Below are 228592 nucleotides of genomic sequence, written 5' to 3'. Positions count from 1 at the left end.
AGACAAGAAGATCGACGGTGTCATCAACGACGAGGCCGGCCAGAAGGCCATGGACGTCCTGGTCAACGAGATGAAGCCGCTGACCGCCAGGGGCTCGGGCAACTGGTTCATCGACGAGGTCAACGCCGCCGTCGCCCAGGGCAAGGCCTGCATCGCGTTCCAGTGGATCGCCGCAGCCGGCGGCCTGGTCGACCCCGCCCAGTCGACACTCGGCACGACCGAGGACGAGATCCTCGACAAGCTGGGCTTCGCGACCCTACCGACCCAGGAGTCCGACGTCGTCCCGCTCGGCGGGATGGGGATGCACATCTCCGCCTACGCCCCCGACGACCGCCAGGCCGAGGCGCTCAACTTCATGAGGTGGTTCGAGCAGGAGGACATCCAGAAGAAGTGGGCCGCCGCGGGTGGCGTGCCGGCACGCACCGACGCCATCCAGTCACCGGAGTTCCTCGAGGCGGGGCCGTTCAACCAGGTCTACGCCGACTCGGTGGCCCGCATGCGTGACATGTGGAACGTGCCCGAGTACGCCCAGCTCATCGACATCGAGAACACCAACGTCAACGCCGCGCTCAACGGTGCTAAGAGTCCCGAGGACGCGCTGAACGACATCGCCCAGCAGCAGCAGGGCGTGCTCGACGGCGACGGCGGCGGGCTGTGATCTGACCGATGACCACCACCACCGACCACCCGGTGCAGGAGGCGTCCTCGACGCCCCCTGCACCGGGGGGGCTCCCCCCGCCTCAGCGACCGCGGCCTGGCCGTGGCGTTCATCTCTCCGGCACTGTTGCTGCTGCTCGGGATGTCGGTGTTCCCACTGCTGTGGGCGCTCTACCTGTCCTTCACCGACTACTCGGCCACGCGTGCCACCGGGACCGACTTCGTCGGCTTCGACAACTACACCACCATCCTGACCTCGTCGGAGGTGCACACGCGTGCGTTGACGACGCTGGTCTACGTGGTCGGGGCGGTGCTGCTCCAGACCGTGCTCGGCTTCTCGATCGCCTACCTGATCTCACGGCGTACGCGTGGTCGGGGAGCACTGACGACCCTGTTCCTGGTGCCGATGATGCTCTCGCCCGTGGTGGTCGGCCTGTTCTGGAAGTTCATGCTCGACGCCCAGTTCGGGGTGATCAACTCGATGCTCGGGTCGCTCGGCTTCGGGCAGGTGGAGTGGCTGACCCGGCAGCGGACGGCCCTCTTCTCCCTCATCGTGGTCGACACGTGGCAGTGGACGCCGTTCATCATGCTCATCGCCCTCGCCGGTCTCACGGCCGTGCCGGCCTACCTCTACGAGGCCGCGTCCATCGACCGCGCCTCGGAGTGGTTCCGCTTCCGGCACATCACCCTGCCGATGGTGTGGCCGCTGCTGCTCATCGCGGTCATGTTCCGCGCCATCGAGGCCTTCCGGCTGTTCGACCTCGTCTACATCCTGACGAGCGGCGGACCGGGAGTGTCCACGGAGACGCTGTCCTTCCACGTCTACAAGGTCGCCTTCCTCGGCTTCAACACCGGGACGGCGTCGGCGTACGGGATCCTCATGGTCCTTGTCGTCATCGTGCTCGCGCAGCTCTACCTGCGCTACCTCAACAAGCTCAAGGAGGGGTGATGGCCATCGCCATCGACGAAGCCGTGCCCGGCCCGGTGACGGACGACGCGCCGTCCACGCGTCGCCGTGGCGGCGGGGCGCGGAGGGTGATCGAGGTCGTGCTGCTCGTGGTCCTGGCCGTGGCCATGCTCTTCCCGGTGTTGTGGATGCTCGAGACGTCCATTAAGGAGAACCGCGACGTCTACGCCGTGCCCGCGAAGTTCTTCAACTTCGACTTCACGCTCGACCACTTCAAGGACGTCTTCGTCGGTGCAGACGGGGGACGCTCGGACCTGTCCGTGTCGTTCCTCAACTCCGTGATCGTCGCGGGTGCGTCGACGGTGCTGGCGACCGTGCTCGGCGTGCCGGCGGCGTGGGCCTACTCGCGCTTCACGCTGAAGGCCAAGAAGGACCAGCTGTTCTTCATCCTCTCGACCCGGTTCATGCCGCCGGTCGTCGTGGTGATCCCGATCTTCCTGATGTACCGCGAGCTCGGGCTCATCGACAGCAAGCTCGGCCTGATCCTCATCTACGCCGCCTTCAACGTCCCCTTCACGATCTGGATGATGAAGGGCTTCGTCGACGAGGTGCCCTCGGAGTACGAGGACGCCGCCATGCTCGACGGCTACACCCGCCTCCAGGCGTTCTGGAAGTTCACCCTGCCCCTGCTCGTGCCCGGCATCGCCGCAACGGCGGTCTTCGCCCTCATCTTCTCCTGGAACGAGTTCGTGTTCGCCATCTTCCTCACCTCCAGCCAGGAAGTCCGTACGGCTCCTCCCGCCATCGCCGGACTCATCGGCGGCACCACGGTGGACTGGGGCCTGGTGGCCGCCTCGGCGGTCGTGTTCGCCATCCCGGTGCTCGTGTTCGCCTTCCTGGTGCGCAAGCACCTGGTCGCCGGCGTCACCCTCGGGGCGGTGCGACGCTGATGGCCGGCATCGAGGTGACCTCCCTGCACAAGCGCTATCCCGACGGGACGGTGGCGGTCGAGCACGTGGACCTGTCCATCGGCGACGGCGAGCTCTTCGTCATGCTCGGCCCCTCGGGCTGCGGCAAGACCACCACCCTGCGTGCCATGGCCGGTCTCGAGCAGCAGACGTCGGGTGACATCCGCATCGGCAGCAGGCTGGTCAACGACCTGCCGCCGGCCGAGCGCGACATCGCGATGGTGTTCCAGTTCTACGCGCTCTACCCGCACCTCAGGACCCGTGACAACCTGGCCTTCCCCCTGCGGGCCGAGGGGCTGCCCGAGAAGGAGGTGAGCGAGCGCGTCGCCGAGGCGTCGCGCATGATGCGCCTGGACCAGCTGCTCGACCGGAGGCCGCAGCGGCTCTCCGGGGGCGAGCAGCAGCGCGTCGCGCTGGCCCGCGCGCTCGTGCGTCGGCCGCAGGCCTTCTTGATGGATGAGCCACTGACCAACCTCGACGCCGAGCTGCGCGCCGACATGCGCACCGAGATCAAGCACCTGCAGGCCGAGCTCGGGACGACGATGGTCTACGTCACCCACGACCAGGTCGAGGCCATGTCGCTGGGGCACCGCATCGCGATCCTCAACAAGGGGCGGGTCGAGCAGGTCGGCACGCCGCTCGAGGTCTACGACAGGCCGGCCAGCCTCTTCTGCGCGGCGTTCATCGGCTCCCCGCCGATGAACCTGATCGACGTCGAGGTCTCCGACGGCATGATGCGGGGACCGGGCGGACTCGCCCTCACCCCGCCGTCCGGCCTGCCGCGCGACCGTCGTCTGGTCGCCGGCGTCCGTCCCGAGGCCCTCGAGGTCACGGCCGCGGGCGTCGAGGGATCGGTCCCCGCCCGGGTCATCTCGGCCGAGGTGCTCGGCGACGAGATCATCTACGTGCTCGACAGCGGTGGCGAGCGCAACGTGCGCGTCCGGATGCCTCCCACGGTCCGCTTCGCGGCCGAGGCGCCGGTCGGGCTGCGACACGCGGGCGGCACCCCGCCCGTCTACGACGTCAACACGGAAGAGCTGGTGGCCTGATGGGAACCGTGGCAGCACACGGGCTGCGGAAGTCCTTCGGCGAGGTCGAGGCCCTCAAGGGCGTGGATCTCGACGTGCCCGACGGATCGTTCTTCGTCGTGCTGGGCCCGTCCGGAGCAGGCAAGACGACCACCCTGCGGGCGATTGCCGGGCTCGAGAAGCTCGACGCGGGCTCGGTGCACCTCGACGGACGCGACGCGACGCACGACACCCCGGCCGCGCGGGACCTGGCGATGGTCTTCCAGAGCTACGCCCTCTACCCGCGCCGCACGGCGTACGAGAACATCGCCTCGCCCCTGCGCGCACGGCGCGCGTCCTCGGGAGAGATCGCGGCCGCGGTGGAGCAGGTGTCCGAGCTGCTCCACATCGAGCGGCTGCTGGAGCGCCGGCCCGCGCAGATGTCCGGTGGCGAGCAGCAGCGCGTCGCTCTGGCCCGCGCCCTGGTCCGCCGCCCACGGGCGTTCCTCATGGACGAGCCGCTCACCAACCTCGACCTCAAGTTGCGCGTCGAGATGCGCACCGAGCTCACCCGCATCCACCGCTCGCTCGGCGGCACCTTCGTCTACGTCACCAATGACCAGGTCGAGGCGCTGTCGATGGCCGACCAGGTGGCAGTCCTGCGCGAGGGGCAGGTGCAGCAGGTCGGCACGCCCACCGAGGTCTACGAGCGCCCCGCCAACCAGTGGGTCGCCGGCTTCGTCGGCAGTCCGAGGATCAGCCTGCTGGCCTGCCAGGTCCGGGGCGACCAGCTGGTCGGCGACCGGGGCTGGACGCTCCCGCGTCCGCGCTGGAGCACGGCTCGGGACGGCCAGCCCCTGATGCTCGGGCTGCGCGCCGAGGACCTGTCGGTGGAGAAGCGCGGCGACGCGTCCCTGGCCGGGGAGCTCTACGGTCTCGAGCCCCTCGGCGACCGCACGGTCGTCGACGTCAAGGTCGGCACGGAGATGCTCAAGGTCAAGGCGCGGCCGGCCGTCACAGGTTCTCCCGGTGAGCGGTTGTCGGTCGCGGTGGACCTGGATCGCGCCCACCTCTTCGACGCCAGCACGGGGCTGACGTTGTCCGAGGTCGGGCGGTAGCACAGGATCTGTGCATGAGGACTGGGCTGGAAGGTGAGCTGCTGCGGATCCTGCGCGACGCGGGACCGCAGACCAAGAACCAGCTCGCCGACGTCCTCGGCGTCCCACGCACGACGCTGAACGCCTCGCTCCGCTCGCTGACTGCTGCCGGGCACATCGAGGACGGGCCCGTCGCGGCCAGCTCCGGGGGGCGTCGCTCGGTGACCGTACGCATCGCCGGTGCGCGGCGGTCGCTGGTGGTGTCCCTGAGCCGGAGCACGGCGCAGGTGGCAGTCCTCCACGGTCATCTGACCATCGCGGCCGGAGTCAGCATCGACCTCCACGACCGTGAGCCGGACGCGGCGTGGCTGGCGGAGACGGTGAGGCGAGCCGGTCAGCGCGTCCTGGGCGACGAGCAGCCCGCCGCAGTGGGAGTCGCCGTCGCGGACACCGAGCCCGGGATCGAGACCGCGGTCGTCGAAGGTCTCGCGAGCACCCACCACGGTCGGCCCCTCGTCACCGTCCCTGCAGTGCGCGCGATGGCGCTGGGGGAGAGGCGTGCGAGCGGACCGGACGGCGCCGATGACTTCGTGGCCGTCCGGCTGGGCGAGAGCGTCACCACCGCAACGGTCACCGGGGGGCACCTCGGGCTGGGCGCCGGCGGGCGGTCGGGCGAGGTCGGCCACCTGCGGGTGGAGGAGTTCGGCCCGGCGTGCGCATGTGGCCTCACCGGTTGCCTGGACTCGTTCGTCAGCTCGGGGGCGCTGGTGGCGCAGGCCAGCGAGCTGGTCCGCCGGGGCCGGTCGCCGGAGCTCGCCGACATCCTCGCGAGTGCCGGCACGCTCGACCTCCGCGACCTCGTCGACGCCGGTCGCGCGGGTGATCCGGTTGTGGCCCAGGTCGCCCGCGACCTGGGCCAACGGCTGGGAAGGGTCGTGGCAGGGATGGTGGCGCACAGCAACCCCCGTCGGGTGGTCATCGGTGGGCCTGTGGCCGCCTTGGGGATGGGATTCCTCGGCGACCTGCGCGCCACCGTCTACCGACTGGCTCCCCCCGCCCTCGCGGAGGGCCTCGAGGTCACCCTGAGCGACCAGGGCGGCCGGGCCGAGCTGATCGGCGCCGCCGCCGCAGCGATGACTCGCTGGATTGAACAGGATTTCTGAGGTCCCGCCGTCGGTCTTTTGACCGAAACGGTGAGAAGTTGGCCCTGCGTCGTCACAACTCACGAATTCCGCTGGGAAAAGCAGGAAGGGTCCTTGTAGACCCAGTTCCGCTGTCTTAGTTTGGGCGTTGCCCCAACAAAGAGTGATGCCGATCACATCCCCACAGGGACCTTCTTCGATCGGATCTTCGTGCCGGCCCCCAACGCCCGGGCGGCTCGGGCGGCGCTGCCGTGCGCTCACATCCAGCACCACCATCCCCATCACCCCCACCCCAGCCGAGCGGCCACGCCCGCACCGCGGGCCCGTCACGCGGAGAGGAGCGCACATGTCGAACCTGCACCAGTCCGTGTCAGACCAAGGCCTCGCACACCCCGACGTGCGGCGGTCCAACCTCGGCCTGGCCCTCCGTCACCTGCGCGACCACGGGCCCCGCTCGCGGGCGAGCCTGGCCACCGACCTCGGCATGACCCGCTCGACGGTGTCGACGCTGGTCTCGGAGCTGATCGAGCGGCGGCTGCTCACCGACGGCCAGCTGGTGCAGAGCGGCGTGGGGCGCCCTAGCACCGCGGTGGAGCTCGACGGGCGGGGTGTCTGCGGCATCGGCGCGGAGATCAACGTGAACCACGTGTCGACGATGGCGCTCGACCTGCGCGGCGACGTGGTGGAGGAGCGCAAGCTCGCCCTCGACGCCCGCTCGCTCGACGCGTCCCTGGTGCTCGGCCACCTCGCCGACCTGGTCCGCGAGACCGTAGCGGGCCTCGACGAGCGCGGTGCCACGACCGTCGGCCTCACGGTCGGCGTCGCCGGCCTCTACGACCAGACGCGAGACATGCTGACCCACGGGCCCAACCTCGGCTGGTACGACGTACCGGTCGGGGCGATCCTGCGCCGCGACCTCGGCGCGGCCTTTCCCGTCGTCGTCGACAACGAGGGCAACCTGGCCGCAGCGGCCGAGGTCACCCCGGGTGACCCCGGTCGGCAGGACATCCTGGTGCTGCACGGAGAGATCGGTGTCGGCGGCGGCATCGTCAGCGGGGGACGCCTCCTGCGGGGCAGCCACGGCTATGCCGGGGAGTTCGGCCACATGATCGTCGAGCCCGGCGGTCGCCAGTGCGGCTGCGGCCGCCAGGGCTGCTGGGAGACCGTGAGCGGCCTGCGCGCCCTGCTCGAGATGGCCGCCGACCCCGACGACCCCATCCGCAACCCCGCCATGGCGCTGGACGACCGGCTCGCCGAGATCAACCGCCGCGCCCACCTCTCCGACGCCCGGACCCTGCAGGCGCTCGAGGACGTCGGCGCCTGGGTGGGGCTCGGTGCCGCGATCCTGGCCAACGCCCTCAACCCCGCCACCATCGTGCTGACCGGCTACTACGCAGCCGTCGGGCACCACATGCGGTCCGCCATCGAGCGCGAGCTGCGCGCCGGCGTGCTTGCCCCGGACTCCGGCGGCACCCGCGTCGAGCTGTCGACCCTCGGTTTCCGTGCCGCCGTACGCGGCGGTGCCACCGCCTCCCTCGAGTCCGTCTTCGCCGATCCCACCCAGGTCCCCCGCCGGGCCGCTGTCGCAGGAGCAGTCGTATGAGCACCACAGAGCCGCTGCTGCGGATGAGCGGCGTCGTGAAGAGGTTCCCCGGAGTGTTGGCCCTCGGTGGTGTCGAGCTCGAGGTGCGCGCGGGGGAGGTGCACTGCCTGCTCGGCCAGAACGGCGCCGGCAAGTCCACCTTGATCAAGGTGCTCTCCGCGAGCTACCAACCCGACGAGGGCGAGATCCACTGGGACGGCAAGCAGGTAGCCCTGTCCAGCCCGCAGGTCGCCATGCGCCTCGGCATCTCCACCATCTACCAGGAGCTCGACCTGGTCCCCGACCTCAGCGTCGCGGAGAACATCTTCCTGGGGCACGAGCTCAGCACCGCCGGTTTCAGCCAGCGCGGTGAGACGATCCGCCGCACCCGCGAGCTGCTCGAGCGGCTCGGACACGGAGAGATCCAGGCCACCCGGTCCGTCGGTCGTCTCTCGCCGGCCGCCCAGCAGATCGTGAGCATGGCGCGCGCGCTGTCGCAGAACACCCGCCTGCTGGTCCTCGACGAACCGTCCGCCGTGCTCGACCAGGGCGAGGTCGACAACCTCTTCCGCGTCATCCGTGACCTCACCGCAGAGGGGGTCGCCATCGTGTACATCTCCCACCGGCTCGACGAGATCCGACAGATCGGTGACCGGATCACCGTCCTCAAGGACGGCAGCACCGTCGCCTCCGGCCTCGCGGTCGAGGACACCCCGACGTCGGAGCTCATCGAGCTGATGACCGGACGCTCCATCGAGTACGTCTTCCCGCCCCGCGGGGAGACGGCGCCCACTGACGGGGAGCCGGTCCTCGAGGTCATCGACCTCGAGCTGCCCGGGGTGTTCTCCGGGGTCGACCTCAGCGTCCACGCCGGGGAGATCGTCGGCCTGGCCGGGCTCGTCGGCGCCGGCCGGTCAGAGATCCTCGAGACGCTGTACGGCGCCCGCCGACCCTCGGCCGGCACCGTGCGGGTGCTCGGTCGCGAGCTGCGCCGCGGCTCGGTGCCTGACGCCGTCAAGGCCGGGGTGGGGCTCGCTCCGGAGGAGCGCAAGAGCCAGGGCCTGCTGCTCGACCAGGCGATCTACCGCAACGTCACTGTCTCGTCGCTCGGCCGGTTCGCGCGCCTGGGCTTCCTCGACAGCCGCGAGGAGCGCCGTCGCGCCCGCGAGGTGACCGAGTCGCTCGACACACGTCCCGCCGGGGTCGACCGCCTGGTCCGCCTGCTCTCGGGCGGCAACCAGCAGAAGGTCGTCCTGTCCCGCTGGCTGCTGCGCGAGTGCAAGGTGCTCCTGCTCGACGAGCCCACCCGTGGCGTCGACGTGGGGGCCCGCGCCGAGATCTACGCCGTGGTCCGGTCGCTGGCCGACTCCGGTGTCGCAGTCGTCGTCGTCTCGAGCGAGGTCGAAGAGGTGCTCGGGCTCGCGGACCGGGTGCTGGTGGTCCGCGAGGGCCGCGTCGTTCACGAGGGGCCGGCGAGTGAGATCGACGAGTCCCGCGTCCTGGATCTGGTCATGGAAGGAAGCGCCGCATGAGCAAGCACAGCACGACCCACGGGGTGGAGGACACCGCCACCGCGTCGAGCGAGACCGTCCGCGTGGAGCACGCAGCCGCCGAGAGCGGAGGGACGTCGCGAGCAGCCGGGTTGATGAGCGGACCGTTCGGTCGCAACCTGGGACTGGTGGTCGCGCTCCTGGTGATCTGCCTGGTCGGCGTGTTCACCGCGGGCGACCGCTTCGCCAGCGTGAACACCGCGATGACCATCCTGCGCCTGGCCGCCGTCGTCGGCGTGGTCAGCATCGGCATGACCTTCGTGATCATCGGGGGCGGCATCGACCTGTCGGTCGGGGCGATCCTGGCGCTGTCGTCGGTGTGGGCGACCACCTTCGCCACGCAGGCCATGGCTGCCGACACCCACTGGCTGGTGATGGTCTTCGTCGCACTGGCGGTCGGCGGCGCCTGCGGACTGGTCAACGGGGTGCTCATCGCCTACGGCAACATCGTCCCCTTCATCATGACCCTCGCGATGCTCGCCTCGGCCCGCGGCCTGGCCGAGATCATCTCCGAGCGGCGCACCCAGATCGTGACCGTCGACGGGTTCAAGGACTTCTGGTCCGCAGACGTCCTGGGCGTCCCGCTGCTGGTGATCATCTTCGCCCTCGTCTCGGTCGGCGGCTGGGTCCTGCTCAACCGCACGACCTTCGGCCGCCGCACCCTGGCCGTCGGCGGCAACCCCGAGGCGGCCCGCCTCGCCGGCATCAACGTCAAGCGACACACCGCCCTGCTCTACGTGCTGGTCGGACTCTGCTGCGGCCTGGCCGCCCTCATGCTCATCGGACGCACGTCGACCGGCAGCTCCACCCACGGCACTCTTCTGGAGCTCGACGCGATCGCGGCCGTCGTCATCGGGGGCACCCTGCTCACGGGTGGGCGCGGCACCATCGTCGGCACCGTGATCGGGGTCCTGATCTTCAGCACGCTCAGCATCGTCTTCGTCCTGAACAACCAGGACAGCTCGACCCAGGCCGTGGCGAAGGGACTGATCATCGTCGTCGCCGTGCTGCTCCAGCAGCGCCTGGCCCGCCGCTCGATCTCCACCTAGGAGTCGGACCGCGCCCCCCTACTCGGAATCTGGCAACGCCTGCACCAAACAGCACCACCGACGAACGCACGACAGCAACCAACCAGACACAAGGAGCACACCCCATGCGACTGCCCACCACCACCCCAAGGCAGCAGAGCCGCCGCTTCCCCGGCCTCGTGGTCGGCGCGGTCGCCGTCCTGGCCCTCAGCGCCTGCACCGGCAGCGCCGAGGACGCTGCCGACGACGAGGAGGGTGGCTCCGCCCCCGCAGCCGCTGCCCAGGGCAGCAACGACGAGGAGGGCGACACGGTCACCATCGGCTTCTCCGCACCGGCCGCCGACCACGGCTGGATGGCCGCCATCACCAACAACGTCCGCGACCTCGCCGAGCAGTACCCCGACCTCGACCTGCAGATCGCCGAGGGCACCAACGACGTCAACCTCCAGATCAGCCAGGTGGAGACCTTCATCAACGACGGGGTGGACGCCATCGTGCTGCTGCCCTTCGACGGTGCTGCGATGACGCCGATCGCCCTCGAGGCGATGGAGGCCGGCATCCCGGTCATCAACGTGGACCGCGAGTTCGACGACCCCAACGCCGCTCGCGTCACCGTCCTCGGTGACAACTACGGCATGGGCGTCTCGGCCGGCTCGTACATCTGCGAGCAGGCTGCAGGCGACGAGGACGTCGTCGTCGCCGAGATCGCCGGCATCGACGCGCTGCCCCTGACCCAGGACCGCAGCCAGGGCTTCGAGGACGCGCTGTCCGAGTGCGGCCTCGACGTTGACGCCCGCCAGGCCGCCGAGTTCACCGTCGAGAGCGGCGAGGAGGTCGCCTCCCAGCTGCTCCAGTCCGAGTCGCAGATCGACTACCTGTGGAACCACGACGACGACCAGGGCATCGGCGTCCTGGCCGCGATCGAGAACGCCGGCCGCGACGAGTTCGTGATGATCGGCGGCGCCGGATCGGCCAACGCCATGCGCGACATCCAGGGCGACAACGGCGTGCTGAAGGCCACCGTCATCTACCCGTCCACGCAGGGCGCCGACGGCGTGAAGCTGGCCCGCCTGCTCGTGCAGCAGAAGGGCGTCGCCGACCTCGTCGAGGTCGAGGTCCCGCGCATGGTGCAGCTCTACGCACCCGTCGTGACCGCTGACAACGTCGCCGACTACCTGGGCTCGGCCTTCGAGTCCTGACAGACCCGCGGCGGCTCCCGACGGGAGCCGCCGCGGCACCACTCCTGGCATCCCTCCACCACCCCATCCGCTCGGGCCCCCCTGCCCCGGGCACCCCGAACTCACACGAGGAGCTCCGATGACCAGCACACCCGGCACCGCCGGCGACCTCGCGGTCGGCATGGTGGGCTACGCCTTCATGGGCGCGGCGCACTCCCAGGCCTGGCGCAACGCCCCCCGGTTCTTCGACCTGCCCCTGCATCCCCGGATGAGGGCGCTCGCCGGACGTGACGCCTCACGGGTCGCCGATGCGGCCGAGCGTCTCGGCTGGGACTCGACCGAGACCTCGTGGCAGGCGCTCGTCGCACGCGACGACATCGACGTGATCGACGTCTGCACCCCCGGAGACACCCACGCGGAGATCGCCATCGCCGCCCTCCAGGCCGGCAAGCACGTGCTGTGCGAGAAGCCGCTGGCCAACTCGGTGGAGGAGGCCGAGGCGATGGCGGAGGCCGCCGAGAAGGCCGCAGCCCACGGCGTACGGTCGATGGTCGGGTTCACCTACCGTCGGGTCCCGGCGATCGCCCTGGCCCGTCAGCTCGTCTCCGACGGCCGGATCGGCACGATCCACCACGTGCGCGCCCAGTACCTGCAGGACTGGATCGTCGACCCGCAGGCCCCCATGTCATGGCGCCTGGAGAAGGACAAGGCCGGCTCCGGCGCCCTCGGCGACATCGGCGCCCACATCATCGACCTCGCCCAGTTCATCACCGGCGACAGCATCCGGCGCGTCAGCGGCCGGCTGCACACCTTCGTCGGCGAGCGTCCGCTGCCCAGCGAGCACTCGGGCCTGTCCGGCACCGCCGGATCCGGCACGGGTCAGGTCACCGTCGACGACGCCGCGACCTTCCTCGCCGAGTTCGGCGGGGGAGCGATGGGCGTCTTCGAGGCGACCCGCTTCGCCAACGGACGCAAGAACGCGATCCGGATCGAGGTCAACGGCTCCGCCGGGAGCCTGGCCTTCGACTTCGAGGACATGAACCTCCTGCACTTCTTCGACGGCAGCGAGGACGCCCGCACCGCCGGCTTCCGCCGCATCCTGGTCACCGAGGACCAGCACCCCTACGTCGCTGCGTGGTGGCCCCCCGGCCACATCATCGGCTACGAGCACGGCTTCACCCACCAGGTCGTCGACCTGGTGAACGACATCGCCGCGGGCAACGCCCCGACCCCGTCCTTCGCCGACGGCCTGCGGGTGCAGCGTGTGCTCGCTGCGGTCGAGACCAGCTCCGACACCGACTCCTGGCAGGAGATCCAGCCATGAACGACTACACCCCGTCCCCGGAGGACAAGTTCTCCTTCGGCCTGTGGACCGTGGGCTGGCAGGGGGTCGACGTCTTCGGGCCGGCCTCCCGCGACCTGCTCGACCCGGTCGAGGCGACCTACGAGCTCGCCGAGCTCGGGGCGTCGGCGGTCACCTTCCACGACGACGACCTGCTGCCCGACGAGGCAAAGCGCGGCGCCACCCTGGAGCGCTTCGAGAAGGCCCTGTCCGACACCGGCCTAGCCGTGGAGATGGTCACCACCAACCTCTTCGGACACCCTGTCTTCAAGGAGGGGGCGCTGACGGCCAACAACCGTGAGGTACGCCGCCACGCGCTGGCCAAGGTGCTGCGCAACGTGGACCTCGCCGCCTCCCTGGGGGCGAAGACGTTCGTCCTGTGGGGAGGGCGCGAGGGTGCCGAGCACGGGGCCGCGAAGGACGTCCAGGCGGCACTCGACCGCTACGCCGAGTCGCTCAACCTGCTCTGCGCCTACGTCAAGGACCGGGGCTACGACATCCGCTTCGCCCTCGAGCCCAAGCCCAACGAGCCCCGCGGTGACATCCTGCTGCCGACCATCGGCCACGCGCTGGCGCTGATCTCCGAGCTCGACGAGCCGCGGATGGTCGGGCTCAACCCCGAGGTCGGGCACGAGGAGATGGCCGGCCTGAACTTCGCGCACGGGATCAGCCAGGCCCTGTGGCACGACAAGCTCTTCCACGTCGACCTCAACGGACAGCACGGTCCCCGTTTCGACCAGGACCTCAGGTTCGGCGCGGGCAACCTGCGCGGCGCGTTCTGGACCGTCGACGCCCTCCTCGGCGGCGGCACGACCAACGCCTATGACGGCTACATCCACTTCGACTACAAGCCGCCGCGCGCCGAGGCGATGGACGGCGTCTGGGACTCGGCCAGGTCGTGCATGCGCAACTACCTCGTGCTGCGCGAGCGGGTCCAGGCGTTCCGCGCCGACCCCGCCGTCCACGCCGCCCTCGAGGCCGCCGAGGTGGCGACCCTGCGGACCCCGACCCTCGCCGACGACGAGTCGCTCGACGACCTGCGCGCCGCGACGTACGACGTCGAGGGGCTGGCCGCACGCAGCGTAGGGCTGGAGGCACTCGACCAGCTCGCCCTGGAGCACCTGATGGGGCTCCGCTGACCGCCGTCCCACCCGGACGCCACCGGCACCACCGCACCACAGCTTGACCGCACCACAGCTTGACCGCACCACAGCTTGACCGCACCACATAGGGCCGAACGCCCGGGGACCCGCCCCGGACCAGATGGAGCGCAATCCATCACCAACGAAGGGATCGTGATGAACCGAATCATCACGCGGCCGCAGAGGCGCTCACGCGCCCTGCTCGGCTCCACCATGGCAATGCTCGTGGCGCTGCCACTGGGTGCAGCCCTGGGCCTGGGCGCGACCGCAAGTGCCGCAGCGCCACGACCGGAACAGTCCAGCACGTCCGACAAGACCTCCAAGACCTCCAAGACCTCCGGCAAGACCTCCGACGCCTCGACCGACAGTCCGCTGGGCGACGCCGTTCCGTGGACCGCCGACCGGGAGAAGTCCGCGGCGCAGGCCGCTGCCGCCGCCGAGCAGTTCGACGCGCTCGTCTTCTCCAAGACCGCCGGCTTCCGGCACGGCAACATCGGCACTGCGACCGCCGCCATCCAGCAGCTGGGTGCGGCCAACAACTTCACCGTGACGGTCACCGAGGACAGCGCCGCGTTCACCGACGCCAACCTCGAGCAGTACGAGGTGGTCATCTTCCTGTCCACCACCGGTGACGTCCTGAACACGACCCAGCAGGGCGCGTTCGAGCGCTACATCCAGGCTGGCGGTGGTTACGCGGGCATCCACGCGGCCTCCGACACCGAGTACGACTGGCCCTGGTACGGCAGCCTGGTCGGCGCCTACTTCAACAACCACCCGGCCGGCACGCCGACGGCGACCGTCAAGGTCGAGGACCCGGCGCACCCCTCCACCGAGGGCATCGAGCCTCGTTGGCAGCGCACTGACGAGTGGTACAACTTCCGCGCGCCGAACCCGGCCACCGCTCGCGACAAGCTCCACATCCTGGCCTCGCTGGACGAGACCACCTACACGCCAGGGAGCGGCGCCATGGGCGCCGAGCACCCGATCGCCTGGTGCCAGGACTTCGACGGTGGCCGCAGCTGGTACACCGGCATGGGCCACACCGAGGCCTCCTTCGCCGACGCGAAGTTCCTCGGCCACATCCTCGGCGGCATCCAGACCGCCGCAGGTGTCGTGCCGTCAGACTGCAAGGCGACGCTGCAGCCCAGCTTCGCCAAGGTCGCGCTCGACGAGAACACCACCAACCCGATGGAGCTCGCCATCGCCGACGACGGGCGGGTCATCTACATCGACCGCGCCGGCGCGGTGAAGGTCATCCTCACCAACGGCAGCGTGGTCACCGCCGGCACCGTCCCGGTCTACACCGGACAGGAGTTCGGTCTGCTGGGCATCGCCCTCGACCCCGACTTCGCCACCAACGGCCACGTGTTCCTCTACTACTCGCCCCAGGGCAGCGCGGCCATCGACCGGATCTCCCGGTTCAAGATGACCGGCAACACGCTGGACGTGGCCTCGGCCGTGACGATCCTCGACGTCCCCGTGCAGCGCAACGAGTGCTGCCACGCGGGTGGGTCGATGGAGTTCGACCACGACGGGAACCTCTACCTCGCCACCGGCGACAACACGAACCCGTTCGACTCGGGTGGTTACACCCCCATCGACGAGCGCTCGGGCCGTGGCGCCTGGGACGCCCAGCGCACCTCGGGCAACACCAACAGCCTCAACGGCAAGGTCCTGAAGATCAAGCCGTCGGCCGCCGGTGGCTACACGATCCCGGCAGGCAACCTGTTCGACGAGGCCGCTGACACGCAGCAGAAGACCCGCCCGGAGATTTATGCCATGGGCTTCCGCAACCCGTTCCGCATCGGCCTCGACGAGCAGAACAACCACCTTCTCGTGGCCGACTACGGTCCGGACGCCGGCTCCACCAGCGCCACCCGTGGACCCAACGGCCGCGTGGAGTGGAACGTCCTCGACCAGCCGGGCAACTACGGTTGGCCCTACTGCGTGGGCGCGAACACCCCGTACAACGACTACAACTTCGCCAGCAGCACCGCAGGTGCCGCGTTCAACTGTGCGGCGCCGGTCAACGACTCGCCGAACAACACCGGCCTGACGAACCTGCCGCCCTCCAAGGCTGCTGTGATCTGGCAGAGCAACAACGCGAACACCACCGGGACCCCGGAGATCGGGGCCAGCGGTGCGCCGATGACCTCGGGCACCTACGACTTCGACCCCACCCTGGTGTCGGACCGCAAGTGGCCTGCGTACTTCGACTCGAAGGCGATCTGGGCCGACTGGAACAACAGCCGGCTGTTCACCGTCCAGATGAACCAGGGCGGCACCAACTACACCGACATCAACCGGTTCCTGCCCAGCCTCCAGATGCGTCGTCCGCACGCGCTGCAGTTCGGCCCCGACGGTGCGCTGTACATGATCGAGTGGGGCAGCGGCTTCAACGGCAACAACGCCGACTCCGGCATCTACCGCATCGACTACGTCGAGGGGGAGCGTTCTCCGACCGCCCGCGCGACGACCAACCGCACCTCCGGTCCGACCCCGTTGAGCGTCACCTTCAACGGCACCACGTCCTTCGACGGTGACACCGGCACCAGTGCCGGACTCACCTACGCGTGGGACTTCACCAGCGACGGCACTGTCGACGCGACGACGCCGACCGCGTCCTTCACCTACACGACGGCGGGCAACTACACCGCGCGTCTGACGGTGACGGCCGCCAACGGCAAGACCGGCTCGACCAACATCGACATCGTGGCGGGCAACACCGCTCCGACCGTCGAGCTGACCCTTCCGCTCGACGGGGGGTTCTTCGAGTTCGGTGACACCGTGAAGTACTCGGTGACCGTCACCGACCCGGAGGACGGCCCCATCGACTGCAACCGTGTCGTCGTCCAGCCCGGTCTGGGCCACGACCAGCACTCGCACGGCTACGAGCAGTACACCGGCTGCAGCGGCAGTTTCGTGCTGCCGGGCGACTCCGGTCACTCGGGCGCCAACATCTTCGGCACCGTCACCGCCACCTACCGTGACTCCGGTTCCGGTGTGGCTGGTCCGTTGACGGGCATCGACGGAGCCGTGCTGCACACCAAGAAGAAGGAGGCGGAGTTCTTCGACCAGACCGGTCGTACGGGCTCCGGGACCGCCGGCACCCCCGGCGTCGCCACGCAGACGACCACCGACACCAACGGTGGGCAGAACGTGACGGGCGTCGAGACCGGGGACTGGTTCCGCTGGGACGTCATGAACCTCACCAACATCACCGGGGTCACCATGCGGGCCGCGTCCACCACGGCTGGCGCCGCCTTCGAGGTCCGTCAAGGCTCGCCCACCGGAACGACGATCGGGACGCTGACGGTGCCCAACACCGGCGGTGCCCAGACCTGGCAGAACGTGTCCACCACGTTCACCGGCGCCACGACGACCAGCGCTCCGCTGTACTTCGTCGCCACGACCGGTGGGGCCAACGTCAACTGGGTCGAGTTCGCCGGCCGCGGTGTCACCGACAACACCCCGCCCACCGTCGCGATCAGCGCCGACAAGCTGACCGGTTCGGCTCCGCTGCCCGTGAACTTCACGAGCTCGGTCTCCGACCCGGAGGGTGACACCCCCGTCACCTACGCGTGGAACTTCGGAGACTCCACCACCTCGACCGTGGCCAACCCGAGCAAGACCTTTGCCACGCCGGGCAAGTACACCGTGTCGCTCACCGTGACCGACTCCCGAGGTGCGAAGACCACCAAGACGCTGGAGATCACCGTCACGGCGGCTCAGAACATCTGCTTCAGCGGTCGTTCCGACGACTTCGTGGGCACTGAGCTCGACACCACCCGCTGGAACAGGAACGTGCGGGTCAACCAGAACCTGACCGTGGCCAACGGGTCTCTCAACATCCCGCTGACCAACACCGACCTCTACCAGACGACCAACACCACGCCGAACATCGTGCTCCAGGACCTGCCCTCGGGTGCGTTCGAGGTCACGACCAAGGTGGACCTCACCGGCATCAACAAGGGCTACCAGCAGGGTGGTCTGGTCATCTACGGCGATGACAACAACTACCTGAAGCTCGTCTACTCCGGTCGCTCGACCGCGGCAGCGGGCAGCAAGGCCGCCAACGTCATCCAGTTCACCAAGGAGACCAACGCCACCGCATCGGAGACGAACTCCGCCGCTCTCGGCGCGTCCTTCCCCGACACCGTGTGGCTGCGGATGTCGAGCACCGACGGCAACTCGGTCACCGCCTCCTACAGCAGCGACGGTGCCACCTGGCTCCCCGTCACTGCAGCCAACGCAGCACGTGACCTGACCGGCGTCACCGCACCCAAGGTCGGCCTGCTCGCGCTGGCCAGCACGGCAGCCGGCGCGGCTGACAACCTCACCGCGAAGTTCGACTACTTCACCATCACGCCGGACAACACGGCTGTGCCGTGTGCCACGCCGTGCCAGGTGGAGCAGTTCAACGGCAATGCGTTGGACCTCGCCCAGTGGAACGACAGCGTGCGCGTCAACGGTTCGCTGACCGTGGCCGACGGGACGCTCAACATCCCGCTGACCAACTCCGACCTCTACCAGACCACGAACACGACGCCCAATGTCGTGCTCCAGGACCTCCCGCCCGGGAAGTTCGTGGTCACCACCAAGGTCACGCTGAACGCCACCAAGGGCTACCAGCAGGGCGGTCTGATCATCTACGGAGATGACGACAACTACATCAAGCTCGTCTACTCCGGTCGTTCAACTGCCGCTGCGGGCAGCAAGGCAGCCAACATCATCCAGTTCTTCAAGGAGACCAACGCCGTCGCATCCGAGACCAACGGTGCAGCACTCGGCGCGGACTTCCCCGACACGGTGTGGCTGCGGCTCTCAAGCGCCGACGGCAACGCCATGACCGCCTCCTACAGCAGTGATGGGGCCACCTGGCTCCCGGTCAACGCAGCCAACGCAACCCGCGACCTCACCGGCATCACCGCACCCAAGGTCGGCCTCGTCGCCCTGGGTGCCACCGCGGCCGGTGCGGCGGACAACCTCATCGCGAAGTTCGACTACTTCACGCTGGGTCAGGACGACACGTGCACGCCGCCCGCCGGGCCGGCTGACACGACTGCTCCGACGACGACGCTGGCCATCCCGGCAGCGAACGCTGCCGGCTGGTACACCACGCGTCCGTCGTTCACCCTGGCGGCCACCGACGGAACGGGCGGGTCGGGCGTCGCCTCGACCGAGTACCGCATCGCCGGAGGCGCCTGGGCGCCCTACACCGCCGCGGTCTCCGTGACCGGTGAGGGCAGCCGCCTGATCGAGTACCGGTCCACGGACTCGGCAGGCAACGTCGAGTCGATCAAGTCGCTGACGGTCAAGATCGACACGGTCACCCCGACCGTTGCGGACGCGGTCACCGGTGACTCCAGCAAGACGGTCACCCTCACCGCCACCGACGCCACCTCCGGTGTCGCGAGCATCGAGCACCAGACCGGCGACGCCACGACGTGGACGACCTACTCCACGCCGCTGACGTTCGACGAGCCCGGCACCTACGTCGTGCGCTACCGCGCCACCGACGTGGCGGGCAACCGCTCCACCGGGCAGGTCCAGGTGGTCGTGCCGCAGCCCGCGGACACGACCGACCCCGAGGTGGACGCCACGGTCCTGGGTTCGTACGCCGGTGAGCTGGTCGACCAGGCCAGCTCCGGTGTCACCGGAGAGGCCACCATGGTCTCGGCGGCCGAGGGCAACGGCTACACCACCACGGTGGAGCTGACGCTCGCGGGCCTCGACCCCACGCAGGACTACGAGTCCCACCTGCACGTCGGGACCACCTGTGGGGGGTTCGCGGGTCACTACCGCAACGACCCGGCCGGCGACGGCACCCCGCCCAACGAGCTGTGGCCGACCAACCCGGGTTGGGTCGCTGGTTCGGGCGACGCCCGGATCGAGGCCGAGGCTGACGGCACCTCCTTCGCAACGGCCACGGTCCCGTGGGCGCCGCGGATCGAGGGCGGCATCCTGGCCCTGCACCGTGAGGGCGCGATCATCGGTTGTGTCGACCTCGACCTGACCGGCCCCGGCACCGTCGTGCTGGACGCGACGGACAACGTCGACGTGACGTCGCTGACCTACACGGTCGACGGCGGCGCGGAGGCCGAGTACGACGGTCCCTTCGAGATCACCGAGCCCGGCGAGCACGTGGTGGCCTACACCGCCACCGACGCGGCGGGCAACGAGACGACCGGCGAGTTCACGGTCGTGGTCCCGAAGGAGCCCGTCGTGGAGCCCCCGGTCGAGACGGCGAAGCCCACCGTGTCGATCACCACCACTCCCGCGGCGGCCAACGGTCGCAGCAACTGGTTCACCTCGCCGGTCAGCGTCACCCTCGCGGGTGCCGGCGGTGAAGGGAAGCTGAGCGTGGAGTACCGCATCGACAACGGTCCGTGGACGGCGTACACCGCGCCGTTGCGGATCACCGCCGACGGGATCACCCGGGTCCAGGCCCGGGCGACCGACGAGGCCGGAAGGTCCTCGGCAGTCGGCACGACCGTCATCAAGATGGACGCCACCGCACCTGCGGTGACCATCGCCGGGATCAACGACTGGGCCAAGCTGAACCTGGGGGCCGTGCGCAACGCACGGGTCACCGCAGCGGACGCCACGTCCGGTGTCGCCCAGCAGGTCGTCCGTCTGAACGGCACGATCGTGTCCTCCCCGGCGCGCATCGACGCGATGTCGTTGCGCACCGGGCGGCACGAGCTGTCGGTGACCGTGACGGACGAGGCCGGCAACTCGGTCTCGGAGACGATCACCTTCCGTGTGGTGGCCACCACCGGCGGCGCCAAGAAGCTGATCAACCGGCTCGTCGAGGACGGCACGGTCGGTGAGAAGCGCGGTGCGCAGCTCAAGCAGGAGCTGAAGGCCGCCAAGCGCGCCGACAGGAGCGGATCGGAGCGTGAGGCCCGGCAGGCGCTCAAGCGCTTCAAGAAGCTCGCCTCGAAGGTCACCGACAAGGAGGCCAGGAGGGCTCTCAAGCACCTGTCGCGCACGCTGAAGAAGCAGCTGTAGGCGCCACAGGGCCCAGAGAGGAGAAACGTCCGCTGAGGGAGGGCACGACCGCGCGGCACCGCGAGGTGGCGCACCCGACGGCTCGCAGGTTCGGCCCTGCGAGCCGGCGGGGGACGGGCCCTCCGTCCGGGCGGGGAGGCGGCGCCGCAAGGCGTCGCCCCCCGCGGCCGGTGCCGGGACAGTGCGCTCCGTCCCGGCACCGGTTCGCACCAGTGTCGCCCCTGAGCAGCCCCCGCACGACCCGCACGATGCAGCACCCAGCGCCACCCAGCAGTACCCGCACCATCAGCCGAAGCACCACCACCGCCACCTGAGGAGCACGCATGCCACGCCCGATCACCCTGTTCACCGGCCAGTGGGCCGACCTGCCCTTCGAGGAGATGTGCAAGCTCGCCTCCGGCTGGGGCTACGACGGCCTCGAGCTCGCCTGCTGGGGGGACCACTTCGACCCCTGGGCAGCCGTCGAGGACGACTCCTACGTCCCCGCGAAGCTCGAGATGCTGAAGAAGTACGACCTCCAGGTGTTCGCGATCAGCAACCACCTCAAGGGCCAGGCGGTCTGCGACGACCCGATCGACGAGCGTCACCGCGGGATCCTGCCCGACAGGATCTGGGGCGACGGCGACGCCGAGGGCGTGCGCCAGCGCGCGGCCGAGGAGATGAAGATGACCGCCCGTGCCGCCCGCAAGCTCGGCGTCGACGTGGTGGTCGGGTTCACCGGCTCTTCCATCTGGAAGTACGTCGCGATGTTCCCGCCGGCCTCCCAGGACCTGGTCGACGCCGGCTACCAGGACTTCGCGGACCGCTGGAACCCGATCCTCGACGTCTTCGACAGCGAGGGCGTGAAGTTCGCCCACGAGGTGCACCCGTCGGAGATCGCCTACGACTACTGGACCACCGTCGCGGCGCTCGAGGCGATCGGCCACCGCGAGGCCTTCGGCCTCAACTGGGACCCGTCGCACTTCGTGTGGCAGGACCTCGACCCGGTCGGCTTCCTCTGGGACTTCAAGGACCGGATCTACCACGTCGACTGCAAGGACGCGAAGAAGCAGGTCGGCAACGGCCGCAACGGCCGGATGGGGTCCCACCTCGCCTGGGCCGACCCCCGCCGCGGCTGGGACTTCGTCTCGACCGGTCACGGTGACGTGCCCTGGGAGGCGTCCTTCCGGATGCTGAACACGATCGGCTACGACGGCCCCATCTCCGTGGAGTGGGAGGACGCCGGCATGGACCGGCTCGTCGGGGCACCGGAGGCGCTGGAGTTCGTACGTCGTCTCGCCTTCGACGCGCCGACCGCTTCGTTCGACGCCGCGTTCTCCACCACGGACTGAGGGCCGTCATGCGCAGCGAAGCCAGGACCGGGGTGTGGTTCGTGGGCGCCCGCGGCTCGGTCGCGACCACCGCGGTCGTCGGTGCCCTCGGGGTGTCCCACGGCCTCGCCCCGTCGACCGGTCTGGTGAGCGAGCTCGCCGAGCTCGACCCGGACGGGCTCACGCCCCTCGGGAACCTGGTCTTCGGCGGCCACGACATCAGCTCGACCACCCTGACGAAGAAGGCCGAGTCGCTGGTTGCGGGCGGGGTGGTCCCGGCGGAGATCCTCATTGCCGTGGCCGCCGACCTGGAGGCCGTGGACGCCGATGTGTGCCTCGGGCACGCGGCGGGGGAGGAGACCACCGAGGAGGCAGTGGAGCGGCTTGCCGGCGACATCGCCGACTTCCGACGCCGCTACGACCTGGTCCGGGTCGTGGTCGTCGACGTCGCCAGCACCCAGCCGCCCGTCGACGACCCGGAGCAGCTGACCTGCCTCGACGACGACCTACCGGTCGGGGCGGTCTACGCCTTGGCCGCCTTCCGGGCCGGCGCGCCGTTCGTCTCGTTCACCCCCAGCCCCTGTCTGCGCCTGCCCGTCGTCATCGAGGCGGCGGCCCGTGCCGGGCTTCCCTACGCCGGGTGCGACGGCAAGACGGGGGAGACGCTGCTCAAGTCGGTGCTCGCCCCCATGTTCGTGATGAGGGCGCTCGAGCTCCGCTCCTGGACCTCGGTGAACCTCCTCGGTGGAGGCGACGGCGAGACCCTGTCCGACCCCGCGGCGGCACGCAGCAAGACCGTCGCCAAGCGCAGCGGACTCGACGCCATGGTGGGACGGTCGGTGCCGGGCCCCATGCACATCGACCACGTCGAGGACCTGGGGGAGTGGAAGACGGCCTGGGACCACGTGCGGTTCGACGGGTTCCTCGGCACCCGGATGACGCTGCAGTTCACGTGGGAGGGCTGTGACTCGGCCCTGGCTGCGCCGCTCGTCCTCGACCTGGTGCGCCTCGTGTCCGCCGCGCACGCAGCAGGCCTCTCGGGTCCGCTGCCGGAGCTCGCCTTCTTCTTCAAGGACCCCGTGGGCGCCACCGAGCACCGGCTCTCCGAGCAGTGGCGCGACCTCGTCGCGTGGCGCGCCGGGCTGGCCGGATGATGACCCTGCCTGCTGCCGGTGACCTGGCCGAGCTCGTCCGGCTCCCCGCAGCGCTGACGGTCCCGGGCGACGCCTGGTCGGGCGCGGTGTGGTCGGGCACGGGCGGCGGAGGTGCCTTCATGCCCCTCGGGTCGGTGCTCCTCTACTGGTCCGGCATGGCCCTCAACGACTGGTCCGACCGCGAGGTCGACGCCCTGGAGCGACCCGAGCGGGTCATCCCGACGGGCCGCGTGAGTGCAGGCGCAGCACTTGGTGTCGCGGCCACCCTGGGGGCCGCCGGGCTCGCCGCAACCGCACTGGTCGGTGGTCGGCGGGCGCTGCGGACCAGCGTGCCGCTCGCCGCGCTCATCGCCACCTATGACGTACTCGCCAAGGACTCGGCCGCCGGCCCCCTTGTCATGGCGGCCACCCGGGGACTCGACGTCCTGCTCGGAGCGGCGGGGTCTCCCGCCGCGGCAGCCGGACCGGCCGCGTCGGTGGCCGTCCACACGGTCGGGGTGACCGCCCTGAGCCGGGGCGAGGTGCACGGCGCAGCTCCGGCCACCGCGATCGGGGCGCTCGTCGCCACCGGCACCGCGCTCGGACTGCTGGTCGCGACCGCCGTCGGCGACGACGTACGCTCCGACCACCGCCGGGTCGCCATCGGGTTCGCGGTCCTCTACGGCGTCGCGGTGGGCGTGCCCCAGTCAAGGGCGCTGGCCGTCCCGGACGCCGCCCGCGTGCGCGCTGCGACGGGTGCCGGCATCGGCGGCCTGACCCTCCTCCAGGCGGGCTGGCTCGCGGCCGGGGGTCGGCTCCTGCCGGCGTTCCTCGTCGCCACGGCCGCGCCTCTGCTGCGGCGTGCTGCACGGAAGGTGAGCCCGACGTGAGCGTGCGACTCGGCTACGGGCTCAACGGCTTCGCCGGACACCGTCTCAGCGACGCCTGCAGCGTCATCGCCTCCCTCGGCTACGAGGGAGTCGGGCTCACCCTCGACCAGCCCCACCTCGACCCGTTCGGCGACCTGCCCGGCCAGGTCGCGCACGCGCGCCGTTGCCTCGAGGCCCATGACCTCGCCTCGGTCGTCGAGACGGGCTCGCGCTACGTCCTCGACCCGTGGCGCAAGCACGAGCCGACCCTGGTCAGCGACGAGGGCCGCGAGCGTCGCGTCGACCTGCTGTGCCGTGCGGTCCGCATCGCCCACGAGCTCGGCTCGGAGGCCATGTCCTGCTGGTCCGGCACCGCGCCCGCCGGGGTGTCCGACGAGCGCCTGTGGCGCCGGGTGGTCGACGGGTTGGGGCCCGTCCTCGACGACGCCGCGGACCTCGGGGTGACCGTCTGCGTCGAGCCCGAGCCCGGGATGTTCCTCGCCACCCTCGACGACGTGCTGGCGTTCCGGGAACGCCTCGGCCGACCCGAGCACCTGCGGGTGACCCTCGACCTGGGCCACCTGGTCTGCAACGAGCCGCGCACGCCCGCCGAGACGGTGCGTCACGCTGGCCCGCTGCTCGCCAACGTCCAGGTCGACGACATGGTCCGCGACGTCCACGAGCACCTCGAGCTGGGCACCGGCGACCTCGACCTCGACCGCGCCCTCGGCGCCCTCGTCGACACGGGGTATGCCGGCCTGGCCTGCGTGGAGCTGCCGCGGCACTCCCACGCCGCACCGGCCGTCGCTGCGTCCACCATCACCGCGCTGCAGGCCTCGCTGGACCGGATCGGCCACCCCGTCAACGCCTCTGGAGGTGTTCGATGACGACCGTCCATCTCCTCGCACCCGTCGAGCAGCTCAGGAGGGCGCTGGGCGACGAGCGCAGGCGCGCCCTCGACGACATGGTCGCGGTGCTCGCGGCCGGGGCCACCACGCTCGCCCGCGTCTTCCCCGCGGCTGCGCGTCGCACGGGCCGAGGTGACCTCTTCGTCGACGGACCCCGCCTCGAGGACGCCGTCCGGGTGGAGCTGGTCGCGACAGCGGCCGCCCGGCTCGACCCCGGGACACTGCTCGCCGAGCTCGAGGACCTCTACCGCCACGGCGACGCCGACGAGAAGCGGGCGGTGCTGCTGGCGCTCGGAGGCATCGACGATCCCCTCGTCGACGGATCGGCCCTCCTGCTGGACGCGCTGCGGACCAACGACGTACGACTGGTCGCGGCCGCCATGGGCCCGCATGCCCGGCGGCTGTCCGCGCACGACTGGCGCCACGGCGTGCTCAAGTGCCTCTTCGTCGGTGTTCCCGTGGCGGGTGTCGCGGACCTCGCCGCGCGGGCCGACGACGAGCTCGCGGCCATGGTGCGGCGCTACACCGACGAGCGCGAGGCTGCCGGCCGCGAGGTGCCGCCCGACGCGTTCCTGGTGCGCGACCTGACCACCCCGACCACCCGCCCGGAGGGCTGACATGCGCATCTTCGACCCGCACATCCACATGACGTCACGCACCACCGACGACTACGAGCGGATGTACGCCGCCGGCGTCCGTGCCGTGGTCGAGCCCGCCTTCTGGCTGGGGCAGCCGCGGACCAGCGTCGGGTCCTTCATCGACTACTTCGACGCCCTCGTGGGCTGGGAGCGGTTCCGCGCGGCCCAGTTCGGCATCACCCACCACTGCACGATCGCGCTCAACCCCAAGGAGGCCAACGACCCGCGCTGCGTCGAGGTCCTCGACGTCCTGCCGCGCTACCTCGCGAAGGACGGGGTGGTCGCGGTCGGCGAGATCGGCTTCGACTCGATGGGCCCCGCGGAGGAGCGGGCCTTCCGCCGGCAGCTGGACCTCGCGGTCGAGTTCGAGCTGCCCGCCATGGTGCACACGCCCCACCGCGACAAGGAGGGCGGCACCCGCCGCACCCTGGAGCTGGTGGAGGAGTCGGGCATCGACCCGGCGATGGTCGTGGTCGACCACCTCAACGAGCTGACCGTCGCCCCCGTCGACGAGCGCGGATGCTGGATGGGCTTCTCCATCTATCCCGACACCAAGATGGACCCGCACCGGATGGTGCGGATCCTGCAGGAGCGCGGCCCGGAGCGGGTGCTGGTCAACTCGGCTGCGGACTGGGGCCGCAGCGACCCCCTCCTGACGCATGCCACCGGCGAGGCGATGCTGGCCGCCGGCTTCAGCGACGACGACGTGGACCGCGTCCTGTGGCGCAACCCCGTGGAGTTCTTCGCCCAGAGCGGTCGGCTCATGCTGCCCGGGCAGGACGACGCCGGCGCTGCCACCCCGGACGCCTCGTCGCTCTTCGAGGGCAACTCGGTCCTGCGCGGTCAGCAGGTGAGGTGAGTGCGCCTGCGCCACCGTGACGGCAGCGTCGTCCACCTGGCCTACGGCACCAACGTGCTTCCCTCCGAGGACGTCGACGGCCTGGTCGCCCAGGCGACGTCGATGGGCGTCCGCATCCGCCGCGCGCTGGACGCCCTCCCCGGCGCTGCCGCGGGGGGAGACCTCGTCGGTCTCGGGCTCTGGCTCCCGGCGGCCGCCGCCCACCGCCTTGCCGCGGACCCCGAGGGCGTACGCCTCGTGCGAGGGCAGCTGGCCGACCACGGCGTCGAGGTGGTGACCGTCAACGCCTTCCCCTACGCCGCCTTCCAGGGACCGACCGTCAAGCACTCGGTCTACCTCCCGACCTGGACCACGCGCGAGCGTCTCGACTACACCCTCGCCGCCGCCCGCGTGCTCGCCGGGCTCCTGCCCCCCGATGCCGACCACGGGTCGATCTCCTCGCTCCCACTCGCCTGGCGCAGCCCGTGGAGCCGTGACGACCAGCGGCTGGCGGAGGCTCTGCTCTCCGAGCTGTCGAGCGGTCTGGCCGACGTCGAGGCCGAGACCGGCCGTCGCGTCGTGGTGGGCATCGAGCCCGAGCCGGGTTGCGTCATCGAGACGGTGGAGGAGGCCGTGGACCGGCTCGGGGCGGTCGACCGTGACCGGATCGGCGTCTGCCTCGACCTCTGCCACCTCGCTGTCGGCTTCGAAGACGCCGGCCACGCGCTGCGCCTGCTCGACGAGGCAGGGCTGCGCGTGGTCAAGGCCCAGCCGGCGTCGGCGCTGGTCGTCGACGACCCCGCGGACGCGGCGACGCGACGCGCGCTCGCGTCCTACGCGGAGGACCGGTTCCTCCACCAGGTGCGCCATGAGGACGCCGGCGAGGTCGCGGGGCACGACGACCTCGCCCAGGCGCTCGACGGCCCGGACCCCCTGGCCACCGACACGCCCTGGCGTGTCCACTTCCACGTGCCCGTGCACGCCGACCCCGAGCCCCCGCTGCGCAACGCCCGCGCCGAGCTGCACGACTCGCTCGCCGCGCTGCTGGGCGGGCCGGTCGCGCGGGTCCACCACCTCGAGGTCGAGACCTACACCTGGTCCGTGCTGCCGGGTGGCGCACCGACCGACGACGACGCCCTCGCGGCCGGTCTCGCCTCCGAGCTCGCCTGGGTGCACGCCGAGCTGGTCGCGCTCGGCCTCACCCCGCTCTGACCCCCACCCCCTCCGGAGGACCTGATGGACAAGCTGCTCGTGGTCGACGTCGTCGGCCTGACCCCCGACCTGCTCCAGCACATGCCCCGCCTGCGGCAACTCGCTGCCGGTGGGTCGTCGGCGGTCCTCGAGCCCGTCCTGCCGGCCGTGACCTGCAGCGTGCAGTCGACCTTCCTCACCGGGCTGAGCCCGACCGATCACGGCATCGTCGGCAACGGCTGGTACTTCCGCGACCTCGGCGAGATCCACCTGTGGCGCCAGCACAACGCGCTCGTGCAGGGCGAGAAGGTCTGGGAGACGATCCGGCGCGAGCACCCCGGCTACACGGTCGCCAACGTGTGCTGGTGGTACGCCATGGGCGCCTCGACCGACTGGACGGTCACGCCCCGCCCCATCTACTACGCCGACGGGAAGAAGGCTCCCGACTGCTACACCCGCCCGCCCGAGCTCCACGACGAGCTGGTCGCCGAGCTCGGAGAGTTCCCGCTGTTCCAGTACTGGGGGCCGACGGCGTCGATCCGCTCGTCGGAGTGGATCGTCGCAGCGGCCCGCCTGCTGATGCCGCGGGCGGACCTGACCCTGGCCTACCTGCCGCACCTCGACTACGACCTCCAGCGCTTCGGTCCCGATGCGCCCCAGGCGCGTCAGGCCGCCCGCGACGTCGACGCCGCACTGGCCCCGCTGCTCGACGACGCGGAGCGGTGCGGGGCCAGGGTCGTCGTCCTGTCCGAGTACGGCATCACCGCTGCCGACACGCCGGTCGACGTCAACCGCGCGTTGCGCTCGGCCGGCCTCCTCGAGGTCTACACCCAGGACGGGATGGAGTACCTCGACCCGTGGACGTCGCGGGCCTTCGCCGTCGCCGACCACCAGGTCGCCCATGTCTACGTCGCCGACCCGGCCGACCTCGAACGGGTGCGGGACCTCTGCGCCGGGCTGCCCGGTGTGGCCGAGGTGCTCGACACCGACGGCAAGGCGGTCGCGGGGCTGGACCACGAGCGCTCGGGCGAGCTGGTCCTGGTGGCGGAGACCACCGCCTGGTTCACCTACTACTACTGGGACGACGACCAGCGCGCGCCCGACTTCGCACGCGGCGTGGAGATCCACCGCAAGCCCGGCTACGACCCGGCGGAGCTGTTCTTCGACCCTGAGGACCGGCTTGTCAAAGCGAAGGCCGCGCTGACCTTGGCCCGCAAGGCAGCCGGTCTGCGCTACGCGATGAAGGTGGTGCCGCTCGACCCCGCGCCGGTCCGCGGCACGCACGGTCGCCTCCCGGCCCGTGACGAGGACGCGCCGGTGGTGCTCTGCAACCGCCCGGGCGTCCTTCCCGCCCGGCTGCACGCGACCGACGTACGCGACCACCTGCTCGCGCTGGCGGGAGCCACGACGGAGTCCCCGGCCGGCGCCCCGGTGCCGTGACCGACGTCGACAGCCTGCTCGAGCAGGTGCGCGAGCGACTGCGGACGCCGGCGTCGTGCGGCGTCGACGCGGTCGACCGGCTGGTCGCCGACGCGCTGCGGCCCGGCAAGCTGCTCCGACCGGAGCTGGTCCTGCGCAGCGCGGAGGCGACGCGCGGCGACCTCGACCCGGATCGCTCGGTCGCACACCGCGCGGTCGAGGGTGCCCTGGCGGTGGAGCTCCTGCATGTCGCCACGCTCGTGCACGACGACATCATCGATGCCGCCGACCTGCGCCGCGGGCGCCCGTCGGTGGTCGCGGCGGCAGGCCCCGCCACCGCCATCGTCGTCGGCGACCTGCTGCTCGCGCGGGGCGCCGCAGCCGCGGCTCGGTCCTCGACGGCCGCCTCGGCGGCCTGGGCCCGCACGCTCGGGTGCATGGCGTCCGGACAGCTGCGCGAGGCGGGCCTGGTCGCCTCACCCTCGCTCGAGGGTCACGCCGAGTACGCGTCGCTCAAGACCGCCGAGCTGTTCCGAGCGAGCGCGGAGATCGGCGCCCTCGCCGCCGGCTCCGTGAGCGACGTCGTCGAGGCGCACGGCGCCTTCGGCCTCCACGTCGGGCGGGCCTACCAGCACCTCGACGACCTGCTCGACGTCGTCGGTGACCCGCGGCGCATGGGAAAGCCAGTGGGGGCCGATGCCAGCAACGGCATCCCGACAGCGGTGTCGCTGCGGTCGGACCACGACTGGCTCGAGGACGTGGTCGGTCTCGTCGTGGTCGAGCTCGGCAAGGCCCGAGCAGCCCTGCCGCCCGGACCTGCCTCGACCCTGCTGGGTGCGTGGGCGACGAGTGCGCTGTGCCGCGCCGCGCTCGCGGCCGTCGACGTCGGCGACCGGCGTCTGGCCCATCGACTGACGGCCGCGTTCAGCCGGCTCGAGCCTGTCTCCGAACCTCGACCACAGGAGCTGCAGCCATGGCGCACGACCCCTTCCGCCTGACCGTCGCCCGCACGGCGGCACGTCACCTCGCCGGGGTGTTCGCGCTCGGGCTGTTCACGGCGTTCCTCGCGTGGCTCCCTGCATCGCCAGCCGCGGCCCACGGTGACCTGGTCTCGTCCGACCCCCCGGCGGACGGTGTGCTGACGGCGCTGCCCTCGCGCGCCTTCCTGACCTTCTCCGACTCGATCACCGAGGTCCGCGAGATCGCGGTGTCCGGCCCGGACGGGAGCGTCACCAACGGTGAGCCGACCGTCGCAGGGGCCGAGGTGCAGCAGACCCTCTGGGCAGGTCCTGCCGGGACCTACACGATGGAGTACTTCGTGGTCTCCGCGGACGGCCACGACGTGCGCGGGCAGATCCGCTTCGAGGTGGGGCTGGGTGCATCAGCGTCGGAGTCCGACGTCACCGCGGGTGAGAGCGGGGCATCGGCCGCAGCGGGCACGGGGACCGACTGGCGGCAGAGGGGACGCGACGTAGCGTTGCCCGGGGGAGTGGTCATGCTCGCAGCCATGACGGCGCTGGCGCTGTTGCACCGACGGCGGGAGCGTGCTGAACCCGGGTGAGACGTCCCGGGAACGCCGGAGCAGAGGCGTCCCGGACCAGTCGGGATCAACGAGGCATCCAGCTCGGGCGCCACCAGTTCCTCTCGCCGAGCAGGGTCATCGCGGCAGGGAGGAGCGAACCCCGTACGACAGTCACGTCGAGCAGGATGGCCACGGTCATCCCGACGCCGACCTCCTTGACCGCCACGAGCTCGCCCGCCGCGAAGCCGATGAACACCACCGCGATGGCGACCGCAGCCAACGTGACGACCGGGCCCGAGCTGGTGATCCCCTCCAGCACGGCTCGATCGTTCGCCGCACGCGTGCTCAGTGCGGATGCCGAGCTCCCTCGCCTCGCCGTCTCCATGGCTGCCCACTCCTCCTGGATGCGCGCGACGAGGAAGACGTGGTAGTCCATGGATAGCCCGAAGGCGAACATGAAGATCAGCAGCGGCGTGCTGAGGTCGAGGGACCCAGTCGCGGTCCCGCCGAGCAGGGGGCCGCCCCACCCGTGCTGGAAGACCAGCGTGACCACACCGAGCGTCGCGGCCAGCGAGAGCAGGTTGAGGATCAGCGTCTTGATCGCGACGACCGGCGAACCAGTGAGTCGGAGGAGCAGGAGTCCGGACACCAGGACCACCGCGCCGATGGCCACCGGCAGACGCTCGCCCAGCGCCGCGCGAGCGTCGACCAGTTCTGCTGCAGGACCGCCGACCTGCACGTCCAGGTCGGCGCCGAGCCTGCGGACGTCATCGACGACCCGCTGCGCGGCAGGACCATTGGTGCTGCCCTCGGGCACCAGGGTGAAACGACTCCACCCGTCGGGCAATCCATCGCGCACCGCGACACGCTCCACGTCGCGGAGTGCTGTCATCTCCTCGGCGAACGAGGTCAGGCGCGGATCGCCGAAGGCGGCGTCGACAACGACCTCGACCGGCGCCGTCGCGATGTCGGGGTAGTCGCGCTCGATGACCTCGACCACGTCTCTCGCCTCGCTGCCGGGTGGCAGCGACCGAGCGTCGGAAGCGCCGAGCCGTAGCCCGGCCAGAGGTAGGGCGAGGATGACGAGCAGGCCGGCGGACACGAGGAGCACCGGCCACGGTCGCGCTTGGGCGAAGCGGGCCAGGCGGGCCAGGAGTGAGCGACCAGGGTGCCGGGCCGCTCGCCCGAAGGCCCCGCGGTCGACGTGCGGGACCCAGCGACCGCCGACAGCCAGGAGCGCTGGCGCCAGGGTCAGCGCCGCGGCGGTCACGACGGTCACAGCCACCACACCACCCACGGCCATGCCGGTGAGTAGCGGGTCGCCCAGCAGCACCAGCGCAGCCAGCGCGGACCCGACGGTGAGTCCGGACACGAGCACCGTGCGGCCGGCGCTGGCGAGGGTCCGTCCCAGCACGTCGCCCGGATCGGCCCCAGGCCCGGCGGCGGCAAGTTCCTCGCGGAAGCGGAAGAGCACGAGGAGGCAGTAGTCCACGCACAGGCCAAGGCAGAGCACCGTGACCACGTTGACCGCGAAGTCGCTGACGGACGCCATGGAGGCCATGCCGGTCAGGACGAGCAGCGACACAGCGACTGCCGCCAGGGCCGTGACCACCGGAAGGGCGCCTGTTGCGGCACTTCCGAGCGCAGCGGCGAGCAGCAGCACGAGGACCACCAGGGCCACGCCCTCGCCGCGTGCGGCGTCCTGGACAGCCTGGTCGGTGAAGGTCCGCTCGGCCAGGAGGTCGCCGCCGACGTACACATCCGGGAAGGGCGTGCCACGCAGCAGCTCGATGATCTCGTCGGCGACGGCGAGAGCCTCGTCGTCGCGCAAGGCAGGGTCGAGCTCGATCTCTACGACTGCGCTGCTGCGGTCCTCGGCCACGAGCTCGTACGCGCTCGTGGTCCACGGGTCGCGCAGGTCGACGATCTGAGGGTGCTCGCGCACCTCGAACAGCACGGCACTCATCGCCTCCGTCGTCTCCGCGGTGACGGGATCGATGCCGGACAGCACCGCCACCACCTGCTCGCCCTCCGAGTCCAGCGACTCGAGCCGCAGCGCGACCTGGGTGGACTCCGCATCGGCACGCAGGCCGACGTCCTGGGCCTGATCGAAGACCGACCCGCCGAGCACTGCACCCACCACTGTGAGCAGGCCCCACAGGGACAGCACCACCATCCGTCGGCGCTGCAACCAGGTCCCCAGCCGGCGCAGCACGCGGCAACCATAGCGCCCGCGGGCCGATCGCAAGGCCCTCCGGGAATCCTGCTCGTCCAGGGGCGCCGCCACGCGGACCTCGGCGGTCAGCGCCGGCCGCCGACCTCGGTCCAGCGATACATTCTGGTGTGGTGCCCCAGGCAAGAGTCGAACTTGCGACCTTTCGCTTAGGAGGCGGCTGCTCTATCCACTGAGCTACTGGGGCGTTGCCGCGGCTCCCGGAGGTTCCGCGGCGGGCAGCATCCTGCCACGACGGCGTACGACGTCGCCCACCCGAGGGCGCGTCAGTGGGACGGCAGCGACCCGCTGAGCCGCTCGTGGCGCTCCGCGCTCGAGGCGTTGAGCCCGACGATCTCCACGGTCTTGCCCTTGCGGGCGTACTTGGTGGTGATGGCGTCGAGCGACGCGACGGTCGAGGCGTCCCAGACGTGGGAGTCGGTGAGGTCGATGACGACGGCGGCGGGGTCCTCGGCGTAGTCGAACTGGGTGTAGAGGTCGTTGCTGGAGGCGAAGAACAGCTGACCGGTCACGCGGTAGACCGCCGTCGGGACCCCCTGGCGGTCCTCGACGACCTCGCGCTGGACCTCGGTGAGGTGGGCGACGCGGCGGGCGAAGAGCGTCATCGCGACGAGGACGCCGACCACGACGCCGATCGCGAGGTTGTGCGTGGCGACGGTGACCGCGACGGTCGCGACCATCACGGTGGTCTCCGACTTCGGCATCCGGCGCAGCGTGGACGGCTGGATGGAGTGCCAGTCGAACGTGCCGACCGACACCAAGATCATCACGGCCACCAGGGCAGCCATCGGGATGATGGCCACGACGTCGCCGAGGCCGACGACGAGGATCAGCAGGAAGACGCCGGCCAGGAACGTCGAGATCCGGGTGCGGGCGCGCGAGACGTTCACGTTGATGAGGGTCTGGCCGATCATCGCGCAGCCGCCCATGCCGCCGAAGAAGCCGGTGATGACGTTGGCGGCCCCCTGGCCCCAGGACTCGCGGGTCTTGTTCGAGTGGGTGTCGGTGATGTCGTCCACCAGCTTGGCCGTCAGCAGCGACTCGAGCAGACCGACGAGCGCCATCGCCAGTGCGAACGGCCCGATGATCTGCAGCGTCTCGACGGTCCACGGGACGTCGGGGAAGAACAGCTCGGGAAGGCTGTCGGGCAGCTCGCCCTCGTCGCCGACGTCGGGCACCGAGAGCGAGGCCAGCACGGTGAAGCCGGTGAGCGCGAGGATCGCGACGAGCGGCGCGGGCACGACGGTGGTGACGCGCGGCAGCGCGACCATGATCGCCAGGCCCACCGCGATCATCGGGTAGACCAGCCACGGCACGTCGACCATGTAGGGGATCTGGGCCATGAAGATCAAGATGGCCAGGGCGTTGACGAAGCCGACCATCACCGAGCGGGGGATGAAGCGCATCAGCTTGCCGAAGCCGCCGAGGCCGAGGGCGATCTGGATCAGGCCGCCGAGCAGCACGGTGGCGACGAGGTAGTCGTAGCCGTAGTCCCGCATCACCGGCGCGATGACCAGCGCGATCGCGCCCGTCGCGGCCGAGATCATCGCGGGGCGGCCGCCGAGGAAGGCGATGGAGACGGCCATCGTGAAGGAGGCGAACAGGCCGATGCGGGGGTCGACGCCGGCGATGATCGAGAACGAGATCGCCTCGGGGATCAGTGCGAGTGCGACGACGAGGCCGGCGAGCACCTCGGTGCGCAGCATCTTCGGCGAGCGCAGGGCGGCGCGCACGCTGGGTTCGACGGTGGCAGGAGGGGCCATAGGCTCGGTGGCAGCAGACACGAGGGGAAAACCTACCCTTACGTGAGGGTAGGGTTCGAATCCTCGAGCGACAGGAGACCGGGATGGCCCAGGGGGCAGGCGAGACGACCGACGTCGTCATGCACATCGGCGAGGTCGCGGCCCGCACCGAGCTGTCGCTGCGCAGCCTGCGCCACTGGGAGGAGGTCGGCCTGCTCCAGCCGTCGGGCCGCACCGACGGCGGGTTCCGCCTCTACACCGAGTCCGACGTCGACAAGGTCCTGGTCATCCGGCGCATGAAGCCGCTCGGTTTCAGCCTCGACGAGATGAAGGCCGTGATGTCCGACCTGGAGGTCCTCGGGGACCCGGAGGCCGACGAGGGCGACCGAGCCGCGGCGCAGCAGCGGATCGCCGACGTGCGTACGGACGCCACCGAGCGTCGCGCGCGCCTGGTCCGCCAGCTCGAGATGGCCGACGAGTTCATCGGCCTCCTCGGCGCGCGTCACGGCTGACGCGGCTCGCTCGCGGGAGCGGGAAATCTTGCCGGGGTGAAGTAGGTTCAGACCCGGTCAGTCCATCTTCTCGAACCACAAGGGGAGCCCCGTGTCGGATGAGTCACGTCCGGAGGCTCCTGTCGGCGCGCCCAAGCGCAGGGCCGAGGTGGCTCGCAAGCACACCGTCGGACGCGTCGTCCTCGTCAGCGCCCTGGTCCTGGCGCTCATCACCGGTCTCGGCACGATCTACTTCGTGCGCCACCTCAACGGCAACATCGAGGCCGTCTCGCTGGACGCGCTCGGTGGCGATCGCCCCGAGAAGGTCTACAAGGGCAACGGCGAGCCGCTCAACATCCTCGTGATGGGGTCGGACACCCGCGAGGGCGAGGGCAACGCGATCGACGGTGAGGGCGGTGGCGGCGGTTCCGACACCACCATCCTCGTGCACCTCTCCGCCGACCGCGAGCGGGCGTACGCCGTCTCCATCCCACGTGACTCCATCGTCGACCGACCCGAGTGCAACGACGGCGAGTCCGCTGCCGCGACCGAGGTGATGTGGAACGCCGCCTACACCGTCGGCGGCCCGGTGTGCACCGTCGACCAGCTCGAGACGGAGACCGACATCTTCGTCGACCACTTCGTGGTCGTGGACTTCAACGGCTTCGGCGAGATGGTCGACGCCGTCGGCGGCGTGCCGGTCTGCGTGCCCGAGGACCTGGTCGACCGCGAGCACGGGATCTTCGTCCCGGCGGGCGACCCCTCGGTGCTCACGGGTGACGAGGCGCTCGACTACGTCCGGGCCCGCTCGGTCGGAGAGCTGGCCCAGCGCAACGACATCTCCCGCATCCGTCGCCAGCAGACCTTCATCGCCGCCCTCGTGCGCGAGGTGAAGTCGGCCGGCACCCTGACGCGCCTCGACAAGGTGGTCAGCTTCCTCGACGCAGCCACGAAGTCCCTGACGACCGACACCGAGCTCGACTCGGTGACCCGGATCGGCAAGATCGCCATGCAGCTGCAGAGCATCGGCCTCGACAAGGTGCAGTTCGTGACGCTGCCGACGGAGTACTACCCCACGGACTCGGAGTTCAGCGGGCGGGTCTTCTGGACCGAGCAGGCCACCGAGATCTGGGAGCTCATCAACGAGGACAAGGAGATCCCGGCGCGCCTGCTGTCCGGGAACGCCGTCTCCGCCGAGCCGCCCAAGACGTCCTCCGCCGCCACCGAGACGCCTTCGCCGTCGCAGACCCCGACCGGGACCCCGACCGAGACGGCCACCCCGACGGAGACGGCTTCGCCCAGCGAGACCGCGACCCCCTCCGCCCCGGCGACCACGGAGCCGGAGCCCGTCCCGGGAGTCTGCGCGTGAGCGAGTCCGATGAGACCGACCGCCACGCCCCGGAGCGGGAGCCGGACTGGCAGCGCCGCCGCCGCCTGGCCGCGGTCTTCGGCGACGGCGTACCCGAACAGACCAGCGACGACCGCGACGCCCGCGAGGACACCGCCGGCAAGGGTGACGACTGGTACCGCAGCCAGGTGCCGCCGCACCACGGCTGACCCCCGAGCGCGACGAACGGCCCGCCCCCAGTGGGGACGGGCCGTCCGGTCGTGTGCTGTGGTGCGGGTCAGACGTTGCCGCCGCGGGCCTTGAGCAGGTCGCGGATCTCCTCCAGCACCGCCACGTCGGCGGGCGTGCCGGTGGCCTCGGCGGGGAAGTAGCGGTCCTTGGCCCTGGTGTAGGGCACGACCACGAAGAAGTAGACGACCGCCGCGAGGATCAGGAAGGCGATGAGCGCGGTCAGGAACGGGCCGACGAGCACGTCGCCGGGGGCGAAGGTGTCGAAGTTGGGCTCCTTGCCGCCCGTCGCTTTGCTGATCGCCGAGAGCAGCATGCCGGTGAAGGCGGTGACCACGGCGGCGAACGCCGTTCCCATGATGACGGCCACGGCGAGCTCGACGAGGTTGCCGCGGAGGATGAAGTTCTTGAAACCACTCACGATTGAGTCTCCCTGTGCGTGGGTCCCCGAGAGGACCGGATCAGATGAGCGAACGCTAGCGGCTCCAGCTGACCGTGAGGTACTGCGCAAGTGCTGCGGACGTGATCTGCACGGACTCCTCAGGCGTGGTCGCCACCACGACCAGCGCTCCGTCGATGCCGTCACCCACGGGATCTCCGGTGGCGCGGGTGGGCGTCGCGAGCACGGTGACCCGGTCGGCGACCAGGGACGCCTGGCCGGTCCCGGGGTCGGTGGCCACCAGGTCGACCTCGTCACCCGGTTGCAGCAGCGCCGCCATCTGGGCGTCGGGCAGCCGCACCGGCAGGATCGTCCGACCCGGCTCGGCCAGCGCCAGGCCCGGCCCGACCACACGGGCGTCGGTGAGCACCTCGCCCCGGCCGACCGGAGCCGCCAGCACGCGGCCCAGTGCCGTCGTCGCAGCGTCGGGCGGAGCGAGGTCCTGCGGGTAGTCGTGCGCGACCAGGTCGCCGTGGTCCAGCAGGGTGCCCGAGGTCAGGTCGCGCGCAGCCACCAGCACCTCGACGGTGTCGGGCTCGGGCGGTGCGAGCGCACGCAGCACGCCGAGGACCGCGACGGCGGTCAGTGCGGCGGCGAGGAGTCGGCGGCGACGCCTCAGCTGGTGGCGTACGGCGCGCAGTCGACGCCTGGTCGGCGGGAGTCCCGGGAGCATCCCCCGACGCTAGGCCGGAGCGGGCGGTGCCCGCTGGGCCTCTCCACAGGGGTCAGTCCGTGGAGGCCGAGGACGAGGAGGAGGACGACGACGCTGACGCGGTCGACGACGAGGTGCCCGAGGAGTCGGCGCCGGAGGGCGAGGAGGTCGTCGACGCCGGCGTCGAGGACGAGGCGGTGCTGCGGCTGTCGGTGCGGTAGAACCCCGAGCCCTTGAAGACCACGCCGACGGCGTTGAAGAGCTTGCGCAGCTTGCCGTCGCACTCGGGGCAGACGGTCAGCGCGTCCTCGCTGAAGCTCTGGAACTGCTCGAAGGAGTGCGCGCACTCGGTGCAGGCGTACTGATAGGTGGGCATGTGGCAATCCTCTAGGGAATCTGGCCTCGTGGAGCTGGAACGGCGATCGGCCGGGGCCGCGCGACGCGCTGGCACTCTGGCTCTTCGACTGCCAATGGTACGGCACAATGGGCAGCGCGATGAGCGACCCGTCACCCACCCCTGCGCCCCCGTCCGCCGACCAGTCCGCCGACCGGCCCCGGTCCCACTGGTGGCAGGCGTTCCGGCGCGCGCCGCGGGCGGTGCGCTGGACGGCCTGGACCGCGGTCGGCCTGGTCCTGGTGCTGCTCGTGCTGGCCGCGGCGGTCGTCGGCGTCGTACGCCGTCCGCTGCCGCAGACCGAGGGCGAGCTCGAGGTCCCCGGGCTGTCGGCGTCGGTCGAGGTGGTGCGCGACGCGCACGGGATCGCCCAGGTCTACGCCGACACCGACGACGACCTCATGCGCGCGCAGGGGTTCGTCCACGCGCAGGAGCGCTTCTTCGAGATGGACTTCCGCCGCCACGTCACGGCCGGCCGGCTCTCGGAGATCTTCGGCGAGGACACCCTCGAGACCGACCGCTTCATCCGCACCATGGGCTGGCGCCGGGTCGCCGAGCAGGAGTGGCCGCTGCTGGAGCCGGCGACGCGCGCCGCGCTGACGGCGTACGCCGAAGGGGTGAACGCCTACCTCGAGGACCGCTCGCCCTCCGAGCTGGCGGCGGAGTACAGCATCCTGGGCCTGACCGGCCTCGACTACACACCCGAGCAGTGGCAGCCGGTCGACTCGCTGGCCTGGCTCAAGGCGATGGCGTGGGACCTGCGCGGCAACATGGAGGCCGAGGTCGACCGGGTGCTCCTCTCCCTCGACCACACCGAGGCCGAGGTCGCCGACCTGTGGCCCGCCTACGACGCCGAGGCGCACCCGCCCATCGTCTCCGGCGGCGGTGTCGTCGACGGCGTCTTCGAGCAGAACGCCACCGCCAACGCGACCCGCAACCCGCGCCGTCCGGCGTACCCCCGCGGCGTGGTCGAGGCGCTCGAGCGCGTCCAGGACCGGGTCGCGGCGATGCCCGAGCTGGTGGGCAGGGGGCGCGGCATCGGCAGCAACTCGTGGGTCGTCGACGGCGAGCACAGCGCCACCGGCCAGCCACTGCTGGCCAACGACCCGCACCTGGGCATCAGCCAGCCCGGCATCTGGATGCAGATGGGCCTGCACTGCCGCGAGGCCTCGCCCGACTGCACCCTCGACACCTCGGGCTTCACCTTCTCCGGCGTGCCCGGCGTGATCATCGGCCACAACGCCGACATCGCGTGGGGCTTCACCAACCTCGGGCCCGACGTCACCGACCTCTTCCTCGAGCAGACCGAGGGCGACGACCTCTACGTCCGCGACGGCGCCACCGAGCCGCTGCGGGTGCGCACCGAGACCATCGAGGTCCGAGGCGCCGACGACGTCGAGCTGCGGGTGCGCGAGACCGTCCACGGCCCGCTCATCAGCGACGTGTCCACGGAGTTCGCCACCGTCGGCGCCAACGCGCCGACCGACGAGCCCGGCGAGCGCGGCAGCGGGTACGCCGTCGCGCTGGCGTGGACCGCCCTCGACCCCGCGCCCACCGCCGACGCCATCCTCGCGCTCAACCGCGCGTCGGACTGGGACGAGTTCCGCGCGGCCGCGGCCGACTTCGCGGTGCCCGCGCAGAACCTGGTGTACGCGGACCGCGAGGGCCACATCGGCTACCAGGCGCCGGGCCGGGTCCCGATCCGTCGCGGGGGCAACGACGGCACCATGCCGGTCGAGGGGTGGGTCAGCGCCAACGACTGGACCGGTGACTACATCCCCTTCGACGGGCTGCCGAGCGTGCTGGACCCCGAGGAGGGCTTCATCGTGGCCGCCAACCAGGCGGTCGTCGACGAGGGCTACCCCTACCTGCTGACGCGCGACTGGGACCACGGCTACCGCTCGACGCGGATCCGCGAGGTGCTCGAGGACGAGGGCGAGCTCTCGGTGGAGGAGATGGTGGACCTCCAGCTCGACTCGACCAACCCGATGGCCGAGACCCTGGTGCCCTACCTGCTCGACATCGAGAACCTGCCCAACCCCTACTACCGCAACGCCCAGCGGCTGCTGCGCGGCTGGGACGGCTCGTCGCCGGCCGACAGCGCGGCGGCGGCGTACTTCAACGTCGTGTGGGCCAACCTGCTCGAGCTCACCTTCCACGACGAGCTGCGCGTGCGGACCTGGCCCGACGGCGGCGACCGCTGGTTCACGGTGGTCGGCGAGATGCTGACCGAACCCGCCGGGCCGTGGTGGGACGACGCCGGCACCGACGACGAGGTGGAGACGCGCGACGACGTCCTGCGGGCCGCGATGATCGCCGCGCGTGACGAGCTGACGCGACGCCAGGCGCGCGACCCGCGCCTGTGGTCGTGGGGTCGCCTCCACCGGATGAACCTGCGCCACGCGACACTCGGCGAGTCCGGCATCGCGCCGGTCGAGCGGCTCTTCAACCGCGACGGCTGGCAGGTCGGCGGCGGCTCGTCGATCGTCGACGCCACGTCGTGGAACGCCGCCGAGGGCTACGAGGTGACCGCCGCGCCGTCGATGCGCATGGTCGTCTCGCTCGCCGACTTCGACGACTCGCGCTGGATCAACCTCACCGGCGTCTCCGGCCACCCGGCGTCGTCGCACTACTCCGACCAGACCGAGCGCTACGTCGACGGTGAGACCCTGCCCTGGGCCTACAGCCGTGAGGCCGTCGATGCGTCGGCCGAGGACCGGTTGGTGCTGACGCCGGCCGGCTGACCTCCTCTGAGGGATCCCCGGCTACCCGGGGAATCTCGAGGTTCCGGTGCGAAGTTTCGGGGGTGAGGCTCCAGTTTCACCGGGTGGCCGGGGATCCCGAAGACAGGGCCACGACCCCCGCCCCCGTCAACGCGAACCCCACCGCCACGTCGTGGGGGTCGGTCGGCACGGCGAGCCCGACCTCGTCGTCGTGGAGCACGACGGCCACGGGCGTCCCGGCCGGCACCCGCGCCAGCGCCCGGTCGTACGACCCGCCGCCGCGCCCGAGGCGGTCGCCGTCGGGGGAGACCGCGAGGCCGGGCACGAGGACGACGTCGGCGGTGCGGACCGCGTCGACGCCGAGCCGCGGCCCGGTGGGCTCGAGGAGCCCGCGCGTCGCCGCGCCGAGCGAGCCCGGTCCGGCGTACGCCGCCCAGTCCAGGTCATGGTCGGACAGGAGCACCGGCACGATGACCCGCTTGCCGGCGGCGACGAGCGCGTCGAGCAGGAGGCCGGTGCCGGGCTCGCTGCCGACCGACACGTACGCCGCCACCGTGGCCGCCGAGCGCACCGCGTCCCAGCCCAGCGCGACCTGCGCGAGGGCGGCCGCGTGCTCCGCGCCGGCATCGAGCGGGCGGCGTCGCCGGGCCGCCAGCACCTGGTCGCGCAGCGCGCCCTTGGCGATCGTCGCGTCGCCCCAGTCGTGCCTGTCCACGTGAGCAGCCTACGATCGAACCATGGCAAGCAAGGGCAACGGTCGCGGCCTGGAGCTGGCGCGCGAGAAGATGCGCAGCGCAGGCGTCGACGAGGTCGCGATCGACACGTTCGCGCACTACTACCGTCTCCTCGAGCACGGTGAGACCGGCATGATCGCCGAGGACTCGATCGAGCCGCTCGACATGGAGTCGCTCGACGACGTCGAGGTCGCTGACGACGTGGCCGCGGAGGCGATCCGCAGGACGGCGGTCATCAAGCTCAACGGTGGGCTCGGCACGTCGATGGGCATGGACCGCGCCAAGTCGCTGCTGTGCGTGCGGCGCGGCCTGAGCTTCCTCGACATCATCGCGCGCCAGGTGCTGCACCTGCGCCAGCAGTACGACGCGACGCTGCCGCTGATGTTCATGAACTCCTTCCGCACCTCGGCCGACACCATGGCGGCGCTTGCCCGCTACGACGAGCTCCCGGTCGAGGGCCTGCCGCTGGAGTTCCTCCAGAACAAGGAGCCCAAGCTCCTCGAGGCCGACCTGATGCCGGCTGCCTACCCCAAGGCGCCCGACCTCGAGTGGTGCCCGCCGGGCCACGGCGACATCTACACCGCGCTGCGCGGCACCGGCCTGCTCGCGCAGCTGCTCGACGCCGGCTACCGCTACGCCTTCGTCTCCAACTCCGACAACCTCGGAGCCGTGCCGGACGCACGTGTGGCCGGCTGGTTCGCCGAGAGCGGGGCGCCGTTCGCGATCGAGGCCGTGCGGCGTACGCCCTCGGACCGCAAGGGCGGGCACTTCGCCCGCCGCAAGCAGGACGGGCGCATCGTGCTGCGCGAGTCGGCGCAGACGCTGGACGCCGACAAGGAGGCGCTGGCCGACCTCGGGCGCCACCGCTTCTCCTCCACCAACAACCTGTGGTTCGACCTCCGGGCGATGACCGAGGCGCTCGACGCGCGCGGCGGCATCCTGGGGCTGCCGCTGATCCGCAACGTGAAGAACCTCGATCCGGCCGACCCCAGCACCCCGAAGGTGATCCAGATCGAGACGGCGATGGGTGCCGCGATCGAGGTCTTCGAGGGGGCACGGACCATCGAGGTGGGTCGCGACCGCTTCGTGCCGGTCAAGACGACCGACGACCTGCTGGTGCTGCGCTCCGACGTCTACGACCTCGGCAAGGACTTCGTGCTCGCCCAGGGAGAGGACGAGGTGCCCTACGTCGCGCTCGACGGCGACTTCTACAAGCTCGTCGGCGACTTCGACAAGCGGTTCCCGGAGGGAGCCCCGTCGCTGCGCGAGGCCGACTCGTTCACCGTCGAGGGCGACTGGACCTTCGGCCGCGGCGTGAAGGTCGTCGGCGAGGTGGCGCTCACCGCGAGCTCAGCCCAGCGCGTCGAGGGCGGCACCGTCCTCGACGAGCAGGAGCAGCATGGCTGACCTGCTGCCCGTGGCGGACTACGTCGAGCGCATCCTCGCCACGGTCTCCCCGCTGCAGGCGTTCCCGCAGCCGCTGATGGAGGCCCTCGGCCTCGCGCTGGCCGAGGACGTCGTCGCCCCGATCTCGCTGCCGAGCTTCGACAACTCCGCGATGGACGGCTATGCCGTGGTCGCCGACGACGTCGCCGCGGCGAGCGAGGACGCGCCTGTCACGCTGCCGGTCGTCGGCGAGATAGGCGCCGGCCAGTCGTCGATCCTGGCGATGTCGCCGGGCACCGCGGTCAAGATCATGACCGGCGCCCCGGTCCCGGCCGGCGCCACCACGGTCGTGCCCTACGAGTGGACCGACCGCGGCGTGGCGAGCGTCCGCATAACTCGAGCCGCCCGGCCCGGCCAGCACATCCGCCCCACCGGTGACGACATCACCGAGGGCGACATGCTGCTCGAGGAGGGCACGGTCCTGGGCCCGCGGCACCTCGGCATGCTCGCGGCCGTCGGGCGCGCCACCGTGCGCACTCGCCCGCGCCCGCGCGCCGTTGTGATCTCCACCGGCTCCGAGCTGCGCGACCCCGGCACCCCGCTGGGCCACGACTCGATCTACGACGGCAACTCCTACCTCCTCGCCGCCGCCGCCCGCGCGGCCGGCGCGATCGCCTACCGCGTCGGCATCGTCCCCGACGAGTCGCACGCCTTCACCGAGGCGCTCAGCGACCAGCTGGTGCGCGCCGACATCGTGGTGACCAGCGGCGGCGTCAGCGAGGGTGACTTCGACGTCGTCAAGGAGTCGCTGTCCCAGCACGGCACGATGTGGTTCGGCGGGGTCGGCATGCAGCCGGGCAAGCCGCAGGGCTTCGGCACGATCGGCGAGGACGACACCCCGGTCTTCACCCTGCCGGGCAACCCGGTCTCGTCCTACGTCTCCTTCGAGATGTTCGTGCTGCCCGCGATCCGCCGGATGATGGGCAAGCTGCCCTACGTCCGCCCGACCGCCCGTGCGCGCCTGACCCACGGCCTGTCCTCGCCCGAGGGCAAGGTGCAGCTCGTTCGCGGCATCCACGAGACCGACCGCGGCGGCACGTTCGTCTCCCCGGTCGGCGGCCACGGCTCGCACCTCCTCGGCGACCTGGCCACCGCCAACTGCCTCATCGAGGTCCCGGCCGACGTCACCGCGCTCACGGCCGGCGAGATGGTGGCGATCCGCAAGCTCGACGAGGAGTTCTGATGGCAGCCCCCGGCAACGACCGGCTCACCCACGTCGACGAGACGGGTGCCGCGCGGATGGTCGACGTCGGCGACAAGCCCGTCACGGCGCGTACGGCGTCCGCGACCGGGCGTGTCCTGGTCAGCAGCACCGTCGTGGACCTGCTCCGCGGCGAGGGCGTGCCGAAGGGGGACGCGCTCGCGGTGGCCCGGATCGCCGGGATCATGGGCGCCAAGAAGACCCCCGAGCTGATCCCGCTGTGCCACCCGCTGGCGATCTCCGGGGTCACCGTCGAGCTGGCGGTCGGCGACGACGCGGTGGACATCACCGCGACCGTCCGCACCACCGACCGCACCGGGGTCGAGATGGAGGCGCTCACGGCCGTGTCGGTCGCGGCCCTCACGGTCGTCGACATGGTGAAGGCGGTCGACAAGGCGGCGGTCATCACCGACATCCGCGTCGAGACCAAGTCCGGCGGTCGGTCCGGGGACTGGGCGCGATGAGCCTGCGCGCGGGCGTCGTCGTGGCGTCGAACCGGGCCGCGGCGGGCGTCTATGCCGACGAGACCGGACCGCTGATCGCCGACTGGCTGCGCGCGCAGGGCTTCGACTGCGCCGACCCCGCCGTGGTCCCCGACGGCGACCCGGTTCGTGAGGCGATCTCCGCCGCCGTCACGGCCGGCGCCCGCGTCGTGCTCACCACCGGCGGCACCGGGCTGACGCCCACCGACCGCACCCCGGAGGCGACTGCGCCGCTGCTCGAGTGCGAGGTGCCCGGCATCGCGGAGGCGATCCGCGCCGCCGGTATCGCCAAGGGCGTGCCGACCGCGATGCTCTCGCGCGGCCTCGCCGGGATCGTCGGCGACTGCCTGGTCATCAACCTCCCGGGTTCGCGCGGGGGAGTGAAGGACGGCCTCGGCGTCCTCGAGCCCGTCCTGCGCCACGCGGTCGAGCAAGTAGTCGGGAGCGACCACTGACCACGTCACCAGGCTGGCCCGCCCGGCTCGAGTCGGAGGGCGTCGTGGTCCGCTCGCTGCGGCGCTCGGACGCCGACGTGTGGCAGGCGGTGCGCGCCCGCAACCACGACTGGCTGCGCCCCTGGGACGCGACGGTCCCGCCCGGAGCGGCGCCGCGCCCGTCGTCGTACAGGGTCGTCACGCGCTCGCTGCTGCGCCAGGCGAAAGACGGGCTGTGCCTGCCCTTCGTCGTCGAGGTGGGCGGCTGCTTCGTCGGCCAGGTCACCGTCAGCAACGTGGCGCGCGGCTCGGCCCAGTGGGGCTCGATCGGCTACTGGGTCGCCGCCGACGTCGCCGGCCGGGGCGTCGCGCCGCGTGCGGTCGCGATGGTGATCGACCACTGCCTCGGCCCGGTGGGCCTGCACCGTCTCGAGATCTGCGTGCGCCCGGAGAACACCAACTCGTTGCGCGTGGTCGAGAAGCTCGGACTCGAGCAGGTCGGCTACGCCCCCCGTTTCCTGCACATCGACGGCGCCTGGCGCGACCACCGGATCTTCGCGATCACCGCGGAGGAGGCGCCGGAGGGCGTGGTGGCGCGGCTCTCGGCACACCAGTCACACCAGTAGTTCTGCGACACACCACTTGACATCCGCCCCGCTCGGGTCCCGCGCTCCTACGCTCGGGCCGTGGACCTGAGCGCTCTCATCTTCGTCGCCCTTGCCGTGGCGTGGGCCGTCTACTTGATTCCCAAGGCCCTCAAGCACCACGACGAGGTCGTGCGCAGCAGGTCGGTCGAGAAGTTCTCCCACACGATGCGCGTCCTCGCGCGCCGCGAGCCGGTCGACCGGCGCAACGCACGTCTCGTGGTCTCGCCGATCCGCGCCGCGCTGCGCCCGCCGGTCGAGACCAAGGCCCGGGTGTCGGCACCCGCCGCCCCGGCTCCGACAGCACCTACGGCGGCCCCCGTCGCCCGGCGTACGCCGCCCCAGGTCGAGCGCGCCTCCGCGCGCCGCGCCGCCCGCCGTCGCCGCAACGTGCTGGCGCTCCTCGTGCTCGCGAACGCTGTCGTCATCACCCTCGCTGCGACGTCGATCACCACCTGGTGGTGGGTCGCCGCCCCGGCCACCCTGCTCCTCGCCTGGCTGGTCGCCTGCCGGGTCTCGGTGCGCGCCGAGCGCCGCCGGCGCACGCCCCGCTCGGCCATCGAGATCGGCCTGCCGCCGCAGGTCGACGACGACGACGTCGACCTCACCGGTGAGATGCCGCTGACGCCCCCGCTGACGCCCCCGCTGCCGCGCACGCCCGCAGCGCCCTCGTGCGTCGACGAGACGCCTGCCCACGAGGTCCCGGCCGTCGTCACCGAGCCCGCGCCGGTGCTCGGCGGGTGGGACATGGTGCCCGCCACGCTGCCGACCTACGTCGGCAAGCCGGCCGCCCAGCGGCGTACGGTCTCCACGATCGACCTCGACTCCACGGGCGTGTGGTCGAGCGGTCACTCCGACTCCGACTCGGCCATCGCCCGCTCCGCCGAGGAGTCCGCCCGGACCGCGCGCGAGGCTGACGAGGCCCGCCGCGCCAGCGGGGCCTGAGCCCGGATCCACGGCACGCGCGGGGCGATTCGGCCGGCCCCGGATCGCTCGTGTATCTTTGCGACGCGCCGTGAGGCGCACGGGGCTGTGGCGCAGTTGGTAGCGCGTCTCGTTCGCAATGAGAAGGTCAGGGGTTCGAATCCCCTCAGCTCCACCAGCACGGCGAAGAACCCGCAGGTCACCTGACCTGCGGGTTCTCGCGCGTGGTGGCACCGACCGGCCACGACCCGACCTGACCGGTCAGCGGCCGGGCGTCGCGGGTCTGGCCAGCGCTCCCAGGAGGGCGGGACCGCCCTCGACCATCACGACGTCGGACCCGGTCGCGACCTCGGCATCGGCCAGCGCCCGCAGCACGGCGACGATCACCTCGTGCTGTGCCACCCGGGTCTCCATCTGTCGGGCACCGGACCAGAACCGCAGCTCCATGTGGACCGTCGCCGACCCCACCCCGAGCAACAGGGCCTGGGGGGCCGGATCGTCGAGGACGACCGGCACGCTCCGCATCGCCTGCTCGACGACCTCGGTCGCCAGCGCGAAGTCGGACTGGTCGTCGATGTCGAGGGCGACGGTGGACCGGACCTGTTCGTAGCCCGTCTGCACCGTGACGACCTGCGAGTGGATGACCGAGTTGGGGATCAGGGCCTTCCGCCCGTCGAAGGTCCGCACGACGGTGGAGGTGAGGCTGATCCTGGTCACCGTGCCGGCGACGTCGTCGACGGCGATCTGGTCCCCGACCCGGAAGATGTCACGAGCGAGGATGACGATGCCGGCGAACATGTTGCCGAGCACCGTCTGGAAGGCGATGCCCGCCGCGATGGACAGGACGCCGATCCCGCCCAGGGCGTTCACGGGCTTCACGCTCGGGAAGACCAGCGTCAGTGCGGCTGCGAGGGATACCACGATCACCAGGGCCTGGGCGAGCGCCGCGAAGATCTCGCTGGCGCTGGGAGAGCGACCGCGCCAGTGCAGGACGCGCCGGGTCGCCCAGCGCACGACCCGACCGAGCAGCCATCCCGCGGCGAGCACGAGGACCCCCACCAGCAGTGCCTCTCCGGTGACCGGCGGCACCTCGAGTGCGTCGCGCAGGACCTGTGCCGGGGGCGGCGCCGGGGAGCTCATGGCTCGACCCTCGCACACGCCGCTCAGGCTTCCCGGCCTCTGGGATGACAGCGGCCCGGCACCGGTCCAGACCACCTCGGACTTTCTCGGCCCATGCGTAACACCCGGGGCCGACGCAACGCTGTACGTCATGAAGCGGCCGCGTTCCGCGGGGCCGCCCGTCGCAACCCGTGCTCCGAGCTCCCGCTGGTGCACGGTTCCCCCCAGGAAGCGACGGGCGGCCCCCAACGCACCTGCAGCGGCGCGACCCTCCCCCCGTGGGTCGCGCCGCTGCTCTGCATCCCGGGCCTGCCGGCCAGCGGCGCCAGCCGCGACGCTACGGTCGGGGCGTGAGCGAGCTCCAGCGCATCTTCACGGTGAGCGTGCAGGCGGCGACGGCGGACGTCGAACGGCTGCGCGCCCGGCTGGGCTCATCGGTCCGCGTCCTCACCGCGCCGACCGCGGAGGCCAGGCGCGTCGTCGAGGCGCTCGGGCGTGAGCCGGTCCCGGAGGTGCTCCTGGCGCCGGTGCGCTTCCCCGACGTCGACCGCGGACACCGTCTCGACGAGCTCGTGCGCCGCCACGCCGTGGAGGACCGCTACCGCGACCTCGTGGTCGTGGCGGACCCCGCGACGCTGACCCTGCTGCTGCGCGTCCTTGCCCCCGACCAGCTCCCCGAGGCCGGTCCCGTGACGGAGGTGGGACTGCCACGCTCGCCGCGCCCCGTGCCGCTCGGGAAGGCTGCTGCCGGAGGCGTCGGGCTCGCCGTCGTGGCCGGTGTGCTGTCGCCGGTCCTCGTGCCGTGGGTGCTGCCGGCGCTCGTCGCGCTCGCCGGGCTGGTGCTCCTCCTCGTGCCGGGCCGGCGCCACCTCGGCCAGGCGCTGCTGATCGCGACGGCCGTGTCCGTCGTGGTCACGCTGATGACGATCGCCGGCTCGGCTCGCTTCCCCGGCGCCTGGTGAGGGCCGAGGCAGCCGCCGGGGTCAGCCCTTGCGGGGGCCGAACAGCAGTCCGCGGCGCGCCTTCTTGTCCTGGCGCGGCTGCGGCACGTGGGGCATCGGCCACCACTCGAGGCTCGGGTAGCCGGCGCGGTTGAAGCCCTCGCGGTAGACGAAGCCGTCACCACAGGAGCACACCCAGCGCTCACCGACTGCGTGCCCCTCGGGGGTGGGTGCACCCTCGGTCTGCAAGCACACGTGGATCATCGTGGAGTCCATCTCAACGCTCCCTCCCATGGCGTCGACCCCGGAGACCGGGGTTGGTCCATCGTCCTCGGGTTCGGGAGGAATGAGAACTGCCGACGGGCCAATGCGTTCGATCTTGACCGAACCTCGGCTGAACCTTTGGGTTTGGCCGCCCGTGGACCGGACCGCTGCGCCCGGTGTCAGATCCAGCGCTGGAACCAGATCCGGGCGTCCCACTCGGACTTGGTCAGCAGGGCGTCGGTCCAGATGGGCCAGAACCACGCGAAGGCGACCAGCGCGAGCACGGTGTAGCTCCCGGCCACCACCACCCCGAACGTACGCCGCGGGGTCGGCATGTCGGTGGTCCCGATCAGGTGCCCCATCGCCAGCGCGAGGGACAGCACCAGGAAGGGCAGGCAGGTGATCGCGTAGAAGAAGAAGATCGGCCGGTCGTCGTAGAGGAACCACGGCAACCAGGTGCTGGCCAGTCCCACCACCGCGACGCCGTGGCGCCAGTCGCGGGCCCCCACCCACAGCAGCAGCGAGGCGACCATCGCCAGGCAGCCGCCCCACCAGATGACCGGGTTGCCGATCAGCAGGACCTGTCGGATGCAGGAGGAGTCGGAGGGCGCCTCGCACCCCTGCGTGCCGGGCCGGATGTCGGTCTGCGCATCGACCCCCACCGGCCGACCCATCACCAGCCACGTCGACGGCCTGGAGGCGTAGACGTGGGTCGAGTCGTCGAGGAAGTGGCTGTGGAAGGTGTAGACGTCCTGGTGGTAGCTCCACAGGGACCGCAGGGACTGGCGCACCTCGCCCAGGCCCTCGGCGTCGGGCTCGGTCGCGGTCGGCCACTGCTCCCCGCCGCCGTAGGAGGTGTACTGCGTGTTGCTGAACGCCTGCTCGTACGCCTCGGCGTGCACGAGCCAGCCGGTCCAGGACGCGACGTACGTCGCCGCGGCGACCCCGACCAGCGCCACGAAGGCCGGCAGCCCGTCGAGGACCAGCGAGCGCAGCAGGGGTCGGCGCTGGCCGAAGGCGCGGCGCGCGCCGGCGCTCCACAGCCAGGCCAGGAGCCCGAAGGCGGCCAGGGTGTAGGCGGCCGACCACTTCGTGCCGCACGCGAGGCCGAAGGCGACGCCGCCGAGCAGCAGCCACGGGCGCCACAGGCCCAGTGCCCGCGAGTGCCGTCCCGAGGCGAGGCGCTCGCGCAGCCACTGCCGGTCGGCCACCACGCAGTGCACGCCGCACAGGAGGAAGAACGCCAGGAAGATGTCGAGCAGCGCCAGCCGGGAGAGCACGAGGTGGAGCCCGTCGATCGACAGCAGCAGCCCGGCCACGAGCCCGAGCACCGTCGAGCCGGTCACACGACGCACGAACCGGCACATCACCAGCACCATGAGCGCGCCGACCAGCGCCGAGGCGAAGCGCCAGCCCGACGGCTCCATCCCGAAGAGCTCGATCCCGCCCGCGATCAGCCACTTGCCGACCTCCGGGTGGACGATCATCGACGGCCCGTCCTGCCACAGTCCGGTCACGTCGCCGTTGAGGATCGTCTTGTCCGCGTCCTCGACGTAGCCGCGCACGTAGCCGTGGTTGAGCAGCGACCACGCGTCCTTGGCGTAGTAGGTCTCGTCGAACGAGAACGCGTGGGGGGTGCCGAGGTGCCAGCGCCGCAGGAAGAAGGCCAGGCCCGCAAGGCAGACCGCCCCGACCCACCCGAGGAGCGGGTCCTCCGAGCGCCAGCGCGGACGATTCCGCTCGGCGGCGCTCAGGGTCACGCCGGAACTCTAGCCAGATGCCCCGGGCGGGGGAGCACCTGCGATGATCGGGCGCATGTCTGGCGTCCTGGTCCTCGCGGGCACCCCGATCGGCCAGGCCGGTGACGCGCCGCCGCGCCTGGCGGCCGAGCTCGCCGGCGCAGATGTCGTCGCCGCGGAGGACACCCGGCGCCTCAAGCGCCTGTGCGCCGACCTCGACGTCACGCTGTCGGCACGGGTGGTCTCCTACTTCGAGGGCAACGAGCAGGCCCGTACGCCCGTCCTGCTCGAGGCCCTGCTCGCCGGCGAGCGCGTGGTGCTGGTGACCGACGCCGGCATGCCGAGCGTCTCCGACCCGGGCTACCGGCTGGTGGCCGCCGCGGTCGAGCACGACGTACGGGTCACGGCCGTGCCCGGCCCCAGCGCGGTGCTCACCGCGCTGGCGGTCAGCGGCCTGCCGGTCGACCGCTTCTGCTTCGAGGGCTTCCTGCCGCGCAAGGCTGGCGAGCGGGGCCGACGGCTCGCGGCGCTGGCCGCCGAGGAGCGCACGATGGTCTTCTTCGAGGCACCGCACCGCACCGAGGCTGCGCTCGTCGCGATGGCCGAGGCGCTCGGCGACGACCGGCCCGCCGCGGTGTGCCGCGAGCTGACCAAGACCTACGAGGAAGTACGCCGCGGTCCGCTCGCCGAGCTCGCCGCCTGGGCGGCCGACGGCATCCGCGGCGAGGTGACCATCGTGGTCGAGGGCTCCAGCGGCGCCCCCGCCGTGGGCACCGACCCCGGCTCGCTGCGTACGGCCGTGGCCGAGCTCGAGGCGAGCGGCTCGACGCGCAAGGAGGCGATCGTCGAGGTGGCCAAGCGCGCCGGCCTGCCGAAGCGGGAGGTGTACGACGTTGTCCACCGCTGACCACGGACCGACCCGCAGCCGCGCCGCCACGGAGGAGACGTCCGGTGCACGGCGCGACCGCGAGCGCCCGCCCGCACCCGAGCCGCTGCCGCACCCGGTCGTGGACAACCACTGCCACCTCGACATCGCCGACGGCGACTGGATCTCCACCGAGGAGGCGGTCGCCGCGGCCGCCGCCGTCGGGGTGCCGCGGATCGTGCAGATCGGGTGCGACCTGCCGGGCGCGCGCTGGGCGGTGGCCGCGGCCGCCGAGCACGACGCGCTCGTGGCCGGCGTCGCACTGCACCCCAACGAGGCGCCGCGCCTGGCCGCCACCGGCGAGCTCGACGCCGCGATCGAGGAGATCGAGCGGCTCGCCACCGCGCACGACAAGGTCCGCGCGATCGGCGAGACCGGCCTCGACCGCTTCCGTCACGCACAGAGCGGCACCGGCGAGGCGGGGTGGGCCGCGCAGGAGGAGAGCTTCCGCCGCCACATCGAGCTGGCCAAGCGCCTCGACAAGACGCTCGTCATCCACGACCGCGAGGCCCACGACGACGTGCTGCGCGTCCTCGACGAGGAGGGTGCGCCCGAGCGCTGGGTGATGCACTGCTTCTCCGGCGACGACGCCTTCGCGCGCCGCTGCCTCGACCGCGGCGCGCACCTCAGCTTCGCCGGGACGGTCACCTTCAAGAACGCCGCCCCGCTGCGCAGCGCGCTCGCGGTCACCCCGCGCGACCGGGTGCTGGTGGAGACCGACGCGCCCTACCTCACGCCCACGCCGCACCGCGGCCGGCCCAACGCGTCCTACCTCGTGCCGCTCACCGTGCGGGCGATGGCCGACGTCCTCGGCGCCGACCTCGAGGAGCTCTGCCGGGCCATCGACGACAACACCGAGACCGCCTTCGGGGGCTCCTGGTAGGTCGCGCCGAGGACCCTGCCGGACGGTCAGTGGTGACCGGAGTCTCGTGCAAATCCCGGCGTTCGAGTTTGCGTCCGGGCCGGTCGTCGTTATCGTCTTGTGATTGTTGGCCGGGATCGGGAGTGATTTCGGCGGCACGCGTTGGACCGGGTCGGGCCGGTCCTGCGAGACCCCCGCTCGCACGTCGTACGGCTCCACAGCCCCACCGTGGTCGCCGCGCAGCCGCAGGTGGAGGAGTGCTGCCCCCGAGGCCCGGGAAGTACGACGTTCGGAGAATCGTGCGCTCTCGTCTCGCGCAGCTCAGCAGGTCCAGGCTCAACTCACGCGCCGTGCTGGCGACCCTCGTGGCGGTCGTCGTGGCGGCCGTCGCAGGCACCACGGTCGGCTACGCCGCCCTCAGCAAGGACGTGACCCTCACCCTCGACGGGGAGACCCGTCAGGTCAGCGCCATCGGTGACACCGTCGCCGACGTGCTCGCGGCCGAGGGCATCGAGGTCACCGACAAGGACCTGGTCGCCCCCGCGGCGGACGAGTCGGTCTCCGACGGGACTGCCATCGCCGTCCAGTTCGGCCGCCCGCTCGAGCTCGCCGTCGACGGCGAGACCTCCACCTACTGGGTGAACTCCACCGACGTCGCGAGCGCGCTCGGCGAGATCGGCCGCCGCTTCGACGGCGCCGACCTGTCCGCCAGCCGCAGCTCCTCGATCGGTCGCGGCGGCCTCACGCTCGAGGTCGTCACGCCCAAGGTCGTGCACCTCAAGCTCGGCGCCAAGGACCTGCGCAAGCGCACGGTCACCGCGCTGACCGTCGCCGACGTGCTGGAGTCCATGGACTTCGAGGTCGACAAGCACGACAAGGTGACGCCTCCGCTGCGCACCGAGATCAGCGACGGCGACAAGGTCGTCGTCACCGACATCCGCATCGCCACCCGCAAGGTGCAGCGCGAGGTCGTCGACGCCCCGGTCGTCGAGCGCGAGGACGCCTCCATGCTCGAGGGCGAGGAGGAGGTCGTGCAGGCCGGTCGTGACGGCGTACGCGCCGTGACCTACCGCCTGCGCTACGTCGACGGGGAGCTCGTGGCCCGCAAGGTCGTGCGGGCCTCGGTCCGTGTGAAGCCCGTGCCGACGATCGTCGCGGTCGGCACCAAGGAGGAGCCCGAGGAGCCGGGCGCCAACTTCGCCGGCGGCAGCACGGTGTGGGACGCCCTCGCCCGGTGCGAGTCCGGTGGCAACTGGGCCATCAACACCGGCAACGGCTACTACGGCGGCCTGCAGTTCAGTGCCGCGACCTGGCGCTCGGTCGGCGGCAGCGGCCTGCCGCACCAGCACAGCCGCGAGGAGCAGATCAAGCGCGGGCAGATCCTGCAGGCCCGGGCCGGCTGGGGCCAGTGGCCGAGCTGCTCGGCCAAGCTCGGCCTGCGCTGAGCCCCCGGGAGCGCCCACTAGGCTTGCCCACCATGACCACGAACCCGGCCGGCCCGAGGCTCCTCGGGCCGGCCGAGGTGCGTCAGATCGCCGCCGAGCTCGACCTGCGGCCGACGAAGCAGAAGGGCCAGAACTTCGTCATCGACGCCAACACCGTGCGCCGGATCGTCCGTGAGTCCGGCATCACCGGCGGCGACGTCGTCGTCGAGGTCGGCCCCGGCCTGGGCTCCCTGACGCTGGCCCTGCTCGAGGTCGCCCAGCGCGTGATCGCCATCGAGCTCGACCCGCTGCTCGCCGAGCGGCTGCCGGCCACGATCGCGGCGTACGCCCCTGCTCAGGCCGACCGTTTCGAGGTCGTGCTGGCCGACGCGATGCGCGTCGAGGGGCTGCCGGGGCCCGCCCCGACCGCGCTGGTCGCCAACCTCCCCTACAACGTGTCCGTCCCGGTGCTCATCCACCTGCTGACGCTGCTGCCGTCGCTGGAGCGCGGGCTGGTGATGGTGCAGGCCGAGGTGGCCGACCGCCTTGCCGCAGGGCCCGGGTCCAAGACCTACGGCGTGCCGAGCGTCAAGGCCGCCTGGTTCGCCGACGTGCGCCGTGCCGGTGCGATCGGGCGCAACGTCTTCTGGCCGGCCCCCAACGTCGACTCGGGGCTGGTCGCCTGGACCCGCCGCGAGCCGCCGCGGACCACCGCGACCCGCGAGGCGGTCTTCGCCGTCGTCGACGCCGCCTTCGCCCAGCGTCGCAAGCAGGTCCGGGCCGCGCTGCGCGGTGTCGCCGGCTCGGCCGAGGTCGCCACCGCCGCCCTGGAGTCCGCGGGCGTCGACCCGACCGCCCGCGGCGAGGTGCTGACCGTCGAGGACTTCGCCCGGATCGCGGAGGGCCTCGCGGCCCAGGGCGTGCACCCCTCACGACCCTCCGGGCCCGCATGAGCATCACGGTCCGCGCGGCGGCCAAGATCAACCTCCACCTCGGGGTCGGTCGCGCCCGCGAGGACGGCTTCCACCCCCTCGACACCGTCTACCAGGCGATCTCGCTCTACGACGACCTCACGCTGACGACGGCGGGCGCGGACTCGGTGTCGGTCCTCGGGTCCCCCTACATCGACTTCCGTGACATCCCCGTGGACGCGACCAACATCGCGCTCCGGGCCGTCGCGCAGGTGCCTTGCGACGACGGGCACCTGGTGCAGATCAACAAGCAGATCCCGGTCGCCGGCGGCATGGCAGGTGGCTCGGCCGACGCAGCAGCGGCCCTGGTGGCGCACGACCGGCTGCACGAGCTGGGTCAGGGCGATGACGTGCTCCTCGCCCAGGCTGCCCGACTCGGCAGCGACGTGCCGTTCTCCCTCGTCGGTGGCACCGCGCGGGGTCGGGGCCGCGGCGAGCTGGTGGAGCCGATCGAGGACCACGGCATGTGGTGGTGGGTGGCGGTCCCCGCCGCCGTGGGGCTCTCCACCCCCGACGTGTACCGCCACTTCGACCGGCTCTTCCCGGACGCGCCGGAGCGTCCGGCCGAACCGACCGAGCTGCTCGCAGCGCTGGCCACCGGGGAGCCCGTACGCCTCGCGCGGGCGCTGCACAACGACCTGCAGGAGCCCGCCATCGACCTGCGTCCTGAGCTCGGCGCGCTGATCGAGCGCGGCGAGGCCGCCGGCGCGCTGCGTGGCCTGGTGTCCGGGTCGGGGCCGACGTGCGTCTTCCTCTGCGACTCCGTCGACGGCGCGATGGAGGTGCTGGCGGGGCTCTCCGCGGACCACGACGTCGTGCTCACCGCCACCGGGCCGGTCGCCGGCGCGCACGTGCTCGCCTGACGCGTACGCCGGACAGCGACCGTCGGCATGAACCCACCCCGAGGGGGAAGGGTGCGGCTAGGGTGTGCGCGACATCGGCGTCGTGCAGGTGAGTCGGGGGAGGCATCGTGACCGTGTTCCTGGTGCTCGGCGCGCTCGGCGTACTGCTCCTGCTCGTCGCGCTGGTCTTCGGTGACGTGCTCGACGGCGCGCTGGAGGGGCTCAGCGCCGGCTTCTTCTCCACCGAGGCACTGGCCGGCTTCCTCGGCGCCCTCGGATTCGGTGGGGCGATCGCCCTCGAGGCGACGGGCTCGACGTCGCTCGCCGTCGTCATCGGACTCGTGCTCGGGGTGCTCCTCGGCGCGGTCGCCGCCAAGGCGTCGCGATTCCTCCACGGCACCGGCGAGACCGACACCGTCCGCACCTCCGACATGGTCGAGAAGATCGGCCAGGTCGTCAGCGCGATCCCCGAGGACGGCTTCGGCGTCGTCTCGATCAGCGTCGCCGGCCACCTCACCCGGCTCAACGCACGCTCGAGCGTCGCCGTGCCCGCCGGCACCCAGGTCAGCGTCACCCAGGTCATCTCGCCCACCGCCGTCCAGGTCGAGCCCCTGTTCCTCCCGTGACCGCCTCTTCCGTACGCCGCTAGGAGCCCTACATGTTCGGTCTGTCCCCGGTCGTCACTGCTGTGATCGGCCTCGTCGTCCTGCTGGTGCTGCTCGCGCTGCTGGTCACCACGCGCTACAAGGTGGCGGGGCCCAACGAGTCGTTCATCGTCACCGGACGCAAGGGCAAGGGCGAGGTGCGCAACCCGGAGACCGGTGAGATCTCGACCGACCTCTCGGGGCAGAAGGTCGTGATGGGTGGCGGCGTGTTCGTCATCCCGTTCGTCCAGCGACTGGCGACCCTGGACCTGTCCTCGCGCCGCATCTCGGTGCAGATCCGCGGCGCGGTCTCCGGCCAGGGCATCAAGCTCAACCTCGACGGCGTCGCGCTGGTCAAGGTCGGCGGCAACGAGGACTCCATCCGCGCCGCCGGCCAGCGCTTCCTGAGCCAGCAGGACGAGATCGAGACCTTCACCCAGGAGGTCCTCGCCGGTGCCCTCCGGTCCATCGTCGGGTCGATGTCGGTGGAGCAGATCATCCGGGACCGGGCCGCCTTCGCCCAGCGGGTGGCCGAGGAGTCGGAGTCCTCGCTCACCGGCCAGGGCCTCGTGCTCGACACGTTCCAGATCCAGGACATCACCGACGACGGCTCCTACCTCGCCGACCTCGGTCGTCCCGAGGCCGCCAAGCTCAACCAGCTCGCCTCCATCGCCGAGGCCAACGCCCGCCAGGCCGCCGAGCAGGCACGCATCGCCGCCGAGCAGGAGATCGCGATCACCCAGCGCGCCCTGGCCCTCAAGAGCGCAGAGATCAAGGCCGAGACCGACGCCGCCAACGCGCAGGCCGCGGCCGCCGGCCCGCTCGCCCAGGCCGACCGCGACCAGGCCGTCCTGCTGGAGCAGGAGAAGGTCGCCGTGCGGCAGGCCGCTCTCAAGGAGCGCCAGCTCGACACCGAGGTCCGCAAGCCCGCCGACGCCGAGCGCTACCGCGTCGAGACCGAGGCCCAGGGCCGTCGCAGCTCGGAGATCCTCGAGGCCGAAGCCCGCAAGGCGTCGTCCATCGCCAACGCCGAGGCGGAGGCCGAGAAGGCGCGCCTGACCGGTGAGGGCGAGAAGTCGCGGCGCTCCGCGCTCGCCGAGGCCGAGGCCATCGAGGGCGCCAAGCGCGGTGAGGCCGAGAAGGCCCGCCGCGTGGCCGAGGCCGACGCCCTCCGCGCCGAGGGCGAGGCCCAGGCCGCCGCGATCCTGGCCGCGGGCCAGGCCGAGGCCGAGGCGATGGACAAGAAGGCCGCCGCCTTCGCCGGCTACAACGAGGCCGCGGTGCTCCAGATGCTCATCGAGGTGATGCCGAAGGTGGCCGCCGAGCTGGCCCGCCCGATGGCCGGGATCGACAAGCTGACCGTGATCTCCGCCGACGGTGCCGGCGAGCTGTCCAAGCAGGTGACGAACAACTTCGTCCAGACGATGGAGCTGCTGAAGACCACGACCGGCCTCGACGTCGAGCAGCTGATCCAGAAGTACGCCCGCACCGGCGGGGACTCCTCTCCCACCCCGGTCGCACCCGCGCCGGCGGAGGGCACGCCGCTCAGCTGAGCTCGTCGTGAGCGGTGCGCGAGCCACCCCCGCGCAGGTCGGCGACGTACGCCGAAGCACGCCGGCGAGGTGATCCCTGAGAGGATCGGGCCCGTCATGGCGAACCTCATCAACCTCGAGCGGGTCTCGAAGTCCTACGGCGTACGACCGCTCCTCGACGACGTCTCCCTCGGCATCTCCGTCGGCGAGCGCGTCGGCATCGTCGGTCGCAACGGCGACGGCAAGACCACGCTGCTCGAGGTGATGACCGGCATCGAGCAGCCCGACTCCGGCCGCGTCTCCAAGACCCGCGGCGTCGAGATCGGCTACCTCCACCAGGGCGACGAGCTCGTCGACTCCCACTCCGTGCGCGAGGCGGTGCTCGGCGGTCGCGAGGACCACGAGTGGGCCGCCGACGCCACGACCCGTCAGGTGGTGGAGGAGCTGTTGGCGGGGGTGAGCCTCGACCGCGCGGTCGTCGGCCTCTCCGGTGGTGAGCGCCGGCGCTGTGCCCTGGCGGCGCTGCTGCTCTCGCGCCACGACCTGATCATCCTCGACGAGCCGACCAACCACCTCGACGTCGAGGCCGTGGCGTGGCTGGCCGACCACCTCGTGGGCCTGCCGAGCGCGCTGATGGTCGTCACCCACGACCGGTGGTTCCTCGACGCGGTCTGCCAGACCACATGGGAGGTCCACGACGGCGCGGTCGACACCTACGAGGGCGGCTACGCGGCGTACGTCCTGGCCAAGGCCGAGCGCTCGCGCCAGGCGGCCGCCTCGGAGAGCCGCCGGCTCAACCTCGCCCGCAAGGAGCTGGCCTGGCTGCGGCGCGGCGCCCCGGCACGGACGTCGAAGCCGAAGTTCCGCATCGACGCCGCCAACGCCCTGATCGAGGACGTGCCGCCGCCGCGCGACCGGATGGAGCTCCAGCGCTTCGCCAGCCAGCGGCTCGGCAAGGACGTCATCGACATCGAGGACGTCGACCTCGCCCGCGGCGAGAAGGTGCTGCTCCAGCACGCGACGTGGCGCATCGGGCCCGGCGACCGGATCGGCATCGTCGGCGTCAACGGTGCCGGCAAGACCTCGCTGCTGTCGCTGATCTCCGGCGCGCTCGCGCCGAGCGTCGGCCGCGTCAAGCAGGGACGTACGGTCGCGCTCCAGCACCTCACCCAGGCCCTCGACGAGATCGACCCCGAGGCGCGGGTGCTGCCGACGGTGGAGTCGATCCGCCGGGTGACCAAGACGCTCGACGGCCAGGAGGTCACCGCGACCTCGATGCTCGAGCGCTTCGGCTTCACCGGCGACCGGCTCACCGCGCGCCTCGGCGACCTGTCGGGTGGCGAGCGCCGACGCTTCCAGCTGCTCAAGCTGCTGCTCACCGAGCCCAACGTGCTGCTCCTCGACGAGCCCACCAACGACCTCGACATCGACACCCTCAACGTGCTCGAGGACTTCCTCGACAGCTGGCCCGGCACGCTCGTGGTGGTCTCGCACGACCGCTACTTCCTCGAGCGTGTCACCGACTCGACCTGGGCGCTGCTCGGCGACGGGCAGGTCTCGATGCTGCCGCGCGGGGTGGACGAGTACCTCGAACGACGCGCGGCCTCTGCGTCGTCGGCCACGCTCGGCGCTGGTGACGCGGACGCCCCTGCGTCATACGACCCCGCACCCATGGCTGCGGATCCGCATGACGCCGCCCCGGCCAAGGCGCGTGCCGGCAGCGCCGAGGACCGTGCTGCCCGCAAGGTGCTGGCCAAGGTGGAGAAGCAGCTCGAGCGGATCGCCGCGCGCGAGGCCGCGCTGCACGCCGAGATGGAGGCCAACCTCACCGACTACGCGCTGCTCGCGCGGGTGGGTGACCAGCTCGGCGAGCTCGCGGCCGAGAAGGAGGAGCTCGAGCTGGAGTGGCTCGAGGCCTCCGAGCTCGTCGAGTAGGAGACGCGCGGACCATGGTCGGTCCGCGGTGGCTCCCCACACGGGCGCGCCGCGCGTGGGCGGACCAATGTCTGCGTGTCTACGGCGCCGGCGTCCCGAAGGGCGCGAGCAGCGAGCGCAGCAGGCTCGCGAGCTGCGTACGCTCCGCGGCCGACAGGTCGGCCAGGAGGTCGGCCTCGGCGGCGAGCAGGGCCTCGAAGGCCCCGTCCACGCTCGCCTTGCCGTCGGCGGTGAGCCGCACCAGCACGCCACGGCGGTCGTGCGGGTCCGGGAGCCGCTCGACGAGCCCGCGAGCGGCGAGGCGGTCGACGCGGTTGGTCATGGTGCCGCTGGTCACGAGCGTCTCGCGCAGCAGGCGGCCGGGGGAGAGCTCGTACGACTCCCCGACGCGACGCAGCGCGGCCAGCACGTCGAACTCCCACGACTCGATGCCGTGCGCGGTGAAGGCGTCGCGGCGAGCCAGGTCGAGGTGACGGGCCAGGCGGCTGATGCGCGAGAACACCTCGACCGGAGCGAGGTCGAGGTCGCCGCGTTCGCGTCCCCAGGCCTCGACCAGGTCGTCCACCTCGTCGCGCATGACGACATCCTGCCAGACGACGACTCCGGTCGAGAATCTTGACATCGAGAGAGTGCGGGTGGAGAGTGAGATGTCTCGACATCAAGACACTTCCGCGGCCGCTCCTGCCGGCATCTGGGGACGTGCTGGTGGGTGGATCTGTCGATTGACCTACCGGAACGTCCTCGGATATGCCTCGGGGAGGGGACGCGCACGACCCCGACACCTGTGGAGGAGCTGACATGAGCCACATCTGGGACCCCGACCGCTACCTCGCGTACGCCGACGAGCGGGGGAGGCCGTTCGTCGACCTGCTGGCGCGGGTGCACGCGGAGACGCCGAAGGTCGTCGTCGACCTGGGCTGTGGCCCCGGCAACCTCACCGCGTTGCTCGCCGACCGCTGGCCGAGGGCGTCGGTGACCGGCATCGACAGCAGCCCGCAGATGATCGCGGCGGCCCGGGAGGTCCTCGGCGTCACGTGGGAGGTCGCCGACCTGCGCGACTGGGCCCGGCCCGACCCGGTCGCGCTGCGCGCCCCGGTCGACGTGCTCGTCTCCAACGCCACCCTGCAGTGGCTGCCGGACCACCTCGCGCTGCTGCCCGACCTCCTCGACCGCGTGGCGCCGCGCGGCTGGTTCGCCTTCCAGGTGCCGGGCAACTTCGACGAGCCGAGCCACACCATCCGCGCCGACATCGCCGAGCGCGCGCCGTACGCCGAGCACGTGCGCGACGTCGCGGTCCCCGCGAGCCACGAGCCGGCCGACTACGCCCGCCTCCTGCTGGACCTCGGGTGCGAGGTCGACGCCTGGGAGACGACGTACCTCCATGTCCTCACCGGCGCCGACCCGGTCTTCGACTGGGTCTCCGGCACGGGCGCGCGCCCCACGCTCCAGGCGCTGCCGGACGGGTTGCGCGGCGACTTCGAGGACGAGTTCCGCGCGTTGCTGCGCGAGGCCTACCCGGCCGACGCCGACGGGCGCGTGGTGATGCCGTTCCGCCGGATCTTCGTGGTCGCGCAGAAGCCGGACGGGGTGCGGGTCTGATGCGGCTGCACCACGTCCAGGTCGCCTGCCCGCCCGGCGGGGAGGACGGCGCGCGCCGCTTCTACGCCGACGGGCTCGGGCTCACCGAGGTCGACAAGCCGGCCGACCTCGCGGCCCGTGGAGGCTGCTGGTTCCGGGCGTACGACGATGCGGGTGCTGTCTCGGCCGAGCTGCACGTCGGCGTCGAGGACCCCTTCGCCCCGGCGCGCAAGGCGCACCCGGCCTTCGTCGTCGACGAGCTCGAGGTGGTCGCGGGCCGCCTGCGCGGACTGGGCTTCGAGGTCGACGAGAGCCAGCGGGACTCCTTCCCCGGCCACGTCCGCCTCCACGCCGTCGACGCCCACGGCAACCGGGTCGAGGTCCTCGCAGCGGCCGCTGGTCCCGGTCGTGAGGGGACCTAGGTCCCTGTCCCGGCGCAAACCCCCGGGGGTATATCTGGAACATGACCTTCTCACCCCCCACGCTCCTCGTGCTCGGCGGCGGCACCGCCGGCACGATGGTCGCCAACAAGGTCCGCAGGGTGCTGCCCGACTGGAACGTGACCCTCGTCGATCGCGACGACGTGCACGACTACCAGCCCGGCTACCTCTTCATGCCGTTCGGGATGAACACCCCCGAGCAGGTCCGGCGGTCGAAGCGTCGCTTCATCGACCCCGCGACCCGGATCGTGACCGGCGAGGTCGACCGTGTCGACGCAGACGGACGCCGGGTGCTGCTCGAGAGCGGCGAGGCCCTCGACTACGACTACCTCGTCATCGCCTCCGGCACCACGCCGCGCCCGGACCAGACCCCCGGCATGCTGGGGGAGGGCTGGCACAGGAGCGTGAACGAGTTCTACACCTTCGAGGGGTCCCTCGCGCTGCGTGACAACCTCGCCGCCTTCGAGGGCGGGCGCCTGGTCGTGCACATCACCGAGCTGCCCATCAAGTGCCCCGTGGCGCCCCTGGAGTTCACCTTCCTCGCCGACGACTGGCTGCGCCAACACGGCCTGCGCGAGCGCACCGAGCTGGTCTTCGTGACCCCGCTGGACGGCGCGTTCACCAAGCCCGTCGCCAGCCGCGAGCTGGGGCACGCGCTCGAGGAGCGCAACGTCGCCCTCGAGACGGACTTCATGGTCGAGTCGGTGGACCAGGACGCCAAGGTGCTGCGGTCCTACGACGAGCGCGAGGTGCCCTACGACCTGCTCGTGACGGTGCCGCTCAACATGGGCGCCGACTTCGTGGAGCGGTCCGGGCTGGGCGACGAGCTCAACTACGTCACCGTCGACAAGCACACCATGCAGTACGCCCCGCAGGGCGGGCGTCCCGTGCACCCGGAGATCTTCGCGCTCGGTGACGCCGCCAACCTGCCGACCTCCAAGGCCGGTTCGGTGGCCCACTTCTCGGTCGAGGTCTTCATCGACAACCTGGTCCAGCTCGCGCACGGGCGCACGATGACGCACTCCTTCGACGGTCACGCCAACTGCTTCGTGGAGTCCGGGCACGGAAAGGCCCTGCTGCTCGACTTCAACTACGAGACCGAGCCGCTCACCGGCACCTTCCCGGTCCCCGGCGTCGGTCCGCTGCGACTGCTCAAGGAGAGCCGCTTCAACCACCTGTCCAAGCTGGCCTTCCGGCACATCTACTGGAACGCCCTGCTTCCCGGTCGGCCACTGGGCCTCAAGCCCCAGATGTCCATGGCCGGCAAGCACCCCGAAGGCCCACCTGCCGCCGTGTCGGCGTCCATGAGAGAGGAATGAGCATGCCCACCACCACCATCGCCGGTCGCCCGCTCGAGGTGAACGAGGAAGGTTTCCTCACCCACCCGGACGACTGGACCGAGGACCTCGGTGTCGAGCTGGCCCGGTTGATCGGGATCGAGCTGACCGAGGCCCACTGGGTGCCCATCCGGTTCCTGCGCACCGACCACGCCGCCATGGGGGAGACCCCGACCCTGCGACGGGTCAGCACCCAGACCGGCATCGACGTGAAGACCCTGTTCGGGCTCTTCCCCAAGAAGCCCGCCAAGAAGATGGCCTACGTGGCCGGGCTGCCCAAGCCGAAGGGATGTGTGTGAGATGACGACCGACGTGACCACCACCATGGACGAGGAGGTCTCCTTCGTCCCGTCGTTCGACGACGAGGCCGAGTCCGGCCGCAAGCTGGCCATCATCTGCTCCAAGGGAAACCTCGACATGGCCTACCCGGCGCTGATCCTGGGCAACGCCGCCCTCGGTGAGGGCATCGAGGTGCACCTGTTCTTCACCTTCTGGGGCTTCGACATGATCAACAAGAAGACCCAGGGCGACCTGCAGTTCTCCTACCTGGGCAACACCGCCATGCATCCCCCGGGGATGTTCGGCGTGCACATGCCGCAGGGGATGGCCGGCCTGCCCGGCATGACTGCTGCGACGACGAAGATGATGAAGAAGCAGATCGCTGACCTCGACGTCCCCGAGGTGCCGGAGTTCCTGGAGATGATCCACGCCTCCGGTGGCCACCTGTGGGCGTGCCGGATGAGCGCCGACATGATGAAGCTGCACGAGGAGGACCTCATCGACGAGGTCGAGGGCATCATCTCGGCCAGCGACTTCATGGAGATCACCGACGGCGCCCAGCTGCTCTTCATCTGAGCGGGCCGTCCACCGGAGGCGCATGCTGGCGCGGCTGGTTACTCGGCAGTAATGTCGCGGCATGCCTGCCGTCCTCGACCTCTGGAAGAAGACCTCCGCGCTGCCCCTGGGCGACCGGGTCTTCTCGATCGCCTTCAGCCGGAAGGCGCCGTACTTCGCGAGCATCCGCCCGCGCTTCACCGTCATCGAGCCGCACCGCGCGGAGCTCGTCATCCGTGACCGCCGTCGCGTGCACAACCACATCGGCAGCGTGCACGCGATCGCCCTGTGCAACGGGCTCGAGGCGGCGATGGGAGCGCTGGCCGAGTCGAGCATCCCGCGCGGGCAGCGCTGGATCCCGCAGGGCATGGAGGTGACCTACACCGCCAGGGCCAGCTCCGACATCACCTGCATCGCCGAGACCGACCCCGAGCAGTGGCTCGCCGACGCCGGTGAGGGCTACCACCTGCCGGTGCGGGTGCGGGGCGTACGCACCGACGGCACGGTCGTGGTCGAGGGCGAGATCCGGCTCTGGGTGACCGCGAGGCGCTAGCCCGCCCGATCGGCGTGCTGCAGCGCGAGGAAGTGCCCGCTCGGGCCCTGGGATCAGGCGGCCTGGCTCCCGGCGGTGCCGGCATCGAGTCCATTGCCCGCCGACGAGCCGCTCGCCTGGCCCAGGCGTCGCTCGACGTACTCGGCGAGCTTGGACAGCGAGTAGTTGATGACGATGTAGATCAGGGCCACGATCAGGAGCGACTGGATCGGGTTGTCCAGGTTCTGCGAGATCTGGTTGCCCCTCCGCAGCAGCTCGAGGTAGCCCAGTCCGATCACCGCCACGAGCGAGGTGTCCTTGAGGACCACCACCAGCTGGCTGATCAGGGCCGGCAGCATCACCCGGAACGCCTGCGGCAGCAGGATGGTGCGCATCGTCTGGCCGTTGGTCAGGCCGACGGCGAGCGCGGCCTCGCGCTGGCCGCGAGGCAACGAGAGCACGCCGGCGCGCAGGATCTCGGCGATGATGACGGAGTTGTAGAGGGTCAGGCCGATGACCAGGTACCACAGTGCCGGGTCGCCCGGGAGCGGGCCGACGTCGATGCCGAGCTCGACCATGGCGCGCCACACGAAGACGATGGTGATGACGACGGGCAGGCCGCGGAACAGCTCGATCCACAGCACCACGGGCACCCGCAGCCGGTTCCCGAGCATCATCCGCGCGACTCCCAGCAGCACCCCGACCACGAGCGCCAGCACGATCGCCAGCGTCGCCGCCACCAAGGTGGCCACCAGGCCGCGGCCCACCAGCCCCCAGACCGCGCTGAACGAGTCGTCGGAGGGGTTGACCCAGGGGTTCCACAGCTCGGCGTCGAACTGCCCGCGGTCGGCCAGCCGCAGGACCACCAGGGCGGCGAGGCCGAGGAACGCGAGGATCGCCAGCGCGGTGCCGATGCGCGCGCGGCGTACGGCACGGGGGCCGGGGGCGTCGTAGAGGACCGAGGTCTGGCTCATCGCGCGATCGCCACCTTTCGCTCGATGACGGCGAGCAGCGCGCCGGCAGCCAGGGTGATCACGAGGTAGCCGATCGCCACCCCCGTCAGCACCGGGATGTAGGAGAAGCCCTGGGCGCTGGTCAGGTTGCGCCCGACGCTGTAGAGGTCCCCGCCGACGCCGAAGGCACCGACCACGGCGGAGTTCTTGAACATCGCGATCTGCACGCTCCCCAGGGGCGGCACCGTGGCGCGCAGCGCCTGCGGCAGGACCACCTGGGTGAGGGTCAGGGTGAAGGGGAGGCCGATGGCCCGCGCCGCCTCGGCCTGACCGGCGGAGACGGAGTTGATGCCCGAGCGGATCGCCTCGCAGACGAAGGCGGAGGTGTAGATGATCAGACCCGCGACACCAAAGAGGTAGAAGCTCGCGTTGACGCCCAGCTCCGGGAGGCCGAAGGCCATGAAGAAGAGCACGATGGTCAACGGGCAGTTGCGCACGACGGTCACCCACCCCGAGCCGAAGGCCCGCAGGGACGCGACCGGCGAGACCCGGAAGGCAGCGATCAGGGTGCCGAGCAGCAGCGAGCCCACGAGGCTCCAGCCGATGATGCTCAGCGAGCGCAGGAACCCGGACCAGTACAGGTCCAGGTTGTCGATCACCGGGTCCACGGTGGTTCCTCTCGGTGAGCCGGTGGGGACGCACGGGATGCGCCCCCACCGGTCATGGGTGGTTCGGTCGGCTCAGACGCAGGGAGCAGGCTCGGGGAGCTCAGGGGTCTCGGTGCCCTCGACCTCGCCGGCGGTGGCCTCCCACGCCGCGACGTAGGCGTCCTCGTTGTCGGCGAGCGTCTCGTTGATGAACTCGCAGAACTCGACGTCACCCTTCTCGATGCCGATGCCGTAGGGCTCCTCGGTGAACTGCTCGCCGACGAGCTTGAACTCGCCGTCGCTCCCGTCCACGTAGCCGAGGAGGATCACGTTGTCGGTGGTGACGATGTCGACCTGGCCGTTGCCGAGCGCGTCCTTGCACTTGTCGTAGATGTCGAAGAGCACCAGCTGGTCGTCGGAGGCCAGATACTCCCTGATCTGCTCCGAGGGGGTCGAGCCGGTCACCGAGCAGACCTTCATGTCGGGGTTGTCCGCGATGTCCTCGGGCCCGTTGATCGAGTCGTTGTCGGCGTTGACCATCAGCTGCTGGCCCGCCTCGTAGTAGGGGCCGGCGAAGGTGATGCGCTGGGCGCGCTCCTCGTTGATCGTGTAGGTCGCCACGACCATGTCGACCTCGCCGTCCTCGATCACCTGCTCGCGGATGTCGGAGGTGGCCTGCTTCCACTCGATGTCCTCGGGCGCGATGCCCATGGCGCCGGCGATGATCTTGGCGACCTCGACGTCGAAGCCCTCGGGAGTGTCCTCGAGGCCCAGCAGGCCGAAGCCGGGCTGGTCGAACTTGGTGCCGACGGTCATGGAGCCGGCCTCGGCGAGCTCCGCCATCGTGGTCCCGGCCTCGAACTCGGCGTCGGTCACGACCTCCGGCTCGCTGCCGTCGTCCCCGCCGCACGCGGCCAGCGACAGCGCCAGCCCTGTCGCAGCGACGATCGCCTTGGTCCTGGTGAATCGCATTGCTTCTCCTTCTGTCCCGAGCCGGAGGTCTCCGGCCGATGGATTGGATGGATCAGTGCTTGAGGATCTTGCCGAGGAAGTCCTTGGCGCGGTCCGAGCTGGGGTTGGTGAAGAACTCCTCGGGGGTGTTCTCCTCCACGATCGCGCCGTCGGCCATGAACACGACCCGGTCGGCGGCGGTGCGCGCGAAGCCCATCTCGTGGGTGACCACGACCATGGTCATGCCCTGCTCGGCGAGGTCGACCATGACGTCGAGCACCTCCTTGATCATCTCCGGGTCGAGTGCGGAGGTGGGCTCGTCGAAGAGCATCACCTTCGGATCCATGGCCAGGGCGCGCGCGATGGCGACGCGCTGCTGCTGGCCGCCGGAGAGCTGCGCGGCGTACTTCTCGGCCTGGTGGGCGATCCCGACACGCTCCAGGAGCTCCATCGCCCGCTTGTCGGCGTCGGCCTTCTTCATGCCACGCACCTTGATCGGCCCGAGGGTGACGTTCTCCAGGATCGTCTTGTGGGCGAAGAGGTTGAAGCTCTGGAAGACCATGCCGACCTCGGCGCGCAGCGCCGCGAGCTCCTTGCCCTCCTCGGGCAGGGGCTGGCCGTCGAGCATGATCGTGCCGCTGTCGATGGTCTCGAGGCGGTTGATCGTGCGGCACAGGGTCGACTTGCCCGAGCCCGAGGGCCCGATCACCACGACGACCTCGCCGCGGGTGACGGTGAGGTCGATGTCCTTGAGGGCGTGGAGCTGGCCGAAGTGCTTCTGCACGTCCTTGAGCACGACCAGGGGCTCGCCCCGGCCGGCGCTGACGGGTGAGCTTTCCTGCGCGGTCATATCCGCAACCTATCCGCACGTGGCCCCGAGGGGCCATCGACCACCTCCCACATGGGCCATCACAAAGTGGTGACGATTCCCGCCTCCGGGTCCCACCGGCGCAGCGACGCGAGCGTGAGGACGGCGTCCTCGTGGCCCACGGCCTCCAGGGCCGCCGGCACGTCGGCGCGGTCCATGCGCCGCGCGAGCGTGACGTGCGGCAGCCAGCCGGCGTGCTGCACGTCCGGCACCGAGCCACGCAGGTCGAGCACTGCTCGCACCAGTGCGTCGGGCACGTCGACGAGGCGTACGAGCGACACGCGGGCGCCGCCGAGCAGCGCGACGCCTGCAGGTCGCACCTGCACCGGGAGCAGTGCCGCGACCAGCTCGACGGCCCGTTGCTCGTCCTCGGCGCGCAGCGCGGGCGCCGCCACGACGGTCACGTGCGGGCTGTTGGTCTCGCCGCGGTGGTCGAGCTGCGAGGGCAGCCCGGCGTCCCGCAGCGCCTGCCAGTCACGGCGTACGACGTCGCGGCCGGCGTCGTCGGGCAGCAGCTCGAGCGCGTGCATCCGGGGCATGCCCGCGAGCCTAGGCGTGGAGGGTCGACCTCGCTCAGGCGCGCTTCTTCGCGACCCTGCGTCCGCGGGTGACGCGCACCGACTCCTGCGAGGAGGCGTCGAAGACGCGGACCCAGTCGACCTGCGCGGTGTCGGAGACCTCGTCGGCGGTGAGCTCGTGGAGCTCGTAGTCGGAGGTCAGGTTGGACAGCACGAGGTACTGGTCGGCCTGGGAGACCGCGCCCGTCTCGCGGTAGTACTCACGACCGTCGACGCGGAAGATGTACTCGGTGGGGGTCCACTCGACGGAGAAGACGTGGAACTCGTCCCACCACGAGCGGTTCTTGCCCAGCACCTGGCGGGCGTCCTTGAAGGTGTCGCCGAGGCTGATCTTGTCCCAGCCGGCCTCGTAGTAGTGGATGTGCGAGCCGATGGTCTCGTTGCCGCGGCCGTTCTCGCCGAAGAACTCCATGACGTCGATCTCCGCGCCGGCGGCAGGCACGCCGTCGGTGTACTTGGTGCCGCTGGGCAGCAACCAGAGGCCGGAGTGCATGCCCTTGGCGCGCTGCGGCTTGATGCGGGCAGCGACGATGCCGTGGCGGAAGAAGCGGGTGTGCTCGGTCGCGACCTGGCTGTTGAGCAGGTAGGGGCTGGTGCCCGAGGTGCGGGGCGAGGTGTAGTCGCACGGCAGGCCGGCGCGGGCCGGGTCGAGCGCGACGCCGAGGTGCAGCACGCCCTCGCCGACGCGGCGCGCGGACGGGTCGACGCGGGCGCAGGTGCGGGGCGCGTACACGCTCTCGTGCTCGCGCTTCTGGTCGTTCCACACGCTTCCGTCGAGGGTGGTGCCGGAGAAGGTGTCCTCGAACTGCGGCGTCCAGCGGGTGGTGGTCACGCTGCCGGTCACCCAGGTGCGTCCGCCGGTGGTGGTGCGGGCGCGGTAGGTGCCCGGTGCCGGGGAGAAGGCGGCCGAGCCCCAGGTGTCCTCGGCGCTGGTGGAGACGGCCCTCCAGCCGCGGGCGGTCCGGCGCTCGAGAGTGACCTTGCGGCCCGGGTCGGCCGGGGTGAAGGTGGCGACGAGCGAGCCGTTGTCCGACGGTGCCGCGGGGGAGAGGCCCGGCTGGACGACCGGGGGAAGAGAGGCGAGCGTGCCGCGCACCGACACCTTGCGCGCCTTGGTGCCCTTGCCCCGCTGCTTCCTGCCCTGCTTCGTGCCGTGCTCGGCGCCCTGCTCGCTGGACTTCGTGGCGCCCTGCTTGCTGGACGGCGCCCCCGCGGCGTGGGCGACGACCTGGAGCGAGGAAAGCAACAGGACGGTGACAACGAGTCCGAACGTCCCCATCCGCACGAAACGGGCGGCGGTGGTGTGGACGCGGGCGCTGGTGAGGCTCACGGAACTCTCCTGATCAGCGGGTGAGCGGTGCCCGGACCGCCGATTTCGGAGGAAGGGTTGTTACCGCTTTGTGGATGACTTGATCTGATCTTGAAGAGACATGCGGAAAAACTAAGCATTACTGAGGAGTAATGACCCATACGTGCACGGAAATGGTCTGGACGGGTGGTGTGGTGGTGTGGGCCGTCGCCGGGACCGTGGCGGCACCTCGCGGGATTCCCCCGGCTCAAGGCGCTCGCCGTACGCTGGGTGGGTCATGAACGCACCCCACGCACCCGCGCGCACCTACGAGGTCAAGACCCACGGCTGCCAGATGAACGTCCACGACTCCGAGCGGCTCAGCGGCCTGCTGGAGGACGCGGGCTACGTCCGCGCCGGGCGCGAGGAGCAGGCCGACGTCGTGGTCTTCAACACGTGCGCGGTGCGCGAGAACGCCGACAACAAGCTCTACGGCAACCTCGGCCAGCTCGCCTCGGTCAAGGCCGTGACTCCCGGCATGCAGATCGCCGTCGGCGGCTGCCTGGCGCAGAAGGACCGCGAGACCATCACGACCAGGGCGCCGTGGGTCGACGTCGTCTTCGGCACCCACAACATCGGGTCGTTGCCGGTGCTGCTCGAGCGGGCACGGGTGGCCGAGGAGGCCCAGGTCGAGATCCTGGAGTCGCTGTCGGTCTTCCCCTCGACGCTGCCGACGCGGCGCGAGTCGGCGTACGCCGCCTGGGTGTCGATCTCGGTCGGGTGCAACAACACGTGCACCTTCTGCATCGTCCCGGCGCTGCGCGGCAAGGAGAAGGACCGCCGTCCCGGCGAGATCCTCGCCGAGATCGAGGCGCTCGTCGCCGAGGGCGTCACCGAGATCACCCTGCTGGGGCAGAACGTCAACGCCTACGGTGTGGAGTTCGGCGACCGGCAGGCCTTCTCCAAGCTGCTGCGCGCCTGCGGGCAGGTCGACGGGCTCCAGCGGGTGCGCTTCACCTCGCCGCACCCGGCGGAGTTCACCGACGACGTGATCGAGGCGATGGCCGAGACGCCCAACGTGATGCCGTCGCTGCACATGCCGCTGCAGTCCGGCTCCGACAAGGTGCTGCGCGACATGCGCCGGTCCTACCGCTCCTCGAAGTTCCTCGGGATCATCGACCGGGTCCGCGCGGCCATCCCGGACGCGGCGATCACCACCGACATCATCGTCGGCTTCCCCGGCGAGACCGAGGAGGACTTCCAGGCCACGCTCGACGTCGTGCGGGCCGCGCGCTTCTCCTCCGCCTTCACCTTCCAGTACTCCAAGCGTCCCGGGACCCCCGCCGCGACGCTCGACGACCAGGTCGCGCCGGAGGTCGTCAAGGACCGCTACCTCCGCCTCGCCGCCGTGGTCGACGAGGTCGCCTGGACCGAGGGCAAGGCGCTCGTCGGTCGCACCGTCGAGCTGATGGTCTCCGAGGGCGAGGGCCGCAAGGACCTCGCGACCAAGCGGCTGTCGGGGCGCGCGCCCGACAACCGGCTCGTCCACTTCGAGGCCGACTTCTCCGCGGTGCCCGAGGACTCGGTGCGCCCGGGCGACATGGTCACCGTGACCGTCACCTACGCCGCGCCGCACCACCTCGTCGCCGACGGTCCGATCCGGTCCGTACGCCGCACGCGCGCCGGCGACGCCTGGGAGCGGCGTACGTCCGCGCCCCCCGCGCCGACCGGGGTCGGGCTCGGGATGCCGAGCGTCGGGGTGCCTGCTCCGCTCACGCCGGCGCCTGCCTGCGGCTGAGGGTCTTGGTCCGGGCCTTCTTCGGAGTCCCCGGCTACCCGGTGATCGCAACCGCTGTGCGGTCACCGTGGTGCGGAATCCGCACCACAGCGACCGCACAAGGCCTCACCCCGCCAGGTCGAGCGAGCCCGGGCAGTCGGGGCAGCGGGTCGGCCGCCCCCACCAACCGCGGGCCGCGAACAGCCGCCCGAGGCGTACGGCGGTCTCGCACGGACGCCCGAAGACCTGCCCCCACCCCAGGCGTACGGTCGTGAGGCGGTCGACCGCGGCGTCGAGGTCGCGATCGAGGTCGGCGTCGTGCTGGGCCGCGGACGAGTGCCACAGCCGACCGTCGAGCTCCACGGCCTGGTCGAGATCGGGGTAGACGACGTCGCGGTAGAGCGGCCCTCGTTGCGAGTCGCGCACCTGTCTCAGGCCGTCCGGCAGTCCGTGGGCGCGCTCGACCCGCGTGAGGTAGCCGTGCTCCAGCACGGAGCAGGTGCCGCGGTCGAGGTCGCTGAGGACCGCGCGCAGGAAGTCGCGCCGAGGGACGCGGGGCCGCAGGTCGAGGGTGTCGCGGATGCGGACCGGCAGGGTGCGCCGCGCCTGCACGGCGTCGGCGAGCACCGCGACCGCTCCGAAGTCGTCCGCCTTCGCGACCGCCACGTCGATCAGCGCCTCCTCGATCGAGACGCGAGGAGGGCTGGTGTTCCACATGGCGCGGTCGGCGAACCCGGACATCCGGTGCAACCGGTAGCCCGCCGGAACCCGCACGTGGTGGTCGCGGTCGACGGCGAGGTGGATCACCGAGTCGTCGCGGCCGGCCCGGCCCGGCCCGTCAGCGGCGCGCAGGGCGCTGTCGTGCGACAACGCCGCGGGCCAGGCGAGGAGCACGCCGACCCACGCGCGCTGCAGCCACGTGAGGTCGCCCGTGTGGTCGACGAACACCCCGTCGTGGACGCGTACGAGGTCGCGTCGGCGTACCAGCCGCTGCAGGTCGTGCGGCTTGAGCCGGGCGTCGGTGACGAGCTGGCGACGTGCCACCACCCCGGACTGCAGGGAGAGCAGGTCGGCGTACGCGCTGAGGTCCATCGGACCATCGTCGGCAGCCCGGCGGGACCGCCGCCACCACCGGCGCCCGGGCTGTGGACAACCGTTGTGCGGTCCTCGTGGTGCGGTATCCGCACCACGAGGACCGCACTGTCGTCGCGATCACCGGGTAGCCGGGGACTCCGACAGACCGGCGGCTGCCGAGGCACCCGTCAGGCGGGCGGCTCCGGCGACCCGTCCTCGGCCTCCTGGCCCGCCTCAGGGTCGTCGTCGGTCGTGCCGGCCTCCTTGTCGGAGGAGGCGGCCTCACCGTCCGGGGCCTGCGACTTGTCGTCGGCCTCGGCGACCTCCTCGGGCAGCACGTCGTCGACGGCGGGGTTGTCGTCGGGGTCGAGGTCGCGGGCCAGGCCGTTGTCGGCCGGGTCGTCGTGCAGCGCGTCCACCCCTCCCGGGACCAGCTGCGGCTCCTCGGCGTAGGGCTCGGGCATCGGGCTCAGGTCGTCGTTGCTCATCGGGGTCCCTCCCATGGGTCGATCCTGCATCCTGTCTGCCCGCAGCCTGTTGCGGCCACCCCCGAGGGGCGGGGCCTCACCCTGCCGGGCGGTCCCAGCCGAAGGTCAGGTAGCCCACGCCGGACGACAGGTGGGCCAGGGCGTGCGCCTCGTGCGGCACCACCGGCGAGGGCAGGGCGTCGAGGGGGAACCACCCGAGCCCGGTGCACTTCTCCGGCTCCACGACCCGCGGCTCGCCCGTCCACGTGCGCGCGGTGAAGAACCAGTCGACCCGCTCCTCGATCGCCTCGGCGTGCTGGGTGCGCTGCATCGTGAAGGCGAACTCCAGCGCGACGTCGGTGACCCCGAGCTCCTCGAGCGCCTCGCGGCGCGCCGCGTCGTACGCCGTCTCGCCCCGCTCCACGTGCCCGGCCGCGGCGGCTGCCCAGTGGCCCGGCATGTAGGGCACCGGGCCGCGCTGCTGGAGCAGCACCTCGGTGCCGCCGACGCCGTCGCGCAGGAGATAGACGTAGGAGGCGGGGACGAGGGCGAAGCGGTCGGTCACGCCGCCAACCCAGGTGTCGCTCAGCGCGCGCTGCCGGGCGGGATGTCGTCGTTCTTGCCGTCGAGCTGGTCGAGCGCGTCGCGCGCCTTGCCGGCGGCCTTGTCGATCTTGTCGGCGTGCTTGCCGCCGGTCTTGTCGTTGGCGATCGCACCGGCCCGGTCGATGCCCTGGGCGATCTTGTCGCCGTGGTCGTCGACGGCCTGGGTGAGCTTCGCCTTCGCCTTGTCCAGGAAACTCATGGCATCCCTCGCTTCTCCCGCCCACCCCGGCGGGTGGGTCCTGCTCCGAGCGTAGCCGTGCTGGGACAATGGGCCCATGCCCCAGCCGATCGTCGCCCTCGTCGGCGCGACGGCGTCCGGCAAGACCGGGCTGAGCCTCGACCTCGCCGAACGCCTCGGCGGCGAGGTGGTCAACACCGACGCCATGCAGGTCTACCGCGGCATGGACGTCGGCACGGCCAAGCTGCCGGAGGCCGAGCGTCGCGGCATCGCCCACCACCTGCTCGACGTCCTCGACGTCACCGAGCCCGCGACCGTCGCGCTCTTCCAGGAGTGGGCGCGCGACGCCGTCGTCGACATCCGCGGTCGCGGTGCCACCCCCGTGCTCGTCGGTGGCTCCGCCCTCTACACCCGCGCCGTCGTCGACCGCTTCGACTTCCCCGGCACCGACGAGTCGCTGCGCCGCGAGCTGGAGGTGGAGCTCGAGCGCGTCGGCGGCCCCGCCCTGCACGCGCGCCTGGCGGGTGTCGACCCCGAGGCGGCGGCGCGGATCGAGCCCGACAACGGCCGCCGCGTCGTACGCGCCCTGGAGGTCATCGCGCTGACCGGTCGCCCGTTCAGTGCCAGCCTCCCGCGGCTGGAGTACGCCGACCCGCTGACCGTGCAGGTCGGGGTCGACATCGACCGGCCGACGCTCGACGAGCGGATCGCGCGCCGGGTCGAGGAGATGTTCGCGACCGGGTTCGTCGAGGAAGTCGAGGCGCTGCTGGCGCGCGGCCTCGCCGAGGGGCGTACGGCGCCGCGGGCGATCGGCTACCGCGAGGTGATGGGCTACCTCGCCGGCGACCGCACGCTCGCCGAGGCGATCGAGCAGACCACCACGGCCACCCGCCGCTTCGCCCGGCGCCAGGACTCGTGGTTCCGCAAGGACCCCCGCATCGTGTGGGTCGCGCACGACGACCCCGACCGGGTGGCGCAGGCGGTCGCGGCGGTCACGGCCGTCTCCGCCTGAGCGGGCGCCGGGCCCGGCGAGGACCGCAAGAACGGTCGGGCGGGCGACCGGTGTGCGCTGCGAGAGTGGTGCGATGGCGACGATCTACTACACCGGCTGCACCCTCGACGGCTTCATCGCGACCGACGACCACTCGCTCGACTGGCTGACCTCGCGCGACATCGACATGGACGGGCCGATGGCCTATCCGGGGTTCCGCGAGCGCCTCGGCGCCTGCGTCATGGGCGCCACGACCTGGCAGTGGATCCTCGACCACGACGACGACCCGTGGGGACCGCTCCCGACGTGGGTGATGACGCACCGCACCTTCCCCGCGGGGCCGGCGAGCGTGCGCTTCGCCCACGACGACGTACGCCGTGTGCACGCCGCGATGACCGAGGCGGCCGACGGCAGGGACCTGTGGGTGGTGGGCGGGGGAGACCTCGCCGGCCAGCTGCACGACGCCGGGCTCCTCGACGAGGTGTGGCTGCAGTACGCCCCGGTCACCGTCGGCAGCGGCGCGCCCGTCCTTCCGCGCCACGTCGAGCTGCGGCTCGAGGAGGTCGCGCGCAACCGGGACTTCATGTGCGGGCGCTACACCGTGGTCCGCTGAGGTGGTCGACCCCCGCTGACCGCGGCGCCGCCTGCGACACTGGAGGCGTGAGCTACCCCTTCCTCAAGGGCCACGGCACGGAGAACGACTTCGTCGTGCTGCCCGACCCCGACGGCACGGTGCACGGCGACCTGTCCGCGGAGCGGGTGCGCGCGCTGTGCGACCGGCGCGCCGGGATCGGCGGTGACGGGGTGCTGCGGGCCGTACGCCGTGACGACGGGTGGTTCATGGACTACCGCAACGCCGACGGCTCGGTCAGCGAGATGTGCGGCAACGGCATCCGCGTCTTCGCCCGCTACCTCCACGAGCGCGAGGGCGAGGCCTTCCCGATGCGCATCCAGACCCGCGACGGCGTCAAGACGCTGGACGGCGCGGGCGACGAGCTCACCGCCGACATGGGCACCCCCGAGGTCTTCGAGGACACGACGGTCTCGGTCGGTGGCCGGTCCTGGACCGCGCGCCACGTCTCGATGGGCAACCCCCACGCCGTCGTCTTCGTCGACAACCTCGCCGAGGCGGGGCCGCTCCTCGAGGAGCCCGAGCACGACGACGGCGTCTTTCCCGAGGGCGTCAACGTCGAGTTCGTCGTACGCCGCGGCGAGCACCACGTCGCGATGCGGGTCCACGAGCGCGGGTCCGGCGAGACCCGCTCGTGCGGCACCGGCGCCTGTGCCGTGGCCGTGGTGGCCGCGCTCGCCGACGACGCCCCCCGCGGCACGGCGTACCGCGTGGACGTCCCCGGCGGCACCCTCCACGTCGTGTGGACCGAGGACGACCGGATCCTGATGACCGGGCCGGCGCTGCTGGTCGCCGAGGGCGTCACGGATCTCTGATCGCCGGTCTCGACACAGCCGCCCGCGGCGTCGTTCCTCAGTCGCGCGGCCGCTCGACCTGGCCGGCCCCACGCGGCGACCTCCTGCATCGGTCGCCGCTGGCCGGCTCATAGGATCCGGCCATGGACATCACCGGATCCTCCGCCATCGTCACCGGCGGCGCCAGCGGCATCGGTGCCGCGGTCGCCCGCGCCCTCGCAGCGAAGGGCGCGATCGTCGTCGTCGCCGACCTCAACGCCGAGAAGGGCGAGGCCCTGGCCGCCGAGATCGGCGGCGTCTTCGCCGCCGTGGACGTGACGCGGACCGAGCAGGTCGCCGCTGCCGTGGAGGCCGCGGCGGAGATCGCCCCGCTGCGTGCCTGCGTGAACTCCGCCGGCATCGGCTGGGCCCAGCGCACCATCGGCCGCGACGGGATGCTGGAGTCCGCCCACGACCTCGACGCCTTCCGCAAGGTCGTCGAGATCAACCTCATCGGCACCTTCGACATGACCCGCCAGGCCGCGACCGTGATGAGCCGCAACGAGCCCGACGCCGACGGCCAGCGCGGCGCGATCGTCAACCTCGCCTCGGTCGCCGCCTTCGACGGCCAGATCGGCCAGGCCTCCTACTCCGCGTCCAAGGGCGGCGTGGTCGGGATGACCCTGCCGGTCGCGCGTGACCTCTCGGCCGCCGGGATCCGCCTCAACACCGTGGCGCCCGGCCTGATCGACACCCCGATCTACGACGCCTTCCCGGACCCCGAGGAGTTCAAGGCCAACCTCGGCCAGAACGTGCTGTTCCCCAAGCGCCTCGGCCACGCCGAGGAGCTCGCCAGCATGGTCGTGGAGTGCCTGACCAACTCCTACATGAACGGCGAGACGATCCGCGTCGACGGCGGCATCCGGATGCCCCCCAAGTGACACAGGTCCTCGGTCACGGGTCGGACGCCCCGCGAAGCCGGGCAAAGTGGTTCGCGCACCGGGGCGCGCCGACCTAGGCTGGACGGCATATGACGAACGCACCTGCCCAACCGAATGGCCCGGCACCCGACTTCACCCTGCGTGACGCGCTCGACGCGACGCGCGGCTGGGACGACGAGGCCATCGAGCTCGACGGCACCCTCGACGCCGACGTCGCCACCACGGACGACGACACCGACGACGACTTCGAGTCCGGCTACGCCGACGACGAGCCGTACGACGAGTGGGACGACACCGACCCCGAGGAGCTCACCGTCGGCGCCCAGGAGCTGGCCGAGCGCCACGCCCTGCGCCGGGTCGCGAGCCTGCGCACCGAGCTCGAGGACATCACCGAGGTCGAGTACCGCCAGCTCCGTCTGGAGAAGGTCGTGCTCGTCGGCGTGTGGACCGGCGGCACGGTCACCGACGCCGAGAACTCGATGGCCGAGCTCGCGCTGCTCGCCGAGACGGCCGGCTCCGAGGTCCTGGAGGCGGTCTTCCAGCGCCGCCAGTCGCCCGACCCGGCGACCTTCATCGGTCGCGGCAAGGTCGAGGCGATCCGGGAGATCGTGCAGGCCACCGGTGCGGACACCGTCATCTGCGACGGCGAGCTCGCGCCGAGCCAGCTGCGCAACCTCGAGGACAAGATCAAGGTCAAGGTCGTCGACCGGACGGCACTGATCCTCGACATCTTCGCCCAGCACGCGAAGAGCAAGGAGGGCCAGGCGCAGGTCGAGCTGGCCCAGCTGCAGTACATGAAGCAGCGCCTGCGCGGGTGGGGCGGCAACCTGTCGCGCCAGGCCGGCGGTCGTGCTGCCGGCGGTGACGGCATCGGTGGCCGCGGGCCCGGTGAGACCAAGATCGAGACCGACCGCCGGCGGATCAACACCAAGATCGCCAAGCTGCGCCGCGAGCTCAAGGAGATGCGCGGCACCCGCGACGTCAAGCGCCAGTCGCGCCGCCGCAACCACATCCCGAGCGTGGCGATCGCGGGCTACACCAACGCCGGCAAGTCCTCGCTGCTCAACCGGCTGACCGATGCCGGTGTGCTGGTGGAGGACGCCCTCTTCGCGACCCTCGACCCCACCACCCGGCGTACGACGACCAGCGACGGCCGCATCTACACGATGTCCGACACCGTCGGCTTCGTCCGCCACCTGCCCCACGGCCTGGTCGAGGCCTTCCGCTCCACGCTGGAGGAGGTCGCCGACTCCGACCTGCTGCTGCACGTCGTCGACGGCTCCCACCCCGACCCCGAGGGCCAGATCGCCGCGGTGCGCGAGGTGCTCGCCGAGATCGGCGCCGACAAGGTGCCCGAGATCATCGTGATCAACAAGGCCGACGCCGCCGACCCCCTGGTGATCAGCCGGCTGCGGGCGCGCGAGCCGCACAGCGTGGTGGTCAGCGCGAAGACCGGCGAGGGGATGGAGGCCGCGCTCGCCACCATCGAGTCGGAGCTGCCGCGCCCGCAGGTGGAGTTCGACGTGCTGCTGCCCTACGAGCGCGGGGACCTCGTCAACCGCATCCACCAGGAGGCCGAGATCGGCTCCCTGGAGCACACCGGCGACGGCACGCTGGTCGAAGGTCGGGCGAATGCGGACCTGGCCGGCGAGCTCGAGGCGTACGCCCGCTGAGCCTGCGGACCGCCCCGGAACCAACCGGGGTGGTCAGCCGTTGGGCAGTCGGTGCCCGGATTCGGGTGTTCGATCTCGGTAGGGGAGTATGTCGCGCATGTCACGTGGTGTCTGGGTCCGCTTCATCCTCGTCCTCGGCCTCCTGGCCGGGTGCGCGGCGCTCGCCGTCAACGTCAAGCCCAACCTGGGCCTGGACCTCCGGGGCGGGGCGCAGTTCGTCTTCGAGGCGGAGGGCACCGAGCAGACCCCGGCCACGGCCGAGAACGTCGACAAGACCCTCGAGGTGCTGCGCGGCCGCGTCGACGCCCTCGGCGTCGCCGAGTCCGTCCTGGTCCGCCAGGGCGAGAACCGGATCCTCGTCGAGCTGCCGGGCGTCACCAGCGACGAGGAGGCGCAGGAGGCCGAGGAGCGCATCGGCACCACCGCCAAGCTGACCATCCACGAGGTCCTCTCCGAGGCGCAGCCCGACGCCGAGCCCAGCGACGAGGGCAACCTCGTCCTGCCGTCCGACCAGGGCGACACCCTCGAGATCGGTCCGACCGTCATCCAGGGCGAGCAGATCAGCGGCGCGAGCGCGGTCCAGCGCGACCAGAGCGTCGAGTGGGTCGTGGCCATCGACTTCAACGGTGAGGGTGGCAGCACCTGGGCCGACATCACCGGCGACGCAGCCTGCAACCCCACGGGCGACCCCAAGCGCCGCATCGCGATCGTGCTCGACAACGAGATCATCACCTCGCCCGAGGTCAACGAGGGCATCGGCTGCGACGTCGGCATCCGCGGCGGCTCCACCGACATCACCGGTGACTACACCGCCGACAGCGCCAAGGACCTCGCCGCGCTCATCGAGGGCGGCGCGCTGCCGCTGGAGCTCAAGGCCATCTCCGACCGCCTCGTCGGCCCCTCGCTGGGTGCCGCGGCGATCGACGCCTCGATCGAGGCCGGCATCATCGGCCTGATCCTCACCGGCCTGTTCATCATCGTGGTCTACCGCCTCGTCGGTGCGATGGCGACCGTCGCGCTGGCGTCGTACGCCCTGCTCGCCTACGCCATGCTCGTCGGGCTCGGCTCGACGCTGACCCTGCCGGGCCTCGCGGGCTTCGTGCTCGCCATCGGCATGGCGATCGACGCCAACGTGCTCGTCTTCGAGCGAGCACGGGAGGAGTACGCCGCCTACCCGTCCGCCGGCCTGCGCCGTGCGCTCCAGGTCGGCTTCAACAAGGCCTGGACCGCGATCATCGACTCCAACGTCACCACGCTCCTCGCGGCCGCGCTGCTGTTCTTCCTCGGCTCGGGCCCGATCAAGGGTTTCGGCGTCACCCTCTCGATCGGTGTCATCGCCTCGATGATCTCGGCGCTGATCATCGCCCGCGTGCTGTGCGACCTCGCGGTCGCCAACAAGGGCGTCAACCGCAAGCCGGCCATCAGCGGTCTGGGCTCGGTCGGCAAGGTCCGGACCTGGCTGGACCGCAAGGACCCCGACATCATGAAGAACCGCGGCCGCTGGCTGGCGGTCTCGGGCGCGGCGACGGTCTTCGCCATCGCCGGCATCGCCGTCCAGGGCCTGAACCTCGGCGTGGAGTTCACCGGTGGTCGCCAGCTCGACTACTCCGTGAGCCAGGACATCAGCGTCGAGGAGGCCCGCGCGGCCGTGTCCGACGCCGGCTTCCCCGAGGCCGTGGTGCAGACCGCCGACACCGCCGACTTCACCGTCCGCACCGGCGAGATCACCAACGACGAGGAGCAGCGGATCGAGGACGAGCTGTCCGCGATCGGCGGCGACGTCTCCAAGATCGACGACCAGCTGATCGGCGCGTCCCTCGGCGAGGAGCTGCGCAACAACGCGCTCATCGCCTTCGGCGTCGCCTTCCTGGCCCAGCTGCTCTACCTCGCCTTCCGCTTCAAGTGGACCTTCGGCGTCTCGGCCGTCATCGCGATGGCGCACGACGTGCTGATCGTCGTCGGCATCTTCGCCTGGCTGGAGAAGCCGATCGACGGCATCTTCCTGGCCGCCGCGATGACCATCATCGGACTGTCGGTCAACGACACCGTCGTCGTCTTCGACCGCGTCCGCGAGCGATGGCACGGCTCGAAGCCCGAGGACGACTTCAGCACGCTGGCCAACAAGGCCGCTGTCGAGACGATCCCGCGCACCGTCAACACCGGTCTCGGCACGATGTTCATCCTCGCGGCCCTCGCGATCCTCGGCGGCGACTCGCTGCGTGACTTCTCGATCGCGCTGCTCATCGGTCTGGTCGTCGGCACCTACTCCTCGGTCTTCACCGCCACCCCGCTCGTGACCTACTTCCAGGAGAAGTGGCCGATGAGCCGGGTCAAGAAGGAGAAGGTCGAGCGGGCGCCCGAGGACTCCGGCGCCGTCGTCTGAGGGGTCGCTTCTCCCCACCCGGTGACCGGGCGCGGCGTAGGCTCGTGGCATGTTCTGGTTCCTGCTGATCGTCGTGCTCGGTGTCGTGGCCTACCGCTACCGGGTGAAGATCCTGGCGAAGGTCCTCGGCCAGCCCGAGCGCCGCATCGAGCGCCAGATTGGGCGCAAGAAGCTCCACTGACGCACAGCGCCGCGTGCCCCGCGCCGCGTTGTGGATGGCGTACGTCGTGGTGTCGGCGAGGCCGCGTAGGGTTCTCTGGTGCCTGAGACCGCGACCGCCGCCGACCCCGTCGCCAGCCCCGTCGGCACCCCCGTCACGGACGTGCTCGCGCAGGCGGTCAGCGCCCTCGGCGGGCAGCAGCGCGACGGCCAGGTGCAGATGGCGATCGAGGTCGCCGAGGCGATGTCCGAGGGCCGCCACCTGCTCGTCCAGGCCGGCACCGGCACCGGCAAGTCGCTGGGCTACCTCGTCCCCGCGATGCTGCACGACAAGCGCGTCGTCGTCGCCACCGCGACGCTCGCGCTCCAGCACCAGCTCGTCGAGCGCGACCTCCCGCGCCTGGTCGAGGCGGTCAAGGGGGTGCGCGGCCTCGACCCGTCGTACGCCGTGCTGAAGGGCCGCTCCAACTACGCCTGCCTGCACCGCATCCGCGCCGGCGTCCCCGACGACCAGGGCACCCTGGTCGACGTGCCGACCGGCTCGATGGCCGAGAAGGTCCTCGAGCTGCGCGCGTGGGCGGAGGAGGAGACCGAGGCCGGCGGCAGCGGCGAGCGCGACAACGCCCCGCGCCACACCGACCGCGAGTGGCGCCAGGTCTCGGTCAACCACCGCGAGTGCCTCGGCGCCGCGAAGTGCCCGTTCGGTGCGGAGTGCTTCGCCGAGCTGGCCAAGGAGAAGGCCCAGCGCAGCCACCTGATCGTCACCAACCACTCCCTCCTCGCGATCGACGCGATCGAGGAGGTGCCGATGATCCCCGACTACGACACCGTCGTGATCGACGAGGCCCACGAGCTCGTCCAGCGCGTCACCCAGGCCGCCACCGACGAGCTCGGCGCCTCCGACATCGAGCGGGCGGCGCGCCGTGCCAGCCGCTGGACGGACGGGGACGGCGACCCCGCCGGCGACCTCGAGGACGCGGCCGCGCAGCTGGCCGAGGCCTTTGAGGCCACGCCGCCGGGGCGCATCGACCAGATGTCGACACAGCTCGCGGACGCGCTCGTGCTGGTGCGCGACGCGGCGCGCGCGTGCGTCTCGGCCTTCCCGCGCGAGTCCGGCGGCGAGGGCGAGGGCGACGCGGGACGCACCCAGGCCAAGGGCATGGTGCAGGAGGTCTTCGTCAACGCCGAGCGGATGGCGGCCGGCTCCGACCGCGACGTGCTGTGGCTCGGCGAGGCGCGCGACCGCTTCCCCGCCCGGCTCCACGTCGCGCCGCTGCAGGTCTGGGGCCCGATGCGCGACAAGCTCCTCACCGACAAGACCGTGGTCTTCACCAGTGCCACCCTGATGCTCGGCGGGGAGTTCGGCGCGGTCGCCACCTCGCTCGGGCTGAAGCCCACCGAGCGCATCGGCTCGCAGATCGCGACGACCGACGACGAGACCGCCCTGCCGTGGAAGGGCCTCGACGTCGGTTCGCCCTTCGACTACGGCCAGCAGTCCATCCTCTACGTCGCCCGCCACCTGCCCCAGCCCGGCCGCGACGGCCTGGGCCAGGCCCAGCTCGACGAGATCTGCGACCTCGTCGACTCCCTCGACGGACGCACGCTGGGCCTCTTCTCGTCGCGGAGGGCCGCCGAGACCGCTGCCGAGGCCGTCCGCACCCGGCTGCCGCACCTGACCACGCTCGCGCAGGGCGACGCCCAGCTCCCCGAGCTCGCCAAGCAGTTCGTCGAGGACCCGCACACCTGCCTGTTCGGCACGCTGTCGCTCTGGCAGGGCCTCGACGTCCCCGGTGACACCTGCCAGCTGGTGATCATCGACCGGATCCCCTTCCCGCGCCCCGACGACCCGCTGATGTCCGCGCGCGCGAAGGCCGCCGACGACCGCGGCGGCAACGGGTTCATGGAGGTCTCGGCGACGCACGCGGCGCTGCTGATGGCGCAGGGTGCCGGCCGCCTGATCCGCACCACCTCCGACCGCGGCATCGTCGCCGTGCTCGACCCGCGCCTGGAGACGGCCCGCTACGGCCGCTTCCTCAAGGCGTCGCTGCCGCCGATGTGGTCCACGACCGACCCCGCGCTCGTGCGCCAGGCGCTGAAGCGGCTGGGTCAGTCGGCTTCGAGGGAGTAGCCGAAGACCTGGTAGTCGCGGCGATACATCTGCGTCACCAGCTCGCGCAGCTCGTCGGAGACCTGCCGGTCACGACCTCCGGGGGCGGTCTGGTTCTTGGGCGCCGTCGGCACGGCCGGGGCACCGATGCGCTCGCACACCTCGGCGAAGTCGCGGTCGAACGTCTCGAGCCGGCCGACGAAGTCCACCCGGTTGAGGTCGATCATCCGGCTCTGCAGCGTGAGGTGCTGGTCGGTGCCGGGCACGGCCGACAGGTTGTGGGTCGCGGTCCAGCGGGCGAACTCCTCGACGGTCTGCATCCGCGCGTGGGTGGCGGGGTCGAAGTCGTAGTAGTTGTGGTCGACGACCTTGTCGTGCCAGGCCGACACGAAGCGGTCCAGCGGGTCGCGCACGAAGGCGAAGGTGAAGTAGTCGGCGTACGACGCGAGCGGGTAGCGCACCCGCATGGCGTGATCGACGTCGAGCGCGACGCCGTTGGTCTCGCAGTGGTGGCGGATGGTGCGGGTCGCGACCTTCGCCACGCGGTACCAGACGAAGCGGTGGCTGTGGCTGATCGTGAGGTTGTACGCCAGCGGGCTGAGCCACGCCGACTCCTCGGCCGCGACCGTGAGCCGGTCGAGCTCGGCCTGGCCCTCGGGCGTGAGCCGCCGACGGTTGCCCGGGCGGGTGCGGAAGAGGGCGGGATCTGGGCTGGACATCGCCGCGAGGCTACCGCGTGGGCGCCGGAGACCAGTGACCTCTACCCGAACCCGATCCGCCCGCGCAGCGACTCCAGGTCCGACACCGGCTCCTTGCCGGTCGCGGCGATCAGCTCGCGCGCCTGGTCGACGCTGTCCCACACGTTCCACAGCAGCACGCCGCGGACCTGGCCGGAGCCGACGTAGTAGACGACGCCGGTGCCGATCTCGCCGTCCTTCCAGTCCTCGACCATGTCGAGGCTGCTCGACGTCTCGCCGACCGCCTCGTAGCCCGCGTCGAGGATGTCGGACCAGAAGAAGGGCGTGTAGTCGTACGCCGCGTCGGCGCCGGCCATCACCTTGCCGGCGTGCTCGCCGGACTTCTCCGCGTGGTCGACGTGCTCGACGCGACGGCGCCCGAGCAGCGCGTCGGGGTAGGACGCGACGTCGCCCGCGGCGTACACGTCGGTGGCGCTGGTGCGCAGGTGGTCGTCGACGACGATGCCGTTGTCGACCTCGAGTCCGGCGGCCTCCGCCAGGGACGTGCGCGGCAGCACGCCGACGCCGATGACGGCCGCGTCGGCAGCGATGTCGGTGCCGTCCTCGAGCCGGATCCGTACGCCGTCGCCGGTGTCCTCGCCGCGCTCGACCGAGCCGTGCACGATCGTCACGCCGCGGTCGGCGAAGGCCTTGGTCAGGCTGGCGGCGAGCGCGCGCGGGAACATCTGCTCCTGCACGTCCTCCTGGTCGAGCACGAGCGTGACGGCGACGTCGTTCTGCACGAGCGCGGAGGCGATCTCGGAGCCGATGTAGCCACCACCGACGACGGCGACGTGGCTGCCCTGATCGGCGATCGCGCGGAGCCGCTCGTAGTCGGCGGCGGTGCGGTAGTAGACGACCCGCGGTCCGGGGTCGAGCGCGAGCACGCGCGGCTCGGCGCCGGTGGCCAGCAGGAGCTTGCCGTAGCCGACGCTGCTGCCGTCGGCGAGGCGTACGGCGTGGGCGTCGGGGTCGATCGCCGTCACGGTCGTGTCGGTGACGAGGTCGACACGGTCGTCGTCCTGGAGGTCACCGGCGAGGGAGCTGCCCTCCAGCGTGGCGTCGTCCTTGAGCCACAGGTCCTTCGACAGGGCGGGACGGTAGACGGGCTCGGCGGGCTCGGAGCCGATGACGGCGATGCTGCCGCCCTCGTCCTCCGACCGGATGCCGGAGACCGCACTGGCGGCCGCGACACCCCCACCGACGATGACGTAGTCGTAGGAGTCCTGGAGTTCGCTCATGCCAGCCATCGTGCACCGGGGCTGGTTGTCAGAGGCTGCGCAGCACCGCGGTCACGACCCCGAGGATCGTGGCGTTGTCGCCCGGGATCGGGTCGTAGGCAGCGTTGTGCGGCAGCAGCCAGACGTGGCCGTCCTTGCGCTGGAAGGTCTTCACCGTCGCTTCGCCTTCGATCAGCGCGGCCACGATCTGGCCGTTGGTCGCGGTCTGCTCCTGGCGGATCACGACGTAGTCGCCGTTGCAGATGGCCGCCTCGACCATCGAGTCGCCGGAGACCTCGAGGAGGAAGAGGGTGCCGTCGCCCACGAGCTGCTTGGGCAGCGGGAAGACGTCGGTGACCTGCTCCTCGGCGAGGATCGGTCCGCCGGCCGCGATGCGGCCCACGACGGGGATGTTGACCGCGGTTGGGACGACGTCGCCGATGCCGGTCTCGTCGACGCTCGACTCCTCGCCGCTGGACATGGAGCGGCGCGCGGCCATCACCTCGGGCAGGAAGACCTCGAGGGCGCGCGGGCGGTTGGGGTCGCGCTTGAGGAAGCCCTTGCCCTCGAGCACGCGCAGCTGGTGGGCCACGCTCGAGGAGGACGTGAGGCCGACGGCCTGGCCGATCTCGCGCATGCTGGGCGGGTAGCCCTTGGTCTCGATCGAGTCCTTGATCGTGGCGAGCACGCGCTGCTGGCGCGGGGTCAGGCCGGTGGCGTCCGGGGGACCGTCGGGCATCTCGATGACGTTCTTGTCCTCTGACTTGGCCATCTCGTGGAACCTCTCGACGCGGGTGGCCACCTCGTGGGCGATGCGGGTGGCTGGTGCGCTCACCGTAGTCCTCCCGGGGCCCGAGGATCAAACACCTGTTCGAAGCCGCGTGTCGCTGGCCTGCTGAGGTGACGACGGCACGCCCGTCCCGCTCTCCGGGGGACCAGGTCCGCCGGCTCGTCGAGGTCAGCCTGCTCCGCGCCATGTGGGGCGGCCGCGCGGCGCTGGGGGCCGCTCGAACAATTGTTCGTGCGGGTGCTTGACCTGTTCGAACAGGTGCTCTACCGTCGTACACATGTTCGATCGAACGTCTGATCGACGCCGAGGCGGCTCCGCAGCCGTTGTCGGTGGGTCCCACTAGACATTCGCTCGACAACGTACCCGGCTGATCTTCCCCAGGAGGCCACACCATGAGCACCCTCAGCCTTGCCCCCAGCTTCACCACTTCCGCCCCCGTCCGTTCGACGGTGCGCCTGACCCGTCGCGGTCGCCTCGTGGTCTTCGTGACCTCGCTGTTCCTCGTGCTGGCCGTCGCGTTCATGTTGGCGGGCGGTGCCGTCGGCACCGGCTCGGCCGGCGAGCCCGTACCCACCGAGGTCGTCCAGGTCGCTCCCGGTGACACCCTGTGGGGGATCGCCAGCGACGCCGCCGCCGACGGCGACGTCCGGTCGATGATGACCGAGATCGAGCGCCTCAACGCGCTCGAGTCCGCCAGCCTCGCGGCTGGCCAGAAGCTCCGCGTCCCGGTCGTCTCCGACTGACGCGTGAGGCCTCCATCAGCCGCTTCGACCCCGGCTGGTGGAACAAGGGGAAGACCGAGGGGCGGGCCTGGTGGCCCGCCCCTCGGCGTCATTTAGGTGGTCTTCTTGCGCCCGCTCGTCGTCGGGATCTGCGGTCGATGGCTCCCTTCCGTCGTCGGGATCCCCGGTCACCCGGTGACTCCGACCGTTGCGCGGTCGCTGTGGTGCGGGATCCGCACCACGGTGACCGCACAAGCCTTGGTGGGGGTCCTCTCCACAGATCTGCGGCTGGGGGTGGTTCGAGGAGAGCTGAACTGGGTAGTTTCCCAAGTGCTGACGTAGTTCTCGGGAAGGCTCCTTCATGCACGTACGCCGCGCTCTCGCGCTCACCGTCGTCGTACCCCTCCTCCTGGCGGGCTGCTCGGACGACCCCGAGCCCCAGCCCAAGATGCCGGACCCGCCGTCGTCCTCGTCCCCATCGCCCACGGCGTCGGAGACGGTGGAGGCGGAGAGCGCGGAGGAGTTCATTCGACGATGGGCTGATGCCGAGGCGCAGATGGAGAACACGGGAAAGACGGCCGAGTATCGGGAGCTCTCTGTCGGATGCAAGGCCTGCACAGATCTCGCCGACCTTGTCGAGGAGTGGTATTCGGCTGGAGGTTTCATTGAGTGGGGTGGCTGGAAGATCCAAAGTGTCAACGCGAGGGGTGGCAGCGACAGCGAGTACGTCGTGCGAGTCAACTCGAGCCCTACGAAGTACAAGGAGTCTGCGAGTGGCAAGCTCCGAACCTTTGACGGTGGTCCAGGCGCGCATCTACTCGTCCTCAAGCCGCAGGGCGAGTCGTGGGTGGTTACCAGGAAGGCAGAGGTGCCGCGGTGATCGTCGGAACGCGGGCTGCTGCATTGGCCCTCCTATGTGGGCTCGTGGTCCTTGTCGAGACGCCGGCTGCTGCGCAATGCGGGGTGCAGAGCGAGGTGGGCGAGGTCGTTGAAACCTGCGACTACTCGTCCGAGGGCATCGAAGAGGAGAAGAGCAAGGACCCAACCGCCAAGTGGTCCGTCCGTCAGATATGCAAGGACGACCGACGCAATCCCGAGGGCCTTTGTTTCAACCCTGACGACTGCACGACGGAAGCCGGCGAGCCGGGCACCCGCTACACCCTCTTCCGTGACGGCCAGAACGTAGGCACCGCTTGCCTGAGTGCGGGCGAAGCGGACATCGTCGACGACCCGCCGCCCATCCGCGCGCTCGTGATCAAGGCGTTCGAGCGGCTTGGCTGGCCGGCCTCGGACCTCGTAGTGCAGCCCCCAGGCGGCAAGACGCTCGTCAACCTCGAGTCGAACTTCTACACGACGAACTCAACGGCCACCTCCATCTCGGTGAACCTGGTCGAGTCGAACGTCGTGGTCAGCGCCCGACCCATCGCCTACCGCTGGAACTTCGGCGACGGCACGTCGATGGTCACCGAGACGCCGGGTGCGCCGTACCCATCCCTCGACGTCTCGCACGTCTACGACCAGACCGACAAGGTCGCGGTCAGTGTTGACACGCAGTACGGCGATGCGAGCTTCGCGGTCAACGGCGGTCCGCCCGAGGCGATACCGTCCACCATCTGGGTCGCCGGCACCACCCAGGACCTCGAGGTCGTCGAGGCCGTCCCCCAGCTCGTCCTGGAGTAGCGCGGTCGGCGTGGTGCGGATTCCGCACCACAGGCACCGCACAAGCTCAGCGCGCTGCCCGCTTCCCGCCCACGGGCCGCGGAGGCGCGTCGTCGGAGGGGGGAGGGGCGGTGATGCCGAGCGCGCGCATCAGCCGCGCGACCAGCAGCAGGCCGGCGAAGAGGCAGGCCATTGCGCCGAGGCAGGCCAGCGCCATGAAGGCCCAGGCCGAGGATCCGGAGCCCCCGCGCGCCGCCGTACCGAAGTCGATGGCGGCGTAGACGAGGTAGCCCCAGGCCACGACGCAGAGCGTGATCGCGGCGCCGATGAGGAGCGCCGCCTTGTTCAGGGTGCGGGGCTGGGGAGCACCCTTGCGCGACCCCGCCCGCTTCCCCGTAGACACGAGGGCCATTGTGTCCGATGCGGCCTCACGATGTGACCGGAACACCCCGGCCGGCGAGGTCTGACGCGCCGGTCCAGAGCACCTCGAACACTCAAAACCGCAGGTCAGGGCGGTGCGCAGAAATTGATGCGCGGACTTCACGAGTTCACTTGCCAGCGTGGTGGGCGGGGCGTACGGTTACCACTACATCTAGTAGTTACACCGCTGTAGTTATCCACATCTGGTGCACAGGCCAGGGGGAGATCCTCACAGCCCGAGGCTAGTTGTCCACAGGAACATCCCCAGACCACACCCCGTTATGAGGGTGTACGAGCCGCGCGCTGACGTACCCGAGAGGAGGGCCGCCATGCACTGTCCCTACTGCAAGAACGAGGACACTAAGGTCCTCGACTCGCGAGTCGCCGACGACGGCGGCTCCATCCGTCGGCGCCGCAGCTGCGCCGCGTGCGACCGGCGCTTCACGACGGTCGAGAAGATGCAGCTCACGGTGCTCAAGCGCTCCGGCGCGACCGAGCCGTTCAACCGCGACAAGGCGATCGCCGGCGTCCGCAAGGCCTGCAAGGGCCGCCCGGTCACCGACGCCCAGCTCGCCTGCCTCGGCCAGGAGGTCGAGGACGCACTGCGCCTGAGCGGGCAGGCCGAGTTCGACGCCAACGACGTCGGTCTCGCGATCCTCAGCCCGCTGCGGGCGCTCGACGAGGTGGCCTACCTCCGGTTCGCCTCCGTCTATCGCGCGTTCGAGTCCGCCGAGGACTTCGACGCCGAGATCAAGATGCTCCGGCTCGAACGAGCCGCTGCCGATCAGCCCGCCACGACGGGCTGACCACATTCGGCCCGGCAGGTCGTGGGGAAGCGGCCTGCCGGGCTTACCAAGCAACCGCGACACATCGCGAGCACCACCACCACCACCAGGGACGAGGATCCGAATGACCGAGACGGTGAGCACCCGCGCCAAGGGAGCCAAGGGCAAGGGCCTGACGCTGGAGCGCGTCTTCAGCACCGAGGGCACGCACCCCTACGACGCGATCACCTGGGAGCGCCGCGACGTCGTCCAGCAGAACTGGAAGACCGGCGAGACCGTCTTCGAGCAGCGCGGTGTCGAGTACCCCGACTTCTGGTCGGTCAACGCCTCCACCATCGTCACGACGAAGTACTTCCGCGGCGCCGTCGGCACCGACGCCCGCGAGTGGAGCCTCAAGCAGCTCATCGACCGGATCGTGAAGACGTACACCAAGGCCGGCATCGACCACGGCTACTTCGCCACCGACGCCGACGCCGAGATCTTCGAGCACGAGCTCACCTGGCTGCTGGTCAACCAGTACTTCTCCTTCAACTCCCCGGTCTGGTTCAACGTCGGCACCGCCTCGCCGCAGCAGGTCAGCGCCTGCTTCATCCTGAGCGTCGACGACTCGATGGACTCGATCCTGAACTGGTACAAGGAGGAGGGCTTCATCTTCAAGGGCGGCTCCGGCGCCGGCCTCAACCTCTCCCGCATCCGCTCCTCCAAGGAGCTCCTCTCCTCCGGTGGCACCGCGAGCGGCCCCGTCTCCTTCATGCGCGGCGCTGACGCGTCCGCCGGCACCATCAAGTCGGGCGGCGCGACGCGTCGTGCGGCCAAGATGGTCGTCCTCGACGTCGACCACCCGGACATCGAGGAGTTCGTGATGACGAAGGCGAAGGAGGAGGACAAGATCCGCGCCCTTCGCGACGCCGGGTTCGACATGGACCTCGGTGGCGCCGACATCACCTCCGTGCAGTACCAGAACGCCAACAACTCGGTCCGCGTCAACGACGAGTTCATGCGCGCCGTCGAGGACGGCACCGAGTTCGGCCTGCGCGCCCGCGGCACCGGCGAGGTCATCGAGACCGTCGACGCCCGCGACCTGTTCCGCAAGATCAGCGAGGCCGCCTGGGCCTGCGCCGACCCCGGCCTGCAGTACGACGACACGATCAACGACTGGCACACCAACCCGGAGACCGGCCGCATCACCGCGTCCAACCCGTGCTCGGAATACATGTCGCTCGACAACTCCTCGTGCAACCTGGCGTCGCTGAACCTGCTGAAGTTCCTCAAGGACGACGACACCTTCGACGCCGCCCTGTTCGCGAAGGCCGTCGAGTTCATCATCACCGCGATGGACATCTCGATCTGCTTCGCCGACTTCCCGACCGACCCGATCGGCGACACCACCCGCGACTACCGCCAGCTCGGCATCGGCTACGCCAACCTCGGCGCCCTGCTGATGGCGATGGGCCTGGGCTACGACTCCGAGGGTGGCCGCTCGATGGCTGCCGCGATCACCTCGCTCATGACCGGTACGTCGTACAAGCGCAGCGCCGAGCTCGCCGGCATCGTCGGCCCGTACGCCGGCTACGCCCGCAACGCCGACGCCCACAAGCGCGTGATGCGCAAGCACCAGGCGGCCAACGACGTCGTACGCGTGCTGCACACCGAGGACGGCCGCACGCACAAGCTGGCCACCCAGGCGTGGGCCGACGTCATCAAGCTCGGCGAGAAGAACGGCTTCCGCAACGCGCAGGCCTCGGTGCTCGCACCCACCGGCACCATCGGCTTCATGATGGACTGCGACACCACCGGCATCGAGCCCGACTTCTCCCTGGTGAAGTTCAAGAAGCTCGTCGGCGGCGGCTCCATGCAGATCGTCAACCAGACGATCCCGCGGGCGCTGAAGAAGCTCGGCTACCAGCCCGAGCAGGTCGAGGCGATCGTCGCCTACATCGGCGAGCACGGTCACGTCATCGACGCCCCCGGCCTGAAGACCGAGCACTACGAGATCTTCGACACCGCCATGGGCGCCCGCGCGCTCAAGCCGATGGGCCACGTGCGGATGATGGCGGCCGCGCAGCCGTTCCTGTCCGGTGCGATCTCCAAGACGGTCAACCTGCCTGAGAGCGCCACGGTCGAGGAGATCGAGGACGTCTACATGCAGTCCTGGAAGCTCGGGCTCAAGGCGACCGCGATCTACCGCGACAACTGCAAGGTCGGCCAGCCGCTGTCCGACGGTGGCGGCAAGGCCAAGAAGGACGCCGCCGACAAGGCCGCGGCCGACTCGGCCGTCGAGACCAAGGTCGTGGAGAAGGTCGTCTACGCCCCGGTCCGCAAGCGCCTGCCGAAGTCGCGCGTCTCGCGCACCACGTCGTTCACCGTCGGCGGTGCCGAGGGCTACATGACCTCCGGCGCCCACGACGACGGCCAGCTCGGCGAGGTCTTCCTCAAGCTCGGCAAGCAGGGCTCGACCCTGGCCGGCGTGATGGACGCCTTCTCGATCGCGGTGTCGATCGGCCTGCAGTACGGCGTCCCGCTGGAGACCTACGTCTCGAAGTTCACCAACCTGCGCTTCGAGCCCGCCGGCCTCACCGACGACCCCGACGTCCGCATGGCGCAGTCGCTCATGGACTACGTCTGGCGCCGCCTCGCCCTGGACTACCTGTCCTTCGAGGAGCGCTCGGCCCTGGGCATCTACTCCGCCGAGGAGCGCCAGCGCCACCTCGAGACCGGCTCCTACGAGCCGCTCGTGGAGGAGACCGGCAGCGCGGCCGAGCTCGTCGAGCCCGCCTCGTCCGCTGGTCGAGTGGAGCCCCAGGTCGTCGAGGCCGACATCGTGGAGGCCAGCGCCAAGCCGGCCCCCGTCGAGGCCAAGACCACCGCCGAGCTCTTCGAGAAGCTCACCGGCACCGCCGTCGACTCCCCGCTCTGCATGACCTGCGGGACGAAGATGCGCCCGGCCGGCTCGTGCTACGTGTGTGAGGGCTGCGGGAGCACCAGCGGCTGCAGCTGACCTGGACGACGCGAAGGGCTCCGACCTCAAGTGAGGTCGGAGCCCTTCGCTATACGTTGTCCTACTGCGCGACTGCCGAGGCGTGGTTGAAGAAGTCCATCGGCATTGGAGTGCCTAGGCGCCAGGTGATGGCGATGGGGCGATCACCTGTGTGGCTCACGTAGGTCGCCGGTCCGAGGAACAGATACGGCGAGGTTCCGAAGTCGTCTTTCTGCTCATGCCGAACGAAGAGCAATACGGTGCTTGTGCCGCTGAGATATCGCTGACCAGTCTTCGACGTGACCGAGGTCGTTGACTGCGATTCCCAATGGAACAGGTCGCGCGAGATGGGGTAGTCCGCGTACATCGTCGTGGGAGAGTAGTCGGCCTCCGACTTCTTGAGGGTGATGAAGAAGGCATCAACGTTCAGGTGTTCGAGGTAGAGCACCCCCTCGCGGAAACTGTTTGGGTTCCGGGGAAAGTCCATCGCAGCGAGGATCTCTTCGCGCTGATACCTGGCGTGAACCTTGAGCGGAACGTCCGCCAAAGGCGGCGGTAGATCAGTCGGAACGTGACGCGCGGCCTCGTAGCTCAAGTCGACGACAGTTGAGATCTCGGCGCGCGCCGCGACTTCCTTGCGGAACGCTTGGAGCCCTTCCTCGATCGTTGCGTGACCGCCGCCATCCGACCAGAGCGAGAAGAAGAGCATTCGCGCCAGCCGCTGCTCGGCGTGCGACAGCTGCGAGTAGTCGCGGGCTTCGTCGTTCAAGAGTGACTTGTAGGCCGCTGCGCGATCGGGGTCGTCGACGTGAGCGAACGCGCGCACGCGCTTCAGCAGCTTCGACTCAAGCTCGGAGCCCGGGAGCGTAGGCAGGTCGGCATCTCGACGGAGCTTGGTCCACGAGTGACTCCCGCGCCGCAGGATGTCGCTGAGCGCCAGCCCCGAATCGGCGAGGAACTCCGCGAGTGATTCGTCCTTTGTGGTCTTGAGGTGAGCGACGATCTGCGCCCACCTGTTGCTGATCTGGGAGCGAAGGTTCTCCAAGACCACCTGTTGGCTCTGCTGATCCAGCCGGACCTGGCATCCGGACGGCAAGAAAGGGAAATCCTCCGCCACGGCCTTCTCAAGCTGCTTGCCGTGGATTCCCGTAAGCGCGCTGAACTTTCTGCCGAAGCTGAACTCCTTGCGGTGATACCCGACGAAGTCGAGGACAGTCAGCACTGCCTTGTTCTTTGTTCGACGGAGCCCGCGGCCCAACTGCTGCATGAAGACGGTCGAACTCTCCGTCGGCCGCAGGAACAGAACGGTGTCGACGTCTGGGATGTCGAGGCCTTCATTGAAGACGTCGACGGTAAACAGCACGTTTACGTCGGCATCCCGAAGCGCGCGCAACGCAGACGCGCGATCGTCGTGAGGCGTTGTCCCGGTGACGGTGCGTGCTGGAATGCCGGCATCGTTGAACACGCGCGTCATGTAGTTGGCATGAGCAACGCTGACGCAGAATCCAAGCGCGCGCATCTGGCCGGCGTCGGCGATCTTGTCCTCAACTGACTTCAGGATGATGCGCGCGCGAGCGTCGTTTCCTGTGAACACATCATCAAGCTGCGTTTCGTCGTACTTACCGCGAGACCACGTGATCGCACGCAGATCGGTGCCATCGGCGATCGCAAAGTAGTGGAAGGGGCAGAGCAGGTCGGCCCCAAGCGCATCCCACAGTCGCAGTTCGGCCGCAGTGTGACCGTCGAAGAACGAGCGCACGTCAATGCCGTCGCCGCGCTCTGGTGTTGCCGTGAGGCCGAGGAGCTCTCGTGGCTTCAGATGGTCGAGGATCCGTCGGTAGGTCCTTGCCTCGGCGTGATGGAACTCATCGATGATGACGATTTCGAATGCGTCGGCTGGGATGTTGGCAACGCCGTACGCGGTCAGCGACTGGATGCTGGCAAACACGTGCTGCCACCGCTCGGGCCGCTGGCCGCCGACGTAGAGCTCTCCGAAGTCACCGTCGCCAAGCACCTCACGGTAGGTGCGCAGCGACTGTAGAAGAATCTCTTTGCGGTGCGCGATGAACAGCAACCGCGGCTGTCTGCCGGCTTCGTGCGCGAGGTTCCGATAGTCCAAGGCGGCGATGACGGTCTTGCCGGTGCCCGTCGCAGCGACGACGAGGTTGCTGTGCCGGTCGTGAAGTACGCGCTCGACTTGGATCGCGTCCAGCATCTCCTGCTGATAGGGATAGGGGCGTACCTCAAGGCCCGCGAGCGTGATGGTGACGCGGTCCGTCAGCTTGCCGCCTTTTGCCTCAAGGAGCGCGTCGTCGAGGCGATCGCGGTCGCGATCGGGGTCGTAGGACTCAAACTCCGGGCTGTTCCAATACGCGTCAAAGGTGGCTCGGAACTTGTCGAGCAGGCTCGGTGTCGCGGCGGTGCTCAGTCGTACGTTCCACTCAACACCCTCAAGCATCGCTGAGGTAGTGAGGTTGGAGGATCCTACGTAGGCGGTGTCGAAGCCCGTCTCGCGTCCGAACAGCCAGGCTTTCGCGTGGAGGCGGGTGCGCTTGGCGTCGTACTGCACCTTTACCTCGGCGCCGAAGTCGCTGACGAGACGATCGAGTGCGCGTCGTTCCGTGCCGCCAATGTAGGTCGTGGTGACGACGCGGATCGGAATGCTCGACTCGTGTGCGGCCTTCAGCTCCTTCTCGATGAGACGGAGGCCGTGCCACATAACGAAGGCACATAGGAGGTCGATGGTGTCAGCGGAATCGATCTCCGCTCGAAGTTCGGAGGCAAGGCTGGGCTCGCCGTGCGCGTTCGTCAATAGTGCGGCATCGTTGAGTGGTGTCTTGGGACGCAGCGTCATCCGTTGAACGTGACCCGGGCCGGTAGGCGGTCGCACAGCGAGCAGTTGCTCGACAGGAGCCGCGACCGTCGGAGTCGATTCCTCGATAGCTCGCAGCAGATTGTTCGCGGCGTCCAGGCGCGCCACCGGGTCTTTGATTGCTGCGAGGCGTCTGTGCAAAGCCGATGCGATGTGGCGCGTCAGGACGTGCGCTTGATCTGCTTCATCCACCCGTCCGTGGTCGTGGTCGTGCGTCTCGTCGGCATCGATCAGCGACTGAAGCTGATCAGTGACGAGCGTTTCGTGAAGTCCAACAGGCAGGGACGCGAATTCATGCACGCCACGGAAGCTTGCCAGGACTATCTGTTTACCGTCGGCTTTCAGCTCTGACCGGAGAGGCAGGTCGCGAGTTCATCCTTTGGTCAGGGAATCGAGGTGCCGCACGACTTCTTCTACGGCCGGGATGTCGGCTGGCGCCCAGGCCAGGCAGGCGAGTTGATCAGGCGGGAGCCAACACGAGGCCGCGTGTTCACGCAGAGTCGGCTCGCTGTCGATTAGCTCGCAGTAATACGTAGTGAGGTCGATAGTGGCGAACTCGTATTCGTGAACGGTGCGGGTGACTCGGCCGCCGACCCTCACGGGGCATCCGAGCTCCTCGTCAACCTCCCGCGTTAGGGCGGCAGCCGGTGTCTCGCCTCGCTCGACCTTGCCGCCGGGAAACTCCCACATGCCGGGTAGCGACTGCGCAGAGCTTCGCTGTACGCAGAACACGCATCCGTCTCGCAGGATGACGGCTCCGACCACTTCGATCGTTCGCTTCACCCCAACATTCTGCCTGGAGCGGCGGCTCCCAATCTGTTGCGGGCCCCGTGAGCATGCGCCGCGGTCAGTCCAGCGCGCTGAGGTCCGGAGGCACGTCCACCGAGTGAGCCCGCAGGACCTCAAACGGCACAACATCCAACGCCCGCTCCGACGTCGCGGACAGCACGACCGGCGCGGCCACCCCGGCGTCGTACGCCTGCAGCCAGCGGAGAGCGACCACGCACCACCGGTCGCCGGGGACGAGGCCGGGAAGTGCCACTCGGGCCGCGGGGTGGAGAGGTCGTTGCCGACGGCGGCCTGGTGGGCGAGGAACTCGTCGGTCATCACCGCGCAGATGGCGTGCAGCCCGACGTCCTGCGGGCCGACCGTGCACGTTCCGTCGCGGTGGAACCCGGTGACCGGGTCGGTGCCGCACGGGTCCAGCTCGCCGCCGAGGACGTTGCGTTCGGTCATGGGGAGATCATGTCTGGTTTCGAGGCTCGCTGCGCTCGCACCTCAACCAGCGACCGGCCAAGACCTGCGCTCGCACCTCAACCAGCGTTGGAGCGGGAAGCCTTCTTCGCGGCCGCCTCGTCCCGCCGCTCGACGAAGCGCGTCGCCTCGCCGTCGAGGGCAGCGACCGCGGCCGCCAGCTCGTCGCGGGCCGCCTCACCGTCGGCGTCCAGCCCCTCCAGCTCCCACACGCCCCACTGCCGCAGCAGCGGCGCGACGATGTCGTCGTGGTGGATGCGGAGGTCGTAGATCCCGGCCTTGGCCATCTGCACCGCCTTGCGCGAGAAGCCCGGGATGACGCTGCCGGGCATCTCGAAGCCGACGACCTCCTCAGTGATCGCGCGCATCGTCTGGCTGGGGGTGAGCTCGAGGGCCGCGGTGACGATGTTGCGGTAGAAGATCATGTGAAGGTTCTCGTCCTTGGCGACGCGGGCGAGCAGCTTGTCGGCGATCGGCTCCTCGGTGTAGCGGCCGGTGTTGCGGTGCGAGACGCGGGTGGCGAGCTCCTGGAACGACACGTAGGCGCACACGTTGAGCAGCGACTTGTCCATCGCCTCGTAGCCGGTCTCCATCGTCTCCATCCGCGCGCGCTCGAGCTCGACGGGGTCGACGCCGCGGGTGACGAGGAGGTAGTCGCGGATGCAGAAGGCGTGGCGGCCCTCCTCGGCGGTCCACCGGTTCACCCAGGTGCCCCACGCGCTGTCGCGGCCGAAGGCGCGGTCGATCTCGCGGTGGTAGCTCGGCAGGTTGTCCTCGGTGAGCAGGTTGACCTCGAGCGCGGTGCGCGCGATCGGGGAGAGCTGCGACTGCGCGATCTCCCACGGGTCGCCGCCGAGGTCGGCGAAGTCGCGGCCCAGGCTCCACGGGACGTACTCGTGGGGCATCCACTCGTCGGCCATCGCCATGTGCCGGTTGAGGTTCTCCTCCACCACCGGCTCGAGCTCGGTCAGCAGCTGGGTGCTCTCGAGTGCGGCCACGGCAACTCCTCGTCCGGGGGAGCGAGGGGGATGCCCTCGCCCTCCTTGCCTACACCTCTGGACGTGTCCGTGGATAGGTCCCGGCCCGAAGTCCCCGGCGAGTGGGCGCCAGGCGGCGGCGCGGCTTCGTCAAAGTTTCCCTGACGTCGAGGAAAACGCGGACGTGCCCGGTAGAGCACGGATACGTTCGCGTCGCCACAGTCAGCAGCACCACCACACGGGGGAACCAGTGACCGAGAACAACGACATCCACACGCAGCCGACGCAGCAGCCGAACTGGCCTGCCCCAACGACGCAGACCACCGACTACGCGATGATGCCGGCGCCCGCCGGGCACCCGGTCAGCGCCTACGGGATGGCTCCGAGCGGGCCGATCGGTCAGGTCCGCAGCACCGGGACGTGCTTCCTGCTGTGCATCGTCACCCTCGGCTTCTACTCGCTCTACTGGTTCTACAAGACCCACGACGAGATGAAGCGCCACGCCGGCACGGGCCTCGGCGGTGGCGTCGGCCTGCTGCTCGGCTTCCTGCTCAGCATCGTCATGTACTTCCTCACGCCCGCCGAGGTGAAGGGGATGTACGAGCGCCGCGGGATGCGTTCCCCGGTCAGCGGTGTCACCGGCCTGTGGGCGCTGCTCCTCGGCTGGTTCTTCTTCGTCGGCATGATCGTGTGGTTCGTGAAGGTCAACGGTGCGATCAACGCGTACTGGCGCTCGCAGGGCGCTGTCTGACCCGCCTGGCTCAGGACCAGTGCCGCCGCATCACCGTGGTCGCCGCGAACGGGTCCTCGCCCGACACCGCGGTCGCGATGCCGGCGCCCTCCGGCTTGGCCGTGGCGAGCAGCCGGCCCTCGCCGACCCACGTACGCCAGGCGTCGAGGTAGTGGCCGGCGCTCTTGGCGTTGCGGCCCAGGACGGTCGGGACCGGGTGCCATGCCTCCCCGGTCGCACGTGCGGCTCGCAACGCTGAGCCGGCGCCGCGCCGCGTACGGATCGGTCCGTCCGGGAGCGCAGCGTCGGTGAAGCGGGACACGAGGTAGCGCGGTGCGCCGACCGGTCCGATCGCTTCGTCGAACGCGAGTGCGAAGACCTCGGCGTCGTGCTCGGTGCCGACGAGGCGGAAGCGGTAGTCACCGCCGGGGTGGACGTCGACGGCGAGACCGGACGCACCCACGCCGGTGAGGCCAGCCGCGGCGAGGGCGTCCGCGACGGCTGCGGCGACCGCCTCGAGCGGCGGCACCCCCGTTGTCAGGGCTACCTGCGCGCCTACCCACTGCGTGAGCGTCTCGGCGTGGTCGCGGCCGGTGAGCGCGGCGTTGCCGAGGGTCGCCAGCGCGCCGACGGTGCCTGCGGCCAGGGCAGCCCACGGAGACGCGAGCACGGCAGCGCCGCCAGCGCCTGCCGTCCCCGCGGCCAGCACCAGCGGCGTACGCCAGCTCGTGGTCGGGACCGGGGCCTCGGTCGACAGCCCATCCGCTCCCAACCGCCACGACGGCGGGACCGGCGTCAGAGACACCACCTCGTCGACCACCGCGACGGCAGAGGTCGAGGGCCGCACGCGCAGCGACGCCAGCGTGACGTCCTGGTAGGGCTCGCCGACCGCCCACGCGTCGCGGATGGCGTCGCGGTCCGCGGCGGCGATGAGCATGCGGGCGTTCAGGGCGTCGAAGGAGGCGACCGGCGGGGGAGCGAAGGGGGAGAAGGACGCGTCGATGTGGGCGACCCCGTCGACGATGTCGCCGTCGGCGTCCACGCCGTGGAACCCCTGGTGCTTGCGCACCAGCCGGGACCAGTCGTTGTCGCCCTTGAGGTGGGCCTCCGAGACGCACACGACGGTCCAGTTGGTGGCGACCTTGTCCGGCCAGGTCGGGTCGGTGCGCAGCGCCCGGCCGCGGGTCTGGACGACCGCCGTCAGGGTGGTGGCGGTCGTCAGGTCGATGAGCGTGGAGACGCCGCGGGCGTTCCACCCCTCGCCGAGGAGGCCGCGGGTGCCGACGAGGACCTGGGTCCGGCCAGCCTCGAAGTACGCCGTGACGTGGGCGACCCAGGTGCGCGAGGTCCATCCGGACGAGCACGTCGCGACCGGTCCGTCCCCGGTCCCGACGAAGAGTCTGGCGGCCAGGTCGGGGTCGCGTCCGGCCACGAACGCGACGAGGTCGCGCAGCGTCTCCTCGGACGCAGCGACGACCGATCCGGTGACCAGCATGGGGTGCAGGACGGCCGTGTCCGGGGCCGAGAGAAAGGTTTCGAGGGCGGCGATCGCCGAGCCGGCCTCGGCGTCGAGGACCCCGGCGAGGTCGACGGGGACCGTCGCCGAGGCACGTTCGTGGTCGCACAGCACCAGCACCCGGGCACGTACGCCGATCGCGGCGTGCTCGGCGGCGATGATCTGCGCGGCCGCGCCGGGCTTGGCGTACGACCGCGCCAGCACGCGGTCGACGGTGGAGCGCCCACGACGTACGCCGCGTCGCGTCCACTGGTAGCCGACGGACGGCAGTGCGGCCCGCACGACGGCGAGCACCTCGGCGTCGGCAGGGTCCTCGGACTCGGCGACATGGTTCAGCAGCCAGTCGCCGAGGAGGCGTACCCAGTCCTCGGCGGAGGGGTCGTGCCGGTGCTGCTCGCGCAGGCGGGCGCCGACGGGCAGGTCGAGCAGGTCCGCGTGGTGCATCCGCAGCGCCGCGTCGCACAGGTCGGGCTCGCGCTCGGCGAGCGCCGCCCAGGTGGTGGTGGCGGGGACGGGGTCGACGAAGCGGGCGGTGAGCCACTCGTGGAACCCGACCGACCCGAAGTTCGGAGTGGTGAGCTCGGTGAACCGGAGCGCCTCGCCTGCGAGCCACTCCTCCTCGGCCGCGGTCGGGGTGGTCAGCCAGACGAGCTCGTCGAAGGGCGCGAGGTGTCCCTCCTTGACGACCGCCGGGACCGAGACCCGGTAGAGGATGCGCCCGAAGAGCTGGTCGACGAGCGCGCGCTGCTCGCCGGCGAGGCTCTCGGGCGGGGTGGCGGTGAGCGCCAGGACGTGGGCGCGGTCGACGGCGTCGAGGAGCTCGGCGAGCAGGCGTCCCCACACCTCGAGCAGGTGGTGGCACTCGTCGAGGACGAGCACCAGGCGGGGCTGGGCGCGGATCCGCTCGAAGAGGGCGACGCCGTTGGGGTGGAGCCGGTCGACGACGGTGGTCGCGTCGGCGTCCGTGGCCTCGGAGTCGAAGACGGCCAGGGACTGGTAGGTCAGGCAGGTCAGCGGACCGGCGAGGGTCTTGTCGTCGCCCGCGCCGAGCCCCAACGCCCGGGCCTCGTCGATCCACTGCGACTGGATGGCGGTGTTGGGGGCGAGCACGACGGCCCGGGTGTCGGGGTGCGCGCCGAGCTCGCCGGCGATGGCCTCGAGGCCGACACGGGTCTTGCCGGCCCCCGGCGGCAGGATGACCCACGCGCGGGGGCGGTTCGCGTCGTCCCAGGCCCCGGCGAGTGCCTCGAGCGCTTCTCGCTGGTGGATGCGCAGCGGAGGTGGAGCGTCCGCGTCGGGCACCGCTGACCGCCTCCTGGTCGACTGGAGTCACCTCGCGCTCCGTGCGCCGCAGGTGTGTCGGTGCATGGTGCCACCCGGCCGACCCGGTCACCGCATGTCGAAGACCAGCCGCGCCGGCACCTCGCCCGCGAGCACCTCTTCGAAGCACGCGTTGACGTCGTCGAGGTTGCGGCTCTCGGTGACGACGCGGGTCAGCCCGCGGGCGTGGAGGTCGAAGCAGGCGGCGAGGTCGTTGCGCGTCCCGACGAGCGACCCGATGATCGAGATCCCCTTGAGCACGGTCTCGAAGACCGGGAGCTCGAGGCGGTTGTCGGCCGGCAGGCCGACGATCACGAGCCGGCCGTTGGGGTTGAGCGCGGCGTGCGCGGCCCGCATGGCGGCCGGCGACGGCACCGTCACCAGCGCGATGTCGACGCCACCGATCTCGGCGAGCTGGGCCGCCTGGTCTCCACGCGCGTCGACCACGTGGTCGGCGCCGAGGTCCTTGGCCAGCTGGAGCTTGTCGTCGTGCACGTCGACGGCGACGGTGCGCGTGCCGAAGATGCGGGCGTACTGCAGGCCGAGGTGGCCGAGGCCGCCGATGCCGACGACCATGCAGGTCTCGTCGGGCTTCGGGTCCGCGACCTTGATGGCCTTGTACGTCGTCACGCCGGCGCAGGTCAGCGGCGCGGCGTCCATCGGGTCGACGCCGTCCGGGACGGGTACGACGTGGCTGGCCCACGCGACGGCGTACTCCGCGTAGCCGCCGTCCATCGTGTAGCCCATGTAGGAGGGGCTGGTGCAGTAGGTCTCCCAGCCGTCGACGCAGTAGCGGCAGTGCCCGCAGGCCTGACCGAGCCAGGGCAGCGCCACGCGCTGCCCGACCGCCACGGGCAGGTCGCCCTCGCCGACGGACTCGACGATGCCGACGCCCTCGTGGCCGGGGATGAGCTGGTCCTTGGGCTTCACCGGCCACTCGCCGCGCGCCGCGTGGATGTCGGTGTGGCACAGCCCGCAGGTCTCGATCCGTACGAGCACCTGGCCGGGGCCGGGCTCGGGGACGGGGACGTCGCGGATCTCCAGCGATGCGCCGAGGGTGGGGACGACGGCAGCCTTCATGGCGTGCTCCTCAGGTGTGGGGGCGCGGCGCGACCTGCGCCGAGGGAGCGTGCTCGCTCCACCTCGAGGGTCGTCGGGATCGCCGTCCGTCGTCAGGGGCGATGGGACCTTGGCGGCGGGGACGAAGGTCCCGCCCGCGTTGTCCAGATCGTCCCGCGGGCCCCTGCGGCGGGCTCCGTCTCACCAGCGTCGATCGCGGTTGCTGGACGACTCCCACGCGATGGTGGACGAGGAGGCCGGTGTCGCGGTGCTGCAGCTGCTCGCCTGCGTCACCTCACCGACACCGAGTGCGACGCTGTCGCGCTGCAGCTCAACACCCAACCCCGCAAGACCCTCGAGTGGCAGACTCCTGGCCAATCCCTCAACAAGAGGCTCGTTGCATCAGCCGTTTGAACTCGCCCTTTATTGCCAGCTTGCCTCTTGTGGCCGTATTCGAACAGGTGTACGATGGCGTGAGCACGCCGGTCCGGAACGGATCCCTCGTCTGAGGTGACAGGGATCCCGGGATCGGGACAGTCATCCATAGAACCCGTCGTGGTGCTGGCGGGATGCCTTGCGGCTCTCGGGTGACGACCTGGCAACGGTGCCACCAGTCATGCCTCTCCCGTGCCGCCCGATCCCGGGCGGGGACCTGTGAGTGCGTGCGAGGAGGTGGCCTGGTGCATCCGATCATCGAGTGTGCCGACGACCTCGGCGTGGCGCTCAAGGGTGTGGCGTCGGTTGAGCCGGCGTTCATGTCGGCGGGGGAGAAGCAGTCGGCGTTGGTGGCGCTGACCGAGGTGCGTTCGCAGCTGGATGCGCTGCTCGCGCGGGTGCTGGGCGCGTCCGATGACGTGGCTGTGGCGCACGGGTTGCGTGATGCGGCGGCGTGGCTGGCGGTCGAGACCAGGACGACGCGGCGCGAGGCGCGCCGCGACCTGGCGCTGGGGCGGGCGCTCGAGCAGCATCCGTGGGTCGCGACGGCGTTGACCTCCGGTGCGCTGCGGACCGAGCAGGCGCGGGTGGTGGTGGAGGCGGTCGACGCGCTCCCTCCCCATGTCGACCCTGCTGTCCGTGAGGACGCGGAGGAGGCGCTGCTGCGGCTCGCGCGGCAGCACGACGCGCGCGAGCTGAAGCAGATCGGGAAGCGGATCCTCGACGTGGTCGCGCCCGAGGTGGGGGAGTCCCACGAGGCTGCCGTGCTGGAGGCGGAGGAGCGGCGTGCCGCTGCTTCGGTGGACTTGACGATGTCCGACGACGGCGAGGGTCGGTGTCGCGGGACCTTCGTGGTGCCGTCCCACGTCGGTGCGATGTTGAAGCGGCACCTGCTGGCGCTGGCGAACCCGGCCCGCCACACCGAGGACGAGCTGCGTGACGAGTCGGGCGGGTGGAAGCCGCTGCGCCGCCGTCTGGGGGAGGCGTAGGTCGAGTACGTCGAGCGCTACCCGGCCGACGCGACCCCGCAGACCGCGGGGGTGAACGCCACCGTCGTGGTGACGATGACGATCGAGCAGCTGCTCGCCGAGAGCGCGACCGCGCTGCTGGACGACGGCACCCGGATGTCTGCAGGCCAGGCACGGCGGTTGGCGTGCGAGGCCGGGATCATCCCGGCCGTGCTCGACACGAAGTCCCAGCCGCTCGACCTCGGGCGTGCGGCGCGGCTCTTCGCCAAACCCCAGCGCATCGCGCTCGGCCTGCGCGACGGCGGCTGCACCGCTCGCGGGTGCGAGACCTCAGCGTCGGGGTGTCACGCTCACCACGACGACCCCTGGTCCCGCGGCGGGTTGACCGACCTCGCCAACGGCCGGCTCCTGTGCCCGCGACACCACCGGCTCGCGCACGACGCGACGTACGCCATGACGATCCACGCCGACAACACCGTCAGCTTCACCAGACGGACGTAGGCCGACGGGGGTACTCGTCGCTATTCGACCACCGAGGTGGTGGAGGCCTCGATCACGTAGGCGTCGTGGTCGGACAGTCGCTTGCCGTCGTGCTCCGCCGAGATGCGCGACGCCGTGGTCGCGGTGCCGCGCGGGACGGCAACGTGGTCGATGCTGAGCAGGCCGTCGATCGGGTGGGGCAGGTCGGCGGTGGGAACGGCCAGACCGAGCTGGTCGACAGCGTCGAGGACGACCGTCCTGCCGCCCAGCGATCCGGCGTACTCCTTGCCGCTGAGAGCGTGGTTCCAGTCGCCACCCCAGACGAGTGCGTCGACTGCGCGCAGGCGGAGGAGCAGGTCCTCGACCGTGTGGGCGGTCTTGTCGGCGTGCTTGGGTCCGACCCATGGCGGGACGGGCCGACAACCTTTCCACGGAAGGATCGAGCTGACGTACGTCGTCGCGCCGACCTGGGCGGCCGCGCTCGCCGGGTGAGGGTCGGGGAGGGATGCCATCGGCAGACGGCTGGCGACCCCGGCCCATCGCCGACGCGCTGCCATCCGTGACTGCGTGAGGTGCAGTGCGTAGGCCGGCAGGCTGGTCCGCTCGTTGACCTCGGTCAGCAGCCAGACGTCGCAGTCAGCCTCGAGCAGGAGGGCGAGGTGGGCGTCCGACCAGCGGCCGGCGAGGTTCCAGGTCCCGATGCGCACGGACGCATCCTGCCGGACACGTTGACGAGCGCGCGGCGCTATCGCGCGAGCTGGGACAGGCAGTTGTCGATCCTTGCGAGGAGCATGCGCTCGTCCGGATCCGACGTCGTCCTGATAGCGGGGTCAACGACGAAGGCCTCGACAACCCAGAACAGGTCCTCGATCGCCTTGGCGCTGGGTTCGGGCGTGCTCAGCGGCATCTCGGAGTGCAGCCGCAGGAAGCGTGGCTCGAACTCGGCGAGGCTGACCTCTCCGCTCTTCGTGCTCGCCAAGAGGGAACGCACGGCGCCGAGAAACGGCGAAACCTCACTGGCCACCGAGATGTCCTTTCTCTATCAGTGCGTGCAACTGCCGAGGGCTGAGCTTCCAGGCCGAGATGAAGGCTCCGGTGGGCGTGGTCATGACGCATTGGCGCGTCGTTGCATCGTAGTGAAACGTGACCTCGCCGGGTTGCCCACGCATGGTGCCGATGCGTACCTCGACGTCCTTTCGGTGGAGGAAGTCAACCAGTGCGGTCTGGAAGCGAGCGGCGTTGTCGCGGTTCCAGGGACCGTCGACACCGAAGTCGCCAGCGTGCTTGAACTTGCGCTGGAGCTGCAGCTCTGTGCCTGTCAGCCGTCCGCCCCACCCCAGCGGATTCACCATCTCCCCGCGCTCGTCCCGGACCGGCGCACGGACGAACCTGCCGAACCCGTCGCGCGCCCGCACCAGCCGGTCCTCGGCTGTCCGCAGCCGCGACGCGGTGGCCGCGACGACCGCGCGCAGGGCGCTCAGGAGGGCGTGGAAACGCGGCGCCTGGGCGCGGATGCGGGCGAGGGCGGCAGCTGCCTTGACGCCACCGCCGAGACCACCGGTGATGCCGGCGACGATCGCGGTGAGGGCGACCTCCTCGACGACCATCTGGCCGATCTCGGCGAGCAGCGAGCGGGTGCGGGCACGCGTGTCCTCGACCGCCGCCGCGTAGTCGTCGCACGCGTCGGCGAGCGCGAGGAGTTGGTCGGCGGTGTCCTCGACGAGCGATCGCAGGTCGGCGATCGCGGACAGGGCGATCGGGATCTCGGGGGACAGCTGGTGGGCCATCAGGCGGCTGATCGCGTCGAGATGGCCGGTGAGGTCGGCGACCGAACCACTCCTAAGCCGCCAGCAGTCCGCCGCGTCGCGGAGCCGGTCGACATCCGCGCCCGGCCACACGAAACCCTCGACCTGGTCGAGGATCCACGCGTGGACCTCGCCGAGTCCCGTGGCGACCGACCCGCCCAGGCTGGAGGGTGGCGGGTCGGGGGAGACGCGGAGGAACGCCTCCGCGTCGAGGCCGCCGCCGGTGTAGGCGTTCGTCCTGGTCCCGGCGGCGTCTGTCTCGGCTCGGGCATGGAGCCGGCCACTGAGGTCGACGAGCCGCCCGAGCCCGATCAGGGCGTGGGTGAGGTCGGCCAGGGCGCCCACGGCTTCGCGCGCGGCCGGGTCGTAGGCGGCGGAGAAGTCGCTGCTGGTGGCGTCGTCGCCCGCCATCGCGGCGTACCCACCCAGCTTGCCGGCCAGCGACTCGGTGAGGAGCGCGGCGACGTGGTTGGCGGTCCGGCACACGCGCGCCGCTTCGGCGTAGCCCCCGCACTCGACACTGATCCGCACGCCTCCACCCTCACGGAGTCGGCCCGCGTGACGGCACCCCTCGCGACGGATCTGTGGACAACGGGCGGTCCTTCGACCGGCGAGGCACGCGCGACTACTCGCCCGGCGGAGGAGCTCCCACGACGAGGTCGGCAGCATCGCGCCTCGAGGAGACGAGGCGCGCGTTCGGCTCGTCGACGTGGTCCAGCCACGCCCGCGCGGCGTCGGGCGACTTGCCGAACTCCACGTGCCGACGGATCAACCGGGGGCGGCGTACGTCGTCGTCGACCCCGACGAACCACACCTCGGCCAGCAGGGGGCGTACGTGCTCCCACCCGCCGTCGGGCAGGAGGAGGTAGTTGCCCTCGGTGACGACCAGCCGCGCCGACGGCGGGATCGCGATGGCCCCGGCGAGCGGCTGCTCGAGGTCCCGCTCGAAGCCCGGGACGTAGAGCACGGACGCCGGCGAGGAGTGCAGCCGCGCGAGGGCTGCGACGTAGCCGTCGACGTCAAAGGTCTCGGGCGCGCCTTTGCGGTCACGCAGGCCGAGCCGGTCCAGCTGGACGTCTGCGAGGTGGAACCCGTCCATCGGCAGGTGTGCGACGGCGTCGGTGCCGAGCCGTGTGCCCAGGGCGGAGAGCAGCGCGGAGGTGAGCGTGGACTTCCCCGACCCGGGCGGGCCGGTGATGCCGAGCACCACGCGATCCGACCGGTCGAGGAGGGACTCGGCGCGGTCGACCAGCGCGCGCGGGACCTGCGGTGCGGCCATGCGGCGAGCGTAGTGGTGGCCGGTGCGATCGGTGGCGGCGCCGACATCGCCTCCATCGACGCCTCGCCGCTTCCTGTTCCCGGGACTACCGTCGAGCCATGGCCGACCTGGACGCCGCACTCCGCCCGTACGTCGTCTCCGGCGCGGTCCCCGGCCTGGTAGCACTGGTCGCGCGCGGCGACGAGGCGGAGGTCGCGGTGCTCGGCCAGCAGGGCCCGGACGGTGCGCCGATGCGTCGCGACTCGATCTTCCGCGGCGCCTCGATCACCAAGCCGCTGACCGCCGCGCTGGCGATGCTCCTCGTCGAGGACGGGTTGCTCGACCTCGACGCCGCGGTCGGCGTGCTGCTGCCCGAGCTCGCCGAGCCGCGCGTGCTGCGTACGCCGACCAGCGCGCTCGGCGACACCGTCGCGTGCAGCCGGCCGATCACCGCACGCCACCTCCTCACCTGCACCTCCGGCCACGGGTTCGCGACCGTCGAGTCGCCCGTCGTGCCGCTGCTCGTCGAGCGGCTCGGACAGGCGTCGAGGGACGTCGGCGGGGTGCCGGCACCCGACGAGTGGATGCGCCGCCTCGCGGACATCCCGCTCATCCACCAGCCGGGCGAGGGGTGGACCTACAACGCGTCGTACGACGTCCTCGGCGTGCTGCTCGCGCGGGCGGGCGGTCAGGACCTCGCGGACCTGATGGCCGAGCGGCTGCTCGGGCCGCTGGGCATGGTCGACAGCGGCTTCCACGTGCCGGCCGTGAAGCGCGACCGCTTCACCACGCTCTTCGGCCACCGCGACGGCCGGCTCACCGTCACCGACGAGCCGGACGGCGCTTTCGCCGCGCCGCCCGCCTTCGCCTCCGGGGCCGGCGGGATCGTCACCACCGCCGACGACTTGGTCGCCTTCGGGCGGATGCTGCTCGCCGGGGGAGACGGACTGCTCCAGCCGATGTCGGTGCGGCGGATGATGACCGACCACACCACCGCGCAGCAGCGCGAGATGGCGGGCTTCTTCCTCGACGGGCAGGGGTGGGGCTTCGGCGGCGGCGTCGACACCTCGGTCCGGCAGCCGTGGAACGTCGTCGGCCGCTACGGCTGGGTGGGCGGCACCGGCACCGCGGCGTACGTCGACCCGCAGCACGCCACGGTCAGCGTGGTCCTCACCCAGGTCGAGCTCGGGGGACCGGAGCCGGCGGGGGTGCTGGAGGCGTTCTGGAGGGAGACGGCGGCACCGGAGGCATGAGGCCTGGGTCACATCTGGGGCGACCCGAGGACGGTGTCGGTCCCGACTGATGGGATTGCCCCTCTCCTCCCACACATGAGAATGGAACACCTGTGCCCTCTCGTCCAAGGCCCTTCCGCACCACCGCGCGCGCACTTTCGCTGCTCACTCTCCTCGCGGCATCGTCACTTGCTCCGACAGCGATCTCGTCGGCGGCCGCCGTCGCCCCGGCGGACGATGGCGTCGTGATTCGTGTGGCCGACGGCGACACCATCGTCGCGACGGTGGGAGGCGCTGAGGAGCGCATCCGGTTCCTCAACGTCGACACCCCGGAGGTAGGCACCTGCATGGCCGACCGAGCGACAGCCTTCACCGCCCGTGAGCTGCCGAGTGGTCAGACCATCGAGCTCCGCTACGACCGCGATCTTCGGGACCCGTACGACCGTCTGCTCGCGCTCGTGCGGCCGACTGCCGGTGAGTGGCTCTCGGTGTCGCTGGCCGAGAGCGGGCTCGGATTCCCGCTGAGCATTGCCCCCAACAGCGCCTACTACGGCCGGGTCGCAGCGGCTGCAGGTCGCGCGAGGCGCGCAGGCGTCGGCATGTTCAGCCCGCGCCGGTCGTGCACGCCGGTGTCACGCGCCAAGCGGGCGGGAGCAGCTGTGAGCCAAGCTCAGGCGATGCCGGTACGAACTCGCGCCCAGTACGACGCGGTGAACCGCAAGCTCGCGCAGGCGGCGGGGTTGCTCGCCCTCGCCGCGGCGTCCCGCTACGGGATCCAGTCGGCATGGTTCACGGCGTACACGAAGAGCATCCGAACGCCGCTCCTGCGCCGCGTGGCGAGCGTGCGGGCGGCGAAGAAGCGCCAGCGGAACGCAGTGCTGAGCAGCTCGAGCAACACGACCAGCAGCAACACGAACTCGGGCTCGAACAACACGAACAACGGTTGGTGGCCTCCGGGCGTCCCGCAGTCCTACACCGGACCGCGCTGCTACGAGCCTGGCGGCGTCATCTGGTACCCCTGCTGACCGGGTAGGTCTCGATACGCCGGCTGGTTCCTCGCCGGCTGCTCGACCAGCGAGCTGATCGCTCGGCGATGGACGCTGCCCACCCTGACGGGCGTTGTGCGTGGACGACCCGTCGTCGACGGTGGGGGCATGACGGACGAAGCGCAGCAGGCAGCGGTCGAAGCGGCCCAGCGGGTGGTCGACGACGTGAGCTCCTACCAGTACAGCGCCGAGGACAGCACCATTGCGCAGCAGCTCGACGAGGGCCTGCGCGAGGCGAAGGTGTCGCTCGACGAGGAGGAGCGCTCGCGCATCCTCGCCGAGATCGACGGCCTCAAGGACGAGCACTCGGCGACGCCGCAGGTCAGGTCCGCGACGCCGGCGGAGTGAGCCGATGGACGTCCGCGGACTCCTGACCGAGGGCTGACACGATGGGCCCATGCCCGCCGATCTCGTCGCCCGCAGCGCCGGATTCGCGCCGGTCAAGGGGATGCGGCACCTCCCGGCGCGACGCCTGGAGCTCGACGAGCGGGGCGCAGTGGGCGACCGCGCGTGGTGCCTGGTCGACGTCCACGCGCGGCGGGTGCTGCGCACGGTCCAGCATCCGTCGCTGATGGCCGTCGTCGCCTCGGTCGACGACGGCAGCCTCGCCCTCACGCTGCCCGACGGGTCGTCCGTCGACGCGGTGCCGGAGGCGTCGGGAGAGACGGTGACGTGCGACTACTGGGGTCGCCCGGTCGAGCTCACGCTGACCGAGGGGCCGCACGCGTCGCTGGTGTCGCGCTTCCTCGGCACGGACGTACGCCTGGCTGCCGCACCGCGCGGCGGGGTGGTGTTCGGCGACCCCGTCACCCTCGTCGGCACCGCGACCCTGGGTGACCTGGCCGAGCGCCTGGGTCGCCCCGTCGAGGCTGCCCGGTTCCGCTGCACCCTCGTCGTGGAGACCGACGAGCCCTACGTCGAGGACACCTGGCTCGGCGCCGAGCGCGGGGTGGGCGCCGCCCATCTGCGGGTCGGCCCACCGGTGCCGCGGTGCGCGGTCGTCGACCACGACCCCGACACCGGCGAGAAGGACCTCCGCCTGCTGAGGGCGCTGGTCGGCTCGCGTCCGACGAACGCCGCGGGGGAGCCGGTGCTGGGGGTGTACGCCGCCTGCGTCCGGCCGGGCGTGGTCGCGCCCACCTGAGGTGAGAAGGAGCAGGATCACCGCTGCGGGTGCATACTTGGGTCAAATGACCTCCTCGAGCGGCTCACGGCCGAAGCACCTGAAGAGCAGCCCGTTCAAGCCTGCGGCGGAGGCGGAGATCAAGGTCTTCGACGTGGACGACCGGGTCAGCCACGACATGTACGGCCTCGGCAAGGTCGTCAAGGTCGACAGCCACGCGGTCACGGTCGACTTCGGCTCGCAGGCCTACCGGATCACCCCGCCCTTCGCGAAGCTGCACCACCTCTGAGCCGTCCCGCCGGCTGAGGTGTCAGCCGCAGGGCACCGACCCGAGGCGCGCCAGGCCCTCGCGGTCGCCCGGCCCCAGCTCCACCTGACCGGTGTTGTCGGCGTACATCAGCTCCATCGGCTCCGCCACGTGGTCGAGGCCGACCACGTGGGCGAGCTCGTGCACCACGATGGCCTCCACCATCCGCGGCTGCTGGGCCACCGCCGCGTCGGTGAAGGCCTCCACGTCGAGCACGATCCCGCCGGTCACGTAGTAGCGCCGGCCCTGGGCGCCGTCCTCCGCGGCCGCCCCACCGAGACCCGCGACCGGACCGGCCAGGCCGGGGAACTCCGCGTCGTCGCCCCAGCCGATCACCACCGGTCGCCCGCCGCCGAGCCGCACGAGCGGGCCGGTGAACGGGCGTCGGTCCGTGTCGCCGGCGTCCTCGAAGACGAGCCCGGTGGCAGCGGAGATCCGGTCGACCGCGCGCTCGACGATCGGTCGCATGCCCTCGGGCATCCCGGCCGGGTTGACGGCGTACTCGACCTCCGAGCACGGGTCCCACCCGACGGGCGCCCCGGAGCCGGGCTGGGTCGCGGAGAAGGCGTACGCCCCACCGAGCGACTCGATCGGCGGCGCGGGCAGCACGCGCTCCTGCCCGAGACCGACGAGGCGTCGCACGCCCTGCATCTGCGACGAGGGGTGGAGCAGCACGATCGCCGCCACCAGCGCCACGGTGAGGACGGCCGAGACGGACGTCGAGCGGTGGCGGCGGGGCACCCGACGAGTATCGCCGGGAGGTGGTCAGCGCGGGCGGAGTCCGGGGATCACGAGTGCGTGCGCTGGCTGATCAGCGGAGGGCCGTGCGCGAGGTCGACCTGCGCCAGCAGCGTGGACAGGGCGTCGATCGCCTCCATCGCCGTGGTGTCCCAGAGGTACGCCGTCGTGGTGCCGGCCACGTCGTCGGCGCGCCACTGCTCGAGGAGCCGCTGGAGGACCGCCTCCGCCTCCCTCCGGGATGCCTCGACCGCGCTCGTCCGTGCAGCGCGGCGCGCCGTCATCGCGGCCTGCGCGACACGGTCGTGGTCGAAGCTTCCTACGGGGATCACGCGGTTCTCCTGCCCAGAGCTGGGGAGGCCCATGCGCCGATTGAGGAGGTCTGGAGGAAACCCAGAGCAGGCCTTGCGAGTAGGCCACTGTCAGGCGCCGACCTGGTGCCAGAGCGCGACCGTCGACTCGACGGCGTGGGAGTAGCGCCCGTCCGCGGCCTCGGCGATCGCGCGCAACGCCGCGAGGGCGGTGACCATGTCCGCACAGCCGCGGCGCCAGCCGTCGTACGCCGTCGCCTCGGCGCAGGTCGCGAGGCCGGTCCATCCGGCAACGAGCTGCTCCTGTGCCGTGTCGACCTCGCCGGCGAGGGCCAGCAGCCCGCGCTGGCAGTCCGCCAGCTCGAGGACCGCAGCGCGCAGCTCGTCGAGGTCGACGTCGTACGCCGTCATCCGAGCCGCCCCGTGAGCTCGTCGCCGCGCACCGCGCTGCCGGTGTCGGAGGCCTCGAGGTCGCGCCGCGCGAGGTCGATCGCGCCGAGCAGGGCGGACAGCGCGTCGACGACGCCGTTGGCGGCACGGTCCCACTCCTGCCAGCGCGAGGAGAAGTGCGTCGCGGCGTCCCCCCGCCAGGAGGAGAGCAGCGCGTCGACCGTGGCGGCTGCGGCACGGCGGCGCTGGTCGAGCTCGGCGAGGCGCGCGGACATCGAGGACGAGGCCGCGTCGTGGGCGGAGCGGTCGAGGCTGAGGTCTTCCGAGAGGATCATGGCTCCGATGGTGGCGAGCGGGACGCCCGCGGCGACACCCCTGCGAGGCAATCTGTGGACAGTGCCCCGACGGAGGTGCTCGACGCCCGAGGTCGCAGCCTAGGGTGATCCCAACCCATCTCGGAGGTACCTCGTGGACACCATGACCCCCGTCTACGGCTCGGGCACCCTGCTGCTCATCGCCGCAGCCGCTGTTGCCGTCCTGCTCACCCTCATCATCGTGCTGCGCATGCACGCCTTCGTGGCGCTCGTGCTCGTCAGCCTCGGCACGGCCGTGGCCGCGGGGGTGCCCCTCGCGGACGTCCCGTCGGTCGCGATAGCCGCCTTCGGCAGCACGCTCGGCGCCGTGGCGCTGCTCGTCGGCCTCGGCGTGATGATCGGCCGGCTGCTTGAGGTGACGGGCGGCGCGCAGGTGCTGGCCGACACCCTGATCGGCCGCTTCGGCGAGAAGCGCGCGCCCCTGGCGCTCGGCATCGCGGCGCTGCTCTTCGGCCTCCCGATCTTCTTCGACGCCGGTCTCGTGGTGTTCCTGCCGATCATCTTCTCGGTCGCCAAGCGCTTCGGCGGCTCGGTCCTGATGTACGCCCTGCCCGCCGCAGGTGCGTTCGCCGCGATGCACGCGATCGTCCCACCGCACCCCGGCCCGGTCACCGCCGCCACCGAGCTCGGCGCGAGCATCGGCCTCACGCTGCTCGTGGGCGTCGTGGCTGCCGTGGTCGCGTGGTTCGTCGGCGTGTACGCCGTCACGATCGGCTGGCTCGGCAAGGTGCACGTCCCGGTCGACGACTCGGTGCTCACCGGCGGCCGCGAGGTCGACGAGGGCGCCCGCCCCGGCTTTGCCCACGTGCTCGGGATCCTGCTGCTCCCGGTCCTGCTGATCGCCGGCAACACGATCCTCACCACCCTGCGCACGAACGAGACGATCGCCGCGGACGGCGGGGTTGCGGACGTCTTCATCTTCATCGGCCAGACCCCGGTCGCGCTGCTCATCGCGCTGCTGGTGGCGACCTACACCCTCGCGGTCCGGCACCACTCGCGTGCCGAGGTCGAGGGCCTGCTCAACGACGCGCTCGGCCCGATCTGCGCGATCATCCTGATCACCGGCGCGGGCGGCATGTTCGGCGGCGTGCTCCGCCACAGCGGCATCGGCGAGGCGCTGTCGGACTCCCTCGCGGACCTCGGGCTGCCGCTGATCGTCTCGGCCTTCGTCATCGCCACGATCCTGCGCGTAGCCCAGGGTTCCGCGACGGTGGCGCTGACCACCACTGCGGGGCTGCTGTCCGCCGCGGTCGCCGAGGCCGACCCGTCCTCGCTGCAGCTCGTCGCCCTGGTCCTGGCCATCGCCGCCGGTGCGACCGTGCTCTCGCACGTCAACGACTCGGGCTTCTGGCTGGTCGGCCGGTTCTTCGGGATGGACGTGAAGACCACGCTCAAGACCTGGACGGTCATGGAGACCACCCTCGGCGTCGCGATCTTCGTCATCGCCCTGGGCGTGTGGGCGCTCGGATGACGGCCGACCCGGTGGGCCCGCTCCACCTCGTCTTCATGGGCATCTCGGGGTCGGGCAAGTCCACGGTGGCCGAGGCCGTCCGCAGCCGGCTGGGCTGGGAGCTCGCGGAGGGCGACGACTTCCACCCGGAGGCCAACGTCGCCAAGATGCGCGAGGGCATCGCGCTGACCGACGCCGACCGGTGGGGCTGGCTGGAGTCGCTGGCCGCCTGGACCGCGGAGCGCGACGTCAGGGGAGAGCCCACGATCATCACGTGCAGCGCCCTGCGCAGGACCTACCGCGACGTGCTGAGGCGCGGCGGCGAGGGGACGTTCTTCGTCCACTCCACCGGCGACAAGCACATGATCCTCGAGCGGATGAACGCTCGCGACCACTTCATGCCGCCGAGCCTGCTGGAGTCCCAGCTCGACACCCTCGAGCCGCTGCACCCGGACGAGCGCGGGATGGACGTCGACCCGGCGGTGCCGGTGGACCGGATCGCCGCGCTGGTGCTGGCCCGCCTCGGGCTCGAGCCGGGCGACGCCCACTGAGCTGAGCTCCGCAGGGCTCACGTCGGCTCAGTTGAGGACGACGATCCCGGCGTTGAGCGCCGTCGCGAAGCAGGTCCACGCGAGGTAGGGCACGAGCAGCCAGGCGGCGACCCGCGAGGTGCGCCACGCGAGCGCGATCAGGGCGGCCACCGCGACGTCGAGCACGACGATGTCGACGAGTGCCAGGACGTAGCGGTCGGCGGAGAAGAACAGCGGCGTCCACGCGAGGTTGAGGACCAGCTGGCCTGCCCACAGCCAGAGCACGCCGTCCCAGCCACGCGCGCGCCAGAGCAGCCACCCGGCGACCGCGATGAAGAGGTAGAGCACCGACCAGACCGGGCCGAAGAGCCAGGCCGGGGGAGCGAAGGACGGCAGCTCGAGCGCGCGGTAGGTCGCCTGCGCCGACGAGGCCGCCAGTCCGCCGACGCCCGCCACGACCGTGACGGCGACGAGGAAGGGGAGGACGGTCCACCACTGGCGGGCGGGTGGCACGTGGGGCATGTCCCGAGACGTCATGTCCCCATCATGCCGACCGCCCGTGCGGCAGGCCTCAGCCCTCGAGGCGGGCCCGCAGGACCGCGTCGGCGATCGCGATCTCCTCGCCGGTCTCCGGGTGCGGCTGGATCCGCGGCCGCGACTCGCACACCTCGACCCGCCACTCATCGCCCAGCGCCGGCAGCAGCTGGTCGGCGGTGTGCATGAAGGAGTCGTGGCCGTGGCGGAGCCCGGAGTGGACGTCGCTCGGCGCGTGGCCGACGACGAGCAGCGTCCCGCCCGGGGCGACCGCGGACGCGAGGCGGCGTACGACATCGACCATGCCGCCGTCGGGCAGGTGCACGAAGTGGGCGGTGACGAGGTCCCAGGTCTCGTCGTCGGGCTCGAAGGTGCGGACGTCGAGCAGGCGGGTCGTCACCCGGTCCCCGAGACCGGCGTCCGCGGCGTGCTCGGTCACCCGGGCCAGGGCCGCCTCGGCGAAGTCCGACGCGGTCACCTGCCAGCCCCGCTCGGCCAGCCACAGGGCGTCGCCGCCCTCGCCGCAGCCCACGTCCAGCGCCCGTCCCGGCGGGAGGTCGGCGGCCTCGGCCGCGAGCTGGACGTTGACCCGGCCGCTCCAGACCTTGTCGCCGGAGTAGCGCTCCTCCCACGCGGGCCGCTCGAAGAGGCTGGCGCGGTGCTCCGCGACCGCGGCCGCCGCCTCCTCGCCCGCGAGCTCGGCGTTGATCCAGGCGCCCACGCGGACGCCGTGCGCCGCGGACGCGACGAGGACCATCGAGACGTCGGTGACGTTGCCGGCGGCGAAGATGCCCGGCACCGACGTGGCACCGCTCGGCTCGACCGGGACGACCGAGCCGTGGGCGACGCCGTTCACCTCGAACGGCGCCGGCTCGATGCCGAGCGGGCCGAGGTAGTCGGCGCGCGCGTGCGGCATCGACGCCACCACGATCGCGTCGCGCTCGAGCACCGAGCCGTCGGCGAGGCGGAGCCCGACGAGCGCGGCGCCGTCGTCCGTGGCGACGACCTCCTGCGGGGTGCCGTGCACGATCGTGACGCCGATGGCAACCATCTTCTCCAGCTCCTCGACGGGCAGCTCGACGCCGTCGAGGAGGACCAGCGTCACGTCGTCGGAGAGCTGGCGGAAGAGCAGCCCCTGGTGCCCGGCCATCGGGGTGGTGCCCAGGATCGCGATCCGCCGGTCGCGGACCTCCCAGCCGTGGCAGTAGGGGCAGTGCAGCACGTCCTTGCCCCACCGCTCGGCGAGCCCCGGCACGTCGGGCAGCTCGTCGCTCACCCCGCCCGCGACCAGGATCCGCCGTGCGGTGACCCGGCGACCGCCCTCGGTCGTGACAACGAAGGAGCCCGCCTCGCCGGACAGGCCCACGACGCGGTCGGCGAGCACCTCGACGCCGTACGCCGCCACCTCGGCGCGGCCGATCTCCAGCAGCTCGAGCGGGGGGACGCCCTCGCGCCCGAGGTAGTTGTGGGCGTGGTCGGCAGGGGCGTTGCGCGGCTCGCCGGCATCGATCACCAGCACCGACCGCCGGGACCGGCCGAGGGCCATCGCACCACTCAGGCCGGCCACGCCGCCGCCGACCACCACCACGTCGAAAGTCATGTCGTCACTCATGTGGACGATGATGCGCGGGCCTTCGCAATATTGACAAACAATATTGCTGCAATGGCAAACTGGACGCATGGACGACGAGGGAGTGCTGCGCAACGTCGGGCCCCGCCTGCGCCAGCTGCGGCTGGAGCGGGAAGCGACGCTGACCGACCTCGCCGAGGAGACCGGCATCTCGGTGAGCACGCTCTCCCGGCTGGAGTCCGGACAGCGCAAGCCCACGCTCGAGCTGCTGCTCCCGCTCGCGCGCGCCCACCGGGTCGCCCTCGACGAGCTCGTCGACGCCCCCGAGACCGGCGACCCGCGGGTCCGCTCGAAGCCGGTGGTGCGGCACGGGCGCACCTTCATCTCCCTCACCCGGCGCCCGGGCGGGTTGCAGTCCTTCAAGATGGTGATGCCGGTCGAGCGGGACCCGGTGCCGACGCTGCAGACCCATGAGGGCTACGAGTGGCTCTACGTCCTCAGCGGGCGCGTCCGGCTCGTCCTCGGCACGCGTGACCTGACGCTCGAGCCAGGCGAGGTCGTCGAGTTCGACACCCGCACGCCGCACTGGATCGGCAACCCCGGCCCCACGCCTGCCGAGGTGCTGGCGATCTTCGGGCCGCAGGGGGAGCGGATGCACGTCCGCTCCTGAGAGGCACGCCCTGGGGTGAGGCCGGTGCCGGTGCGCGGTGGCACCGTGGGGACATGGCGATCCGCACCGGCACGACAGTGAAGTGGAAGTGGGGCTCCTCGTGGGCCGAGGGCACCGTGAAGGAGGTCCACCACGACGACGTCTCCCGCACGACCAAGGGCGAGGAGGTCACCCGCCACGGCAGTGACGACGACCCCGCCTACGTCATCGAGCAGGAGGACGGCACCACGGTCCTCAAGCTCCGGAGCGAGGTCGAGCGAGCCTGAGGGCACGGCTCCTAGGCTGGCGCGCATGACGACCCGCTGGCTCTTCGGCGACCAGCTCGGCCCGCACTTCGTCGACGACCACCGCGGGCCGCTGCTGATGGTGGAATCGACCGGCGTCTTCCGGCGCCGCCGCTTCCACCGGGCGAAGGCGCACCTCGTGCTGAGCGCGATGCGGCACCGCGCCGCCGACTTCGGCGACCGGCTGACCTACGTGCAGGCCGGGACCTACGCCGAGGTCGTGCGCGAGGTGCAGGAGCGCGACGAGGTCGAGGTCCTGCACCCGACGTCGTATGCCGCACTGGGACTGGTCGAGCGGCTCGGCGCGACCGTCCTGCCGCCGCGCGGGTTCGCCACCGCCCGGGACGACTTCGAGCGCTGGGCCGAGGGGCGGGGCGCCAAGCGGTTGCTGATGGAGGACTTCTACCGTCGCGCCCGGCTCGCCCACGGCGTGCTGGTCGACGGTGCGGAGCCGGCCGGCGGGAGGTGGAACTTCGACCACGACAACCGCGAGCCGGCGCCCAAGGGCGCCTCGACCCTGGGCGTCACCGAGCCCTGGTGGCCGTCCGAGGACGACATCGACGCCGAGGTGCGTGAGGACCTCGACCGGTGGGAGCGCGACCTCGGCATCGAGACCATCGGTCGCGACGGCCCGCGCCGCTTCGCCGCTACCCGCCGCGAGGCGCTGGTCGCGCTCGAGCACTTCGTCGAGCACCGGCTGCCCGACTTCGGTGCCCACGAGGACGCGATCCTCGAGGGCGACGACTGGATGGCCCACAGCCTGGTCAGCGCCCCGATGAACCTCGGCCTGCTCGACCCCCTCGAGGTCGTCGAGCGCGCCGAGGCGGCCTACCGCAGCGGTGCGGCGCCGATCGCCAGCGTCGAGGGCTTCGTCCGCCAGGTGATCGGGTGGCGCGACTACGTCTGGCACCTCTACTGGCACCAGGGCGACGACTACCGCCGGGAGAACGCGCTGCGCGCCACCGAGCGGATGCCGCAGTGGTTCGCCGAGCTGGACGGCGCCGCGACCGACGCGCGCTGCCTCTCCCACACCCTCGACAAGGTCGCCGAGCACGGGTGGGTGCACCACATCCCGCGGCTCATGGTCCTGGGCTCGTACGCCCTCCAGCGCGGGTGGGCGCCGACGCAGGTCACCGACTGGTTCCACCGGGCCTTCGTCGACGGCTACGACTGGGTGATGGTGCCCAACGTGGTGGGCATGTCCCAGCACGCCGACGGCGGGGTGATGGCGACCAAGCCCTACACGTCCGGCGGCGCCTACATCAACACCATGTCCGACCACTGCGGCTCGTGCCGTTTCGACCCCAAGGTGCGCGTGGGCGACGACGCCTGCCCGTTCACCGCGGGCTACTGGTGGTTCCTCGACCGGCACCGCGAGACCTTCGCCGGCAACCACCGGATGGCCCGAGCGGTCAACGGGCTCGACCGGCTCAAGGACCTCGACGGGCTCCTCGCCCAGGAGGACGCCCGCGGCAACCGCGCCCCCTGAGCCGGATCGCTAGGCTCGCGGTGACGCGGCCGATCGGTCCGCAGACGACACGACCAGCGCGGGGGGACACATGCGCAGCGAGCTCTTCGACCAGGCCAACCAGGAGAACGCGACCGCCGAGCGGTTCAGCCTCCACCACCGCAAGACGCTGCGGGTGGTGCTCGGCGAGCCGGTGCTCGCCGCCAAGGGATCGATGATCGCCTACCAGGGCCGGGTGAGCTTCGAGCACAAGTCGGCCGGCTCCATCGGCAAGATGATGCGCCGCCTGGTGACCTCGGAGGACACCCCGCTGATGACCGTCGCCGGCCAGGGCGAGGTCTTCTTCGCCGATGCCGCGAAGGACGTCTTCCTCGTCGGCCTCGAGGGCGACGGGCTCTCGGTCAACGGCAGCGCGCTGCTGGCGATGGACGCCACGCTGGAGTACGACGTGCACCGGGTGAAGGGCGCGGGGATGATGAGCGGCGGCATGTTCAACACCCTCGTCCAGGGCCACGGCACCGTGGCGCTCACCAGCGACGGGCAGCCGCTGATCCTCGACTGCTCGCAGACGCCGACCTTCGTCGACATCAACGCCGCGGTGTGCTGGTCGGCCGGCCTGGTGCCGCAGGTGGTCAGCTCGATGAACATGAAGTCGATGCTGCGCGGCGGCACCGGCGAGGCCTTCCAGTACGCCTTCCAGGGGCCCGGCTTCGTGGTGGTGCAGCCCTCCGAGGGTCCGGTCGTGCCGCCCCACAGCCACGGCTCGGGCGGCTGACCGGCCCGGGCCGGCGTCAGTTCCAGATGGCCGCAGCCCACTCCGGGTGGTCGATGAAGGGGTTGCGGTTGCCCTGCCACTGGGCGTGGATGCGGTCGTTGCGCCGCATCTCGAAGGTGTCGACCGGGTCGGCGGCGTTCCAGGCCAGCAGCGTCTCGAGGTCGCCGATCAGCGTGGAGGACGTGCCGACCGTCGAGCTCATCTCGAGGTCGTTGAAGCCGTCTCCGCCCTCGTAGCGGATCGCCATGTAGAGCAGCATCCGTGCCACGTCGCCCTTGACCGCGTCGCGGGGCTCGAAGGAGTCGCCGTCGGTCCAGCAGTCGTTGCAGCCGGAGACCGCGGAGCCGCCGTTGTCGAAGTCCTTGTTGCCGCGGACGCTGTTGACGGTGACGTCCTCGGGCCGGATGTGGTGCAGGTCGGTGCCCGGTCCGGCGCTGGTGGTGAAGCCGCCGCGCGACTGCGCCCAGACGTGCTCACGGTTCCAGTTGCCGGTGCTGCCGCCGTTGCTCGACTTCGAGATCGAGCGTCCGGTGTAGAGCTCGATGACGTTGGCGGTGTTGCCGGGGTCCTGGTCGGTGTCCTTGAGCGCGGTCCACACCGCGTCGTACGACAGCTTCGTGTGGTCGTCGATGATGTCGTGCAGCGCGGTGCGCAGCGCGGGGCCGGACTTGCCGACGGCCGGGGCGTAGTAGGTGGAGTCCCACGGGCTGGTGCCACCGGGCGGCGGCGGCTCCGTGGTGCCGCCGGAGAGCGCGAAGGCGGACGTGCTCGTCATGCCCGGGTGGGAGAAGTACGCCGACAGCGCGCCGGTGACGTCGATCTGCTTGCCCATCAGCGACGGGTTGGTGCGCAGGCCCCACTGCGAGCGGAAGGCCGACGGGATCTGCACGTAGAGCATCGACGAGGTGCTGGTCGTCGACGCCGAGGCGGCGATCGCCAGCGCGTAGTCGCTGGGGAAGTTGGAGCGTACGACGGTGTGGGTGGCAGTCGGCTGCCCGACGACGTAGCCGCGCACGGTCTGCGTGGCGCCGGTCTGCTGGCCGATGGCCTGGCTGACGGTGAGCGGCGTCGCGGCGGCCGCCGGAGCGGAGGCCGAGGGAACGAGCACCGGCACCGCGAGCGACAGGGCCAGCGCCAGCGAGAGGGACAGGGCGAGGGTGAGGGAGGTGACAAGGGCGCTCGTGCGGGAGCGGCCCTTCCCGAGAAGGAGGGTCATGGCGGTGATCGTGCCGCACCGCGGGGGCGGAGGGAAGAGGTCCGAGATGTCAGGGACGTGTCCAGGAATCGTCTGCGCGGATCGCAGGGCAGGTGACCCACCTGTCACTTCCCGCGCTCTCGACACAGCTGTGATGGTGCCAGTGGTGTCGGTGGGACGCCCTGCACGCTCAGGAGCACAGCGAGAGACCCCTTACACCGTGATCACCGAAGTTCTGCGAAAACGCCACGGAATGTCGCCGGACTCTTTAGGTTGAGTCTGCTTCGGTCCCCCCGGGGCACGTTCGTCGTCGAAGTCGCTCACCAATCGCGAGGCACACATGACTCAAGATGCAGCCCAGCCCCGCAGGGGCGCGGGTCTCTCGGTCGCAGGATGGCCGCTGCGCCGCAAGATGGCCCTCGCGCTCGCCATCCCGCTGCTGCTCGCTGCCGTGCTCGGCGGGCTGCGCGTGACCAGCGACTACAGCGACTCGCGCCAGGCCGCGAGCAGTGCCCGACAGGTGACCGTCATCCAGCCGGCGATCGACTACCTGACCGCCGCGGAGGCCGCGATGGTCGCCGCGCAGACCGACAGCGCGGCCAGCCAGGGCGACCTCATCGACTCCATCAGCGACATCGCCAGCTCGGCGGAGACGCTCGTCCAGGCGCGTGAGTCCGCCGACCTCGACGAGCGCCAGGCCGCCCACGTCGACGCGCTGCTCGACCTCAGCCAGGCGATGCGCGGCGTCGGCGCCGAGAACCTCGGGCCCGCCACGTGGATCGCCCTCGTGCGCCAGCTCGAGTCGAGCGTCTCGCAGCTCATCACGAGCGTGAACGCCGCCCAGGAGACCCCCGAGCCCCGCCTCGAGCAGATCTCGCAGGCCATGAGCGGCCGGCTGTCGCTCGCCCTCCAGCAGGGCCTCCTCGCCACCTCGCTGTCGCAGTCGAGCTCCCAGGAGCTCTTCTCGGAGATCGGCGTGGAGGCGGCGGCCATCGACCGTCTCGCCGGCTCCGTCGAGGGCGCGGACGACCAGACCGCCCTGCTGCGTACGCAGAACACCCGCCACGCGGGCCAGATCCGCGACGACTCCGCCACGAACCTCGACGGTCGCGACGCCTACGTGCCCTACGACGAGATCACCCAGACGCTCGTCACCGGCGTGACCGACACCCTCGACCAGGCCGCCTCCGACGCCCAGCGCAACGCCCTCGTCGGTGCGGTCCTCACGCTGCTGGCCCTCGCTGCCGCTGTGTTCCTGGCGCTCTTCGTGGCACGCAGCCTCCTCGAGCCGATCGGCAAGGTCCGTGAGGGCGCGCTCGCCGTGGCCCGCCACCGCCTGCCCGACGCCGTCGCCCGGATCCGTGCAGGCCAGCAGCCCGAGCCCATCCGGACCATCGAGGTCACCACCAACGAGGAGATCGGCCAGGTCGCCCGCGCTGTCGACGACCTGCACCGCCAGGCCATCCACCTCGCCTCGGGGGAGGCCCAGCTGCGCCAGACGGTCAACGCGATGTTCGTGACGCTGTCGCGCCGCTCGACCTCGCTGGTCAACCAGCAGCTCGCGCAGATCGAGCGCCTCGAGCACGACGAGGAGGACCCCAAGCGCCTCGAGTCGCTCTTCCGCCTCGACCACCTCGCCTCGCGCATGCGGCGGACGGCCGACTCGCTGCTGATCCTGGCCGACGCGCCGAACCGTGCGGCCGGGCAGTTCAGCCTCACCGTCGGCGAGGCCCTCCAGGCCGCGACCTCCGGTGTGCAGGACTACCAGCGTGTGCAGATCCTGTCGCACCTCAGCACCCGCGTGGGCGACGAGGCCGCCGCCGATGTCGTCCACCTGCTCACCGAGCTCGTCGACAACGCGCTCAGCTTCTCGCCGCCCGCCGAGCCGGTGCGCCTGGCCGCCAAGCTCGGCGAGGACGGCGTCACCGTCACCATCACCGACTCCGGCCTGGGCGTGCCCCCGGCCGAGCTGGAGCAGCTCAACGGCGACCTGCGCCACGGGGCCGAGGCGACGCCCGACACCGCTCGACGCATGGGTTTGTTCGTGGTCTCGCGTCTCGCCGAGCGCCACAGCATCACCGTCAGCCTGGCGCGCAACCCCGGTGGCGGCATGACCGCATCGGTCGTGCTCCCGACGTCGGTCCTGCCCGACCTGCCGCAGACGAGCGCGCCTGCCGCCGCCCCGGCCGTCGCCGCCGCTGCGAGCGCCGCGCCGGTGGCCGAGACCCTCGACACCTCCGACGTCGCCGCGAGGACCGAGTCCAGGCGCGAGGCCCGCAACCGTGCCCGTGTGGAGAAGGCGCAGGCCAAGGCTGCCGGGAAGGCCGCTGACAAGGCTGCCGCCAAGGTCACCGAGGAGCCCACCCAGCCGGCTGCTGCTGCGCCCGTGGCCGCACCGGCCGCGCCCGCTGCCACCCCGGAGCCGGCGCCCGCACCCGTCGCCGCACCCGCCGCCGCTGCGGCCGCCCCGAGCCCGGACCGGCCGTCGCTCGAGAGCCTGCTGCCCCGTCGCGAGCCCGGCGCCAACATCCCGCGCACCGGCGCCGACGCCTTCCTGCCGCCGGAGACCTCCGGCGCCACGGGCCCGCTGTTCGGCAAGCGTGCCGAGCCTGCTGCGGACGCCGCTCCGGCACCTGCTGCGGCTCCGGACGCCGGCGCGGGAGCGGCCGAGAAGGTGGCCTCCGTCGTCCCGATCACGGCGCTGGCCTCGCGCCAGCGGGCGCAGGCCGTGGAGGAGGCGCGCACCGCGGAGCCCGCACCGGCTCCCGAGCCCGCCGCCCCGCCCGCCGCCCCGCCCGCCGCCGAGTCCCCCGCCGAGCCCGCCGCCAGCACCGAGGAGCCCGCCCGGGCCGCCGACCCGCTCTCGGACCCCCTGACGGACCCGCTGCCCGACGACGCCTTCGACGGCCCGCAGCCCGCCGCGGACGTGGAGCCCGAGCCCGAGCCCGAGGTCGAGGCCGAGCCCGAGCCCGAGCAGACGGCCGTCGCCGCGACCCGGCGTCCCGACGTCGAGGTCGACGTCGACGACCCGCTGGGTCTCGGCAGCTCGCAGCCCGAGGCCGTGCCGGTGCCGGCCGCCGTCGAGCCCGAGCCCGCGCCCGAGCCCGAGCCCGAGCCGGTCGTGGAGCCCCAGCCCGTCGTGGCCCGGGTCGACCCCGAGCCCGTGCCGGTCGCCGAGGAGGCGCCCGCGCCGACGCGCGAGCCCGCTGCGGCGGCGTACGGTGCCGACGTGCTCGGCAGTGCGTACGCCCCCGCGCCGCTGGCCACCACCGGCCGCGCGGCCAACGGGAACGGCCAGAACGGCCACGCGGCCAACGGCACCGGCACCGGCCACGGCACCGGCAACGGCAACGGCGCCACGGTGCGTGCCGGCAGCGACTCGCCCATCTTCAAGTCGATGCGCTCGGGCTGGCTCGCCAGCGAGGGCGAGGGCGAGTTCCACCACACCGAGATCGACCGCGGATGGGAGATCGCGGAGAAGGCCGCGGAGGAGGTGCCGGTGGTCGAGTCCACCGTCACCGGACTGCCGCGACGTGCTCCCGGGGAGCGCCTGGTCCCCGGTAGCGTGACCCCGCCCACGGCGGCCAAGACGCGCGATCCCGAGGCGATCCGCCGCCGCCTCCAGGCCCACACCGCGGGTGTCTCCCGCGGTCGCCGAGCAGCCCAAAGTCCCCCTCAGCACACGGAAGCAGGCCCCGCATGACGCACGAATCCGCCGCCCCCGCCGTCGGCATGAACAACGCCGGTGACGACCGCGACCTCGACTGGGTGATGTCGCGCTTCGTCGAGGAGGTTCCCGACGCCGCGCACGCCATCCTCGTCTCCGCCGACGGTCTCCTGATGGCCTCGAGCACCAGCATCCCCGGTGAGCGGGCCGAGCAGGTCGCCGCCGTCTCCTCCGGTCTCGCCAGCCTGGCCGTCGGCGCCGCCCGCCTCTTCGAGGGCGGCTCGGTGATGCAGACCATCGTCGAGATGGAGATGGGCTTCCTCATGCTGATGAGCGTCGGTGACGGGTCGAACCTCACCGTCCTCACCACCGAGGAGGCCGACATCGGCCAGGTGGGCTACGAGATGGCCCTGCTGGTGGACCGCGTGGGACGTACCGTCGAGGCCCAGGCCCGCGTCGGTACGGGCGGCTGAGTCCGCACACCGCCATGACGCCGCCACACGAGCCGGAGGACGAGGGCGCCTACCGCCCCCGCCTGATCCGGTCCTACACCATCACCGCAGGTCGGACGGCCACCAGTGTCGACCTGGCCATGGAGGCCACGCTGCGCCTCCAGGCTGGTGCGGAGGCGCCCGTCCTCTCCCCGTCTGCCGCGCAGGTTCTCGAGGTCTGCGACCGCCGATCCGTGGCCGAGGTCTCGGCCCTGACCAAGATGCCGATCGGCGTCGCCCGGGTGCTGCTGGGCGACCTCATCGAGCAGGGACTCATCCGGATCCAGGCCACCATCACCGACAAGTCGTCGACAGATGAGCGTCTCGAGCTCATCGAAAGGACCCTCCGTGGACTTCGAAACTACTAAGGCACAACGAGCGGCTGCGTCGACGAAGATCGTCATCGCAGGCGGCTTCGGTGTCGGCAAGTCGACGCTCGTCGGCGCCGTCTCGGAGATCGACCCGTTGCGCACCGAGGCGCTCGTCACCAACGAGTCCGAGGGCGTCGACGATCTCGCCGCCGTGCCCACGAAGGCCACGACCACCGTGGCCATGGACTTCGGTCGACTGACGCTGGCGGAGGACCTGGTCCTCTACCTCTTCGGCACGCCCGGCCAGCGGCGCTTCTGGTTCATGTGGGATGACCTGTGCCGCGGCGCCATCGGCGCCATCGTGCTGGTCGACGTGGCCCGCCTCGACGAGTCGTTCTCGCCGCTGGACTACTTCGAGTCCAAGGGCATCCCCTTCATCGTCGCCGTCAACGAGTTCGACGGCGTCCCGCGCTACCCCGCCGAGGAGATCGCCGCCGCGCTGGCCCTGCCCGCCGACGTACCGATCATCAGCCTCGACGCCCGCGACCGCGAGCAGGCCAAGGGCGCGCTCGTGAAGATCACCGAATACTCGCTCATGCGGCTTCGTGAGTCGCTCACCGTGAATGCGAACTGAACCGATGACCGTGCGCCGCTCTCCCGTCCTTCGTGGGCCCGCCCCCGGCAGGCCCGCCCGCACCGCCGCGGCGGTCCTGTCCTCCGTGGCGCTGCTGGCCACGCTGGGTGCCTGCGGAGGTGCCGCCAGCGGGGAGTCGGCCGACTCCCTGACCGAGGTGTCCCTGGTCTTCGAGGGCGCGTTGACGGTGTGCACCGACATGCCCTACGCGCCCTTCGAGTACGAGGAGAAGGGCAAGCCGACCGGCTTCGACATCGACCTCGTCCGCAAGGTGGCCGACTCGCTCGAGGCCGACCTCGACGTGATCGACGTGTCCTTCGACGACATCACCTCGGGCGACTCGCTGAACAACGACGTCTGCGACGTGGCCATCTCCGCGATGACCATCACCGGCGAGCGGGCGCGCGTGGTCGACTTCTCCAGTCCCTACTTCGACGCGAAGCAGGCGCTCATCACACCCCGCGGCTCGGGCCTCGACACGGTCGAGGAGCTCGCCGGCACGCGCGTCGGCGTGCAGAAGGACACCACCGGCGAGACCTACCTGAGCGACTTCGCCCCTGCCAGCACCCGGGTGACGGCGTACGACGACGCCGCCGGCCTGCAGGCGGCGCTGGCCTCCGGCGAGCTCGACGCCGCGATGCTCGACAACACGGTGTCGGGTCAGTTCGTCTCCGACAACCCGCGGCTCAAGCTGGCCCGCGAGTTCGACACCGGCGAGCAGTACGGCATGGCGGTGAAGAAGGACGGCAACATCCCGCTCCTGCGCCAGATCAACGGCGTGCTCGCCGACCTGCGTCAGGACGGCAGCTACGACAAGATCTACGGCACGTACTTCGGCTGAGTCCCTCCGGGAGCCCGCCACGAGCGGTGCCCCAGCCACCTTCCCGACTCGTCGGGGGCGGCTGGGGCACCGCTCTCGTGCGTCGGTGCGCCCTCAGGGCGCGATCGTCAGGAACAGGAACGAGACGAACAGGATCAGGTGCACGCCGCCCTGCAGCGGCTTGGCCCGGCCCGGCACGACGGTGAGGATCGACACCGCGGCGGTCAGCAGCAGCAGCACCGTCTGGAGCTGGTTGAGCCCGAGGTCGAGCGGACCGTCGAGCCAGATGCTGGCGACCGCGATGGCGGGGATGGTCAGGCCGATGGAGGCCATCGCCGAGCCGAGGGCGAGGTTCAGGCTCACCTGCACCCGCTGACGGGCTGCCGCGCGGACCGCCGCGATGGACTCGGGGGCGAGCACGAGCAGGGCGATCACCACACCGACGACCGCCTGCGGGAAGCCGAGCGCCGCGACGCCGGACTCGATGGCCGGGGACTCGACCTTGGCCAGGCCGACGACCGCGACGAGCGAGACGACGAGGAGGCCGAGGCTGGCCAGCGCGGCACGGCCGGTGGGCGGGTCGGCGTGACCGTCCTCGTCGAGGTCCACGGGCTCGTGCTCGAAGCGGTCGGGGGCCGCCTCGTGCTCCGCGGTACGGGCAGCGGCCCGGCTTCCTGCGCGGTCCGACGCGGCGGCCGCGGCCTCGGCCCTGGTGGCCACCATCGGGACGTACTGCCCCGGGGCGACCGGGAGGAAGAAGTCGCGGTGCCGGATGGTCTGGGTGAAGACGAACAAGCCGTAGAGCGCCAGGGACGCGATCGCGGCGAAGGCCAGCTGGGCGCCGGTGAACTCCGGGCCCGGCTCGGACGTGGTCACCGACGGCACCACCAGGCAGAGCACGGCCAGCGCGATCACGGTCGCCAGCGCGGCGCCGGTGCCCTCGGGGTTGAAGACCGCGAGGTGGTGCTTGAGCGCACCCACCAGCAGCGAGATGCCGACGATCCCGTTGAGGGTGATCATCACCGCGGCGAAGACGGTGTCGCGGGCCAGGCCGGCGGTGTCCTTGTCGGTGGTGACCATCAAGGTGACGATCAGCCCCACCTCGATGATGGTGACCGCGACCGCCAGCACCAGCGAGCCGTAGGGCTCCCCGACACGGTGGGCGACGACCTCGGCGTGGTGCACCGCCGCGAGCACGGCGGCCACGAGCAGCACCGCGAGCGCGCCGAGCACGATCCCCTCGGGATGGGCGAACCAGGCTGGCACGAGGGCGACGATGGCCACGATCGGGGCAAGGGTCGTCCAGGAAGGGCGGCTCATGGCGCAACCCTAGGGCGCGCGCTCGAGCGCGCCCCTCAGGTCTCGGGGGTCGTCAGCTTCTCCAGCCGCGCGCGCAGCAGCGGGACCCGGTGGCTGTTGCCGGCGAGGGTGACGTACTGCTCGCCGAAGATCGCGAGCAGGGCGTCGTCGAGGCGGCGTACGGCCCCCGCGGGGTAGCGGTAGCCCATCCGGCGGATCACCGCGTCGGCGTCGACGGAGGTGAGCAGGTCGGCGAGGTCGTCGATGCCGTCGATGCCGAGCTGGGTGAGGAGGTCGGCGATCCAGTCGTAGTGGTCGGTGTGGGACCAGCCGGCATCGCTGTAGTGGCCGGCGAGGAAGGTCGCGAGGTCCTGGCCGACGATGCGGTCGGCCTCCGGCTCGGTGGTGCTGCCCGGCGCGGCGGCCTGGATGCGCTCGCGGATCGTGGCGAACTCGCGGTCGGCCAGCTCGATCAACCCGGCGGCGAGGGTGAAGCGGCGGTCGAGGTCGGCCGCCGCATCCTCGGGGACGTTGCCCTTGTAGCGGATGTCGTGCTCGAACTCCGCCCACGCGTGCTGGAGCACGGTGCGCACCTGGACGCTCGCCCGGTGGCCCTCGAGCACCGGCAGCTCGGCGCCGGCACGGGTCTGGACCAGCAGGTGCCGGCTGGCGTAGCCGAAGCGACCGGACCGGGCCGTCTCCTCGCCCAGGTCGCGGTCGTCGAGCATCACCAGCTCGTCGTCGAGCACCTCGGCGACCGCCGCGACGTCGCTGTGGACGTAGGTGATGACGCGGACGCCGATCTGGTCGGTGATCTGGTCGAGGGGCTCGGGGTAGAGGGGGCGTCCGCCCTCGGCGCGGTTGGCCTTCGCCGCGAACGACGCCACGCTCTTGGTGCGCCCGGTGACGCTGAGGTAGTCGATGCCGGCGTCGTCGAGCAGGACCTGGATGAGGGCGACGAAGGCCTGGGTGGCGGACGCGAGCTGCGGCTGCCGCGCGGCATAGGCGCGTACGGCCTCGCGCACCGGCTCCTGCTCGTTCATGTCGCCCAGCCTGCCAGTCGGGGTGTCGCAGCGTCGACGCCGCGCCCGGTGAGCCGCGGCCTCACCGTGGAGCCAACCGGTCGTGGCTGACGTCTGATCACCATGACGACTCGGACGCGCACCCTCCAGCCTGCTCCCGGCCAGCCCCGCTCCGCTGCCCGTGTGTTGGTCCTCGCCGCCCTCGGGCTGACGGCTGGCCTGGCCGCGTGCGGTGACGACGCGCCCGACGACACCGCGACCGAACCGGCGCCCTCGTCCGAGGTCACCTCTTCCGGCACGCCGAGCCCCTCGGAGCCCGGGCCGACCGAGGAACCGGCGAGCGAGTCGTCGGACCCGAACGTCCAGAGGGTGGAGGCGAACGGTTTGGCCGGGATCGACGAGGCGACGGTCGTCGGCGCGACCGAGGGTGGCGGCTCGGTCTCCACGCTCGCCTTCGCGCTCGACACCGAGCACGCTGTCGCGGACTTCGCCGTCGAGCTGCGGTCCGGGCTGGGGGAGAGCGTCTCGGCGGAGGTGGCGGACCTCGCCGCGGAGTCGCCCGACGCCACGCCCTACGGTGCCGTCGCGCACATCGGCTGCGAGGCCCCGACCAGCGTGGTGATCGACGCCGGCGAGGCCGGCTTCGAGGTCGTCCCGCAGCTGCCCAAGAGCACCGTGCAGTGCCTGGCGCCGGTGACGTACGTCGTGCTGTTCGCCGCGCCGAACGCCTGAGCGGGCGTCAGCGGGCGGGCGCCGGGACCGGGGTGGGCGTGGGCGTCGGGGTCACGGCCGGCGGCAGGATCGGGACCACCGGCGGCAGCGGTGCGTGGTAGACGATGCCGAACGCGTTGGGCACCAGGCGCTCGCCGCCGTCGGAGGGCTCGTTGACGATCCCCATCGCACCGGTGCCGGTGCGGGTGTACATCGCCGAGGAGCCCCCGCCGTCGAGGTTGATCGCGTTCTCGGCGCCGAGCGCGGTCATCAGGTCGGCGAGCTCGACCATGGTGTAGCCGCGGCTCGCGGTCGAGCGGCCGTCGACGACGAGGATGAGGAGCTTGCGCCCGTCGGCGTCGATGCCGACCGCCGTGCGCGGGTGGGCGATGGTGTTGTTGACGACCGTGCGCACGCCGTTGACCAGCAGCGGCCGGTCGCCGCTGATCGCGACGGTGGGCCTGCCGCCCCCGAAGCGCGTGGCCACCGTGATCTTCTTGCCCTTCTTCAGGGTCTTGAGCTTGCCGGCGGCCGGTCCGGTGCCGATGAGGACCTTGTCCCGCTTGCCGATCTTGGTGCCGCTGGAGAGCTTCGGGCGGTTGGACACGACGCGGTTCTTGCGCAGGACGACTTCACGGGCGCGCTTCTTGCCGCCCGTGACCTGGTAGCCCGGGGTGCGGTTGAACGCGTGGGTGAAGACGCCGATCTCGCCGGCCGGCACGCTCGGGTGGTTGATGCCGCTGACCGACCACCTGCGCCGCTGGCGGATCGTGTTCTGCACGGCGATCGGGCTGACGTGCGGTCCGGCCGCGTCGAACCACAGCGTCGAGTTCACGCCGGGGATCCAGCCCTCGCGCGAACCGGTCAGGATGCCCGCCTCGCGGTCGACCGACGTGCCGAGCGGCGCGTTGGTCCGGCCGATGTCGAAGAAGTCGCCGTTGACGGCGGTGAGCGCGTCGTTCCAGCCGCCGAGCTGGCTGACCTTCTTGCGGCTCGTGACGTAGGTGGGGGACAGCTCCTCGAAGGAGAGATCGGGGGCGTCCAGGTCGACGGTGACCAGGTTCATCCGCACCTGGCCGACCGGCTGGCGGCCGTCGACCTGGTCCCACTCGCGCAGGACGACGCCGGGGGCGATCTGGTGGCTGACGTCGTTCTTCACCTGCACCGAGCGGCCGCGGAGGCTCGGCGGGGGACCGACGACGGTGCCCGGCTTGCCGTCCGAGGTCTGGTTGCGTCCGCGGTAGCCGCCGTGCGGGCCGGAGAGGCTGCCGCGGGCCGACGTGGAGTCCCGGTCGCCCGTGCCCTCGTCGGCGACCGCCGGCGCGACCCCGAGACCGGCCACGAGCACGCCCGCCGTGGCGACCGTGAGGAGCCGGGTGCGGGTCAGCGGCGAGGCCGACCGGGAGGTCGACGGGGAGGCAGCAGGACGGCGCGAGAAGACGGACACGCGCTCCAGAGTAAAGGACGTCGTGGGACTCGTGGGATTGATGGGACGAACGGTCGCTGAGCGGCGTACGGGTGCGCCTAGGCTGCGGCTCGTGCCCGTCGAGCCTGGACCCGTCGTGTGGAACACCCTCCACGCCGCCGACAACCTCGACGTGCTGCCGCGCCTGGAGCCTGGGTCGGTCGACGTCGTCTACACCGACCCGCCCTACAACACCGGCAACGACTTCGCCTACGCCGACCGCTTCCGCGACGGTTCGCACGCCGACCCGTACGCCGGACGCCACGCCGCGTGGACCGCGATGATGCGCCCACGCCTCGAGGCCGTGCGCGAGGTCCTCGCCCCCCACGGTGCGGTCTTCGTCAGCATCGACGACAACGAGGCCGCGCACCTGCGGCTGCTGATGGACCAGGTGTTCGGCGAGGCCAACTTCCTGGCGCAGATCGTGGTCAACCTCAACCCCAAGGGCCGCCAGCTCGGTCGCGGGTTCGCGACCAGCCACGAGTACGTCCTGGCGTACGCCCGCCACCTGCCCGCGTGCGCCGTCGACGGCAGCACCACCGACTCGGTCGACGAGGCCGACTTCCCGCTCAGCGCCGCGGACGGGCGCCGCTTCCGCTACCTGCCACTGCGCAACACCAACAAGAAGTTCAACCCGCTCACTGCGCCGACGCTGCACTTCGCGCTGTACGGCGATCCGGCGACCGGTCGCGTGGCCACCACCGAGTTCCCCGGCAGCCGGGCGCTCACGCCCGTCTTCGGCGACGGCCGGCCGGCCGTGTGGCGGTGGTCGCGGCCGCGGGTCGACGAGCGCCCCGACGACCTCGAGTGCCGGGTCATCCGCGGGCGCACCGGCGAGCGCGCCGACATCTTCCAGCGCGACTGGTTGCACCGCGAGGGCGGACGGCGCAAGAAGCTGCGCACCATCTGGCTGGCCGAGGAGATCGGCTCCACCGACACCGCCGTCGCGGAGCTCAAGGCCCTGGTCGGCCACGTCTTCGAGTCACCGAAGCCCACCGGGCTGGTGCGCCGCATCCTCGCCACCCTGCCCGACGACGTCGTGGTGCTCGACCCCTTCGCCGGCAGCGGGACCACCGGTCACGCCGTCGCGCTCGCCAATGCCGCCGACGGCGGCACCCGCCGCTGCGTGAGCATCAACTCCACCGAGCCGACCCGCCCCGGCTCCAACGCCCAGCTCGCGGGCCTGGCCACCGTCGCCGACATCACTCACGCCCGCCTCGCCGCGGTCGCCGAGCAGGTGGGCGGCGGCTTCTCGGTGGTCCCCTCGGTGGTCGAGTAGCCGAGCGACACCACCGAAGGAGGACTGCTGGCGCTCGCGGGCTGCTCGACCAGCAGGGGGATTCGAGAGGGAGTGCTCAGCGGACGCCGGCGGCCCGTTCGAGCGCCTTCAGCTCGTCGTCGAGGTGGGTCAGCAGCACCTGCAGGTGGGGGACCGTGCGCCGGCAGCCGGTCAGGCCGAAGCACATCTTGCCGTCGTACGACGTGCAGGTGATGTTGAGCGCCATGCCGTTGATGGGGATGGACAGGGGGTAGGTGCCGGTGAGCTTCGCGCCGTTCCAGTAGTGGGTGGTGCGCGGCCCGGGCACGTTGCTGATGATGAGGTTGTAGGGCGGGCGCACGATGCCCTGCATCCGGAGGACCGGGCCGAGGATCGCCGGCGCCTGGCCGAGCGCGCTCATCGCGAGGATCTGCGTCGGCGTCATGGCCGAGAGCCCGTCCTTGCCGTCCTTCATCGACGTGTTGATGGCCGTGAGCCGGTCGGCCGGGTCGGCGAGATGGGTGCCGAGCTGCACCATCACCGCTCCCACGGCGTTGCCGCCGTCGGAGGACGCGAGCTGTGACTGCTTGGCGTTGAGGCCGACGGGGACCATCGAGACCAGCGTCGTCTCGGGCAGCGCGTCCATGTCGAGCAGGTAGGTGCGCATCGCACCGCTCACCATCGCGAGCACGACGTCGTTGATGGTGGTGCCGGTGGCCTTGCCGACCGCGCGCAGCCGCTCGACCGGCCAGTCCTGGGCGGCGAATCGTCGCGAGCCGGTGATGTTCTGGTTGAGCATCGTCCGGGGCGCGTAGAGCGAGAGCGCGGAGGTCTCGTTGCGCACGCTCTTGTTGAGCGTGCGCACCAGTGCGCCGGGCATCCCGGCCGCCTCGGACGCGATCGCGAGCGCCGTACGCACGGTGGCGGCCGAGACGTCGGCCAGCGAGGCGCCGCCGTCGTCGCTCGGCCGCTGCTGGCGGGGCGCGCGCGGACGCAACGCCCACGGGGCGGGCATGTTGCGCTCGTCGGGGTCGGTCGAGAGCACGCTGGCGAGCAGGCGCATCGCGGAGACGCCGTCGACGAGCGCGTGGTGGGTCTTGGTGTACATCGCGACCCGGCCGTCGCGCAGGCCCTCGATCACCGTGGCCTCCCACAGCGGCCGCTCCCACGCCAGGCGGGTGCTGTGCAGGCGCGAGCACAGCTCGAGCAGCTCGCGGATCCGGCCGGGCTTGGGCAGCGCGCTGTGGCGCACGTGGTGCTCGATGTCGAACTGCTCGTCGGGCTGCCACACCAGCTGGCCCGCCGTACGCACCGAGCGGTGCGGGTGCTTGAGGAAGAGTGGGGCGACCTGCTCGACGTCGCGCATCTGCTCGTACATCTCGCGGACGTAGCCGCGGCCCGCGCCCTCGGGCTTCTCGAAGAGCTGGAGCCCGCCGACGTGCATCGGCATGTTGCGGTTCTCCGCGAGCAGGAAGCCGGTCGCTGTCGGGTCGATCGGGTCCACCACTGGGCTCTCCTCCGTGCGTGCGCCTCGTCCCCCGGGTCGAGGGCGTCGCAGCATCCTCTCGTCCCGGTGACGACAGCCACAAGGGCGCCGTCCAGCGACGGCTCGGGACAGGGAGGCGCGGGTCAGGCCTCGAGGGAGTGCGCGAGCTCGGCGACCAAGGCGTCCACGACGGCGACGAGGTCACCACCGGACTCGCGCGCGACCGCGCGCTGGCGCTGGTAGGACGCCCCGCGCCGCGGGATGTCGGCGACGGTGCGCAGCTCGGCCTCGCAGTCCAGGCGCTTCGCGACGGGCGTGAGGCGCTCGAGCAGGTCGTCGAGGTCGTCGGTGACCAGGCGCTCGCGGTTGGTGTCGTCGAGGATCACGATCGCGTCGAGGCCGTAGCGAGCGGCGCGCCACTTGTTCTCCTGGACCTGCCACGGCGGCAGCGTCGGGAGCCTCTGGCCCGCCGCGAGGCGGGTGTCGAGGTCGACGACGAGGCAGTGCATCAGGGCGGTGAGGGCCGCGACCTCGCCGAGGTCCGACATGCCGTCGCAGATGCGGTTCTCCAGCGTGCCGAGGTGCGGCGCGGGCCGCAGGTCCCAGCGCACGTCGGACATCGAGTCGATGATCCCGGTCGTGGTCTGGTCGGCGATGCAGGTCTCGAACTCGGCCCACGTGTCGAAGGCGAAGGGAAGCCCGGCGGTCGGCAGCTGCTGGAACATCAGCGCCCGGTTGGAGGCGTAGCCGGTGTCCTGCCCGGCCCAGATGGGTGAGCTGGCCGACAGCGCGAGCAGGTGCGGGTACGTCGTCAGCAGCGAGGCGAGCACGGGCATCACCCGGTCGCGCTCGGGCATCCCGACGTGGACGTGCACGCCCCAGATGAGCATCTGACGGCCCCACCACTGGGTCCGGTTGATGAGCTCGGCGTAGCGGTGGCCCTCGGTGAGGTGCTGGTGCGACCAGTCGGCGAAGGGGTGCGAGCCGGCGCCGAGGAGGTCGACACCGAGCTCCTCGGCGGCCGGCACGACGACCGACAGGGTGTCGCGCAGGTCGACGACGGCCTCGCCGACCGTGTCGCAGATCCCGGTCACGACCTCGACGGTGTTGCGCAGCAGCTCCTTGTGGAGCCGGGTCGGGTCGTCCAGCCGGCCGCCGGCCAGCTCGTGGACCTCGGAGGCGACGCTGACCAGGTCGCGGGTGACCCGATCGACGAGGGAGAGCTCCCACTCGACGCCGAGCGTCGGCCGCTGCGACGCGTGGAAGTCGATGCGCATGCGACCACTCTAGGGAGCGGTCCGCGGGCAGGGCTCACCCCTGTGACCGTGGGCCGACCGGCGGTGCGAGCATGGACCGGTGGACCAGCACGACAGGCTCTCCGGAGACAGCGAACCGACCGAGGAGGCCGAGGCCGCCGCGCGCGCCGAGGCCGCCCGCGAGGTGCACCTGACGATGGACCTGTGCCTGCGGATCGGGGAGATGCTGCTCTCCTCGGGTGCGGGTGCAGCCGACGTCACGGCGACGATGCGCTCGGTCGCCGACCACCTCGGGCTGCGCCAGGCCGAGATCGACGTGACGTTCACGGCACTGTCGATGAGCTTCCAGCGCTCGCCCGACGACGTACCGACGCTGATGATGCGCCACGTGCAGCAGCGCGACATCGACTACGAGGACCTCACCGCCGTCGACCACCTGGTGCGTGACCTCCTCACCGACGAGGCCGACCTCTACCTCGCTCGCTCGCGGATGGCCACCATCGTCTCGCTCGGCCACGCCTTCCCGCGCTGGGCGGTGACCCTCGCGTGGGCCGTCATGGCGGCGGCCGTCGGCGTCTTCCTCGGCGGCGGCCTGGTGGTGTCGGCGGTGGCGGCGGTCGCGGCCACGCTCATCGACCGGGTCCAGATCGTGCTGGCCCGACGCCGGTTGCCGTTCTTCTACCTCCAGGTCGCGGGCGGTGCCATCGCCACGCTGCTGGCGGCGGGGGTGGCCGCCACCCCGATCGAGGTCGATCCCTCGCTGGCGGTGACCGCCAACATCATCATGCTGCTCGCCGGCATCGGCCTGATGGGCGCGGTGCAGGACGCGCTCACCGGCTTCTACCTCACCTCGGGCGCGCGCCTCATCGAGGCGATGATGTCGACCGCCGGCATCATCGCCGGCGTCGCGCTGGGCATCTCGGTGGCCGACGCCCTCGGCTTCGACCTCGGCCGGCTGGTGCCCGGCAAGCTCGGGAGCATCTCCGAGCTCCCGGTGGAGGCGGCCGGCGCCGCCGTCGCAGCGGCCGCCTTCAGCGTGGCCTGCTACGCGCCGCGCCGTGCCGTGCTGCCGATCGCGGTGACCACCGCCGCGGCCGCGCTGGTCTCGCAGGCCGTCGAGCTCAACGGCTTCGGCCGCGTCGCCGGCGCCGGGTCCGCAGCCTTCTTCATCGGCCTCGTCGCCTACGCCGTCGCCGGCCGGGTGCGGGTGCCCCCGCTGGTGGTCGCCGTGCCTGCGATCGTGCCGTTCCTGCCGGGCCTGTCGATCTACCGCGGCCTCACGTTCCTGGCCGACGGCGGCTACTTCGTCTCGCAGGGGATCCTGGCGCTGATGACCGCGATCTCGGTCGCCATCGCACTGGCCTCCGGGGTGATCCTGGGGGAGTACGTCGCCCAGCCGCTCAAGCGCGAGGCCCGCAAGCTCGAGAGCCGGCTCGCCGGCCCGCGCCTGGTCGGGCCGTTCCGCGCGATGACGCGCGCCGAGCGGCGGGCGCTCAGGAAGCAGTCAGACGGCTGAGCTCGGCGAGCCAGCGCTCGTGCGTGCCGTCGTACGGCGCCACACCGGCGCGCACGGCCGCGAGGACCTGGTCGCAGCCGGTCCGCGCCGCCTCGACGACCTCGGCCGGATAGCCGAGGGCGACCTGGTGCTCGGCGAACTCGTCCTCGTCGTCGACGAAGATCTCCCCGGGGCCGGCGTCCATGCGCGGCGGCACCGACGCGGGCAGCTCGGGCGCCATCCGGATCACGTCGAGGTCGAGGTCGACCGCGCGGAGCACGACACCGTCCCAGACGGCGGGGGTCGTGACGTCGACGTAGAGGTCGCACCAGATCCCGGGCGCCTGGAACGTCGGCAGGTGCCACCGCTCAGGCTGCACCAGCGTCACGCACGCGACGGCGGAGTGGAACGCGTGACCGGGGCGGTGGTTGTGGGTGCCCGCCGGGAAGCCGAGCCACTCGCCGTGCTCGTCGGTGCCGAGGAAGATCCCGTCGAACTGCCAGTGCGGGCGATCGCCCCACTTCGTCATCTCGCAGCGGATCTGGGTCCCGGGCTCCATGCCCGACAACCTAGCGACCGGGCACTTCGTCGCGCTCAGAGGCGGTGACCGGGCACTTCGTCGCGCTCAGAGGCGGTGACCGGGCACCTCGTCGCGCTCAGAGGCGGTGACCGGGCACTTCGTCGCGCTGAAGGCAGCCCACCGGGCACTTCCACGCGGTGGAGCTCAGGTCCTGCGCAAGGAAGTGCCCGCTCGGCCGGTTCCAGGGCAAGGAAGCGCCCGGTCAGCGGGGGAGCGTGACGGTGATCGTCGTGTCGCCCGGCGCGCTCGCCAGCGCGACCGTCCCGCCGTGAGCCGCGACGATGGCCTCGACGAGCGAGAGCCCGAGACCGGCGCCGCCGGCGCGCGTGCGGGCGACGTCACCGCGCACGAAGCGCTCGAAGGCACGCGGCGCCAGCTCGGGGGAGAAGCCCGGGCCGTCGTCGTGCACCGTGAAGCCGGACGGGGTCCCGGTGACGGTCACGGTGCTCCCGCCGGGGGTGTGCTTGCGGGCATTGGTGAGCAGGTTGGTGACCACCTGGTGCAGCCGGGCCGCGTCGCCGGTGACGGTGAGCGGCGCGTCCGGCAGGGAGAGCCGCCACTGGTGGTCGGGGTCGACGACACGGGCGTCGTCGACCACCTCGAGCAGCAGGCGCGACAGGTCGACCGGCTCGCGCTCGAGCGGTCGCCCGGAGTCGAGCCTCGCCAGCAGCAGCAGGTCCTCCACCAGCGCCGTCATCCGCGCCGACTCGGTCTCGACCTTGGCCAGGGCGGTGCCGGTGGTCTCGGGCCGCCGGCGGGCCAGCTCGGTGTAGCCGGCGATCGTCGCCAGCGGCGTACGCAGCTCGTGCGAGGCGTCCGCGACGAACTGCCGCACCTGCTGCTCGCTGCGGTGGCGCTGGGCGAGCGAGGACTCGACGTGGTCGAGCATCGCGTTGAGCGCCGAGCCGACCTGGCCGATCTCGGTGCGCTCGTCGGTGAGTCCCGCCGGCACCCGTTCGGCCATCTCGATCTCCCCGGACGCCAGCGGCAGCTCCGCGACGCGGTGCGCCGTGGCCGCGACCTCACGCAGCGGTGCCAGCTGGCGGCGTACGACGACCACAGCGGCGACCGCGGCGAGCGCGATGCCGACGAGGGTGGCGAGCAGCTCGAGCCGCAGCAGGTCGGCGACGGTGTCCTCGACCTCGTCGAGCGGCAGCCCGGCGACGACCTGCCCGCCCTCGAGGTCGGCGACCGCCACGCGGTAGGTCCCGAGGCCGGGCAGCCGCACCGTGCGCAGGTCGCGGTCCGTGCCCTCGAGCCCCGACAGCGCGGCGAGCTGCTCGTCGGTCAGGGCGGTGGAAGCGACCCAGCCGCGACCCTCGCGCTCGGACAGCACCATGCCCCGCGGGGTCGCGTCGTCCGGCAGGACGGCCGACAGCGAGCCCAGCTCCTGGCCGGGACCGAAGTCGTCGTCACGGGTCCCGGCGGGCGCCTGGGGTCTCGGAGCGCCGGGGCCCTCGAGAGTGCGTGACAGCGCGGCGCGCACGTCCTGGTCGAGGCGGCGGTCGAGGTTCTCCCGCATCGCGATGGTGGTGGCCGTGCCGATCGCCACGGCCGTGACGGCGACGAGCAGCACCACCACGGCGACGAGCCGGGTGGTGAGGGTCAGCGGGCGGCCCGGGACGCGGAGCTGCTTCACGGCGCCGGCTTGAGGACGTAGCCCGCGCCGCGCATGGTGTGGATCATCGGGTCGCGGCCGGCGTCGACCTTCTTGCGGAGGTAGGAGATGTAGAGCTCGACCACGTTGGCCTGCCCGCCGAAGTCGTACTGCCACACCCGGTCGAGGATCTGCGCCTTGCTCAGCACCCTGCGCGGGTTGCGCATGAGGAAGCGCAACAGCTCGAACTCGGTCGCGGTCAGGCTGATCTCCTCACCCGCGCGGTGCACCTCGTGGCTGTCCTCGTCGAGGGTGAGGTCGCCGACCACGAGCACGTTGCCCGCGTCGGCCTGGGCGGCGGTGCCGCCGCGGCGGATCAGCCCGCGCAGCCGCGCCACGACCTCCTCCAGCGAGAAGGGCTTGGTGACGTAGTCGTCGCCGCCGGCGGTCAGCCCGGCGACGCGGTCCTCGACGGCGTCCTTGGCGGTGAGGAAGAGGACGGGCACGTCGCTGCCGTCGGCGCGCATCCGGCGCAGCACCTCGAGGCCGTCGAAGTCCGGCAGCATGATGTCGAGGACGACCGCGTCCGGGCGGAAGTCGCGTGCCGCCGACACCGCGTCGGTGCCGGTGTGCGCCATGCGGAGCTCCCAGCCCTCGTAGCGCAGCGCCATCGCGAGGAGCTCGGCGATGTTGACCTCGTCGTCCACGACGAGCACGCGCACGGGGGAGCCGTCGGGTCGGGTGAGCTGCTGCATGGCAGCATCCTGCCGTCGATTCCTGTGTGGTTGCTGTGCGACTCCTGTCGGCTACCTCAGTCCTGTCGGCTACCTCAGCGAAGAGTTCAGCCGCGCGGCCTGCCTGGTGAGGTGGGTCTTCTCCGCGAGGTTGGTCGCGAGGGCGGCCGCCTCGGTGTAGAGCCGCGCAGCGAGCGCGTGCGCGCCGTCCTTCTCGTGGAGGTACGCCGCCACGGCCCGGTGGCGCGGCAGGGCGGGGTCGACCTCGTCGAGCGCCGCGAGGCCCGCGCGGGCGCCGTCCGCCTCACCGACGGCGACGGCCCGGTTGAGGCGTACGACCGGGCTGGCGGTCAGCGCCAGCAGCTCGTCGTACCACTCCAGGATCTGCACCCAGTCGGTCTCCGCGGCGCTCGCCGCGTCGGCGTGGAGGGCCGCGATCGCGGCTTGGAGCTGGAGCTCGCCGCGGCGCTCCCGGGCCAGCGCGGACTGCAGGATCGTCACGCCCTCGGCGACCAGGTCGCGGTCCCACCGCGTGCGGTCCTGCTCGGCGAGCGGGACCAGGGAGCCGTCGGGACGGATCCGTGCAGGTCGCCGGGCGTGGTGGAGCAGCATCAGGGCCAGCAGGCCGTCGTTCTCGGGGTCGTCGACGAGCACGGCCAGCTGCCGGGCCAGCCGGATCGCCTCGGCGGCGAGGTCGACGTCGCCGGAGTAGCCCTCGTTGAAGACGAGGTAGAGCACCCGGCGGACGGTGGCCAGGTCGCCCGGGCGGTCGAAGGACGCCTGCGCGACCGCGCGCTTCGCCCGGCTGATGCGCTGCGCCATCGTCGCCTCGGGCACGAGGTAGGCCTCGGCCACCTGCCGCGTCGTCAGCCCCGCGACCGCCCGCAGCGTCAGCGCCACCGCAGAGGCCGGGCTGAGCGCCGGGTGGGCGCACAGGAAGAGGACCTCCAGCGTGTCGTCGGTGTCGCGTGCCGGGCCGGAGGCAGGCTCGACCTCCACGGCGACCTCGCGCCGCTCGCGCGCGGTCTCGGAGCGTACGACGTCGAGGAAGCGCCGCCACGCGACCGTCACCAGCCAGCCCTTCGGGTCGTGGGGCGGGTCGGCGGGCCAGGTCCGCAGCGCCTCCACCAGCGCCTCCTGGACCGCGTCCTCGGCCGCCGCGAAGACTGCTCCGCGACGGACGAGGACGCCGATGACCGCAGGGACCAGCTCCCGCAGCGGCGCCCCGTAGAACGGATCCATCGGGTGCGGGCGTCAGTCCCCGGTGGCGGACGGGGCGCCGTAGAAGGGGCGCACCTCCAGCCACTCGTGGATCGGGCGGCCACCGGCGCCGGGCGCCAGCGACAGCTCGCCGGCGAGCTCGACGGCGCGGTCCCACCCGTCGACGTCGACGACGTACCACCCGGCGATGAGGTCCTTGGTCTCGGCGAAGGGCCCGTCGGTGACCGGCCCGCGCCCCTGGTCGTCAGCCCGCACGAAAGCGCCCTCGGGGGAGAGGGCCTGCGCGTCGACGAGCTCGCCGTCGGCCTCGAGCCGCTCGCCGAAGGCCTCCATGAAGGCCATGTGCGCGTCGACCTCCTCGGGGGTCCAGCGGTCCATCGGGACATCGTTCACGGTCGCGGGGGTGCCGCGGTAGTGCTTGAGGATCAGGTACTTCGGCATCTCGTTCTCCAGGGTCAGGTGCAGCCCATCATGGCCGCGTCCACCCCGGGGTCGGAGCCGCCGGCGTGTTCTCGACATCCGGGTCAGGGTGATCTCACGGCCTGCCCACAGGTCGCGCACAGCATCGACGCGCACGCTGCTGCCATGAGCGACGGCGACCAGACCCAGCCCGTACGACCCGGGGCCCCGGCCCCGACACCGGCCCCGACACCGGCACCGCCTCCTGCCGCGGAGGCGCCGAGCGGGTCCGCGGACGGACCTGGGGCCGCGCCGACGGCCGAGCGCCGCGGCTTCCGCGAGCGGCTGCGCACCCTGCGCCGCAGCGACGGGAGCCGTACGTTCGGCCTGGCCGCGCTGATCGCCTCCGCGCTGGCCGGGGTGATCGTGGGCGGCCTCGGGTTCGCCGCCGTGCACGCGGTGAGCGACGACCGCGGCCGCGACCGTGACCGCGGTGCGTGGGTGGAGCGGCGCGGCGACGACGGGCCCGGCGAGCGGGGCCTGCGCCGCGGCCCCCGCGGCGTACCCGGTCAGCTGCCCCCGACGACCGTGCCCCAGGACGACGACAGCGTGAACTCCTGAGCATCGCGGGCACGTGGGCGGGGCCCGTGGCCGGGGGTTGTCAGGCTCTTCCGGAGGTTGTCAGGCCGTGCAACCCCTGACAACCTGAGGGATCCCCGGCCGACCGGGGATCCCAAGCCGGACCCGGTCGCCCACACACCGCTTGCCGCCGTGGGCGAGAATGTCGCCCGTTGTGAAGATCATCTATCCGCCGGAGCTCCCGGTCTCCGCGCGCCGCGACGACATCGCCGCGGCCATCCGCGACCACCAGGTCGTGGTCGTGGCCGGCGAGACCGGCTCGGGCAAGACCACCCAGCTGCCGAAGATCTGCCTCGAGCTCGGCCGCGGGAAGGGCCGTGCCGAGGGCGGCGGGCTCATCGGCCACACCCAGCCGCGCCGCATCGCCGCCCGCTCGGTGGCCGAGCGGATCGCCGAGGAGCTCGGCACCGAGCTCGGTGACGTCATCGGCTACCAGGTCCGCTTCACCGACCGCACGAGCCGGGCGAGCCGGGTCAAGCTGATGACCGACGGCATCCTGCTGGCCGAGCTCCAGCGCGACCGCGACCTGCGCAAGTACGACACAATCATCATCGACGAGGCCCACGAGCGCAGCCTCAACATCGACTTCCTGCTCGGCTACCTCAAGCGCCTGCTGCCGCGCCGTCCCGACCTCAAGGTGATCATCACCAGCGCCACCATCGACGTGGACCGCTTCGCCGAGCACTTCGGCGAGGGGAGGAGCCGCGCGCCGGTGGTCGAGGTCTCGGGGCGTACCTATCCCGTCGAGGTCCGCTACCGCCCGCTGCTGGAGCTACCGGAGGACGACGAGGAGGGCGAGCCGGTCCAGCGCGACCAGACCGAGGCGATCCTCGACGCGGTGCGCGAGCTGTCCGCGGAGGGGCCCGGCGACGTGCTCGTCTTCCTGCCCGGCGAGCGCGAGATCCGCGACACCGCCGACGCGCTGGAGGCCTTGCAGAGCGACCGGCTCGAGGTCGTGCCGCTCTACTCCCGCCTCAGTGCGGCCGACCAGCACAGGGTGTTCTCCAGCCACCCCTCGACCGTGCGCCGCGTCGTGCTCGCGACCAACGTCGCCGAGACGTCGCTGACCGTGCCCGGCATCCGCTACGTCGTCGACACCGGCGTCGCGCGGATCAGCCGCTACTCCGTGCGCACCAAGGTGCAGCGCCTGCCGATCGAGCCGATCAGCCAGGCCTCTGCCAACCAGCGCTCGGGTCGCTGCGGCCGCGTCGCGGAGGGCATCGCGATCCGCCTCTACTCCGAAGAGGACTTCGAGGCCCGCCCCGCGTTCACCGACCCGGAGATCCTGCGCACCAACCTCGCCAGCGTCATCCTCCAGATGGCCTCGCTGCGCCTGGGCGACATCGCGCGCTTCCCCTTCGTCGAGCCGCCGGACCGCCGCAACATCAAGGCCGGCACCGACCTGCTCGAGGAGCTCGGAGCCGTGACGGCGGCGGGCCGGCCCGCGGACGGCCACCGTCCCGGCGTACGCCTCACGCAGGTCGGCAAGCGGCTCTCCCGCCTGCCGATCGACCCGCGCCTGGGCCGGATGATCCTCGAGGCCGAGCGGCTCGGCTGCGTGCGCGACGTGCTGGTCATCGCGGCCGCGCTCTCCATCCAGGACCCGCGCGAGCGGCCGGAGGAGCAGCGCGCCCAGGCCGACCAGCTGCACGCCCGCTTCACCCACGAGTCCAGTGACTTCCTCACCTGGCTCAACCTCTGGCGCCACGTCAAGCAGCAGCAGAAGGAGCTGTCCTCGAGCGCCTTCCGCCGCATGTGCAAGCGCGAGCACCTGAACTACATGCGGATGCGCGAGTGGCAGGAGTACGAGTCCCAGCTGCGCCAGGTGGCCAAGGAGATGGGACTCGAGATCGGCCACCCCTCGGACACCCCCGACGAGGACGGCATCCACCAGGCGCTGCTGTCCGGTCTGCTCAGCCACATCGGCGCGCTCGAGGAGCGCGACAAGGCCAAGCCGGGGGAGCGGCGTGCGATGCGGGAGTACGTCGGCGCCCGCAACGCGCGCTTCGCGATCTTCCCCGGCAGCGTGCTCAAGCGGCGCAACCCGGCCTTCCTGATGAGCGCCGAGCTCGTCGAGACCTCGCGGCTGTGGGCGCGGCAGAACGCCGCCATCCAGCCCGAGTGGGCCGAGCGGCTCGGCGCGCACCTGGTCAAGCGGACCTTCTCCGAGCCGCACTGGTCGCGCAAGCGCGCCGCGGTGATGGCCCGCGAGCGGGTCACGCTCTACGGCGTGCCGCTGGTCGCCGACCGTCTGGTGCAGTACGGCCGGATCGATGCGCCGCTGGCCCGCGAGCTCTTCATCCGCCACGCGCTGGTGCAGCGCGAGTGGGACTCCCGCCACCGGTTCCTCGCCGAGAACGCCCGCCTGCTCGAGGAGGCCGAGGAGCTCGAGCACCGTGCGCGGCGCCGCGACATCGTCGTCGACGAGGAGACGCTCTTCGAGTTCTACGACGCCCGTGTGGGCGCTGACGTCGTCAGCGGCCAGCACTTCGACCAGTGGTGGAAGCGGGCGCGCCAGGAGCGGCCGGACCTGCTCACCTTCGACCCCGCGATGCTCACCCACGACACCGCCGACCAGGTGCGTACGCACGACTTCCCGACCCAGTGGCTCTCGGAGGGCCCCGGCACCCACGAGGCCGGGCTGACCTTCCCGATCAGCTACCACTTCGAGCCGGGCTCCGAAGCCGACGGCCTCACCATCGACGTGCCCGTCGCCACCCTCAACCGGGTCGAGGCCGAGGACTTCTCCTGGCTGGTGCCGGGCCTGCGCGAGGAGCTGGTCACCGAGCTGATCCGCTCGCTGCCGAAGAGCCTGCGTGTCGCGATGGTGCCGGCCCCCAACACCGCGCGCGAGTTCCTCGCCGCCACCCCGCCCGGCGCCGAGCCGCTGCTCGACGCCTTGGAGCGCTTCGCGCGGAGCACCCGCAGCCTGGTCATCGACCGCGAGGCGTGGGACTGGTCGAAGGTGCCCGAGCACCTGCGCCCGACCTACCGCGTCGTCACCGAGGAGGGTGCCGAGGCCGGTCGCGGCAAGGACCTCGACGCCCTCAAGGAACCGCTGCGTCCGACCTTCGAGCGCGCGATGGCGGACGTGGCCGCGGACTCCGGCGTCACGGCGACGGGTCAGGTGTCGTGGACCTTCGGCACGATCGAGGAGTCGTTCGTGCAGCGCCGTGCGGGTCACGAGGTGCGCGGCTTCCCCGCGCTCGTCGACGAGGGCGCGACGGCCGGCCTCCGGGTCCTGGCGACTGCCGAGGAGGCCGCCGCCCACCACCGCCTCGGCGTACGCCGCCTCGTGCTGCTCGCGCTCGGTCCCGCCGACCCGGTCGACGCCGTGCTGGCCGCCGCAGGGCTCGACCAGCGCGCCAAGCTCGCGCTGGTGGGCTCTCCCTACCCCTCGGTCGCCGACCTCCTCGACGACCTGCGCGCCGGGATCGTCGGCGAGGTCGTGGACTCCCGGCCGGCGGTGCGCGACGAGGGGGCGTACGACGCCCTCGTGGCCGCGGCACGCGACGCGGTCGCCGAGGGCAGGAGCATCGCGGTGCACGACGTGATGCGCGTCCTCGAGGCCTGGCGCGCCTGCGACAAGGCGATCTCCGGGCGCGCCGACCTCGCCACCCTCCCTGCCCTCACCGACATGCGCGCCCAGGTCGGACGGCTGATGGGTGCAGGGTTCGTGGGCGAGGCGGGTGTCAGCCGGCTGCGCGACTACCCCCGCTACCTCGCCGGCGTGGTGCACCGGCGCGAGCGGCTCGACGCGCAGGTCGCCCGCGACCGGCAGCTGATGGACCAGCTCGCGGGTCTTCAGGAGGCCTGGCTGCACGCGGTGGCCGCGCTGCCCGAGGGCCAGCCGGTGCCGCGCCACCTGCGTGAGTCGCGCTGGCTGCTCGAGGAGTACCGCATCTCGCTGTTCGCCCAGCAGCTCGGCACGCGCGAGAAGGTCAGCGACCAGCGCATCCGCAAGGTCATGGGCACGACCTAGTTGTACCCGGCCAGGACCTAGGCTGGGGCGGGTGAGCGACCGCACCCACCACCGCCCGATGACGCCCGGCGCCGGCTTCTTCGCCGAGATCGACGGGGGTGCCGACCCGGCGGTGCTGCGCGAGGCCGGCGACCTCGCCGCCACGGTCCTGGTCCGCGGGGCGCGCAGCTCCGACGACCCGGCCCTGGCCGAGCGCATCGTGCACCTCGCCGAGGCCGAGGGCCTCGAGACGCTCGCCGAGGTGTGGTCGGGGGCCCCGGCCGACACGCTCGCGGGGAGCCTGTGGCGGCTGTTCCTGCTGCGTTCCTGGGTCCACGCCGCGCCCGAGCGGGTCGCGAAGGAGTACGACGCCGGCCAGCGCCGCGTCGACGTGGCCCGGGTCGTCGCCGGGGTCGCCGACCCGCCCGGTCCCGAGGAGCTGCGCAGCATGGTCGACGAGGTCCTGCGCGGCATCGCCGGAGGCGACTTCGCCGTCACCCTCTTCCGGGCGGCGGCCTTCGCGCGGATCGTCGCCGCGGGCCGGGCGGCCCTCGGGTCCCCGCACGAGGAGATCACCCGGATGCTGGTGCTCTCGGAGCAGCTGGAGGCGGCCGGTCAGGGGGAACTGCGCCACGCACTGGGATGAGGCGTTAAAATATCGGTGCGAGTGCGTCGGGCTGTGGCAGCCCCGGGTCCCACAATAAGCCGCTACGAGCGGCCACGCGCCGTGAGGCGCTCCCGGTCCGGCGCACTCGCACACACCTCTAGTCTCGGGGCATGAGCCTCCTGCGCCGTGTCGCCTCCCTCATCTCCGGAGCCACGTCGGGCACCGCGTCCCCGGCACCGTCGAGCGCTCCCCCCGGCGGGGTCTCCTCGCGCTACGCCCCCGAGATCGACGGCGAACCCGACCCGGGCGAGGTCGTCTGGGCGTGGGTGCCCTACGAGGACGACCCCAGCCAGGGCAAGGACCGCCCGGTCCTGGTGCTCGACACCGCGGGGGACGGGGAGGCAGACGGCTGGGTCGGGCTGATGCTCAGCAGCCAGGACCACGACCGCGACGCCGCCGACGAGGCGCGCCACGGCCGTTACTGGATGGACATCGGCTCCGGCGGCTGGGACTCCCAGGGGCGTCCGAGCGAGGTGCGCCTCGACCGGCTCATCCACCTCGAGCGCGACGGCGTACGCCGTGAGGGTGCCGCGCTGGACGCCCGGATCTTCGACGAGGTGGTCGCGGCGGTCCGTGGGCTGTCCCGTTAGGGTTTCGCCGTGTCCGGTCGTCGCGTTGCCTGTCTGTTCCCCCGCGCCCGAGCGCGCCGTGCCGCCCTGGTCGGCACCGCCCTCGTGGTCGCGCTGACCACTGCCGCGTGCACCGGTGACGCCGACCCGGGCCTGCAGCCCGCCCCGTCGCCGACCCAGGGCGAGGGCAAGGGCCAGGGCGGCGATTCGGAGAAGTCGCGCAAGATCGTCTTCGGTGCCTACGGCAGCGAGGAGGAGGTCGCGGCCTTCCAGAGCGTCGTCGACTCCTTCAACGCCAGCTCCACCACCCGCCAGGTCAGCCTCCGGTCGTGGCCCGACCACGAGTCCGCGCTCGCGGACGTGCTCGCCGGAGACGCGCCGGACGCCTTCCTCACCTCGCGCATCGACCTCGACCAGCTCGTGGAGGCCGAGGCGCTCCAGCCGGTGAGCCTGCTGCTCGACGAGCGCGGCGTCGACTTCGGCGACCGCTTCTCCCGCGACGCCGTCGACGCGTTCGCCATGGACGACGAGCTGCAGTGCATGGCCTACTCGGTGTCCCCGATGGTCATCTACTACAACACCGACATCGTCGACTTCGACCGCATGGAGCGGCGCGAGCTCGACGTGCCCACGCCCAACGACGACGGCGTGCTCGACCGGTGGACGCTGGCGGAGTTCGGGGCCGCGGCGACCTTCGCCTCGCGTCGCGGTGACCGCCGCGGCGTCTGGATCGACCCGACCCTGCGGGGCCTGGCGCCCTTCATCTACTCCGGCGGTGGCCAGGTCTTCGACGACGACCGTGACCCCACCTCGCTCGCCTTCTCCGACGACGGCACCCGCCAGGCGCTCGAGCAGACGCTGGAGATCCTGCGCGACCCCACGATCACGCCGACCAACGCCCAGCTCGCCCGGGCGACGCCCGTGCAGCTGTTCAAGCGTGGCGAGCTCGCCATGGTCGCCGGCTTCCGCAACCTCGTCCCGGAGCTCCGTGAGGCCGAGGACCTGGAGTTCGACGTGATGCCGATGCCGACCATCGAGGACCGTGCGACCGTCGGCGACATCAGCGGCCTGTGCATCTCCTCGGAGTCCGACGACATCGGTGACGCGGCCGACTTCATCGCCTACGCCGTCTCCGACGCCGCCATCGCCACGGTCGCCGAGACGGGCTACATCGTGCCGGCCAACACCCAGGTCGCCGCCTCCGACGACTTCCTGGCCCCCGAGGCCGAGCCGGCCAACTCCGTCGCCTTCAACGCCAGCATCCGCTACATGGTCGTCCCGCCCTTCATCGACCAGCGCGACGAGCTGGTGGAGGCCGTCACCCCCCTGCTCGAGCGTCTCGTCACCGCGCCCGGGATCCTCGACCTCGAGCAGGTGACCGAGGAGATCGACCTCGCCTCGCGTGCGGTCCTCTCCCCCGAGGAGGAGGAGACCGAGGAGACCGAGTCGCCGAGCGAGAGCCCGACGGAGTAGGCCTACTCCTCGGCGTCGACGGGGTCGGTCTCGGTCTGGGCCTCGGCGCCGAGGATGGCACCGACGAGCGCCCCGGTGATCAGCTCGGCCTGCCAGGGCCGCGCGCCGTACGACGCCAGCTGGGCGCGCACGGCCTCGGCCAGCCCGGCGGGCTCCCGGGTCTCCGGCGGCGTCCACATCAGCCGGCGGAGGTAGTCGGGGGTCAGCAGGTTCTCGACCGGCAGGTGGTGGACCTCGGCGAGGTTGAGCATCGCCTCGCGTGCGGCCTTGAAGCGGCGGTCGGCCACGGGCTCACGCTCGGCCCAGGTGCGCGGGTGCGGAGGCCCGTCGCCGCGCGGTGCTCGGGTGGGCAGCTCGTCCTCGGACATCTCGCGCACCCGCTGGAGCGCATCGACCCAGGTCGAGGAGTAGCGGCTGGCGCCGCGGCCGTGGAAGCCCTGCGTCGCGAGCAGCGCGCGGCGGTCGGTCGGCATCGCGGTGGCGGCGGCGACGATCGCGGAGTCGGGCAGGATCCGCCCCGGCGTGACGTCGCGCTCGGCAGCGATCGCGTCGCGTGCCTCCCACAGCGCCCGCGCCGCGCCGAGGGCCCGTCGCCCGCGCAGCCGGTGCACGCCCGACGTACGCCGCCACGCGTCGACGCGCACGGCGGGCTCGAAGCCGAGCAGGTTCTCGAACTCCTGGCGCGCCCACTCGGCCTTGCCGGCCTTCTCGAGCTCGGTGACCATGTGCTCGCGCAGCTCGAGGAGTACCTCGACGTCGAGCGCGGCGTAGTCGAGCCACGGCTTGGGCAGCGGGCGGGTCGACCAGTCGGCCGCGGAGTGCTCCTTGCGCATGCGCAGGCCGAGCACGGTCTCCACGAGCGTGGCCAGGCCCACCCGCGGGTAGCCGAGCAGCCGGCCGGCGAGCTCGGTGTCGAAGATGCTGGTGGGGGCGAGGCCGACCTCGCGTAGGCACGGCAGGTCCTGGGTGGCGGCGTGGAGGATCCACTCGGCGTCGCCGAGCGCCTCCTGGAGCGGGGCCAGGGTGGTCAGCGGGATCGGGTCGACCAGCCAGGTGCCGGCGCCCTCGCGGCGCAGCTGGATCAGGTAGGCGCGGTTGGAGTAGCGGTAGCCCGAGGCACGTTCGGCGTCGATGGCGATGGGACCGGTGCCGGCGGCGAGCGCCGCGCACGCCTCGGCCAGCCGGGCGTCGGTCTCGACGACCTCGGGCAGGCCGTCGCGCAGCTCGAGCAGGGGAGCGGGAGGGGCCTCGGGCTCGACAGCCACAGGTACGGCGTCAGCCGCGACGGTCTCGGGCTCGGTGTCGGGGGTGTCGGGCATCGCTCAGCTGCCGCGCTGCCCGCGCCGACTGGGGATGGCGATGACGCCCTCGGGCACCGGCGGCAGGCCGACGGCGGTGCACAGCAGCTCGCCCCAGGCCTCCACGTGCGCAGTCATGTCGAGCGCGTCGTCCTCGCCGACGTCGGGCGTCCACGACGCGCGGATCTCCACCTGCGCGGTGCCGGCCTCGTCGGCCATGCCGCCGAAGCTCTCGGTGTTCACGCAGGTCACGGTGCCGGAGGCGGCGTGGTAGCCGGCGCCGTGCGCCTCGAGCGCCTCGGTCAGCCACGACCAGCCGACCGCGGCCAGCATCGGGTCGGCCCCGAGCTCGGGGTCGAGGTCGGCCCGCGCGTAGGCCACGCAGCGGTAGGTGCCGTCCCAGGCGTCGTTGCCGGCCGGGTCGTGCAGCAGGATCAGCCGGCCGGTGCCGAGGTCCTCGTCGTCGACGGTGACGTCGGCGCTCAGCGCGGACGACCACGGTGCGATGCGCTGCGGCGCCGGCATCTCCTCGCAGAACACCTCGGGGCGCAGTGAGGCCCGACGCATGGTCTCCACCGCCGCGCGGAACTCCGCGGGTCCAGCCGCGGCAGCACTGCTCGGGTGGGTCTCGTGACGGGCCACCATGGGGCCAGAGTAGGCCAGTCCCGGCGTCTGCCGATGTGCCGCCACGCCGCCTGACCTGCGAAGATTCCCACGTGACCGTCGCCGCTCCCGCTCCCCACCCCGGACTGTCCGAGAGCCCGTTCCTGCGGGCCGCACGCGGGGAGCAGCCGGCCCACACGCCGGTGTGGTTCATGCGGCAGGCGGGGCGCTCGCTCCCGGAGTACCTCGAGGTCCGCGAGGGCATCGGCATGCTCGAGTCCTGCATGGACGCCGACCTCGTCACCGAGATCACCCTCCAGCCCGTGCGCCGCTACGGCGTCGACGCCGCGATCTTCTTCTCCGACATCGTGCTGCCGCTCAAGGCGGTCGGGGTCGACCTCGACATCGTGCCGGGCGTCGGCCCGGTCGTCGCCTCGCCGGTGCGCACCCTCGCCGACGTCGAGGCGATCCCCGACCTCACGCCGGGGCACGTGCCCTTCATCTCGCAGGCCGTGCGCCAGCTGACCGCCGAGCTCGGCGCCACGCCGCTGATCGGCTTCGCCGGGGCGCCCTTCACCGTCGCGTCCTACCTCGTCGAGGGCGGCCCGTCGAAGGAGCACGCGAAGACGAAGGCGATGATGTTCGGTGCTCCCGACGTGTGGGACGCGCTGATGCGCAAGATCGCGGGCATCGCCGCGGCCTACCTCCGCATCCAGGTCGAGGCCGGCGCCTCCGCGGTGCAGCTCTTCGACTCCTGGGCCGGTGCGCTCACCCCGGCCGACTACCGCGCCTCGGTCATGCCCCACTCCGAGCGGGTCCTCGCGGCAGCCGGTGAGCTCGGCGTGCCGCGGATCCACTTCGGGGTCGGCACCACCAACCTCCTCGGCCTGATGGGGGAGGCCGGCGCCGACGTCGTGGGCGTCGACTGGCGTACGCCGATGGAGCAGGCGATCCCGCTCGTGGGGGACCGGGTGGTCCAGGGCAACCTCGACCCGACGCTGGTCTTCGCACCCACCGAGGTGATGACCTCACGCGCAGCCGAGATCATCGAGGCCGGACGGGCGGCGAAGGGCCACATCTTCAACCTCGGCCACGGCGTGATCCCCTCGACCGACCCCGACCAGCTGAAGCGGCTCACGGAGTTCGTGCACGCCCACTGACCGAGGTCACCGTCCTCAGTCCGGCGCGACGGCCTTCTTCGCGGTCCTGGTCGCCGCCGCCTTCGCGGCAGCGCGCGACGTACGCGTCGTGGTGGTGACCCGGGGCACCTGGGGCTCCTCCGGGGCCGGGGCCGCAGCCGGCTCCGCGGGCGGGGTCGCGGGGGCAGCCTTCTTCGCGGCCCGCTTCCGGGTGGCCTGCTTCTTCGCCGGTGCCTTCTCCGCCGTCTTCTCGGCAGTCTGCGTGGGCGCCTTCTCGGCCGACTTCTCCGCCGACTTCTCCGCCGTCTTCTCCGCCGCCTTGGCCGGCGCCTTGGCCGGGGCCTTCGCGGACGCCTTGGTCTTGCCCTTGACCCGCACGAGCAGCGCGCCGCCCTCGATCATGTTCTCGAGGTAGGGCTGGGCGGCCAGGAGGCCCTGGAGCCCGCGGTGCCCGTAGTTGCGGGGGTCGAGCGAGGGATGGGTGCGGCTGAGGTGCTTGCCGATCGCGCCGGGGGCCGCCCAGCCGTCGTCGCCGCCCACCGCGTTGACGGCCTTGGTCAGCGCGCTCTGGAGGTTGACCTCCGGGACCTGGTCGGGCTCCTCGGTCGAGGTCTCGGCGTCGTCGGACCCGGTCACCGAGGCCGGGTCGCTGAGCGACTCGAGCCGGATGAAGCGGTCGCAGGCGTTCTGCAGCGACGCCGGGGTCTTCTTCTCGCCGAGGCCGTAGACGACCTTGCCGGACTCGCGCAGGCGGAGCGCGAGGCTGGTGAAGTCGCTGTCGCTGGTGACGAGGGCGAAGGCCTCCACGTTGCTGGCGTAGAGCAGGTCCATCGCGTCGATGATCATCGCCGAGTCGGTCGAGTTCTTGCCGCGGGTGAAGGCGCCCTGGTGCATGCCGCGGATGGCGCGGAGGTTGAGCTCGTTGCCCCAGCCCTTGAGACGGTCCGAGGACCAGTCGCCGTAGGCGCGCTTGATCGTCGGGTTGCCGAACTTCGCGATCTCGTCGAGGAGCGCCTCGGCGTAGGAGTGCGAGGTGTTGTCGGCGTCGATCAGCACGGCGATCCGGTCGGAGCTCACGTTGGGGTCCACAGGCCGCAGCCTAGGTGCAGTCGGCGCCTAGGCTTGCCACGTGCGCGACGTGGTGGTCATCGGTGGGGGAGTCGCAGGACTGGTCGCGGCCCGCGACCTCGCCGCGACCGGGCGCGACGTGCTGCTCCTGGAGGGGGCCCCGGTCCTGGGCGGCAAGCTGCGCAGCGCGGAGGTCGCCGGCCTCACCGTCGACGTGGGCGCGGAGGCGATGCTCGCCCGCCGTCCCGAGGGTGTCGCCCTCGCCGCCGGCCTCGGAGCCGACCTCGTCCACCCGACCGCGACGAGCTCCGCCGTCTGGTCCCGCGGCGCGCTGCGGGCGATGCCGCGCTCGCTCATGGGCGTGCCGTTCGACCTCGACCAGCTGGCCGCCAGCGAGGTGCTCAGCCCCGAGGGCCTGGCCCGCGCGACCCACGAGTCGGACACCGCCGTCGACGACGACATGTCCGTGGGCGACCTGGTCGCCGCCCGCCTGGGCGACGAGCTCGTCGACCGTCTCGTCGAGCCCCTGCTCGGCGGGGTGTACGCCGGCCACGCCCGCCGCATCTCGGCCGCGGCCGCGGTGCCCCAGCTGCTCGCGATGGCGCGGCGCGGCCGCCTGCTCGAGCAGGCCGCCGCCGTGCCGACGTCGAGCGCACCGGTCTTCGCGTCGCTGCCCGGCGGGATGGGCCGCCTGCCCGGCCTGCTCGTGCAGGACGGCGGCTTCGAGGTCCGCACCTCGGCCACGGTGCGCGCGCTGGCGCGCACGGCGTCGGGCTGGGCGCTCACCGTCGGTCCCACCACCCGCACCGAGACCGTCGAGGCGACCGAGGTCGTGCTCGCCACGCCCCCTGCGCCTGCGGCCCGCCTGCTCGCCGGTGTCGCGCCCGACGCCTCCGCCGCGCTCGCCGGGATCGGGACCGCGAGCGTCGCGGTCGTCACGCTGGTGCTCCGCGCCCAGGACCTGCCGGACACGCTCTTCGACCGCTCGGGCTTCCTCGTCCCGCCGCTGGAGCGGGCCACCATCAAGGCCTCGACCTTCTCCTTCGCCAAGTGGGCGTGGGTGCGCGACCTCGACCCCGACCTGGTCGTGCTGCGCACCTCGCTCGGACGCCACGGCGAGGAGACGACGCTCCAGGCCGACGACGAGGGGCTGGTCCGCGTCTCGCTGGCCGACCTCACCGCCCTGGCAGGGATCACCGCCAGGCCGGTCGACACGCACGTGCAGCGGTGGGGCGGCGCGCTCCCCCAGTACGCCGTCGGCCACCTCGAGCAGGTGGCGCGGATCCGCGCCGACGTCGCGCGCCGGCCCGGGCTCGCGGTCTGCGGGGCGGCGTACGACGGGGTGGGCATCCCGGCGGTCATCGGCTCGGCCCGCCGGGCTGTGGCCTCGGTCACCGGGGCAGAATGAAGCCATGGCCACCGACCCGACCGCTGAGAAGACCAACGCCGCCCGCACCCGGGAGCTCAACGACACCATCCGCTACACGATGTGGTCGGTCTTCAGGCTCCGCGACGTCCTCGGCGACGCCGACCGCGAGGCCGAGGCGACCGACGTCGAGGCCCTCTTCGAGGTGCTGGCCGAGCAGGACGTGAAGGTCCGCGGCCTCTACGACGTCAGCGGCCTGCGCGCCGACGCCGACGTGATGGTCTGGTGGCACGCCGAGGACTCCGAGCAGCTCCAGGCCGCCTACAACGCTTTCCGCCGCACCGCCTTCGGCCGTCGGCTCGACCCGGTGTGGTCGCAGATGGCGCTGCACCGCCCGGCGGAGTTCAACAAGTCGCACATCCCGGCCTTCCTCGCCGACGAGGAGCCGCGCGCGCACGTCTGCGTCTACCCCTTCGTGCGGTCCTACGAGTGGTACCTCCTCGAGGACGCCGAGCGTCGCGCGATGCTCGCCGAGCACGGCCAGATGGCCCGCGGCTACGCCGACGTGCGCGCCAACACCGTCGCGTCCTTCGCCCTCGGTGACTACGAGTGGCTGCTGGCCTTCGAGGCCGACGAGCTGCACCGCATCGTCGACCTGATGCGCGACCTGCGTGCCTCGACCGCGCGCCGCCACGTGCGCGAGGAGGTGCCGTTCTACACCGGCGCCCGGGTCTCGCCGGCCGAGCTCCTCGCCCGTCTGCCCTGAATCGGTCCTGCGCGGGTGGAACGGGTGGGCGGAGCGGTGCGTCACACCACCATGACCCTCCGACACGTCGTCGCAGCCCTGGCCCTGACCCTCCCGCTCGCCGCGTGCTCCACCGAGGAGGAGATGAGGGCCGTGGACCCCTCGGGGTCCGGTGACCCCGCAGCCGCGACGTCGGGCGCGGCACCGACACCCGTCCCGGACGGCGAGGTCCGCACGAACGGCCTGGTCACGGTGCTCGACGACGGCGACGGCCCCGAGATGTGCCTGGGCGCCATCGCGGAGTCCTACCCGCCCCAGTGCGGCGGACCGGCGCTCGCGGACTTCGACTTCGGCGACGTGGGCGCGGAACGGGCCTCGGGCGTGACCTGGGGCTCCTACGCCCTCACCGGCACCTTCGACCAGACGACCTTCACCGTCACCGACGCGATCCCGGCGGCGCTCTACGACGTGGTGGCCGAGCCCGAGGCCGGCGGGCTGGAGCCCGCCTGCGAGACGCCTGCCACCACCGACACCACGAGGACGACGCCGCAGGACATGGACGCCACGCTCGCCGCGGCCTCCGCGCTGCCGACGTACGCCACCGCGTGGTTGAGCGGCGCCACGATCAACGTCGCCGTGACCGAGGACGCCGCGGGCGCCGAGGCCGAGCTGCGCCGGACGTGGGGCGGGATGCTCTGCGTGACCACCGTGGAGCGCACCGAGGCCGACCTCGACCGGGTCAACCGGGAGCTCCAGTCCGCGCTCGGAGACGCCCTGCTGACGAGCGGCTCCTACGCCCCCGACTCCCTCGACGCCCAGGTCGTCTTCGACGACGGGTCCATCCAGGCGTGGGCGGACGAGACCTGGGGCGAGGGCCTGGTGAAGGTCACCTCCGCGCTGCAGCCGGTCGAGGGCTGAGCCGGACTACTTCTTCTCGCTGAGCGTGATGCTGATCGAGTTGATGCAGTAGCGGTCGCCGGTGGGCGTGCCGAAGCCGTCGGGGAAGACGTGGCCGAGGTGCGAGCCGCACGTCGCGCAGCGGACCTCCACGCGCTTCATGCCGTGCGAGGTGTCCTCGATGTACTCCACGGTGTCGGTCATCGGCTGGTAGAAGCTCGGCCAGCCGCAGCCGGAGTGGAACTTGGTGTCGCTGGTGAACAGCTCCGAGCCGCACGCCTTGCACGAGTAGGTGCCCTCGGTCTCGGTGTCGGTGTACTCACCGGTGAAGGCACGCTCGGTGCCGGCCTGGCGCAGCACCGCGTACTCCTCGGGGCTGAGCTCCTCGCGCCACTGCTCATCGGTCTTCTGCACGTCATAGGCCATGTCCCCGAGTTTACGGCCGCACCCCAGCGCACCCGCCCGCTAGGTTGGGGTGATGGCGAAGGCGTCGGAGGCGTACGTCCAGGCGGGGGAGCGCGAGGTCAGGATCTCCTCTCCGGACCGGGTGATCTACGAGGCGACCGACCACACACCCGCGGTGACCAAGCTCATGGTCGCGGAGTACGTCACCAGCGTCGAGGAGGGCTTGATGCGTGCCTTGCGCGACCGGCCCACCGCGCTCGAGCGCTGGACCTCCGGAGTCCGCCCCGGCATGAAGCTCGCCACCGGACCGCAGGACCGCAACGCCGACGCGTTCTACCAGAAGCGGGTGCCCAAGGGCGCTCCCGACTACCTCGAGTCCGTCCAGATCACCTTCCCCTCGGGGCGCACCGCCGAGGAGATCTGCCCGACCGAGATCGCCGTGCCGGTGTGGTGCGCGCAGATGGGCACGCTGACCTTCCACCCGTGGCCGGTGCGCCGGGCCGACGTGGACCACCCCGACGAGCTGCGCATCGACCTCGACCCCCAGCCCGGCACGTCCTTCGCCGACGCCGTACGCGTGGCGGGCGCTGCCCGCGAGCTGCTGGCGGACCTCGGCATGACCGGCTTCGCGAAGACCTCGGGCAACCGCGGGATCCACGTCTACGTCCGGATCGAGCCGCAGTGGGAGTTCGCCGAGGTGCGGCACGCGGCCATCGCCTTCGGCCGCGAGCTGGAGAAGCGCGACGACGGCGTGACGACCGCGTGGTGGAAGGAGGAGCGGGGGGAGCGGATCTTCGTCGACTTCAACCAGAACACCCGCGACCGCACCATCGCCTCGGCCTACTCGCTGCGGCCGCTGCCCGGGGCGCCGGTCTCGACGCCGCTGGCGTGGGACGACCTCGCCGGCCTCACCGACCCGCACGAGCTCAACCTGTTCTCGGTGCCGTCGCGCCTCGCCGTCGACGGCGACCCGTGGGCCACCATCGACGACGTGCACCACTCGCTCCAGCCGCTGCTGGACCTGTGGGAGGAGCACCCGGTCGAGCTCAACTACCCGCCCGACCACCCCAAGATGCCGGGCGAGCCGCCGCGGGTGCAGCCGAGCAAGAAGGTCGAGTCGCACTGGGACGCCGAAGGGAACCGGATCGCCGACTGAGTCCGGGCCACGCCCGCGGAGCGGTGAGTGGGACATCTTCTGCGCGCCGGGAACCTGTCTCACTCACCGCTCGACCACGGCCTTCTGTCCGAGCGGTGAGCAGTGCAGGTCCCTGACCTCGAGAACCTGTCTCACGCACCGCCCGGGCCGAGCTCCCAGGGCGCGGCGATCGGGAAGTACTGCTGCAGGAAGTCCGTGAGCAGCCCGTCGGCGCGCTCCTCGTCGAAGGCCGCGACCAGGTTGTCGGCGACGCAGAAGAAGTCGCGGTCGCGCCGGAGCATCGCCTTCAGCTGCACCGGGAGCTGCTGGTGGCCGAGGTCGACGTAGCCGTGGTGCGCGCCCGCCCGGAAGGCCTGCCCGGTGATCAGTCCGTAGCTCTGGGCGAAGGACGACAGCAGCGAGAGGTCGCTCGCCGAGCGGAACGGAGCGTCGGTGGTGCGGGCCACCTCCTCGGGGAAGCGGTCCGCGATCTCCTCCAGCGTCGTACGCCGCTGGGGGTGCGGGCTGTGCATCATCGTGTGGGTCAGCGTCACGCCGAAGGCGTCGGCCAGCACGCGGCGGTTGTTCTGCGCCGCCGAGAGGTAGGGGCGGTCGTCGGTGCCGGGGAGCCCTACGGCGCGGTGGTCGGCGACGAAGGCGGCGTAGTGCCCACCGGGGGTGAAGAAGTGCTCCGGGCGTCGCGGCCGACCGAGGAAGACGTCGTCGTTGACGTAGACGAAGTGCTCGGCGAGGTCGGGCACGGCGTGCAGCCGAGTCTCGATGGCGTGCGAGCTGAAGGTCGGCAGCGCGGACGCCGGGAGGATGTCGCGGTGGTCGACCATCGCGATCGCCGGGTGCGAGGTGTCGAGCCAGTCCGGCACCTGCCCGGCGGTCACCAGGTGGATGCGGCGCACCCACGGAGCGAAGAGGTGGATGCTGCGCATCGAGTAGCGAAGCTCGTCGCGACTGCGGTAGCGCGAGGCGCCACCGGCGCGCGCGCTGGGCGTGCCGCCGAGGCCGGTGATGCGGGCGTCGCGGGCGGCCAGCCACTCCTCGTCGTCGCCGTCGACCCAGGTGTGGACGACGTCGACGTCGAAGCGGACGTCGTCGACGGTCGGCAGCGCCATCACCTCGAGCGTCGGCACCTCGACGCCCTCCACCTCGATGGTGGTGCGGGGCGTGCCCGCGGGCACCCGGTCGCCGAAGCGGTTCATCGACGGGGCGAGGAGGTCGCCGTCGGGGGACTCCTCCCAGAACTGCACGCCGACCTCGGCGCCCTCGGCGAGCAGCCCACCGTGCCCGCCGCGCACCGGCCACGGCTCGAGGAAGAGCGAGGCGGTGCGGGTGCGGGCCAGGTCGTCGGTCATCGCCGCGACCGTGCCGCGGCGCTCGTGCCAGCCCCGCTCGGCCGGGTCGCGCACCGAGAGCCAGTCGGACACCGACCCGGCGGCCAGCGCGGCGAGGAAGGCCTGTCGGCGCGAGGACGGCACGACGACCACGGGGTGCGGGTCGAGACCGCGCGCGGGCAGCACGAACCAGCCGTCCCCGGTGGCCGCGGCTGCGGAGGTCAGGGCGGTGAGCGCCGTCGTACGCGCCTCGGCGGGCGTGATGCCTGCGGCGCCGTCGGTCTCGGGCAGGTCGCCGAGCGGACCCGGACGCAGGCCGTGCAGCACCCGGCGCGGGGCCAGCGGGTCGGCCCGCCGCGCGGTCGCGCGGCGGAACACCTCGACCCACTCGCGGGCCAGCGTCGGGCCGTCCCAGCGCTGCGCGCGGACCAGAGCGGCCTCGCCGAGGCGGGTGCGCAGGTCGTCGTCGGTGGCGATCCGCAGCATCGCGGCGGCGAGCGCCGCCTTGGAGGCCGGCGGGACGAGCAGGCCGTCGACGTCGTGGGTGATGATCTCGCGCGGGCCGGACGGGCAGTCGTAGGACACCGCCGGGACGCCGGCCGACATGGCCTCCTGCAGCACGAGGGGGTAGCCCTCACCCCGCGAGGCGAGCACGGCCACGCTCGTGCGGGCCCACTCCGAGGCCAGGTCGTCGGTGGAGCCGGGCAGCTCCACGCGGTCCTCGAGGCCGAGCTTGCGGACCTGGGCGGCGAGGTTGTCCGCGCGGGGGCCGTCACCCCAGATCCGCAGGGTCCAGCCGGGGACCTGCTCGTGGATGCGCCAGAACGCGTCGACGACGTGCTCGAACTGCTTCTCCGGCGCGAGCCGCCCGGCGGTGACGAAGGCCTTCTGGTCCAGCGGCGAGCGCGGCTGCGGGTGCGCCGGCAGCGGGTTGGGCACGACGATCAGCTCGGGCGCGGCGCCGCCGAGGCGACCGGCCAGCCAGCGCGACATCGACTCGGTCAGCGACACCACGATGTCGGCGCGCGGGGCGAACTCCAGCAGGGCGCCGAGGTCGTTGACCCGGCTGGAGGAGGCCCGGTGCTCCTGGTGGACCAGCGCGACGTCGGCGGGCGCGAGCTGTGCGACCACGGCGAGGAGCTCGGGGGTGGTGGTGACCAGCACGTCGGCGTCGATCGCGGCGAGGGCCTCGCGCATCGTGGCGTCGGTGAGGCCGTTGTAGAGGGCGTCCCAGCTGCGCGGCACGATCACCGACTCGCGCTGGCCCAGCTCCTCGGGGTGGCGACCGGAGACCGCGACGGGCCGCTCTCCGCGTACGTCGACGAGGTAGTGGACCTCGACCCCGTCGGCGAGCGGGTAGTGGGTCGACGTGCCGCTGCGCGTCACGCTGAGGATGCGGATCCGGTGGCCCTCACCGAGGCCGGCGAGGGCGTTGGCCTGCTCGATGCCCGAGCGCGCGGTCCCGCCCATGCCGTCGGCGTTGAAGAGGACGAGGACGACGTCGAGCGGGCTGTCGCGGCGCGCGCGGCGCACGGCGGCGCGCACCTTCCCCCCGAGCCGGTCGGTGAGTGCCACGTGTCGTCGGTCCTGTCCGGTGGAGGTGTCGCAGGGAGGGTCGGGACGATCCTAGGAGACGCGACCGTCACGGATAGGGTGACCCGCATGCCGACGTCCCCCGCCCAGCCAGACGAGAAGCCGGGCACCCCGCTGGTCCTGGTCTCCGGTTCCGGCCGCAGTGGCACCAGCTCCCTGGCCGGCGCGCTGAAGCGGCTCGGCCTGCACGTGCCGCAGCCCGAGGTCGAGGCGTCGGAGACCAACCCGCGCGGGTTCTACGAGCCGCAGTGGGTCATCGACTTCCACAAGCGCCACCTCAAGGAGCTCGCGCTCTTCAACATCGACAGCCGTCCCACGGCCGTCGACCTCGTGGCTCGCCACGTCGAGTCGGGCGTGCCCACCGCGGAGCTCCACGAGTGGCTGTCGGGCCAGCTCGCCCTCCCGGAGTCCGCGGGCGAGCAGGTGGTGGTCAAGGACCCGCACGCCTTCTGGTTCGCCCAGGTCTGGGAGCAGGTCACCGCCGAGCTCGACGTCGACCTGCGCTGGCTCACCGCGCTCCGGCACCCCGCCGAGGTGGTCGGCTCGCGCGACATCGCCTACCTCTCCAGCCAGTCCGACGACCTACGGCTCACCAAGGAGACGTCCAACGTCGCCGGCTGGGTGCACGCCGCGCTGCTCACCGAGCAGGCCGGCCGTGGCTCGAGGCGCTCCTTCGTCCGCTACACCGACCTGCTCGCCGACTGGCGCTCCGCGCTCACTCCCGTGCAGCAGCACCTCGACCTGGCCTTCAACACCGACCTCGCCGCACCTGCCTCCGAGCGTGGGCACCACCCGGTCGACGACTTCATCGAGCCCTCGATGCGCAAGTCCCAGCTCACCTGGGACGACGTCCGCACCCCCGCCTGGCTGCGCGAGATGGCCGAAGGCGTCTGGGAGCTGCTCGGCGTCCTCACCCGGGACCCCCACGACACCGACACGATGCGCGCGCTCGACGCGGTCCACGAGGACTACGACGCCCGCTACGCCGAGGCCGTCGCACTCACCTTCGACCACACCCGCGCCGAGTCGACGCTCGCCGCGCGCGAGGCCCGCGACGCCCAGCGCGCGACCCTGCAGCAGCTGCGCCGCGACCTCGACGCCGCACGCCGGAGCGGCTCGGCCGACGCCCCCGCCGTCGGCGGGCGCGAGGCTGCCGCGATCCTGCGCCGCGCCGTCGTACGCCGCGTCACCCGGCGCTGAGGTCTGCTCCTTTGGGATCCCCGGCTGACCGGGGATCCCTCAGGTTGGCGGCCTCTGCACGGCCTGACAACGCAGGGGAGAGCCTGACAACCCAGCAGTCGTGAGCCCTGCGGCCCGCCCTCGCGGAGGCTGCCGCCCTACACCCCGGTGACGCCCTCGCCGGAGCCCGAGGACTGCTCGTCGAAGTTCTCGTGCTCGATGAGGTGCAGGACCGGTACGCCGAGCTTGCGCCGCGCGCGCGAGGTCCAGTCGACGTGGAAGAACTCGGCCACCACGTGGGGCCGGGTCAGGATGATCGCCTCGCGGGCGTCGACCGCCGTGACCATCGCGGCGAGCGCGTCGACGGGCGGCTCGGAGGTGACCTTGCCGTGGGCGGTGCCGCCCGCGGCGGTCATCGCGGCGAGGGTCTGGCGCAGCTCGGCGGTCGAGCTCTCCTCGCACTCGCGGCGCAGCGCCTCGATGTCGACGTCGCTCATCGCGAGCGCGGGGGCGGCCATCAGGTCACCGGCGCCGAGCGTGCCGAGCGAGGCCTCGACCCGCGCCGCGGCGTCCTCGAGGGGGATCAGGACGTGGTAGACGACCGGGTCCTCGATCTCGGCGTGCAGCGAGCGCACCTGCTCGGCGTCCGCCGCGGTGAGGGCCTGCTCGACCAGCAGCACCACGTCGTAGGTGCCCTGCCCGTCGTGGATGGACTCGCCGTCCGGTCGTTCGGGGGTGGTGTGCTCGCTCATCGGGTGCCTCCGGTGTCGGTGCTGAGGATGCGGGTGAGGTCGTAGCCGGCCGGCTCGTCGAGCTGACCGTAGCCGCAGGTCTCGGGGTCGCGGTCGGTGCGCCATCGTTTGAAGTGCGCGGTGTGGCGGAAGCGCCGACCCTCCATGTGGTCGTACTTCACCTCCAGCACCCGCTCGGGCCGCAGCGCGGTGAAGCCGAGGTCCTTGCCGGCGCTCCAGCGGCTCTGCGTGCCGGGGACACGATCGGGGTTGGCGGTCAGGAACTCCTGCCAGCGGCCCCACGGGTGGTCGGCGATGTCGCACACCAGCGGCTGGAGCTCCTGCCACAGCTCGGCGCGGCGTGCGGCGGTGAAGCTGGCCGAGACGCCGATGTGCTGCAGCTCGCCGCTGTCGTCGTACAGGCCGAGCAGCAGCGAGCCGATCAGCGGCTCCTCGGGTGTCGACGTCTTGTGCTCGCGGTAGCCGGCGAGCACCACGTCGGCCGTGCGCTCGTGCTTGATCTTGAGCATGGTGCGCTTGTTGGGCTCGTACGCCGCACCGAGCGGCTTGGCGACGACACCGTCGAGACCGGCGCCCTCGAACTCCTCGAACCACCGCTCGGCCTCGGCCGGGTCCTCGGTGGTGCGGGTCAGGAAGCACGGGCCGGTGCCGTCGAGGTGGCCGAGTGCCTCGACCAGGGCCTTACGCCGCTCGGCGAAGGGTCGCTCGACGAAGGACTGGTCCCCGAGCGCCAGGAGGTCGAAGGCGACGAAGCCGGCCGGCGTCTGGGCCGCCAGCTTGTCGACGCGGCTGGCCGCAGGGTGGATGCGCTCCTGGAGGGTCTCGAACTCCAGGCGCCAGCCGTCGGGTCCCCGGAGCCCGACGAAGATCTCACCGTCCAGCACGATGCGCTCGGGCAGCTGCTCGCGGCAGGCCGCGACGACCTCGGGGAAGTAACGCGTCAGCGGCTTGGTGTTGCGGCTCGCGAGCTCGACCTCGTCACCGTCCTTGAAGACCAGGCAGCGGAAGCCGTCCCACTTCGGCTCGAAGCTCAGGCCGCCGTGCCTGGCCGGGGACGGCACGCCGCTCACGCTCTTGGCGAGCATCGGCTGCACCGGCGGCATCACGGGGAGGTCCACGTGATCGAGCCTAGTCCGCTCCGCCCGGCGCGGCGCTCAGTCCTCGCCGCGCAGCGAGAACGACCGCAGCCGGTCACCGGCGAACCACACGCCGACGAGCGTCACCACGGCGCTGGCACCGATCGCCCACGGCAGGTTGGCCGGGTCGGGCAGCTGGTCGGAGAGCTCGTGGCCGATGCGCAGGCCCCACTGACCGATGCTGAGCCAGGCCACGCCCGTGAAGAGGTTGCCGAGCAGGCTCTCCCAGATCAGCACGAACATCAGCGACGCGATCACCGCGTGGCGGGTGACGGCCGCGATCGCGAGGAAGAGCGCGGAGTACGCCGTGCCGGCGACGGCCGCGCCCACGAAGAGCGCGGTCGCCCGGGTGCCGTCGCCCGTGATGAGCGCGGCGACGAGGATCGGCAGCGCGCCGGCCACCAGCGTCGCGGAGAGCGCGACCAGCCACTTGCTGATCGCGATGCCGTAGCGGTTCACCGGCTTGGACAGCAGGTAGGCGATCGAGCCGTCGTCGACCTCCGGGCCCAGCACCGAGGAGGCGGCGAGGATCGCGACCAGCGGCAGCACGAGCGGATAGCCGAGCCGGGGCAGGATCTCGTAGGCCGCCGCGCCGTCGGTGAGGGCGGTGACCACCGCGACGAGCCCGATCAGCAGGACCGGGAAGGCCAGCAGCAGGAAGAAGCGCCGCCGGCCCAGCAGGGCCTGGAGCGCGAGCGTGGCGATCGTGGGGTTGAACACTGCGGAGGTCATCGGGCCACCAGGTAGGCGAAGACGCTCTCCAGCGACTCGTCGCTGGGGGAGAGCTCGAAGACGGTCAGGTCGTGCTGCCGGGCCAGGCCGGGCAGGCTCACGGCGAAGCTGCCCAGGTCGTCGACCTGGACGTCGAGGTGCTCGCCGCGCAGGCTCACCGCGCGCACCGACTCCTGCGCCATGAGCAGCGTGGCGAGCGTGCGGTTGTCACTGGACTGGACGGCGTACTGCACGGGGCGGTCGGTCATCAGCCGGCGGATCGCACCGAAGTCGCCCGAGGCGGCGTGGCGCCCCGAGACCACCACCTCGATGTGGCGGGCCAGGCGCTCGACCTCCTCGAGGATGTGGGAGCTGAAGAGCACCGTGCGGCCCTGGTCACCCAGGCGCCGCAGCAGGTCCATCAGGTGCATCCGCTGGCGCGGGTCGACGCCGTTGAACGGCTCGTCGAGCAGCAGCACCGACGGGTCGTGGACCAGCGCGGCGGCGATCTTGACGCGCTGCCGCATGCCCTTGGAGTAGGTGTCGAGGCGGCGCTGGGCCGGCTCGACCATGTCGACGACCTCGAGGACCCGCTCGGTCGCGGCGGCCGCGTCGGGCAGACGGTGCAGGTCGGCGTTGGCGCGCACGAACTGGCGACCGGTGAGGTAGCCGAAGCTGAGCTCGCGCTCGGGCACCAGCCCGATGCGGCGGTAGACGTCGGTGTTGCGCCAGACCGGCTGGCCGTCGAGCGTGACGTGCCCGGACGACGGTGCCAGGAATCCCGACATCATCGCCATCAGGGTCGTCTTGCCGGCGCCGTTGGGGCCGAGGAGGCCGGTGACGCCGGGACCGACCGAGAGCGACACGTCGTTGACCGCCACGACGTTGCCGAACCAGCGCGAGGCCGAGTCGAGGACCAGGGTGCTCATCGCGACCCCACCTTCTGGAAGCGGGCGACCAGACCGAGCAGGCAGCCGGCGCTCAGCAGCAGCGTCACCAGGACGTAGGCCGGGACCCAGGCGCCGTCGACGGGCACCTGCGTGGTGATCCCGGCGTCCCAGGCGTTGGCGAGCCCGCTGTAGAGCGACCAGGGGGAGGCCAGGCCGACGCCGACGGAGGCGGACTCGGCGCCCTCGCTGGCCGAGATGGCCTGGACCGCGGTGACCACGCCGGTGAGGACGATCAGGGCCATCACCGAGCCGACGACGGCGAAGCCGCGGCGCAACGACACCGAGGAGATGGCACCGGTGATGCCGGCGACGAGCACCGCCAGCCCGGCCTGGAGCACCACCGCCTTGAGCATCCCGGCGACCTGGTCGCTCGTGTCCAGGCCGGCGAGCAGCGCCCCGACGAAGAGCAGGACCGTCGGCACCAGCGTGAAGGCCCATAGTGCGACGGCCATCGACGCCCACCGCACCAGCGCGAACGCGGTGGCGCCGAGGGGACGGGCGAGGTAGAGCACGATCGAGCGGTGGCGCAGATCGCGCGAGAACAGCACCGGCGCCTGCGAGGCGGCGAAGAGGCTGACCAGCAGCTGGGTCTGGTTGGTGTAGTCGGCGTAGGACACCGGCAGCGACGTGGCGGGAGTGAGGACCAGGACACCGACGAGGATCGTGGCCGGCAGCACCGACATGGCGAGCAGCAGGAACGGCATCACCTTCGACCTGCCCGAGCGCCCCAGGCCGTACGCGTGGCGCAGGCCGGTGGTGAACAGGGTGCGGGCGATCGTCGCGGAGCCGTCACGCGGCCCGTCGTAGCGCCGGTAGCCGAGGTCGTGGATGACCCCGGTGCGGGGTCCCCCGGTCGGGATCTCAGGCACGGGTCACACCCTCTTGCAGGAAGACGTCCTCGAGGTGGCCGCGGTCGGGCTGCAGCCGCATCAGGCCGAGGCCGAGGTCGGCGGCGACGTCGCGGATCAGGTCGTGCGCGGCGCCCTCGCGGGCGAGCTCGGGCGGGGGAGGGTCGATCGAGACCATGGGGCCACGCGGCCGGCAGGTGAGGCCGCGGCGGGCGAGCGCCTCGCCGAGCCGGTCGCGCTCGGTCTCGGTGCCCACGACCTCCACCAGCAGGCTGCCGGTGCGCCGGAGGAAGTCGCCGGTCGCGCTGGAGCGAAGGAGGTGACCGCCGTCGAGCACGATCACGTGGTCGCTGACCTGCTCGAGCTCGCCGAGCAGGTGGGAGGTGACGAGGACGGCGATCCCGAAGTCGCTGCCGATGCGCTCCACCAGCCGCAGCATGTCGGTGCGGGCCGCCGGGTCGAGGCCGTTGGTGGGCTCGTCGAGGAACACCAGCTGCGGGTCGTGGGCGAGGGCCTGGGCGAGCTTGGCGCGCTGCTTCATACCGGTGGAGTAACCGCCCATCGGCCGGTAGCGCTCCTCGTCGAGGCCCACGTGGCGCAGCACGTCGGCGGCGCGCTCGCGGGCCGCGCTCGAGCCGAGGCCGGACATCCGGGCCATGTGGACCACGAAGTCGCTCGCGCTGACGTCGGGCGGCAGGCAGTCGTGCTCGGGCATGTAGCCCACGAGCCGCCGGATCTCCTGTCCGCCCTGCTCGATGTCGTGGCCCAGCACGCTCGCGTGCCCGCCGGTCGGCTCGAGGAGCCCCAGCAGGATCTTGATCAGCGTCGACTTCCCGGCGCCGTTGGCGCCGACCAACCCGGTTACGCCCGCGCCGACCTCGACCGTGAGGTCGGTCAGCGCGTGGACCGTCCCGTAGTGCTTGGTGAGGCCCGCGGTCGTGATGACCGGCAGCACTCCCTGGTGCGCTGCTCCCGCGTGTCCTGCGTGTTCCCCCGTCACACCGGCCACGCTAGCGGTCGGGACCGACCGCCGGCATCAGGGATGGCCCCGAGACGGGTGGAGGTGCGCCGGTTCTCATGACGTCCGGTGCGCGCCCTAGGCTTGACCTGACTTTCCCCGGTTGGTCTGCCGGCAGGGCCCGCCTGACTTTGAATCAGGACTAGCGACGTAGGTTCGACTCCTACCCGGGGAGCTCCTCGACCACCGCGCGCAGGCCGTCCCGGTAGCGTCGTGCCATGGGTGCCTGCGACCTCGCCGACGAGCAGCGAGCGGTGCCGGCGTGAGCACGTGGGCGCCGACGCTCGCGTGGTGCGCGCTCGTCGTCGTCTTCGCTGCGCTGTCGAACGCCTGGAACGGCCACGACCCGGGCTGGTACGCCTCGCTGGCGCGGCCGTCGTTCCAACCGCCCGACGTCGTCTTCGGCCTGATGTGGCCGCTGAGCTTCCTGCTGCTCCTCGTCGTCGGAGCGACGACGGTCCGCACCGCTCCGGCGGGCGCCGCCTGGGCGGCCACCGGCGTGCTGGCCGTGTCGGTCGCGCTGGCGCTCGGCTGGGCCTACCTGTTCTACGTCCCGCACAACCTCGTCGCTGCCGCGGCGTGCCTGGCCGGTGCCGCCGTGCTGACGTGGGTGCTGCTGGTCGTGATGGCGAGGATCGAGACGTGGGGTGCCCTCGCGCTGGCGCCGTACGCCCTCTGGCTCTCGGTGGCCACCGCGCTGTCGGTGGCCTACGCAAGGCTGAACTGAGAAGGTTGCGGGGATGCCGACGTACGACGACCTGCTGGCGCGCGTGCGCGCCCTGGCCGAGACCTCCGAGGCGGTCCCCGTCGTCGGGATCAGCGGTCACGGCGGTGCGGGCAAGTCGACGCTCGCGGCCAGGCTGGGTGCCGACCTCGGGCTCGACGGGGACCAGGTCGTGCCGACCGACTGCTTCTACGCACCGACCTGGGGCCCGGACGCCGGGCTGTGGGAGCAGCACGACTGGTCGGGGATCGAGGCATTGGTCGCACGCGCACGCCGGCTGCCGCGACCCGAGCGGCTGCGCTTCGACTACCGCTGGTGGACCGGGCAGCGGGGCGTCGAGGACCACCCGATGCCGTCGGTGCTCGTCGTCGAGGGCATTCGGCTCTTCACCGGGCGCACGCGCGACTGGTTCGATCTGGCCGTGTGGATCGACCTCGACCCGGACGCTGCCGGCGCACGCGCCAAGGCCCGCAACCTCGCCCAGGGCGACGACCGGGCCGAGCTCGACCTCTGGGACACCAAGTGGATCCCGGAGGGCCACGTCTACGCCCGGGTCGAGCGCCCCGAAACCCGCGCGGACGTGGTGCTGCGGGCCGAGGACCTGGACGTCGGCGGGACCTAGGACCCTGTCGACGTCCGCACGAGGCGGCGAGACTCGGGGGAGAGACCCGAGGAGACCGTGATGCACCCTGCGCCGCCCCCGCCCAGCCCCGCGACCGTGCGGGTCGTCGTCGAGGACGTCGGCGACCTCGAGGAACGCGTCAGTGCCGCGGCGCGGCGGGCCCGCGAGTGCCACCGGGCGGTGGAGCTCGTCGAGCCGTTCGTGGCCGAGTGCGACCACGCGGCGAGGGCGGGGCTGATCCGGCGCATGGACGTCGCGCTGGAGGTGGCCCGTCGCGCCGCGCCCGGGGTCGAGATCCGCGTGGGCGGCGCGATCGAGCTGCCCCGCCCGCGTGACCAGCGATGAGCGGCCTGCTGGAGGTGCCGGTGGTGCCGGTCGCGCTCGCGCGGCTGTCCACCCTGCTGCCGCCGGAGCGGGTGCAGCGCGTCGAGGAGTACGCCGCCGCGGCCCGTCGGCTGCTCGACGGCCGCACCCTGTGGAACGTCAGCTCGACCGCGCGCGGTGGTGGCGTCGCGGAGATGCTGCACACCCTCGTCGCCTACGCGGCCGGCACCGGCATCGACATCCGCTGGCTCGTCATCGGCGGGGACGCCGACTTCTTCGCCGTCACGAAGCGGATCCACAATCGGCTGCACGGCGTCCCGGGCGACGGCGGTGCGCTGGACGCCGGCGCGCGGGCGGCGTACGACGCCACCCTCGCGCGCCACCGCGACGAGCTGCTCCGCCGCGTGCGGCCCGGCGACGTCGTGCTGCTCCACGACCCGCAGACCGCCGGCCTGGCCGGGGCGCTGCGCGAGCGCGGGGCGCACGTCGTGTGGCGCTGCCACGTGGGGCTCGACGAGACCAACACGTGGACCGACGACGCGTGGGGGTTCCTGCGCCCGCTGGTCGAGCCGGCGCACGCGTGCGTCTTCTCGCGGGAGGAGTTCGCGCCCGCGTGGGTGGACCGCCGCTGGCTGCGGGTCGTCCCGCCCTCCCTCGACCCGTTCAGCCCCAAGAACGCCGAGCTGTCGGCCGCGGAGGTGGAGGAGCTGGTGCACCGCCCCGGGATGGTGGTCGAGGGGACCGCGCTGCCGCGCGATGCCCGCGTCGTCCTGCAGGTCAGCCGCTGGGACCGGCTCAAGGACATGGCCGGCGTGCTGGACGCCTTCGCCGCGCACCTCGACGACCTCCCCCCTGACGTCCACCTCGTGCTCGCCGGCCCGGAGGCGCGGGGCGTGGCCGACGACCCCGAGGCCGCGGAGGTGCTCGCCGAGTGCCGCGGGCAGTGGCGGGCGCTGCCGGGGCGGGCACGTGCGCGCACGCACCTCGTCTCGGTCCCGATGGACGACCTCGTCGACAACGCGCGGGTCGTCAACGCCCTCCAGCGCTGGGCGAGCGTCGTGGTGCAGAAGAGCCTGGCCGAAGGCTTCGGGCTGACCGTGACGGAGCCGATGTGGAAGGCCCGACCGGTGGTCGCCTCCGCGGTGGGGGGCATCCGCGACCAGGTCGAGCACGGCGTCAGCGGCCTGCTGCTCGACGACCCGCGCGACGGCGCCGCGCTGGTCGCGGCGCTGGCGTCGCTGCTCGCCGACCCGGAGCGGTGCCAGGACCTGGGGCGCGCCGCCCACCTGCGCGTGCGCGACCACTTCCTGGCCGATCGGCACCTCATCCAGTACGTCGACCTCTTCGCGCAGCTGCTCGACGCGGCGACCGCGCCGGAGGTCGCTCAGCGCTGACCGGTCGCGGCGCGGTAGGCGTCCAGCGCGGTCGGCAGCGTCGGGAAGACGTGCTCGGCCCCGATCCGCTCGAGCAGCCCGCTCGGCGCGAGGGCCTCGCGCTGATCGTGCTTGAGCCGTGCCAGCGCCAGCACGACGCCCCGGGCCTCGAGCTCCGCGCGCAGCGTCTCGAGGGCGTCGGCGCCGGTGAGGTCGACCTCGCCGATGGCCTCGGTGTTGAGCACCACCCACTGCGGGGCGTGCGTCTCCACCGACTCCCGGACGCGGCTGAGGAAGTTGTCGGCGTTGGCGAAGAACAGCGGCGCGTCGTAGCGGTAGACCAGCAGGCCGGGCACCGGCAGGGCGTCGGCATAGTCATCGACGTCGTGCATGCCCGCCAGGTCGGGCACCAGCCCCTCGACCGCGTCGTGCGGCCGGGCGACCCGGCGGATCACGTCGAGGAGGGAGAGGCTCACCGCCACCAGCACCCCCTGCAGCACGCCCAGGACCAGCACCCCGGCCGTGGTGGCGAGGGCGATGAGCAGCTCGGTGCGCCGGTAGCGTCCGATCCGGGCGAACTCCGCGACGTCGACCAGCCGCAGCCCGGCGTAGACCACCACGGCGGCGAGTGCGGCGTCGGGGAAGCGGGCCAGGACCGGTCGCAGCGCGACGACCAGGACGAGTGCGGCGCCCAGGGTCGACAGGCCGGCCCAGCGCGACCGCCCGCCCACCGCGTCGACGATCGCGGTCCGGCTGCCGGAGCTGCTGACGGGGAAGCCGTGCACGACGCCCGCCGCGACGTTCGCCGCACCCAGGGCCAGCAGCTCGCGGCGCGCGTCGATGCGGTCGCCGTGGCGTACGCCGAAGGCACGAGCGGTGAGCACGTTGTCGGTGAAGCCCACGACGGCGATCGCCAGCGCGGTCGTCAGCAGCGCCCACGATCCCACCGACGCGACCGACGGCAGGCCCACCGACGGCAGCGCGAAGGGCAGGGACCCGACCGCGGCCACGCCGTCGTCGGACAGACCGGCCAGGGTCACGCCGAGGGTCGCCACGAGCATGCCGACCAGCGGCACCGGACCGGTGGGCCACAGCCGGGCGCCGGCGAGCAGCAGCGCGAGGGTGCCGAGGCACACCGCCAGGGTCGGGCCGTGCACGGCGGCGGGGTGCTGGAGCAACCACCACGTCTGGGCCAGCACCGTGCCGTCGGGGACGTCGGCCCCGCTCCCGCGCGCGGTCTGCGAGAGGATCATGAGCCCGGCGATGCCGGCCATGTAGCCGACGAGCACCGGCTTGGAGAGCAGGTCGGCGAGGAACGCGAGGCCACCGGCCCAGGCGAGGAGGCACACCGCGCCGACCGCCAGCGCCAGCACGGCCGCCGCGTCCTGCGCCGAATCACCGGTCACGGTGACGCTCGCCAGCGCGGCGCCGGTCATCAGAGCGGTGGTCGACTCCGGGCCGACGGACAGCTGCGGCGAGGAGCCGAGGAGGAAGTAGACCGCGAGGGCGACGAAGGCCGCCCAGAGCCCGGCCGCCGGGGGCACGCGGGCCAGCCCGGAGTAGGCCAGGACCTGGGGCACGAGGTAGGCGGCGACGGTGACGCCCGCCACCACGTCACCCCGCAGTGCCCTCCGTCCCGGAGGACGGAGGCTCACCGACCACGACATGGCGACCAGTCGACCGCAGGCCGCCCCACCGCGCTAGGGCACTTCGTCCCGTCGTCGGTCCGCGGCGGCGACCCGGGCCAGGAACGCGCGGTAGTCGGCCGCGCTGCGCCCCGGCGCCTCCAGCATCGGCATGTGCCCGATGCCGGGGTAGAGCACCGTCCGGGCGCCCTCGATGCCCCCGGCCCAGGCCCGCGCGGTGCTGGGGTGGACCAGGCGGTCCTCCTCGCCCCACATCACGAGCGTGGGCGCGGTGATCTCGTCGAGCCGGTCGTCGAGGGTCGCCACGCCGTGGAAGTCGGCGAAGATCTCGGCGAGCTGGTCCCTGCGGGCGACGTAGTCGGCGGCGACCGCGGCCCGCAGCACGGCGGGCAGGAAGGGCGGGCGCGCCATCGTCATGGCGTAGAAGTCGGGGAAGTCCGCGACGCTCTCGAGCAGGAACGGGTTGCGGCCCTGGCGGAAGAGCAGCTCGGCCTCGCTCGGCTCGGGGGAGGCGACGCCCACCGCGTCGCTGAGCAGCAGCGAGGCGACCCGGTCGGGGTGCTCGACGGCGAGGGTGGCGGCGACGAAGCCGCCCATGGAGTTCCCCCCGACGTGGGCGGAGCCGATGCCGAGGCGGTCGAGCAGCGTTGCGAGCCGCGCCGCCTGCGCGGGGGCCGAGTGGCCGACGCCGCTGCTGAAGCCGGTCGCGCCGTGCCCGGCCAGCTCCGGCACGATCACCCGGTGGTCGCGCAGCAGGTGGCGCGCGAAGCGCACCCACACGACCCGGTCGGCGGAGTAGCCGTGGACGAGCACCACCGCGGGCGCGTCGGCCGGTCCGCCCTCGAGGAGGGCGAGGGAGCAGTCCCCGACGTCGACGCGGCGCTCGCGCAGGCCGTAGGCCCGCGCCTCCGCAGCGGTCGCGGCGGCGTACGCCCGAGCGGCGATCGCCGTCCGTCGTTTCACTCCGCACCCCGCGAGCGCACGACGCCGGTGATCAGGCGCTGGTAGCCGGCCGGGGCGAGGCGGGCCATGGCGTCGAAGACCCGGGCGTCGGGCCCGATGAGCACCCGGCGCTTGTCCTTGCGGACCGCCTCGACGATCACCTCGGCCGCCTTGGCAGGGGTGGTGATGAAGGACTTCTCGAACTCCTTCGAGGAGGCCTCCGCAGACCTGCCTGTCGCGCCGGCGACACTGGCGTCCACCCGCGCGGCGCGGGCGATGTTGGTCTTGATGCCGCCGGGGTGCACGCACGTCGCGCTCACGCAGGACCGCGTCAGCGCGAGATCCTGGCGCAGCGACTCGGTGAAGCCGCGTACGGCGTACTTGCTGGCGTTGTAGCCGCTCATCAGCGGCTGCGCGGTGAGGCCGAAGACGCTGGAGATGTTGACCACGTGGCCCTCGCCCGACGCCTCGAGGTGGGGCAGGAACGCCTTGGTGCCGTGGACCACGCCCCAGAAGTTCACGCCCATGATCCAGCGGTAGTCCTCGGTCGAGAGCGACGCGACCGTGCCGGACAGGGCGACGCCGGCGTTGTTGACGACGAGGTTCGCGCGGCCGTGGTCGGCGACGACCTCGTCGGCCCAGGCGAGCACGGCGGCCTCGACGGCGACGTCCACCACCGAGGTCGTCACCGCGCGGGCACGGCCGGTGAGCAGGCGCGCGGTCTCGGCGAGCCCCGCGGCGTCGACGTCCGACAGGGCGAGCCGGCAGCCGCGGCCGGCCAGCTCGAGGGCCAGCGCGCGGCCGATGCCGGAGCCCGCCCCGGTGACGGCGGCGACCTTGTCGTCGAGGGTCCTCATGCAGCAGTCCCTCCGGGGCCGATGACGTGCGGGCAGGTGCGCCTGCTCGGGTGGTCATTCGACCACAGGGACGCGAGTGGCCCGCCCACCCCGGCGCGGTGTCAGACTGCGGGCATGGACAACCTCACCGTCATCGTGCTCGCCGCCGGCGGCGGCACCCGCATGAAGTCGAAGACCATGAAGGTGCTGCACCCCATCGCCGGGCGCTCCATGATCGGCCACGTCCTGCGCGCCGTGGAGGCCGTCGAGCCGACCAGCGTCGTCGCGGTCGTCGGCCACCAGCGCGAGCAGGTCGGTCCGCACATCACCGAGCTGCTGCCCGGCGCGGTGCTGGCGGTGCAGGAGACGCAGCAGGGCACCGGGCACGCCGTACGCGTCGCGATGGAGGCCTGCGGTGCGACCACCGGCACCGTCATCGTCGCCGCCGGCGACACCCCGCTGCTCGAGGGGGAGTCCCTCAGGGCCTTCGCCGAGGAGCACGAGGCCGCCCAGCGCGCGGTGAGCATCCTCAGCGGTCGGGTGGCGCGCCCGTTCGGCTACGGCCGGGTCGTGCGCAACGAGGAGGGCGACGTCGAGGCGGTCGTGGAGGAGAAGGACGCCACGCCCGAGCAGCGCGAGATCGACGAGATCAACTCCGGGATCCTGGCCTTCGACGCCGAGTTCCTGGTCTCGGCGCTGCCGCGGATCACCAACGACAACGCCAAGGGCGAGTACTACCTGACCGACGCCGTCGGCCTGGCCCGCGAGGACGGCCTCACCGTCGGCGCGCACCTCATCGAGGACGTCGCGCAGACCGAGGGGGCCAACGACCGCGCCCAGCTCGCCGAGCTCGGCAGGGAGCTCAACCGCCGCATCGTCACCCGCTGGATGAAGGACGGCGTCACCGTCATGGACCCGGCCACGACGTGGATCGAGGCCGACGTGGTCCTCGAGCCCGACGCCACGATCCTGCCCGGCACCCAGCTCCTCGGCGCGACCGTGGTCCGCGAGGACGCGGTCGTCGGGCCCGACACCACGCTGAAGGACTGCGAGGTCGGCGCCGGCGCGCGCGTCGTACGCACCCACGCCGAGCTCGCCGTCATCGGCGACCGCGCCAGCGTGGGGCCCTTCGCCTACCTCCGTCCCGGCACGCAGCTCGGGGTCGCGGGCAAGATCGGCACCTTCGTGGAGACCAAGAACTCCCAGATCGGCGACGGCGCCAAGGTGCCGCACCTGTCCTACGTCGGCGACGCCGAGATCGGCGAGGGCACCAACATCGGCGCCGGCACGGTCTTCGCCAACTACGACGGGGTGGCCAAGCACCGCACCGTCATCGGCCGCTTCGTCAAGACCGGCTCCAACAACACCTTCGTCGCCCCGGTCGCCGTCGGCGACGGCGCGGGCACGGCCGGTGGCACCGTCGTACGCCGCAGCGTGCCGGCCGGCGCCCTGGCGGTCAGCGGCTCCGCGCAGCGCAACCTCGAGGGCTGGACGGAGTCCCGGCGGGCCGGGACCGCGCAGGCCGAGGCGGCGCGAACGGCGCGTGAACAGCAGGAGACGACCGAGGGGTGACCCCGGGGTTGGGGAAGGCCCGGTCCGTGGGCCAGACTCTTCCCCAGCACCTCCGATGAGAGCCACCCCCCAGGCTGACCAGCACAGCGAGGAGTCGCGTCGCGTGACCGGAATGAAGCGGACCACCGAGAAGAACCTGATGGTCTTCAGCGGCCGGGCGCACCCCGATCTCTCCCACGAGGTCGCCGACCTCCTCGAGTGCGGCCTCGTGCCGCAGAGCGCCTACGCGTTCGCCAATGGTGAGCTCTACGTCCGCTACGAGGAGTCCGTGCGGGGGTGCGACGCCTTCGTGATCCAGAGCCACACCGCTCCGATCAACGAGTGGGTCATGGAGCACCTGATCATGGTCGACGCCCTCAAGCGGGCCTCGGCGAAGCGGATCACCGTGGTGATGCCGTTCTACGGCTACGCCCGCCAGGACAAGAAGCACCGCGGCCGCGAGCCGATCTCGGCGCGCCTGATGGCCGACCTGTTCAAGACCGCCGGCGCGGACCGCCTGATCACCGTCGACCTGCACGCCGACCAGATCCAGGGCTTCTTCGACGGCCCCGTCGACCACCTGATGGCGCTGCCGATCCTCACCGACTACGTCAAGGCCAAGTACGGCGACCAGCAGCTCGCCGTGGTCTCGCCCGACGCCGGCCGGATCAAGGTCGCCGAGCGCTGGTCGGCCCGCCTCGGCGGCGTACCCCTCGCCTTCATCCACAAGTCGCGGCGCACCGACGTGGCCAACGAGGTCGTCGCCAACCGCGTCGTGGGTGAGGTCAAGGACAAGATCTGCATCCTCACCGACGACATGATCGACACCGGCGGCACGATCGTGAAGGCCGCCGAGGCGTGCATGGCCGAGGGCGCGGCCGGCGTGATCATCGCCGCCACCCACCCGATCCTCTCCGACCCCGCGGTCGACCGGCTGAAGAACTCCTCCGCCATGGAGGTCGTGGTCACCAACACGCTCCCGGTGCCGGCGGACAAGCAGTTCGACAAGCTCACCACGCTCTCGATCGCGCCGCTCATCGCGCGCGCGATCCGCGAGGTCTTCGAGGACGGTTCGGTGACCTCCATGTTCGACGGTCACGCGTAGGACCCCTGCGAGTCCTGCCCGTGTCGTGACGCGGGCAGGACTCAGCCCGTCAGGTCGCGGAGGTCCACCTCGCGCAGCACGTCGCGGTAGCGCGCCCACCAGGAGTGGAGCAGGCTGATCCCCTCGAGCCCGAGGCGCAGGTCCGGTCCCGGCTCGCCCCGGTCGGGAGCGTCGAGCCACGTCGTGAGCTCGGGAGCCAGCACGCCTGCGAGCGGGCCTTCGGCGAGCCGCTCGCGGTGCGCCGCGACGGCCGGTCCGGAGCACCAGAGCCGGAGCCGGCCGCCCGGCGGACGAGGGGAGGTCGCGGTCGACGGCATGCGTCCGATCTCGGGCGCGAGCGCCTCGAACGCCCGGGCGTAGAGCCCGTCGTCGTGCGCCGCTGCCTCCGTGGCGGAGAAGGACGCCATCGCGAAGTCATGGCTCGCGGCCGGCGCGACGATGTGGGACCGGCGGCCGAGCAGGCCGGTGGGATAGCAGGCCACCCCGCGGACGGTGCGGGTCCGGTAGAACGTCAGCGGTGCCTGCTGCGGCGCTCCCTCGAACTCCGCAGCCACCTCCAGGAACAGCCCGCGCGCGCGGTCCAGCAGTGGCGCCCGCACGTCCTCCGCGAGCGCCAGGTGGGCGTGGCCGAAGCGGCGTACTGAGTCGAAGAGAGCCAGGCTGGCCCGGCGCGGGTCGCTCCGGTCGAGCGTCTCCGCGGTGAAGAACCGCTTGCCGCGACCGAGCAGCACATCCATCGCGAAGCCGTCGGAGACGGGCAGGTCCTGCCGGGCGAGGTGGCGCGACAGCGGCACCAGCCACGCGTGGTCGACGAACTGGTGCTCCACGAGCCGCGCGCGGGTCTCCCAGTTGCGCGGGTAGTTGCCCGCCGCGGCGCGCAGGACCTCGAGGTCGAGACCGAGCGCGTCGGCGACCGGTCGTGCGAGTGCCTCCTCGAAGTCACCGCCCTCGTCGTCGCTGACGCTGACGGCGCGGGCCGCGAGGCCGGCCTCGGCGAAGGCGCAGGCCAGCATCCGCGAGTCGCGCCCGCCACTGAGCGGCACCAGCGTCGGGCGGCCGACCGCGGACACGGTGTCCCTCAGGGACTGTGCGAGTGCTGCGCCGGCCTCCGGTCCGGAGAGGTTCCGCTCGGCCTCGGCCCACGGCCACGTCGGCGCCGCCCGGTGGGCCCGGCCCCGCTCCCACGTCAGGGTCGACCACGGTTGGAGCCGGCGGACCTCGGCGAACGGGGTTCGGTCCGAGGCGGGGTAGCGCAGCGCGATGATCGACGACCACGCGTCCCAGTCGATCGTGAGCAGCCGCGGCGAGGACCGCACGAGCGGCTCGATGCGGGACGAGAAGTAGAGCGCTCCGTCGTCGACGGTCCAGTAGATCGAGCCCAGCCCGTTGACCGACGTGTGCAGCCGGCGGTGGCGGCCGTCGAGGACGAGCCCGCACGCGCCACGGCGGGCGGCGTCCTGCCAGTCGATCGCCCCGGCACGCCACGGCAGACCGTCGATCCAGCCGAGACCGCGGTGGCGCCGCCTGCCCCAGCGGAGGGGCTCGCGGTCCATCGCGAGGACGGAGGTGGAGTCCTCGTGGACGAACCGCACGTCGTCGCCTCCGAGTGCCGCCGCGACGCGACCCACGCGGTCGCGGTCGTAGCGTCCGAGGGCGCCGCAGACGAGCGGGCTGCGCAGCTCGGTCACGCCGCGTCTCAGAGAGTCCGGTCGAGGTCGTCGAGCGCGTCGTTCCACGCCCGGGCCAGGACCGTGGGGACATCACCGGTCGCGAGCGCCTCGGCGACCGTGGCCCGCAGCTGGCGGCGTACGGCGGGGGTGAGCGGCAGGCGTGGGAAGGCGTCGCCGACGCTGTCGGCCATCGCCTGGCCCGAGCGGAGCGCGAGGGCGAGGCCGTCGGTGACGTAGCGGGTGAGGTAGGGCTCGACCAGGTCGGCCTGCTCCCAGCCCCAGAAGCCGGCGCCCACCGCGTCGAGCTCGTGGGTGCTGAGCTCGCCGCCCATGAAGCGCTGCCACATCTCGGCCTTGGCCTCCGGGGTGGGGACCGCCGCGCGCGCCGACAGCGCGGCGTGGTGGCCGGCCACCGACTGGTCGCGCTCGGCCTCGGCGTCGATGTGGGAGGGGTCGCCGAGCTCGGCGAGGCGGTGGACCGCGGCCCACCGCACGCTGGGGTCGACGTCGTCGCGCTCGAGCCACTGGACGAGGAAGGTCCGGTCGGCGCTCAGCCGCGCCAGCACCCGGGACGCTCCGGGCGCGAGGAGCGGGTCGCCGCCCTCGACGGCTCCGCGCGCGATGTCGGCGATCACCGCGAGGTGCGCGGCGGCCTCTCCGGGCTCGTCGTACTGGCGCGTCACCAGCTGGAGCGCGCGCAGCACGCCCTCGACGACCAGCGGGTGCGACTCGGGCCGCAGGTGCCGGTCGGCCAGCGCGACGAGGTCGCCGACGCCGATGACCTGCGACTCGGCGAGGTCCACCGCGGTCCACCACAGCACCGCGCGGGTCAGGTGCGACTCGACCGACGACAGTCCGGCGGTGATCGCGGCCCACGACTGCTCGTCGGGCCGGATGACCGCAAAGGTCTCGTCGCCGGAGTTGGGCACCACGACCCGCCCGGCGAAGTCCTCGAGGCGCACGGGCTCCTCGCCGAGGTGCACGTCGCGGGCGTCGACGAGCTGCATCGCGTCGTCGTACGCCGACACGGTGAGGCGGTGCGGTCGCGAGCCCTCGCGGTGCAGGACCGGGACCCCCGCGTCGTCGCGGGTCACCACGAGCGTGTCGAACCCGGTCGTGCGCAGCCACGCCGCCGCCCAGGCGCGTACGTCGTGGTCGGTGGCGGAGTCGAGGGAGTCGAGGAACGCGGCCAGGTCGGCGTTGCCGAAGGCGTGCGCGTTGAGGTGGGTGTTGACGCCGGCGAGGAAGTCCTCCTGGCCGAGCCAGTGGCCCAGCTGCTTGAGCGCGGCGTTGCCCTTGGCGTAGGTGATCATGTCGAAGTTGGCGAAGGCGGTGTCGACGTCGACGATCTTGTCGGTGTCCTCGGCGATGGGGTGCGTCGAGCGACGGCGGTCCGCGCGGTAGCCGGTGGGCTTGCGGGTGATCGCGGCCGAGGTCCAGGCGTCGGTGTAGCCCGCGGCGACGCCGGCGACGTCGTAGCCCATGAAGTCGGCGAACGACTCGTTGAGCCACGAGTCCTCCCACCACCGCATCGTGACGAGGTCGCCGAACCACATGTGCGCCATCTCGTGCGCGATCGTCGAGGCCAGCCACTCCCGCTGCAGCTCGGTGGGCGTGCCCTGGGTCAGGCTCTCGTCGCGGTAGACGACGCAGCCGGGGAACTCCATCGCGCCCCAGTTGAGCCCGGGGGCGAAGACCTGCTGGTAGTCGGCGTAGGGGTACTCCGGCTCGAAGACGCTCGTGTAGTGCTGGAAGCAGGTGCTGGTGATGCGGCGCAGCTCGTCGGCGTCTCGGCGCAGCTCGCGCTTCTGCGAGGCCCGCGCGTGCCAGCCGAACGGCAACGTGCCGCCCGGCGCGGGGGCGTACGGCTCGTCCCACGTCACCGACACCCACGGCCCGCCGACGAGGGTGAAGAGGTAGGACGAGAACGGCGGGGTGGTGGCGAAGGTCCAGGTGTGCGGCGCCGCGTCGCCGCCCTCGCCCGGCGTGCGGTGCTCGAGCGGTCCGTTGGCGAGCACGGTCCAGTGCGCGGGCGCGGTCACGGTGACGGCGAAGGTCGACTTGATGTCGGGCTGGTCGAAGCAGGGGATCACCTTCTGGGTGATGTCCATCGACGTGTGCGCGCAGACGTAGCGCTCGCCGTCCGCCGGGTCGATCGTCACGGTCATGCCGTCGCCGTCGGTGACGTAGGGCATCCGCGCGGTGACGAGCACCTCGTTGTGGGCGGCGAGGTCGGGAAGTGCGATCCGCCCGTCGGCGTACGCCGCCGGCTCACCGTCGAGGGTGACGTCCGAGGCGCCGGTGAGCTCGAGGAACGTCGAGGCCCCCGGCTGCGTGCAGTCGAAGGTGATCCGCGCCTGGACCGTGAAGGCATCGGTGGAGGTGAGGTCGAGGTGGACCTCGGTGCGGACGTCGGTCAGCAGGTCGGCGCGCACGCGCGCCTCGGGGAGCATCAGGGGCACCGGGCCACCCTAGTTGCGCGGGAGCTGCGTGGATTCGACCCACCCCGGGGGGCGGGACTAGAGTTCTGTGGTTGCCTCGGCGAGGGAGCCCGACGTACGACCTGGGACTCCGTGATCGACTGGGCCGGCCTGCACCGCTGCGCCGCGCTCACGATCCGGAGCGCGGCGTTCGTCGTCTCCGCACCCGCCGAGGACCCACGAGCCAGGGCCGCCAGGCCCGACCACCCGACTGATGGAGAACCCCATGTCTGCCCCCGAGAAGATCGTCGCCGAGGCCCGCACCGAGTTCGGCAAGGGCGCCGCCCGCCGCATCCGTCGCGACGACAAGATCCCCGCGGTCATCTACGGCCACGGCAACGACCCGGTCCACGTGATCCTGCCCGGCCACCAGACGATGATGGCCCTCAAGCACGGCGGCGCCAACGCGCTCCTCGCGCTCGCGATCGACGGCAAGGAGCAGCTCGCGCTGACCAAGGACGTCCAGGTCGACCCGATCCGCCGCGTCATCGAGCACGTCGACTTCGTCGCCGTCATCCGCGGCGAGAAGGTCACCGTCGACGTCCCGATCCACGTCCTCGGCGAGGCCGGCCCCGACACGCTGGTCGTCAACGAGAACACGGTCGTCTCCGTCGAGGCCGAGGCCACCCACATCCCCGAGTTCTTCGAGGTCTCCGTCGAGGGCCTGCCCGCCGGTACCCAGATCCTCGCCAAGGACCTCGACCTCCCGTCGGGCACCACGCTGCTCGCCGACGAGGAGCTGCTCATCGTCAACGTGACCGAGCAGATGTCCGCCGCGGCTCTCGAGGCCGAGCTGGAGGAGGCCGAGGCCGACCTCGGCATCGAGCACGACGCGTCCGACGCCGAGATCGCCGACGCCCAGACCGAGGCCAAGGCCGAGGACGCCGCGCAGGAGTCCGGCGAGGCCAGCGGCTCCGAGTGACCTGCTGAGCGGGCACTTCCTCGCGCACAGACACACTGACCGGGCGATTCCTCGCGCTGCACTGCGAGGAATCGCCCGGTCGGCGCATTTCAGCGCGAGGAAGTGCCCGCTCGGTCGATGAAAGGATGACGCGCATGAGTGACACGCAGGACGGGGTCTGGCTGGTCGTGGGCCTGGGCAACCCCGGACCCGCCTACGCCGGGCACCGCCACAACATCGGCTACCTCGTCGCCGACGAGCTCGCGAGCCGGATGGGGAGCACCCCCGGAAATGTGCACTGGAGGTCGCACAAGTCGGGCCGGGCCGACGTCGTGGAGGGCCGGCTGTCGCTCGGCGGCCCGCGGGTCGTGCTGGCCCGCGGCCGCGGCTACATGAACGAGTCCGGTGGCCCGGTCAAGGCGCTCGCCACCTTCTACAAGGTCGCCCCCGACCACGTCATCGCGATCCACGACGAGCTCGACATCGCCTTCGGCACGCTGCGCATCAAGCTCGGCGGCGGCGACAACGGCCACAACGGGCTGAAGTCGATGCGCTCCTCGCTCGGCACTGGCGACTTCTACCGCGTCCGTGCCGGCATCGGACGCCCGCCCGGGCGCCAGGACGTGGCCGACTTCGTGCTGTCGAACTACTCGACCGTCGAGCGCAAGGAGCTGCCCTTCCAGGTCGGCGACGCCGCCGACGCGGTCGAGTCCCTCATCACCGAGGGCCTCGAGAAGACCCAGCAGCGCTTCAACTCCTGAGGCCCCGGGCTCGACGTCGGCCGCGGGTCACCAATATCGGCGAACAACGTCCGGGACGTCGCGGTCGGCCCCGGGGCCGACGCCACGATGGGCACGCCACACCGGGTGCCGACCGGGTCGCTCGGTGTGGACCAAGCTCGTCCACCGGAGGGACACCCGCCATGACCTCGCTCCTGTCACCTGCCGTCGTGGGACGACGTTCGCGCGACGCGCTGATCCGCGCGCGCGGGCGGGTGATCTTCGCCGTGCCGGACACGTGGCGCGGCCGGGTGGCCGCGGCGCTGCCCGAGCGCCTGGTGCCGCCGGAGATGCGGCCCGGCTTCTTCGAGCACTTCTTCGACGAGGGCGACCCCTTCGGGTTCGACCGCAACCCCGAGGAGCAGCTCAAGTTCGCGCGCACGCTCGAGGTCTGCGGCGGCGAGGGGCTCGGTCGCGTGCTGGAGCTCGGGTGCGCCGTCGGCTCGTTCACCGAGGTCCTCGCGCCGTACGCCGACCAGGTGCTGGCCCTCGACGTGTCGCAGTCCGCGGTCGACCGGGTGGCGCACCGGCTGGTCGCGCAGCCCCACGTCCGGGCGGTGGCGATGAGCATCCCGGCCGAGTTCCCCGAGGGCACCTTCGACGTCGTCGTCGCCTCCGACGTCCTCTACTACCTCCCCGTGGTCGAGCTCCAGCGGTGCGTCGAGCGGATCCACGCCGCCCTGGCGGCCGGCGGTGCCTTCGTCGCGGTCCACTACGTCCCGCGCATGGGCAGCCTGCTCAACGGCGACGAGGCCCACGACGTGGTCACCGCCCACGCGGCCCGGCTCGGGATGCGGCACGTGCTGGCCGAGCGGGCGGAGTTCGGCCCCGGCCGCACCTACCGCGTCGACCGTTTCGACAAGGCCTGAGCGGGCCTGAGCGGGCCTGAGCAGGCCTGAGCAGGCCTGAGCAGGCCTGAGCAGGTTTGCCGGCCGCCCGGTCAGCGACCGGGCTTCGGGCAGACCGTCGCCGCGGTCGGCGCCTCGACCCGCTCGAGCCAGTCCTCGCGCCACAGGGGCAGGTGCTCGCGGGCACAGAACCAGGCGCCGGAGGTGAAGTGGCCCTTGCAGATCACGTCCTCGAGGGCGATGCACTCCAGCTTCATGTGCAGCAGCTCGCCGGTCTGCTCGTTGACGAGCCTCTCGACCCGGCTGTGCACGCGGAAGGTCTGGCCGCAGTACTGCACCATCTCGTGGGTGAAGAGCATCCCGCGGTGCGCGCCCCCGGAGTTGAGGGTCCGCCCGATCTCCTCCTTGGACCGCACGCGGACCCAGTCGCCCGGCTGGAGGCCGAGCTTCTCCCCGTCGACGCGGTCCTTGCCGGCGACCTCCAGCGGGAGGTAGGGGCGCAGGCCGGCCTTGCGCGCCAGCTTGGTGACGAGGGCGCTGGAGCCGACCCGGACCAGCTCGGGGACCCCGACGTTGCCGACGCGGACCTCGCGGACGTACTGCCCGACGGCCATCTCCGGCATCGCGGTCGTGGCGCGGGTGGCCTCGGTGGCCTGGCAGCGGTACACCTCGCCCTTCTCGGGGTCGGTGCGGTGCGCCCCCGCCACGAGCAGCGGCAGCAGCCGCTCCGGCGCGACGGCGTACGGGCTCTCGTCGTCGCGCGCGTCGTCGGCGTGCTCGAGCCAGACCTCCTTCCAGAAGATCCGGCACTCCGCCTGGCAGCCGCCGTGGCCGGAGCCGTCGCAGCGGGTCTCGTTGAGCAGCACCGCGTCGGTCATCCGACGGCTGCGCGACTCCTCGCCCATGTAGTCGCAGATCTTCTCGAGCCGGCGGTAGACGGTCATCACCCGGCCGGCGTATGCCGTCATCTCGGGCATGAACGGCACGTTCTCGTAGGACCCTGTGTCGTCCAGCGTCGCGAGGACCTCGTCGAGGGGTCGCAGACGCACCCGGTCGCCGGGGCGCAGCGACCCCGGCTCGACGGGCTTCCTGGCCTGTCCGGTCGTGATCGTCATGGCTCCATCGAGCACGACGTGGCGCGGCGGACCGCCAGCAGGCGGGCGGTTTTGACCCAGAGAGGGTATGCCCGCCTGCCCGTGCCGGACCCAGAATCGCTGGAGGGGCACGACGACCGCACGCGCGGTCGTGGTCCGGGGAAGGGCGTGGGGCGCATGTGGCAACAGGCAGGCACGACCGTGCGGGAGGTCGTCCGCGCCCGGTGGGGCACCTGGCCGCCCTTCGAGGCCCGCAACAAGATGATGAACTGGCCTGCCGCCGTGGCCGCGGCGCGTACCGAGCGCGACGAGGTGCAGCGCCTCGGCGTCGGAGGGGGCGTTCCTTCCGCGAGGGTCGTCACGGTCGTGGCGACCTTCCGGCGTCCGGACTCGCTCGCGCGAGCCGTGCGCAGCGCGCTCGACCAGACGGTCGAGGACCACGTCGTCGTGGTCGTCGACGACGGCGGCGGCCTCCCCGGGCTCCCCGACGACGACCGCCTGTTCGCGGTCACGCTGTCGACCAACACGGGGCGACCGGGCGTGGTGCGCAACGTCGGCATCGCCCTCTCGTCCTCGACCCATCTCGCGTTCCTCGACGACGACAACACGTGGCGCCCGCACCACCTCGCCACCGCGCTGGAAGCCCTCGACCGCGGGGCGGACCTGGTCTACACGAGCGTCGAGCGCGTACGCCCCGACGGCACCACGCTCGACGTGCTGTCGCGCCCCTTCGACCGCCGGGCGCTCGCGCTGGCGCCCTACGTCGACACCAGCAGCATCGTCGTGCGCCGGGGCCCGGGGGTGCGGTTCAGCCGACTGGCGCGCTCGAGCCCGACGATCCCGGGAGAGGACTGGGAGCTGGTCTGGCGGCTGAGCCGCCGGCTGCGGGTGCGGCACGTGCCCGAGACCACCGTCACCTACCTCGTCAACCCCGACAGCTACTTCACCCGGTGGGACGACACCCCGCAGCCCGCAGGGGGCGTACGCCGATGAGCGCGCGCGTCGTCCTGGCCTCGCGCCGCGGGTTGGAGGAGAAGGTCTGGCAGGCGTCCCAGCTCGAGTTCGAGGACGTGGTCGCGGAGGTCGACGACGTGGAGTGGTGCCTGCCGCGCCCGCTCGGCGGCGGCCCGGCCCTCCACCTCGCCCACGGCGCGCTCAACCGGGCCGGCCAGCGGTGGGGCCGTGACCGCCGCGCGCGGATGCGGGCGCCGGCCGGCGCCGGCACCAGGGGCCGGGCGGACCTCTTCTTCGCCGTCCTCGCCGACGCCAACGAGATCGGGATGCTCCCGCACGTCGCCGCAGCCACGGACCGCGCCGCGGCCCGCGTCGCGTGGATCGTCGAGCTCTGGACCCCCCAGCTGGCGCAGGTCTCGGACTACCTCCGCCAGCTGCGCGGCTTCGACCACGTCATCGTGTCCAACCGTTCGGTGGTCGACGCGGTGCGGGAGATCACCGGCGTGCCGTGCACCTACCTCCCCCTCGCCGTCGACACCGACCGCTACGCGCCGCCCGCACACGACTTCCCGGCCCGCACCGTCGACGTGGCCAGCTGGGGTCGCCGCTTCGCCGGCACCCACGAGCCTCTCCTGCGGGCGATGGCCGACCACGAGCTCTTCTACCACTTCGACACCGTGAAGGGGCCGTGGTCGGTCACCGGCCACGCCGAGCACCGGCTCGCCCAGGCCCGGCTGCTGCAGCGGACCCGCTACTCGATCGTCTACCGGATCAACGACGAGGAGGGCCGCACCGATCGCACGGGTGGCGAGGAGTCGTTGACCAACCGCTACTTCGAGGCGCTGTCGGCCGGGACGATCATGCTCGGCACCGCTCCGGCCTCGGTCGAGTGGGACGACTGCTTCGGGTGGCCGGACGCCGTCGTCCCGATCCCGGTCCCTGCGCCCGGGGTCGTCGACGTCATCCGCGAGCTCGACCGCGATCCCGTCCGCCTCGAGCGGGCCAGGGTGGCCGCGGTCACGACCTTCCTGCGCCGCCACGACTGGGCGCACCGGTGGCGTGCCGTGCTGGCCCTGGTGGGGCTGGCTGAACTCCCGGCGCTCAGCGAGCGGCTGCACCGTCTCGAGGCGCGCGCGCTCGCGTGGGATGTACCAGCTCGGCTCTAGTCGTGCCCCGACGCTCGTCCGCCGCCTCGCCCTCCTGTACCCACTATTGGGCAGCATGCCCCGCGCGCCGCGCAGCCGCGTTCCGGGGCGAGGAGTCTGGAGCCGCGCTGGCGGCCATTGACGGCGCTGGGGGAGCGGTGATGGATGGGTGGGGGCCAGGTGACTAGCACGCACGAGTCGAGCAGCACGTCGTTCGATGCCGAGTCCGACGCCGACGGTGTGGCGGCTGCATCACGCCACACGATGCTGTCGCAGGTCCTCACCCAAGCCTCGCGCCTGGGGGTGAGCATTGTGCTCGCGCGGTTGCTCACGCCGCAGGACTTCGGCGTTGTCGCCGCCGGCATGGTGGTCATGGTGGTGGCGTGGCAGCTCACCGACCTCGGCACGTCCGCCGTGGTCATCCAGCGCGAGACTGTCGACGACACCCTTCTGAGCTCGCTCTTCTTCTTCAACCTGTTGCTCGGCATCTTCCTCGGTGTCCTCACAGTTGCCCTCGCCGGGCCGATGGCGAATGCTCTGGGACAACCTGCGGCCGCACCCGCCATCAGGGCGCTGGCCGCGGTCTCGGTCCTCGGGGCTGTGGGGAACATGCACCACGCCCTGCTGCGGCGAACGATGCAGTTCGGCAGGCTGGCGACCGTCAACATCGCCAACGCGACCGTCAACGGTGCCGTCGGGATCGGGCTCGCGTTCGCCGGGGCCGGTATCTGGGCGCTCGTGGTAGGAACCTTGGCCGGGGTGGCCGTGTCGACCGGCGGCGCCTGGCTGTACGTAGCGTGGCGCCCCTCGCCGAGGTTCAGCCTGCGCCGGCTGCGCGAGGTGGGGAAGTTCAGCATCAACTGCTTCTGGTCGAGCGCCCTGGCGGTCTTCTTCGCGCAGCTGGACAAGGTGGTCATCAGCCGAATGCTCGGCGGCGCGGCACTGGGCACGTACACGGTCGCGCAACGCACTGTGAGCTCCCCGATGAACGCGGTGAGCGCCACCGTCTCGACGGTGAGCTTCTCGGCCTTCGCGCGCGAGCAGGACAATCCGGAGACGCTTCGTTCGGGCGCCATTCGAGCGACAGGTGTGGTGGCCCTGGTGGTGCTGCCCGCCATGGTGGGCCTGGCGGTCCTGGCGGAGCAGGCGGTGCTGGTGGTCTACGGTGCGCAGTGGGAAGCAGCTGTCCCGGTCGTTCAGGTGCTCGCCCCAGTGGCGATCGTGCAGGCGGTGCTGAGCGTCACGTCGTCGGTGATGCTGGCGATGGGACGCAGCGACTGGCTCTACCGGTGGGGCTTGGCGTACTGCTTGGTGGGCGCCGTGGTCATGCTGATGTGCTCGCGTTGGGGATTGCTCGGTGTGAGCCTCGGATTGGCCGGGGTGATGGTCGTCCTGGCCCCGTTGGAGATGAAGATGTCTCTCAGCCTCATCGGCATGCGCCTGTCCACCTACTTGCGGCCCATGCTGCCGATGGTTCTCATCACGGCCGCCATGGCTGCGGTGGCGCGGCTGGCCGCCGGGGGGACCGGGCTCCTCGGGGCCGGCGTGGTACTTCAGCTGATAGCCGGGGCGTCGGCCGGCGTCGTGGCGTACGCCGCCCTGATTTGGCATTTCGGACTGCCGGCGGTCGACGACGCACGTCGGGTGCTGGGACGTTGGGCGAGAAGGAGATGACTGCATGGATGCCGTTGACATCCTGAAGATCTGTCTGCGCCGTTGGTACGTCATGCTGCCGATCCTGCTGGGGGCAGCCGGCGTGAGCTATCAACTCGTGGACTCACAGCAGACCACATACACCGCTGCGACCTCCTACGGGCTCGTCCAGCCTCAGCTACCTGACGGAGCGTCGGAAGCTGACCGCGACCCACTCGGCGCGGACGGCAAGGCGCTCGTGGGTGCGGCGCTGCAGGCCCAGCTGAACTCCCAGGAGACGCAGCGGAAGCTCGGCAGCTCCGCCACGCGCGGGTGGGGCCCAGGCGAGTCGGCGAATGGATCCTCCTACTCGGTGGAGATCCCGATGTACCAGACCACCTACGAGGTGCGGGCCTGGGGGCAGGACGAGCAGGCCGTCCGCGACGTGGTGGACCGGGTGGTGGCGGCGGCTCCTGGGATCACCGACGAGCTGCAGACTCGTGCGGGAGCCCCGGCAGCGGTGCGCTATCGGCCCTTCGTGCTGGCGCCGACGCAGGTGGAGGCACTGGCGTCGACCTCGGCAGCGAAGCTCGTCGTGGCGGTGATGGGTGTCGGGCTGTTGGTCGGTGCCGCATGGGCGATCGTGGCCGACCGGCTGCTGGGTCGGCGGCTCCAAGCGGAACGGACGATGACGAGATCGCCTCGGCCGGTTCTTCGGCCGGCGGGACCGCGGCCGACGCCATCACGCCAAGTTCCCACCGGCGACCCCGCCGTGCCCTCACCGCGCCAGCGCCTGTCACGCGCCCAGCTGCCCCCCAGTGGGCCATCCTCGCTGCGGAGGTGACGTCATGCCGGTCGATCCCCGCTTGAGACTGCACCGGGTGGTCGTGCCGCTCTCGCTGGCAGCGGGGGCGATCACGCTGGGATCGTTTGCAGTCCTGCCTCTCACGGGTCTGCTGCCGGGCGGTGCGACCGCGGCGCTGCTCGTCCTTGGTCTGCTCTTCGGGCTGCTCGTTCTCTCTGCGAGGGACGCGTGCTCGGTGCTCACATGGCTCGTCGTGCTGCTCTTCCTCGTGCCGCAGCCGTTCGTCCTCGTGGGGCCTCTGAAGTCGGTAGGCAACCCTGCCGGCCTTGTGGCACTGGGGGCGCTCGCCATCTGGGCCGCCTCGCGGGTTCTGGGCCTCATCGAAGCTCCGGAGCTTCACCCCGTCCGCTGGACATTGCTGGGCTTCTCTGTGGCTGCCCTCGCCTCGTACGGGGCGGGTCTGACGCGCGACCTCACCGCCGGCGAGGCTGCGAGCATGGACCGTGTCGTCTTCCAGCACCTCGCGCTCCTGGGCATCGGGCTGCTGGCTGTCGACGGCTTGGGAAGTCGCGAGCGCATCACGACGCTGCTCCAGCGTCTCGTCATGGTCGGTGGACTGGCTGCGTTCATCGGCATCCTCGAGTTCGTCTTCTCAGCGTTCGACTTCCGCAGCATGATGCTCCTGCCCGGGCTCACGACGAGTGCCGAACTGGACTCCTACAGCCGGTCCGGGTTCGACCGGATCGCCGCGGGGGCGTCGCACCCCATCGAGTTCTCGGTCGTGACCGCGGCGCTGGTGCCGCTGGCCATGCACTTCACCATCCATGAGCAGTCGGGGCGCTGGAAGTACTGGTTGGCGCTGCTCGCGCTGCTGTCGGCATTGCCCTTGAGTGTCAGCCGGTCCGGCTTCCTCACCCTTGCGGTCGGGGTGGCCTTCTACGTCGCGGCGCTGACCAACCGTGGCCGGTTGAACGTGCTCGTGCTGGGTGTCATCGGGCTCGGTGTCTTCCGGGCTGTGGTGCCGGGCCTGCTCGGCACCGTGCGCGGCCTGTTCCTGAACGCCGACACCGACCCCAGTATCTCGGGGCGGACGGAGGACTACGCAGCGATCCCTGGCCTCATGCAGGACCATTGGCTGATCGGTCGCGGCACCGGGACCTTTGTGCCGGACGTGTACTTCTTCCTCGACAACCAGTACCTGGCCACGCTGCTCCAAGGTGGCCTCGTGGGCCTGGTGGTATTCGTGGCCCTGCACCTCATCGGCCTCGGAGTGGCCCGCGGTGTGCGCCGACGCAGCACCGACCCGGAGCTGCGCAGCCTCGGCCAGGCGCTGGCGGCCACGATCGCCTCGCTCGGCGTGGCATCGTTCTTCTACGACTCGATCAGCTTCCGGCAGAGCGCCTTCCTGCTGGTCCTGGCGATCGGCTGTGCCGGCGCGCTCTGGACCCTCGTGCGCGACGAGCCCAAGCGGCATCACCGGGACGCGCCGACCGGGGCGAGGCTCGATCACCAAATTGGTCGATAGCCCCCGCGCTGCCCCGCGGCACCGCTCGTGGCGGCCGACGATGGAGTCCCCGGTCGGTCAGGCCGGGCCGGACAGGGGAGGGTCGATGGTGGTCGCGAGCGTCGTCGTCCCCGCGCACGACGAGGCGGCCTCCATCGCCCGCACCCTGCGCGCGCTGCGGACCGGAGTCGGTCCCGACGACCTCGACGTCGTGGTGGTGTGCAACGGCTGCCGCGACGCCACGGCGGACCTGGCGCGCGAGGCCGACCCCCGGGCACGGGTGATCGAGATCCCGACGCCCTCCAAGCGGGAGGCGGTGCGGGTGGGCAACACAGCCACCGACGTCTTCCCCCGCGTCCACCTCGACGCCGACATCGAGCTGACCGGCAGCGCACTCGTGGAGCTGGTGGCCGCCGTCCGGGAGGGCGGCGCGATGGCTGCAGCCCCCCGGCGCGCGGTGCCACGGGCCGGCTGCTCGCCATGGGTCCGGTGGTACTACGACGTGTGGGAGGAGCTGCCGCACGTCCAGTCGGGTCTCTTCGGACGTGGGGTCGTCGTGCTGTCGGAGGCGGGCCAGGCACGCGTCGAACACCTCGCGGGCCTGATGAACGACGACCTCGCCATGTCGGAGGCCTTCGGTCCCGGCGAGCGCCGCGTGGTGCCCGGCGCCGTCGCGGTGGTGCACCCGCCGAGGACGGTCGCCGATCTCGTACGCCGTCGCACCCGCGTGGCCACCGGCAACGCCCAGGCCACACGCCTCGGCGTACGCCGTACCGGGTCGCAGACCCGCGTCCGCACCCTGCTGAGCCTGGCGGTGTCGCGCCCGGGCCTGGCGGCGCGAGTGCCGGTCTTCGTCGGTGTCTACCTGCTCGCGTCGTTCGGGGCCCGCCGAGCGGTGAGGGTCGGCGACTTCGACACCTGGCAGCGCGACGAGAGCTCACGCACAGGCTGAACACACGACACATTCTGGGGATGCCACGGCGCCGGGGTTCTGGTTCCATGGACGGTCGCCTCGTCCCCACCCCCTTGGAGTCCTGCCCGTGACCTTCCGTCACCGCTCGGTCCTGACCGTCCGCTCCGCAGCCCGGTCCGTCGTGCTGCCGGCCACGCTGCTCGTCGCCTCGTTGGTCGTCGCGTCGGCTCCCACTGGCTCGTCCGCCGTCGCGCCGGGTGCCGGCACCGCCGCACCCGCGGGCGTCGGAGCCGCCACGGACAGGCGCGCCGACGCCCTGGCGCCCTGCCGGATGAAGCCGAACATGACCAACACCGGCGCGAGCGGCACGTTGCGCTCATCGAGCCGCACCGTGCTGGGGGACGGTGCGCGGCTGAAGAACGCCCATGTCTCCGAGCTCATGATCACCGGGACCGACGTGAGGGTCACCAACGTCCGCGTCGACGGTGCCCTCGACATCCTCGGCGAGAATGTGAGGCTCAAGCGGGTCACCGCCCCAGGCGTCGGAATATCCAGCGCGGTCAACGTGCTGGTCGCGAAGTCCAACATCGGCTACAGCCCCGCCGACGGCATCCACGTGACGTCCGACGGGGACCGCCTCGTGCGCAACGTGGTGCTGCGGTACAACCTCGTCCACCACCCCGAGGCACCTCCCGAGTCCCACTACGACGGCACGCAGGTGCGCGGCGTCGACGGCATGGTGATCCGGTGCTCGGTCTACCGGGCAGGTCCGTTCCAGGAGACCATGAACGCCAACATCTTCCTCGAGAACGCCAACGGCGGTGTGTCCGACGTGACGATCGCACGCAACTGGCTCTACGGCTCGGCATGGTCGGTGATGATCTCGGCGGACAGCGCCCGCCTCGTCGGCAACCGCGTGGGCGGCGACCCGCACTGGGGCTACTGCTACCTGAGCTCGGGCAAGGACTCCATCGAGGCGAGCGGCAACAAGACGACGGGCGGCAGAAGGGTCAGGCTCTGCGGCGAGGGGTGAGCACGCGCTCGGCCCCGACCCCGGCGTGGCCGAGTGCGAGCAGGCGGGCCCCGGGGCTCAGCCGGTCGAGCTCGGCGCGGATCTCGGTCGCGTAGACCGGGTTCATCGCCACCACCAGCTCGACCGCCTCGTCCGCGAGCGTGCCGGGCGCGACGATCGGGTGACCGGTGCCGGCGACGTGCTTGCCCCACAGGTGCGGGTTGACGTCGACGACGGCGTCGACCAGCCGGGCGGTCGGGCCCAGGGCGTGCAGGAAGGCCGTGCCCTTGGACCCCGAGCCCCACACGACGACCCGACCGGTGGGGGCGCTCTGCTCCACGGCGCGGGCCAGCGTGGCGACCTGCTCGCGCGCCGCGGAGCGGAACCGGTCCGCGTCCCGGGCCAGCCCCGCGGCCACGGACGAGGGCAGGCGCATCGGGCGCACGGTCCCGGTGGGAAGGGCCTCGACGTGGACGTACTGGCCCGAGTAGGCGAGCGTCGCGGCGTGCACGCTGAAGCCGGCGGACTCGAACAGCTCGACCGCCACGTCGCGGGTCAGGTAGTTGCAGTGCTCGTGGTAGACGTCCCAGAAGGCGCCCTCGGCCAGGATCCGGCCGGCCTCGGGCAGCTCCACCAGCACCGGCACGTCGTCGCGGCCGTCGAGGGCGGCGCGCAGGTCGCGCAGCAGCGCACCCGGGTCGTCGACGTGCTCGAGCACGTGGCGCATCGCCACCGCGTCCACCCCGGACAGGTCCGTGCCGGCACCGAAGGCCTCGGTCACCAGTGCCACGCGGTCGTCCGGCTCGCCGAAGCGAGCGGGGTCCAGGGTCGGGTCCATCGCCACGACCCGGCCCGCCCCCGCCGCCGCGAGGAGCCGGCTGAAGTCGCCGCGCCCGGCGCCGACCTCGAGGACCGTGCGGCCCTCGAGGTGCCAGTCGGTGACCCAGCGCCCGGCGAGCCCGCGCGCGTAGTCGAGGAAGGTGGTGGAGAACGCCTGCGAGTCCTCGTAGCGCGCGCTGTAGGCCATGGCGTCGGAGGAGAAGAGCCGGTTGGCCATCGCCCCGCAACCGTGGCAGAGCACGACTGCGAGCGAGCCCTGGCCGATCGCGACCGCATCGGCGCGGGTGTCCATGACCAGGCAGCTGTGCACCGGCACCGCGGCGACCTCGTGCACCGGCTGCCCGCCCGGACGCCCGCACACCGGACAGGCGCGACCGGCGTACGTCTCAGGAGGGGGAGCCGACAAGGTCGAGCCTCGCCTTCTGGACCACGAAGCCCTCGGCGTAGGGGGCGCGGCACTCGACGCCGCGCAGGCGCATCAGCGCCAGGAACGTCTCGTCGTCCCACCAGTCACGGCCGACCTGGGAGGGGTAGACCTTGGTGAGCAGCTCGGCCTTGCGGCGCGCGAGGTCCGCGGTCAGCGGGACGTAGTGGCTGACCCGGCCCAGGTCGCCGTCCCACTTGGGGATCTCGTAGTGCAGCACCAGCGAGTCGCGCCACACGGTCGGCACCAGCTCGGCGAGGAGCCGGTGGTCCTGGTGGCTGTCGTCGCGTCGGGGGACGAGCACGAGGTCGGGGGAGGGGCGCAGCCGGGCGGCGTCCTCGAGCGTGTCCTTGACCGCCGACCAGACCTCGGGAAGCCGTGAGTCCGGCAGGTCGGCGAACGCGACCGCGGCGCCGGGACCGTTGAAGGCGGTCACGGCGTGCTCGGCCTCGAGCCTGCGCTCCGGGGAGCCGGTGAGCACGAGGCAGTGCACCTCGACGCCCGGACGCTCGCGCAGCGCCAGGAGCGTGCCGCCGCACCCGATCTCGACGTCGTCGGGATGGGCCGCGACGGCGAGCACCTGCAGCGGCCCGTCGGGCAGGTGCAGGTCCCTCACGTCGTCGCCACCAGCCGGGGCGCCGGCACCGGCACGGGCACCGGTGGCTCGCGACGCCACAGTGCCCACGGGCTCTCGCCGGAGGCGTACAGGCTCTCCAGCGAGGCACGCTCCTTGAGCGTGTCCATCGGCCTCCAGAACCCGTCGTAGGGGATCGCGAGGAGGCGGCCGTCGCGCGCCGCACGCGCGCACGCGTGCGTCACGAGGTCGTCGCCCTCCTCGAGGTAGTCGAAGATCGACTGGCGGAAGACGAAGAAGCCGCCGTTGACCCGCAGCGGCAGGTCCTCGGCCGAGCGGAACCCCGAGGCCCGGTCGTCGTCGTCGGTCAGCACGACGTGGAAGGACCCGGGTGGACGGATCGCGAGGAGGGAGCCGACCGCGTCCGAGGCGGCCAGTCGGGCGACGAGCTGGTCCATCGGGGCGTCGGTGAGGACGTCGCCGTAGTGGGCCAGGAACATCTCGTCGTCACCGAGGTGGCGGCGCACCCGCCGCAGCCGCTCGCCGATCTCGGTGGTGAGGCCGGTGTCGACGAAGGTGATGCGCCAGTCACTGATGTCGCTGCTGAGCAGCTCGACGTCGCGGCCGCCGCCGGAGAGCACGAAGTCGTTGCTCGCCGTCTCCTCGTAGTGCAGGAAGTAGTCCTTGACGTACTGCGCTCCGTAGCCCAGGCACAGCACGAACTCCGTGTGCCCGAAGTGGGCGTAGTAGCGCATGATGTGCCACAGGACCGGCCGGTCGCCGACGGTCATCATCGGCTTGGGGCACGGGTCGTCACCGACGCGCATCCGCATCCCCATCCCGCCGCAGAACAGCACGACCTTCATTCGATCACCTCCAGGGTCGGGAGGGGGAAGACGAGCCGCGCCCCCCACTCGCGCGTGTGGGCCAGCTGTCGGGTGATCTCCTCGCGGAGGTTCCACGGCAGCACCACGATGTAGTCCGGCCGCTGCTCGTCGAGGTGCGACGGGTCGAAGATCGGGATGTGGGTGCCGGGCAGGAACTTGCCGTGCTTGAAGGTGTTGCGGTCGACGGTGAAGGAGATCAGGTCCGCACGGACGCCGGCGTGGTTGAGGAGCGTGTTCCCCTTGCCCGGAGCGCCGTACGCCGCCACGGATGCGCCCTCGCGGGAGCGCTCGACGAGGAACTGCACGAGGTCGTTGCGGGCCGTGGCGACCGAGCGGGCGAAGCCGTCGTGGCCCTCGACCGTGTGGAGGCCGGCCGCCTCCTCGTCGGCGAGGATCTTCGCCACCGCGTCGCTGGGCGCGCCTGCTGCGGCGGTGGGCCGCGACCAGGTCCGCAGCGACCCGCCGTGGGTCGAGAGCTCCTCGACGTCGACGACGGTGAGCCCCGCCGCCTCCAGCACCCGCTGCGTGGTGAGCAGGGAGAGGTAGGAGTAGTGCTCGTGGTAGATCGTGTCGTAGAGGTTGCCCTCGATGAGCCGCAGCAGGTGCGGGATCTCGATGGTCACCGTTCCCGACTCGCCGGCCAGGGTCCGCAGGCCGCGGGCGAAGTCGACGATGTCCGGCACGTGCGCGAAGACGTTGTTGGCCGCGACCAGGTCGGCCGCGCCGTGCTCGGCGACGAAGGCGCGTGCGGTCCCCTCCCCGACGAAGGCCACGGTCGTGGGGATGCCCTTCGCGACGGCCGCCTCGGCCACGTTGGCGGCCGGCTCGATGCCGTGGCACCGGATGCCGCGCGCGGCGACGTGCTGGAGCAGGTAGCCGTCGTTGCTGGCGACCTCGACGACGAACGCGTCGTCGCCCAGCCGCAGCCGCGCGAGCGCGTCCTCGACGAAGCGGCGGGCGTGCTCGACCCATGAGTCGCTGAAGGAGGAGAAGTAGGCGTAGTGGCTGAAGATGTCCTCGGCCGAGATGTAGGCCGGCAGCTGCACCAGCAGGCAGGCCTCGCAGATGCGCACGTTGAGCGGGTAGAACGTCTCGCCGCGGTCGAGCTCGTCGGCCGACAGGTAGCTCTCGCACGGCGGCGACATGCCGAGGTCGACGAAGGTCCGACGCAGGTCGGCGCCGCAGAGGCGGCAGGCGGGCAGGCTCACGACGCCACCTCCTCGAGGTGCGTCATGCGCAGGTCCGGGCCCAGCCGGCCCTGTGACTGCAGCTCGCGGATCCGCGCCAGGCGGACGAACCGCGGACCCTCGAAGTCCTCGGCGACCAGACCGCGCTCGGCCATGTCCCGGGCCAGCTCGGCGATGCCGTCGGGGATCGTCCAGGTCGGCACGAAGCCGGGCAGCTCGCGGCCGATCCGGGTGAAGTCGACGCGGTAGTCGCGGGTGTCGGGCCCGGCGCCGTCGGCGAAGGTCACCGGCACGTCGAGGGCCTGCGAGACCGCCAGCGCGATGTCGCGCACCTGGACGACGTCGACGTCGCGACCCACGTTGTAGGCCCGGTCGTGGACGGTCTCGGTCGGTGCGGCCAGCACGGCGGCGAAGGCCCGCGCGATGTCCTCGGCGTGCACCAGCGGGCGCCACGGCGAGCCGTCGCTCTGCAGCTGCACGTGGCCGCGGGTGAAGGCGGTGCCGGTGAGGTTGTTGACCACGATGTCGGCGCGCAGCCGCGTCGAGGAGCCGTACGCCGTCGCGTTGCGCAGGTAGGTCGGGCTGAAGTCGTCGCCGGCGAGCGCGGAGATCCCCTCCTCCGCGAGCACCTTGCTCTCGCCGTAGGGCGTCACCGGGCGGAACGGCGCGCCCTCGTCGACGACTCCGTCTCCGGCGGCGCCGTAGAGCGAGCACGAGGAGGCGAAGAGGAACCGGCCCACCCCGGCGGCCCTCGCGGCGCGGGCGGTGTGGATCGCGCCGCGCGCGTTGACCGAGAAGGTGGCCTCGGGGTTGAGGTGCCCCACCGGGTCGTTGGAGATGGCTGCGAGGTGCACCACCGCGTCGATGCCGCGCAGGTCGGCGGGCTCGACGTCGCGCACGTCACCGGTGCGCTGCTCGTAGTCGGTGAACGGTCGACCGAAGTCGCAGCCGTCGTACCACCCCGCGTCGAGTCCGACCACGTCGTGGCCGGCACCCACGAGGTGGGGCACCATCACCGAGCCGAGGTAGCCCCGGTCTCCTGTCACGAGCACCCTCATGGCGCACCCGCGCCCGTCGTCGCGCCCGCGGTCATCACGCCTTCGTTCATCGTCACGCTCACCGTCCCCCGGAGAAGTTCCTGCCTGGATGTGTGCCCCACTGCGGCGGGCGCGCGGCCCCCGCGGTCAGCCCACCCTGTGCCACGTCCGTGACGCGGCGGGCGGATCGGTCGGCGACATACCACCGACTGGGTACTGGTGCCTCACAGCGCGCGCTTCACGAGTGACACCGCGCCGTTGCGGACCCGTCGCGCGGGGGCCAGGGAGGCGAGCATCCGCGCGCGGAGCGAGGCGGCGGTGTCGTCGGCGCGGACGCTGAACCGCGGCCGGACCCACGCCCCCGGCCGTGCCGGGCGCTGGTCGCTGACGTTGACCTCCGCGCACCCGTCGGACCGCAGGAGTGCCAGCGTGTGGCGGTCGTAGCGACCGAGCGGGGCTGCCGCCCGGTCGACACGGCGACCGAGCAGGTCCTCGAGCGCCCGGCGCGGGGCGAGGACCTCCTCGCGGGCGAGCGCCCCGCGCAGGCCGGCCCACGGCCGGTGGGTCAGCCCGTGCGTGCCGACGTCCATCCCGGCCTCGAGCAGCTCCTCGAGGCCCTGCGCCGAGAGGCTCCACGCGTCGCCCAGCCGACCGACGACCGGGAAGAAGGTCGCGCGCGCCCCGCGCTCGAGGAGGGCGGGTGCGACGACGTCGAGGTCCGAGGTGTTGCCGTCGTCGAAGCTCAGCGCGACGCCCGGTGCCGCCACCGCCCAGTCGAGCAGCTCGAGGAACCGGTCCCGCGAGACCCAGTAGCCGGCCTCGCCGGGCTCTCGCTCGTGGGTCGGCACGCCGACGCCGTGGAAGCAGACGGTGAACAGGGGGGCGGCCACGGCACGGACGCTAGGCGGGTCGACGGGCCCCGACCGGGCTCCGGCACGCACGTCCCCCGCATGGGGCATTTCGACGCGAGCCGGCTCGAGGCGACGACGGCCGTTCCTAGTGTCCGGGTCCAGAACCGGCTCCGAGGGGGGCTGCGAGGGGGGATGGCAGCGATGGTCAGCAGCAGGTCGAGGACACCGCACCCGGCGGCACGGCACGTGCTGGTCGTCGTGCAGAACCTGCCGGTCCCGCTGGACCGCCGGGTCTGGCTGGAGTGCCAGGCGCTGAGGGCCCACGGCTACGACGTCAGCGTGATCTGCCCGAAGGGTCCCGGCGACCCGCGTCGCCAGGTGATCGAAGGCGTCCACGTCTACAAGTACCGTCCGCCTCCAGCCGCGCGCGGCCTCCTCGGCTACGCCCTTGAGTTCGTCTACTGCTGGGTGCGCACGGCGCTGCTCTCGCGCGTCGTGTGGCGACGCCAGCCCTTCCACGCCCTCCAGGCCTGCAACCCACCGGACACCTACTGGCTGCTGGCCCGGATGTGGCAGCGGCGCGGGGTGCGGTTCGTCTTCGACCACCACGACCTCAACCCCGAGCTCTTCCTCTCCCGCTTCGGACCGCCGACCTCGCTGCGCGAGCGCTGCGAGCTGCGCGCGCTGACCTGGCTCGAGCACCAGACCTTCCGCGCCGCCGACCGGGTCATCTCCACCAACCAGTCCTACCGTCGGATCGCGCTGTCTCGCGGCGGGTGCGAGCCGGCGATGGTGAAGGTCGTGCGCAGCGGGCCCGACACCAGCGCGATGCGCCCGCTCGTACCTCCGCAGCGCCCTGCCGACGACCCCTACGTGCTCGCCTACCTCGGCATCATGGGCCCGCAGGACGGCGTCGACACCGTGCTGGACGTGATGGAGGAGCTGGTCCGCGTCCGCGGGCGACGTGACGTGCGGGCCGTGCTGATGGGCTTCGGCGACTGCCTCGAGCAGCTGCGTGCCGACTGCACCGCCCGCGGCCTCGACGACGTCGTCACCTTCACCGGCCGGGTCGACCGCGCCCAGATCGCGGAGCACCTGAGCGCGGCCGACATCGGCCTGTGCCCCGACGCGAAGTCGCCGCTCAACGACGTGTCGACGATGAACAAGACGATGGAGTACATGGCCTACGCCCTGCCCTCGGTGTGCTTCGACCTCACCGAGACGCGCGTGTCCGGCGGCGAGACCGCCTGCTACGCACCGGCCGGCGACGTCACGGCCTTCACCGACCACGTCGAGCGGCTGCTCGACGACGAGGACCTGCGGGTCGAGCTGGGCCTGCAGGCCCGGCAGCGGGTCTGCGACCTCCTGGACTGGCGACAGCAGGCCGAGGTCTACGTCTCGGTCTTCCGCGACCTGCTGGGCGCCGCGCCGCGGGTGCCCCGGCCGCGCTCGCGCACCCGCGCGAGCGGAGCGACCGGCACCTCCGGACCCGTGGGCTGGCACGACGAGCTCGGCCGCGCGTACGTCGACCTCCGCGCCCCGGGTGAGCTCGAGGCGCTCGTGCGCCACCGCGGCCGCCGACCCACGGTGGTGCGGTTGCCTCAGCGTGCGCCGGAGATCCTGGCCAGCACCCCGCGGTGATCGGCGCCGGCCAGCTCGACCGTGTCGTACGCCGTGACCACGAGCTCCGGCGACGTCATCACGTGGTCGATCGCGGCGAAGGCCGGCACCGGCACCCCGAGCCGTCGCTCGCGCCCGCCCGCCGGCCACGTCGGTGACCAGCCGGCGTTGACCTGTGCCGCGGCGTCGGCGAGGCCCAGGACGACCAGCCGCCGCACCGGGGCGTGGGCAGGGGTGGCGTTCAGGTCGCCGGCCAGCACGAGCGCCGCCCCGGGGTCGGACACGAGGGGTGTGAGCGCGGCGAGCACCTCCGCATGGTCGGCGTGCCACTCCTCCGTCCGGTAGGGCGGCGCGGTGTGGACCGCGGCGACGGTGACCTCGCCGATGCCTGCGACGTGCAGGCCGACGAGCCTGCTCTCCGAGCCCGGGTGGAGCCGGCGGGTCCACGCCAGCGGCAGCCGGCTGAGCACGACGGCATCCTCCGTCCCCACCCCCGCCGCGTGGGGGAGCTGCTCCTCGATCCCGGCCGCCAGGAGATCGTCGACGCGTCCGTTGCCCGCGTCGGTGAGCACGAGCACGTCGACGTCCTCGCGGCGCACGAGCTCGACCAGGGCGTCCGCGTCGCCGTGCTCGAAGTTCTGCGCCAGCACGACCACCGACGCGGGCCCGCCGGCGTGCAGCGCCCCGGTGTAGAGCGGCGCGAGCCACCAGCAGTGCGCGAGCAGCAGCACCGCGGCCGCGACGACGACGCCGAGCCGGAGCGGTCGGGGCGCCGTCCACCGGGCGGTGCCCGCCAGCGCCAGGGCCAGCGCCGCGAGCGGGACACCGAGCGGGGTGAGGGAGACCGCCTCCACGAGACGACGGGAGGTCGGGTCGGTGACGCGCAGGCAGGCCAGCACCAGCGCGGCCAGCAGCAGCCCGAGCACCGCCAGCGTGCCGGCCGTGGACGCCCAGCGCCGCATCGCCCCTCCTCCCCCTGCGCCACTCAGGAAACGCTGCCCGCGAGCCCGGGCCGCGGCCGCTGTGCGGTCTTCGCCCATTTCGGGGGCGAGGGACGACCACGGGCGAACCTACGATCGACCCCATGACCGGGGCCGGCAGCGACGAGGTCGTGGTGGTCGTGGTGACCTACGAGAGCGCCGCGCTCGTCGCGGACCTGGTGGCCTCGCTGCCGGCCGGCATGGGCGACCTCGCCTGGCGACTCGTGGTGGTCGACAACGCGTCGGGCGACGGCACCCCCGACGTGGTGCGGGCCGCGGCCCCCGACGCCGTCGTGCTCGAGATGGGCCGCAACGCCGGCTACGCCGCCGGGATCAACGCGGGTGCGGCGTACGCCGGACCGGGCCGGGCGCTGCTGGTGCTGAATCCCGACGTCCGGCTGACGGCGGGATGCGTGCCGGCCCTGATGGCCGCCCTCGACGAGCCCGGGACCGGGGTGGCCGTGCCGCGGCTGCTCGACGGCGACGGCGTCCTGGTGCCCTCGATGCGGCGCGAGCCCACCCTGGTGCGCGCCGTCGCCGACGCGGTGCTCGGCGCCTCGCGTGCCGGGGGCGTGGGCCGCCTCGGCGAGATGGTGACCGAGGTGGGGGAGTACGACCGGGCGCAGCCGACCGACTGGGCCGAGGGCTCGACCCAGCTCGTCTCGGCGGAGTGCTGGCGCCGGTGCGGGCCGTGGGACGAGAGCTTCTTCCTCTACTCCGAGGAGACCGACTTCCACCTCCGGGTCCGCGACCACGGGCTCACCACGCGCTACGTCCCCACGGCCGTGGCCGTGCACCTCGGCGGGGACTCGACCACCTCACCGCGCCTGTGGTCGATGTTGGTCGCCAACCGGGTCAAGCTCTTCGCCGGGCGCCACGGTCCGCTGCGCTCCGCGGCCTACTGGTCCGCGCTCCTGGCTCGCGAGGCGAGCCGGGCGGTGCTCGGCCGCGCGACCTCGCGCCGCGCCGTGCGCACCCTGCTCAGTCCGTCCGCCCTGCGGGCCCCGCGCGGGCCCGGGTGGGGCACCTGAGCCCGATGCCCCGGCACACGTCCCCCGACTTGGGTATGCGTCGTCACAGGGCCCCGCGACCCCGTCCGTCGCGACCTACGCTCCGGCTGAAGGGGAGCTCGCACGAGCACGACGCTGGGGGAGGCACTGTGGGGGCACGGCTGTCACCGACCACGTCCGCGGACGTGCCCGACGTGGCGCGCTTCCTCGCCACCCACCTCAACCAGCGCGTGAGCGCCGACCGGTGGTCGCGTGCGCTGTCGGTGCCGTGGGACGTCGCGCAGCCCAACCACGGCTTCCACCTGCGCGAGCCGGACGGCACCGTGGTCGGCGCCTACCTCGCCTACTACTCCGAGCAGCGCGTGGGCGACCGGCTGGAGCGCTTCTGCAACCTCGGCGCGTGGTGCGTGCTGGAGGGCCACCGCGCCCAGGGGACCCGTCTGCTGACGCGGCTGCTGGCCCAGGAGGGCCTGCACTTCACGGACTTCTCGCCCAGCGGCAACGTCGTGGCGCTGAACCGCCGGCTGAAGTTCGTCGACCTCGACACCACGACCGACCTCCTCGCCAACGTCCCGCTCCCGCCCCGGCCCGGGTCCGCGCGGGTGAGCGAGGCCCCGGAGGTCCTGGCCGACGCCCTGTCCGCCGACGAGCTGGCGCTCTACCGCGACCACCGCGGTGCCCCCGCCGCAGGACACCTCCTGGTGTCCACGCCCCGCGAGCACTGCTACGTCGTGTTCCGGCGCGACACCCGCAAGCACGTGCGCGCCTTCGGGTCGATCCTCCACGCCAGCAACCCCGAGCTCTTCCGTGCCGAGGCCGGCCGGGTCGGCTCGCACCTGCTCGCGCGGCACGGCATCGCGGCCACGCTCGTCGAGCGTCGCGTCGTCGGTGGGCCGGTGCGGCGCGCGAGGACCCTGGAGCGGGCCCGTCCCAAGATGTTCCGCAGCACCTCGCTCGCCCCCGAGCAGGTCGGCTACCTCTACAGCGAGCTCACGTGCCTGGCGTGGTGAGCGGCGGGGACCTCGTCGTGGGCGGGGTGCCGGTGTCGCGCCTGGCCCGGCGGGTGGGCAGCACGCCCTTCTTCGCCTACGACCGGGACCTGCTCACCCAGCGGGTCGCACAGCTGCGGGTGGCGCTGCCCGACGACCTCGAGATCAGCTACGCCGTCAAGGCGAACCCCATGCCGGCGCTGGTGCAGCACCTCAGCGGGCTCGTCGACTCCCTCGACGTGGCGTCGGGGGCCGAGATGCGCCTCGCGCTCGACACCGCGCTGCCGGCGGACAAGGTCAGCTTCGCCGGACCGGGGAAGTCGGTCGCCGAGCTCACCCAGGCCGTCGCGGCCGGCGTCGTGGTCGAGGTGGAGTCGCCGCTGGAGGCCGACCGCATCACCGCGGCCGGCGAGGAACTCGGCATCCGCCCCGTCGTCGCGCTCCGGCTCAACCCCGACTTCGAGGTCAAGGGGTCGGGGATGCGCATGGGAGGCGGCGCCCAGCAGTTCGGCGTCGACGTCGAGGAGGCCCCCCGGTTGCTCAAGGAGATGGAGGCCCGCGGCCTGGACCTGCGCGGCTTCCACGTCTTCGCCGGTTCGCAGAACCTGCACGCCGACATCCTCGTCGAGGCGCAGCGGCGCACGGTCGACCTGGTGCTGCGGATGTCCGACGAGGTGGCGACCCAGCCGACCTACGTCAACCTCGGTGGTGGCTTCGGCATCCCCTACTACGACCGCGACCGCCCGCTCGACCTGCGCACGGTCGGCGACGCCCTCGAGGAGCTGGTGCGTACGCGTCTGCGACCGCGCCTGCCCGACGCGCGCGTGCTGCTCGAGCTCGGCCGCTACGTCGTGGGCGAGGCGGGGTTCTACGTCACGCGCATCGTCGACCGCAAGGATTCCCGCGGCACCACCTTCCTCGTGGTCGACGGCGGGATGCACCACCAGCTCGCCGCGTCGGGCAACTTCGGCCAGGTGATCCGGCGCAACTACCCGATCGCGGTCGCGAACCGGATGGACGCCGAACCGGCCGAGACCGTCCAGGTGGTCGGCTGCCTGTGCACCCCGCTGGACCTGCTCGGCGACCGGGTCGAGCTGCCGCGCGCGGAGGTGGGCGACCTCGTCGTGCTCTTCCAGGCCGGGGCCTACGGCCACACCGCCAGCCCCACGGCCTTCCTCAGCCACCCCGCGCCGCTGGAGGTGCTGGTGTGAGCAGCGAGTCCGTGACCCCAGACCGCGCCCAGAGAGGCAACCGATGACCACCCCGATGACCAGCAGCACCACGACCACTCCCACCACCACGGCGCTCGCCGAGGTGCTCGCCGACGTCCTCGGCGGCCCTCCGTCGCGCTACCCGCCGGGGACCGAGCTCTTCGGCAGCCTGCCCGAGCTCGACTCGCTCGCCCTGGTCGAGCTGATCACGGCCGTCGAGGTGCGCTTCGGCTTCGAGCTCGACGAGGACGACATCACCGCCGAGGTCTTCGAGACCGTGGCCTCGCTCGGTGCCCACGTCGACGCCTGCACGGGCTGAGATGGGGGCGCTGGCCGAGCGCCTGCGCGCCGTGGCGGCGCGCGCCGGCGGCAGCGTGGTCGCGGACGTACGGGTGTCGCTGACCCTGCCCGACCTCGTACGTCGGGCCGACGAGGTCGCCCGCGAGGTCGACCGGGCCGTCACCGGGCCGCGGCCCGTGGTGGCCGTGGTGCTGCCCAGCTCGGTCGACTCCGTGGTCCAGCTCGCGGCCGCGGTCCTGGGCGGGCACACGGTGTGCTTCCTCGACACCGCCGGCGGGGCACGCACCGCGGCGGTGCTCGCCGCGCTCGCCCCCGACCTGGTCGTCGACAGGACCGGCCTGCACCCGCACCGTGCCCGCGGCGCGCCGCGGCGGGACCCTGGTGCGGCCGGCTACGTCGCGATGTCGTCGGGCACCACCGGTTCGGCCCCCAAGGGCGTGCTGACGAGCTGGGCGTGCCTGGCCGACTTCGCACCGCACGGCGCGGCGGCCCTCGACGTCGACGCCTCCGCGCGGTGGGGCGAACCCACCCACCCGTCCTACGACCTGGCGCTCACCAACTGGGTGCTCGCGCTCGCGGCCGGGGCCAGCCTGCACGTGTCCGGATCGCTCGCCGACCGGGTCCGCCCGCTGGCCTTCCTCGCGCGCCGCGGGGCCACCCACGTCCGGCTGGCGCCGGGCTACGCGGACCTCGCTGCGGCGGAGGCAGGACGTGGGACCCCGTGCAGCGTCCGGGTCTGGGGCAGCGGCGGCGACCGGCTCACCCGCGCCCAGGCGGTCACCGTGCTCGGTCTGGGGCCCGCCACCCTCGTCAACACCTACGGCACGAGCGAGACGGCCGGCTTCGCGAGCGCCGCGGCGTACGCCTCGGTCGAGGAGCTGCGCTCCCGGGACGGCTCGGTCGGCATCGGCCCGGGAGCCCTCGGGCCGTGGCGGGTCGCGCTGGTGCCCGACGGAGTCGGCAGCGACGTGATGGCGGTGCACTCGCCGCACGTCGGTGCGGGCTACCTCTTCGGCGGGGGCGGGCAGGACTACCCGCGGTGGGAGCAGGGCCGGGTCGTCACCGGCGACCTCGGGGTGGCCGACGGCGGTGTCCTGTTCTGCCTCGGCCGCGTCGGCCGCCTGGTCAAGCGCAGCGCCAGCTTCGTCAACCTCGACGACGTCGACGCGGTGGTGCGCGACCTGCGCGGTGTCGCCAGCTTCACCGTGGCCACCCGCGACGGCTCCCTCGTCACCCTCGTGGAGGGAGAGGGGCAGACCATGGCAGCCGTCCGCGAGCAGCTCGCCACGCGGGTCGCTCCGTCGGTCCTGCCCGACGTCCTCCTCGCGGTGGCGACCCTCCCGCGGCTCGGCAACGGCAAGACCGACCAGGCCGGTGCGGTCCGGATCGCGGAGGCTGCCCTGCAGCGAGCCTGAGACCGTGGAGCTCAGTAGGCACCGCGGTGGGAGACCACCGCGCGCACGGTGCGGACCAGGATCGCCGCGTCCAGGCCCAGCGACCAGTTGTCGACGTAGCGCACGTCGAGGCGCACCGACTCCGCCCACGACAGGTCCGAGCGGCCCGACACCTGCCACAACCCGGTGATGCCGGGCTTCACGACCAGCCGGCGCCGCGGGTCGACGCCGTAGCGCTCGACCTCGTCGGGCAGGGCGGGGCGGGGCCCGACCAGCGACATCTCGCCCCGCACCACGTTCCACAGCTGGGGCAGCTCGTCGAGGCTGGTGCGCCGCAGCCACCGTCCGGTCCGCGTCACGCGCGGGTCCTGCCGGATCTTGAAGAGCACCCCGTCGGACTCGTTGCACGCCACGAGCTGCGGGCGCTCGTCGGGTGCCGAGGTCGACATGGAGCGCAGCTTGTACATCGTGAACAGGCGCCCGTCGCGGCCCACACGGACCTGGGAGTAGATCGCCGGACCCGGGGAGTCGAGCCGGACCAGGACCACGAGGACGAGGAGCACCGGGACCAGGGCAAGCAACCCCACGACGGCGCAGGTGCGCTCGACGGCCTCCTTGACCCAGCGGCGCGGTCCGCGCAGGGGAGCCGGTGCGACGTGGACCAGGGCGAGCCCGCCCGTCGCGAGCACCCGGGCCCGCCCGGGGGTGACGTCGAGGAGGCCGGTGCCCACGCAGAGCTCGGCGCCGACGGCTCCGAGGGCCCAGTGGAGGCGGCGCACCTCGGTCGCGGACAGCCGTGCTCCCGGCAGCAGGACCAGGGCGTCGGCGCGGTGGCGCTCGACCACCTCGGCCGAGCCGTCGAGGCCGACGTAGGCCGCCGTCGCGTCCAGGGCGACCTTGGACGGTCGCGTCAGGCAGGCGGCGACCACCTCGTGCTGCCCGGTCGATGCCAGCTCGACCATGGCCTCGCGGACGTCGCGTGGCCGCCCGGCCAGGACCAGGCGCGGACGCCGGGGGTGTCGGGCGAGGGCGTGGGCAGCACTCGCGGCACCGCACGCGGCCGACAGCTGCGCGAGCGCCATCGGATCCGCCGCTGCCAGCAGCGGCGCACCCGCCAGGACGACCACGGTGGCGCGCACGCCGGTCCGCGCGGCCGCCCAGGCCCGGGTGCCCCGCGCGTCACCCAGGGCGCCTCGGCGGTAGTGGCCCGCGGCCAGCAGGAGCAGCGGCCACGGCGCGGCAGCGGCGAGCGCCACCCCGAGCGGCAGGTCGGTGGTGCGGGCGGTCACGAGCGCGACGGCGACGGCGAGGGCGAGGTCGAGCGCCGCGACCGGCCACACGCGGCGCGGGCGCCGGGCGGCGAGCTCCTCGACGACATCGGCCACCGAGGCCACCGCGAGCGTGGGGTCCCGCGGTGTCATCGGTGGACGCGGGCGGGGGACGACCGGAGGCGCCACCTGGTCGGGCGCGACCTGCGGGAGCGTCTGCGTCATCAGGCCGAGCCCCCTCTCGTCACGGCGAGCAGGAGCTCCACCGACCGTGCTGCGAGCCTAGGAACGCCGGTGGGTCGCGGCATGCCGCAATTCGGCGAAAGGCGTGCCGCCCCCACGCACCCCGGTTTACCCAGTCGGAGGGATGGGCCGCACCGGTGCCCGGAGCTACTCTCGAAGAGGTGCACCATGCTGGTTCGAGGCCGCTGGTTCTCTTCCGGTTACGGGTCTGTGCGGCCCGTGGATGGCGAGGGGCCCCACACCTCGTCATGGACGATGCAGCGAACCAGCGGCGGCGACCGAGGCTCCCCCTCCTCGGTCGCCGCGGCCACGCCAGGCCACCGCCCACAGGCAGGTACGCAGTCGCGCAGGTGGTCACGCAGGGTGGCGCACGCCGGCCGACTGGCGCGGTCGTGGCACGCGGGGCGCTGCCCCGAAGAAGCACTCGTGCCACACCTCGAGGGCGAGCAGCGTCCAGAGCCGGTCGGTCTCGTGGCCGCCGTGCTCGTGGCGCAGCAGCAGGTCGCGCACGAGGGCCTGGTCGAAGGTCTGCGCGACCCACGAGTCCCGGCCGGTGAGGCGCTCGCGCGCCTGGTCACGCGCCGCGGTGTACCACCAGTCGTGCGCCCCAGGGGCGCCGGGACCGCCGGCGGCACCGCGGTGCTCGATCACCTCGTCCGGCAGCAGCGGTCGCGCCGCCTCGCGCAGCACCCACAGCGTGCAGCCCGAGCGCACCTTGACCGAGGTGGGCAGGCGGAGGGCGAGCTCGACGAGCCGCTCGTCGAGCAGCGGCAGCCGCAGGTCGAGCGAGGCGGCCGTGGCCATCCGGTCCATCCGTTCGAGGTCGTCGGGCAGACCGTGCCGGAGGTCGTGGCGCATCATCCGATCGACCGGATCGATGCCGGGCGCGCTCGCCGTACGCCGGTCCGCGGGCGGCGCCCCACCGAGCAGGCGGCGGCGCTCGGGCGCCGAGAAGGGTGCGCCGAGCCGGCGCTCCACCGTGCCGACCAGGCCCGAGCGCAGCCGGCCGGGAAGGGTGGAGGACCGCTCGGCCGCGCGGGCCAGGCGGTAGCGGGGATGACCCCCGAAGAGCTCGTCGGCGCCGTGGCCCGAGACGAGGGCGCCGACGTGCGCGCCGGCAGTGCGTGCCACGACGTGGTCGGCGACGTCGCCCGGGTCCGACAGCGGGGCGTCCCGGTGCCAGGTCAGCGGCGTCACGAGGTCCGTCAGGTCGCCGGCCCGCAGCCGCACCTCGCGGTGGGTGCTGCCGAGCAGGACGGCGAGACGCCGGGTCCGGGCGAGATCCTCGCCGGTGCCGTCGTCGCACACCAGCGAGAAGGTCTCAAGGGGGTCCTCGCCGAGCAGCTGCTGGGCCTGCGCGGCCACCAGGCTGCTGCCGAGGCCGCCGGTCAGGTGGAAGCCGACCGCAGGCCCGGGGTCGAGCGCGGACCCCACCGCCTCGCGTACGCCGTCGCGGACGGCCTCGATCGCGTCGTCGGCCTCCCAGGTGCCGTCGGGATCGGTCTCCGGCGGCGACCACCACGCGACCTCCTCGACGTGGCCGCCCGGCATCACCGCGATGCGGTGGGCCGGTCGCACCGTCTTGATGCCCTCGAAGAGGGTGTCGGGAGCCGGCACCGCGCGGAAGGTCAGGTAGGCGTCGAGGCTGCGGTGGTCCACCTCCGGGGCGGGCCCCACCGTGAGCAGCGCCTTGACCTCCGAGGCGAAGGCGATCTGGCCGGGGAGGTGCCGGTAGTGCAGCGGCAGCACCCCGAGACGGTCGCGCACCAGGTGCGTGGTGTCGGTGCGCAGGTCGTGGGCGACGAGGCTGAACGCTCCCATCAGCCGCTCGACGAAGCTGATGCCCTCCACGGCGAGGCCGGCCGCCACCACCTCGCCCGGGTCGTCGGTGCGGAAGCGGTGATCCAGGTGGGAGCGGAGTCGGGCGAGGTGGTGGACGCGGCCGTCGAGCACCACCACCCAGCGCCCGTCGACCGAGTGTGCGGGACCGGACAGCCCGACGCCCGGTCCGAGCCAGGCCTCGGAGCCGTCGGTCCCGCGGTGCGCCTGCGCCGCTGCCATCCGGTCCAGGACGTCGCGGGTGGGACCGGTGGGGGAGAACGAGCGGACGCCGCTCAGCCCGCTCACGCGCCCTGCCTCCACCGGATCTGGTTGGCCATGCCGACCGCCGCCAGCTGCGACGACACCTCGAGCTTGTTGAGGATCGACTTCACCTGCGTGCGGACGGTCGCCTCGGAGACGACGCTGTCCTGGGAGATCGCGCGCACGGTGCGCCCCTCGATCAGGGCGCCGAGGACCTGGCGCTCGCGCGGGGTGAGCCGGTCGAGCCGCCGGCGGATGTCCTCGTCGGCGCGGCTCTGCTGCGACCACGCGTCCAGGAGCGACTCCAGCTCCTCCCGCGTCACCACGGGCAGGCCCTGGTGCAGCCGGCGCACGGTCGACAGGGCCTGCTGGAGCGCACCGCCCTTGGTGAGCACCTTGCGCGCCCCCAGCCGCATGCACTCGCCCCAGCGGCCGATGTCCTGCGACGCGGTCACCACCACGACGTTCACGTGCGCCCGGGCCAGCGGAGCCACGAGGTTGACGCCGTCGCCGAAGCGGCCGAGGTCGAGGTCGAGGATCACGGTGCGGGGGTTGGCCCGCAGCGCCATCGACCGCAGGGTCGCCATCGACCCGCCCTCCTCGGGCAGCTCGAGGCGGCGTACGTCGTAGCCCTCCAGCGACAGCGCGAGCTCGAGCGCCTCCGCGAAGAGGACGTGGTCGTCGAGGATCAGGACGCGGTGCTCAGCCCGGGATGCGCCAGGCGCCATGGGAGTCCTCCCGGGGGATGTGGTTCTCGGGCGAGCGGCGTGCCGAGGGCAGTGAGATGACGAAGGCCGACCCCGGGCCCCGGGCCTCGGCGAGGCGCAGCGTGCCGCCGTCCTCGGCCATGAGGCGCTGGGCGACGTGCAGCCCGATCCCCTGTCCGGGGGAGTCCACACCGCGGTTGCCCCAGTCGAAGATGCGGGCGCGCTGGTCCTCGGGGATGCCGCGGCCGTTGTCCGAGACGGTGATGTCCACCGTCTCCTCGTCGCGCCGCACCACCTCGACCAGGCTGTGGTCGCAGCCGCCGTGGGTGGCGGCGTTGTCCATGAGGATGTTGACGACCTCGGCGAGGGAGTCGTAGCGCGCCCGCACCGTGCCCCCGCTGGTGTGGAGCTCGACGTGGCGGCCCTTGAGCCGCTGGAGGTCCAGGATCAGGTGCAGCGTCTCGTCGAGGTCGAGGTCGGTGGTGGAGCCGTGCTCGCCGGCGAGCAGGCGCTGCATGCGCTGGAGCTCGCGGTGCACCGACTCGCACAGGTGCCGGCGCGCCTCGTCGGGGATGTCGGCGTTGTCGAGCAGCGCCGAGCCGTTGACCAGGCCGGCCACCGTGCTGCGCAGCTCGTGCAGCCGCTCGCTCTGGTCACGGCTGCCGGCCTGGACGGCGAGGTCGATCTCGGCCGTCATGCGGGCCTCGAGCTCGTCGTCGACGACCGCGTCGCGCTGGAGGCTGGCCCAGCCGATGCCCAGCCACGCTGCCCCGGTCGCGGCGCGGGCGACGGCCACGAGGGTCAGCTCCACCGTGCCGGCCGAGCCCCACAGGTGGATCACCAGGCCGACTCCCACCACCGCCACGGTGGTGAGGAGCAGCAGCGCGAGTGACGGCGACAGGGCGTGCTGGCGCAGCACGAGGAGGACCGCGGCGACGTGGGTCAGGACCACGACGCCGACGATCGCCTCGGCGAGCGCCGGGAGCGAGGTCGCCCCGGGCGCGGGGGCGGGCAGCTGCAGGAGCACGTGGCCGGCAGCCACGACCCCCATGCCCAGCCCGATCGCGAAGCCGTCGTCCACGACGTGGCGCACCTGGTCCAGGCGCAGCAGCGGCACGACGACCGCGACGAGCCCCGCCGTCGCTGCTGCCAGGAGCAGTGCCTGTCCCGCGGCCGGGTCGCCGGACTGCCGGCCCTGGAGGGCGAGCGTGGTGACGAGCAGGGCCTGCGCGGCCACGAGCGCGCCGGTGGCGACGATCCAGCCCGTGAGCGGGCTCGCGTGGCGGCGCCAGGTCACCACGGCGGCGCAGATGGCGCCGGTGACGAAGACCCCGCTGACGACGCCGTCGCCGAGCGACGACAGCGTCCGGACGGCCGGCGAGACCTGCCACTCGTGGGCGCCTTGCGTGCCGAGCCAGATGAGGACCGCGAACGAGGCCGCCGTGGCGACCGGTGTCCCGACCCTGTGACGTACGTTCTCCATGAACGGCCTGAGCATGGCCATCCCCCCTGTGTGTGACGCATTTTTCCCCGAGCTCCCTGTGGTGCGTGTCCGACGGCTCTCCCGTGCTGCCGGACCAGGGACGCCTGCTGGTGGAGCAGGTGCCCAGGATCAGTGAAACCACCTTGTCCCGGGGCGATCCACCGAGTGTGTGGCGCATACCCCAATTGGGGCAAAGGCGGTCTGGTCCGCCTTGTTCAGGCCTCGTGCAGTCTTGGTCAAGCCCGGCCCCACGGTCCTCCCAGCAGGGCTCCAGTGCGCGACAAGGAACAAGGCAGACGTCGTGGCCCACGGCCCGGTCCCGCCCCCGGTTGCCCGTCCCCAATTCGGTGCACCTTGCCCGCGTGGACGCCTGTCGTCGGCCCCGTGCGGCAAGGGTCTGTCCCATCTCGGCCCGAGGAGGAGGGATGGATGGTCCACCGTCCGGCACCGGTGCCGGAGCAGCACCTCCCGGGGACGACCGCGTGGTCACGTGGATCGTCTCGCCGCACCTGCTGGTGGCGCAGGCAGTGGCCGCGGCCCTCACCTCGGCGGGCGCCGCGGTGGCCGTCCGACCGTGGGAGACGGTCGCGCGCGACGCCTGGGAGGGTCGGGACGCCGGCACCACGCGCTACGTCGTGGCGATCTTCGACGGCGAGGACAGCCTGACCGTCGTGGAGGAGATCAGTCGGCTGGTGGCCGTCGGCGACGTTCGGGTGGCCGTGGTCGCACCGGGTCAGACTGCCATCTGGTGGGGCGGCCTCCTCGAGGGCGGGGCCGTCGACGTGGTCACCGGGGCGAACTCGATCAGCCAGCTGATGGAGGTCGTCGAGCGGCTCACCACCGGCGACCTGCTGATGGACCCCGCCAAGCGACTGGCGCTCCGGGCGGCCTGGGTGCAGGCCCTTGACAGCCGTCGGGTGCTGATCGCGCTGATGCGGACGCTGTCGCCGCAGCAGATGCGGGTGCTCGAGCTGCTCGCCTCGGGCCGGCGCGTCGTCGAGGTGGCGGCTCTCATGGACGTCAGCGTGGGCACCGTGCGCAGCCACGTGAAGGCGCTGCGGGCCAAGCTCGGGGCCAGGACGCAGCTCGAGGCCGTGGCGATGCTCCGTCAGGTCTACGACGCCGGCGGGACCGCCGATCTCGTGCCCCGTCCGCGCGAGGCCCCGCTGGCGCCGCAGGGGAGGCCGCGGGTCACGGCACCGCATCGTTAGGCTTCGGCCATGACCTCACCCCACGACGAGCCTCGCTGCGCTCCCCTCGCCGCAGGGACCCCGAGATGATCGACCCCACCACGCTCGACGACCACGCGTTCGCCGTCTGGGCGGCCGAGCGAGCCGGTGCCGTGCTGCTCGACGTACGCGCAGGGGCAGCTGCGGACGGCCTGGAGGGCAAGGCCCTCAAGGACGCCGGCGACGCCGCCGCGCAGGCCGAGCTCGACCGCCTCCTCACCGCCCACCGACCCGACGACGCGGTGCTGTCGGAGGAGGCGGCCGACGACAAGTCGCGGCTCACGGCCCCGCGGGTCTGGATCATCGACCCTCTCGACGGCACCCGCGAGTTCTCCGAGCCCCCGCGCGACGACTGGGCCGTCCACGTCGCGCTGTGGGCCGACGGCGATCTCGTCGCGGGAGCCGTGGCACAGCCCGCGCTGGGGGAGACCTTCAGCACCGGTCGTCCCAGCGTGGTGCCGCCCCGCACGTCGCAGCGCCCGCGCATCGCGGTCTCGCGCAGCCGCCCGCCGGCCTTCGTGGAGGCACTGGCCGCCGAGCTGGACGCCGAGCTGGTCCCGATGGGCAGCGCCGGGGTGAAGGTGATGAGCGTGGTGCGCGACGTCGCCGATGCCTACGTCCACGCCGGTGGGCAGTACCAGTGGGACAACGCCGCACCGGTCGCGGTCGCCCGCGCCGCCGGCCTCCACTGCAGCCGGGTCGACGGCTCACCGCTGGTCTACAACGCGGACGACACGTCGCTGCCCGACCTCATCGTGTGCCGCCCCGAGCTGGCCGAGCAGATCGTCGACTTCGTCCGCCGCAACGGCACGGAGTAGACACCCGGGCGCTCAGTGCACGAGCTTGAGGCCCACGATGCACGCCACGAGCCCGGTCAGCAGCAGCGCCTTGACGACCGAGAACGACTCGGTGCCGGTGACCATCGCGACCACCACCGTCAGCACGGCGCCGATCCCGACCCACACGGCGTACGACGTGCCGACCGGGAGCGTGCGCATTGCGTAGCCCAGGCCGCCCATGCTGAGGGCCAGCGCCACCAGGAAGGTGGCGGTCGGCACCGGACGGGTGAGGCCCTCGGAGCGACCGAGGGCGGTGGCCCACACCGCCTCCAGGACGCCTGAGAGCACGAGCACGAACCACGACATGGCATCTCCTCGACGGCCGTCTTGTCGCCTTCCGGGTACGGCTCCCTCGTCCGGTCGCCCACGTCGCGGGGCGAGCCGACACTACCGTGGCGCCATGACCTCCTTCGTCGCCCACACCACCGTCGACTGCCACCACGCCTACGGGCTGTCCGAGTGGTGGAAGCAGGTGCTGGGCTACGTCGACGTCGAGGGGGACCCGAACGAGCCCGGGCACGAGGAGTGCATGGTCGTGGACCCGGAGACCGGCCACGCGATCTTGTTCATCGAGGTGCCCGACGCCGAGCTTGCGGCCAAGCGGATCCACTTCGACGTACGCCCGCGCACGGGCACCCGCGACGAGGAGGTCGAGCGGGTGCGCGCCCTCGGCGCGGTGCAGGTGGACGACCAGCGCGACGTGCACGGCCCGGGCACCGGGTGGGTGGTGTTCGCCGACCCCGAGGGCAACCAGTTCTGCGTGCTGCGCTCGCAGGGCGAGATCGACGCGGCCGCGACCCCGTGACGACTCAGAAGACGCTGGTCTCGTAGCCGAAGGCGGCGCCCCGGAAGCGCTTGTCGCCGCGCACGCCGATGATCCAGTACCACGTGCCGCTGCGCCGGGGGAGGCGGAAGGAGTAGCGCCCGCGACGGTCGGTGCGCACCACCCGGACGAGCTCGTAGCCCGCCTCCTGGTCGCGGCTGGCCCGGATCCGCACCGGCTTCCTCCGGTAGCGCGGCGTCACCCGGCCCTCGAGCTCGAAGCCCGCCGACGGGTGCGTGATGCGGCGCTTGACCGCGACGGTGAAGGGCGCGGACTCGCTCGGGGCGTAGCGGTCGCCCTTGGTGGTGCCGGTCTCGGTGCCACCGCCGTAGACGACCTTGTAGGTGGTGGTCATCCGGGGCGCCACGCCGAGGAAGTCCGCGCCGGGGAAGGAGTTGGTGGCCACGGCGACCCAGTCCGTGGTGCCGGCACGACGGGCGTGGAGGGTGGAGGTGCCGACCACCGGCGGCGACCCGGTCGCGCTGTCGACCTCGAGGCCGACGTCGATCTGCTCGCCGAACTCGACGAGGTCCGCGCTCGGCTCGGCGGTCGTGGTCGTGGACCAGGTCTCGCGTGCCTCGGCGGGCGCAGCGAGGGCCAGCGGAGCGGCGCCGAGCAGGCTGGCGGCAACGACGCCGGCGACGAGACGACTGGTGCGCATGGGGTGATCCTCTCCCGCGTCGGGAGAGAAGTCGACCGGGCACCCGGTCGTCGGACGACCCGGTGCCCGGTCGGCTCAGGAGTGGAGCAACGACCCGCTGGTGGTCAGCGGACCGTGACGCGCGGGGCCGCGGAGCGGTAGCGGATGGTCGAGCCCTCGAACGTGGCGGTCGCGAACTCGGCGTTGCCCTTGGCCAGGAAGCGCCAGTAGGTGCGCTTGCGGGTCGCGGGGAGCGTGATCTGGAACTTGCTCTTCTTGTTGGTCCTGAGGGTGCGGAACTTCTTCCACTTCTTCCCGACCTTCTTCTGGATCAGGACCTTCTTCTTCTTGTAGTCCGGCGAGATCTTGCCCTTGACGAAGGTGCCGCGCGGGTTCTTGATCGTCATCTTGCGGGCGACGGAGACGGTGAACGGCGCGGACTCGCTGGCCGCGTAGTTGTCCTGGTACTGCGAGGTCGCGGCGTAGCCGCCGAACACGACCTTGTAGACGGTGTTGGCCCTGGGCTTCACGTCGTAGAAGTCGGAGCCAGCGAAGGTGCCGGTGGCCACGGGCTCCCAGGCCGCCGACCCGGCGGGCATGGCGTAGAGGGTGGACGTGCCGTAGGGCACGCTCAGGCCGTCGGAACCGATCACCTCGACGTTGACGTAGAAGTCGTCGCCGTAGACGAGGGCGGCCTCGCTGGGTGACGCGGTGGTCGTGGTGGTCAGGTTGTCGCTGGCCTGGGCAGGAGCCGAGATCGCGATGGGCGTGATGCCGAGCAGGCCGGCGGTGACCGTGCCGGCCACGAGACGAGTGATGCGCATGTCCCCGTTGTTCCCTTCAAGGTGGACGTTCGATGTCGTCCGGCGCTCGGGCGCCGGACCGTGTGGTGCCTGCTACCCCCGGGACGCGTGGGACAAACCCCTGATCGAGGCCGTCGGTTCCCCTCTTGCCCCGCGAGTCCCCCGCGAGCCCGTGTCGGGCAGCCCCCGTAGACTTCCACCCTCCCCCCACCCGCTCGTCCGTGGGGCTCTCACGCGCGCTCTCGAAGGGATCCCGGTGCCGTCCACGCCCCTGCTCGCCGTCGCCCGGCGACTGGTCGCCGCACCCACCCTGGGTGGTGCGCTGGCCGACGCCGCGGTGCAGCCCGCCCTCGACCTCACCGGCCCCGCCGCCGTGCGCCCCTACGTCGTCCACGGCCTGGTCGAGCGCGGCCGGACGGTCCTCGCGGTCACCGCCACGTCGCGCGAGGCCGAGGACCTGGTCGACGAGCTGGGCGACCTCGTCGACCCCGACTCGGTGGCCTACTACCCGAGCTGGGAGACCCTCCCGCACGAGCGGCTGAGCCCGCGCAGCGACACCGTCGGACGGCGCCTCGCGGTGCTGCGCCGGCTGCGCCACCCCGGCACCGACCCCGCCAACGGTCCGCTGAAGGTCGTCGTCGCCCCGATCCGCAGCCTGCTCCAGCCGCAGGTCCCCGGCCTGGCCGACATCGAGCCGGTCGAGCTGGCCCCGGGCGAGGCCCGGGCCATGGAGGACGTGGTCCGCGGCCTCGCCGAGGCGGCGTACACCCGCGTCGACATGGTCGAGCGGCGCGGCGAGTTCGCGGTGCGCGGCGGCATCGTCGACGTCTTCCCGCCCACCGAGGAGCACCCGCTGCGCGTGGAGTTCTGGGGCGACGACGTGGAGGAGATCCGCGCCTTCTCCGTCGCCGACCAGCGCACCCTGGAGACGGTCCCGCGGCTCTGGGCCCCGCCGTGCCGTGAGCTGCTGCTCACCGACGACGTACGCCGCCGCGCCGCCGAGCTCGGCCAGGCGCACCCGCAGCTGCTCGAGCTCACCGACAAGATGGCCGCCGGCATCGCGGTCGAGGGCATGGAGTCCCTCGCCCCGGTCCTGGTCGAGGAGATGGAGCTCCTCGTCGACCTCATGCCCGCCGGCACCACCGTGCTGGTGCTCGACCCCGAGCGCGCCCGCAGTCGCGCGCACGACCTGGTCGCGACGAGCGAGGAGTTCCTCGGTGCGTCGTGGGCGGCGGCGGCCGGCGGCGGCACCGCCCCGATCGACCTCGGCGCCGCGTCCTACCGCGAGATCGCCGACGTGCGCCAGCACGCCCTCGGACTGGGTCACGCGTGGTGGGCGGTGAGTCCCTTCGGCATCGAGGCCGAGGACGACGACGGCTCGCTCACGCTGCCGATCAACGGCGCCGAGGCCTACCGCGGCGACCTCGAGCAGGCGATCGCCGACATCCGCGGCTGGCTCGACGAGTCGCGCGACGTCGTGGTGGTCCACGCCGGCCACGGTCCGGCGCAGCGCTTCGTCGAGCTGCTCGGCGAGCACGACATCGCCGCCCGGCTGGTGGAGGAGGGCGACACGGCGGGCCCGGGCGTCGTCACGGTGACCTGCGGCCACGTCGTGCACGGCCTCGTCGACGACGAGGCGCGCATCTCGGTCGTGACCGGCGACGACCTGTCGGGCCAGAAGACCTCGACGCGCGACATGCGCCGGATGCCGACGCGGCGCAAGAAGCAGATCGACCCGCTCGAGCTCAAGGCCGGCGACTACGTCGTCCACGAGCAGCACGGCGTGGGCCGCTTCGTGGAGATGAAGCAGCGCGAGATCGGCGGCGCGGTGCGCGAGTACCTCGTGCTCGAGTACGGCCCCAGCAAGCGCGGCGGCCCCAACGACATGCTCTACGTCCCCGCCGACACCCTCGACCAGGTCACCCGCTACGTCGGCGGCGAGAACCCCAGTCTCGACCGCCTCGGTGGCGGCGACTGGACCAAGCGCAAGAACAAGGCGCGCCGCGCGGTCCGTGAGATCGCCGCCGAGCTCATCAAGCTCTACGCCGCCCGCCAGGCCACCCGGGGCCACGCCTACGGCCCCGACACCCCGTGGCAGCGCGAGCTCGAGGACGCCTTCCCGTTCACCGAGACCGTCGACCAGCTGACCACCGTCGACGAGGTCAAGGCCGACATGCGCCAGGTCGTCCCGATGGACCGGCTGGTGTGCGGTGACGTCGGCTACGGCAAGACCGAGATCGCGGTCCGCGCGGCCTTCAAGGCGGTGCAGGACGGCAAGCAGGTGGCGTTGCTGGTGCCGACGACGCTGCTCGTCACCCAGCACATGTCGACCTTCGCCGAGCGGATGTCGGGCTTCCCGGTCGTCATCAAGGGCCTCTCGCGCTTCCAGACCGACAAGGAGGCCAAGGAGGTCATCGCCGGCCTCGAGGACGGCTCCGTCGACATCGTCGTCGGCACCCACCGCCTGCTCAACCCCGACATCAAGATGAAGGACCTCGGCCTCATCATCGTCGACGAGGAGCAGCGCTTCGGTGTCGAGCACAAGGAGCAGATGAAGCGGATGCGCACCTCCGTCGACGTGCTGTCGATGAGCGCGACGCCGATCCCGCGCACCCTGGAGATGGCGGTCACCGGCATCCGGGAGATGTCCACCATCACCACGCCGCCGGAGGAGCGCCACCCGGTCCTGACCTACGTCGGCGCCTACGAGGACCGCCAGGTCGTCGCAGCCGTACGCCGTGAGCTGCTGCGCGAGGGCCAGGTCTTCTACATCCACAACCGGGTGCAGTCGATCGAGAAGGCCGCCGCGCGGATCCGCGAGCTGGTGCCCGAGGCGCGCGTGGCCACCGCCCACGGACAGATGGGCGAGCACGCCCTCGAGCAGGTCATGCTCGACTTCTGGGAGAAGCGCTTCGACGTGCTGGTCTGCACGACCATCGTCGAGAGCGGCCTCGACGTGTCCAACGCCAACACCATGATCATCGAGCGCTCCGACACCCTCGGCCTCTCCCAGCTCCACCAGCTGCGTGGCCGCGTCGGCCGCTCCCGCGAACGCGCCTACGCCTACTTCCTCTACCCCTCGGAGAAGCCGCTCACCGAGACCGCCCACGAGCGCCTCGCGACACTGGCCCAGCACTCCGACCTCGGCGGCGGCATGGCGATCGCGATGAAGGACCTCGAGATCCGCGGCGCCGGCAACCTGCTCGGCGGCGAGCAGTCCGGCCACATCGCCGACGTCGGCTTCGACCTCTACGTCCGCCTCGTGGGCGAGGCCGTCGCCGACTTCAAGGGCGGCGGTCAGGACGACCAGCTCCAGGAGGTCCGGATCGAGCTGCCCGTCGACGCCCACCTGCCCCACGACTACATCCCGAGCGAGCGCCTGCGCCTGGAGATCTACAAGCGCCTGGCCGAGGTGCGCGCCGACGCCGACGTCGACGAGGTGCGGGCCGAGCTCGTCGACCGCTACGGCAACCCGCCCGAGGTGGTGGAGTCGCTGCTGGTCGTCGCCCGCTTCCGGGCGCGCTGCCGTCAGGTCGGCGTCAAGGAGGTCACCGTGGCCGGCAAGTACGTCCGGTTCGCGCCGGTCGACCTGCCCGACTCCCGCGTCGTACGCCTCCAGCGGCTCCATCCGCGCAGCATCGTCAAGGCCCCGATCAGTACGATCCTGGTGCCGCGACCGCAGACCAGCGGCTTCCCCGTGACCCCGGTGTCCGGTGTGGCCCTGCTTGAATGGGCCCGCGGCGTGATCGACGACGTGATCGACGTGCCGGCCCCGGCGAGCGCAACGACCAAGGAGTGACCCCGTGAGCAAGACCCGCCTGATGACGGCCGTGCCCACCTGGCTGGCCGTGGGCCTGTCCGGCGTGCTGCTGACCGGCTGCGGCAGCGCCTCCCCGGGGGTCGCGGTCAAGGTCGGCGACCGGGAGCTCACGGTCCGCGAGGTCGACGCGGCGGCGGCGAAGATGTGCACCGCGCTCGGCGAGCAGTTCGCCGCGCAGAACACCGTGCTGCCGATGAGCTTCGTGCGCCAGGGCACCGTCCAGCTGATGACGCTGCGCGCCCAGGCGATGGAGATCGCCGAGGAGTACGGCGTCGAGCCGGGCTCGGGCTACGCCAACGACGTGGCCCAGCGCGGCCGGACGGCCGCGACGATGCCGGAGGAGGCGCAGGACACCTACGTCGAGCTCACCTCGGCCAACGCGCTCGCCACCGACATCGTGAACCAGATCGGCGAGATCGTCCTCGAGGACCGAGGTGTCACCGAACCGACCACCGACGAGGTCACCCAGGCCGGGGTCGACGTGTTCAACCAGTGGCCGGACGCCAACGGCATCGAGATCGACCCGCGCTACGGCCTCGAGAGCGTCGACGGCGTGCTGACCCCGATCGACACCAACATCTCCGTCGCGGTCAGCGAGACGGCGGAGGCCGGTCTGTCGACCGAGCCCGACCCCGCCTTCGCGCGCACGCTGCCGCTGACCCATCGCTGCGGCTGAGCGGGCCGTCGTCGTGACGGCGTCCGCCGGGCAGGACTCGCCTCTGGAGGCCTTCGCCGACCAGATGCGCCTCCTGCGGCGCGAGTGCGCCTGGAAGCGCGAGCAGACCCACACCTCGCTCGTCCCCTTCGTCCGCGAGGAGGCCGAGGAGGTGGTCGAGGCCATCGAGTCCGGCGACCCCGCGGCGCTCTGCGACGAGCTCGGTGACCTGCTCCTGCAGGTGGTCATCCACGCGGTGATCGCCGAGGGGGCTGGCCACTTCACGCTCGACGACGTCGCCCGCGGTGTCATCGCCAAGATGGAGCGCCGCAACCCGCACGTGTTCGGCGACGCCGTCGCGGTCGACGCGGCCGAGGTGCTGACCCTCTGGAACGCAGCCAAGGCCGCTGAGAAGGCTGAGAAGGCCGAGAAGGCGGCGCAGGCCGGCGAGGCCGCGCAGGCCCGGGAGGCCGGTGAGGTTTGAGGGGCGCGCCGCGGCGGTAGGTGCCCCAGCATGAGTCGACTAGCCGCCGCCCGACGCCGTCCTGCCCTCGCCCTCGGGCTGCTCGCGCTCGTCGCGTCGGCGCTGGCCGGCGCGGCGACCGCCACGCCGGCCGAGGCGCGAGCGGGGGAGCGAGCTGGAGCCGCGGCACCGGTGCGACCGCTGCTGACCCCGGTGGGCAGCACCGCCCGTGTGGGCGGCGAGCGGGCCGGGCTGTCAGGACGCCACCAGCTCGTCGAGCTCGACGCCGACGTGCTGCCGCGGGTCGCCGAGGGTCAGCGACTCGAGCTGCCGGCGGCGTCGGGCAGCACCGTCGTGCGCATCGCCGGCGTCGAGAGCACGCCGGGCTTCACCGCCTGGAGCGGCCGGGTGCCCGGCGAGGACCTCGCCTCGTTCACGCTGGTCGAGGTCGACGGCACCTTCCGCGGCTCGCTCGTCTCGCCCGAGGGCCTGTGGTCGCTCACCGGCGCGGGTGGCGACCGCTACTGGTGGACCGAGCTGGGGGACCGCGAGGGCCTCGGCGGCGACGACTCCGCAGGCGTCGTCGCGCGTACGCGTACGGCTGGGGTCGTCCCCCGCGCCGCGGCCGGCACCGGCTCCGACCAGCGGCGTGCGCGGCGGGTGAGGATCGGCGTGATGTTCGGCTACACCGCCGGCGCCAGGGCCGAGGCCGGGAGCAAGACGGCGCTGGAAGCGGCGGCCGTCCTGGTGGTCGCGCAGACCAACGAGGCGCTGTCCAACTCCGGGATCAGGGCCACCGTCCGCTACCGCGGCCTGGTCAAGGCACGTGGCAAGGAGAGCGCGGACGCGGTCAAGGACGCCTTCCGCGTCGGTCGCCCGCGCGACGGCCACTTCGACAACCTCCAGCGGGTGCGTCGCAAGAGGGGCGGCGACATCGTCCACCTGCTCACCACCGGCCCGACCACCGGCATCTGCGGCGGAGGCCTCATCCCGCTCACGCCGCGCCAGGCCACGCCGCTCGCCGGCGCCTCGGTGACCCGCGTGGGGTGTCTGCCCTACCTCGTGGCCACCCACGAGATCGGCCACAACCTCGGCGCCGACCACTTCTCCTACCCCGGTGTCACCCGTGCCTCGCGCGTCCCCCACGCCCGCGGCTTCGCCAACCCGGCCGGCAGCTACATCTCGGTGATGGGCTACTACGACCCCTGCGTCGACGCGGGCAACTACTCCTGCGTGCGGATCCCGTGGTTCTCCAGCCCCACCAACACCTACGGCGGCCAGCCGCTGGCCGACGACGACAACACCGACAACACGCGGGTGATCAAGAAGACGGCACCGCGGGTCGCGCGCTACGTCCGCTGACGCGGACACCCGACGACGCCGGGCGCCGACGTGGCTAGGCTGGCGGCTGTCCCACGACGTCCCTCCTCAGGAGCTCTCCCATGTCGATCATCGCTGCAGTAGGCGCCCGCGAGATTCTCGATTCGCGTGGCAACCCCACCGTCGAGGTGGAGGTGCTCCTCGAGGACGGCGCGTTCGGTCGCGCGGCGGTTCCCAGTGGCGCCTCCACCGGTGCCTTCGAGGCCGTCGAGCTGCGCGACGGCGGCAAGCGCTACCTCGGCAAGGGCGTGCAGAAGGCCGTGGACGCCGTCGGCGACACCATCGCCGGTGCCGTGGTCGGCCTCGACGCCGACGACCAGCGGCTGCTCGACCAGGTCATGCTCGACCTCGACGGCACGGACAACAAGGCCAAGCTCGGCGCCAACGCGATCCTCGGCGTCTCGCTCGCCACCGCGAAGGCCGCGGCCGAGTCCGCCGGCCTCCCGCTCTTCCGCTACGTCGGCGGCCCCAACGCGCACCTGCTGCCGGTGCCGATGATGAACATCCTCAACGGTGGCTCGCACGCCGACTCCAACGTCGACGTCCAGGAGTTCATGATCGCGCCGATCGGTGCCCCGACCTTCCGCGAGGCGCTCCAGCAGGGCGCCGAGGTCTACCACGCGCTCAAGTCGGTGCTGAAGAAGAAGGGCTTGTCCACCGGCCTCGGTGACGAGGGGGGTTTCGCGCCGGACCTCGAGAGCAACCGCGCCGCGCTCGACCTGATCGCCGAGGCCGTCAAGGCCGCCGGCTTCGCGCTCGGCAAGGACATCGCGCTCGCCATGGACGTCGCGGCCAGCGAGTTCCACGACAAGGGCACGTACACCTTCGAGGGCAAGAAGCTGACGAGCGACGACATGGTCGCCTACTACACCGAGCTCGTCGCGTCCTACCCGATCGTCTCCATCGAGGACCCGCTCGACGAGGAGGACTGGAACGGCTGGAAGGCCATCACCGACGGCCTCGGCGCGCAGACCCAGATCGTCGGCGACGACCTGTTCGTCACCAACGTCGAGCGTCTCCAGCGCGGCATCGACGGTGGCCAGGCCAACGCGATGCTCGTCAAGGTCAACCAGATCGGCTCGCTCACCGAGACCCTCGACGCCGTCGAGCTCGCCCACCGCGCGGGCTTCCGCAACATGATGAGCCACCGCTCCGGCGAGACCGAGGACACCACCATCGCCGACCTCGCGGTCGCCACCAACTGCGGCCAGATCAAGACCGGTGCGCCGGCTCGCTCGGACCGCGTCGCGAAGTACAACCAGCTCCTCCGCATCGAGGACGAGCTCGGTGACGCAGCTCGCTACGCCGGTCGGGGTGCCTTCCCGCGATTCGGGGCCTGAGCAGGCAGACTGGGGCGCATGCCTTCCCAGCGCCGATCTCCGCGCAACGGGCCGGGCAGTGGACCGCGCAGCTCGCATCCCGGTGCCCGTGGCTCCCGGCCGCGGACGGGGGTGCGAGCGCCCGGCACCCGTACGCCCGACGCCCGGTCCGACCCGCGCTCTGATGCCGCGTCCACGCAGCTGCGCCCCGCCGCGGGCGCGCGTCGGCCCCGGTTCACCGGGCGGGCGGCGGTGCTCGTGCTCGTGCTGGCCGTGCTCACCGTGTCGTACGCCTCCTCGCTGCGCGCCTACCTCCAGCAGCGCTCCCACATCGGTGAGCTGAAGACGCAGATCGCCGAGCGCGAGGCCAGCATCGACCAGCTCGAGCGCGAGAAGCGACGCTGGGACGACCCGGCGTACGTCAAGGCGCAGGCGCGGTCCCGCTTCGGCTACCTGATGCCCGGGGAGTCCGGCTTCGAGGTCATCGGCGCGGACGGCAGGCCGCTCGAGGCCCAGGCGAGCCTCAACGACCCCGACGAGGTGATCCGGACGGTGCCGAAGGCCTGGTGGACCGCCGCCTGGGAGTCGGTCGAGCTCGCCGGCAACCCACCCCCGCCGGACCAGGAGCCGGCCGACCTGATCGACGGGACCCAGCAGTGACCCACAAGGACGTTCCCCCGCACGAGCCGGGCGTGGTCCACCGCGACAACCCCCGCATCGACGCCGCCGACGAGGCCGCCATCCAGGCCCAGCTCAAGCGTCGTCCCCGCGGCATCGACTCGGTCGGTCACCGCTGTCCCTGCGGCAACCCGGACGTCGTCACGACCGAGCCGCGGCTGCCGGACGGCACGCCGTTCCCGACGACCTTCTACCTCACCTGCCCACGCGCGGCCTCCCGCATCGGCACCCTCGAGGGCTCGCACGTGATGAAGGAGATGGAGGAGCGCCTCGCCACCGACGAGGAGCTCGCGGCGGCCTACCGCTCGGCCCACGAGCGCTACCTCGCGCTCCGCGCCGAGGTCGGCGAGCGCGCCGGGCTCGACGTCCCCGAGATCGACGGCATCTCCGCCGGTGGCATGCCCGACCGGGTCAAGTGCCTCCACGTCCTCGCCGGCCAGTCGCTGGCCATGGGCCGCGGGGTGAACCCGCTCGGCGACGAGGTGCTCGACGCCCTCGGCGAGTGGTGGGCGTCGGGCCCGTGCGTGGAGCGCCCGGACTCCACCGACCACTGACCGGGCACTTCCTCGCGCTGCAAGGCGCTGACCGGGCACTTCCTCGCGCGGCAAGGCGCTGACCGGGCACTTCGTTTCGTCGGGGCCTGCCCTCCATGGCAAGGAAGTGCCCGGTCGAGCCTTCTGTGCGGCAAGAAGTGCCCGGTCGGCACAATGGGCGCATGAGCACCGTCGCGGCCATCGACTGCGGGACCAACTCGATCAAGGTGCTGATCGGCGACGCACGCGCCGACGGCACGCTCGACGTGGTGCTGCGCGACTCCCGCGTCGTACGCCTCGGGCAGGACGTCGACCGGACCGGCGTGCTGGCCGACGAGGCGCTCGAGCGCACGTTCGCCGCGGTCGACGAGTTCGCCGTGGTGATCCGTGAGCACGGCGTGGACCCCGCCCGCGTGCGCTTCTGCGCCACCTCCGCGAGCCGCGACGCGAGCAACGCCGACGTCTTCCGCGAGGGCGTACGCCGCCGGCTCGGCGTCGAGCCCGAGGTGCTGTCGGGTGACGAAGAGGCCGCGCTGGTCTTCGCCGGGGCCATCGCGGCGCAGGACCCGCTGCCGGTCGAGCCGGTGCTGGTGGTCGACATCGGCGGGGGCTCGACCGAGCTGGTGCTGGGTGAGGGCAGCGCGCGTCAGGCCACCTCGATGGACATCGGGTCGGTCCGCCTCCACGAGCGCCACCTGCACAGCGACCCGCCCACCCGGGCTGAGGTCGCCGCCTGCGTCGCCGACATCGATCGCCACCTCGACGACTGCGGCGTCGACCTCGGGCGCACCCGCACCGCCATCGGCACCTCGGGCACCATCAAGACGATCGCGTGCGGCGTCCTCGCCCTGGGGTCCTACGACCGCGACGCCTTCGACGGCGCGGTGCTCTCGAACGACCACACGATGGCCCACGTCGACCGGCTCCTGGCGATGACGGTGGAGGAGCGGCGCGCCCTGCCCTTCATGCACCCCGGCCGCGCCGACGTGATCGGTGCCGGCGGGCTGATCTGGAGCCGCGTCCTGGCGCGGGTGCCGGTGTCGGAGCACCTGGTCTCCGAGGCCGACATCCTGCACGGCATGGCTGCCGCCATCGGCCGATGATGCTGCCGCACCCGGTGACGGGCGAGGAGTTCGGCAGTCCGGTCGCGCCGGGCACCGGCTGGCCCGACGACCCGGCCGGGCCCCGCACCGCCGTCGCGCGCGACGCCGACGACGTACGCCGTCTGGCGCGCACCGACGACCTGGCCGAGCTCGACGCCCGGGTGAGTGTCTGTGCGGCCTGTCCGCGGCTCGTGCAGTGGCGCGAGGACGTGGCGGTCGCGAAGCGGGCGTCGTTCGCGGACCAGCCCTACTGGGGTCGACCGATCCCGGGCTGGGGGGATCCGGACCCGTCGCTGCTGATCGTCGGCCTCGCACCCGCCGCCAACGGCGGCAACCGCACCGGCCGCATCTTCACCGGTGACCCGAGCGCCGACTGGCTCTTCGCCAGCCTGCACCGCACCGGCTGGGCGAGCCAGCCGACCAGCGAGCACGCCGGTGACGGCCAGCGCCTCCTCGGAGCCCGCATGATCGCGACCGTGCGCTGCGCCCCGCCGGAGAACAAGCCGACCGCGCTCGAGCGAGACACCTGCGCCCCCTGGATCGCCGCCGAGCTGACGCTGCTGCCGAGCGTGCGCGCGGTGGTCGCGCTCGGCTCCTTCGGCTGGGACGGAGCCGTGCGATCGCTGGTCGCGGCGGGCGCGCCCGCGCCGGAGCGCCGCCCCAGGTTCGGCCACGGTGCGGAGGTCGCGCTGGGCCCGGTGACCCTCCTCGGCTGCTACCACCCCTCCCCGCACAACACCTACACCGGACGCCTCACCCGTGAGATGACGGACGAGGTCTTCGAGCGGGCGCGAGCGCTGACACAATGAGGCCGTGACCCTCCACGCCATCACCGTCCTCGGCCACGACCGTCCCGGCATCATCGCCGAGGCCACCGACAGGCTCGCCGGCCTCGGTCTCAACCTCGAGGACTCGACGATGACGCTGCTGCGCGGCCACTTCGCGATGACGCTGATCTGTGCGGGCGAGGCGGGCGACGAGGCGATCGTGTCCGCCCTCGCGCCGCTGACCGCCGACGGCAGCCTGACCGTGACCGTGCGCGAGGTGCCGGCCGAGGAGACCGCGAGCGCTGACGGCACGTCGTGGATCCTGTCCGTCCACGGCGGCGACCGACCCGGGATCGTGTCCGCGGTCGTCGCAGTGATCGCCGGTGTCGGTGGCAACATCACCGATCTCACCACGCGGCTGGCCGGTGACCTCTACCTCCTCGTCGCCGAGGTCGACCTGCCGGCGGACGCGGACGCCTCCGCCGTCGAGCGCGAGCTCGCCGCGGTCGCTGCGGACCTCGGTGTCGGCGTGACGCTGCGCGCCGCCGAGACCGACGAGCTCTGAGCCGCACCGATGACCACCAACCCCCGGGTCCGCGACTGGACCGAGGCCGAGCTCGACGTGCCCGGCGAGGTCCGCGAGGTCGTCCGGGCTCCCGCGCCCGTGCTGTCCACCGTCGGTGGGAGCGTCGACGCCACCGATCCTGCGGTCGTGCAGCTCGCCGCCGACCTCGTCGCCACGATGCGGGTCTCACCGGGCTGCGTCGGACTCGCCGCACCGCAGGTCGGGGTGGGAGCGAAGGTCTTCTGCGTCGACGTCTCCGAGCACCCCAAGACGCGCGAGCACCACGGGACCTTCGTGCTCTGCAACGCCGAGGTCGTCTCCGGCAGCCGCAACGAGAAGGCCCGCGAGGGCTGCATGTCCGTCCCGGACTTCACCGGCGACGTGAAGCGCCCCAGCCGCATCGTCGTACGCGGTCAGCTGCCCGGCACCGGCGAGGAGGTCGAGCTCGAGGCGGAGGCCTTCGAGGCGCGGGCGCTCCAGCACGAGATCGACCACTGCGACGGCCTGCTCTTCCTCGACCGCGCGGCCGGGGCGCACGCGGTCTACGCTCGCAAGACCTACCTCTAGGGCGTCGCCCGGAGGCCAGCCCCGGTATCCCAACCGGTAGAGGAGGCGGTCTTAAAAACCGCACAGTCTGGGTTCGAACCCCAGCCGGGGCACACGGTGGGCGGGCGCGGCTAGGGTCGCGCGCATGGCCGCCACGCTGCAGGACATCGCCTCCGACCTCGCGCCGACGGGCGTCCTTCGCGCCGCGGTCAACCTGGGCAACCCGGTGCTCGCCCAGGGCACCGCGGCTGATCCGTCCGGCGTCACGGTCGACCTCGCGCGCGAGATCGGGAAGCGCCTGCACCTGCCGGTCGAGCTGTCCTGCTTCGACGCGGCGCGCCGCTCCTTCGAGGCGATGGTGTCCGGCGACGCCGACATCTGCTTCCTCGCGATCGAGCCCGCCCGCGAGGCCGAGGTGGCGTTCACCCCTGCCTACGTCGCGATCGAGGGCGTGTTCGCGGTCCCGGCGGGCTCTCCCGTGCAGGCGCCGGCCGACGTCGACCGCGTGGGCGTGCGGATCGGGGTCAAGCGTGGTTCGGCGTACGACCTCTACCTCACCCGCACCCTCCAGCACGCCGAGATCGTGCGGGGCGAGGAGGGCACGGCGGTGTTCCTCGACGAGGGCCTGGACGTCGCGGCGGGCATCCGGCAGCCCATGACCGCCTTCGTGCGGGAGCGGACGGACCTCCGCCTGGTCGACGAGCGCTTCATGGAGATCCGGCAGGCGGTGGGCACCACCCGGTCGCGCCGTCCCGAGACGGTGGAGTTCCTGGGGGAGACCGTCGAGGAGCTGAAGGCGAGCGGCTTCGTGTCCTCCTCCCTGGCACGGTCGGGGCAGGGAGACGCTGCCGTCGCACCACCTGCCTGAGCTGCATCCACAGGTCGGGCTCGCGCCCGCACCGTTGTCGGATGTCGTGTTTCAAGACATCGGTGACAGTTCTGTATCAGGACATTGGTGACACGAAGGGGGTGTTTGGTGGTGACACTTCTGGCTGGCTGGGGCGGTGCCGACCACCAATGAGCCCGTTGATCCTCGT

General features: G+C 72.0%; 212 protein-coding genes, 4 tRNA genes, 2 pseudogenes and 1 riboswitch (1 of these 219 cut by a window edge). Of the genes and pseudogenes, 135 read left to right on the top strand and 83 right to left on the bottom strand.

What is annotated here, in order from left to right:
* From K4G59_RS10250 to K4G59_RS10140, 23 genes are all read left to right on the top strand, one after another.
* A protein-coding gene (locus K4G59_RS10250) for an extracellular solute-binding protein (protein ID WP_231250869.1) crosses the window boundary here: on the top strand, positions 1 to 658 show its 3' portion. It extends 710 nt beyond the left edge of the window; the window shows 658 of its 1368 coding nt (coding positions 711–1368); its start codon lies off the left edge, out of view; it ends in the stop codon at positions 656 to 658.
* Between the two features lie 102 nt (positions 659 to 760).
* Positions 761 to 1606, top strand: a complete 846-nt coding sequence (locus tag K4G59_RS10245) for a carbohydrate ABC transporter permease (RefSeq protein ID WP_231250868.1) — start codon at positions 761 to 763, stop codon at positions 1604 to 1606.
* Positions 1606 to 2514, top strand: coding sequence for a carbohydrate ABC transporter permease (locus tag K4G59_RS10240; protein WP_231250867.1), 909 nt, complete (start codon positions 1606 to 1608; stop codon positions 2512 to 2514). Before K4G59_RS10245 ends, K4G59_RS10240 begins: the two co-directional genes overlap by 1 nt.
* Positions 2514 to 3581: an ABC transporter ATP-binding protein gene (locus tag K4G59_RS10235; protein WP_231250866.1), complete on the top strand. Its 1068-nt coding sequence runs from the start codon at positions 2514 to 2516 to the stop codon at positions 3579 to 3581. Before K4G59_RS10240 ends, K4G59_RS10235 begins: the two co-directional genes overlap by 1 nt.
* An 8-nt stretch (positions 3582 to 3589) precedes the next feature.
* Positions 3590 to 4657, top strand: a complete 1068-nt coding sequence (locus K4G59_RS10230; protein ID WP_231250865.1) for an ABC transporter ATP-binding protein — start codon at positions 3590 to 3592, stop codon at positions 4655 to 4657.
* Between the two features lie 14 nt (positions 4658 to 4671).
* Positions 4672 to 5799 (top strand): ROK family transcriptional regulator, encoded by a 1128-nt coding sequence (locus tag K4G59_RS10225; protein WP_231250864.1) that lies wholly within the window; start codon positions 4672 to 4674, stop codon positions 5797 to 5799.
* Positions 5800 to 6124: 325 nt separating this feature from the next.
* Complete coding sequence (locus K4G59_RS10220) at positions 6125 to 7381, top strand: ROK family transcriptional regulator (protein WP_231250863.1); 1257 nt, start codon at positions 6125 to 6127, stop codon at positions 7379 to 7381.
* Positions 7378 to 8892, top strand: coding sequence for a sugar ABC transporter ATP-binding protein (locus K4G59_RS10215; RefSeq protein ID WP_231250862.1), 1515 nt, complete (start codon positions 7378 to 7380; stop codon positions 8890 to 8892). The genes K4G59_RS10220 and K4G59_RS10215 overlap by 4 nt, the downstream gene beginning before the upstream one ends.
* Positions 8889 to 9959: an ABC transporter permease gene (locus tag K4G59_RS10210; RefSeq protein ID WP_231250861.1), complete on the top strand. Its 1071-nt coding sequence runs from the start codon at positions 8889 to 8891 to the stop codon at positions 9957 to 9959. Before K4G59_RS10215 ends, K4G59_RS10210 begins: the two co-directional genes overlap by 4 nt.
* A gap of 104 nt (positions 9960 to 10063) precedes the next feature.
* On the top strand, positions 10064 to 11137 hold the full coding sequence (locus K4G59_RS10205) for a substrate-binding domain-containing protein (protein ID WP_231250860.1): 1074 nt from the start codon (positions 10064 to 10066) through the stop codon (positions 11135 to 11137).
* A gap of 118 nt (positions 11138 to 11255) precedes the next feature.
* The gene (locus tag K4G59_RS10200; RefSeq protein ID WP_231250859.1) at positions 11256 to 12440 is read left to right on the top strand and encodes a Gfo/Idh/MocA family protein; all 1185 of its coding nucleotides are present in this window, start codon (positions 11256 to 11258) and stop codon (positions 12438 to 12440) included.
* On the top strand, positions 12437 to 13597 hold the full coding sequence (gene xylA, locus K4G59_RS10195) for a xylose isomerase (RefSeq protein WP_231250858.1): 1161 nt from the start codon (positions 12437 to 12439) through the stop codon (positions 13595 to 13597). Before K4G59_RS10200 ends, xylA begins: the two co-directional genes overlap by 4 nt.
* A 159-nt stretch (positions 13598 to 13756) precedes the next feature.
* Positions 13757 to 20614, top strand: a complete 6858-nt coding sequence (locus K4G59_RS10190) for a ThuA domain-containing protein (protein ID WP_231250857.1) — start codon at positions 13757 to 13759, stop codon at positions 20612 to 20614.
* Between the two features lie 323 nt (positions 20615 to 20937).
* Complete coding sequence (locus tag K4G59_RS10185) at positions 20938 to 21945, top strand: sugar phosphate isomerase/epimerase family protein (RefSeq protein ID WP_231250856.1); 1008 nt, start codon at positions 20938 to 20940, stop codon at positions 21943 to 21945.
* 8 nt (positions 21946 to 21953) lie between these two features.
* Complete coding sequence (locus K4G59_RS10180) at positions 21954 to 23078, top strand: inositol-3-phosphate synthase (protein ID WP_231250855.1); 1125 nt, start codon at positions 21954 to 21956, stop codon at positions 23076 to 23078.
* Entirely contained in the window at positions 23075 to 23947 is an 873-nt protein-coding gene (locus tag K4G59_RS10175; protein WP_231250854.1) for an SCO3242 family prenyltransferase, read from the top strand. The genes K4G59_RS10180 and K4G59_RS10175 overlap by 4 nt, the downstream gene beginning before the upstream one ends.
* Positions 23944 to 24813: a sugar phosphate isomerase/epimerase family protein gene (locus K4G59_RS10170; protein ID WP_231250853.1), complete on the top strand. Its 870-nt coding sequence runs from the start codon at positions 23944 to 23946 to the stop codon at positions 24811 to 24813. Before K4G59_RS10175 ends, K4G59_RS10170 begins: the two co-directional genes overlap by 4 nt.
* Positions 24810 to 25451, top strand: coding sequence for an EboA domain-containing protein (locus K4G59_RS10165; RefSeq protein WP_231250852.1), 642 nt, complete (start codon positions 24810 to 24812; stop codon positions 25449 to 25451). The genes K4G59_RS10170 and K4G59_RS10165 overlap by 4 nt, the downstream gene beginning before the upstream one ends.
* Position 25452: 1 nt before the next feature.
* Positions 25453 to 26331, top strand: a complete 879-nt coding sequence (locus K4G59_RS10160) for a TatD family hydrolase (RefSeq protein ID WP_231250851.1) — start codon at positions 25453 to 25455, stop codon at positions 26329 to 26331.
* Positions 26332 to 27522, top strand: a complete 1191-nt coding sequence (eboE, locus tag K4G59_RS10155) for a metabolite traffic protein EboE (protein ID WP_231250850.1) — start codon at positions 26332 to 26334, stop codon at positions 27520 to 27522.
* Positions 27523 to 27546: 24 nt separating this feature from the next.
* Positions 27547 to 28941, top strand: a complete 1395-nt coding sequence (locus tag K4G59_RS10150; RefSeq protein WP_231250849.1) for an alkaline phosphatase family protein — start codon at positions 27547 to 27549, stop codon at positions 28939 to 28941.
* Positions 28938 to 29918 carry a polyprenyl synthetase family protein gene (locus K4G59_RS10145; protein WP_231250848.1) on the top strand — a complete coding sequence of 327 codons (981 nt, stop codon included), beginning with the start codon at positions 28938 to 28940 and terminating at the stop codon, positions 29916 to 29918. Before K4G59_RS10150 ends, K4G59_RS10145 begins: the two co-directional genes overlap by 4 nt.
* A complete protein-coding gene (locus K4G59_RS10140) occupies positions 29894 to 30481 on the top strand; it encodes a copper resistance CopC family protein (RefSeq protein ID WP_231250847.1) in 588 nt (195 codons plus the stop codon). Before K4G59_RS10145 ends, K4G59_RS10140 begins: the two co-directional genes overlap by 25 nt.
* 46 nt (positions 30482 to 30527) lie before the next feature.
* On the opposite strand, the gene K4G59_RS10135 is transcribed toward K4G59_RS10140, so the two are convergent.
* From K4G59_RS10135 to K4G59_RS10125, 3 genes are all read right to left on the bottom strand, one after another.
* Entirely contained in the window at positions 30528 to 32657 is a 2130-nt protein-coding gene (locus K4G59_RS10135) for an MMPL family transporter (protein WP_231250846.1), read from the bottom strand.
* A gap of 129 nt (positions 32658 to 32786) precedes the next feature.
* Positions 32787 to 32862: transfer RNA gene (locus K4G59_RS10130), tRNA-Arg, on the bottom strand.
* A gap of 79 nt (positions 32863 to 32941) precedes the next feature.
* Positions 32942 to 34459: a SulP family inorganic anion transporter gene (locus K4G59_RS10125; RefSeq protein WP_231250845.1), complete on the bottom strand. Its 1518-nt coding sequence runs from the start codon at positions 34457 to 34459 to the stop codon at positions 32942 to 32944.
* Between the two features lie 62 nt (positions 34460 to 34521).
* On the opposite strand from K4G59_RS10125, the gene K4G59_RS10120 reads away from it, so the two are divergent.
* The 3 genes from K4G59_RS10120 (at position 34522) to K4G59_RS10110 (ending at position 36465) form a co-directional block, all read left to right on the top strand.
* Positions 34522 to 34929, top strand: a complete 408-nt coding sequence (locus tag K4G59_RS10120) for a MerR family transcriptional regulator (protein WP_231250844.1) — start codon at positions 34522 to 34524, stop codon at positions 34927 to 34929.
* A 91-nt stretch (positions 34930 to 35020) separates the two neighbouring features.
* Positions 35021 to 36277: an LCP family protein gene (locus tag K4G59_RS20085; protein ID WP_308189387.1), complete on the top strand. Its 1257-nt coding sequence runs from the start codon at positions 35021 to 35023 to the stop codon at positions 36275 to 36277.
* Complete coding sequence (locus K4G59_RS10110; RefSeq protein WP_231250843.1) at positions 36274 to 36465, top strand: hypothetical protein; 192 nt, start codon at positions 36274 to 36276, stop codon at positions 36463 to 36465. Before K4G59_RS20085 ends, K4G59_RS10110 begins: the two co-directional genes overlap by 4 nt.
* Before the next feature lie 68 nt (positions 36466 to 36533).
* On the opposite strand, the gene K4G59_RS10105 is transcribed toward K4G59_RS10110, so the two are convergent.
* The 3 genes from K4G59_RS10105 to K4G59_RS10095 are packed head-to-tail and all read right to left on the bottom strand — an operon-like array spanning position 36534 to position 37951.
* Entirely contained in the window at positions 36534 to 36905 is a 372-nt protein-coding gene (locus K4G59_RS10105) for a large conductance mechanosensitive channel protein MscL (RefSeq protein WP_231250842.1), read from the bottom strand.
* A gap of 55 nt (positions 36906 to 36960) precedes the next feature.
* Positions 36961 to 37596, bottom strand: a complete 636-nt coding sequence (locus K4G59_RS10100) for an SAF domain-containing protein (protein ID WP_231250841.1) — start codon at positions 37594 to 37596, stop codon at positions 36961 to 36963.
* 52 nt (positions 37597 to 37648) lie between these two features.
* Positions 37649 to 37951, bottom strand: a complete 303-nt coding sequence (locus K4G59_RS10095) for an FmdB family zinc ribbon protein (RefSeq protein WP_231250840.1) — start codon at positions 37949 to 37951, stop codon at positions 37649 to 37651.
* 119 nt (positions 37952 to 38070) lie between these two features.
* Here K4G59_RS10095 and K4G59_RS10090 point away from each other — a divergent pair, with 119 nt between their 5' ends.
* Complete coding sequence (locus K4G59_RS10090) at positions 38071 to 40713, top strand: penicillin acylase family protein (protein ID WP_231250839.1); 2643 nt, start codon at positions 38071 to 38073, stop codon at positions 40711 to 40713.
* Between the two features lie 76 nt (positions 40714 to 40789).
* Here K4G59_RS10090 and K4G59_RS10085 read toward each other — a convergent pair whose 3' ends face one another.
* The gene (locus tag K4G59_RS10085) at positions 40790 to 41407 is read right to left on the bottom strand and encodes a 5-formyltetrahydrofolate cyclo-ligase (RefSeq protein ID WP_231250838.1); all 618 of its coding nucleotides are present in this window, start codon (positions 41405 to 41407) and stop codon (positions 40790 to 40792) included.
* Between the two features lie 22 nt (positions 41408 to 41429).
* On the opposite strand from K4G59_RS10085, the gene K4G59_RS10080 reads away from it, so the two are divergent.
* The 7 genes from K4G59_RS10080 to K4G59_RS10050 all read left to right on the top strand — a co-directional run bounded on the left by K4G59_RS10080 (position 41430) and on the right by K4G59_RS10050 (position 46735).
* Positions 41430 to 42833, top strand: coding sequence for a UTP--glucose-1-phosphate uridylyltransferase (locus tag K4G59_RS10080; protein WP_231250837.1), 1404 nt, complete (start codon positions 41430 to 41432; stop codon positions 42831 to 42833).
* Complete coding sequence (glp, locus tag K4G59_RS10075; protein ID WP_231250836.1) at positions 42826 to 44055, top strand: molybdotransferase-like divisome protein Glp; 1230 nt, start codon at positions 42826 to 42828, stop codon at positions 44053 to 44055. The genes K4G59_RS10080 and glp overlap by 8 nt, the downstream gene beginning before the upstream one ends.
* The gene (moaC, locus tag K4G59_RS10070) at positions 44055 to 44537 is read left to right on the top strand and encodes a cyclic pyranopterin monophosphate synthase MoaC (RefSeq protein ID WP_231250835.1); all 483 of its coding nucleotides are present in this window, start codon (positions 44055 to 44057) and stop codon (positions 44535 to 44537) included. Before glp ends, moaC begins: the two co-directional genes overlap by 1 nt.
* Positions 44534 to 45010 carry a MogA/MoaB family molybdenum cofactor biosynthesis protein gene (locus tag K4G59_RS10065; protein ID WP_231250834.1) on the top strand — a complete coding sequence of 159 codons (477 nt, stop codon included), beginning with the start codon at positions 44534 to 44536 and terminating at the stop codon, positions 45008 to 45010. The genes moaC and K4G59_RS10065 overlap by 4 nt, the downstream gene beginning before the upstream one ends.
* Positions 45011 to 45054: 44 nt before the next feature.
* Positions 45055 to 45615 (top strand): GNAT family N-acetyltransferase, encoded by a 561-nt coding sequence (locus K4G59_RS10060; protein WP_308189386.1) that lies wholly within the window; start codon positions 45055 to 45057, stop codon positions 45613 to 45615.
* Positions 45616 to 45675: 60 nt separating this feature from the next.
* Positions 45676 to 46578 carry a divisome protein SepX/GlpR gene (gene sepX, locus K4G59_RS10055; RefSeq protein ID WP_231250833.1) on the top strand — a complete coding sequence of 301 codons (903 nt, stop codon included), beginning with the start codon at positions 45676 to 45678 and terminating at the stop codon, positions 46576 to 46578.
* 81 nt (positions 46579 to 46659) lie between these two features.
* Positions 46660 to 46735, top strand: a tRNA-Ala gene (locus tag K4G59_RS10050).
* An 83-nt stretch (positions 46736 to 46818) separates the two neighbouring features.
* Here K4G59_RS10050 and K4G59_RS10045 read toward each other — a convergent pair.
* Positions 46819 to 47697 (bottom strand): mechanosensitive ion channel family protein, encoded by an 879-nt coding sequence (locus K4G59_RS10045; protein ID WP_231250832.1) that lies wholly within the window; start codon positions 47695 to 47697, stop codon positions 46819 to 46821.
* A gap of 329 nt (positions 47698 to 48026) precedes the next feature.
* On the opposite strand from K4G59_RS10045, the gene K4G59_RS10040 reads away from it, so the two are divergent.
* Entirely contained in the window at positions 48027 to 48638 is a 612-nt protein-coding gene (locus tag K4G59_RS10040; RefSeq protein ID WP_231250831.1) for a hypothetical protein, read from the top strand.
* Between the two features lie 21 nt (positions 48639 to 48659).
* Here K4G59_RS10040 and K4G59_RS10035 read toward each other — a convergent pair whose 3' ends face one another.
* Both K4G59_RS10035 and K4G59_RS10030 read right to left on the bottom strand, forming a co-directional pair.
* The gene (locus K4G59_RS10035) at positions 48660 to 48893 is read right to left on the bottom strand and encodes a hypothetical protein (RefSeq protein WP_231250830.1); all 234 of its coding nucleotides are present in this window, start codon (positions 48891 to 48893) and stop codon (positions 48660 to 48662) included.
* A gap of 167 nt (positions 48894 to 49060) precedes the next feature.
* Complete coding sequence (locus K4G59_RS10030; protein ID WP_231250829.1) at positions 49061 to 50641, bottom strand: dolichyl-phosphate-mannose--protein mannosyltransferase; 1581 nt, start codon at positions 50639 to 50641, stop codon at positions 49061 to 49063.
* A gap of 55 nt (positions 50642 to 50696) precedes the next feature.
* On the opposite strand from K4G59_RS10030, the gene rsmI reads away from it, so the two are divergent.
* The 8 genes from rsmI to K4G59_RS09985 all read left to right on the top strand — a co-directional run bounded on the left by rsmI (position 50697) and on the right by K4G59_RS09985 (position 59755).
* Positions 50697 to 51527, top strand: a complete 831-nt coding sequence (gene rsmI, locus K4G59_RS10025; RefSeq protein WP_231250828.1) for a 16S rRNA (cytidine(1402)-2'-O)-methyltransferase — start codon at positions 50697 to 50699, stop codon at positions 51525 to 51527.
* Positions 51514 to 52428, top strand: coding sequence for a TatD family hydrolase (locus K4G59_RS10020; RefSeq protein WP_231250827.1), 915 nt, complete (start codon positions 51514 to 51516; stop codon positions 52426 to 52428). The genes rsmI and K4G59_RS10020 overlap by 14 nt, the downstream gene beginning before the upstream one ends.
* 329 nt (positions 52429 to 52757) lie before the next feature.
* Complete coding sequence (locus K4G59_RS20080; RefSeq protein ID WP_308189385.1) at positions 52758 to 53852, top strand: resuscitation-promoting factor; 1095 nt, start codon at positions 52758 to 52760, stop codon at positions 53850 to 53852.
* Between the two features lie 32 nt (positions 53853 to 53884).
* On the top strand, positions 53885 to 54784 hold the full coding sequence (rsmA, locus tag K4G59_RS10005) for a 16S rRNA (adenine(1518)-N(6)/adenine(1519)-N(6))-dimethyltransferase RsmA (RefSeq protein WP_231250826.1): 900 nt from the start codon (positions 53885 to 53887) through the stop codon (positions 54782 to 54784).
* Positions 54781 to 55665, top strand: coding sequence for a 4-(cytidine 5'-diphospho)-2-C-methyl-D-erythritol kinase (locus tag K4G59_RS10000; RefSeq protein WP_231250825.1), 885 nt, complete (start codon positions 54781 to 54783; stop codon positions 55663 to 55665). The genes rsmA and K4G59_RS10000 overlap by 4 nt, the downstream gene beginning before the upstream one ends.
* A gap of 107 nt (positions 55666 to 55772) precedes the next feature.
* On the top strand, positions 55773 to 56270 hold the full coding sequence (locus K4G59_RS09995; protein WP_231250824.1) for an NfeD C-terminal domain-containing protein: 498 nt from the start codon (positions 55773 to 55775) through the stop codon (positions 56268 to 56270).
* A 32-nt stretch (positions 56271 to 56302) separates the two neighbouring features.
* Entirely contained in the window at positions 56303 to 57841 is a 1539-nt protein-coding gene (locus K4G59_RS09990; protein ID WP_231250823.1) for a flotillin family protein, read from the top strand.
* Between the two features lie 96 nt (positions 57842 to 57937).
* Entirely contained in the window at positions 57938 to 59755 is a 1818-nt protein-coding gene (locus K4G59_RS09985) for an ABC-F family ATP-binding cassette domain-containing protein (protein WP_231250822.1), read from the top strand.
* 79 nt (positions 59756 to 59834) lie between these two features.
* Here the strand turns inward: K4G59_RS09985 and K4G59_RS09980 are convergent, their stop codons facing one another.
* The gene (locus K4G59_RS09980; RefSeq protein ID WP_231250821.1) at positions 59835 to 60332 is read right to left on the bottom strand and encodes a MarR family winged helix-turn-helix transcriptional regulator; all 498 of its coding nucleotides are present in this window, start codon (positions 60330 to 60332) and stop codon (positions 59835 to 59837) included.
* Positions 60333 to 60553: 221 nt separating this feature from the next.
* On the opposite strand from K4G59_RS09980, the gene K4G59_RS09975 reads away from it, so the two are divergent.
* From K4G59_RS09975 to K4G59_RS09950, 6 genes are all read left to right on the top strand, one after another.
* A complete protein-coding gene (locus K4G59_RS09975; RefSeq protein ID WP_231250820.1) occupies positions 60554 to 61354 on the top strand; it encodes a trans-aconitate 2-methyltransferase in 801 nt (266 codons plus the stop codon).
* Positions 61354 to 61755, top strand: coding sequence for a VOC family protein (locus K4G59_RS09970; RefSeq protein ID WP_231250819.1), 402 nt, complete (start codon positions 61354 to 61356; stop codon positions 61753 to 61755). The genes K4G59_RS09975 and K4G59_RS09970 overlap by 1 nt, the downstream gene beginning before the upstream one ends.
* Before the next feature lie 41 nt (positions 61756 to 61796).
* Entirely contained in the window at positions 61797 to 63092 is a 1296-nt protein-coding gene (gene sqr / locus K4G59_RS09965; RefSeq protein ID WP_231250818.1) for a type III sulfide quinone reductase, selenoprotein subtype, read from the top strand.
* 2 nt (positions 63093 to 63094) lie between these two features.
* Positions 63095 to 63409 (top strand): TusE/DsrC/DsvC family sulfur relay protein, encoded by a 315-nt coding sequence (locus K4G59_RS09960; protein ID WP_231250817.1) that lies wholly within the window; start codon positions 63095 to 63097, stop codon positions 63407 to 63409.
* Position 63410: 1 nt separating this feature from the next.
* A complete protein-coding gene (locus K4G59_RS09955) occupies positions 63411 to 63965 on the top strand; it encodes a DsrE/DsrF/DrsH-like family protein (protein ID WP_231250816.1) in 555 nt (184 codons plus the stop codon).
* Between the two features lie 61 nt (positions 63966 to 64026).
* Positions 64027 to 64497, top strand: a complete 471-nt coding sequence (locus K4G59_RS09950) for a hotdog fold domain-containing protein (RefSeq protein WP_231250815.1) — start codon at positions 64027 to 64029, stop codon at positions 64495 to 64497.
* A gap of 53 nt (positions 64498 to 64550) precedes the next feature.
* On the opposite strand, the gene K4G59_RS09945 is transcribed toward K4G59_RS09950, so the two are convergent.
* The 6 genes from K4G59_RS09945 to K4G59_RS09920 all read right to left on the bottom strand — a co-directional run bounded on the left by K4G59_RS09945 (position 64551) and on the right by K4G59_RS09920 (position 69803).
* Positions 64551 to 65450 (bottom strand): amino acid ABC transporter permease, encoded by a 900-nt coding sequence (locus K4G59_RS09945; RefSeq protein WP_231250814.1) that lies wholly within the window; start codon positions 65448 to 65450, stop codon positions 64551 to 64553.
* Positions 65447 to 66088 (bottom strand): amino acid ABC transporter permease, encoded by a 642-nt coding sequence (locus tag K4G59_RS09940; protein ID WP_231250813.1) that lies wholly within the window; start codon positions 66086 to 66088, stop codon positions 65447 to 65449. Before K4G59_RS09940 ends, K4G59_RS09945 begins: the two co-directional genes overlap by 4 nt.
* Before the next feature lie 81 nt (positions 66089 to 66169).
* Entirely contained in the window at positions 66170 to 67048 is an 879-nt protein-coding gene (locus K4G59_RS09935; RefSeq protein WP_231250812.1) for a glutamate ABC transporter substrate-binding protein, read from the bottom strand.
* 52 nt (positions 67049 to 67100) lie between these two features.
* Complete coding sequence (locus K4G59_RS09930) at positions 67101 to 67877, bottom strand: amino acid ABC transporter ATP-binding protein (RefSeq protein ID WP_372461807.1); 777 nt, start codon at positions 67875 to 67877, stop codon at positions 67101 to 67103.
* Positions 67878 to 67936: 59 nt separating this feature from the next.
* Positions 67937 to 68434: a 2'-5' RNA ligase family protein gene (locus K4G59_RS09925; protein WP_231250811.1), complete on the bottom strand. Its 498-nt coding sequence runs from the start codon at positions 68432 to 68434 to the stop codon at positions 67937 to 67939.
* 34 nt (positions 68435 to 68468) lie between these two features.
* Positions 68469 to 69803, bottom strand: a complete 1335-nt coding sequence (locus tag K4G59_RS09920) for a glycoside hydrolase family 16 protein (protein ID WP_231250810.1) — start codon at positions 69801 to 69803, stop codon at positions 68469 to 68471.
* 256 nt (positions 69804 to 70059) lie between these two features.
* Here K4G59_RS09920 and miaB point away from each other — a divergent pair, with 256 nt between their 5' ends.
* Positions 70060 to 71559 (top strand): tRNA (N6-isopentenyl adenosine(37)-C2)-methylthiotransferase MiaB, encoded by a 1500-nt coding sequence (gene miaB / locus K4G59_RS09915; RefSeq protein WP_231250809.1) that lies wholly within the window; start codon positions 70060 to 70062, stop codon positions 71557 to 71559.
* 105 nt (positions 71560 to 71664) lie between these two features.
* On the opposite strand, the gene K4G59_RS09910 is transcribed toward miaB, so the two are convergent.
* From K4G59_RS09910 to K4G59_RS09895, 4 genes are all read right to left on the bottom strand, one after another.
* Positions 71665 to 72630 carry a hypothetical protein gene (locus tag K4G59_RS09910; protein ID WP_231250808.1) on the bottom strand — a complete coding sequence of 322 codons (966 nt, stop codon included), beginning with the start codon at positions 72628 to 72630 and terminating at the stop codon, positions 71665 to 71667.
* A 170-nt stretch (positions 72631 to 72800) separates the two neighbouring features.
* Positions 72801 to 73115 carry a hypothetical protein gene (locus K4G59_RS09905; RefSeq protein WP_231250807.1) on the bottom strand — a complete coding sequence of 105 codons (315 nt, stop codon included), beginning with the start codon at positions 73113 to 73115 and terminating at the stop codon, positions 72801 to 72803.
* Positions 73116 to 73176: 61 nt separating this feature from the next.
* Entirely contained in the window at positions 73177 to 73644 is a 468-nt protein-coding gene (locus tag K4G59_RS09900; protein ID WP_231250806.1) for an NUDIX domain-containing protein, read from the bottom strand.
* Positions 73645 to 73664: 20 nt separating this feature from the next.
* Positions 73665 to 73883, bottom strand: coding sequence for an antitoxin (locus tag K4G59_RS09895; RefSeq protein ID WP_231250805.1), 219 nt, complete (start codon positions 73881 to 73883; stop codon positions 73665 to 73667).
* 76 nt (positions 73884 to 73959) lie between these two features.
* Here K4G59_RS09895 and miaA point away from each other — a divergent pair, with 76 nt between their 5' ends.
* From miaA to K4G59_RS09860, 8 genes are all read left to right on the top strand, one after another.
* The gene (gene miaA, locus K4G59_RS09890; RefSeq protein ID WP_231250804.1) at positions 73960 to 74874 is read left to right on the top strand and encodes a tRNA (adenosine(37)-N6)-dimethylallyltransferase MiaA; all 915 of its coding nucleotides are present in this window, start codon (positions 73960 to 73962) and stop codon (positions 74872 to 74874) included.
* A 73-nt stretch (positions 74875 to 74947) separates the two neighbouring features.
* On the top strand, positions 74948 to 75466 hold the full coding sequence (locus K4G59_RS09885; RefSeq protein ID WP_231250803.1) for a dihydrofolate reductase family protein: 519 nt from the start codon (positions 74948 to 74950) through the stop codon (positions 75464 to 75466).
* A 47-nt stretch (positions 75467 to 75513) separates the two neighbouring features.
* A complete protein-coding gene (gene dapF / locus K4G59_RS09880; RefSeq protein WP_231250802.1) occupies positions 75514 to 76299 on the top strand; it encodes a diaminopimelate epimerase in 786 nt (261 codons plus the stop codon).
* 122 nt (positions 76300 to 76421) lie between these two features.
* Positions 76422 to 77198, top strand: a complete 777-nt coding sequence (locus tag K4G59_RS09875) for an SDR family oxidoreductase (protein ID WP_231250801.1) — start codon at positions 76422 to 76424, stop codon at positions 77196 to 77198.
* An 89-nt stretch (positions 77199 to 77287) separates the two neighbouring features.
* Positions 77288 to 78871: a GTPase HflX gene (gene hflX / locus K4G59_RS09870; protein ID WP_231250800.1), complete on the top strand. Its 1584-nt coding sequence runs from the start codon at positions 77288 to 77290 to the stop codon at positions 78869 to 78871.
* A 97-nt stretch (positions 78872 to 78968) separates the two neighbouring features.
* Entirely contained in the window at positions 78969 to 81254 is a 2286-nt protein-coding gene (secD, locus tag K4G59_RS09865; protein WP_231250799.1) for a protein translocase subunit SecD, read from the top strand.
* Between the two features lie 49 nt (positions 81255 to 81303).
* Positions 81304 to 81435: a hypothetical protein gene (locus tag K4G59_RS20075; RefSeq protein ID WP_269209947.1), complete on the top strand. Its 132-nt coding sequence runs from the start codon at positions 81304 to 81306 to the stop codon at positions 81433 to 81435.
* A gap of 78 nt (positions 81436 to 81513) precedes the next feature.
* A complete protein-coding gene (locus K4G59_RS09860) occupies positions 81514 to 83541 on the top strand; it encodes an ATP-dependent DNA helicase (RefSeq protein ID WP_231250798.1) in 2028 nt (675 codons plus the stop codon).
* Here the strand turns inward: K4G59_RS09860 and K4G59_RS09855 are convergent.
* The 3 genes from K4G59_RS09855 to lexA are packed head-to-tail and all read right to left on the bottom strand — an operon-like array spanning position 83520 to position 86249.
* Positions 83520 to 84239: a sulfotransferase family protein gene (locus K4G59_RS09855; RefSeq protein WP_231250797.1), complete on the bottom strand. Its 720-nt coding sequence runs from the start codon at positions 84237 to 84239 to the stop codon at positions 83520 to 83522. The genes K4G59_RS09860 and K4G59_RS09855 overlap by 22 nt on opposite strands.
* 41 nt (positions 84240 to 84280) lie before the next feature.
* The gene (locus tag K4G59_RS09850; RefSeq protein ID WP_231250796.1) at positions 84281 to 85498 is read right to left on the bottom strand and encodes an NAD(P)/FAD-dependent oxidoreductase; all 1218 of its coding nucleotides are present in this window, start codon (positions 85496 to 85498) and stop codon (positions 84281 to 84283) included.
* Between the two features lie 28 nt (positions 85499 to 85526).
* Positions 85527 to 86249 carry a transcriptional repressor LexA gene (gene lexA / locus K4G59_RS09845; protein ID WP_231251085.1) on the bottom strand — a complete coding sequence of 241 codons (723 nt, stop codon included), beginning with the start codon at positions 86247 to 86249 and terminating at the stop codon, positions 85527 to 85529.
* Positions 86250 to 86659: 410 nt separating this feature from the next.
* Between lexA and K4G59_RS09840 the strand changes: the two genes are divergently transcribed.
* From K4G59_RS09840 to K4G59_RS09830, 3 genes are all read left to right on the top strand, one after another.
* Complete coding sequence (locus tag K4G59_RS09840) at positions 86660 to 87010, top strand: LysM peptidoglycan-binding domain-containing protein (RefSeq protein WP_231250795.1); 351 nt, start codon at positions 86660 to 86662, stop codon at positions 87008 to 87010.
* A 340-nt stretch (positions 87011 to 87350) separates the two neighbouring features.
* A complete protein-coding gene (locus K4G59_RS09835; RefSeq protein ID WP_231250794.1) occupies positions 87351 to 87869 on the top strand; it encodes a hypothetical protein in 519 nt (172 codons plus the stop codon).
* A gap of 44 nt (positions 87870 to 87913) precedes the next feature.
* Positions 87914 to 88669 (top strand): PKD domain-containing protein, encoded by a 756-nt coding sequence (locus K4G59_RS09830; protein WP_231250793.1) that lies wholly within the window; start codon positions 87914 to 87916, stop codon positions 88667 to 88669.
* A gap of 46 nt (positions 88670 to 88715) precedes the next feature.
* Here K4G59_RS09830 and K4G59_RS09825 read toward each other — a convergent pair whose 3' ends face one another.
* Positions 88716 to 89051 (bottom strand): hypothetical protein, encoded by a 336-nt coding sequence (locus K4G59_RS09825; protein ID WP_231250792.1) that lies wholly within the window; start codon positions 89049 to 89051, stop codon positions 88716 to 88718.
* A 346-nt stretch (positions 89052 to 89397) separates the two neighbouring features.
* Here K4G59_RS09825 and nrdR point away from each other — a divergent pair, with 346 nt between their 5' ends.
* Complete coding sequence (gene nrdR, locus K4G59_RS09820) at positions 89398 to 89874, top strand: transcriptional regulator NrdR (protein ID WP_207082707.1); 477 nt, start codon at positions 89398 to 89400, stop codon at positions 89872 to 89874.
* Positions 89875 to 89977: 103 nt separating this feature from the next.
* Positions 89978 to 92851, top strand: coding sequence for a vitamin B12-dependent ribonucleotide reductase (locus K4G59_RS09815; RefSeq protein ID WP_231250791.1), 2874 nt, complete (start codon positions 89978 to 89980; stop codon positions 92849 to 92851).
* Positions 92852 to 92912: 61 nt separating this feature from the next.
* On the opposite strand, the gene K4G59_RS09810 is transcribed toward K4G59_RS09815, so the two are convergent.
* The 4 genes and pseudogenes from K4G59_RS09810 to K4G59_RS09795 form a co-directional block, all read right to left on the bottom strand.
* A complete protein-coding gene (locus K4G59_RS09810; protein WP_231250790.1) occupies positions 92913 to 96002 on the bottom strand; it encodes a DEAD/DEAH box helicase in 3090 nt (1029 codons plus the stop codon).
* 72 nt (positions 96003 to 96074) lie between these two features.
* The gene (locus tag K4G59_RS09805) at positions 96075 to 96485 is read right to left on the bottom strand and encodes a (deoxy)nucleoside triphosphate pyrophosphohydrolase (RefSeq protein ID WP_231250789.1); all 411 of its coding nucleotides are present in this window, start codon (positions 96483 to 96485) and stop codon (positions 96075 to 96077) included.
* 64 nt (positions 96486 to 96549) lie between these two features.
* Positions 96550 to 96938, bottom strand: a pseudogene (locus K4G59_RS09800) (DUF2237 family protein).
* A gap of 77 nt (positions 96939 to 97015) precedes the next feature.
* Positions 97016 to 97954 (bottom strand): acyl-ACP desaturase, encoded by a 939-nt coding sequence (locus K4G59_RS09795; protein WP_231250788.1) that lies wholly within the window; start codon positions 97952 to 97954, stop codon positions 97016 to 97018.
* Positions 97955 to 98183: 229 nt separating this feature from the next.
* On the opposite strand from K4G59_RS09795, the gene K4G59_RS09790 reads away from it, so the two are divergent.
* On the top strand, positions 98184 to 98684 hold the full coding sequence (locus K4G59_RS09790) for a DUF4234 domain-containing protein (RefSeq protein ID WP_231250787.1): 501 nt from the start codon (positions 98184 to 98186) through the stop codon (positions 98682 to 98684).
* 10 nt (positions 98685 to 98694) lie between these two features.
* Here K4G59_RS09790 and K4G59_RS09785 read toward each other — a convergent pair whose 3' ends face one another.
* Together K4G59_RS09785 and K4G59_RS09780 are read right to left on the bottom strand one after the other, a co-directional pair.
* Positions 98695 to 101481 (bottom strand): DEAD/DEAH box helicase, encoded by a 2787-nt coding sequence (locus K4G59_RS09785; protein WP_231250786.1) that lies wholly within the window; start codon positions 101479 to 101481, stop codon positions 98695 to 98697.
* Positions 101482 to 101568: 87 nt separating this feature from the next.
* Entirely contained in the window at positions 101569 to 102579 is a 1011-nt protein-coding gene (locus tag K4G59_RS09780) for a zinc-dependent alcohol dehydrogenase (protein WP_231250785.1), read from the bottom strand.
* A 548-nt stretch (positions 102580 to 103127) separates the two neighbouring features.
* Here K4G59_RS09780 and K4G59_RS09775 point away from each other — a divergent pair.
* Positions 103128 to 104249 (top strand): annotated as a pseudogene (locus K4G59_RS09775) (DUF222 domain-containing protein); the annotation flags it as partial.
* Entirely contained in the window at positions 104241 to 104462 is a 222-nt protein-coding gene (locus K4G59_RS20655) for an HNH endonuclease signature motif containing protein (protein WP_372461810.1), read from the top strand. The pseudogene K4G59_RS09775 and the gene K4G59_RS20655, both read left to right, overlap by 9 nt.
* Positions 104463 to 104482: 20 nt before the next feature.
* On the opposite strand, the gene K4G59_RS09770 is transcribed toward K4G59_RS20655, so the two are convergent.
* The 4 genes from K4G59_RS09770 to K4G59_RS09755 form a co-directional block, all read right to left on the bottom strand.
* Positions 104483 to 105148, bottom strand: coding sequence for an endonuclease/exonuclease/phosphatase family protein (locus tag K4G59_RS09770; RefSeq protein ID WP_231250784.1), 666 nt, complete (start codon positions 105146 to 105148; stop codon positions 104483 to 104485).
* 38 nt (positions 105149 to 105186) lie between these two features.
* Entirely contained in the window at positions 105187 to 105465 is a 279-nt protein-coding gene (locus K4G59_RS09765; protein WP_231250783.1) for a hypothetical protein, read from the bottom strand.
* Complete coding sequence (locus K4G59_RS20470) at positions 105455 to 106777, bottom strand: colicin D domain-containing protein (RefSeq protein ID WP_231250782.1); 1323 nt, start codon at positions 106775 to 106777, stop codon at positions 105455 to 105457. Before K4G59_RS20470 ends, K4G59_RS09765 begins: the two co-directional genes overlap by 11 nt.
* A gap of 94 nt (positions 106778 to 106871) precedes the next feature.
* A complete protein-coding gene (locus K4G59_RS09755; protein WP_231250781.1) occupies positions 106872 to 107525 on the bottom strand; it encodes a nucleoside/nucleotide kinase family protein in 654 nt (217 codons plus the stop codon).
* A 98-nt stretch (positions 107526 to 107623) separates the two neighbouring features.
* On the opposite strand from K4G59_RS09755, the gene K4G59_RS09750 reads away from it, so the two are divergent.
* The 5 genes from K4G59_RS09750 to K4G59_RS09730 all read left to right on the top strand — a co-directional run bounded on the left by K4G59_RS09750 (position 107624) and on the right by K4G59_RS09730 (position 111194).
* On the top strand, positions 107624 to 108757 hold the full coding sequence (locus K4G59_RS09750) for a serine hydrolase domain-containing protein (RefSeq protein WP_231250780.1): 1134 nt from the start codon (positions 107624 to 107626) through the stop codon (positions 108755 to 108757).
* 224 nt (positions 108758 to 108981) lie between these two features.
* Positions 108982 to 109761 (top strand): thermonuclease family protein, encoded by a 780-nt coding sequence (locus K4G59_RS09745; RefSeq protein WP_231250779.1) that lies wholly within the window; start codon positions 108982 to 108984, stop codon positions 109759 to 109761.
* Between the two features lie 129 nt (positions 109762 to 109890).
* The gene (locus K4G59_RS09740) at positions 109891 to 110130 is read left to right on the top strand and encodes a hypothetical protein (protein ID WP_231250778.1); all 240 of its coding nucleotides are present in this window, start codon (positions 109891 to 109893) and stop codon (positions 110128 to 110130) included.
* A 49-nt stretch (positions 110131 to 110179) separates the two neighbouring features.
* Positions 110180 to 110926, top strand: coding sequence for an MOSC domain-containing protein (locus tag K4G59_RS09735; RefSeq protein WP_231250777.1), 747 nt, complete (start codon positions 110180 to 110182; stop codon positions 110924 to 110926).
* Between the two features lie 46 nt (positions 110927 to 110972).
* On the top strand, positions 110973 to 111194 hold the full coding sequence (locus K4G59_RS09730) for a hypothetical protein (protein ID WP_207082675.1): 222 nt from the start codon (positions 110973 to 110975) through the stop codon (positions 111192 to 111194).
* 21 nt (positions 111195 to 111215) lie between these two features.
* Here K4G59_RS09730 and K4G59_RS20465 read toward each other — a convergent pair whose 3' ends face one another.
* The 4 genes from K4G59_RS20465 to K4G59_RS09710 form a co-directional block, all read right to left on the bottom strand.
* A complete protein-coding gene (locus tag K4G59_RS20465; RefSeq protein WP_231250776.1) occupies positions 111216 to 111953 on the bottom strand; it encodes a matrixin family metalloprotease in 738 nt (245 codons plus the stop codon).
* A 47-nt stretch (positions 111954 to 112000) separates the two neighbouring features.
* Positions 112001 to 112282 (bottom strand): hypothetical protein, encoded by a 282-nt coding sequence (locus K4G59_RS09720; protein ID WP_231250775.1) that lies wholly within the window; start codon positions 112280 to 112282, stop codon positions 112001 to 112003.
* Between the two features lie 90 nt (positions 112283 to 112372).
* Positions 112373 to 112672, bottom strand: coding sequence for a WXG100 family type VII secretion target (locus K4G59_RS09715; protein WP_231250774.1), 300 nt, complete (start codon positions 112670 to 112672; stop codon positions 112373 to 112375).
* On the bottom strand, positions 112669 to 112986 hold the full coding sequence (locus K4G59_RS09710) for a WXG100 family type VII secretion target (RefSeq protein ID WP_231250773.1): 318 nt from the start codon (positions 112984 to 112986) through the stop codon (positions 112669 to 112671). Before K4G59_RS09710 ends, K4G59_RS09715 begins: the two co-directional genes overlap by 4 nt.
* Before the next feature lie 142 nt (positions 112987 to 113128).
* Between K4G59_RS09710 and K4G59_RS09705 the strand changes: the two genes are divergently transcribed.
* Together K4G59_RS09705 and K4G59_RS09700 are read left to right on the top strand one after the other, a co-directional pair.
* Positions 113129 to 114496 (top strand): GntP family permease, encoded by a 1368-nt coding sequence (locus K4G59_RS09705; RefSeq protein ID WP_231251083.1) that lies wholly within the window; start codon positions 113129 to 113131, stop codon positions 114494 to 114496.
* The gene (locus K4G59_RS09700) at positions 114493 to 115026 is read left to right on the top strand and encodes a gluconokinase (RefSeq protein WP_231250772.1); all 534 of its coding nucleotides are present in this window, start codon (positions 114493 to 114495) and stop codon (positions 115024 to 115026) included. Before K4G59_RS09705 ends, K4G59_RS09700 begins: the two co-directional genes overlap by 4 nt.
* Before the next feature lie 27 nt (positions 115027 to 115053).
* On the opposite strand, the gene K4G59_RS09695 is transcribed toward K4G59_RS09700, so the two are convergent.
* Together K4G59_RS09695 and K4G59_RS09690 are read right to left on the bottom strand one after the other, a co-directional pair.
* A complete protein-coding gene (locus tag K4G59_RS09695; RefSeq protein WP_231250771.1) occupies positions 115054 to 115542 on the bottom strand; it encodes a TspO/MBR family protein in 489 nt (162 codons plus the stop codon).
* A gap of 34 nt (positions 115543 to 115576) precedes the next feature.
* Positions 115577 to 117151 carry a bifunctional NAD(P)/FAD-dependent oxidoreductase/class I SAM-dependent methyltransferase gene (locus tag K4G59_RS09690; RefSeq protein ID WP_231250770.1) on the bottom strand — a complete coding sequence of 525 codons (1575 nt, stop codon included), beginning with the start codon at positions 117149 to 117151 and terminating at the stop codon, positions 115577 to 115579.
* A gap of 67 nt (positions 117152 to 117218) precedes the next feature.
* Here K4G59_RS09690 and K4G59_RS09685 point away from each other — a divergent pair, with 67 nt between their 5' ends.
* From K4G59_RS09685 to K4G59_RS09670, 4 genes are all read left to right on the top strand, one after another.
* Positions 117219 to 117779: a helix-turn-helix domain-containing protein gene (locus K4G59_RS09685; RefSeq protein ID WP_231250769.1), complete on the top strand. Its 561-nt coding sequence runs from the start codon at positions 117219 to 117221 to the stop codon at positions 117777 to 117779.
* A gap of 53 nt (positions 117780 to 117832) precedes the next feature.
* Positions 117833 to 118045 (top strand): hypervirulence associated TUDOR domain-containing protein, encoded by a 213-nt coding sequence (locus K4G59_RS09680; protein ID WP_231250768.1) that lies wholly within the window; start codon positions 117833 to 117835, stop codon positions 118043 to 118045.
* 25 nt (positions 118046 to 118070) lie between these two features.
* Positions 118071 to 119552, top strand: a complete 1482-nt coding sequence (locus K4G59_RS09675) for a cryptochrome/photolyase family protein (RefSeq protein ID WP_231250767.1) — start codon at positions 118071 to 118073, stop codon at positions 119550 to 119552.
* A gap of 70 nt (positions 119553 to 119622) precedes the next feature.
* The gene (locus K4G59_RS09670) at positions 119623 to 120306 is read left to right on the top strand and encodes an AIM24 family protein (RefSeq protein ID WP_231250766.1); all 684 of its coding nucleotides are present in this window, start codon (positions 119623 to 119625) and stop codon (positions 120304 to 120306) included.
* A 16-nt stretch (positions 120307 to 120322) separates the two neighbouring features.
* Here K4G59_RS09670 and K4G59_RS09665 read toward each other — a convergent pair whose 3' ends face one another.
* Complete coding sequence (locus K4G59_RS09665; protein ID WP_231250765.1) at positions 120323 to 121522, bottom strand: endonuclease; 1200 nt, start codon at positions 121520 to 121522, stop codon at positions 120323 to 120325.
* A gap of 319 nt (positions 121523 to 121841) precedes the next feature.
* On the opposite strand from K4G59_RS09665, the gene K4G59_RS09660 reads away from it, so the two are divergent.
* From K4G59_RS09660 to K4G59_RS09640, 5 genes are read left to right on the top strand one after another with little or no spacing between them, the layout of a single operon-like run.
* On the top strand, positions 121842 to 125204 hold the full coding sequence (locus K4G59_RS09660; RefSeq protein WP_231250764.1) for a sensor histidine kinase: 3363 nt from the start codon (positions 121842 to 121844) through the stop codon (positions 125202 to 125204).
* Positions 125201 to 125641 carry a roadblock/LC7 domain-containing protein gene (locus K4G59_RS09655; RefSeq protein ID WP_242532519.1) on the top strand — a complete coding sequence of 147 codons (441 nt, stop codon included), beginning with the start codon at positions 125201 to 125203 and terminating at the stop codon, positions 125639 to 125641. The genes K4G59_RS09660 and K4G59_RS09655 overlap by 4 nt, the downstream gene beginning before the upstream one ends.
* 14 nt (positions 125642 to 125655) lie before the next feature.
* Complete coding sequence (locus K4G59_RS09650; RefSeq protein WP_231250763.1) at positions 125656 to 126027, top strand: DUF742 domain-containing protein; 372 nt, start codon at positions 125656 to 125658, stop codon at positions 126025 to 126027.
* Positions 126008 to 126604 carry a GTP-binding protein gene (locus K4G59_RS09645; RefSeq protein ID WP_056599054.1) on the top strand — a complete coding sequence of 199 codons (597 nt, stop codon included), beginning with the start codon at positions 126008 to 126010 and terminating at the stop codon, positions 126602 to 126604. The genes K4G59_RS09650 and K4G59_RS09645 overlap by 20 nt, the downstream gene beginning before the upstream one ends.
* Before the next feature lie 4 nt (positions 126605 to 126608).
* Positions 126609 to 127445, top strand: coding sequence for an ABC transporter substrate-binding protein (locus tag K4G59_RS09640; RefSeq protein ID WP_231250762.1), 837 nt, complete (start codon positions 126609 to 126611; stop codon positions 127443 to 127445).
* A 93-nt stretch (positions 127446 to 127538) separates the two neighbouring features.
* Here the strand turns inward: K4G59_RS09640 and K4G59_RS09635 are convergent, their stop codons facing one another.
* Positions 127539 to 128744 carry a calcium:cation antiporter gene (locus tag K4G59_RS09635; protein ID WP_231250761.1) on the bottom strand — a complete coding sequence of 402 codons (1206 nt, stop codon included), beginning with the start codon at positions 128742 to 128744 and terminating at the stop codon, positions 127539 to 127541.
* 35 nt (positions 128745 to 128779) lie between these two features.
* On the bottom strand, positions 128780 to 129766 hold the full coding sequence (locus K4G59_RS09630; protein ID WP_269209944.1) for a GTP pyrophosphokinase: 987 nt from the start codon (positions 129764 to 129766) through the stop codon (positions 128780 to 128782).
* A 102-nt stretch (positions 129767 to 129868) separates the two neighbouring features.
* Between K4G59_RS09630 and K4G59_RS09625 the strand changes: the two genes are divergently transcribed.
* The gene (locus K4G59_RS09625; protein ID WP_231250760.1) at positions 129869 to 130477 is read left to right on the top strand and encodes a hypothetical protein; all 609 of its coding nucleotides are present in this window, start codon (positions 129869 to 129871) and stop codon (positions 130475 to 130477) included.
* 7 nt (positions 130478 to 130484) lie between these two features.
* On the opposite strand, the gene K4G59_RS09620 is transcribed toward K4G59_RS09625, so the two are convergent.
* The gene (locus K4G59_RS09620) at positions 130485 to 131903 is read right to left on the bottom strand and encodes a phosphodiester glycosidase family protein (protein ID WP_231250759.1); all 1419 of its coding nucleotides are present in this window, start codon (positions 131901 to 131903) and stop codon (positions 130485 to 130487) included.
* A gap of 91 nt (positions 131904 to 131994) precedes the next feature.
* On the opposite strand from K4G59_RS09620, the gene K4G59_RS09615 reads away from it, so the two are divergent.
* Entirely contained in the window at positions 131995 to 133200 is a 1206-nt protein-coding gene (locus K4G59_RS09615) for a site-specific DNA-methyltransferase (protein WP_231250758.1), read from the top strand.
* Positions 133201 to 133276: 76 nt separating this feature from the next.
* Here the strand turns inward: K4G59_RS09615 and K4G59_RS09610 are convergent, their stop codons facing one another.
* Positions 133277 to 134686, bottom strand: a complete 1410-nt coding sequence (locus K4G59_RS09610; protein ID WP_231250757.1) for a WS/DGAT/MGAT family O-acyltransferase — start codon at positions 134684 to 134686, stop codon at positions 133277 to 133279.
* Positions 134687 to 134808: 122 nt separating this feature from the next.
* A complete protein-coding gene (locus K4G59_RS09605) occupies positions 134809 to 135942 on the bottom strand; it encodes a glutamate--cysteine ligase (protein WP_231250756.1) in 1134 nt (377 codons plus the stop codon).
* A gap of 79 nt (positions 135943 to 136021) precedes the next feature.
* On the opposite strand from K4G59_RS09605, the gene K4G59_RS09600 reads away from it, so the two are divergent.
* Positions 136022 to 137437 carry a threonine/serine exporter family protein gene (locus K4G59_RS09600; RefSeq protein WP_231250755.1) on the top strand — a complete coding sequence of 472 codons (1416 nt, stop codon included), beginning with the start codon at positions 136022 to 136024 and terminating at the stop codon, positions 137435 to 137437.
* Here K4G59_RS09600 and K4G59_RS09595 read toward each other — a convergent pair.
* The 5 genes from K4G59_RS09595 to K4G59_RS09575 form a co-directional block, all read right to left on the bottom strand.
* The gene (locus K4G59_RS09595; RefSeq protein ID WP_231250754.1) at positions 137415 to 137975 is read right to left on the bottom strand and encodes a ribonuclease FAU-1 family protein; all 561 of its coding nucleotides are present in this window, start codon (positions 137973 to 137975) and stop codon (positions 137415 to 137417) included. The genes K4G59_RS09600 and K4G59_RS09595 overlap by 23 nt on opposite strands.
* 223 nt (positions 137976 to 138198) lie before the next feature.
* Positions 138199 to 139635: a sensor histidine kinase gene (locus K4G59_RS09590; RefSeq protein ID WP_231250753.1), complete on the bottom strand. Its 1437-nt coding sequence runs from the start codon at positions 139633 to 139635 to the stop codon at positions 138199 to 138201.
* Positions 139632 to 140348, bottom strand: coding sequence for a response regulator transcription factor (locus K4G59_RS09585; RefSeq protein ID WP_231250752.1), 717 nt, complete (start codon positions 140346 to 140348; stop codon positions 139632 to 139634). The genes K4G59_RS09590 and K4G59_RS09585 overlap by 4 nt, the downstream gene beginning before the upstream one ends.
* Positions 140349 to 140417: 69 nt before the next feature.
* A complete protein-coding gene (locus tag K4G59_RS09580; RefSeq protein ID WP_231250751.1) occupies positions 140418 to 141569 on the bottom strand; it encodes an RNA polymerase sigma factor in 1152 nt (383 codons plus the stop codon).
* A 12-nt stretch (positions 141570 to 141581) separates the two neighbouring features.
* On the bottom strand, positions 141582 to 141989 hold the full coding sequence (locus K4G59_RS09575) for a YciI family protein (protein WP_231250750.1): 408 nt from the start codon (positions 141987 to 141989) through the stop codon (positions 141582 to 141584).
* 144 nt (positions 141990 to 142133) lie between these two features.
* Between K4G59_RS09575 and K4G59_RS09570 the strand changes: the two genes are divergently transcribed.
* The 5 genes from K4G59_RS09570 to K4G59_RS09550 all read left to right on the top strand — a co-directional run bounded on the left by K4G59_RS09570 (position 142134) and on the right by K4G59_RS09550 (position 149256).
* Positions 142134 to 142568 (top strand): hypothetical protein, encoded by a 435-nt coding sequence (locus tag K4G59_RS09570; protein ID WP_231250749.1) that lies wholly within the window; start codon positions 142134 to 142136, stop codon positions 142566 to 142568.
* Between the two features lie 160 nt (positions 142569 to 142728).
* Positions 142729 to 146568 carry an ATP-dependent RNA helicase HrpA gene (gene hrpA, locus K4G59_RS09565; RefSeq protein ID WP_231250748.1) on the top strand — a complete coding sequence of 1280 codons (3840 nt, stop codon included), beginning with the start codon at positions 142729 to 142731 and terminating at the stop codon, positions 146566 to 146568.
* Positions 146569 to 146599: 31 nt separating this feature from the next.
* Positions 146600 to 147193: a hypothetical protein gene (locus K4G59_RS09560; protein ID WP_231250747.1), complete on the top strand. Its 594-nt coding sequence runs from the start codon at positions 146600 to 146602 to the stop codon at positions 147191 to 147193.
* Positions 147194 to 147324: 131 nt separating this feature from the next.
* Positions 147325 to 147804 (top strand): type II toxin-antitoxin system PemK/MazF family toxin, encoded by a 480-nt coding sequence (locus K4G59_RS09555; RefSeq protein ID WP_231250746.1) that lies wholly within the window; start codon positions 147325 to 147327, stop codon positions 147802 to 147804.
* A gap of 9 nt (positions 147805 to 147813) precedes the next feature.
* Positions 147814 to 149256, top strand: coding sequence for an extracellular solute-binding protein (locus K4G59_RS09550; RefSeq protein ID WP_231250745.1), 1443 nt, complete (start codon positions 147814 to 147816; stop codon positions 149254 to 149256).
* A gap of 2 nt (positions 149257 to 149258) precedes the next feature.
* Here the strand turns inward: K4G59_RS09550 and K4G59_RS09545 are convergent, their stop codons facing one another.
* Both K4G59_RS09545 and K4G59_RS09540 read right to left on the bottom strand, forming a co-directional pair.
* On the bottom strand, positions 149259 to 150575 hold the full coding sequence (locus K4G59_RS09545) for an HRDC domain-containing protein (RefSeq protein ID WP_231250744.1): 1317 nt from the start codon (positions 150573 to 150575) through the stop codon (positions 149259 to 149261).
* Positions 150576 to 150578: 3 nt separating this feature from the next.
* Positions 150579 to 151199, bottom strand: a complete 621-nt coding sequence (locus K4G59_RS09540; RefSeq protein ID WP_231250743.1) for a DUF3000 domain-containing protein — start codon at positions 151197 to 151199, stop codon at positions 150579 to 150581.
* A 71-nt stretch (positions 151200 to 151270) separates the two neighbouring features.
* On the opposite strand from K4G59_RS09540, the gene hemE reads away from it, so the two are divergent.
* Positions 151271 to 152317 (top strand): uroporphyrinogen decarboxylase, encoded by a 1047-nt coding sequence (gene hemE, locus K4G59_RS09535; RefSeq protein ID WP_231250742.1) that lies wholly within the window; start codon positions 151271 to 151273, stop codon positions 152315 to 152317.
* Between the two features lie 15 nt (positions 152318 to 152332).
* Here the strand turns inward: hemE and K4G59_RS09530 are convergent, their stop codons facing one another.
* Positions 152333 to 153385, bottom strand: coding sequence for an NYN domain-containing protein (locus K4G59_RS09530; protein WP_231250741.1), 1053 nt, complete (start codon positions 153383 to 153385; stop codon positions 152333 to 152335).
* A gap of 40 nt (positions 153386 to 153425) precedes the next feature.
* Between K4G59_RS09530 and hemG the strand changes: the two genes are divergently transcribed.
* Genes hemG through K4G59_RS09515 form a run of 3 tightly spaced genes read left to right on the top strand, consistent with a single transcriptional unit; the run spans position 153426 to position 156393 of the window.
* Positions 153426 to 154772 (top strand): protoporphyrinogen oxidase, encoded by a 1347-nt coding sequence (gene hemG, locus K4G59_RS09525; protein WP_231250740.1) that lies wholly within the window; start codon positions 153426 to 153428, stop codon positions 154770 to 154772.
* 4 nt (positions 154773 to 154776) lie between these two features.
* On the top strand, positions 154777 to 155496 hold the full coding sequence (gene hemQ / locus K4G59_RS09520) for a hydrogen peroxide-dependent heme synthase (RefSeq protein WP_231250739.1): 720 nt from the start codon (positions 154777 to 154779) through the stop codon (positions 155494 to 155496).
* Positions 155497 to 155547: 51 nt separating this feature from the next.
* Positions 155548 to 156393 carry a hypothetical protein gene (locus K4G59_RS09515; protein ID WP_231250738.1) on the top strand — a complete coding sequence of 282 codons (846 nt, stop codon included), beginning with the start codon at positions 155548 to 155550 and terminating at the stop codon, positions 156391 to 156393.
* 6 nt (positions 156394 to 156399) lie between these two features.
* Here K4G59_RS09515 and msrB read toward each other — a convergent pair whose 3' ends face one another.
* Entirely contained in the window at positions 156400 to 156798 is a 399-nt protein-coding gene (msrB, locus tag K4G59_RS09510; RefSeq protein ID WP_231250737.1) for a peptide-methionine (R)-S-oxide reductase MsrB, read from the bottom strand.
* A 52-nt stretch (positions 156799 to 156850) separates the two neighbouring features.
* On the opposite strand from msrB, the gene K4G59_RS09505 reads away from it, so the two are divergent.
* Complete coding sequence (locus K4G59_RS09505; RefSeq protein WP_231250736.1) at positions 156851 to 157933, top strand: DNA polymerase domain-containing protein; 1083 nt, start codon at positions 156851 to 156853, stop codon at positions 157931 to 157933.
* Between the two features lie 131 nt (positions 157934 to 158064).
* Here the strand turns inward: K4G59_RS09505 and K4G59_RS09500 are convergent, their stop codons facing one another.
* Complete coding sequence (locus K4G59_RS09500) at positions 158065 to 160833, bottom strand: stealth family protein (RefSeq protein WP_231250735.1); 2769 nt, start codon at positions 160831 to 160833, stop codon at positions 158065 to 158067.
* An 87-nt stretch (positions 160834 to 160920) separates the two neighbouring features.
* On the opposite strand from K4G59_RS09500, the gene K4G59_RS09495 reads away from it, so the two are divergent.
* Positions 160921 to 162051 carry a sulfotransferase family protein gene (locus tag K4G59_RS09495; protein ID WP_231250734.1) on the top strand — a complete coding sequence of 377 codons (1131 nt, stop codon included), beginning with the start codon at positions 160921 to 160923 and terminating at the stop codon, positions 162049 to 162051.
* Between the two features lie 137 nt (positions 162052 to 162188).
* Here the strand turns inward: K4G59_RS09495 and K4G59_RS09490 are convergent, their stop codons facing one another.
* The 6 genes from K4G59_RS09490 to K4G59_RS09465 are packed head-to-tail and all read right to left on the bottom strand — an operon-like array spanning position 162189 to position 167427.
* Complete coding sequence (locus K4G59_RS09490; RefSeq protein ID WP_231250733.1) at positions 162189 to 162782, bottom strand: hypothetical protein; 594 nt, start codon at positions 162780 to 162782, stop codon at positions 162189 to 162191.
* Entirely contained in the window at positions 162779 to 163900 is a 1122-nt protein-coding gene (locus K4G59_RS09485) for an ATP-dependent DNA ligase (protein WP_231250732.1), read from the bottom strand. Before K4G59_RS09485 ends, K4G59_RS09490 begins: the two co-directional genes overlap by 4 nt.
* A 36-nt stretch (positions 163901 to 163936) precedes the next feature.
* A complete protein-coding gene (locus tag K4G59_RS09480; RefSeq protein WP_231250731.1) occupies positions 163937 to 164650 on the bottom strand; it encodes an ABC transporter permease in 714 nt (237 codons plus the stop codon).
* A complete protein-coding gene (locus K4G59_RS09475; protein ID WP_231250730.1) occupies positions 164647 to 165558 on the bottom strand; it encodes an ABC transporter ATP-binding protein in 912 nt (303 codons plus the stop codon). Before K4G59_RS09475 ends, K4G59_RS09480 begins: the two co-directional genes overlap by 4 nt.
* Positions 165555 to 166448: an ABC transporter permease gene (locus K4G59_RS09470; RefSeq protein WP_231250729.1), complete on the bottom strand. Its 894-nt coding sequence runs from the start codon at positions 166446 to 166448 to the stop codon at positions 165555 to 165557. The genes K4G59_RS09475 and K4G59_RS09470 overlap by 4 nt, the downstream gene beginning before the upstream one ends.
* Positions 166441 to 167427, bottom strand: a complete 987-nt coding sequence (locus K4G59_RS09465) for an ABC transporter ATP-binding protein (protein WP_231250728.1) — start codon at positions 167425 to 167427, stop codon at positions 166441 to 166443. Before K4G59_RS09465 ends, K4G59_RS09470 begins: the two co-directional genes overlap by 8 nt.
* Before the next feature lie 114 nt (positions 167428 to 167541).
* On the opposite strand from K4G59_RS09465, the gene K4G59_RS09460 reads away from it, so the two are divergent.
* The 5 genes from K4G59_RS09460 (at position 167542) to K4G59_RS09440 (ending at position 170509) form a co-directional block, all read left to right on the top strand.
* Positions 167542 to 167620: transfer RNA gene (locus K4G59_RS09460), tRNA-Gln, on the top strand.
* A gap of 87 nt (positions 167621 to 167707) precedes the next feature.
* Entirely contained in the window at positions 167708 to 168172 is a 465-nt protein-coding gene (locus tag K4G59_RS09455; RefSeq protein ID WP_231250727.1) for a TspO/MBR family protein, read from the top strand.
* A 13-nt stretch (positions 168173 to 168185) separates the two neighbouring features.
* Positions 168186 to 168791, top strand: a complete 606-nt coding sequence (locus K4G59_RS09450; RefSeq protein WP_231250726.1) for a nucleoside/nucleotide kinase family protein — start codon at positions 168186 to 168188, stop codon at positions 168789 to 168791.
* A gap of 60 nt (positions 168792 to 168851) precedes the next feature.
* Complete coding sequence (locus K4G59_RS09445; protein WP_231250725.1) at positions 168852 to 169136, top strand: hypothetical protein; 285 nt, start codon at positions 168852 to 168854, stop codon at positions 169134 to 169136.
* The gene (locus K4G59_RS09440) at positions 169133 to 170509 is read left to right on the top strand and encodes a glycosyltransferase (protein WP_231250724.1); all 1377 of its coding nucleotides are present in this window, start codon (positions 169133 to 169135) and stop codon (positions 170507 to 170509) included. Before K4G59_RS09445 ends, K4G59_RS09440 begins: the two co-directional genes overlap by 4 nt.
* Here K4G59_RS09440 and K4G59_RS09435 read toward each other — a convergent pair.
* The 3 genes from K4G59_RS09435 to K4G59_RS09425 are packed head-to-tail and all read right to left on the bottom strand — an operon-like array spanning position 170500 to position 173933.
* Positions 170500 to 172155, bottom strand: coding sequence for a SulP family inorganic anion transporter (locus K4G59_RS09435; RefSeq protein WP_269209943.1), 1656 nt, complete (start codon positions 172153 to 172155; stop codon positions 170500 to 170502). The genes K4G59_RS09440 and K4G59_RS09435 overlap by 10 nt on opposite strands.
* A gap of 33 nt (positions 172156 to 172188) precedes the next feature.
* Entirely contained in the window at positions 172189 to 173097 is a 909-nt protein-coding gene (locus tag K4G59_RS09430) for an alpha/beta fold hydrolase (RefSeq protein ID WP_231250722.1), read from the bottom strand.
* Complete coding sequence (locus K4G59_RS09425; protein ID WP_231250721.1) at positions 173094 to 173933, bottom strand: SDR family NAD(P)-dependent oxidoreductase; 840 nt, start codon at positions 173931 to 173933, stop codon at positions 173094 to 173096. The genes K4G59_RS09430 and K4G59_RS09425 overlap by 4 nt, the downstream gene beginning before the upstream one ends.
* Positions 173934 to 174047: 114 nt before the next feature.
* Here K4G59_RS09425 and glmU point away from each other — a divergent pair, with 114 nt between their 5' ends.
* Positions 174048 to 175484, top strand: coding sequence for a bifunctional UDP-N-acetylglucosamine diphosphorylase/glucosamine-1-phosphate N-acetyltransferase GlmU (gene glmU, locus K4G59_RS09420; RefSeq protein ID WP_231250720.1), 1437 nt, complete (start codon positions 174048 to 174050; stop codon positions 175482 to 175484).
* Positions 175485 to 175596: 112 nt separating this feature from the next.
* Positions 175597 to 176568: a ribose-phosphate diphosphokinase gene (locus K4G59_RS09415; RefSeq protein WP_231250719.1), complete on the top strand. Its 972-nt coding sequence runs from the start codon at positions 175597 to 175599 to the stop codon at positions 176566 to 176568.
* Positions 176569 to 176609: 41 nt separating this feature from the next.
* On the opposite strand, the gene K4G59_RS09410 is transcribed toward K4G59_RS09415, so the two are convergent.
* Together K4G59_RS09410 and pepN are read right to left on the bottom strand one after the other, a co-directional pair.
* Positions 176610 to 178256 carry an asparagine synthetase B family protein gene (locus K4G59_RS09410; RefSeq protein WP_231250718.1) on the bottom strand — a complete coding sequence of 549 codons (1647 nt, stop codon included), beginning with the start codon at positions 178254 to 178256 and terminating at the stop codon, positions 176610 to 176612.
* Positions 178257 to 178264: 8 nt separating this feature from the next.
* Positions 178265 to 180691 (bottom strand): aminopeptidase N, encoded by a 2427-nt coding sequence (gene pepN, locus K4G59_RS09405; protein ID WP_231251082.1) that lies wholly within the window; start codon positions 180689 to 180691, stop codon positions 178265 to 178267.
* Positions 180692 to 180944: 253 nt separating this feature from the next.
* Between pepN and K4G59_RS09400 the strand changes: the two genes are divergently transcribed.
* The 3 genes from K4G59_RS09400 to K4G59_RS09390 all read left to right on the top strand — a co-directional run bounded on the left by K4G59_RS09400 (position 180945) and on the right by K4G59_RS09390 (position 183267).
* Complete coding sequence (locus tag K4G59_RS09400; protein WP_231250717.1) at positions 180945 to 181640, top strand: 50S ribosomal protein L25/general stress protein Ctc; 696 nt, start codon at positions 180945 to 180947, stop codon at positions 181638 to 181640.
* 134 nt (positions 181641 to 181774) lie between these two features.
* Positions 181775 to 182380: an aminoacyl-tRNA hydrolase gene (pth, locus tag K4G59_RS09395; protein WP_372461806.1), complete on the top strand. Its 606-nt coding sequence runs from the start codon at positions 181775 to 181777 to the stop codon at positions 182378 to 182380.
* A 161-nt stretch (positions 182381 to 182541) separates the two neighbouring features.
* Positions 182542 to 183267 carry a class I SAM-dependent methyltransferase gene (locus tag K4G59_RS09390; RefSeq protein WP_231250715.1) on the top strand — a complete coding sequence of 242 codons (726 nt, stop codon included), beginning with the start codon at positions 182542 to 182544 and terminating at the stop codon, positions 183265 to 183267.
* A gap of 71 nt (positions 183268 to 183338) precedes the next feature.
* Here K4G59_RS09390 and K4G59_RS09385 read toward each other — a convergent pair whose 3' ends face one another.
* Positions 183339 to 184361: a hypothetical protein gene (locus tag K4G59_RS09385; protein WP_231250714.1), complete on the bottom strand. Its 1023-nt coding sequence runs from the start codon at positions 184359 to 184361 to the stop codon at positions 183339 to 183341.
* Between the two features lie 156 nt (positions 184362 to 184517).
* Here K4G59_RS09385 and K4G59_RS09380 point away from each other — a divergent pair, with 156 nt between their 5' ends.
* The 7 genes from K4G59_RS09380 (at position 184518) to K4G59_RS09350 (ending at position 192326) form a co-directional block, all read left to right on the top strand.
* Positions 184518 to 185333, top strand: a complete 816-nt coding sequence (locus K4G59_RS09380) for a glycosyltransferase family 2 protein (protein WP_231250713.1) — start codon at positions 184518 to 184520, stop codon at positions 185331 to 185333.
* Positions 185330 to 186460: a glycosyltransferase family protein gene (locus K4G59_RS09375; RefSeq protein WP_231250712.1), complete on the top strand. Its 1131-nt coding sequence runs from the start codon at positions 185330 to 185332 to the stop codon at positions 186458 to 186460. Before K4G59_RS09380 ends, K4G59_RS09375 begins: the two co-directional genes overlap by 4 nt.
* A 144-nt stretch (positions 186461 to 186604) precedes the next feature.
* Positions 186605 to 188113 (top strand): lipopolysaccharide biosynthesis protein, encoded by a 1509-nt coding sequence (locus tag K4G59_RS09370; RefSeq protein ID WP_231250711.1) that lies wholly within the window; start codon positions 186605 to 186607, stop codon positions 188111 to 188113.
* A gap of 4 nt (positions 188114 to 188117) precedes the next feature.
* The gene (locus K4G59_RS09365) at positions 188118 to 188915 is read left to right on the top strand and encodes a hypothetical protein (protein ID WP_231250710.1); all 798 of its coding nucleotides are present in this window, start codon (positions 188118 to 188120) and stop codon (positions 188913 to 188915) included.
* Positions 188916 to 188919: 4 nt separating this feature from the next.
* Positions 188920 to 190401, top strand: a complete 1482-nt coding sequence (locus K4G59_RS09360; protein ID WP_231250709.1) for an O-antigen ligase family protein — start codon at positions 188920 to 188922, stop codon at positions 190399 to 190401.
* Positions 190402 to 190486: 85 nt separating this feature from the next.
* The gene (locus tag K4G59_RS09355) at positions 190487 to 191332 is read left to right on the top strand and encodes a glycosyltransferase family 2 protein (protein WP_231250708.1); all 846 of its coding nucleotides are present in this window, start codon (positions 190487 to 190489) and stop codon (positions 191330 to 191332) included.
* Positions 191333 to 191420: 88 nt separating this feature from the next.
* A complete protein-coding gene (locus K4G59_RS09350; protein ID WP_231250707.1) occupies positions 191421 to 192326 on the top strand; it encodes a hypothetical protein in 906 nt (301 codons plus the stop codon).
* On the opposite strand, the gene K4G59_RS09345 is transcribed toward K4G59_RS09350, so the two are convergent.
* The 6 genes from K4G59_RS09345 to K4G59_RS09320 all read right to left on the bottom strand — a co-directional run bounded on the left by K4G59_RS09345 (position 192304) and on the right by K4G59_RS09320 (position 198144).
* Positions 192304 to 193551 carry a class I SAM-dependent methyltransferase gene (locus K4G59_RS09345; protein ID WP_231250706.1) on the bottom strand — a complete coding sequence of 416 codons (1248 nt, stop codon included), beginning with the start codon at positions 193549 to 193551 and terminating at the stop codon, positions 192304 to 192306. The two genes, K4G59_RS09350 and K4G59_RS09345, sit on opposite strands and share 23 nt — an antisense overlap.
* A complete protein-coding gene (locus K4G59_RS09340; RefSeq protein ID WP_231250705.1) occupies positions 193532 to 194185 on the bottom strand; it encodes a PIG-L deacetylase family protein in 654 nt (217 codons plus the stop codon). Before K4G59_RS09340 ends, K4G59_RS09345 begins: the two co-directional genes overlap by 20 nt.
* Positions 194182 to 195009 (bottom strand): glycosyltransferase family protein, encoded by an 828-nt coding sequence (locus K4G59_RS09335; RefSeq protein ID WP_231250704.1) that lies wholly within the window; start codon positions 195007 to 195009, stop codon positions 194182 to 194184. Before K4G59_RS09335 ends, K4G59_RS09340 begins: the two co-directional genes overlap by 4 nt.
* A complete protein-coding gene (locus tag K4G59_RS09330; protein ID WP_231250703.1) occupies positions 195006 to 196238 on the bottom strand; it encodes a class I SAM-dependent methyltransferase in 1233 nt (410 codons plus the stop codon). The genes K4G59_RS09335 and K4G59_RS09330 overlap by 4 nt, the downstream gene beginning before the upstream one ends.
* Entirely contained in the window at positions 196235 to 197275 is a 1041-nt protein-coding gene (locus K4G59_RS09325; protein WP_231250702.1) for an NAD-dependent epimerase/dehydratase family protein, read from the bottom strand. Before K4G59_RS09325 ends, K4G59_RS09330 begins: the two co-directional genes overlap by 4 nt.
* A 203-nt stretch (positions 197276 to 197478) precedes the next feature.
* A complete protein-coding gene (locus tag K4G59_RS09320; RefSeq protein WP_231250701.1) occupies positions 197479 to 198144 on the bottom strand; it encodes a polysaccharide deacetylase family protein in 666 nt (221 codons plus the stop codon).
* 162 nt (positions 198145 to 198306) lie between these two features.
* Between K4G59_RS09320 and K4G59_RS09315 the strand changes: the two genes are divergently transcribed.
* Positions 198307 to 199746 carry a glycosyltransferase family 4 protein gene (locus K4G59_RS09315; protein ID WP_231250700.1) on the top strand — a complete coding sequence of 480 codons (1440 nt, stop codon included), beginning with the start codon at positions 198307 to 198309 and terminating at the stop codon, positions 199744 to 199746.
* Here K4G59_RS09315 and K4G59_RS09310 read toward each other — a convergent pair.
* Positions 199707 to 200687 carry an endonuclease/exonuclease/phosphatase family protein gene (locus tag K4G59_RS09310; RefSeq protein WP_231250699.1) on the bottom strand — a complete coding sequence of 327 codons (981 nt, stop codon included), beginning with the start codon at positions 200685 to 200687 and terminating at the stop codon, positions 199707 to 199709. The genes K4G59_RS09315 and K4G59_RS09310 overlap by 40 nt on opposite strands.
* Before the next feature lie 122 nt (positions 200688 to 200809).
* On the opposite strand from K4G59_RS09310, the gene K4G59_RS09305 reads away from it, so the two are divergent.
* The 5 genes from K4G59_RS09305 to K4G59_RS09285 all read left to right on the top strand — a co-directional run bounded on the left by K4G59_RS09305 (position 200810) and on the right by K4G59_RS09285 (position 205630).
* Complete coding sequence (locus tag K4G59_RS09305; RefSeq protein ID WP_231250698.1) at positions 200810 to 201736, top strand: glycosyltransferase; 927 nt, start codon at positions 200810 to 200812, stop codon at positions 201734 to 201736.
* Between the two features lie 128 nt (positions 201737 to 201864).
* Positions 201865 to 202725, top strand: coding sequence for a hypothetical protein (locus K4G59_RS20460; RefSeq protein ID WP_231250697.1), 861 nt, complete (start codon positions 201865 to 201867; stop codon positions 202723 to 202725).
* Positions 202722 to 203915 (top strand): pyridoxal-dependent decarboxylase, exosortase A system-associated, encoded by a 1194-nt coding sequence (locus tag K4G59_RS09295; RefSeq protein WP_231250696.1) that lies wholly within the window; start codon positions 202722 to 202724, stop codon positions 203913 to 203915. Before K4G59_RS20460 ends, K4G59_RS09295 begins: the two co-directional genes overlap by 4 nt.
* Positions 203916 to 203958: 43 nt before the next feature.
* Positions 203959 to 204234, top strand: coding sequence for an acyl carrier protein (locus K4G59_RS09290; RefSeq protein WP_231250695.1), 276 nt, complete (start codon positions 203959 to 203961; stop codon positions 204232 to 204234).
* Positions 204206 to 205630, top strand: a complete 1425-nt coding sequence (locus K4G59_RS09285) for an AMP-binding protein (RefSeq protein WP_231250694.1) — start codon at positions 204206 to 204208, stop codon at positions 205628 to 205630. Before K4G59_RS09290 ends, K4G59_RS09285 begins: the two co-directional genes overlap by 29 nt.
* 11 nt (positions 205631 to 205641) lie before the next feature.
* Here K4G59_RS09285 and K4G59_RS09280 read toward each other — a convergent pair whose 3' ends face one another.
* The 4 genes from K4G59_RS09280 to K4G59_RS09265 all read right to left on the bottom strand — a co-directional run bounded on the left by K4G59_RS09280 (position 205642) and on the right by K4G59_RS09265 (position 211413).
* A complete protein-coding gene (locus tag K4G59_RS09280; RefSeq protein WP_231250693.1) occupies positions 205642 to 207102 on the bottom strand; it encodes an exopolysaccharide biosynthesis polyprenyl glycosylphosphotransferase in 1461 nt (486 codons plus the stop codon).
* 372 nt (positions 207103 to 207474) lie between these two features.
* Positions 207475 to 209247, bottom strand: a complete 1773-nt coding sequence (locus K4G59_RS09275) for an asparagine synthetase B family protein (RefSeq protein WP_231250692.1) — start codon at positions 209245 to 209247, stop codon at positions 207475 to 207477.
* The gene (locus K4G59_RS09270; protein WP_231250691.1) at positions 209244 to 209930 is read right to left on the bottom strand and encodes a LuxR C-terminal-related transcriptional regulator; all 687 of its coding nucleotides are present in this window, start codon (positions 209928 to 209930) and stop codon (positions 209244 to 209246) included. Before K4G59_RS09270 ends, K4G59_RS09275 begins: the two co-directional genes overlap by 4 nt.
* Positions 209905 to 211413, bottom strand: a complete 1509-nt coding sequence (locus tag K4G59_RS09265; RefSeq protein ID WP_231250690.1) for a sensor histidine kinase — start codon at positions 211411 to 211413, stop codon at positions 209905 to 209907. The genes K4G59_RS09270 and K4G59_RS09265 overlap by 26 nt, the downstream gene beginning before the upstream one ends.
* A gap of 404 nt (positions 211414 to 211817) precedes the next feature.
* Here K4G59_RS09265 and K4G59_RS09260 point away from each other — a divergent pair, with 404 nt between their 5' ends.
* The gene (locus tag K4G59_RS09260) at positions 211818 to 212603 is read left to right on the top strand and encodes a response regulator transcription factor (RefSeq protein ID WP_231250689.1); all 786 of its coding nucleotides are present in this window, start codon (positions 211818 to 211820) and stop codon (positions 212601 to 212603) included.
* Between the two features lie 65 nt (positions 212604 to 212668).
* A complete protein-coding gene (locus K4G59_RS09255; protein WP_231250688.1) occupies positions 212669 to 213439 on the top strand; it encodes a 3'(2'),5'-bisphosphate nucleotidase CysQ in 771 nt (256 codons plus the stop codon).
* Positions 213440 to 213451: 12 nt separating this feature from the next.
* Here the strand turns inward: K4G59_RS09255 and K4G59_RS09250 are convergent, their stop codons facing one another.
* Positions 213452 to 213766 (bottom strand): DMT family transporter, encoded by a 315-nt coding sequence (locus tag K4G59_RS09250; RefSeq protein ID WP_231250687.1) that lies wholly within the window; start codon positions 213764 to 213766, stop codon positions 213452 to 213454.
* 11 nt (positions 213767 to 213777) lie between these two features.
* Positions 213778 to 213843: riboswitch (guanidine-III (ykkC-III) riboswitch) on the bottom strand.
* A gap of 17 nt (positions 213844 to 213860) precedes the next feature.
* Between K4G59_RS09250 and K4G59_RS09245 the strand changes: the two genes are divergently transcribed.
* Positions 213861 to 214265 (top strand): VOC family protein, encoded by a 405-nt coding sequence (locus K4G59_RS09245; RefSeq protein ID WP_231250686.1) that lies wholly within the window; start codon positions 213861 to 213863, stop codon positions 214263 to 214265.
* A 4-nt stretch (positions 214266 to 214269) separates the two neighbouring features.
* On the opposite strand, the gene K4G59_RS09240 is transcribed toward K4G59_RS09245, so the two are convergent.
* Both K4G59_RS09240 and K4G59_RS09235 read right to left on the bottom strand, forming a co-directional pair.
* The gene (locus K4G59_RS09240; protein WP_231250685.1) at positions 214270 to 214944 is read right to left on the bottom strand and encodes a hypothetical protein; all 675 of its coding nucleotides are present in this window, start codon (positions 214942 to 214944) and stop codon (positions 214270 to 214272) included.
* A gap of 104 nt (positions 214945 to 215048) precedes the next feature.
* Positions 215049 to 215747: a hypothetical protein gene (locus K4G59_RS09235; RefSeq protein ID WP_231250684.1), complete on the bottom strand. Its 699-nt coding sequence runs from the start codon at positions 215745 to 215747 to the stop codon at positions 215049 to 215051.
* A gap of 235 nt (positions 215748 to 215982) precedes the next feature.
* Here K4G59_RS09235 and mfd point away from each other — a divergent pair, with 235 nt between their 5' ends.
* From mfd to K4G59_RS09170, 13 genes are all read left to right on the top strand, one after another.
* The gene (mfd, locus tag K4G59_RS09230) at positions 215983 to 219525 is read left to right on the top strand and encodes a transcription-repair coupling factor (protein ID WP_372461805.1); all 3543 of its coding nucleotides are present in this window, start codon (positions 215983 to 215985) and stop codon (positions 219523 to 219525) included.
* A 4-nt stretch (positions 219526 to 219529) separates the two neighbouring features.
* Positions 219530 to 220222 (top strand): hypothetical protein, encoded by a 693-nt coding sequence (locus K4G59_RS09225; RefSeq protein ID WP_231250683.1) that lies wholly within the window; start codon positions 219530 to 219532, stop codon positions 220220 to 220222.
* 13 nt (positions 220223 to 220235) lie between these two features.
* Entirely contained in the window at positions 220236 to 220685 is a 450-nt protein-coding gene (locus K4G59_RS09220; RefSeq protein ID WP_231250682.1) for a MazG nucleotide pyrophosphohydrolase domain-containing protein, read from the top strand.
* 30 nt (positions 220686 to 220715) lie between these two features.
* Entirely contained in the window at positions 220716 to 222026 is a 1311-nt protein-coding gene (locus tag K4G59_RS09215) for a zinc-dependent metalloprotease family protein (protein WP_231250681.1), read from the top strand.
* 80 nt (positions 222027 to 222106) lie between these two features.
* Entirely contained in the window at positions 222107 to 223384 is a 1278-nt protein-coding gene (eno, locus tag K4G59_RS09210; RefSeq protein WP_231250680.1) for a phosphopyruvate hydratase, read from the top strand.
* A gap of 18 nt (positions 223385 to 223402) precedes the next feature.
* Positions 223403 to 224023 (top strand): FtsB family cell division protein, encoded by a 621-nt coding sequence (locus tag K4G59_RS09205; RefSeq protein WP_231250679.1) that lies wholly within the window; start codon positions 223403 to 223405, stop codon positions 224021 to 224023.
* 56 nt (positions 224024 to 224079) lie between these two features.
* Positions 224080 to 224595 carry a DUF501 domain-containing protein gene (locus K4G59_RS09200; protein ID WP_231251079.1) on the top strand — a complete coding sequence of 172 codons (516 nt, stop codon included), beginning with the start codon at positions 224080 to 224082 and terminating at the stop codon, positions 224593 to 224595.
* 161 nt (positions 224596 to 224756) lie between these two features.
* On the top strand, positions 224757 to 225677 hold the full coding sequence (locus tag K4G59_RS09195) for a Ppx/GppA phosphatase family protein (RefSeq protein WP_231250678.1): 921 nt from the start codon (positions 224757 to 224759) through the stop codon (positions 225675 to 225677).
* On the top strand, positions 225674 to 226486 hold the full coding sequence (locus K4G59_RS09190) for a uracil-DNA glycosylase (protein WP_231250677.1): 813 nt from the start codon (positions 225674 to 225676) through the stop codon (positions 226484 to 226486). The genes K4G59_RS09195 and K4G59_RS09190 overlap by 4 nt, the downstream gene beginning before the upstream one ends.
* A gap of 4 nt (positions 226487 to 226490) precedes the next feature.
* Positions 226491 to 227009, top strand: a complete 519-nt coding sequence (locus tag K4G59_RS09185) for a glycine cleavage system transcriptional repressor (RefSeq protein ID WP_231250676.1) — start codon at positions 226491 to 226493, stop codon at positions 227007 to 227009.
* 9 nt (positions 227010 to 227018) lie between these two features.
* Positions 227019 to 227576, top strand: coding sequence for a peptide deformylase (def, locus tag K4G59_RS09180; protein WP_231250675.1), 558 nt, complete (start codon positions 227019 to 227021; stop codon positions 227574 to 227576).
* An 18-nt stretch (positions 227577 to 227594) separates the two neighbouring features.
* A tRNA-Leu gene (locus tag K4G59_RS09175) sits at positions 227595 to 227668 on the top strand.
* 32 nt (positions 227669 to 227700) lie between these two features.
* Positions 227701 to 228423 (top strand): transporter substrate-binding domain-containing protein, encoded by a 723-nt coding sequence (locus K4G59_RS09170; RefSeq protein WP_231250674.1) that lies wholly within the window; start codon positions 227701 to 227703, stop codon positions 228421 to 228423.
* Positions 228424 to 228592: the final 169 nt, after the last annotated feature.

Origin of the sequence: Nocardioides furvisabuli (assembly GCF_021083185.1) — a bacterium.
Classification (GTDB): domain Bacteria; phylum Actinomycetota; class Actinomycetes; order Propionibacteriales; family Nocardioidaceae; genus Nocardioides; species Nocardioides furvisabuli.
The sequence above is the reverse complement of the archived record's forward strand: the minus strand, read 5'-3'. Positions and strand labels throughout refer to the sequence as shown.

Coding starts and splice junctions, on each gene's coding strand:
- K4G59_RS10240 (WP_231250867.1), top strand. CDS start 1,606: ATGGCCATCGCCATCGACGAAGCCGTGCCCGGCCCGGTGACGGACGAC.
- K4G59_RS10235 (WP_231250866.1), top strand. CDS start 2,514: ATGGCCGGCATCGAGGTGACCTCCCTGCACAAGCGCTATCCCGACGGG.
- K4G59_RS10225 (WP_231250864.1), top strand. CDS start 4,672: ATGAGGACTGGGCTGGAAGGTGAGCTGCTGCGGATCCTGCGCGACGCG.
- K4G59_RS10220 (WP_231250863.1), top strand. CDS start 6,125: ATGTCGAACCTGCACCAGTCCGTGTCAGACCAAGGCCTCGCACACCCC.
- K4G59_RS10215 (WP_231250862.1), top strand. CDS start 7,378: ATGAGCACCACAGAGCCGCTGCTGCGGATGAGCGGCGTCGTGAAGAGG.
- K4G59_RS10210 (WP_231250861.1), top strand. CDS start 8,889: ATGAGCAAGCACAGCACGACCCACGGGGTGGAGGACACCGCCACCGCG.
- K4G59_RS10205 (WP_231250860.1), top strand. CDS start 10,064: ATGCGACTGCCCACCACCACCCCAAGGCAGCAGAGCCGCCGCTTCCCC.
- K4G59_RS10200 (WP_231250859.1), top strand. CDS start 11,256: ATGACCAGCACACCCGGCACCGCCGGCGACCTCGCGGTCGGCATGGTG.
- xylA (WP_231250858.1), top strand. CDS start 12,437: ATGAACGACTACACCCCGTCCCCGGAGGACAAGTTCTCCTTCGGCCTG.
- K4G59_RS10190 (WP_231250857.1), top strand. CDS start 13,757: ATGAACCGAATCATCACGCGGCCGCAGAGGCGCTCACGCGCCCTGCTC.
- K4G59_RS10185 (WP_231250856.1), top strand. CDS start 20,938: ATGCCACGCCCGATCACCCTGTTCACCGGCCAGTGGGCCGACCTGCCC.
- K4G59_RS10180 (WP_231250855.1), top strand. CDS start 21,954: ATGCGCAGCGAAGCCAGGACCGGGGTGTGGTTCGTGGGCGCCCGCGGC.
- K4G59_RS10175 (WP_231250854.1), top strand. CDS start 23,075: ATGATGACCCTGCCTGCTGCCGGTGACCTGGCCGAGCTCGTCCGGCTC.
- K4G59_RS10165 (WP_231250852.1), top strand. CDS start 24,810: ATGACGACCGTCCATCTCCTCGCACCCGTCGAGCAGCTCAGGAGGGCG.
- K4G59_RS10160 (WP_231250851.1), top strand. CDS start 25,453: ATGCGCATCTTCGACCCGCACATCCACATGACGTCACGCACCACCGAC.
- K4G59_RS10150 (WP_231250849.1), top strand. CDS start 27,547: ATGGACAAGCTGCTCGTGGTCGACGTCGTCGGCCTGACCCCCGACCTG.
- K4G59_RS10140 (WP_231250847.1), top strand. CDS start 29,894: ATGGCGCACGACCCCTTCCGCCTGACCGTCGCCCGCACGGCGGCACGT.
- K4G59_RS10120 (WP_231250844.1), top strand. CDS start 34,522: ATGGCCCAGGGGGCAGGCGAGACGACCGACGTCGTCATGCACATCGGC.
- K4G59_RS10100 (WP_231250841.1), bottom strand. CDS start 37,596: ATGCTCCCGGGACTCCCGCCGACCAGGCGTCGACTGCGCGCCGTACGC.
- K4G59_RS10095 (WP_231250840.1), bottom strand. CDS start 37,951: ATGCCCACCTATCAGTACGCCTGCACCGAGTGCGCGCACTCCTTCGAG.
- K4G59_RS10090 (WP_231250839.1), top strand. CDS start 38,071: ATGAGCGACCCGTCACCCACCCCTGCGCCCCCGTCCGCCGACCAGTCC.
- K4G59_RS10080 (WP_231250837.1), top strand. CDS start 41,430: ATGGCAAGCAAGGGCAACGGTCGCGGCCTGGAGCTGGCGCGCGAGAAG.
- glp (WP_231250836.1), top strand. CDS start 42,826: ATGGCTGACCTGCTGCCCGTGGCGGACTACGTCGAGCGCATCCTCGCC.
- moaC (WP_231250835.1), top strand. CDS start 44,055: ATGGCAGCCCCCGGCAACGACCGGCTCACCCACGTCGACGAGACGGGT.
- K4G59_RS10065 (WP_231250834.1), top strand. CDS start 44,534: ATGAGCCTGCGCGCGGGCGTCGTCGTGGCGTCGAACCGGGCCGCGGCG.
- K4G59_RS10045 (WP_231250832.1), bottom strand. CDS start 47,697: ATGAGCTCCCCGGCGCCGCCCCCGGCACAGGTCCTGCGCGACGCACTC.
- K4G59_RS10035 (WP_231250830.1), bottom strand. CDS start 48,893: ATGGACTCCACGATGATCCACGTGTGCTTGCAGACCGAGGGTGCACCC.
- rsmI (WP_231250828.1), top strand. CDS start 50,697: ATGTCTGGCGTCCTGGTCCTCGCGGGCACCCCGATCGGCCAGGCCGGT.
- rsmA (WP_231250826.1), top strand. CDS start 53,885: ATGACCACGAACCCGGCCGGCCCGAGGCTCCTCGGGCCGGCCGAGGTG.
- K4G59_RS10000 (WP_231250825.1), top strand. CDS start 54,781: ATGAGCATCACGGTCCGCGCGGCGGCCAAGATCAACCTCCACCTCGGG.
- K4G59_RS09990 (WP_231250823.1), top strand. CDS start 56,303: ATGTTCGGTCTGTCCCCGGTCGTCACTGCTGTGATCGGCCTCGTCGTC.
- K4G59_RS09985 (WP_231250822.1), top strand. CDS start 57,938: ATGGCGAACCTCATCAACCTCGAGCGGGTCTCGAAGTCCTACGGCGTA.
- K4G59_RS09980 (WP_231250821.1), bottom strand. CDS start 60,332: ATGCGCGACGAGGTGGACGACCTGGTCGAGGCCTGGGGACGCGAACGC.
- K4G59_RS09975 (WP_231250820.1), top strand. CDS start 60,554: ATGAGCCACATCTGGGACCCCGACCGCTACCTCGCGTACGCCGACGAG.
- K4G59_RS09970 (WP_231250819.1), top strand. CDS start 61,354: ATGCGGCTGCACCACGTCCAGGTCGCCTGCCCGCCCGGCGGGGAGGAC.
- sqr (WP_231250818.1), top strand. CDS start 61,797: ATGACCTTCTCACCCCCCACGCTCCTCGTGCTCGGCGGCGGCACCGCC.
- K4G59_RS09960 (WP_231250817.1), top strand. CDS start 63,095: ATGCCCACCACCACCATCGCCGGTCGCCCGCTCGAGGTGAACGAGGAA.
- K4G59_RS09955 (WP_231250816.1), top strand. CDS start 63,411: ATGACGACCGACGTGACCACCACCATGGACGAGGAGGTCTCCTTCGTC.
- K4G59_RS09950 (WP_231250815.1), top strand. CDS start 64,027: ATGCCTGCCGTCCTCGACCTCTGGAAGAAGACCTCCGCGCTGCCCCTG.
- K4G59_RS09945 (WP_231250814.1), bottom strand. CDS start 65,450: ATGAGCCAGACCTCGGTCCTCTACGACGCCCCCGGCCCCCGTGCCGTA.
- K4G59_RS09935 (WP_231250812.1), bottom strand. CDS start 67,048: ATGCGATTCACCAGGACCAAGGCGATCGTCGCTGCGACAGGGCTGGCG.
- K4G59_RS09930 (WP_372461807.1), bottom strand. CDS start 67,877: ATGACCGCGCAGGAAAGCTCACCCGTCAGCGCCGGCCGGGGCGAGCCC.
- K4G59_RS09925 (WP_231250811.1), bottom strand. CDS start 68,434: ATGCCCCGGATGCACGCGCTCGAGCTGCTGCCCGACGACGCCGGCCGC.
- miaB (WP_231250809.1), top strand. CDS start 70,060: ATGAACGCACCCCACGCACCCGCGCGCACCTACGAGGTCAAGACCCAC.
- K4G59_RS09910 (WP_231250808.1), bottom strand. CDS start 72,630: ATGGACCTCAGCGCGTACGCCGACCTGCTCTCCCTGCAGTCCGGGGTG.
- K4G59_RS09905 (WP_231250807.1), bottom strand. CDS start 73,115: ATGGGAGGGACCCCGATGAGCAACGACGACCTGAGCCCGATGCCCGAG.
- K4G59_RS09895 (WP_231250805.1), bottom strand. CDS start 73,883: ATGAGTTTCCTGGACAAGGCGAAGGCGAAGCTCACCCAGGCCGTCGAC.
- miaA (WP_231250804.1), top strand. CDS start 73,960: ATGCCCCAGCCGATCGTCGCCCTCGTCGGCGCGACGGCGTCCGGCAAG.
- K4G59_RS09885 (WP_231250803.1), top strand. CDS start 74,948: ATGGCGACGATCTACTACACCGGCTGCACCCTCGACGGCTTCATCGCG.
- K4G59_RS09875 (WP_231250801.1), top strand. CDS start 76,422: ATGGACATCACCGGATCCTCCGCCATCGTCACCGGCGGCGCCAGCGGC.
- hflX (WP_231250800.1), top strand. CDS start 77,288: ATGACGAACGCACCTGCCCAACCGAATGGCCCGGCACCCGACTTCACC.
- secD (WP_231250799.1), top strand. CDS start 78,969: ATGTCACGTGGTGTCTGGGTCCGCTTCATCCTCGTCCTCGGCCTCCTG.
- K4G59_RS20075 (WP_269209947.1), top strand. CDS start 81,304: ATGTTCTGGTTCCTGCTGATCGTCGTGCTCGGTGTCGTGGCCTACCGC.
- K4G59_RS09855 (WP_231250797.1), bottom strand. CDS start 84,239: ATGTCCAGCCCAGATCCCGCCCTCTTCCGCACCCGCCCGGGCAACCGT.
- K4G59_RS09850 (WP_231250796.1), bottom strand. CDS start 85,498: ATGAGCGAACTCCAGGACTCCTACGACTACGTCATCGTCGGTGGGGGT.
- lexA (WP_231251085.1), bottom strand. CDS start 86,249: ATGGCCAAGTCAGAGGACAAGAACGTCATCGAGATGCCCGACGGTCCC.
- K4G59_RS09840 (WP_231250795.1), top strand. CDS start 86,660: ATGAGCACCCTCAGCCTTGCCCCCAGCTTCACCACTTCCGCCCCCGTC.
- K4G59_RS09835 (WP_231250794.1), top strand. CDS start 87,351: ATGCACGTACGCCGCGCTCTCGCGCTCACCGTCGTCGTACCCCTCCTC.
- nrdR (WP_207082707.1), top strand. CDS start 89,398: ATGCACTGTCCCTACTGCAAGAACGAGGACACTAAGGTCCTCGACTCG.
- K4G59_RS09815 (WP_231250791.1), top strand. CDS start 89,978: ATGACCGAGACGGTGAGCACCCGCGCCAAGGGAGCCAAGGGCAAGGGC.
- K4G59_RS09780 (WP_231250785.1), bottom strand. CDS start 102,579: ATGAAGGCTGCCGTCGTCCCCACCCTCGGCGCATCGCTGGAGATCCGC.
- K4G59_RS09755 (WP_231250781.1), bottom strand. CDS start 107,525: ATGGCCGCACCGCAGGTCCCGCGCGCGCTGGTCGACCGCGCCGAGTCC.
- K4G59_RS09750 (WP_231250780.1), top strand. CDS start 107,624: ATGGCCGACCTGGACGCCGCACTCCGCCCGTACGTCGTCTCCGGCGCG.
- K4G59_RS09740 (WP_231250778.1), top strand. CDS start 109,891: ATGACGGACGAAGCGCAGCAGGCAGCGGTCGAAGCGGCCCAGCGGGTG.
- K4G59_RS09735 (WP_231250777.1), top strand. CDS start 110,180: ATGCCCGCCGATCTCGTCGCCCGCAGCGCCGGATTCGCGCCGGTCAAG.
- K4G59_RS09730 (WP_207082675.1), top strand. CDS start 110,973: ATGACCTCCTCGAGCGGCTCACGGCCGAAGCACCTGAAGAGCAGCCCG.
- K4G59_RS09715 (WP_231250774.1), bottom strand. CDS start 112,672: ATGACGGCGTACGACGTCGACCTCGACGAGCTGCGCGCTGCGGTCCTC.
- K4G59_RS09710 (WP_231250773.1), bottom strand. CDS start 112,986: ATGATCCTCTCGGAAGACCTCAGCCTCGACCGCTCCGCCCACGACGCG.
- K4G59_RS09705 (WP_231251083.1), top strand. CDS start 113,129: ATGACCCCCGTCTACGGCTCGGGCACCCTGCTGCTCATCGCCGCAGCC.
- K4G59_RS09700 (WP_231250772.1), top strand. CDS start 114,493: ATGACGGCCGACCCGGTGGGCCCGCTCCACCTCGTCTTCATGGGCATC.
- K4G59_RS09695 (WP_231250771.1), bottom strand. CDS start 115,542: ATGACGTCTCGGGACATGCCCCACGTGCCACCCGCCCGCCAGTGGTGG.
- K4G59_RS09690 (WP_231250770.1), bottom strand. CDS start 117,151: ATGAGTGACGACATGACTTTCGACGTGGTGGTGGTCGGCGGCGGCGTG.
- K4G59_RS09685 (WP_231250769.1), top strand. CDS start 117,219: ATGGACGACGAGGGAGTGCTGCGCAACGTCGGGCCCCGCCTGCGCCAG.
- K4G59_RS09680 (WP_231250768.1), top strand. CDS start 117,833: ATGGCGATCCGCACCGGCACGACAGTGAAGTGGAAGTGGGGCTCCTCG.
- K4G59_RS09675 (WP_231250767.1), top strand. CDS start 118,071: ATGACGACCCGCTGGCTCTTCGGCGACCAGCTCGGCCCGCACTTCGTC.
- K4G59_RS09670 (WP_231250766.1), top strand. CDS start 119,623: ATGCGCAGCGAGCTCTTCGACCAGGCCAACCAGGAGAACGCGACCGCC.
- K4G59_RS09665 (WP_231250765.1), bottom strand. CDS start 121,522: ATGACCCTCCTTCTCGGGAAGGGCCGCTCCCGCACGAGCGCCCTTGTC.
- K4G59_RS09660 (WP_231250764.1), top strand. CDS start 121,842: ATGACTCAAGATGCAGCCCAGCCCCGCAGGGGCGCGGGTCTCTCGGTC.
- K4G59_RS09655 (WP_242532519.1), top strand. CDS start 125,201: ATGACGCACGAATCCGCCGCCCCCGCCGTCGGCATGAACAACGCCGGT.
- K4G59_RS09650 (WP_231250763.1), top strand. CDS start 125,656: ATGACGCCGCCACACGAGCCGGAGGACGAGGGCGCCTACCGCCCCCGC.
- K4G59_RS09640 (WP_231250762.1), top strand. CDS start 126,609: ATGACCGTGCGCCGCTCTCCCGTCCTTCGTGGGCCCGCCCCCGGCAGG.
- K4G59_RS09635 (WP_231250761.1), bottom strand. CDS start 128,744: ATGAGCCGCCCTTCCTGGACGACCCTTGCCCCGATCGTGGCCATCGTC.
- K4G59_RS09630 (WP_269209944.1), bottom strand. CDS start 129,766: ATGAACGAGCAGGAGCCGGTGCGCGAGGCCGTACGCGCCTATGCCGCG.
- K4G59_RS09625 (WP_231250760.1), top strand. CDS start 129,869: ATGACGACTCGGACGCGCACCCTCCAGCCTGCTCCCGGCCAGCCCCGC.
- K4G59_RS09605 (WP_231250756.1), bottom strand. CDS start 135,942: ATGCGCATCGACTTCCACGCGTCGCAGCGGCCGACGCTCGGCGTCGAG.
- K4G59_RS09595 (WP_231250754.1), bottom strand. CDS start 137,975: ATGGAGCCCGGGACCCAGATCCGCTGCGAGATGACGAAGTGGGGCGAT.
- K4G59_RS09585 (WP_231250752.1), bottom strand. CDS start 140,348: ATGCAGCAGCTCACCCGACCCGACGGCTCCCCCGTGCGCGTGCTCGTC.
- K4G59_RS09580 (WP_231250751.1), bottom strand. CDS start 141,569: ATGGATCCGTTCTACGGGGCGCCGCTGCGGGAGCTGGTCCCTGCGGTC.
- K4G59_RS09575 (WP_231250750.1), bottom strand. CDS start 141,989: ATGCCGAAGTACCTGATCCTCAAGCACTACCGCGGCACCCCCGCGACC.
- K4G59_RS09570 (WP_231250749.1), top strand. CDS start 142,134: ATGAGCGACGGCGACCAGACCCAGCCCGTACGACCCGGGGCCCCGGCC.
- hrpA (WP_231250748.1), top strand. CDS start 142,729: ATGTCGCCCGTTGTGAAGATCATCTATCCGCCGGAGCTCCCGGTCTCC.
- K4G59_RS09555 (WP_231250746.1), top strand. CDS start 147,325: ATGAGCCTCCTGCGCCGTGTCGCCTCCCTCATCTCCGGAGCCACGTCG.
- K4G59_RS09545 (WP_231250744.1), bottom strand. CDS start 150,575: ATGCCCGACACCCCCGACACCGAGCCCGAGACCGTCGCGGCTGACGCC.
- K4G59_RS09540 (WP_231250743.1), bottom strand. CDS start 151,199: ATGGTGGCCCGTCACGAGACCCACCCGAGCAGTGCTGCCGCGGCTGGA.
- hemQ (WP_231250739.1), top strand. CDS start 154,777: ATGGCCACCGACCCGACCGCTGAGAAGACCAACGCCGCCCGCACCCGG.
- K4G59_RS09515 (WP_231250738.1), top strand. CDS start 155,548: ATGACCCTCCGACACGTCGTCGCAGCCCTGGCCCTGACCCTCCCGCTC.
- msrB (WP_231250737.1), bottom strand. CDS start 156,798: ATGGCCTATGACGTGCAGAAGACCGATGAGCAGTGGCGCGAGGAGCTC.
- K4G59_RS09505 (WP_231250736.1), top strand. CDS start 156,851: ATGGCGAAGGCGTCGGAGGCGTACGTCCAGGCGGGGGAGCGCGAGGTC.
- K4G59_RS09495 (WP_231250734.1), top strand. CDS start 160,921: ATGCCGACGTCCCCCGCCCAGCCAGACGAGAAGCCGGGCACCCCGCTG.
- K4G59_RS09490 (WP_231250733.1), bottom strand. CDS start 162,782: ATGAGCGAGCACACCACCCCCGAACGACCGGACGGCGAGTCCATCCAC.
- K4G59_RS09480 (WP_231250731.1), bottom strand. CDS start 164,650: ATGACCTCCGCAGTGTTCAACCCCACGATCGCCACGCTCGCGCTCCAG.
- K4G59_RS09475 (WP_231250730.1), bottom strand. CDS start 165,558: ATGAGCACCCTGGTCCTCGACTCGGCCTCGCGCTGGTTCGGCAACGTC.
- K4G59_RS09450 (WP_231250726.1), top strand. CDS start 168,186: ATGCCGACGTACGACGACCTGCTGGCGCGCGTGCGCGCCCTGGCCGAG.
- K4G59_RS09445 (WP_231250725.1), top strand. CDS start 168,852: ATGCACCCTGCGCCGCCCCCGCCCAGCCCCGCGACCGTGCGGGTCGTC.
- K4G59_RS09440 (WP_231250724.1), top strand. CDS start 169,133: ATGAGCGGCCTGCTGGAGGTGCCGGTGGTGCCGGTCGCGCTCGCGCGG.
- K4G59_RS09435 (WP_269209943.1), bottom strand. CDS start 172,155: ATGTCGTGGTCGGTGAGCCTCCGTCCTCCGGGACGGAGGGCACTGCGG.
- K4G59_RS09425 (WP_231250721.1), bottom strand. CDS start 173,933: ATGAGGACCCTCGACGACAAGGTCGCCGCCGTCACCGGGGCGGGCTCC.
- glmU (WP_231250720.1), top strand. CDS start 174,048: ATGGACAACCTCACCGTCATCGTGCTCGCCGCCGGCGGCGGCACCCGC.
- K4G59_RS09415 (WP_231250719.1), top strand. CDS start 175,597: ATGAAGCGGACCACCGAGAAGAACCTGATGGTCTTCAGCGGCCGGGCG.
- pepN (WP_231251082.1), bottom strand. CDS start 180,691: ATGCTCCCCGAGGCGCGCGTGCGCGCCGACCTGCTGACCGACGTCCGC.
- K4G59_RS09400 (WP_231250717.1), top strand. CDS start 180,945: ATGTCTGCCCCCGAGAAGATCGTCGCCGAGGCCCGCACCGAGTTCGGC.
- pth (WP_372461806.1), top strand. CDS start 181,775: ATGAGTGACACGCAGGACGGGGTCTGGCTGGTCGTGGGCCTGGGCAAC.
- K4G59_RS09390 (WP_231250715.1), top strand. CDS start 182,542: ATGACCTCGCTCCTGTCACCTGCCGTCGTGGGACGACGTTCGCGCGAC.
- K4G59_RS09385 (WP_231250714.1), bottom strand. CDS start 184,361: ATGACGATCACGACCGGACAGGCCAGGAAGCCCGTCGAGCCGGGGTCG.
- K4G59_RS09380 (WP_231250713.1), top strand. CDS start 184,518: ATGTGGCAACAGGCAGGCACGACCGTGCGGGAGGTCGTCCGCGCCCGG.
- K4G59_RS09375 (WP_231250712.1), top strand. CDS start 185,330: ATGAGCGCGCGCGTCGTCCTGGCCTCGCGCCGCGGGTTGGAGGAGAAG.
- K4G59_RS09370 (WP_231250711.1), top strand. CDS start 186,605: ATGGGTGGGGGCCAGGTGACTAGCACGCACGAGTCGAGCAGCACGTCG.
- K4G59_RS09365 (WP_231250710.1), top strand. CDS start 188,118: ATGGATGCCGTTGACATCCTGAAGATCTGTCTGCGCCGTTGGTACGTC.
- K4G59_RS09360 (WP_231250709.1), top strand. CDS start 188,920: ATGCCGGTCGATCCCCGCTTGAGACTGCACCGGGTGGTCGTGCCGCTC.
- K4G59_RS09355 (WP_231250708.1), top strand. CDS start 190,487: ATGGTGGTCGCGAGCGTCGTCGTCCCCGCGCACGACGAGGCGGCCTCC.
- K4G59_RS09335 (WP_231250704.1), bottom strand. CDS start 195,009: ATGAAGGTCGTGCTGTTCTGCGGCGGGATGGGGATGCGGATGCGCGTC.
- K4G59_RS09325 (WP_231250702.1), bottom strand. CDS start 197,275: ATGAGGGTGCTCGTGACAGGAGACCGGGGCTACCTCGGCTCGGTGATG.
- K4G59_RS09315 (WP_231250700.1), top strand. CDS start 198,307: ATGGTCAGCAGCAGGTCGAGGACACCGCACCCGGCGGCACGGCACGTG.
- K4G59_RS09310 (WP_231250699.1), bottom strand. CDS start 200,687: ATGCGGCGCTGGGCGTCCACGGCCGGCACGCTGGCGGTGCTCGGGCTG.
- K4G59_RS09305 (WP_231250698.1), top strand. CDS start 200,810: ATGACCGGGGCCGGCAGCGACGAGGTCGTGGTGGTCGTGGTGACCTAC.
- K4G59_RS09290 (WP_231250695.1), top strand. CDS start 203,959: ATGACCACCCCGATGACCAGCAGCACCACGACCACTCCCACCACCACG.
- K4G59_RS09280 (WP_231250693.1), bottom strand. CDS start 207,102: ATGACGCAGACGCTCCCGCAGGTCGCGCCCGACCAGGTGGCGCCTCCG.
- K4G59_RS09270 (WP_231250691.1), bottom strand. CDS start 209,930: ATGGCGCCTGGCGCATCCCGGGCTGAGCACCGCGTCCTGATCCTCGAC.
- K4G59_RS09265 (WP_231250690.1), bottom strand. CDS start 211,413: ATGGCCATGCTCAGGCCGTTCATGGAGAACGTACGTCACAGGGTCGGG.
- K4G59_RS09260 (WP_231250689.1), top strand. CDS start 211,818: ATGGATGGTCCACCGTCCGGCACCGGTGCCGGAGCAGCACCTCCCGGG.
- K4G59_RS09255 (WP_231250688.1), top strand. CDS start 212,669: ATGATCGACCCCACCACGCTCGACGACCACGCGTTCGCCGTCTGGGCG.
- K4G59_RS09250 (WP_231250687.1), bottom strand. CDS start 213,766: ATGTCGTGGTTCGTGCTCGTGCTCTCAGGCGTCCTGGAGGCGGTGTGG.
- K4G59_RS09245 (WP_231250686.1), top strand. CDS start 213,861: ATGACCTCCTTCGTCGCCCACACCACCGTCGACTGCCACCACGCCTAC.
- K4G59_RS09240 (WP_231250685.1), bottom strand. CDS start 214,944: ATGCGCACCAGTCGTCTCGTCGCCGGCGTCGTTGCCGCCAGCCTGCTC.
- K4G59_RS09235 (WP_231250684.1), bottom strand. CDS start 215,747: ATGCGCATCACTCGTCTCGTGGCCGGCACGGTCACCGCCGGCCTGCTC.
- K4G59_RS09215 (WP_231250681.1), top strand. CDS start 220,716: ATGAGTCGACTAGCCGCCGCCCGACGCCGTCCTGCCCTCGCCCTCGGG.
- eno (WP_231250680.1), top strand. CDS start 222,107: ATGTCGATCATCGCTGCAGTAGGCGCCCGCGAGATTCTCGATTCGCGT.
- K4G59_RS09205 (WP_231250679.1), top strand. CDS start 223,403: ATGCCTTCCCAGCGCCGATCTCCGCGCAACGGGCCGGGCAGTGGACCG.
- K4G59_RS09195 (WP_231250678.1), top strand. CDS start 224,757: ATGAGCACCGTCGCGGCCATCGACTGCGGGACCAACTCGATCAAGGTG.
- K4G59_RS09190 (WP_231250677.1), top strand. CDS start 225,674: ATGATGCTGCCGCACCCGGTGACGGGCGAGGAGTTCGGCAGTCCGGTC.
- def (WP_231250675.1), top strand. CDS start 227,019: ATGACCACCAACCCCCGGGTCCGCGACTGGACCGAGGCCGAGCTCGAC.
- K4G59_RS09170 (WP_231250674.1), top strand. CDS start 227,701: ATGGCCGCCACGCTGCAGGACATCGCCTCCGACCTCGCGCCGACGGGC.